The organism is Brevundimonas sp. MYb52 (assembly GCF_002979535.1).
Lineage (GTDB): Bacteria > Pseudomonadota > Alphaproteobacteria > Caulobacterales > Caulobacteraceae > Brevundimonas.
In genome coordinates, this window is sequence record NZ_PCPB01000003.1 from 1 (window position 1) to 220,552 (window position 220,552).

A 220,552-nucleotide genomic window follows, 5' to 3' on the forward strand; every position below is an offset into this window, starting at 1 on the left:
CACCCCGACATCCTCCCCAGACCCCGCCTTCAGGATCACCCCGATGCCCGCTTCCGCCCTCGCTCTCGTCGCTGACAAACAGAAACCCCAAGCCGTCGAGGCCGAGGTGGTGGTGTTGAAGTTCGGCTCTTCGGTCCTGCGGAACGCCGCCGAAGCCCCCGCCGTGGCCTCGGAAATCTACGGCCACGTCCGCGCGGGCCGCAAAGTGGTGGCGGTGGTTTCGGCCCTGTCGGGACACACGGACCGGCTGCTGGCCGACGCCCGCTCGCTGGGCCTGGACCATGAGAACGAACTGCTGCCCGCCTATGTGGTCCTGGGCGAGGAGAAGGCGGCGGCCCTGGTCGCCATCGCCTGCGACCGGGTGGGGCTGGACGCGGTGGGTCTGTCGGTGCGGGAACTGGGCATTGTGGTCGAGGGGCCGGCGCAGCACGCCCGCCCTGTCAGCCTGAAGGGCGAGCGCCTGCATGACGCCCTGGCCGAGCATGAGGTGGTGGTGGTCCCCGGCTTTGGCGGCGTGCGCTCGAACGGTCGCGTGGCCCTGTTGGGACGCGGCGGGTCGGACCTGACGGCGGTGGTTCTGGCCGCTGAACTAGGCCTGGACCGGGTGCGTCTGGTCAAGGATGTGGACGGCCTCTACGACCGCGATCCGGCCTGCGAGACGGGCACGCCGCTGCGCTATCGCCGGGCCAGTTGGGAGACGGCGCGCCAGTTGGGCGGGGCCCTGGTCCAGCACGACGCCATCGATCTGGGCATGAAGCACGGGGTCGAGATCGAGGTGGCGGCGCTCGGCCGCGCCGAGGGCACGGTGGTCGGCGAGCGCGGAGCGCCTCCCGGTCCGGTCCTGCCTGAGGCGCCGCTGCGCGTAGGCGTGGCCGGTTGCGGCGTGGTCGGCGGCGGTCTGCTGAACCGGCTGTTGTCGGACAAGCGCTATGAGGTGGTGGGCGTCCTGGTCCGCAATCCGGGCAAGAAGCGCGACGTGGCCGCGCCCGCCGACCTGTTCACCAATGATGTCGAGGCCCTTCTGGCCAAGAAGCCGGACCTTGTGCTGGAAGCTCTGTCGGAAGGCGAAGCCGGTCACGCCCTGATCCGCCGCGCGCTGGAGGCCGGCTGCGACGTGGTCAGCGCCAACAAGCAGGCCGTGGCCCGCGATCCGGCGGGGCTTCAGGCCCTGGCCGCCGCCAACGGCTGTCGCGTCGCCTGGTCGGCCTCGGTCGGCGGCGGGGCGCCCATGATTGAGACCCTGCGCGCCGCCCGCGCCGCCGGTCCCGTCGCTGGGTTCGAGGCGGTGCTGAACGGCACGGTCAACTTCATGCTGCAACGTTTGGGCGAGGGCGCGGCCTTTGCTGACGCCCTGTCCGACGCCCGCGTGGCGGGCTTTGCCGAGGAAGACCCGTCCTCGGATCTGGAGGGCCACGACGCCGCCGCCAAGGTCAAGCTGCTGTCCTTCGAGGCCTTTGGCCGCGCCCCCGCCGACCTGCCGCGCGACGAGCTGTCGGCCGAGACGCCGCTGGGCGACAAGCCGGTGCGTCAGATCGGCGCCTGTCACGATCGCGACGGCCACCTGGACGCCTCGGTGCGCCTTGACGGCGATCTGAAAGACGCGCTGTTTCAGTCGCTGAACGGAGAGAGAAACGCCTTGAAAGTCTATGGTCAGGACGGTCGCGTCTGGACGTGCAAGGGCCGCGGCGCCGGGCGCTGGGCCACGACCGAGAGCGTGCTGGCCGACGTCGCCGATGTGGTGCGCGCCCGTCGCGCGGCGGCGGAGCTGGTCTAGATATGGCTGTCTTCACGCCCGTCACGCCGGATCAGGCCGCTGACTATCTCATGCGTTACCCCCTGGGCGATCTGGTCGCGCTGACGCCGATCGCCGAGGGGGTCGAGAACACCAACTACAAGCTGGAGACGACGTCCGGGGCCTATGTCCTGACCCTGTTCGAGGGACGCACGGACGCGGCCTCGCTGCCCTTCTGCCTGGGGCTGACCCGGCATCTGTCGGCGCGCGGCTTCCCCACGCCTTCGCCGGTCGCGGACCATGAAGGCGAGATCATCGGCCATCTGAACGGCCGCGCCGCCGCCATCCTGAACTGGGCGCCCGGCGCCTGGAAGCGCCAGCCGTCGGACAAGGAACAGTATCGCGCCGGACAGGTGCTGGCCCTGCTGCACCTGGACGCCGCCGACTATGCGGTCGAGCGGAAAAACCCGGTCGGGCCCGAGGCCTGGGCGGCGCTGGCCGCGCGCTGCGAGGCTCCCGCCAAGGGCGTCGACCGCAAGATGCTGGATCAGATCAAGGCCCTGTTGCCGCGTTTGGCCGAGCCGTGGAGCGATCCCGCCCTGCCGCGCGGGCCGATCCACGCCGACTACTTCCCCGACAACGTCCTGTTCGCCACCAATGAGCATGGAAAGTGCGACGTCGGCGGGGTGATCGACTTCTATTTCGGCTGCACCGACGTCCTGGCCTATGACCTGGCCATCGCGCTGAGCGCCTGGGGCTTTGACGCCGAGGGCCGCCCCATGCCCTCGGCCCTGCGCGCCTTTCAGAAGGGATATGAGTCCGTGCGACCCCTGACGCCCGCCGAGGCCGAGGCTCTGCCCGGCCTGGGGGCTGCGGCGGCGGTGCGCTTCACCCTGACCCGCCTGCACGACCGCCTCTTCCACGACCCCGCCAACCTGGTCACGCCGAAAGACCCGGCGCCCTTCTTCCGCCGGCTGGACTACTGGAAGGCGGCGGAGGTGGTGTGAGGGGGAGGCGGCTTCTCGCGACTGGAGCGAGGCACCGCTTTCGATCCACCGTCGATGTTCCGATTGTCTTTTCGGAGTGGTGTCGAAAACGAGCAGCTACGTGAGACATGTAGATCGCAGGCCGATATCCTTATGCCATGACCGACGCTATTCCGCAGCAGCAGAAGATCACTATCAACGCGGACGCGCTCCGGGACCTCGGGATGCGAGGTGTGAACCGCGCAGCGGGCTTCCTTGGCCTCGCTTTCCGAAGGCCTGACGAGCCTCTGCCCACGACCATCACGATGTCGGAGTTCAATCGCTACCAATTCCTGCCGGAGCCGCTGCCTGAGGTTATGGCTGGAGAGTTGGTCCAAGAGTTCAACGCTTGGCTGATCGGAAACGCCCTTCAAGAATTGGACCGGCATTTCAGCCTCTTCGTGGATGAGGTCTGGAGGCTTCTCGATCTGACGGATGCACACGAGAAGGTAATCCCAGCGGGCTTAAAGGTCTCGGAAATCAGCGGCGACACAAACGCAGGGAACAAGTTCAAGAAAGTCGCTGATCGTCTTGGTCTCCCGGAGGCACGGCCGGATCGTCTCTGGTCAATCTCCAACGCTCGGAACTGTCTAGCTCATGCTGCGGGGATGGTTACGGAGCGTCACGCCAACGATAATAAACAACGACTCAAGCTTGTGTGGCTCGCCTCCGAGATCAAGCTAGTGCAGGGCGAGCAGTTCGTAATCATCGGAGAGTATCCGATCCAGGCGCCCGACCCCGAACAGGAAGCGCAGCTCGTCGTGCAAATGGTGGATCGGGAGCTCACGTTCGAGATCGGACAGCAGCTTCGGCTGACACCCGTGCAACTGCACGAGCTATGCCTGTTCTACGCAATCCTAATCGACACGATCATGGTATCGCTTGGCGAGCATTTCGCTGCCAAAGGCATCCCCAATCTTCCTCCAATGGATCAAGAAGCGAGGGAGACTTAAGGTCACCTAGCTCGCAGCGATGTATACTACCCACAGATAACGAGGAGTAGGTCCGCTTTCGGCACCGACCGACCTCCATGCAACGATCTCGCTGCGCGTGCCTTTGAGGCAGGGGCAGGCGAGGAGGCTGAGGATGGCGGCGCGCGGGCAGGCATGGCCGGAACTGACGGCGGCGCGGCTGTGGCCGACGATGGAGACGTTGCAACTGTGGGCGCAGATCGTCGGCAAGGTGCGGCTGTCGCAGACGCCCTGGCTGAACCACGGCTGGCACGTCACGCTGCGGGTCTCGGCGCGGGGCCTGACGACGGGCCTGATCCCGCATGGCGCGGTCGGGTTTTCGATGGAGTTCGACTTCATCGCCGGCGCCCTGGTCATCCGCGTCAGTGACGGAGGCGAACGGCGGATCGTGCTGAAGTCCGGGACGGTGGCCGACTTCTACGCCGAGGTGCAGGACGCCCTGACCGCGCTGGGCGTGGCCTGTCACATCGACCTGACGCCCGACGAAATGGCCGAAGCGACGCCCTTTCCCCTGGATGAGCGGTTCCGCACCTATGACGCCGAGGTCGCGCGTGACTACTGGCGGGCGCTGGTGCAGGTGAACCGGGTGTTCGGCCTGTTCCGTACCGGGTTTCTGGGCAAGTGCAGCCCGGTTCAGCTGTTCTGGGGCGCGTTTGATCTGGCAGTGACGCGCTTCTCGGGCCGGCGGGCACCCCTGCATCCGGGCGGGGTGCCGAACCTGCCCGACGCGGTGACGCGCGAGGCCTATTCGCACGAGGTGTCCAGCGCCGGCTTCTGGCCCGGCGATCCGGGGCGCGAGCCGGCCTTCTACGCCTATGCCTATCCCGCGCCGAAGGGGTTCGAGGCGGCCTCCGTCTCGCCGGTGGCGGCGCACTGGGACGCAGGGTTAGGCGAGTTCATCCTGCCCTATGCGGCGGTGCGGGCCGAGGATCAGCCCGACGCCGCCCTGTGCGCCTTTCTGGAGACCACCTATCAGGCCGCCGCCGATCTGGCAGCCTGGGACCGGGAGGCGCTGGAATGTCCGCGCGGGACGCCGCGTCACCCGCGCTGGGTGGGGTAGGGCCTAGTTGGCGAAACCCTTCACCGCCGCCAGGGCGGCCTCGGCGGTGTTGTCGATGATGGTCAGGCGTTCGGGCTGGTCGCCCAAGGCGCGGATGACGGGGGCGGGTACCGGCTCGAAGCCCAGAACGTCGGAGACAAAGGCACCGAACTTGGACGGGTGAGCGGTCGACAGGGCGACGACGGGGCCGTCCGCGCGGTCCAGCTGACGCGCGGCGGCCAGGGCCACGGCGGTGTGCGGGCAGACGACGCGGCCCCAGGCGGCGTGGGCGTGGGCGATCTCGGCCTTGGTCGTGGCCTCGTCGATGGAGACGGCGGAGACTTCCGCTTTCAGCGCGGCCAGCAGGTCCGGCGACAGGGTGACGGACCCGTCGCGGGTGAAGGTTTCGAACACGGCGCGGACAGCCTCGGCGTCACGGCCGGACGCCTCATAGACCAGACGTTCGAAGTTGGACGGCGCCTGCACGTCCATCGACACGCTGCCGCTCTCGACGGCGGGGCGGCGGGCATAGACGCCCTCGTTGATGGCGCGGGCCAGGGCGTCGTTCTGGTTGACGGCGGCGACGAAGCCCCTGACCGGCAGGCCCATCTTCTTCGCGGCGATGCCGGCGAAGGCGTCGCCGAAATTGCCGGTCGGGACGACGAAGGTCGCCGCCTGACCCAGCTGGGCCGTGGCCGAGATATAGTAGGGGATCTGTCCCGCCAGCCGGCCCCAGTTGATCGAGTTGACCGACGACAGGCGACGGCCGTCACGCAGGGATTCCTCGGCCAGCAGGCCCTTTACCAGACGCTGGCAGTCGTCGAAGTCGCCGCGCACGGCCAGGTTCAGGACGTTGTCGGCCTGCACCGTTGTCATCTGCCTGCGCTGCACCGGCGAGACGCGGTCCAGCGGGTGCAGCACGATCAGGTTGATGCGCTCGGCGCCTGCGAAGGCGCGCACGGCGGCGGCGCCGGTGTCGCCGCTGGTGGCGGTCAGCAAGGTCAGCTTCTGGCCCGTCGAGGCCAGGGCCTCGTCCGACAGGGCCGCGACCAGTTGCATCGCCAGATCCTTGAAGGCCGCGGTCGGGCCGTGGAACAGCTCCAGCACGAACAGGCCCGGCTCCAGCTCGACCAGAGGCGTCACCGCCGGATGGTCGAAACCGCGCGTCAGGCGATTCAGTGAGCGGTCGAGCGCGCCGGCAGGCAGGGCGTCGCCGATGAAGGGGGAAATCGCCTCCCTGGCCATCTCGGCATAGGTCCGGCCCGGACGCGCTGCGTCGGCGGGCAGGGTCGGCCAGGCCTGGGGCATGTAGAGGCCGCCGTCGGGCGCGATGCCGCGCAGCAGGGCGTCGGCGAAACTGGTCGGGGCGGCGTCGCCGCGCGTCGAAAGATAGCGGTCGGGGGAGGTGCTCATGACGGGTCGTTTCTAGCCGTCGTTCGGCGCTTCGTCATGATTATTTTGCGCCTGCGAAGGGATTTCCGCGATCTGGCGCAAGAAGATGGCGAGAAGGGGCGTGCGACGACCGCAGGGCTGGCGCATCGTCGCGGTCCGGTCCATGTCAGGGGCGATGAGACGCCGTTCCTTTCTGATCCGCGCGGCCGCAGCCGCAGCCGCAGTCGGCGGCGGCCTGTGGTTGAAGGATCATGTGGTCTGGCGCCGGCCGACCCTGCGTTTTCCCGAGGGCGGGACCAGCGGCTGGCTGCCTTTTGTTGTGGATGGCGCCGCCACGCCGACCGTGCGGGTGCGGATCTCCGGGCGCGAAGTCACGGCCCTGATCGACAGCGGGGCCCAGTATTCGGTGATCGACCGGGCCCTGGTCGAGACCCTGGGCCTGACGACCTTCTTTGATATGCCGATGGTGGCTTACGGCGTCGGCGGCCAGCCTCAGGTCGGACGCGGGGTCACGCTGGACCTGACCGTCGGATCGCTGGCGGTCGGCGGCCTGCGCGCGGCCATCCTCGACCTGGGGCCTCTGGCCCAGGCAGCGGGTCTGGGCGCGCCTCTGGTGCTGGGACAGGACCTTCTGGGCGAGGCGGTGCTGGACCTGGACATGAAACGCCGTCGCGCGCGCCTGGTCGATCCGGCGGACCATGTGGTTTCACCGGCCTTGCGGCCCGTGCCGGTCAAGCGCAGCGGCACGGCCCTGACCGCCGAGGTCACGGTCGAGGGAGCGGTGATGCGGGCCGTGGTCGACACCGGCTTTTCATCCCTGATCGCGCTCAGCCAAGGTGCGGCGGCGGCGGCGGGCCTGCTGGACGGGCGGGCCGAGACCGCCGGGTCCAGCATCGTTCTGGGCGGCGTGGCGCGGGCGCGGGTGATCGAGGCGAAGACCGTGACCTTTGGCGACGACCTGTGGCGCGGGGTGGCGACGCCGGTTTTCGCGGATTCGCCCCTGCCCAACTATCCCGACGCCCTGCTGGGCGTGGCGGCGTTCGAGGACCGCGAGGTGGTGCTGGACCTGGGGCGAGGACGGCTGCATGTCGCGCCCATGATGGATCTGACCATCGGCTAGGGTGCGCATGTTTTACAATTGACGCCTTTGCCGCGAGGGAAGAAGGGCGTTAACGGCTCGAATCATGTTCGATGTCTCCACAGGCGGGCGCGTCACGCCGCCCCAGCGCATGGATAGCCTGGACCTGCTGCGGGGTTTTGCCCTGTGCGGCATCCTGCTTGTCAACATCATCTCCATGGGCGGCATCTGGGAAGCCTATGTGCCGCAGACGGCGCCCAGTCTGGGCAACCCCGACTGGATGGCCTGGCTGGTGCAGCACGTCTTTCTGCAGGGCTCGATGCGGGGGCTGTTCACCCTGCTGTTCGGCGCGGGGATGCTGCTGATCACCCTGCGCGGCGACGGCGGCAAGGGCACGATCGAGGCGGCGGACGTCTATTTCCGGCGCTGCATGACCCTGTTGGTGTTGGGGATCGGCAATGTCACGATCCTGCTGTTTCCGGGCGACATTCTCTACGTCTATGGCCTGTCCGGCTTCTTCCTGTTCGCTTTTCGGGCGGCGCGGCCACGCACCCTGATCCTGGTGTCTGTGCTGCTGATCGCCTTGCTGACGGGCATTCAAGGAGCCAGCGCCTACAAGCGGGCGATGGAGGCTCGCGAGGGGCGAGCGGTGGCCGAGAGCCATCTTTCCGTTGACCGCCTGAACCCGAAGCAGCGTGAGTCGCTGGACGCCTATCAGGCGGCGGTCGCCGCACGCCAGCCGTCGCCGGAAGCCCGCCTCGAGCAGGCTCAGCTTCGCACTGGGGGGCCACTGGGCTTGCTGAAGTGGAGCGTCCACACTTGGATCGACTACGCAGCGTCCAGCTACACCATCATCCTGGTCATGGAATGCGTGGCCTTCATGCTGCTGGGCATGGCCCTGTTCAAGCTGGGGGTGCTGAGCGGAGCGCGGTCGCTGCGCTTCTATCTGCTGCTGTTGGCGGCAGGCTATGCGGTGGGGCTGACCATTAACGGCGCCCAGGCGGCGTCCCTGTGGCGCAATGACTTCTCGCCGGAGCTGTGGCTGACGCGCGGCAGCTATGAGTTGGGGCGCCTGGGCATGACCCTGGGCCATGTGGGCCTGATCCTCACCCTGTGGAAGCTGAACGCCCTTGGCTTTATCGGCACCGGGCTGAAGGCCATGGGGCGGATGGCGCTAAGCAACTATTTGGCCCAGTCGGCCATCACGTCGCTGCTCTTCTACGGCCTGCACCTGTGGGGGCGGTTCGACTGGTGGACCCTGTGGGGCATTGCGGTCGTCATCTGGGTGGTGCTGGCGATCGTCAGCCTATTGTGGCTGCGCGTCTTCGCTTTCGGCCCGATGGAGTGGGCGTTGCGGCTGATCGCCTATGGCCAGGTTCCGTCGATCCGCCGCGCCACGCCGGTCACAGCCCCCTGAAGGTGTCGCACGAGGCCGGATCGCCAGTCTGATAGCCGCGCTGCAGCCATTCCACTCGCTGGGCCGAGGAGCCGTGGGTGAAGCTTTCGGGCGAGACGCGTCCGCCGCCGCGACGTTGCAGGGTGTCGTCGCCGATGGCCTGGGCGGTCTTCATGCCTTCTTCCAGATCGCCGGGCTCCAGGGCCACCTGACCGCCGGAGACGGCGGCGGCGTTGCGCGCCCAGACGCCGGCGTAGCAATCGGCCTGAAGCTCCAACGCGACGGAGTATTTATTGCCCTCGGCCTGTGAGCGCGCCGCCTGCTGGGCGCGCTGCACCTGCTCGCTGGCGCCGGTCAGGGTCTGGACGTGGTGGCCGAACTCATGGGCGATGACATAGGCCTTGGCGAAGTCCGCGCCCGAGGCCCCGAGCTTGGTCTCCATCTCGCGCCAGAAGGACAGGTCCAGATAAACAGTCTGGTCGGCGGGGCAGTAGAAGGGTCCCATGGCCGCCTGGCCCATGCCGCAGCCGGTCTGAGTGCCTTGTTCGTAAAGAACCACGTTGGGGGATTTGTAGCCCCTCAGCTTGGTCGCCCAGACGTCGTTGATATTGGTGCGAACGATCTCGACGAACTGACCCGCCTGATCGTCGGGGGAGCCGACCTCGCCGGTCTGCTGACCCTGGCTGGCCCCGCCGAACTGGCTGGCGACCTGCTGGGTGGTGTTGGGGTCGATGCCGAAGACGAAGTAGCCGATGGCCGCCAGCACGAGAACGCCGATGCCGCCGCCCGCCACAGCGCCGCCGCCCATGCCGCGCCGGTCCTCGATGCCGCCGCCGCGCCGTCCGCCCTGCCAACGCATGATGTCGTCTCCGCCCTGAATTCTCGCCCAAGCTAGGCGAAAACGCAGGCGGCAGGGAAGGGATGCAATTGTAACGGGCGGTCAGTTCGGACGGCGGTCCAGCCAGGCGTCGATCTCGGTGACGCCACGCACCATCTGATCGCGTCGCGCATCCTGAGCCTCGCGCGCCTGACGCTCCTGTTCCAGCGTGCGCGGGGCATAGGCGGTTTGCGGGGGCAGGGGCGGGGTCGGCTGGCGCGAGGCCTCAAGCCGCTGGATCGTCAGTTGGGTCTGCAACCGCTGCTGCTGAGCCAGGGCTTCGCGCTGGGCGGCCTGATGGCGCAGGCGGTCCATCTCGATCCGGTGCTGGTCGGCGATAGCCGAGCCGGGGTCGTAGCCGGGCGGCGGCGGACCCGGCCAGCCGGGCCAGGTCTGGGCGTTCGCGGCCAGAGGCGCGGCCAGCAGCAGGGTCATCAGGATCAGGCGGCGCATGAGCGAAACATGGGCGCCCGCCGGCCTTGCGCCAAGCGTGGCTCTAGATGGCGAAGCTGACGCCGCAGCCACAGCTGGACGAGGCGTTGGGGTTGCGCACCACGAACTGCGCACCGGCCAGTTCGTCGACGAAGGCGATCTCTGATCCCTTGAGGAAGGGAATGGAGACGGGGTCGATCACCGCCGCCTGACCGTCGCGGCGGACGACCAGGTCATCGGCCTCGGGCGCGCCGACCAGTTCCAGCCGGTACTGGAAGCCCGAGCAGCCGCCGCCATCGACAGCGACGCGCAGCATGACCGGCTTGCCCTCGACCTCGGCCAGTTTGGCCAGACGTTTCGCCGCGCTCTCGGCCAGAAGGATGCCTTCCGGGGCGCGGGGGGAAACCGAAAGCGACAGGTCGCGGACTGATTCTGTGGATTGGACGGTGCTCACGGCTCTCTATATGAGGAGCTGACAGGCGTTCGCAAAGGCCTGTGTCGCAATAGAAGTGCTGTCCGCCTTGAGCCAGACCCGCGCGTCCTTCGCCGAAGACCCTGCCGCCAGCCGCGGCCGCCACGTTTTCGAGCCCGCCAGCCGCACCCGCACCCCCTTCGCCCGCGACCGCGACCGCATCATTCACGCCACGGCGTTTCGCCGCCTGAAAGAGAAGACTCAGGTCTTTGTGGCGCACGAGGGTGACCATTACCGCACCCGCCTGACCCACAGTCTGGAAGTGGCCCAGATCGCCCGGTCGCTGGCCCATGCCCTGCGGCTGGACGACGATCTGGCCGAGACCATCGCCCTGGCGCATGACCTGGGGCATCCGCCCTTCGCCCACGCGGGCGAGGATGAGCTGCAGGCCCAGATGGCCGACTACGGCGGCTTTGATCACAACGTCCAGAGCTTCCGCGTCATCACCGAACTGGAAGTCCGCTATCCGAAATTCCTCGGCCTGAACCTGAGTTGGGAGACGGTCGAGGGCGTCATCAAACACAACGGGCCGGTGATGCATCACCTGGACGACCCGGCGTGGAAGACGGTGGCGGCCTATGCGCCTGGCGGGGCGGCGAACTGGGATCTGCGGCTGGACACCTTCGCCTCGCTGGAGGCCCAGTGCGCGGCCATCGCCGACGACATCGCCTACAATAATCACGACGTGGACGACGGGGTGCAGGCGGGCCTGTTCACCCTGGCCGACCTGGCCGAGGTGCCGCTGATCGGGCCCTGCCTGGCCGAGGTGCGCCGCGACTGGCCCGCGCTGGACGACCGCATGGTGCGGCTGGAGGCCGTGCGCCGCATGATCGGCATCATGGTCGACGACGTTCTGGCCGAGACCGAGCGTCGGCTGGCCCAGCACCGCATCGTCACGGTCGAGGACGTGCGGCTGGCTCCGCAGATGATGGTGCAGTTCTCGCCCCAGATGATGGCCGAGTTGGGCGTGCTGCGCCGCTTCCTGTTCGAGCGGATGTATCGCCACTACCGCGTCAACCGCACCCGTAGCCAGGCGCGCCGCGTCCTGTCGCAGTTGTTCCACCTGTTCATGGCCGAGCCCGAGGTCATGCCGCCCGAATGGTCGGCCCCGGCGATGTCGGAGGATCCGGTCAAACGGGCGCGGGCGGTGTGCGACTATATCGCTGGCATGACCGATCGTTACGCCATCGAGGTGCACGGCAAGCTGTTCAGTCTCGACCTGGCGCTTGATCTGTGATTCGAAAGCGGCCACGGGCGGGCTAGACTGATACTCCCGGCGCCGATTCGCGCGGGGCCGATCCAGAAAGCGCGACCCATGTCCTACGACGACGATCACCGAGGCAACCCCAACGCCGGCCGCGAGCGGGGGGCCTATACGCCGCCCACCGACGACGACCTGCCGTTCGAGCGTCGCAGCTATGATCCGCGTCGTGCGCCGGCCGCCAAGTCGCCGCCGATCACCCTGATCATCAGCGCCATTGTCCTGCTGCTGCTGATCGTGGCCGTGGTGATCTTCTATCGCTCGGGCGTGCGTTCCTCGACCGATGCTCCGCCCGCCGTGGGCACTCCGGTCGAAAGCATGAAGGTCGAGGCGCCGCTGGACGCCCAGCCGATCGACCCGGAAGCGGGCGTGCGCGTCTATCGCGACGGCGGCGAGGCGACCGACGCCGTCCCCACCTTCACCCCCGGCCCCGAAGCCGTCGAGCCGCGCCCGGCGCCGGCGCCCGTCGCCCCGCCGGTCGCCGCCACCGCCCTGCCGCCCGCAGCCCCGGCTGTTGTCGCGCCTGCGCCGGTCGCCCCGGCCAAGTCTGCACCCGTGACCCCGGCGCCCGCCGTCAAGGCCCCGGCGACGCCGGCCCCCGCCGCCGGTGGTTCGTCGGGCGTGCAGATCGGCGCCTTCTCGTCGACGGCCATCGCCGACCGCGAATACGCCGCCGTCGCCGCCCGCTTCGGCCAATACGCTTCAGGCGCCGAGAAGCGCGTGCAGGAAGTCACCGCCGCCAACGGCTCGACCGTTTATCGCACCACCTTCACCGGCATGAGCCGCGAGCGCGCCGTCGCCTTCTGCAACGCGTTGAAGGCCGCCGGCCGCGACTGCATCGTCCGCTAAGACGAGCGGGAAGAGACGCATGACCTCCGACGCCATCTACGGCTGTTCCGGCCATAAGCTGACGGCGGAGGAGCGCGCCTTCTTCGCCGAGACGAAGCCCTGGGGCTTCATCCTCTTCCGCCGCAACGTGGATAGCCCCGCTCAGGTCAAGGCCCTGGTCGAGGAACTGCGCGACAGCGTGGGCCGCGCCGACGCCCCCGTCCTGATCGATCAGGAAGGCGGTCGGGTGCAGCGTCTCGGCCCGCCGCACTGGCCCAAGTATCCGCCGGGCTCGGCCTATCTGAAGGCCGTCAACGATCCGATGGCGGCGCGCGAACTGGTGCGTCTGGGCGCGCGTCTGATCGCCCACGACCTGCGCGAGCTGGGCATCACGGTGGACTGCGTGCCGGTGCTGGACGTGCCGGTGCCGGGCGCCCACGACATCATCGGCGACCGCGCCTATGCCCAGGACCCGGCGACCGTGACCCAACTGGGCCGGGCGGCTGCGGAAGGCCTGCTGGCCGGCGGCGTCCTGCCGATCATCAAGCACATCCCCGGCCATGGCCGCGCCTTCTCGGACAGCCACCACGACCTGCCGGTGGTCGAAACGGACCTTGAGACGCTGGACGCCTGGGACTTCGCCCCGTTCAAGGCTTTGTCGGATATGCCGATGGCCATGACGGCCCACGTCGTCTTCACTGCCGTCGACGCCAAACGCCCGGCCACGACGTCGAAGAAGGGCATCCGCCTGATGCGCGAGCATCTGGGGTTCTCGGGCCTGATCATGTCGGACGACCTGTCGATGAAGGCTCTGTCGGGGACCCTGACCGAGCGCGCCGAGCAGTCGCTGAAGGCAGGCTGCGACGTCATCCTGCATTGCAACGGCGACCTCGACGAAATGCGTCAGGTGGCCCAGGGGACGGGTAAGCTGAAGGGCGAGGCCAAGCGCCGTGCCGAGGCTTCGCTGGCCCGCATCGTCCATGCTGTCGAACCGCTGGACGTAGCCGAGGCCCGCGCCCGGCTGGAGGCGGCCCTGAGCGGACGCTTCGAGGCGGCCAAGGGGCCCGACGTGGGCGAGGCTCAGGCCTAAATGATGGATCAGGCGTTCCAGCCCAATCTGGACTTCGCCGCCGTCGATGATGCTGACGCCGCCGAGGCCTTCGTCGTCGATCTGGAAGGCTATGAAGGACCGCTGCACGTCCTGCTGGCGCTGGCGCGCACGCAGAAGGTCGACCTGCTGAAGCTGTCCATCACCAAGCTGGCGGAACAGTATCTGGCCTTCGTTCACGAGGCCCGGCGGCGCAACTTCGCCATGGCCGCCGACTATCTGGTGATGGCGTCCTGGTTGGCCTATCTGAAGTCGCGCCTGCTGCTGCCGCGCAACGAGAAGGGCAAGGCCGAGGAGCCGCCGGCCGAGGAAATGGCCGCCGCCCTGGCGTTTCGCCTGCAGAAGCTGGAGGCCATGCGCCGCTCGGTCGAGGCCATCACTAGCCGCCCGCAACTGAAGCGCGACGTCTTCACCCGCGGCGACCCCGAAGCCACGGTCATCATCCCGTCCGATCGCGTGGACGCCAGCCTCTATGAGCTGATGGCCGCCTATGTGGCCCAGCGTCGGCGCGAGGAACGTCGCAAATATGCGCCGGGCCAACGGGTCGAGGCCTTCCAGCTGGAGGCCGCGCGCGACTGGCTGCGCTCCATGATGCCGCGTCTGGCCGACTGGACCCCGCTGGATCAGGTGGCGCCCGCGCGCGAGGACGAAGACGGGGAGGGGCCGAGCCAGGCCAGCTATACCGCCTCGACCCTGTCGGCCAGTCTGGAGTTGGTGAAGGAGGGGGCGATGGACGTGCGTCAGGCCGAGGCCTTCGCCGAGCTCTTCTTGAAACGTCGAGGCTTCGGCCAACCGCTGGAGCTGACGCCGTGAGTGCTCTATGGCCGCTCATCCCCGCGGAGGCGGGGGCCCAGTGCTTTGGCCGCAACCGGGATCATTTGCAGTTTCTGGCGCACAGCTCGGTTGGCCGTAGTTGCGCCGCTCAAACCTGGGTCCCCGCCTCCGCGGGGATGAGCGGGTATTTTCATGTCTGACCTCAGCTTCAAACCCGACGAAACCGAGATCGAACGCCGGGTCGAGGCCCTGCTGTTCGCCGCCGCCGCGCCTTTGTCGGCGGCAGAGATCGCGCGCCGTCTGCCCGAGGGCGCCGATGCGGGCCGGGCCATCGCCGCCCTACGCCAACGCTATCAGGGACGCGGGGTCGAGTTGGAATGTGTGGCGGATCGCTGGCGTTTCCGCACCGCCGCCGACCTGGGCTTCCTGATGACTGAGGAGCGCGAGGAGCCGCGTCGCCTGTCCAAGGCCGCGCTGGAGACCCTGGCCATCATCGCCTATCACCAGCCCTGCACCCGCGCCGAGGTCGAGAGCGTGCGTGGGGTTTCCCTGTCCAAGGGGACGCTGGACCTGCTGCTGGAGATGGATTTCGTGCGGCTGCGCGGGCGTCGGCGCACGCCGGGACGGCCCGTCACCTACGCCACGACCGACCGCTTCTTGGAGCATTTCAGCCTGGCCAGCCTCTATGACCTGCCCGGCGTGCAGGAAATGAAGGCGGCGGGTCTGCTGGATCTGTCGATCCCGGTGGGCTTCGAGGTGCCCGACCCGACCCGCAGCGGCGACTCGGATGGCGAAGATCTTTTGACTGCTCTCGATGAGGGATCGCCCGAGTTCGCGCAGGATTTCGTCAGCGAGGACTAGATTCTCCCGCCCTGCGACGCCTTGGCGCGGGCGCCGGACGGTCCGCAATAGCGGCGCATCGCCACGCCTGGGTCAGGGTGGGAAAGAAGGCTAGATAATCCAACGTCTTGCAGGTCTTCTTCCGTATCTTGACCTTCAAGCCCCTCGCCTATAGGTTCCGCGCCGAATTCAGACCTGCCACGGCGTCCTTGCCGGGGCGCTGAGCGCACAGGCCATGTCCCCAACGATGGAATCGCGCGAAGAGGCGATCAAACGCCTCAACGAGCAGGCCGATGCGCTCAAGGCTCGGGCCGTGCCGACGCCTCCCGACTATGGGGCGAACGCTGCGGGCTATGGCTATCGCCTGATGGGCGAGATGATCGCCGGCTTGGCCGTCGGTCTGGGGCTTGGGTGGGGTTTTGACCTTTGGGTCGGGACCATGCCTTGGGGAATTATCGCCGGAACCCTGATCGGTTTCGGCATGTCGATCTGGCTGGCGCTTCGTTCGGCCCGAAAGATGAGTGCGGCCGCGTTGAAGGAAATGGGGCCTCCCCAGGATCTTCCCGACGACGAGGTCGAGGACGAGCGGAATTTCTGACCAAACCGTCGTACGGCGGTTTGGCCTTTTGACTTAGGAGACCGGGCGGCATGGCCGATCCGATGCACCAGTTCCAGATCAGCAAGGTTGTTGATCTTCCGGCCGTCAACGTGCCGGGTCTCGGCTTGGTTGATCTGTCGATCACCAACTCGACGTTGGCCATGATGGTCGCCGCCGTGCTGATCACCCTGTTCTTCACCGCCGTGACGGCCAAGCCCAAGCTGGTGCCTGGGCGCCTGCAGGTGGTGGGCGAGGGGGCCTTCGCCTTTATCGATGATCTCGCCACCTCGATCATGGGTGAACAGGGCCGCGCCTTCTTCCCCTTCATCCTGACGCTGTTCGTCTTCATCCTGGCGCTGAACCTGCTGGGCATGTTCACAGTCTTCACCGCCACCTCGCAGGTCGCCGTCACGGCCACCTTTGCGGCCCTGACCATCCTGCTGGTCATCGGCGTGGGCTTCGCCAAGAACGGCATCAAGTTCTTCAAGCTGTTCGCCCCGACCGGCGTGCCGTGGTACCTGCTGATCCTGGTGACGCCGATCGAGTTCATCTCCTTCCTGCTGCGCCCCGTGTCGCTGGCCCTGCGTCTGTTCGGCAACATGCTGGGCGGTCACGTGGCGATGAAGGTCTTCGCCGGCTTCGTGGTTTCGCTGGGCGCCTTCGGCCTGGTCGGCATCCCCGGCGCGGTTCTGGCCATGGGCGGCGTGGTCGCCATCACGGCCCTGGAGTTCCTTGTGGCCTTCCTGCAAGCTTTCGTTTTCGCCGTTCTGACCACTGTGTATCTGAACGACGTCGTGCATCTGGATCAGCATTAAGGCTGGTCCAGCCCGCCAACCCCTTCTTTCAAACCATCCCAACCAGGAACTATTCCCATGGAAGCTGAAGCAGCAAAATACATCGGCGCTGGTCTCGCCACCCTCGGCATGATCGGTTCGGCCCTCGGCGTCGGCCTGATCTTCTCGGGCTTCCTGCAAGGCGCCACGCGCAACCCTTCGGCTGCTCCCGGCCAGTTCACCAACCTGATCCTGGGCGCCGCCCTGGCTGAAGCACTGGGCATCTTCGCCTTCGTGATCGGCCTGCTCTGCCTGTTCGCTTAAGTCGAACTGAATATCTGGGCGGCGGCGCGGTCTTGAGGACCGTTCCGCCGCTCGCGTCTTTCTGAGATCACCGGATAGAGCCCATGGCCGCCCCTATCGCGAGCGTCGTCTCGCAAGACCCGACCCAGCCTGCGCCGACCGTCGCCGTCCAGAACGGTGAGATCGCGCCCGTGGCCGCCCCTGAGGCGACCCATCAGGCCGAAGTCGCCCACGGCGACGCCCATGGCTCCGGCGGTCTGCCGCAGCTGGAGATGCAGCACTGGGCCGGTCAGATCATCTGGCTGCTGCTGATCTTCGTCGTTCTCTACATTCTGCTGTCGAAGGTCTTCCTGCCTCGCCTACGCGCCGTTCGTGACGAACGCGCCGGGACGATCGCCGGCGCCGTCGACGCCGCCCGTCAGGTTCAGGCCGAAGCCGCCACGCAAGCCGACGCCGCCAAGGCCGAGGTCAGCAAGGCCCGCGCCGACGCCCGCGCCACCGCCGCCGCCGCCAAGGCTCGCGTGACCGAAGAGGCCAACGCTCGTCAGGCCGCCGAGGAAGCCGTGGTCAACGCTCGCATCGCCGAGGCCGAAGCCGCCATCGGCCAGACCCGCGACGCGGCCATGGCCAATGTCTCGACCATCGCCTCCGACACCGCCCGCGCCATGGTCGAGCGTCTGACCGGCAAGGCCGCCACGGCCGCCGAGGCCGACGCCGCCGTCAAGGGAGCCGCCTGATATGCCCGCCTTCTTTAACGCCGCCTTCTGGAACCTCTCGAACCCCGAGTTCTGGGTCGCCGTCGGTCTGGTGATCTTCCTGGGCATCCTGGTTCTGGCCAAGGTGCCGGGCGCCATGGCCAAGGCCCTCGATGACCAGGGCGCCAAGATCCAGTCGGAACTGGACGAGGCCGCCCGCCTGCGCGCCGAAGCCGAAGCCATGCTGGCCCAGATCCGTCAGGAAAAGGCAGAAGCCGAAGCTCAGGCCGCAGACATGTTGGCCGCGGCTGAAGCCGACGCCCGCCGTCTGGAAGCCGAAGCCAAGGCCAAGCTGGAAGAAAGCCTGGCCCGCCGCCAGGCCCTGGCCGAGCGTCGCATCGCTCAGGCCGAGGCCCAGGCCACGACCGAGGTCAAGGCTGTCGCCGCCGACCTGGCCGCCAAGGCTGCTCAGGACATCCTGACCGCCCGCCTGGCTGCCGCCAAGTCGGACCCGCTGATCGACGCCGCCATCGCCCAGATTGGCGACAAGCTGAACTGATCGCGGTCATAGCGACAAGCACATCAGGCCCCGCCGGCGACGGCGGGGCCTTTTGCATTGTGAGGTGGTGCGCCCTGGTTAGTGGGCGGGCGCGCCGTGGATGAAGCCGGCGGCGCGTTTCTCGCGGGCCAGCAGGCGGGCGAAGACATTGCCCATCACCCCGCCGAAGACCATGTGGGTGATCAGCATCCAGGCGAAGGTGCCGAACCCAGCGCTGCCCGAGAAGGTGCGAGGGTCGCCCATCATCGCGATGATCAGCATCATCGCCACCCAGGCCGCCACCGCGAACAGAATGCCCTTGGTTTCAGGCGTATTGGTCGGCAGGCGGGGGTAGGTGAGGGCGAAGATCGGCCCCATGACCAGAGACCCGATGACGAAGTGGATGGCCCAGCCCGCCGCCAGATTGTCGCCGAGCAGGAACATGCGAGCGACGACTTCGGGGAAGGGGTCGAAGACCTTGGCGAACAACAGGTTCGCCGCCTCGAGGATGGAAACCGCGACGGTCGCAATGAAGCCGGCGGCGATTCCCTGTTTTACGCGTGACATCATGAGAAAAGCGCCTCCCAACGCCATCTGCCTTTTGACTACGCAAGGGGAAGCATACGCCGTTCGGCGCAAACGCGATCGCACCGCCGTTCACGTTACCGTGTGCGGTGAAATGTCGCTTTCTATCGGAAGGCGCGGCGCAGCACGCGGCGGGCGCGCTTGCGGACCCGGATCAACTGGCGTGACGGGCGTTTGCGCAGGACCACCTTTTCGGCGCGCAGGGCCTGCTGCCAGAAGACCGGGGCGATCTCAGGCTTCTTCCGCATCAGGCGGCGGAAGGGATAGACCCACTTGGGCCGGGCGTGCTGGGCGCGGATGAACTGCCGCTTGGCCCACCAGGAACTACGCAGCAGAAGCACCAGACCGAGGGCGATGACGGGAATGCCGCCAGGGCCGGGCAGGGGGGCGATCAGGATGCCCAGGCCGATGATCAGGAAGCCCAGGGCCATCATGCCCAGTCGCTTCGCACGACGCAGCAGTCCGGGCCTCGAGCGAGGTCGGCTGTCGGCGCGGAAGGGGATGAGGGCGAGGGTCACGGGCGTCACGGTCGGGGGGGAGGAGCGACGGCCTTGGGAGGGGCTGTCAGCCTATCCTAGACACGGACGACAAGGCCGAACCGTGGCGCGCCCATGAAGCTTTCGTAAGTGAGGGCTGAAAAGCAAAACGCCGTGTCCCGAAGGCCACGGCGCTTCACATCAGGTCTGAGCTTCAGGCCTATTCGGCGGCGATGTTGGAGCCTTCCGGGGCCGACCAGCGCAGACGCGGCGAGCGCGCAGCGCGGGTCTCGTCCAGACGCCGCAGGGGCGCATGGAAGGGCGCGCCCTTGAAGCGGTCGACGTCGCCGGCTTTCGCCGCCTCGGCCAGCAGTCGCATGGCGTTGATGAAGCGATCCAGCTCGGCCTTGGACTCAGTCTCGGTCGGCTCGATCAGCATGGCCCCGTGGACGACCAGGGGGAAGTACATGGTCATCGGGTGGAAGCCCTCGTCGATCATCGCCTTGGCGAAATCGAGCGTGGTGATGTCCGTGCCCTTCAGCCATTCGTCGTCGAACAGGGCCTCGTGCATGCACGGGCCCTCGGGGAAGGCCGGGCTCATCAGGTCCTCGAGGCGGGCCTTGATGTAGTTGGCGTTGAGGACGGCGTCCTCCGCCACCTGACGCAGGCCGTCCGAGCCGTGCGACATCATGTAGGACAGGGCGCGCACATACATGCCCATCTGGCCCTGGAAGGCGCACAGACGGCCAAAGGCCTGGGCCGCCTCGTCTTCTTCACGCTCGACCAGCTTGTAGCCGTCGCCGGTGTTCACAACCCAAGGGGCCGGAGCGAACGGAGCCAGAGCTTCGGACAGGACAACCGGACCCGCTCCCGGACCGCCGCCGCCGTGGGGCGTCGAGAAGGTCTTGTGCAGGTTGATGTGCATGGCGTCGACGCCCAGGTCGCCGGGGCGCACCCGGCCGACGATGGCGTTGAAGTTGGCGCCGTCGCAGTAGAAATAGGCGCCCGCCTCGTGCGTCAGGCGGCTGATCTCCAGGATGTCGCGCTCGAACAGGCCGCAGGTGTTGGGGTTGGTGACCATGATGGCCGCCACGTCCGGACCCAGCTTGGCGGCCAGGTCGGCCACGTCCACGCGACCGTCGTCGGTCTGGGCCACTTCCACGACCGAATAGCCGACGAAGGCGGCGGTGGCCGGGTTGGTGCCGTGGGCCGAGGTCGGGACCAGCACCTTGCGGCGCTGTTCATGCTCGCCCTTGGCTTCGTGGGCGGCGCGGATGGCCATCAGGCCGCACAGTTCGCCGTGGGCGCCGGCCTTGGGCGACAGGGCCACAGCGGGCATCCCCGTCAGGGTCTTCAGCCAGTGGGCCAGTTGGTCCATCAGCTCCAGCGCGCCCTGCACCGTCGATTGCGGCTGCAGCGGGTGGATGTCCGAGAAGCCCGGCAGACGCGCCATCTTCTCGTTCAGGCGCGGGTTGTGCTTCATCGTGCACGAGCCCAGCGGATAGATGGCCAGGTCGATGGCGTGGTTCTTCTGGCTCAGGCGCACATAGTGGCGCATGGCCTCCGGCTCGGACAGGCCCGGCAGGCCGATCGGGTCCTTGCGGACCAGGTCGCCCAGGTCCGAACCGTCCGTGGCGGGCTTGGGCAGGTCAACGCCGGTCTTGTTCCAGCCGTCGCTTTCGAAGATCAGGCCTTCGTCCTGCAACAGGCCGCGCGCGCCCGTCAGGGTCGGGTGCTTGTAGTCGTTGTCCGGCGCAGCGTTCGGGGTGGTCGGGCGGCCGACAGTGTTCATGGTGCTCATGGTTCTATCTCCGCTCAGGCCGCCAGGACCTTGGCGAGCGAGGCCGCCAGGATCTTGATGTCGGCGTCCAGGGTGGTCTCGGTCGCGGCGACCAGCAGGACGTTGTCCAGGCCCGCTTCCGGGGCCAGACGGCTGTAGGGGACGCCGGCCAGGATGTGGTGGTCGGCCAGGGTCTGCACCACCTCAGCGGCGTTCTTGGGCAGCTTGACCGCGAACTCGTTGAAGAAGCGCGGCGTCAGGATCTCGACGCCGGGAATGGCGGCCAGGGCGTCGCGCGTGGCCAGGGCCTTCTCGTGGTTGAGCAGGGCCATCTGACGCAGGCCCGTCTCGCCCAGCAGGCTCATGTGGATGGTGAAGGCCAGGCAGCACAGGCCCGAGTTGGTGCAGATGTTCGACGTGGCCTTGTCGCGGCGGATGTGTTGCTCGCGTGTGGACAGGGTCAGGACGAAGCCGCGGCGGCCGTCGGCGTCGACGGTTTCACCGCAGTAGCGGCCGGGCGTCTGGCGCAGCAGCTTCTCGCGGGTGGCGAACAGACCGATGTAGGGGCCGCCGAAGTTCAGGGCGTTGCCGATCGACTGGCCTTCGGCCGCGACGATGTCGGCGCCCATTTCGCCGGGCGACTTGAGCAGACCCATCGACACGGCTTCGGTGACGACGACGATCAGCAGGGCGCCGGCGGCGTGGGCGGCCTCGGCGATCTTGGTCACGTCGGTGGCGGTGCCGAAGACGTTGGGGGTCTGGACGACGACGCAGGCCGTGTCCTTGTCGATGGCGGCGATGACGGCGTCTTCAGCATCAACCGCGGCGGTCAGGGCCTGGGTCTCGACGCCGACGGCGTGAACCACGGTCTCGGTCGCCTTGACGTAGTGGGGATGCACGCCGCCCGAGATGACGGCCTTGTTGCGGCGGGTCACGCGGGTGGCCATCAGCACGCCCTCGGCCATGGCGGTCGAGCCGTCATAGAGGGAGGCGTTGGCGACTTCCATGCCGGTCAGGTTCGCGACCTGGGTCTGGAACTCATACAGATACTGCAGGGTGCCCTGGGCGATTTCCGGCTGATAGGGGGTGTAGCTGGTCAGGAACTCCGACCGCTGGATCACGTGATCGACCGTGGCCGGGACGTGGTGCTTGTAGGCGCCGGCGCCGCAGAAGAAGGGCACGGTTCCGGCCGTGGCGTTCTTGCCGGCCATGGCCGAGAGGGCGCGTTCGACCTCCAACTCGCCTGCCACGCGGGGCAGGTCGACAAAGCCGTCGCGGCGCGCGGCCTGCGGCACGTCGACAAACAGGTCGTCGATGGATTTGGCGCCGATAGCGGCCAGCATGGCCTCACGGTCGTCGGGCGTCAGGGGGAGGTAGCGCATCTTTGACTCCTAGCCCTTCCCCTCGAGGGGGAAGGGTTGGGATGGGGTGTTGGCAGGCGGTCGCCGAAGAAACTCGGGAGGCGCCGATCGGAGTTCAGATGGGAAGGGGGGATGCCTCCACCCCTCCCAACCCTCCCCCTCGAGGGGAGGGCTTCTTTTAAAGCGTGGTCAGGTAGGCGTCGTAGGCGGCCTGATCCATCAGGGCGTCGACCGCCGAGGCGTCGGCGACCTTGATCTTGGCGAACCAGCCTGCGCCTTCAGGGTCGGCGTTGACGGTTTCCGGGGCCGCGGCCAGGGCGGCGTTGCCCTCGACCACTTCGCCGGCGACGGGCGCATAGACGTCCGAGGCGGCCTTGACCGATTCCACGACGGCGAAGCTGTCGCCGACCGAGACGGTCTTGCCGGCTTCCGGCGTCTCGACGAACACCACGTCGCCCAGGGCGTCAGCAGCGTGCTTGGAAATGCCGACCGTGGCGACGTCGCCTTCGAGGCGAACCCACTCGTGATCTTTGGTGAAGCGCATGTGTCTGATCTCTCAGGCTTTAGGTTTGCGATAATAGCGGGTGGCCACGAAGGGGGTGGCGACGACTTCGGCGGCGGCGGGCTTGCCGCGCACGATGACTTTCAGGTCCGTTCCCAGGGCGGCGAAGGCCGGCGGGACGTAGCCCATGGCGATGTTGTGGCCCAGGGTCGGCGAGGGGCCGCCCGAGGTGATCTTGCCGATGACGTTTCCGTCCATGTCGGCGATCTCGGCGCCTTCACGGGCCGGGGCGCCTTCCTTGACGTTCAGGCCGATGCGGACGCGCGAGGGGCCGTCGGCCAGTTCCTTGAGGATGCGCTCGGCGCCGTTGAAGTCGGCGGCCTCCTTGCGCGACTTGGACAGGGCGAAGGTCAGCGCGGCCTCGACCGGGCTGGTGGTGGCGTCAACGTCGTGGCCGTGCAGCGGCAGACCGGCTTCGAGGCGAAGCGAGTCGCGGGCGCCCAGGCCGATCGGCTTCACGCGGGCGTCGGACAGCAGCAGGTTCCAGACGCGCTCGGCGTCGGCGTTCGGCACCGAAATCTCATAGCCGTCTTCGCCGGTGTAGCCCGAGCGCGAGACGAAGCAGTCGACGCCGAACAGCATCAGGCGCGCCGAATCCATGAAGCCCATCTCGCCCAGAGCGGGTTCGTGCTTGGCCATGACCTCGGCGGCTTCCGGCCCCTGGATGGCCAGCAGGGCGCGGTCGTCCAGCACCGTCAACTTGGCGTCGCCGGCCAGGTTGGCGTTGAGGAAGGCGAAGTCGGCGTCCTTGTTGCCGGCGTTGACCACGACATAGAGGCCGTCATGGTCGGGCTTGCCCGCCATCAGGTCGTCCATGATGCCGCCCTCAAGGTTCAGCAGCAGGGAATACTTCTGCTTGCCGTCCTTTAGGATCTGATAATCGCCCGGCACGAAGCGCTGGAACTGCGCAATCGCATCGTCGCCGGTGATGCGGGCCTGGCCCATGTGCGAGACGTCGAACAGACCGGCGTGTTCGCGGGTCCAGCGGTGCTCGGCCAGCACGCCTTCGTACTGGACCGGCATGTCATAGCCGCCGAAGCCGACCATGCGGGCGCCCAGCGCGCGATGCGCGGCGTTGAGGGGGGTGGTCTTCAAGGCCTGGTCGCTCATCGAGCATCCTCCGGTCGCGGGTTGCGGCGATAGCTTCGCCGTCGTCGCGCCCCCGCTGTCCTGAAGCCTGAGAGATTCCGACCGTCGCCCAGAAGACGAACAGCCTTGCTCCGTCGGCGCGCCATAAGGCGACTTTCCAGCGTCCGTGCGCTTTCGCGGTCCTTTTGCCTGAGCGTTTCCGGGGCGGTTGCGCCTTCGGCCCCGACAGCCGTTACACGACCGCCGATCTCTCCCGCGAGAGCGTGCGACCTAAGGCCCCGACTCCGGGCCGAAGTCAAGCGGGACCGGGCTTGCCGTGTACGATCCGACAGGCCATGAGGGGCGCGAACTGCTCTCGTGACAGGATTGAAGGCCGCCATGACCGCCCGCACCGACCTCGCCGCCCACCTGGCTTCCCTCGATCTGCCGCAGGGCCTGACCCAGACCCTGACGGCCGCCGCCGCCGCCTGCGTCGAGATCCGCAAGATCGTCTCGGGCGGGGCCCTGGTCGGCGCCCTGGGCGCATCGGGCGTCGTCAACGTGCAGGACGAGGAGCAGAAGAAGCTCGACGTCATCTCCAACGACGTCCTGACCGACATGCTGCTGGCCTGTCCGTCCGTGGCGGGCGTGGCGTCCGAGGAAATGGACACGGTCCAGCCGGCGACTAATCCGGCGGGTGAATACCTGGTCCTGTTCGACCCGCTGGACGGTTCGTCCAACATCGACATCAACGCCCCCGTCGGCACCATCGTCTCGGTGCTGAAGGCGCCCTCGGCGACCCCGACCGAGGCCGACTTCCTGCAATCCGGCCGTCATCAGGTCGCGGCCCTCTATGCCGTCTATGGCGGCCAGACCATGCTGGTGCTGACCACGGGCCGGGGCGTGGCGGGCTTCACCCTGTCGCACGACGGCCAGTGGCTGATGACGCACGAGAAGATCACGGTCCCGGCGGACACCAAGGAGTTCGCCATCAACATGTCGAACCAGCGCCACTGGGCCGAGAGCGTCCAGCGCTACATCGACGGCTGCCTGCAGGGCGCCGACGGTCCGCGCGGCAAGAATTTCAACATGCGCTGGGTCGCCGCCATGGTGGCCGACGTGCACCGCATCCTGATGCGCGGCGGCGTCTTCCTCTACCCGTGGGACAAGCGCGAGCCGAACAAGCCGGGCAAGCTGCGCCTGATGTATGAAGGCAACCCCATGGCCTTCCTGATTGAACAGGCGGGCGGCAAGGCGACGACGGACGGGACGCAGGCCATTCTGGACGTGACCCCGACCGAACTGCACCAGCGCATCCCGGTGGCGCTCGGCTCGGCCAATGAGGTCGATCAGATCGCGGCGGCCTGAGCCATGAAGCTGCGCTCCACCGACGCCCTTCTGGTCATCGACGCCCAGAACGACTTCTGCGAGGGCGGCGCTCTGGCGGTGCAGGGCGGGGCGGGGATCATGCCCCTGATCGCCCGGCTGGCCGGACGCTTCGACACGGTGATCGCCACCCAGGACTGGCACACGCCGGATCAGATCAGCTTCGCCTCGAATCACGACGGCGCGACGCCCTTCTCCGAGATCGAGGTCGCCTATGGCCCGCAGATGCTGTGGCCGGATCACTGCGTGCAGGGGACGACGGGGGCGGACTTTCACCCCGACGTGGCCCCCGCCGTGGTCAAGGCCCTGGCCGTGGTCCGCAAGGGCTACAACCCGGCGGTCGACAGCTATTCCGCCTTCTATGAAAACGACCGCCGCACCGCGACGGGCCTAGCGGGCCTGCTGCGTGAACGCGGCGTGACCCGCCTCTTCCTGTGCGGTTTGGCCTATGACTACTGCGTCCGCTTCACCGCCGAGGACGCCGTGCGCGAAGGCTTCGAGGCTGTCGTGATTGAGGATGCGAGTCGGGCCATCGCGCCGGACACGGCGGCTGCGGCGCGGGAGAGCTTTGCGACGCTGAGGGTGGCCGAGATCGAGGCTTCGTCGCTCCTCGTTTGACCCTCCCTTCCGTCATCCTCCGGCAAGCCGCGGAGCGGCGCCGACCGGGGGATGACGGAAAAGGGGATCAGTGCGCCGCTGCGTAGGCGTCCACTTCTGCGAGCCGCTTGGCCTTGTCGGCCTCGGGCAGGAAGCTGCCCTCAAAGCTGTTCTTGGCCAGTTGCGTCACCTGCTCGCGGGTCAGGCCGACCGCCTTGGCCAGTTGGATGTAGTTGGCGTTCACATAGCCGCCGAAATAGGAGGGGTCGTCCGAGTTCAGGGTGACGTGCAGGCCGCGGCGCAGCATCTCGGGGACCGGGTGGTCCTTCAGGTCCTTGACCACGCACAGCTTGAGGTTCGACAGGGGGCAGACCGTCAGGGTCATCTGCTCGGCGGCCAGACGCGCGATCAGGGACTCGTCCTCCATCGAGCGGTTGCCGTGGTCCATGCGGTCGATGTGCAGCAGGTCCAGGGCCTCGTGCACATAGGCGGGCGGGCCTTCCTCGCCGGCATGGGCGCACAGCTTCAGGCCCAGGTCGCGGGCGGCGGCGAAGACGCGCTGGAACTTGGCCGGTGGATGGCCGACCTCGGACGAATCCAGTCCGACGCCGATGAAGTGATGCAGATAGGGCTTGGCGGCTTCCAGCGTGGCGAAGGCTTCATCTTCGCTGAGGTGGCGCAGGAAGCTGAGGATCAGGCCGCTGGTGACGCCCAGCTCGGCCCTGGCGCGGTCCATGCCGGCGATCAGGCCCTCGACCACTACACCGAAGGGGACGCCCCGGTCGGTGTGGGTCTGGGGATCGAAGAAGATTTCGGCGTGACGGACGTTGTCGGCGGCGGCGCGCTGGAAATAGGCGAAGGCCAGGTCCTCGAAATCTTGACGCGTCAGCAGCACGGCGGCGCCCGCATAATAGATGTCGAGGAAGTCCTGAAGGTTCGAGAAGTCATAGGCCGCACGCACGGCCTCGACGCTGTCATAGGGGATGGCGACGCCGTTGCGCTGCGCCAGTTCGAACATCAGTTCCGGCTCAAGCGAGCCTTCGATGTGCAGGTGCAGTTCGGCCTTGGGCAGGCCGGCGATGAAGGCGTCGAGGTCGTTCATGGCGAAGGGCTCCTAAGCCATTGTGTCCAGTAGCTGATCGAGAGGCTCGCAGGGACCTGCGATGTTCTCGCGCAAAGTTTCAGCCGCCAAGCCGAGTTCGTTATGGTCGAGCCATTCCGCGATCAGAGCCCGCGCGCCGTCGCCTATGGATGAGGCGTGCTCCTCCAAGACGGCGCGCAGGATGCGTTCGTTCTCCGCCCATTTTTCAATCATGGACGAGGTAGCCATTACATCCGCTCGGGCGTCTCGATGCCCAGCAGCTCCAGCGCCTGTTCCAGTTGGTGCAGGCTGGCGGCGGCCAGGGCCAGGCGCGAGCCCTTGGTGGCGGCGTCGGGCGCGACCAGGATCGGGCAGGCGGCGTAGAACTTGGAGAAGCTCTGCGCCAGGCGATAGGCGTGCTCGGCGATCAGGTTGGGCGAGCGCTTGTCATAGGCGTCGGCGGTGGCCGCGTCGAAGGCGTCCAGCGTCAGGGCCAGGTCGCGCTCTGCCGGTTCGGCGACGACGATGGCGGCGGTCGCGACGCCCTGATCGGCGGCCTTCCTTAGCAGGGATTTCACCCGCACGGCCTGATACAGCAGATAGGGGCCGGTCTTGCCCTCGAAGCTCATGAAGCGGTCGAGGTCGAAGACGTAGCTGGTGGTGCGGTTGTTCGACAGGTCGGCGAACTTCAGCGCGGCCACGGCCACCTTGCGGGCGATGTCCTCGAACTCGGCCTCGGGCAGGTCGTCGCCCAGCTTGGCTTCCTTCAGACGCTCGCGCGCCTTGTCGGTGGCCATGGTGATCAGGTCGTGCAGCTTCAGCACGCCGCCGGCGCGGGTCTTGAACGGCTTGCCATCGGCGCCGTTCATGGTGCCGAAGCCGAGGTGTTCCAGCGATTTCTCGGGCGCGTAGCCGGCCAGGTAGGCGGCGCGGAAGACCTGCTCGAAATGCTCGGCCTGACGCTCGTCGACGACGTAGAGGATCAGGTCGGGATCAATGGATTTGCGACGGTCCAGAATGGTGGCCAGATCGGTCGTGCCGTACATGGCCGAGCCTTCCGACGACACCACCAGCAGGGGCGGCGGGGACGGGGCCTCGATCACCGAGCCGTCGGCCAGCTTCTTCTTGCGGGTCTCGCCGGGCCTGGCGACGTGGACCACCTGGGCGCCGTCATCCTCGACCAGCAGGCCGGTTTCCTTCAGGTGAACCAGCATTTCCGGCATAAGGGGATCGGCGTCGCTCTCGCCGTTCCACAGGTCGAAGGTGACGTCCAGAGCGCCGAACTCGCGCTTCAGCGCCGTGCGGCTGACGGCGACGAAGTGGGCCCACAGGGCGCGGTAGCCGGGACGACCGCCTTGCAGTTCAGCGGTGGCCTTGCGGGCGCGATCGCGGAAGGCAGGGTCTTCCTTGGCCTTGGCGGCGGCCAGGGGATAGAGGCGTTCCAGGTCTTCCAGCGTGACCGGGCTTTCAGCGGGGAAGGGACCGTCGCCGTCGGCCATGAAGGCGTCAGCCCGGTTCTCGTCGCCGCACGCGGTGATCAGCAGGCCCATCTGGAAGCCCCAGTCGCCGAAGTGGGCGTCGCCCCAGACGGTGTCGCCGCGGAAGCGGAACAGCCGCTTCAGGCTCTCGCCGATGATGGAGGAGCGCAGGTGGCCGACGTGCATCGGCTTGGCCACATTGGGTCCGGCGTAGTCGATGACGACCTTGCGCGACGGCGTGTTCAGCGAGGCGCCGGCCAGGGTTTCGTCGGCGGCGACTTCTGCGGCGCGCTGCGACAGGGCGGCGTTGGAGAGCTTCAGGTTGATGAAGCCGGGACCGGCGACCTCGACCGAGGACAGGCGAGGGTCGGCAGCCAGACGCTCGGCGACCTTGGCCGCCAGTTCGCGCGGGTTGGCCTTCAGCGCCTTGGCGGCGGCAAGCGCGCCGTTGGACTGGAAGTCCGCCAGGTCGGGGCGGTCCGAGGCGACGACGCGAGCGAGGGCGGTGTCCACGCCTTCGGCGGCGAAGGCGGCGGCGACCGCTTCGCTAAGAGAGGTCTTGAGATCAGTCATGTTCTTAGGGGTTCGGTTGGGTCTGGCCGGCGGTGACGCGGAAGCGGCTGCCCGAGCGGTTGAACTCGGCCATTTCCGGCGTAACGTCGAAGCCGATCAGGACCTCGAAATTGCTGCCCGCCGTGGTGGCGTCGGCGCGGGGAATGACGATGGACTGGGCCTGCTGGACCGAGGCCGTGGTTTGGCCCTCGAAGTTCACCGGCAGGTCGAAATACTCCTTGGCCAGAACGGCCGAGTTGCGCTCGGTCACGGCCACCCAGTAGCGATAGGTGCGGGCGTCGCCGCTGGCCTGCGGGCCCTTGCCGAGGTTGAACAGGACGTTGAAGTCCAGACGAATCGGATCGGCGTCGCGATAGACGCAGTCGGCCGAAACGCCTTCGATTTCACCCGTGAAGCCGATGCCGGCGACCGCCGGGCGGGCGTAGTCGGCCAGCTCGACAAAGCGGGCGGCGTCGTACAGCACCTTCACATAGGGGCAGGGGCCGGCGTTGGCGCGACGCGACAGCGGGGCGATCCGCACCTGACGCGAGCGCTGCGAGGTGCCTTGATCCGGCGCCTGGTCGCGACTCTGCTGGCCGCCTGGACGGCCGCTGGACTGGGCCTTGGCGGATTGGGGAATCAGCACGGCCGCGAGGGAGAGGGCGGCGAGGGCGGTCAGGACGCGACGCATCAGGAGCTTTCCGGCAGTCGAAGGGGGCGCGGAACGATCGGACGTCCGACCAGACCACGCTCGGTGGTGATAGCGGCTAAAGCGAGGCGCGGCAAACGCGACCACGCAGCCAGTGGCGGCAAGGCGCGCGAGCGACTAGGTTCCGCCCATGAACGCGCCTCTATCGCCCTCCAGTTTTGACCGCCGTCCCCTGAACGTGCGCTTGGCCACGCCGCGCGGATTCTGCGCCGGGGTGGATCGCGCCATTCAGATCGTCGAGCGCGCCATCGAGAAGTTCGGCGCCCCCGTCTATGTGCGTCACGAGATCGTCCACAACCGCCACGTCGTCGAGCGGCTGAAGGGCATGGGGGCCGTCTTCGTCAAGGAGTTGGACGAATGCCCGGACGACCGGCCGGTGGTCTTTTCGGCCCACGGCGTGCCCAAGTCGGTGCCGGCCACGGCGCGATCGCGCGAGATGCTGTTTCTCGACGCCACCTGCCCCCTGGTGTCCAAGGTTCATGTCGAGGCTGAACGCCATCATGCGGCGGGGCGGCACATTGTTCTGATCGGCCACGCTGGCCACCCCGAGGTCGTGGGCACCATGGGCCAACTGCCGCCGGGTTCGATCAGTCTGGTGGAGACGGTGGCGGACGCCGAAGCGTTCCAGCGGCCGGGCGATCAGCCCTTGGCCTACGCCACCCAGACGACGCTGTCCGTGGACGACACCGCCGACATCCTGGCCGCGTTGAAGCGGCGCTTCCCGGAACTGCCGGACCCGCACAAGGAAGACATCTGCTACGCCACCACCAACCGGCAAGAGGCGGTCAAACGTCTGGGCGAGGGCTGCCAACTGGTGCTGGTGGTCGGGTCAAAGAACTCGTCCAACTCGGCCCGCCTGGTCGATGTGGCGCTCAAGGCCGGGGCGAGCGACGCCCGCCTGGTCGATGACGCCAGCGACGTGGACTGGACGTGGTTCGACGGCGTGACCACGGTCGGCGTCACCGCCGGAGCTTCGGCGCCGGAACCCCTGATCGAGGCCCTGATCGACGCCATTCGCGCCCGATTTGATGCGATCGTGACTGAGGACGACGGGGCGCGCGAAACCGTTTCGTTCAAGCTGCCCCGGGTCCTGACGGCTTAGATGCTGGAGCAAATATCTGAGCTCGAATGCGGGGAATTCGAACCGATTTCGCTCTAGGCCCGCTCCATCACCAGGCAGGTCGAGGTGGCGGTGGCGTAGAGCGTTCCGTCCAGACCGCGCAGGTCGGCCTCGGAGAAGGCGGCGCGACGTCCGGCCTGAATGATGCGGCCCTCGGCGCGCACAGGCGTCCCCGCCTTCAGCGCCCTGTGGAAGACGGTCTTCAGTTCCAGCGTCGTATAGGCCTGACCCGGCTTCAGCACAGAATGCACCACGCAGCCGCAGGCCGAATCGAGCAGGGTCGCCATCCAGCCGCCGTGCACCGATCCGATCGGATTATAGACAGCCAGGGTCGGCTCGCCCTCGAAGGCGACGCGGCCCTCGGTCAGCTCGGTCAGGCGAAACCCGACCGTCTCGGCGATAGGGGCGGGGCGCATGCGCCCGTCCAGCATCAGGCGCAACTGGTCCAGCCCGGACAGGGCGGCGAGATCGATCTTGTCGGACATGCAGGGGTTCCCCGAGGTTGGGCGCAAAGAAAAGGACGCGCCGGTCGCGAGACCAGACGCGCCCTGAAATCCCAGGCGATGACGCCCGTAAAGCTTTAGAGGCCCGGAAGCTTGAAGCCGCGATCCTGACGAGGCGTGATCGAGATGCCCTCGCGACCGCCGGTCAGGGCCTGCAGGCGGGCGTGCTCGGTGCTGGCGTCGATGGTGCGGGCGCCGTCGGCGCTCTGGCTGACGGTCGGCGTCTGGGTGGCCGGGTCGTTCTTGCGCCAGAACATGACGCGGTTGGCCCAGCTTTCTTCCTTGTGAGCCAGATCGCCGAACTCGTCGTCCACGACATAGCGGGCCAGGGGGTCGGCGCGGTCGGCGCCTGCCTGGGCGACCAGGGCCTGTTCGCCGCCAGTGCGGGTCACGGCCTGGCGTTGACCCAGCAGAATCTGACGGGCGGCGCTTTCGGGGGCCAGTTCCTGCGGGCGCGGCTGGCCCGGCGACGGCGGGGTCAGGCCGTATTCAGGCGGCACGGCCAGCGGGGCGCTGGCGACGGTGACGAACTCGTCGGGCACGACCTTGGTCATACCGATGCTCTGTTTCAGGCCGCCACAGGCGGTCAGGCCAAGGGCGGTGGTGGCCAGAAGGGTCACGGTGAAGGCGCTACGGATACGCATAAGGTCAGCTCGGCTCCGGGAGGCGCGCCCAACGGCGCTGGCTCGGGACGATAACGAAGAGGGGGTGATTACGACTTTTCGTTGGCCGCGCCAACTGTGGAGCGGCGTTCGGACAGGAAGCTGTCGAGGATCAGCAGGACGACGCCGACCGTGATGCCCGCGTCAGCGATGTTGAAAATCCACGGAAACAGACCAGAGCCCGAGAAGTCGAGGAAGTCCACGACCCCGCCGAAGCGGATGCGGTCGAAGACATTGCCCAGAGCGCCGCCCATGACCAGACCGATGGCGGCGGTCATCAGCTTGCGGTCCGAACGCGTGGCCCAGACGGCGAGGGCAGCCGCCACAAGCACCGAGAAGCCGCTCAGAATCCAGCGGCCCGAACCGCCGCCGAACAGGCCGAAGCTGACGCCTGTGTTCAGCACATAGGTCAGGTTGAACAGGGGCGGCGCGACCTCGGCGATGCGATAGCCGTCGGGGATCTGCGAGATATGCGCCGCGTCGATGGCGCCCAGAACCCAGGCCTTGGTCAGCTGGTCCAGCACGATGACGACGAGAGCGATGCCGTAGGCGGTGTAGGCGAGGCGAGAGATTTTCATGTCTCAAGCCGGTTAGCAGGAAGCGAGGCGAGGGCGAAGAGGGAAAGCGTATGGCGCCGCCCAATGACGGAGAGGGGCGGTTGCGGCCTTCCCCCCTGCGCCTTGAGGGCTATAACCAGCCCATGACCCTGCCTCACGCCCTGCCCCGCCTGTCCGCCGTCGCGGACGATTACGACATCCTGCTATGCGACGTCTGGGGCGTGATCCACAACGGGCGCGAGAGCTGGCCCGTGGCCTGCGAGGCCCTGACGAAGTTCAATGAAAAGGGCGGTCATGTCATCCTGATCTCCAACTCGCCGCGCCCCTCGTCGGACGTGGTGGCGCAACTGGATGCGCTGGGCGTGCCGCGCGACGCCTGGAAGGCCTTCGTCACCTCGGGCGACGCGACCCGCGCCGAGTTGGCCCGTCGCGCCCCCGGTCCGGCCTGGATCATCGGCCCCGACCGCGACTTCGTTCTTTATGAAGGCCTGAATCTGACCAGCGCCCATGACGCCTCGGACGCCGCCTTCCTGTCGGTCACCGGCCTGTTCGACGACGCCACCGAGACGCCCGAAGACTACCGCCAGCGCCTGATCCCCGCCGTCGAGCGCGATCTGGAGCTGATCTGCGCCAACCCCGACCGCATCGTGCAGAAGGGCGACAGCATCATCTACTGCGGCGGCGCCATCGCTGATCTGTACGAGGAAATGGGCGGGCGCGTGGTCATGGCGGGTAAGCCCTTCGGCCCGATCTACGAACTGGCCCTGCGTGAGGCGCAAGGCCTGATGGGCCGTCCTGTCGATCGCTCGCGCGTCCTGTGCATCGGCGACGGCGTCATCACCGACGTTCTGGGCGCCGCAGAGCAGGCGCTGGACTGCCTGTTCATCGCCCAGGGCATCCACGGCGATGCGGCCAAGGGGGCGGACGGGACCCTGGACCCGGCGCGCGCGGCCGATTTGCTCCGGGCCGAGACGACCTTTGCACGCTACGCCGCGCTGGAACTGGCGTGGTGAGGCTCGCCATTTCGTCGCACCTGGCTTAAAGCCCGCACATGGTCGAATACGTCACACAGCACCCGTCGGGCGGTTACATCCTCGACGAACTCCACGTCGGCATGGCCGCAGAGAAGACCGTCCACGTCACCGAGGACCGGATTCGCCTGTTCGCCGAGGCGTCGGACGACTTCAATCCGGTGCACCTGGACGAAGAGTTCGCCTCCAAGACCGCCTATCGTGGCCGCATCGCCCACGGTCTGCTGAGCGCCGCCTTCGGTTCTGCGGTGGTCGGCACCATCCTGCCGGGCGCCGGGTCCATCTATATTTCGCAGACTCTGGCCTTCCACTTCCCGGTCCGTATCGGCGACTCGGTTCGCATCGTCATCACCGTGATCGAGATGGAAACCGACAGCGCCCGCGCTGAACTGCGCTGCGAAGGCTTTGTCGGCGACAAGCTGATCATGGACGGCGTCGCCGTCGTGCGCGTGCCGCGCCGTCGCAAGCCCTCGGCTCGCTGAGTTCAGGCATGGTCGAGGTCATCCGCGGCTGGCGCGACCTGCCGGCCTCGCAGCGCGGGGCGGCGGTGGCCGTCGGCGCCTTTGACGGGGTGCATCGCGGCCATCAGGCGGTCATCGCCTCGGCCCGCGAGGCGGCCCAGCGTCTGGGCGCGCCCCTGGCCGTCGTCAGCTTCGACCCCCACCCCCGGCGCCTGTTCCAGCCCGAGGCCGCGCCGTTTCGCCTGATGACGGCGGATCAGATGGCCCGCGCCTTGGCGCCGCTCGGCGTCGACCGCCTCTATCTGATCCCCTTCGACCGCGAGATGGCGGGCATGACGGACGAAGAGTTCGCCCGTCGCGTCCTGTCGGAAGGTCTGGGCATAGCCCACGCCGCCGTCGGTTTTGACTTCACCTTCGGCAAGGGCCGTTCCGGCTCGCCCGCCCTGCTGCGCACCTATGGCGAGACCCTGGGCTTCACCGTCTCGGTCACCGACCGCATCGACGACGCCTCGGGGCTGAAGCTGTCGTCCAGCGCGGTGCGCGAAGCGCTGAAGGCCGGAGACATGGACCGCGCCGCCGCCATCCTGGGCCGGCCCTTCGCCATCCAGGGCGAGGTGATCCACGGCGACAAGCGCGGCCGCACCATCGGCGTGCCCACCGCCAACGTGGCCATGGGCGACTATATGCGCCCGGCCTACGGGGTTTACGCCACCCGCACCCGCCTGCCGGACGGGCGGGTCATAAAGGGCGTCGCCAACCTGGGCGTCCGCCCCATGTTCGAAATCGAACAACCCCTGCTGGAAGTCTGGCTGCTGGACTTCAACGAGAGCCTCTACGGCCAGACCCTGGAAACCGAACTGGTCGCCTTCCTGCGCGGCGAGATGAAGTTCGACGGCCTGGATGAGCTGAAGGTTCAGATCGAGGCGGATGCGGCCAAGGCGCGGGCCGTGTTGGGCTGAAGCACCGCTCGACTCTCATGCAGATTGCTGATTTCGTGGAACGGCGTTTGGAGCGGCTCCATGTTGAATCCGGGCAATCTCGACCCAGTTGGGTTTGGCTTTTTCTCGATTTTCGCCGTGATCGGCGGGCTGACCTTGCTGGTTGGTGCAGACCATGCCGCGCCGGGATGCACGGGGCCTGCGGTTCAGCGATGTGACTACATAGCGACGGCGAGGGCCGTCATGGCTGCTTCGGATTCGTCTCATGCGCGCCACCATCCATTCACACCTGACCGTGGATTTGAGGTATTCGATCAGGGCTCGGTGGTTTTGGTGCAGCAGACTGCTCCGTCTGGCCCCGGGTGGCTGAACCACGCCTCAGCCGTGCGGATCGACAAGAAAAGCTGCCGCCCGTGCGAGGTCGGCTATGCCCAGTCCGCACCTTGGGCGCCCGATCATCCGCAGCGAGGGCCTCTCATCATCCATCTCCCTGCCGAAGATCCGATTGCGGCAGCGAAGCTGACTGCACAAATCCGCGCGATAGAAGCCGAGGTCGCTCAGCAGGCTAAGACAGCCGGTCGCGGAACTCCGTCCAGTCGAACTCTCTGATCATCTTCAGCTCGTCCGTGGCGCTGTTCCATAGGGCGATGGCGGGCAGGGGGACGCCGTTGAAGGTGTTGGTCTTCACCATCGAATAGTGGGCCTGATCCAGGAAGGCGAGGCGCGTTCCGGGCGTCGGGCGTTCAGCAAAGACGTAGTCGCCGATGATGTCGCCGGCCAGGCAGGACGGGCCGCCAAGGCGCACGGTGACGCCGTCTTCGGGCTCGGCCAGCATGGCGGGGCGGTAGGGGGCCTCGATCACGTCCGGCATATGGCAGGTGGCCGAGATATCGGTGATGGCGATGGGCATCCCGTTGTCGAAGACGTCCAGCACCTCGCCGATCAGGATGCCGGCGTCCAGGGCCACGGCCTCGCCCGGCTCCAGATAGACCTGCACGCCGTGGCGCTCGGCCAGCGCATTCAGGAAGGCGACCAGAGCGTCGGTCTGATAGTCGGCGCGGGTGACGTGGTGGCCGCCGCCCAGGTTCAGCCATTTGACCCCGCCCAGCAGGGGCGCGAGCTTCGGCTCCACCGCCGCCCAGATGCGGGCCAGGGGCTCGAAATCCTGTTCGCACAGGGCGTGGATATGCAGGCCGTCGACGCCCTGCATATGTTCCGGCTTCAGTTGCGACACCGGGAAGCCCAGGCGCGAGCAGGGCTGGGCCGGATCGTATTTGGCGACCTCGCCCTCGGAATGTTCGGGGTTCAGCCGCAGGCCGATCTCGAAGGTCTCGCCTTCAGCCCGCGCGGCGGCGATCAGGTCGGAAAAGCGCGCCACCTGATCGGGCGAGTTGAAGATGACGTGGTCGGACAGCCGCAGAATCTCGGGCAGATCCTCGGCCTTGTAGGCGGGCGAATAGGTGGTCAGTTCGCCCTTGTAAAACTCACGCGCCAGCCGCGCCTCCCACAGACCGGAGGCGCAGACGCCGTCGAGGTATTCCCCGACGACGTCCGCCAGCGACCACATGGAAAAGGCCTTGAGCGCCAGCAGGACCCGGGCATTGCCCCGGTCGCGCACGTCCTTGAGCACGGCCAGATTGCGCCGCACCGCGACCTCGTCCACCACGAAGGCGGGCGAGGCGACGCGGTTCAGATCAAAGTGAGCAAAGGCTCCGGGATCGCCGGCCTTGGTTTCCATGTCGTCTTTTTACTCAGGTCTTAGAAAGCGAGAGGAGCGTCCAGCTCTTCCACGGTCCACGGCAGGCCATGCTTGTTCAGCATGTCCATGAAGGGATCGGGGTCCAGCTGCTCCATGTTGAAGACGCCGTCGCCCTTCCACGTGCCGGTCAGCATCATGGCCGCGCCGATCATGGCCGGAACGCCCGTGGTGTAGCTGACGGCCTGGTTGCCGGTTTCGGCATAGGCGGCTTCGTGGTCGCAGATGTTCTTGACGTAGAAGGTCTTGGCGACGCCGTCCTTTTCGCCGGTGGCGATGGTGCCGATGTTCGTCTTGCCCTTGGTGATCGGACCCAGCGACGAGGGTTCCGGCAGCAGGGCCTTCAGGAACTCGATCGGGATGATCTCGCGGCCCTGGAACTGCATCGGCTCGATCGAGGTCATGCCGATGTTTTCCAGCACTTCGAGGTGCTTCAGGTAGCTGTCGCCGAAGGTCATCCAGAAGCGGATGCGTTTGATTTCCGGGTAGAACTTGGCCAGCGACTCCAGTTCCTCATGGTACATGAGGTACATGTTCTTCTGACCCACGCCCTCGAAGTCGAAGGCCTGCTTCTGCGTCAGGGCCGGGCCCTCGACCCACTGGCCGTTTTCCCAGTGACGCGAGTTGGCGGTCACTTCGCGCAGGTTGATTTCCGGGTTGAAGTTGGTGGCGAAGGGCAGGCCCGTGTCGCCGCCGTTGCAGTCCAGGATGTCGAGCGTGTCGATCCGGTCCAGCAGGTGCTTCTTGGTATAGGTGGCGAAGACCGAGGTCACGCCGGGGTCGAAGCCCGAGCCGAGCAGCGCCATCAGGCCGGCTTCCTTGAAGCGCTCCTGATAGGCCCACTGCCACTTGTATTCGAACTTGGCCTCGTCGCGCGGCTCGTAGTTGGCCGTGTCGAGGTAGTTGACGCCAGCGGCCAGGCAGGCGTCCATGATGGCCAGGTCCTGATAGGGCAGGGCCAGGTTGACCACCAGGGCCGGCTTGACCGACTGGATCAGGGCCGTGGTCGCGGCGACATCGTCGGCGTCGATGGCCGCCGTGTCGATGGTCACGCCAAAGCGCGACTTCACGGATTCAGCGATGGCGTCGCACTTGGACTTGGTGCGGCTCGCCAAGGTGATATGCGAGAAGATGTCGGCATTCATCGCCATCTTGTGGACCGCGACGGAGCTGACGCCGCCTGCACCGATAACCAGCACCCTGCTCATGTGTGGCTTCTCCTGAAGTCTGAAACTGCTTTGGCGACACCGCCGCCGCTATAAAGGGCGGGGCTCTTAACACGATGATGACAGGATCGCTAACGGTCGCGTGTCGCAGGGGTTGCGGGGGTCAGCCCTCGGCCTTCTCGGCGATGGCCATCAGGGCGTCGTGCAGGGACTGGCCCTGGCCGTCGATGACGTCGGCGATGCGCCACATGGGACCTTCCTTGGCCAGCTTCAAGGTTTGGCGCTGGGTCTGGCCGTGGTTGGTGAAGGTCACCTCGGCCGAGGCCGCCCTGTCGCCGTCGGGCGTCATCTTCAGCGCGGTCAGGGCGAAGCCGTCGGCGTCCTGACAGGCGCAGATCGGATCATAGTTCAGATAGGGGACCTCGCCCTTGGCCGCGTGGAAGTCGGCGCCGACCAGGGCGTTCAGGGTGCGGGTATAGAGCGGATCGCGGCCCGGCGTGATGCTGGCCGCGGCCGGATCATTGGCCAGAGGCGCGGCGGCGTTGGCGTAGAGGGCGCGCACAAAGGCCTCGGCGTTCTGTTCGCCGGCCGCATAGATGGCGGCGCGTCCCGACAGGGGGGCCTCGACGGGCGCAGGGGCCTTCTCCTCGGCGGGAGAACAGGCCGCCGCTGTCAGAACCAGCACCGCCGCCGCTGTCATCGCCTGAATGCGCATCTGCTCGTCTCCCGTCCCTGTGTTCGCTTCAACTATGGCGCAGGCGCCGCCCGGTCTGCTAGACGGTTTCAACCATGACCGTTCGCGTGATCCGTCCGATTTCGATTAGCCGCCCGGCGTAGCGCCAGGGCGAACAGCCCCGCGCACGTCGGGATCGAATATCGCCGATGCCGTTCGACGGCCTTCACGCTAGACTGCGTCCGCGCCGCCTCCTCGGCGCCTGCGCAAAAGACAAAGATTACCCCATGGCCGACGCCACCAACGACACCGCCTCTGACGCATCGGGCCGCGATTATCGCGACACCGTCTTCCTGCCCGAGACGCCGTTCCCGATGCGCGGAGGACTGCCCAAGAAGGAGCCGGAAATCCTGGCCCAGTGGGGCGACCTCTATGGCCACCTACGCGCCACGCGTCAGGCCCAGAAGGCGCCGCTCTATGTGCTGCACGACGGCCCGCCCTACGCCAACGGCGACATCCACATCGGCCACGCCCTGAACAAGACGCTGAAGGACTTCGTGGTCCGTTCGCGCTTCCTGCTGGGCTATGACGTCGACTACGTCCCCGGCTGGGACTGCCACGGTCTGCCGATCGAGTGGAAGATCGAGGAACAGTTCCGCGCCAAGGGCCGCCGCAAGGATGAGGTCTCGAAGGAAGAGTTCCGCACCGCCTGCCGCGAATACGCCGGTAAATACATCGACCTGCAGCGCGACCAGTTCCTGCGCCTGGGCATCACGGGCGATTTCGCCAACCGCTACGCCACCATGGACTTCGGTTCCGAGGCAGCCATCGTCGCCGAGTTCCACAAGTTCAAGAACTCGGGCCAGTTGTATCGCGGCTCCAAGCCGGTGATGTGGTCGCCGGTCGAGCGCACGGCCCTGGCCGACGCGGAAGTCGAGTATCACGACCACGTCTCGCCCACGATCTGGGTCAAGTTCCCGGTGGTCGGCGCGACCGACAGCCACCCGGACGACCTGCTGTCGTTCCGTGCGGCGACGCCCTCGGTGGTGATCTGGACCACCACGCCCTGGACCATCCCGGCCAACCGCGCCATCAGCTACGGTCCCGAGATCGCCTATGGCCTCTATGAGGTCACGGCCCTGGAAGAAGGCCTGGACTACGAGCCCTGGGCCAAGCCGGGCGACCGCTTCATCATCGCCGACAAGCTGGCTGAGGATGTGTTCAAGGCGGCCAAGATCAGCGGCTTCACCCGCGTCGACGCCATCAACCCGTCCGGTCTGGAATGCGCCCACCCGTTGGCGGCGCTGGACAGCGGCTATGGCTTCTCCGTGCCCCTGCTGGCGGGCGACCACGTCACCGACGACGCCGGCACCGGCTTCGTCCACACCGCGCCGGGCCACGGCGCGGACGACTTCGCCGTCTGGCTGGCCCACGGCCACCGCGAAGTGCCGGACACGGTCGATCCCGACGGCGCCTATTACGACCACGTCCCCCTGTTCGCCGGCCTCAAGGTGCTGGAGACTGAGGGCAAGAAGACCGGCAAATTCGGTCCCGCCAACGGCGCGGTGATGGACAAGCTGATCGAGGCGGGCAATCTGCTGGCGCGCGGCCGGATGGAGCACTCCTATCCGCACTCCTGGCGCTCGAAGGCCCCGATCATCTTCCGCAACACGCCCCAGTGGTTCATCCGCATGGACGAGGCGCTGGACGACGACAACACCCTGCGCGACCGGGCGCTGAACGCCATCGACGCCACCGCCTTCCACCCGGCGGCGGGCAAGAACCGCATCCGCTCCATGGTCGAGGGCCGCCCCGACTGGCTGATCAGCCGTCAGCGCGCCTGGGGCACGCCCCTAGCCATGTTCGTCGACAAGCAGACGGGCCAGCCCCTGCACGATCCCGAGGTCGACGCCCGCATCGTCAAGGCCGTGGCCGATGGCGGCGCCGACGTCTGGTTCTCGGCGCCTGACGCTGACTTCCTGGGCGCGCACGACCCCGAGCGGTTCGAGAAGGTCACCGACATCCTCGACGTCTGGTTCGACAGCGGCTCGACCCACGCCTTCACGCTGGACCCGCGCACGGCCGAGCATGGCTACAGCGGCGACCGCCCGTCGCACTGGCCCGCCGACCTCTATCTGGAAGGCTCGGACCAGCACCGCGGCTGGTTCCAGTCGTCGCTGCTGGAAGGCTGCGGCACGCGCGGCCGCGCCCCGTTCAAGGCCGTCCTGACCCACGGCTTCACCCTGGACGAGAACGGGGAGAAGATGTCGAAGTCGCGGGGCAACACCACCGACCCCCTCACCATCATCAAGGAATCGGGCGCCGACATCCTGCGCCTGTGGGTGGCCCTGGTCGACTATTCGGACGACCAGCGCATCGGCAAGCAGATCCTGCAGACCACGGTCGACGCCTATCGCAAGCTGCGCAACACGGTCCGCTACCTGCTGGGCGCGCTGAACGGCTTCGACGAGGCCGAGCGCCTGCCCTACGACCAGATGCCGCCGCTGGAGCAGTTCATCCTGCACCGTCTGTGGGAACTGGATGGCCAGGTGCGTCAGGCCTATGAGGAATACCGCTTCCAGGACGTGATCCGGCCGGTGCTGGAGTTCTGCTCGGGCGACCTGTCGGCCCTCTATTTCGACGTGCGCAAGGACAGCCTCTATTGCGACCGTCCTGACAGCGTCCGCCGCCGCGCCGTCCGCACGGTGATGGACGAGGTCTTCAGCCGCCTGACCGCCTGGCTGGCCCCGCTGACGCCCTTCACCGTGGACGAGGCCTGGACGACGCGCTTCCCGGACGCCGGCACCAACTGCGCGCGGGTGATCCCGGAAACGCCCGGCCAATGGCGCAACTCGGCTGAGGCCGAGCGTTGGGCCGGGGTCAACACGGTGCTGGAAGTGGTCAACGAGGCCCTGGAAGCGGCGCGTCGCGACAAGCTGATCGGCGGCGCGCTCGACGCCTGGCCGGTGGTCACGGCCCCGGCTGAACTGCTGGCCCCGTTCGAGGGTCTGGACGCCGCCGAGGTGTTCCGCACCTCGGGCGCCGAGCTGGTGGTCGGCGGCGACGCCGTCGCCGTCGAGGTCAGGCTGGCCGACTATCCCAAGTGCGCCCGTTCCTGGCGCCGGGTGCCGGACGTCGGCTCTGACGCCGGCTTCCCCGACCTGTCGGCCCGCGACGCCGACGCCGTCCGCTGGCTGGACGCGCAGAAGGCTTAAGGGATCAGGCCCCTCCGCTTCGGCGGAGGAGCCTTTTTTCTTCCTTCTCCCCTTGCGGGAGAAGGTGGGCCCGAAGGGCTCGGATGAGGGGTTTTGCGACGGCGGATGAAGGCGCGAGGCCAGAGCGCGGCGCGACCCGTCATCCGTCAGGCTTCGCCCGCCACCTTCTCCCACAAGGGGAGAAGGGCTTTACGCGGCATCATGAAAGATCAGCCCCAGCGTCATGCGCCGACCCGATCGCACGGTGCTGACCCCATGGCGCATCTGCACGCGGTAGTCGCCGCGCGTTCCGGCGACGGGACGTTCGCGCACGGCGAAGATCACGGCCTCGCCCTGTTTCAGCGGCACGACATGGACCTGTGACTGCGAACGCGGCTTCTGCTCGACCAGAACGAACTCGCCGCCCTCGAAATCCGCCGGATCGCTGAACAGGATCGCCGCCTGCAGCGGGAAGACCAGATCGCCATAGAGATCCTGATGCAGCCGGTTGTAGTCGCCGGGGCCGTAACGCAGCATCAGCGAGGTCGGTCGCGTCTGGCCCGCCGCTTGGCATTGGGCCGTCAGTTCATCGAGGCGGTCCGGAAAGCTTGGCCGATCCAGCCGCGCCGCCCAGCCGTTGGCGAGGGGCGCCAGGCCTTCATAGAGCCGCGCCCGCAGCCGCGGCAGGGGATCGGGCAGGGGATTGTCGAAATACTGATACTCGCCCTGCCCGAAGCCGTGGCGCTGCATGACGATGCGGCTGCGGAACCGCTCTGGCTGGTCATAGAGGGCTTGCAGGGCGCCGCAGGTGGCGGGCGTCAGCAGGGGCCCGGCCACGGCCCAGCCCTGGGCGTTCAGGTCATGAGCGATGCGGGGCCAGTCGAGGGTGTCGGTCATGGGCGCTATAGACGCTGACCGAAGCGGCTTGTCTGGCGGCTTTCGGCTCTTCTTTCCTCCCCATTTCATGGGGAGGTGGCGCGGACGCGCAGCGTCCGTGACGGAGGGGGCGGCGGAACGGTTGTTTGTGGATGCAAAGGGTAGATCGCGGCGTCGCCCCCTCCACCGCTACGCGGTCCCCCTCCCCACGTGTGGGGAGGAAAGAAGGATCAGAACCGGCGGCGTTGCTCGGCGGATTTCAGCGTGGAGCGGACGAACTCGGTGGGCGGGTCGGTTTCGGCCAGGACGGCTTCCTTGATGGCGCGCGGCTCGCCGAACAGGTGGCCCTGGCCCATGCCGACGTCCAGTTCCAGGATATCGACGACCTGCTTCTCGCTCTCGACCTTCTCCGCGATCAGTTCGAGGCCATAGCGACGGGTCAGGGGGGCGAAGTCGGCGGCCTGGATGTCCGGCTGGGTCGGCAGGGGCGTGGCGCCGTCCAGATCCAGCAGTTGTTCGATCAGCAGGTCGGCCGCCACCTTGATGAAGCGCACGTCCGAGCGTTGCAGGTCGGCGAAGTCCAGGTCCAGCGTCTGCACCTTGTCGATGGAGAAGCGGAAGCCCAGATCGGCCAGCTTGGCCATGTTGCGGGCCTCGGACGCGCCGCGCGCCTCGAACGTGGCCTGACCCAGCTCGAAGATCAGGGCGTCCTTCAGGTCGCGGTTCTGGCTGAGGAAGTCGAGGAACTGCGGGAAGAAGGTCTCGTCGCCCAGCGAGGCCAGCGAGATATTGCAGAAGACCCCGACCTTGCGGTCCTGACGCGCCAGACGGCGCACGATCTGGGCGCAGCGGAACAGCAGCAGGTTGTCGATGGCCGGCAGCAGGCCCTCGCCTTCGGCCACCGACAGGTATTCGGCCGGCATCATGACCCGGTTCGACGGGTCACGCAGGCGGGTGAAGCTCTCGTAGAAGACGGTCCGGCGCTGCGGCAGGGTCACGACCGGCTGCAGATAGAGGTCGATGCGGTTTTCCGTCAGGGCGTCGTGGACGGTCTTCAGCAGGGTGTTCGACTGGACCTGACGACGGCCCTCATAGGTGTCGGCGGTGATCGGCGAGGACGACAGGCGATCGTCGATCGAATCGCTCATCTGCTGGATCAGGCCCTCCAGCATCCGCACTTCGCCGGTCAGGGCCTCGGTCTTGGACAGGGCGCCGCTCTCGATGGCCTCGGCCAGCTCGGTCAGGGCACCTTGCGTCGACTCCATCGCGTCGGCCAGCAGGCGGTGCGCCTCACGGACCTTGGCGATCTCCTTGCGCAGGGCCCGGCGATCCAGAATCCCGGCGATCACGGCATGCAGACCGACCAAAACGCCCAGGGCGCCCAGCACCCCGGCGGCGCCCGCGCCTGCGCCCATACCGGCGCGCCAGATCGCCGCCCCGATGGTCAGGGACAGGAACAGGTAGCCGAAGAACAGAAAACCGCCGGTGATCTTGCGCATGGGGCCGGTGTCGAGCCGCCTTTCCCTTATGGAATCGGCCGAGTATCGGTCTAACTAGAGATAACGGCTAGGGTTGGGGCGCAGAAAACCAGCCCAAAGGGAGGTTAACGCATGGAATTGTTCGATCTGAGCGGCAAGGTCGCGGTCATTACCGGCTCCTCCAAGGGCATAGGCAAGGCCATAGCCGAACGTCTGGCCGAGCACGGCGCCCGCGTCGTCATCTCCTCGCGCAAGGCCGGGCCATGCGAAGAGGTCGCCGCCGCGATCAACGCCAAACAAGGCGAGGGCCGCGCCATCGCCATCCCTGCCAACATCGCCTCCAAGGAAGACCTGCAACGTCTGGCGGACGAGACGACCGCCGCCTTCGGCCAGATCGACATCCTGGTCTGCAACGCCGCGACTAACCCCTATGCCGGACCGATGGCGGGCATTGCCGACGACCAGTTCGAAAAGATCCTGCAGAACAACGTCATCTCCAACCACTGGCTGATCCAGATGGTCGCGCCGCAGATGCTGGAGCGCAAGGACGGGGCCATCCTGATCATCTCCTCGATCGGCGGACTTCGTGGGAACGCCTTGATCGGCGCCTACAACATCTCCAAGGCCGCCGACATGCAGCTGGCGCGCAATCTGGCGGTCGAATACGGGCCGTCGAACGTGCGCGTGAACTGCATCGCTCCGGGCCTGGTCCAGACCGACTTCGCCAAATACCTGTGGGAGAACCCGGAGCTGCTGAAGACCGTCACCGAGCCCGCTCCGCTGAAAAGGATCGGCCAGCCTGATGAAATCGCCGGCACGGCGGTCTATCTGTGCAGCCCAGCCTCGGCCTATGTGACCGGGCAGACCCTTGTGGTGGACGGCGGACTGACGATTGCCTGGTGAGCGTGAAAACAAGGTCGGCTTTTTCCAAGACCTGAACTGGCGGCTGGAGGCGGCGGCGTTCAAGGCGCTGTTCGCCTTCCTGCGAGCGCTGGGCGTCGAAGGCGCCTCCGGTTTCGGTGGCAAGCTGCTGCGTTGGCTGGGGCCGCTGACGGGCACGCACAAGACGGTGACGCGCAACCTGCGCATCGCCTTCCCGGACATGGACCCCGTCGAGCGGGACCGTCTGGCTATCGACCAGTGGGAGCAGACAGGCCGCACCTTCGCCGAGCTGGCGGTCATGGATCGCCTGACGCCGGAAAGCGGCCGTATCGACATGGTCGGTCTGGAACGGCTGCACGCCGTGCGCGACAGCGGCAAGGCGGTGGTGCTGATCTCGGGCCACCTGGCCAATTTCGAGGTGATGGCGGCGGTCATCATGGCGGCGGGCGTGCCCTGCCAGGTGACCTATCGCGCCGCCAACAACCCCTATGTCGACGCCCTGATCCGCGAGAGCCGCGAGCGCTACGGCATCAAGCTGTTCGCGCCCAAGGGCGACGGCACGCGCGAACTGATGGCGGGGATGAAGCGCGGCGAATCCATCGCCCTGCTGGTCGATCAGAAATACAGCCAGGGGCCGGAGGTCGAGTTCTTCGGCCAGCCGGTCAACGCCTCGCCGGGCGCCGCGCGTCTGGCGCTGAAGTTCGGCACGGTGATCCAGCCTCTGTCGGTGAAGCGCCTGCCGGGCGTGCGCTTTCGCGTCACGGCCCATGAGCCCATCGAAGTGCCGGACACGGGCGACAAGGCCGCCGACGTCGTCGCGGGAGTCCAGGCGGTCAACCGCTTCGTCGAAGAGCGGGTCAAGGAACATCCCGTGGACTGGTTCTGGGTCCACAAGCGCTGGCCGCCCAAGGTCTATGAGGCGCTGAGGGCGACCGAGGCCTAGCTAGTCGATCACGGCGTCGTCGGCCCGGCGGAACGGGCCGGCGTAATGTTCGCGCTGGGTGCGGCGTCGCTCCGGACCGAAGTAATCGCCGCCGCGGATAAAGGCGCGGGGCCGCATGATCACAGCTTCGATGCGCGCCAGCAGGGCCGGGGCGTTCACCGGCTTGGTCACGAACTCGGTCACGCCGGCGTCGCGCGCCTCGGTCACGTGTCGCTTTTCGGAATGGCCGGTCATCATGATGATCGGCAGATAGGGATTGGGGCTGTCCTCGGCCTTGCGGATCATCTGGGTGAAGGTCACGCCGTCCACCGGCAGCATCCGAAAATCGACGATGGCCATGTCAGCCGGACGGATTCTCAGCGCCTTCAGGGCGGCGGCGCCGTCTTCCACCTCGCGCACGCTGCCTACGCCCACGGACTTCAGCATGGCCGAGATGATGGCGCGCATGTTGGGGTTGTCGTCGGCGAGCAGGATGTCGAGCGACTGTAGGGCGGGCATGGTGATACGACGCGAGCTGGTGGCCGAATGAAGCGAGGCGGGATGGCGACCGGAAGGGCCTAGGCGTCGCGCGCGGCGGTCATGAATTCCAGGGGGCTGGCGTAGGCCTCCTGTCGCTCCACCGACCAGTAGCGCAGGGCCGCCAGCGGGATGGGCACGCCGCTGACCGCGCAGGTCACATAGGCGCCGGGGCGCAGGACGGCGAACTCGCCGTCGCCGTAGTGCAGCGTGGCCGGCGAGGGCGAAACAGGAAGCGGAGCAGGCGTCGTCATGACGCGATGATTGGCATGGCTTGCGGCGCGAGACGAGAGGCGAATCGCTGTCATTTGAAAACAAGTCGATGACAGGAGCCGCCGATGATCCGCCCCCGCCTTGCCTTGCCCGCCTTCCTCCTTGCGACGGTGTTGGCGATCTCGCCGGCCGTCGCTCAAACCGGCGAGGCGCGGCCGACGATTCGCGACCTGGGTCGGGCGCCTGGCGTCCTGGTGCCGGGGCCGCTGAACGCCATCACCGACGTGGCGGGCGTGCGGGTGGGACAGGTGACGCTGCACTCGGGCGACAGCGTCCGGACCGGGGTGACCGCGATCTTGCCGCACGGCGGCGACCTGTTCCGCGACAAGGTTCCTGCGGGCCTGTCGGTCGCCAACGGCTTCGGCAAGCTGGCGGGCGCCACCCAGATCCGCGAGCTGGGCGAGATCGAGACGCCCATTGTCCTGACCAACACCCTGTCGGTGGCGCGCGGGATCGACGGAATTTTGGACTGGACCTTGAAGCAGCCGGGGCACGAGGACATCCGTTCGGTCAACGCCGTGGTGGGCGAAACCAACGACGGCGGGCTGAACGACATCCGGGCGCGGGTGGTCAGCGCCGCCGACGTCGTGCGGGCCATAGAGACGGCGACCAGCGGCCCGGTCGAGCAGGGCGCGATCGGGGCCGGGACCGGCACCATCGCTTTTGGCTTCAAGGGCGGGATCGGCTCCAGCTCGCGCCAGCTGCCCGCCAGTCTTGGCGGCTTCACCGTGGGGGTTTTGGTCCAGTCGAACTTCGGCGGGGTGTTGAGCATGGACGGCACGCCCGTCGGGGTGCCGCTGGGCCGCTATTATCTGCGACAGGAGATCGAGGCCGAGCGCGCCGACGGCTCCATCATGATCGTGGTGGCCACGGACGCGCCCCTGTCGGATCGCAATCTGGAGCGGCTGGCGGCGCGCGCCTTCGCCGGTTTGGCGCGGACGGGGGCGGCGTTTTCCAACGGCTCGGGCGACTACGCCATCGCTTTTGCCACCAATGAGGACGTGCGGCGGACGCCGGAGCGGCGCAGCGGCGCGACAACCGTGGCCGACTGGCCCAATGACCGCATGTCGCCCCTGTTTGTCGCCGTGGCCGAGGCGACCGAGGAGGCCATCCTCAACTCTCTGCTGAAGGCCGAGACCACGACCTCGGTGGTCGATGGCCGGCCGGTGACGGTCGAGGCGCTGGACGTTGAGGCGGTGAAGGGGCTGCTGCAGGCAGGGCGCTAAAAGACTTTCCCCCCATTTCATGGGGAGGAAAGAAGCTAGAACAGGTCGCCCTGGTTCGCCGTCGGAGGCTTCGGGCGCGGCGCGGGCTTGGGCGCGGGCGGCGCGGCGGGCCGAGGCGCAGCCCCCTCGCCCTCGATGGTCGCGCCACGGGCGCCGTCGCCGAAGACGATGCGCACTGCCTGGCCGGGCGACAGGCCGGCGGCCGAGGCGATCATGGCGCCCGCCTCGTCCTCGATGCGGGCAAAGCCGGGCTTGGGCCGTTTGGGGTCCAGGGTGGCCAGGGCTCGCGACAGGGCGGCTAGCCGGGTCTCGTCGCGGTCCAGCCGCCGCTTCATCGCTGGGCCGAAGCGGTCGGCATAGGCGGCCAGCCGATCGCCGCGCCGTTCGATGGCGCGGTCCAGCAACCCTTTGGAAAGACGCCCGCCGACCACGGCCAACTGGCGTTCATGCACGGCGACGTTGCGGTGCAGTCCCGAGCCCAGGCGGCTGGCCGCGTGATCCAGCCTTTGCTGCGGCAGGGCCAGCAGGTCTTCGGGACGGGCGGGCAGGCCGCGGGCGGCGGCGCGCAGACGGGTGCGGCGGTCCTCCAGCAGGCGCGACCCGGCCCGCGCCAGCCGCGCCTCCAGATCGCTCAGCGCCCAGCGCAGGTCGGCCAGGACCGGGGTGGCGATCTCGGCGGCGCCCGTCGGGGTCGGCGCGCGGCGGTCGGAGACGAAGTCGATCAGGGTGGTGTCGGTCTCGTGCCCCACGGCCGAGATGATGGGAATACGGGCCTCGGCCACGGTGCGGGCCAGGGCCTCGTCGTTAAAGCACCACAGGTCCTCGACCGAACCCCCGCCGCGCGCGACGATCAGCAGGTCGGGGCGGGGGATGAGCCCGTCGGGCGTCATCTGATCGAAGCCGCGAATGGCGTTGGCCACCTGGCCGCTGGCGGCGTCGCCCTGAACCACCACCGGCCAGACGATAACGCGGCAGGGCCAGCGTTCAGCGATGCGGTGCAGGATGTCGCGGATCACAGCGCCGGTCGGGCTGGTGATGACGCCGATGGTCGCGGGGAAGGTCGGCAGGGGCTTCTTGCGCGACGGCTCGAACAGGCCCTCGTCGCGCAGTCGCGCCTTCAGCCGCTCCAACTGGGCCAGCAGGGCGCCCGCGCCCGCCGGCTCCATGCTCTCGATGACGATCTGATACGAGGACCGGGCCGGGTAGGAGGTGATCTTGCCGGTGACGATGACTTCCAGCCCGCTTTCCGGCTGGGCGCCCAGGCCCTTGACCACGCCCTTCCAGATGACGCCGTCGATGGCCGCCTTGTCATCCTTGAGCGTCAGATAGACGTGGCCCGAGGCATGGCGGTTCACCTTGGAGATCTCGCCGCGCAGCCGCACATGGCCGAAGCGGTCCTCCAGCGTGCGCTTGAGCGCGAAGCTCAGCTCCGAGATCGACAGGGGCGGGTTGTTGTCGCGCGCGGCGGCCGGCGCCTCGGCGGGGCCTTCGAAAGCATAGTCGTCGTCGGAGATCATGGCGTGACCTTAGACCGTCTTGTCGCAGGCGGGAACGGGGCGAGGGCGGGCCCGTTAGCTTGACCATGGAACCTGCCGATCCGCCCGGAACCGATCCGACTGAGCGCGCCCCGCGTGAGCAGCAGATGTCGCGCCGCAGCAATGCGCCTTCGGTCAGTCCGTGGCTGGTCCTCTGCGCCATCGTCCTGCTGGGGGCCGTGATCTACGTCCTGTCGGCGTTTCTATAGGCCGCTAACCCTTTCCTGTGCTTGACCCGGACGGCGGGGGCGGTCATTGCGCGCGTATGAATATTCTGCTCGTCGGATCCGGAGGGCGTGAACACGCCCTGGCTTGGAAGATCGCCCAGTCGCCGCTGGTCACGCGGCTCGTTGCCGCGCCCGGCAATCCCGGCATGGCCAAACACGCCGAGCTGAAGCCGGAGATCAAGGCGACCGACGCGGAAAGCCTGGCCGCCCTGGCGCGCGAGATGAAGGCGGACCTGGTCGTGGTCGGTCCCGAATCCGCCCTGGCCGAGGGCCTGGCCGACCGGCTGAACGCGGCGGGCATCCCCTGCTTCGGTCCGACCGCCAAGGCGGCGCAGTTGGAAACCTCGAAGGCCTTCTCCAAGGCCTTCCTGCAAAGGCACGGCATCCCGACGGCGGGTTACGGCGTCTATGAGGATGTGGCCGAGGCCAAGGCAGCGCTGAACAACTACGCCGCCCCCTATGTCATCAAGGCCGACGGCCTGGCGGCGGGCAAGGGCGTGGCCATCAGCCCGGACAAACCGGACGCCGAGGCCGAAATCGAACGCATGCTGGGCGGCCGCTTCGGCTCGGCCGGATCGCGCGTCGTGATCGAAGAATTCATGGACGGCGAGGAAGGCTCGCTGTTCGCCCTGTGCGACGGCCAGCGCGCCGTCCTGTTCGGCGGGGCGCAGGACCACAAGCGCGCCTTCGACGGCGATATGGGCCCCAATACGGGCGGCATGGGCGCCTATTCCCCGGCTCCGGTCTTCACCCCCGAACTGGTACAGGCCGCCAACGACAAGATCGTCCAGCCAACCATCGCCAAGATGGCCGAAGAAGGCGCGCCCTATCGCGGCGTCCTCTACGCCGGACTGATGGCGACGAGCGAAGGCCCCAAGGTGGTCGAGTTCAACGCCCGCTTCGGCGACCCGGAATGCCAGGTCCTGATGATGCGCTTCGACGGCGACATCGTGCCCCTGCTGCTGGCCTGCGCGCGCGGCGACCTGACCAAGGCGCCGGCGCCTCGCTTCAAGGATGGGGTGGTCATCACCGTGGTTCTGGCGGCCAAGGGTTACCCCGACAGCCCGCTGGAAGGCTCGGTGATTCGCGGCGCCGATCAGGACTTCGGCCCCCACGTCCAGGTCTTCCATGCGGGAACGAAGAAGCGCGACGACGGCGCCCTGGTTGCGGCGGGCGGTCGCGTGCTGAACGTCTGCGCCTATGGCACCGACATCGCCGAGGCCCGTACGCGGGCCTATGAGGCTGTGGCCAAGATCGACTGGCCGGGCGGTTTCCACCGCAGCGACATCGGCTGGCGGGCGCTGGAGCCGCGCTAAGCGGCTACGCGGACTCTAAGACGACGTCACCCTCGGGCTTGTCCCGAGGGCCCACGGCGGCCTCTGACGCGGCGCTTGGCCTTAGGGGCGCGTCCACGGTCCAGAGGTGAGCTTTGTGGAACGATAGGCTCTCGGGACAAGCCCGAGGGTGACGATCGAACGATCAGGTCATGGCGAACAGAAGCCGGCCCTCGCCCATGCGTTCGCGCAGGGGGACCAGGTCGGCGTGGGACACCGAGAAACAGCCGTAGGACCGGCCCAGCTTGCCTTCGCGCGCCAGGAAGGCCGGGTCGGCGTAGTCGGCGCCGTGGATGATGATGGCGCGTTCGCGGGCGCGGCTGTTGGAATACTCCAGCCCGTCCAGCAACACGTTCGGTCCCTGTTGCGAGCCCCAGTTGGCGCCCGCCGTGGCGTAGGCGCCGATGGACGACATGTGGCTGTCCATTTCGTTCGAGAAGCGCTGGGCGAAGCCCGAGTGGGCCGGGTCCGAGCCGCGACCATGACTGGTGCGATAGGCCGTGACCCAGCCGCCTTCCAGATCGACCTCATAGAGGCGGTCCTCGCCCGAGAACTTCTGGAAATCGACCAGATACATCCGGTCGCGCTTGCTGATCTTGTGGCCGTGGGTGTCCAGCGCGGCGTGGGCGCGTTCCATCAGATCCTTGCGGACGACGCCGTGCGGGTCGATGACCGGGCCGCTGGTCCTGGCCACGGCGACGGGCTGCGGCGTCGCGGCGGGAACCGGAACGACGGGGAGGCTGGCAGGCGCGGCGCCGGCGAGCTGGAGGTTGGTGGTCGAAGCGGCGGAAGAACATCCCGCCAACAGGGCCGAACCGCCCAGGATCAAGCCACGTCTGGAAAGCCGCATGCGACGCCCCTCGCACGATTAAACAACTGTATCGGCTTGTTTCACAAAGCCCCGTAACGACGCAACCTGAGCCTTGGCGAAAGCCGACGACCCGCTAAGGTGCCGCCCGTAGTTCTGGGAGGGACCGATGAAGAAACTGGCTCTGATTGTGACCGCTGCCGTTCTGGCCGCTACCTCGGCGCAGGCGCGGCAAGCCCCTGCGGTCGCAGCCGTTTCGGCGGAACAGCCGACCACGTTCGTCCAAGTGGGGCGACTTCTGGCCGATCCGGCCAGCGGCCGGGTGCTGCGAGATAAAACTCTCGTGATCAGAGGGAACCAAGTCGTCGAAATCCGCGACGGCTTCGTCGGGGAGGGCCAGGTGGTCGATCTGCGCGGCGCCTTCGTCCTGCCGGGCCTGATCGACAGCCACGTCCACCTGACCAGCCAGCAGAGCCCGACCGGGCGGCTGGACGAAGTCACCCAGTCGACGGCGACGCAGGCCATGGTCGGCGCCCGCTACGCTCGCCGCACCCTGAACGCCGGCTTCACCACCGTCGCTGATCTGGGCGCCAGCAACGAGGCCATCTTCGCCCTGCGCGACGCCGTGAAGCGCGGCGACGTGCCGGGACCGCGCATCATCGCCGCTGGCTCGGCCGTGTCGGTTCACGGGGGGCACGGCGACACCAACGGCTATCGCGAGGACATCATGCATGTCCTGTCGCCAGAAAGCGTCTGCTCTGGCGCGGAGGACTGCATGCGGGCGGTTCGGCTTCAGGTCCGCAGCGGCGCCGACATCATCAAGATCACCGCCACCGGCGGCGTCCTGTCCAACACCGCGGCGGGCCTGGCCCAGCAGTTCAGCGAGGACGAACTGGCCGCCATCGTCGCCTCGGCCCACCGCATGGGGCGTCAGGTCACGGCCCACGCCCACGGCGTCGACGGCATCAACGCCTTCCTCAAGGCGGGCGGCGATTCCATCGAGCACGGCACCTATCTGGACGACGAATCCATGCGTCTGTTCAAGTCGCACAACGCCTGGCTGGTCCCGACCCTGATGGCCGGGGACTATGTGGCGCGCATGGCCTCTGGCCCTGACAACTTCTTCACCCCGGCCCAGACCGCCAAGGCTCTGGAAGCCGGTCCCAAGATGCTGGACATGGCGCGTCGCGCCCATGACGGCGGCGTGCGTATCGCCTTCGGCACAGACTCGGGCGTTTCGGCCCATGGCGACAACGCCCAGGAGTTCGCGCTTCTGGTCCGCGCCGGTCTGACCCCGCTGGAGGCGATTCAGGCCGCCACCGTCGGCGCCGCCGAACACCTGAAGATCGCCAACGAAGCCGGTCGCCTGGCGGCGGGCATGCCCGCCGACCTGATCGCCGTCTCGGGCGATCCGCTGAGCGATGTCACCGAACTGCAGCGCGTCCGCTTCGTGATGAAGGGCGGGCAGGTCTTCCGTCAGGACTGACGGAGGCGATCCAGCAGGAAGTCGGCGAAGGCCGCTTCCTGCTCCAGTCGCGCCACGACCGGCCAGGCGACAATCCGCTCGCGCCATTGAGGCGGCAGGCGCACCCAGTCCTTTTCCGTCGTCACCAGGCCGGCCTCGAACAGGTCGGCACGCTCCTTCAGGAAGGTGAAGTCGCGTTCCGAAAGCTCGGCGTGGTCGGGGAAGGGGACGAAGTCCTTCAGGTCGCAACCGGCGGCGATCAGCGAACGCTCGACCTTCCACGGCTTGGCGATGCCGGCGAAGCCGACCTGGGGGCCTGACGGCGGCGCGACGGCGGGCTCCAACCGGGCGATGAAGACGGGCAGGTCGCCGAAGGTTGCGGCCAGTTCGGAATCGGCTTGGGGCAGATCGGCGGGCAACAGTATGACGACGGCGTCAGTGCGAGCCAGACCGGCCTTCAGCGGCTCGCGCATCGGACCGGACGGGAAGACCGAACCGTCGCCAAAGGGCCACTCGTCCTCACGCGTCTCGCCATCGACGACGATCAGGCTGAGGGTCTTTTTCAGCGTCGGGTTCTGATGGGCGTCGTCCAGCACCAGGGCCTGAGCCCCGGCATCGACGGCGGCCTTGGCGCCCTCCACACGGTCGCGGGCGATCCAAGCGGGGGCGTCGGCAGCCAGCATCAAAGGCTCGTCGCCGACTTCGGCGGCGGTGTGGATGCCAAGGTCCACCTGAACCGGGCCTTCCAGCGAGCCGCCGTAGCCGCGCGACAGGGCGGCGGCATTGATGCCCTGGGCGTGCAGCAGGCGCAGGACCTCGCGGGCGATCGGGGTCTTGCCCGAGCCGCCGACGGTCAGATTGCCGATGGAGATGACCGGGGCGCCGGGATCGACGGGCACAGCGCGGGCGATGCGGCGGGCGGTGACCCCGGCCCAGATCCACGAGGCGGGCTTGAGCAGCATGCGCGCCACCGGGGCGTGGCGGCGGTCGCGGCTATACCACCAGCGTGGGGTGTTCAGCTTCATCGACGGCCTCGCGACGGGGCGGCAGGCAGGTGGGCCTGAAGCGCCAGCCATAGACGGTCCAGACCGGCAGCGGCCTCGGCGGCGGCGCGGCGGGCGCGCTCACCCATGTCGCGGGCGGCGTCGGGGTGGGCCAGCAGGGGGGCGACGATACCCGGCAATTCAGACGGCGACAGCACCGAGACCAGACCGCCGGAGTTTTTCAGCATCCGCGTCACCGCATTCCAGTTGCTGGCGTCGGGGCCGGTGACAATGGGCTTGCCCAGGCGCGCGGGCTCCAGCGGATTGTGGCCGCCGACGGCCCCGCCGCCGAGCGCGGGGGCGAACGAGCCGCCCATGACCACCACATCGGCCAGCCGCATGAACAGGCCCAGTTCGCCAAGCGTGTCGGCCAGATAGATGTCGGTGTCCTCGGTGATCGGCTGACGCAGGCTGCGCCGGGCGAAGCTGTAGCCGTCCTGGACCAACGACCGGGCGATCTCGTCGGCGCGGTCGGGGTGGCGCGGCACGACGATCAGGAACAGACGGTCGGCCAGATGGTCCAGCGCGCCGACGATGGCCATTTCTTCGTGCTCGTGGGTGCTGGCGGCGACGACGACGGGGCGGTCGTCGATCAGGGCCGACAGACGCCCGAACTCGCCCTTGTCATAGGGCAGGGGCTCGCCCGACAGCTTCAGATTGACCTGACCATCGACGCGGGCGCCGAGCGCCGTCAGCCGGTCGGCGCTGGCCTGATCCTGTGGCCAGACATGGCTGAAACAGGCCATCAGGGCCCGGCCCATGCCGGGGGCCTTCTTCCAGCCCTCCGCGGTTTTGTCGGTGATGCGGGCGCTGACCAGGGCCAGGGCGACGCCGCGCTTTTTGGCCGCCGTCAGCAGGTTGGGCCACAACTCGCTCTCGACGAAGACGCCGACCGTGGGCCGCCAGTGATCGAGGAAGGCGGCGACGGCGCCGGGGCTGTCCACCGGGGCGAACTGGTGGATGACGCCGGGCGGCAGGCGCTGGGCCAGAACCTGCGCCGACGTCAGGGTGCCGGTGGTGACCAGGACGGTCACATCGGGGCGGTCCTTCCGGATACGCTCGGCCAGGGGCAGGATGGACAGGGCCTCGCCGACGCTGACCCCGTGAATCCAGATCAGCGGCCCGGCCGGACGGGCGACGCCGGCCAGTCCCAGCCTTTCATCGACCCTCTGCGGGTCCTCCTTGCCCTGTTTGACGCGGGCGTCGAGCAGGCGCGGGGCCAGGGGCTCGATCAGACGGGTCAGCAGGCGATAGGCGATCAGGGCGGGGCTGAAGATCACGCTCAGACGCGCTCCAGCCCGGTGATGGCGTCGGCGCGGGCCTCCACGGCGGTCAGGCGCTCGGTCCAGTCGGCGGCGATCTCGGCCATCTCGGCGCCTTCGGGATACCAGGCCTTGTCCCAGACGATGGCGCCCTTGCCAAAGGGCAGAGGGACGATGGCCTTGTCCCAGCTTTTCAGTCGGATGGCTGGCTTGCACGACAGGCCGATGAAGAGGACCGGAGCCCCCGAAATCTTGGCCATCAGGGGCAGACCCTCGGCCATCTGGCGCGCCGGGCCGCGCGGGCCGTCGGGAGTCAGGGCCAGGCCGCCGACCTTCAACTGTTTCAGACCGTCGCGCAGGGCCTGTGTGCCGCCCTTCGACTGCTTGGCCTTGTCCTTGTTGCTGGAGGAACCGCGCACAGCGGGAATGCCAAGACGCCCCACGGCCCTGGCGAAAAACTCGCCATCGGCGCTCAGCGAAACCAGACCCTTGACGGGCTGGGCGCGCTCCATGGGCCAGCAGACCGGCGCCAACGCCAGCCGTGAATGCCAGAAGGCGCACAGCACGCCGCCGCCCTCGGCCCAGACCTCTTCGGCGACCTGTTCGTTCTCGTGTTCCCAGCGGATGGTCGCGTAGCAGAACCGCATCCATTCCGAGAGAAGCCAGGCCATTGAGGTCTGGATGATCGGGTTGCGCAGCGGCCTCATGCGCCGGTCTCATCGGGCAGGGGCGAGGCTACGACGGGCGCCGGGCCATCCAGCGATTGCTGCCGGGCCAGACGGGCGTAGAGGCCGCCTTTCTTGACCAGGGCGGCGTGCGTGCCCTGCTCAACCACGCGACCGGCCTCGATGACATAGATGCGGTCGGCGTTGCGCACCGTCGACAGGCGGTGGGCGATCATCAGAGTGGCGCGGCCGTGCATCAGCCGCTCCAGCGCCGCCTGGACCAGGGCTTCACTCTCGGTGTCCAGCGCGCTGGTGGCCTCGTCCAGCAGCAGGATAGGGGCATCCTTCAGGAAGGCGCGGGCGATGGCGATGCGCTGGCGCTGGCCGCCTGACAGCCGCATGCCGGCCTCGCCGACGCGGGTGGCGTAGCCTTCGGGCAGGGCGGTGATGAAGTCATGGGCGGCAGCGGAACGCGCGGCGTCGATGATCTGCTCGGCGGTCGCGCCCTTGCGGCCATAGGCGATGTTGGCGGCCACGGTGTCGTCGAACAGGAAGGGCTCCTGCGTCACCAGGGCGATATGGTCGCGCAGGGATTGCAGCTTCAGTTCACGGATGTCGCGGCCGTTGACGGTCACGGCTCCGGCGGTGACGTCATAGAAGCGCGGCAGCAGCGACAGGATGGTGGACTTGCCGCCGCCGGACGGGCCGACCAGGGCGATGGTCTCGCCCGGCGCGACGTGCAGGCTGACATCCGACAGGGTCGGTGCGGCGCCATCTTCGCTGGCGTGATAGGCGAAGGAGACGTGATCCAGGGCGATGGTGACGGGACCGGTCTCCAGCTCGATGGCGTCGGCCGCCTCGCGGATCTCCGGCTCGATGTCCAGGGCGGTGAACAGGCGCTGCGCGGCGGTCAGGCCTTCGCTCAGGACCGTGGTCAGGTTGGTCACCTGACGCAGGGCCTGGCCCGCCAGCAGCAGCATGCCGATGAAGGAGGCGAAGGCGCCGACCGTCATCTCGCCCTGGCTGGCGCTCCATCCGGCATAGGCCATGACGGCGGCGACGATGCCGTAGGCCACGATGTCGCTGGCCGGGCCGGCGAAGGCCCGGCTGTCGGCGCCCTTGATGATGTGCCGCTGGCGCCGGGCGATGACCTCGCCGACGCGGGCTTCCTCGGCGGCTTCGCGGTTCTCGATCTTGATGACACGGACGCCGTCCAGATTCTCCATCAGGGCGCTGGACAGGGCTTCGGTCTCGACCATGGCGCCGCGGGCGGCCTTGCGCGACTTCTTGCCGAAACGGCGGATGATCCAACTGACCACCGGCACGCCCAGCAGGACGATCAGCGTCAGCGGCAGGTCGATGAAGCCCATGGCGATAATGACGCCCAGCAGCATCAGGGCGTTCTGGGTGTAGTTGACCACGCCCGAGGTGAAGGCCTCGCGCACCAGGTTGGCGTCGAATAGGACGGAGGAGACGAAGCTGCCGGAATGCTGACCCCGCAGGCGCGACAGGTCGGCCCGGATCATGCCCGAGAACAGCTGCTTCTGGATGTCGCCGACGATGCCGTGACCGAGGCGGTTCACCAGCGCCGATTGCGCCGCCATGGCCAGGGACCGGATCACCGCCACCACGATGATGAACAGCGGAATGAGGATGAGCACCTTGTCCGCCGGAATGGTGACCAGGCCCCAGATCTGAACCGGCCCTTCGTGCTTGGTGAACAGCAGGTCGATCGCCGGTTCCAGGAACTTCAGCAGCAGGGCGGTCAGCCCGCCCGAAATCGCCGCGCAGAACATGGAGGCGAAGAAGGCCGGCTTGTGCCGGGACAGGTAGTCGCGCCAGATCCGGCCCAGAAGCGGCCGCAAGGGTTCGCGGGTGTCGGAGGCGGGCGCGGGAACGGTCATTGGCTCTCGGTCGAACGGGACGGGCGTCAAGTCAAGCCGCCGCCGCCAAGCTGATGGTGACGCGGTGCGGTTTCGTCGCTATCTGCGGCATATGGCGCGCTATGATCTGACAACGCTGATGGGCCGGTTCAAGGCGCATTGGTCCTATTTCTGGGCCGATCACGCCTTTCTGCGCACGGCCTTCACCAACGCTCACTGGCTGGGGCCGGACCTGGTGCGAACCAATCAGCCGTCGCCGGAGCAGCTGTCTTATTGGCAGAGGCGCGGGGTCAGGACCGTCATCAATCTGCGCGGCCAGCGCGACGAGGCCTATTACTGGCTGGAGAAGGACGCCTGCGCGCGGCTGGGCCTGACCCTGATCGACGCTCCGCTGGACTCGCGCGATCCGCCGGGCCGCGACCGCATCGAGCGGGCGCGCGAACTGTTTCGCACCATCGAATATCCGGCCCTGATCCACTGCAAGTCTGGCGCGGACCGGGCGGGGATGATGGCGGTGCTTTATCGTCACTTCCATCTGGGCGAGCCGATCTCGGCCGCCATGTCGGAACTGGGCAAGCGCACCCTGCACAGCCGCGAGGGCCTGACCGGGGTTCTGGACTATACGCTTGAGAAATATGTCGCTGAGGTCGAGCCGACCGGCGTCAGCTTTGAGGACTGGGTCGCCAGCGACGCCTATGACCCGAAGGCGATCCGCGCCGAGTTCAAGGCCGGCTGGTGGGGCAAGCTGGTCGTGGATCGCCTGTTAAAGCGCGAATAGGGCCTCGCCCCCGTCAGCCCCAGGGGCCGCGCTTGGGGCCGTGTTGAGCCGTTTCGGCGTCGCGGCGGGCCTTGCGGTCGGCCTCCCACTGGCGGAACCAGCGGGCGTAGTTGCGCTCACGCCCCAGGACGACCAGCCACAGGGCCAGGACGCTGATCAGGGTGATGATCCCGAACAGCTGTTGTCCGTCGAGGGTCTGGCCGAACAGGGTCACGGTCGCGTCTCCGGCTTGTGGGGCGAGTGATGATGACCGGATTCGGCCGGGGTAATGGGATCGTTCCAGGCCGTGTCCTGATCTTCGCCAGGGCGGGGCGTGTGCGCCGGGCCCTTCTTCACGACCCAGACGACGGCGACCACGGCCAGGATCACCAGCAGCAGGACGATCAGGGTGGGGGCCATGACGGAAACCTCTCCAGAAACGCCAAAGGCGGCTGACGGGAAAGCGCGTCAGCCGCCTGTGCGGTTCCGAAAACTTCGCCGTGAGGCGAAGGCGGCGGATCAGACGTCCGAGCGCGGGTCGATCAGCTTGTGCGCGTGCAGGATGAAGTAGCGCATGTGGGCGTTGTCGACGGTGGCCTGGGCGCGGGCCTTCCAGGCCTGCTTGGCTTCGTCATAGCTGCCATAGGCGCCGACGAACTCGACCTGTGCCAGGTCGCGGAAGACGGGCTCGGCCGGGTGGCGCATCTCGCCGCCGATGACAAGGTGAAGCAGTTGAGGGTCGTGCGCAGTATTGGGGGCGTCAGCCATGGAGAGGGGGTCCATTGCAAGAAAGGGGAGATCAGATCGCCAGCGGGATAGGCGCTGTGCGCCTCACGATCAACGGGTGAAGGGCCGGCGCGGCGCAGATCAGGCTGGTTTGGCGCGGATCGGGGCGATTAAAGCGCCACGGACGGCCCATATGGTCGCTGACCTTGGCCCCCGCCTCCTCGGCGATCAGGGCGCCGGCGCAGACGTCCCAGTCCCATTTGGGGCTGATGGCGATGGCCGCGTCAAAGGCCCCGGCGGCGACCAGGGCCATCCGGTAAGCCAAGGCGTTGCGCTTGGTGAAGCGCATTTCCGGCCAGGGCTCGGCCCATTCGCGCGCCTCCATCAACCGCGCGTCTGCCAGAAGCTCGGCGTCTTCCAGGGTGTCGGTGTCCGAGGCGCTGATGGGGCGGTCCTGCAGCCGCGCGCCGCCGCCCAGGGTGGCCTCGAACATCTCACCTAGCATGGGGGCGTGGATGACGGCGGCGACCGGGCGGCCGTCCTCGACCACGGCGATGGGCACGCACCACCACGGCTTGTTCTTCATATAGGCGACCGTGCCGTCGATCGGATCGACGACGAAGATACGCTTCTTGGTCAGGCGCTCGGGACTGTCCGCCGTTTCCTCCGACAGCCAGCCGTAGTCGGGCCGGGCGGTCAGAAGGGTGTCTTTCAGCAGTTGGTCCACCGCCAGATCTGCGTCGGTGACGGGCGAGCCGCCGTCCTTGGACCAGACCTTCAGCCCCGCCTCGCGATGCTCGAGCGCCAACCGACCGGCGGCCAGGGCCGCGTCGCGGATCAGTTCGAGGTCGGCGGCGAGATCGGTCATTTTCCGGCGATGGCCACCGCGTCGAACATCAGGGAGGGGCTGTTGAAGGAACCCCGGAACTCCAGATCCGATCCGCGCACCAGTCGGGCGTAGAGGTCGATCAGATTGCCCGCCACGGTCACTTCGCTGACGGGATAGGCCAGCTGGCCGTCCTCGAACCAGAAACCGGACACGCCCGCCGACCAGTCGCCGTTGTTGGCGTTTAGCGAAGGGCCGAACATGGAGGTGATCAGCAGGCCGGAGCCGGCCTCGGCCATCAGGCCCGCCTTGTCGCGCTCGCCTGGGGCCAGATGCAGGTTGTGGGTCGAGACGCCGGACGGTCCCGCCAGGCCGCGTGAGGCATGGCCGGTCGAGGCCATCCCCAACTGGGCGGCGGCGGCCGTGTTCAGCAGCCAGGTGGTGATGACGCCGTCCTCGACGATGTTGCGGTGCTCGACCGCCACACCTTCGTCGTCAAACGGAGTCGAGCCCAGGCCGCGCAGACGGAACGGGTCGTCGACCATGTCGGCGCCCGCGGGCAGGACCCGCTGACCCAGCCTGTCCTTCAGGAAGGAGCTGCCGCGGGCGATGGCCGGGCCGGAAATGGCGCCCAGCAGCGGCGACAGGACCTGGGTGGCGATGCGGTTCTCGAAGATGACCGGGGCGGTGGTCGAGGCGATCTTGCGCGGGCCGGTGCGGGCCACGGCGCGCTCGCCGGCCTTCAGACCGATCTCGGCGGCGCCGGGCAGGTCGGACAGGTGACGGACGGCGCGGCTTTCGCCGCCGCGCTCCATCGCCCCGTCCTTCTCGGCGATGACGCCGACGCCCAGGGAGAAGGCGCTGCCTTTGTGACGACCATCAAAGCCGTGCGAGGTGACCAGACGCCATTCGCTGGCCGACCAGGAGGCGTGACCGCCTTCGGACTTGGATACGCCCGTGACGGCGAGGGCGGCGGCCTCGGCCTCGGCGGCGGCGGCTTCCAGCGCCTCGGCGGTGCGCTCAGACGGGTCGAACAGGTCCAGATCAGCGTGCGGGCCCTGCGCCAGTCGGTCCTGCGGGGCCAGGGAGGCATAGGGGTCTTCGGGGGCCAGTTTCGCCATCGCCACGGCGCGCTCGACCAGACGGGTGCGGGTGGCGTCGGACAGGTCCGAGGCGGAGACGGTGGCCTGACGGCGGCCGATGAAGACGCGCAGCCCCAAGTCGCGGGCCTCCTCGCGCTCGACCTCTTCCAACTCGGCATTGCGCACGCCGACGGACAAGGAGGCGCGGTGGGCGGAGACCGCCTCGGCGGCGTCGGCGCCGGCCTTCAGCGCGGCGGCGACCAGATCGGACAGGATGTCGGGGGAGGGCGTCTTATCGGACATGCCCCGATATGGCCGACCCGCCCCCGCATCGCAACAACTAGGCTTTAGATCACCGACCAGGCGATCAGGCTGACGGCGGCGACCAGCAGGGCCAGCCAGGTCAGGACCATGCCCGTCACCCGGCCCAGCGACGGCCCCTTCTGGAACAGCAGGCCGAGGGCATGGATGATCCGGCCCGCGAACAGCACGCCGCCGACGCCGTGGATCAGCAGGGGCGGCGCCCCGACAAAGGCCAACAGGATCAGGCCGCAGATGCCTGCGGGAATATACTCAGAAGCGTTGCCGAAGGCGCGGACGGCGGGCGTCATCTCGGGATTCTGCCCGTCGCCGAACTCGATCATGAAGCGGCGACGACGGCTGACCACCACGCTGGACAGGACCAGCAGCAGCAGGATCAGCAGCCCGCCCCATAGGGTCGCGGCTTGAATCGACGGGACCATGCTCAATTCTCGCGTCCGACGGGATAGAGGCGGAAGCGCTGATCATAGAAGGGCGTGCGCTCGTAGAACCAGGCCAGGCGCGCGTCGCCGTCGGCGGCGAAGGCGGGCTCGGCGGCCAGTTTAGCCTCGAACTCGGCCTTCAGCGCCGGATCGGCGGCCAGCATCTTTTCGGCCAGAGGCGCGATGGCGTAGGCCTCAATATATTCGACGCGGTTCAGCACCTCGGGGAACATGCCCCAGGCGAAGAAGCTTTCCGACGACTGCGGCTCCAGCAGCAGGATAGCCACGTCGCCCATCGGCTGATCGGTCGGCACGCGCACCGAACCGACGGGGAAGGTCCAGTCCTTGGCTTCCGTGCGGACCTCGCTGACCGTGATCGGCACATGACCTTCGTTGGTGCGAGCTGAGACCTTGGGATCGACCAGACGCAGCATGTCCACGGCCACCGTGCGCGGCGCCGCCAGGGTTTCCATCTGCACGCCGTGGGTTTTCAGCCGCTCGATGATGTCGGCGCGATAGGACGGCACCCAGTAGGCGGTCGGGCGCTTCAGTGTCAGGGTCGGGCTGGAGCCGAAGTAGGGCACCTGCCACAGCACCGGGTCCGGCTGGCCCAGCCAGCGCAGTTCGGGACGGCCCGAGGCGACGCTGTCATAGGTGTCATAGAGGATGCCCTTGAAGGGACGGATGCGGGTCGGCTGGTCGTCGCCGTCGAAGTTGGCGGGCAGTTCGGCGGGACGCAGGGCGCGGTCGGCGCTGATGGCGGCGCGCAGGGACTGCGACTTCTCGGCGAGAACCTTCAGTGCTTCTTCCAGGAAGACATAGGTGCCCAGAACCCGCTGCTCGTGCGGCTTCAGGCTGTGGTTCTCGATCAGGATGGTCGGGACGTGGGCCGCCGAGCCCCAGCCGTTGGAATAGCGCTCGCCCAGCCCGCCGTCGTTCATGCCCTTCTTCGGGTCGCGATCGTCGATGGCGAAGACCAGTTCGCCGGGAATGTGGCCTTGCGCTTCCAAAGCGGCGTTCATCTCGGGCTTGAAGGCGTCGTCCAGCCACTTTGCGATGGCCGGGCTGCGGCTCCAGACGCCGTCCTCGCCGTTGTAGCCGTAGGTGACGTCGTACTGGTAATCGATGCCGTCGGTGACGTGGATGTCGACGTAGAGGTCGGGTTGATACTTGTGGATCAGGCCCATGACGGCCTGCATCTCGGTCTGATCCAGCTTCATGAAGTCGCGGTTCAGGTTCTGGTTGGTCGCCGTGTGGCGCCAGCCCTGATTGCGCGGTCCGCGCTGGTTGGGGCGGGAATAGGGGCTGGTCCGCTCATGCCCGTCCACGCTCAGGATCGGGATCAGGATCAGGTTGGCGCGGTCCAGCAGGCTGTCCTTGCCGTAGAAGGCCATGTCGCGCAGCAGCATCATGCCCGCGTCCTTGCCGTCGATCTCGCCCGGATGGATGCCGGCCTGGGCCAGCAGCACAGGCTTGGACGGGTCCAGCGTGGCTCCGTCCTTCGACGCAATCACCGCATAGATGGGGCGGCCTTCAGGCGAGACGCCGAACTGCTCGATGCGGATCAGGTCGCTGGCCGCGTCCAGCCGGTCGAACCAGGCGCGGGTGTCGGCATAGGTGGGGCTGAAATCATGCGCCGCATCGGCCTCGAACGCCGTGACCCAGGGATCGGAGGCGTCGCGCAGCAGGGCCTTGGAGGCGCCGTTCCACGTCGGCGCGGGCGGCAGGAAGGCCTGGTCCCAGGGGGCGGCGTTCGGGACGGAAGGGGTCTGGGACATGGCGGGGCTCACGCAGGCGACAAGGGCGGCTACGGCCGCCGCAAGGAAGTAATCAGGGCGCATGGTTCTTCGTGGGCGCATCGGCATCGTCTGGCAAGTCTCCGGAAGGGTCTCAGCCCGCACCCAGGGCTGGGGACCAGCCGCCGGCAGCGGCCAGGGCGGCGGCGGACTTGGCCATGCCCCACAGGCTGTAGATCAGGACGACGGCCAGAGCGGCAACCGCGACCCGCCGCCAGGGGGCAAAGGCTGCGGTCGCCGTGCCGACCACGAAGATGGCGACCCCGCTCCATAGCGTCACAGAGTTGGCTACCTTAGCGAAGCCGGGGTTCATCTGGCCCAGAATGATGACCATGACTGCGACGATCAGATTGGCGGCCAGGATGCAGCCGAAGACCAGCTTGCGGTGGGCCCAGAAGTGGGCGTCCAGATCGACGCGCTCATGCGCGCCCTCGGCCGAGACGCGGGGGAAGGTGACGCTGGCGGCCACATAGAAGGTCGCGGCGATCATCAGGCTGACCAGGAGCAGGAAGGTGTTGAACGGCGCCCCGCGAAAGATCACCCAGGCCTGGTTCCAGAAGGTGGCGATGTCGATGGCCACGAACAGGGCCAGGGCCGGGGTCAGCCAGCCGAAGCGGATGCGCTCGCGCTCATGCAGCACCCGCGCAAAACCGCCGACCAATTCGGCCACCGACAGGCCCAGCAGCAGGCCGTAAAAGCTGAAGAAGAACTCGAATGCGCTCAACGTCGCCCCCTGGCCTTGCGTCGAACGGTGAAGCTAGACGGATCAGGCGCTAATCGCCAGAGCGAGCGAGGCGAGGACAAGATCCCCGGCGTCGAAGCGCCGGGGATCGGGCGTTTACGCCGGCAGTTCCACGCGGTTCATATTGCCGATGGCGCTGTTGTAGCTGTCCACGACCTGCTCACGATAGCCGTCGGCTCCGGTCTGCTTGAAGTCGCGATACTCGCCGATCATGCCGCTGAGGTTGTCGGCGATGCTGTTCAGGGTGGACTTGTTGCGATTGTCCGAGGGCATCTTGGCCTGTTCCTCGCGCAGCTTGGCGACGGCGGCCTCCATTTCGGGCAGCAGGCGATCCGCCTCGGCGGCGTTGTTCTCCATCACCGCATTGGTGAAGAAGTCGGCCTTCTGCATGGCCTCCAGCACGCTGGCCTCGGCGGCGTGTCCGGCCTTGCGCATGGCTTCCATCTTGGCGGCGTTGGTGGCGCGTTGATACTCTGACAGGGCGGTGTCCAGGGTTTCGATGCCGGCGACGCTGCCTTGGTAGGCCTGCATCAGGGCGGCGTGGGCGCCCTTGGCCTTGGCCAGTCCGTCCTCGCGATAGGCGCGCGCTTCGAAATAGGGGTCCAGCGTGCGCCATTGGGCGAGAAGCGCCTCCAGTTGCGGGATCAGCCTGTCGACCGCCTCGTCCGCCTTCTTGCCCTGAGCGCCGCCGTTCAGGGCGCGCCCTTCCTTCAGTTTCTCGATAGCGCCTTCCAGGTGCGAGATGTTCTCGGGGAAGTGGATCGAGGCCGTGGCGGCGGCGTTCGGAATGTCCAGCTTCTGATACTCGCCGAAGTATTTCGGCACGCCCCACGGATCATCGATCAGCGCGTTGAACGCGTCGATGTAAAGATTCATCTTCTCTTGCGTGGCTTCGCTGCCCGCCGCCTGGGCGGTGGACTGGGGTCTCGGATTGTCGCCGTTCGCCTTGTTGTCGCTACAGGCGGACAGGCTGAGAGCGGCGGCGAATGCGAGCGTGACGGCGCTGGCGCCGGTGCGTGAAATCATGCGTGGCTTCCCCATCAACCGATCGGCGCGCCCCAAGCGTCACCGTCCCTTCGGCGTCAGGAGAACGTCGATCAGGCAAGAGGGTTCTCGCTCGGGAAGCGAATTTACAATCGTTTCGCAGGGCCGTCGTCGGAACCGGGATCAGGATTTCCAGATCGGGGTCCCGTCGCCCGGCAATCCGAGGCGGTCCCACAGGTCGTTGACCCGCTCGACCACGGCCTCGTCCATGCGGATCTCCTCGCCCCATTCGCGCTTGGTCTCGGGCTCCCACTTGTCGGTGGCGTCCAGACCGATCTTGGAGCCCAGGCCGCTCTCGGGACTGGCGAAGTCCAGATAGTCGATGGGGGTGTTCTCGATGACGGTGATGTCGCGCGCCGGGTCCATCTTGGTCGAGACGGCCCACATGACGTCCTTCCAGTCGCGGGCGTTGATGTCGTCGTCCACCACGATGATCCACTTGGTGTACATGAACTGCCGCAGATAGCTCCAGCAGCCCATCATCACGCGCTTGGCGTGACCCGGATAAGCCTTCTTCATCGACACCACGGCGATGCGATAGCTGCACCCCTCGGGCGGCAGCCAGAAGTCGGTGATCTCAGGGAACTGCTGGCGGATCAGGGGGATGAAGACCTCGTTCAGCGCCTCGCCCAGCACGCTCGGCTCATCCGGCGGACGGCCGGTGAAGGTGGTCAGATAGATGGGGTCCTTGCGCATGGTGATGGCGCTGACCTGGAAGACCGGGAACTTCTCGACCGAGTTGTAGTAGCCGGTGTGGTCGCCGTAGGGGCCTTCGTCCTCGAACTCGTCCAGCAGGACGTGGCCTTCCAGCACGATCTCGGCGTTGGCCGGGACCATCAGCGGCACGGTCTTGCACGGGACCAGTTCGGCCTTGGAGCCGCGCATCAGGCCGGCGAACTGATACTCCGACAGGGTTTCCGGCACCGGGGTCACGGCGGCCAAGATGGTGCCGGGGTCGGCGCCGAGGACCACGGCGCAGGGCAGGGGCTCGCGCTTTCCGGCCTTCTTGTGCCGGGCGTAGTGCTGGGCGCCGCCGCGATGGGCCAGCCAGCGCATGATGGCCTTGTCCTTGCCCAGGACCTGCATCCGATAGATGCCCAGGTTGAAGTCGTCCTCGCGGTCGTCCGACGGCCCCTTGGTCACGACCAGGCCCCAGGTGATCAGGGGCGCGGGCTCGCCCGGCCAGCAGCCCTGGATCGGCAGGCTGGTCAGGTCGATCTGATCGCCCTTCAGCACCACCTCCTGCACCGGGGCCTTCTTCACCGTCTTGGGCCGCATGGACATGACGGTCTGGGCCAGCGGCAGCATCTCCATGGCGTCGCCGAGACCGCGCGGCGGCGTCGGGTTACGCAGGAAGGCCAGCAGTTCGCCGACCTCGCGCAGCTCGCCCGCCGTGGTGCGCGCCTTGCCCTCCAGCGTCACGCCCATGGCGACGCGCTTCACCGTGCCGAACAGGTTGGCCAGGCAGGGGATGGGGCTGATGGTGCCGTCCGGCATGACCGGCTTCTCGAACAGGACCGCCGGGCCGCCGTTCCTCAGCAGCCGCGTCTGGATCTCGGTCATCTCCAGATGGGTGGAGACGGGCTCGGACACACGAACCAGTTCGCCGTCGGCTTCGAGGGTCGCAATGAAATCGCGCAGGGACTTATAGGCCATGCGCTGACGCTTAGGCGGACGCGAGGCGTCTGTCACGTCGTCCGAAGGTGCGATCAATGGCCACGACGATCAGACCCACGATCAGGAAGAAGACCAGCAGCCCCACGAAATAGACCATGGCCTTGCCCAGTCCCAACTGATCCACGTCCACGAACCAGTAGGGCCACCAGCCGCTCAGCTTGCCGTGCAACAGGGTCCAGCCGCCATAGACCAGCACGACCACCAGCCACCGGGCCGGATCGACCCAGCGCAGCCGCCCCTTGGGCGTGAAGACCAGCCAGTCGACGGCGAAGGCGATCGGCATGACGTAGTGCAGCAGGTTGTTGGCGACCAGCGACCAGCCCTGCGGGTTCCAGGTCGGGGCCAGCAGGAAGTGATAAACCACCCCAACCACGACGATATACATGGTCACCGCGGCCCGGACGCTCTCGCTCAGAGACCAGCGTCCCAGCCGGCTGTTCGGCGCAACGGCCGGCGCCGTCAGGGCCAGGGCGACCATGAGATTCGACAGGATGGTGAAGTAGCTGAAGAAGTTCAGCGTCAGCTCGCCCGCGCCCATGTGCGGATTGCCGCCCAGCATCAGCCCGTATTGCAGGCCCAGGGCAAACCAGCCGACCAGGGCGGCGATCGCGCGATAGAGCCGGGCCATCAGTATTCCGGCCTGTCGGCCGCCAGCGCCCACACCGGCAGGCGAAGGGCGCGGGTGGCGGCGTCGATGCCGGCGGAATCCAGATGCTCGCGCCCCGCTTCGATACGGCGCAGGGCCTCGGGCGTCAGGTCGAGGGCGGCGGCCAGATCGTCGGCCGCGACGCCCCTGTGGTCTCGCCAGCGCCGGATGCGGGCGCCGACGACGGCGTCCATCGGATCAATCCCCGGAAAGCCCAGAACCGAACCCATGGCGTCCTCCCCGACGCTGCGTCCTGTGACGCGTTTGGATCAGCTATCCTGATCCCAATGGAAGGCCTCGTCCAGCCAGTCGCCCAGGCGGCCATCGGGACGGGCCAGGGCGTGGATGCGGGCCATCTCGTCCGCCGACAGTTCGAAGTCGAAGATGTCGAAGCTCTCGCGGGCGCGCTCGACCTTGGTGGTGCGCGGGATGGCGATGACGCCCTGCTGGATGAACCAGCGCAGGGTGACCTGGCCGTTGGTCTTGCCGTGGGTCTTGGCGATCTCGCCGATCACGGCGTCGTCGGCGATCTTGCCCTGGGCCAGGGGCGACCAGGCGGTGATGGACGAGCCCAGCTCGCGCGCCGTCTCGATCAGGGTCTTCTGCGACAGATAGGGGTGATACTCGACCTGGTTGGTCACCAGAGGCGCCTTCGACAGGACCGCCGCCTCGCGGAACTGGGGCGAGGGGAAGTTGGACAGGCCGATGTGTTTGGTGAAGCCCTGTTCCTGCGCCGCGTTCAGGGCGCCGATGGTCTCGGCGAACGAGGGATGCGGCTTGGGCCAGTGCAACAGCAGCAGGTCGGGCGTCAGGCCCAGGCTGATCGCAGACTCTTCGGCCTGGCGCAGCAGGGCGTCGCGATGGAAATGCTCAACCCAGACCTTGGTGGTGACGAAGATCTCGTCGCGGGCCACGATGCCTTCCGCCACGGCGTCGGCGATGCCATCGCCCACGGCCTTTTCGTTCTTGTAGATCCAGGCCGTGTCGATGTGGCGATAGCCGATGCGCAGGGCCTCATGAACCATGCGCCGCGCCTCGTCCGGTTCCAGCATCCAGGTGCCGAAACCCAGCAGGGGGATCTCTACGCCCGAGGCGATGATGGTCGGCTGGTCGGAATAGGGCATGGGTGGCTCCGCGCGGTCAGGGAGCGCTCGATATAGGCGCCGCTTCAGCCGCTGCCATTGTCCAGCCAGTGGAAAATCTGATCCCACAAAGGCTCCATGCCTTTGCGAAAGGCCCCTTCGTGGCCGATGCGGCGCACGCCGAAGTCAGCCGGGGCGTGGACGCTGATCTCGGACGGGGCGTGGGGATAGACGCTCAGCAGGTCGCGCGCGGTATTGGGCGTGGCGATGGGATCGTCGGTGAAGATCCACGAACGGATCGGGGCGGTCACGGCCTCGTAGTGGTGCGGCCGCAGCGTCGTCTCCAACTCGCGCGAGAAGTATTCTCGCTTCAGGCACCAGCGCCGCCAGGTGGTGAAGACTCCGCGCGGCAGGTCGGTCCCGCCCCACAGGCCACCGCCCTTGATATAGCCGTGCCGCATCAGGCTGAACGGACCGAAGCCCAGCCAGAAGAAGAGCTCCATCGGGTTGTAGGATCGGTGATGCCCGCCCCACCAGCCGGTGCCGACCGAGACGAAGGCGTGGCGGTCGATCCGGTCCTGATTGCCCATGAAGCCTAGGAAATGCCCGCCGACACTGTGCCCGACATGGACGACCCGCAGGCCGGGCGCCGCTTCGATCAGGGCGTCCAGTGCCGCGGGCATGTCCAGTCGGCCCCAGTCGGGATAATCCATCCTCATGGCCTTCAGGTCGTCAGGCCGCGATCCGGCGATGCCGCGAAAATCATAGGTCAGCACCGCCGCGCCCCGCTCGGCCATGTGCCGCGCGAACCGCTCATAAAAGCCCTTGGGGAAGCCGGTCCCCGATGACATCAGCACCGCAATACTCGGCTCAGTCGCCGACACCAGCCGCATCGACAGCGGATAGCCGTCAGCGGCGAGAGCGGTGAAATCGCGGGTCACGAGTTCGGTCATGGGGTCCGTCCTGTTTGGAAACGAACTCTAGGCGATTGACGCGGCGTCAGGTCAAGCGGTCGCGGCGACATCAAGCGCCGTGACCGCCGGCGCCAGGTTGCGCTGCGTCTGGACCGGGCCCGACCAGTCGCCGTGGATCACCCAGCGTCCAGAGATGCTGTTCCCGTCCGCCGATATGGCACCGACATAGTCGATGGTGTGGGTCTGCCCGCCGCCGTTCGGAAACTTGGTGAAGACCAATTGGCCGTCGAAGTGATGGCCTTCCAATCGCGCCGGGATTGGCGGCGCGCCGGCGGGACCAAGGGCGTCGGGCTCCAGTGTCGAGCCCGTGACGTCGCCGCCCGCGTCGTGGAGCTGCGCCTCGAACGGGGTGGGAGGCAGGTCGTCGAACGGATTGAACTCCGCATCTACCGGGTAGAAATAGACGCCGGTCCAGCGACCGGAGAGATCGGCGGATTTCAACGGACGACCGGCGGCGAAGCCGTGACGGGACCGAGCGCCAGCAGGCCGTCGAACTTTCCGTTCTGCTGGGGCGTCAACAGAACGCCGCGCGCCGTGAGATCGTCAGATTCGGGAATCGGCGCGTTTCCGCATTCGTCCAGGCACATCCAGGCCTCTCCGCCCTGATGGGCGAGCGTCAACGACAGGGTTTCCTCGGGGCGGATGTGGGCGGCGGCGGGCAGGCCCAGGGGCGAGCCGACGCGGCGGGTCTTTTCGGCGTGAACGCGTCCGACTAGCGCCAGGACGCGGGCTTGAGGCGCGGCCATGGCCTGCCGCCCCCAGAGGACGGCGCGGTCCATTTCCGAATAGGACTGGCGGAAACCTTCGACGCGCGGGCTGTTCGGGACTGAGGCGACTACGGTCAGGTCGGCCGCCTCACGCTGCATGGCGCGCAACCTCAGCAGCAGGTCCAGCATGGCTGCGCTGCCGCGTCCGTCGTGATGGACGAAGGCGCCATGCGGATAGGCGGCAAGGACCGCGCGCGCCTCGGCCTCGCTGTCCGCCTCCATGAAGGCGTCCAGCGTCGGCTGAAACTCGACCGAATATTCCAGCGAGACGACGACCGGCCCCTGTTCCAGCGCCGCGCACACCAGGTCGGCGAAGGCGGCGGGGGCTTCGGCCGTGCCGTGGGTTTCGCCGACAAAGACATAGCGGATGTCGTCGCGCCACAGGGCCTCGGACCCGGCGACGGGACGACATCCGTCAGACCAGTCGAGCCCCGTCAGCAGGCCGGCGGCGATGAGAGCGCTGATCATGGCGTTCTCCTCAGTAGGCCAACGCGTTGCCGTCCTTGCGCATCTCGGTGGCCGCGCCATAGGTCCAGCGGCCCTGTGCGTTGATCTGCTTCATCACGTTCTGATAGCCGCCGAAGCCGCCGTCGGGCGGGCCGAGATCCCAGCCCATGGCGGTCAGTTGCTGCTTGGTGGCGTCCGGCACGCCGCATTCCAGGTGCAGCTTGCCCACGCCCTCGGCGGGCTGGCCGGTCGGTTCAGACGAGCCGTAGTGCTGCCAGCGGGGGCTGTCGCCGGCCTGCTGCGGGTCCAGGCCGTAGTCGACCATGTTGATGATGATCTGGGCCTGGCCCTGGGGCTGCATCCCGCCGCCCATGACGCCATAGGCCATCCACGGCTCCCCGTCCTTGCAGGCGAAGCCGGGGATGATGGTGTGGAAGGGCCGCTTGCCCGGCGCATAGATGTTGGGGTGGCCGTCGGTCAGGGCGAACAACTCGCCTCGGTCCTGGAACATGAAGCCTAGGGTGCCGCCGTCCGGGCCGTCGGGCGTCAGGCCTGATCCCATGCCGCGATAGTTGGACTGGATCCAGCTGACCATCATCCCGTCCTTGTCGGCCACGCTGAAATAGGTGGTGTCGCCCTGGGTCGGGGCGTCGCCGGGGAAGACGCGGTCCATGACGCGGTTCGGACTGATCAGCTTGGCGCGTTCGGCGGCGTAGGCCTTGGAGTTCAGCCAGGCGGTCGGGGCCTTGGCGAAGCGTTCGTCGGCGAAGTAGCGGGCGCGGTCCTCGAACGCCAGGCGCTTGGCCTCGGCCTGGACGTGGATCGAGGCGGCGGACTGGAAGCCCATGGCCTTCAGGTCGAACTGCTCGCAGATGTTCAGGATCTGGTTGGTCGACAACCCTTGAGTGTTCGGCCCCAGAGAATAGACCTCGACCCCGCGATAGGTGGTCATCAGCGGCTCGACCCATTCGGTGCGGTGGGCGGCCAGGTCGGCGCGGGTCATCCAGCCGCCGATGCGCTTGAAATAGCGCTCGATGTGGTCGGCGATGGCGCCGTCATAGAAGGCGTCGCGGCCGCCCTCGGCGATCATGCGATAGGTGCGACCCAGGTCGGGGTTGGCGAAGATCTCGCCCGTCTTCGGCGTGCGGCCGTGGGGCGTGTAAACCTTCTTGCGGTTGTCGTTCTCCTCGATCAGGGACGCGCCCCGATCAAAACCGGCCATGTTGCGTTCCAGATACCAGGCGATGACCTCGGGCACGGGCACGCCCTGTTCGCACAGTTCGGCGACGGGGATCAGGACGTCCTTCCACGGCAGCTTGCCGTAGCGTTGGTGCGCGCTCCACCAGGCGTCGACCGTGCCGGGGACGTTGACGGTGACCGCGCCGTACTTGGGCAGGTAGCCGTCCGGTCCTGCCTTGGAGCGGGCGGTGGCCAGCGACAGACCGCGCGGGCTGTTTCCCGAACCGTTGAAGCCGACGACCTTCTTCTGGGCCGGGTCCCACATCAGGCCAAAGGCGTCGCCGCCGATGCCGTTGGCGGTCGGCTCCAGGAAGCCCAGGGCGGCATTGATGGCGATGGCGGCGTCGATGGCCGAGCCCCCGCGCCTCAGGGTGTCCAGACCGATCAGGGTCGCGGCCGGATGGGCCGTGGCGGCCGCGCCATTGGCGCCCCAGACCGTCGAGCGGCCGACGAACTTCGGTCCCGTCACCCGGTCGCCGATGCCGACCCCGGCATAGGGATCGGCTGGGCGAGGGGCGGCTGGCGCTTTCGCTGTCGGGGTTGTGGTCTGGGCGGCGACCGATCCGGCCCCGGCCAGAAGGGCGCCGGCGGGCAGGGTGGACAGGAAGGTGCGGCGACGCATGGTGAAACTCCCCCGAGAACTGAAGGTCGCATCAAGGACCGGGAGCGAGGCGGGGGCAAGCGCGCGTTGATACAGGGGGCAAAGAAAAAGGGCCGCTCCCGGAGGAACGGCCCTGATCCATGAGAGCGGAGGTAAGTCCTACTCGATGTCTTCGTTCAGAAGGCCGACCTTGTAGAAGCCGTTTTCCTGAAGCTTGTTCATGACTTCCATGAACTGGTTGTATTTCACTTCCGGCTGGGCGCGGACGAAGACGCGTTCTTCGCGGCAGTCGGTCGTCACGTCCTGGGCGGCGCAGACATCAGCCGGCAGCTTCTCAACGGTGGTTTCCTGCTCGGCGATGAAGATGCTGCCCGATTCCTGGATCGTGATGTACACGGGTTCCTTGGGCTTATCGTTCGGCGCAGGCGGGGTCGCCGGCGGCAGGTCCAGCTTGATCGACACGGTGGCCAGAGGCGCGGCGACCATGAAGATGATCAGCAGCACCAGCATGATGTCGACGAACGGCGTGACGTTGATGTCCGCGTTCTGTTCGATCGTTTTGCCACCCTGGCCCGCGGGACCGGAAAGTTTAGAGCCCATACGCCGTCGTCTCCATTACAGCTCGCATTCTCCGGCGAGCAGCACTCAAAGGTATGGATCGTCTCTTGGCGTCCTGCGCCGGGCTTGTAAAGCCGTCTTGCGTGACGAATTCGCGTCAAAGGGCAATAAGATTGCATAACTGGCCGTTTCGCAGGTGCGAGACGACCGGTTCAAACCCTTTGACCCCAGCCACTTAGCCTCTGGCGAGCTTCAAGAAGCGGTCGGTCAGGGCCTGATCGTCCTTGAAGGCGCCGGTGAAGCGGGTGGTGATGGTGGTGACGTGGCGGTGATGCACGCCGCGCGTGGTCATGCACTGGTGCGCCGCATCGACCAGGACGGCCACGCCGCGCGGTTGCAGGTGCGATTCGATGGCCTCGATGATGTCGTTGGTCAGGGTCTCCTGGTTCTGGAGACGACGGGCGAAGATCTCGACCACGCGCGCCAGCTTGGAGATGCCCACCACCTTCTCGCCCGGCAGATAGGCGACATAGGCCTTGCCCAGGAAGGGGGCCATGTGGTGCTCGCAATGGCTCTCGATCTCGATGTCGCGCAGGATGACCATGTCGTCATAGCCGGTCACATCCTCGAAGGTGCGCGACAGTTCCTTGCCCGCGTCGGCGTCATAGCCGTCGAACCATTCGCCATAGGCGTCGACCACGCGCTTGGGCGTGTCGATCAGGCCGGGGCGCGCAGGATCGTCGCCGGCCCAGGCGATCAGGGTGCGGACGGCCTCCAGCGCCTGCTCGCGGCTGGGGCGCTTGGGGGCTTCCTCGTTGGCGACGAGAACGGGCTTGGCGGGCGTGGTGTTCATGAATCTGTCCAACGGCGGCGGGGAGGGTCCGCTGCGGCTTACCTTTTACCAATGGGCGCAGGATGTGTAATCAGGCCGCTATATGGGACAGGTTGTCCGTCCCGCAAGAAAACTCGCAAAAGACTGTCCCCCATGCCGTTGCACATCCACGACACCCTTCGCCGTGAAAAGCGCGTTTTCACGCCGCGCGATCCGAACCGGGTGACGCTCTATGTCTGCGGTCCGACGGTCTATGACTACGCCCATATCGGCAATGCGCGCCCGCCGGTGGTGTTCGACGTTCTGGTCCGCTTGCTGCGCCGGACCTATGGCCCGGACAAGGTCGTCTATGCCCGCAACGTCACCGACGTGGACGACAAGATCAACGCCAAGGCCGCCAAGGAAGGCGTCGCCATTGGCGAGATCACGGCCCGCTACGAGGCCGCCTATCTGGCCGACATGGGCCTGCTGAACGTCAGCCCGCCGGACATCGCCCCGCACGTCACCGACTACATCGACGCCATCACGGCCCAGATCCAGGCCATCATCGACGCCGGCAACGCCTATGCAGCCGAGGGCCATGTCCTGTTCGACGTCTCCAGCTATCCGTCCTACGGCGCGCTGTCGGGCCGAAATCTGGACGACATGATCGCCGGGGCCCGTGTCGAGGTCGCGCCCTATAAGAAGAACCCGCACGACTTCGTCCTGTGGAAGCCGTCCAAGGCCGATGAGCCGTCCTGGCCGAGCCCGTGGGGCGAAGGGCGTCCCGGCTGGCACATCGAATGCTCGGCTATGATCGAGAAGACGCTCGGCCTGCCGATCGACATTCACGGCGGCGGCATCGACCTGGTCTTCCCGCACCATGAGAACGAGATCGCCCAGGGCGTCTGCGCCCACGGTCACGCCCACGGCGATCAGGCCCACGACGAATACGCCCGCTACTGGATGCACAACGGCTTCCTGACCGTGGACGCCGAGAAGATGTCCAAGTCGATCGGCAACGTCCTGCTGCTGCATGATCTGGTGAAGGCCATGCCGGGCGAGGTGGTGCGCTGGGCCCTGCTGAGCGCCCACTATCGTCAGCCCCTGGACTGGAACCAGACCCTGCTGGAGCAGAGCCGCAAGAACCTGGACCGCCTCTACGGCGTCCTGCGCGACGCTGACGCGGCCCTGGCGGACTTCGACGAGGCCACGCTGGACGAGGCCGAGATGGAGCTGGCCGAGAACGCCATGGACGCGGTGCTGGACGCGCTGGAGGACGACCTGAACACGCCGGGCGCCATTGCTCAGCTGTTCGGCCTGGGCAATGCCCTGCGCGACCTGCTCAACGACGCCGAGGCCGACATCAATGATGTGGCCATGGCCCGCTGGAGCTTGACGGAAGCGGCGGGTTTGCTGGGGGTGCTGGCCATGACGCCCGACGCCTGGTTCGAGGGCGGCGATCCCGCTCTGAAGGCCGAGGTCGAGGCCCTGCTGGAACAACGCGCCAGCGCCCGCGCTGACAAGAACTGGGCCGAGGCCGACCGCATCCGCGACCGTCTGAACGAACTGAACGTCGTGGTCATGGACGGCCCGCAAGGCGCGACCTGGCGGGTGAAGGGCTAAATCTCCCTTCTCCCACAAGGGGAGAAGGGAAAATCAGCGCGCTTTCCGTATCAGTTCGTCGGCCAGCACGTCGGTCAGGTAGCCGTCCGCGACCCGCCCGTTGGCCTGTTGCCAGCGGCGCAGCGCGGCGCGGGTGTTGGAACCGATGACGCCGTCGACGCCCTGGGTGTCGAAGCCCATGCGGGTCAGGGCCGTCTGGGCGCCGACGCGCTGTTCGCGGGTCAGGGGGCCGTCGTTGGGCCAGGCGACGGTCAGGCCCGGCTTGCCCTGCACCCCGTCGGCGATCAGGCCGATGGCCAGGGCATAGCTGACCGAGTTGTTGTAGCGCCGGATCACATAGTGGTTGGGCAGGGCCAGGAAGGCCGGGCCCTTGGCCCCCTGAGGCAGCAGGATGGTCGCGCCCTCGGCGGCTTCTTCGCTGTTCGGCGCCGAACCATTGGCCAGACGCACGCCCCGGCCCGACCAGTAGGCCCAGTTGTGCTTGGGTCCTTCGGCCTGGCTGTAGTCGAAGTTGGCGGGCAGGGTGACCTCGTAGGCCCAGCCCTGACCGCGCTTCCATCCGGCCTGGGCCAGCAGATTCGCCGCCGAGGCCAGGGCGTCGGCGTCTGAGCCCCAGATGTCCACTTTCCCGTCGCCGTTCTGATCCACGCCCAGCTTCAGATAGCTGTCGGGCATGAACTGGGTCTGGCCCATGGCGCCCGCCCAGCTGCCCTTCAGGCCGCTGCGGGCGCGCTTGCCGTCCACGACGATGTCGAGGGCGTTCTTCAGCTGGTCCTCGGCCCAGGCGCGGCGGCGGCCGTCATAGGCCAGGGTGGCGAGCGAGCGGATGACGTCGAAATCGCCCTGAACCTGGCCAAAGGCGCTTTCCTGGGCCCAGACGCCCAGCAGAATCTCGGTCGGGACGCCGAATCTCTGGGTCACCTCCCACGGCACGCGATCGACGCGCTGACGGGCCATGCCGATTCGGGCGGGGGCGGTGGCGCTCTGGATATAGGCGCCGGCCGGGCGCGAGAACTCGGGCTGGTTGCGGTCCAGGCGGACGACGCTGGCGTTCGGCGTGACGCCGTTCAGCTCGCGCGAGTATTCCCATTTGCGCGCGCCGCCGAGGCGATCGAGGAAGCTCTTCTTCCAGGCTTCGAAGCTGGCCTGATCATAGGCGTCGGACAGGTCTGTGGCCGCAGGGGGCGGCGTCGACGGCGGCGTGGCCGGAGCCGGCTCGACGACGGGGGGCGGCGCGGGCTGCGGTTGAGGCGGCGTCGGAACCATGGGCGCACAGGCCGCAACAGAACCAATCAGAGCAAGACGATAGGCGATACGCATGACCACAGGCTAACGCCCCCGAATTCCACGACCAATCACAAGCGCGCGAAGCCAAAAGGAGTTTCCGTGAAAAGGGTTAAGCCCGCGCTAACCCTTTTTGAAAGCGCGCCCTTAACGAACGTCGTTTTACATTTCAGCTCCCTTGGACACGGCCTGGTGGCGGAGGGGCGACGCGCCGGACGTGCATGTCCGGAGACCCTCCGTTCAACTCGGAGGCCAGGCCTCCAGCGGAATCCCGGCGCGGAATGTTGACGAAAGGCGGCGGCCTCTCTATACGCACCGCTCCGCCGCAAGGTCCTGTTCGCAGGGTTTTCGCGCATTTGTTTTTGACCGCCCTCACGGGCCTCCAATTCTTCGGGACGTCCGACCATGAAGGTCCGTAGCTCGCTTAAGTCGCTCAAGGGTCGCCACCGCGACTGCAAGATCGTTCGCCGCAAGGGCGTGGTCTATGTGATCAACAAGACCGATCCGCGCTTCAAGGCCAAGCAAGGCTAAGAACCGCGTCGGCGCCGGTTCCGGCGCTGCGGTTGCGATATTCAAAGGCTGCGGGCTTCGCCTGCAGCCTTTTTCGTGTCCGGCGTCAGGCTTCGGAATCGGACGCGATTCGCCCCTGAGGCCCGTTCGAGCGATTCCCTTCTTGCCCTGCCGGCCCCCGGTCTGCTTGAGAGTGGGGTCACGGTCGCCCGCCGGCCAATTCAAGTTTCGGAGCTTTCCTCATGGCCGACGACGCCCCCGCCTTTGACGCCGCCTCGGACGTCCTGACCGCCACGGCCCAGGGCCGCCTTCGCTCCATCATCGAGCGCCTGGAGCGCCTCGAAGAGGACAAGCAGGCTGTCATGGTCGACATGAAGGAGGTCTTCGCCGAGGCCAAGGGCGAGGGCTATGACGTCAAGGTGCTGCGCAAGGTTCTGCGTCTGCGCAAGCAGGACAAGGCCAAGCGTCAGGAAGAAGAAGCGATTCTGGACCTCTACCTCTCGGCCCTCGGCGAGATCTGAGGGAGGCGGGCCTGAAGCGCACGCCCTTCAAGCCCCCCAGCGACCGCCCTTCACGCTCCAGCAGCCTGAAGGGCGGCGACGCGTCCAAGCTGCGCTCCAGCGGATTCAAGCGCAGTCCGAAGGACGGTAGCACCTCTAGCCTGCGCTCAAGTAGTCCGAAGGACGGTAGCGCCCCTAAAAAGAAACCTTCGCTGTCTCCCTGGGAGCAGCAGAAAGAGGCCGCGAAACGCGCGGCCCTGAACGCCCTGAAACGCGCCCGCCGCTCGGCAGAGAAGGCGGGCGTTTCGCTGTCCGAATGGGAGGGCGACTTCCTCGATTCGGTCGGCGAGCGAATCCAGACCCACGGCCGCGCCTTCGCCGATCCTGAAAAGGGCGCGCCGGGTCAGGCCTTTTCGACCATGCAGACCCGCAAGCTCAGGGAAATCACCGCCAAGGCCAACGGCGAAGAAACCCGCCCCTGGATGCGCAAGGCGAAGAAGATCGCGGAAGACTGAGAGCGGCGGCGGCCTGATTCAGCGCGCGACCACGCAGCCCCTAGGTTCTTTTAGCATCCCATCCGGAGCGACATGGGCGGCTGTGTAGCAGATTTCGTCGCCGGCGCGTCTGCGCGGAAGGAAGCTGCTGGCGTCAAAGGGGACATTAATCGTTTCTCCGGGCTGGAGAGGGCGGCAATCGGGGCCGCGCCATCCGATCATCAGTCCGCGATCAAAGGCGACCATTCGGCCGTCGCGGCGAAACGACAGCCGCCGACGATCTTCCAGTCGTTCCGAGACGCAGATGGCCTGATCGGAGCGATTCTGAATGACCACGTCGATGCGTCCGCTATCGACCCAGTCCGGCGCGTTTGGCGTGACGGACAAGGGGGCGTCGCCGAGGAAGGTCAGCGTCATCGTCAGAAGGGCGGGCAACGACAAGGCAGGGTCTCCGAAGCGTTTGCCTTCCCCATGGCGTTGGGGCTGGACTATGCTTGCGAGCCTAGAAGCCTGTCAGCCCGAAGGCCATTGGGGCGGCCGAACCACACTGCTGCCAGGCGACTCAGCCCTTGGTGCTCCAGGGTCGCACGGCGCCGCTTTTGACGCGGGCGGCCTGTTCACGCTGGAAGCGGCCGCCGCGCGGGGGCTTGGCGCGGGCGGCGATGGCCTCCTGCTTTTCACGCAGGGCGCGCTGGATCGGGGTTTCGGTCGGAGCCTGATCCGCCGGGGCGGGGGAATGGTCGTCGCTATGGTCGCTCATGACGACAGCCTAGCACGTCCTCAGCCCGCTTCCTTCAGTTGCTCTTCCAGCCCCTGTTCGCGGACCTTGCGATACAGGGTCGAGCGGCCGATGCCGAGGCGCCGCGCGATCTCGCTCATGTGGCCGGAATAGACCTCGATGGCGTGCTGGATCAGGTCGCGTTCGATCTCATCCAGCGTGCGCAGGTGGCCGCGCGCGTCGATGATGCGCACAGGGCTGTCGGGCTGGCCTTCAGCTCCGGCGTCGCCGGCGGGGGTTTCAGCGCGATCATGCGAAATGACGCCGCCCGAGGTCAGCGGCATGGCGATGCCCGAGATGGCCGGGAAGTCGTGGGGCTGCAACAGCGGGGAATCAGCCAGGACCAGGGCGCGATAGATCGAGTTTTCCAACTGGCGCACATTGCCGGGCCAGTCGAAGCCCAGCAGCAAAGCCATGGTCTCGACGGCGCAACCGGCGACGCGCTTGCCTTCTTCCACGTTGAAGCGGGCGATGAAGTGCTCGACCAGGGCTGGGATGTCCTCACGTCGTTCGCGCAGGGCCGGGGCCTCGATCGGGAAGACGTTCAGGCGATAGAAGAGGTCCTCGCGGAAGGCGCCTTCCTTGACCTGCTGGGCCGGGTCGCGATTGGTGGCCGAGACGATGCGGACGTCGACCTTGACCGCGCGCTTGGCGCCGACCGGGTCGATCTCGCCCTCTTGCAGGGCGCGCAGCAGCTTGACCTGCATATCCAGCGGCAGTTCGCCGATCTCGTCCAGGAACAGGGTGCCGCCATTGGCTTCCATGAACTTGCCGGCGTGCTTGTCGGTGGCGCCGGTGAAGCTGCCCTTCTCGTGGCCGAACAGGATCGACTCGACCAGATTGGCGGGCAGGGCGCCGCAGTTGACGGCCACGAAGGGCTTGCCGGCCCGGTCCGAGGCGCCGTGCAGGGCGCGGGCGATGACTTCCTTGCCGACGCCGCTCTCGCCGGTGATCAGCACCGGAATGCCGGACTTGGCGGCGCGCACGCCCAGAGCCTTGACCATGCGCATCGGCGGGCTGTCGCCGACGATGTCGTCGAACGAGGTCCGGCCCGAGACGTGTTTCTTCAGGCGGCCGATCTCCGCCGACAGCTGCGTCAACTGCAGGGCGTTGCGCACCCCGATCAGCAGGCGCTCAGGCCCCACAGGCTTGACGAAGAAGTCCTGGGCTCCGGCCTGCATGGCCTTGACCACGGTCTCGATGCCGCCGTTGGCCGTCAGGACGATGACCGGCACCGGGACGCCCGCCGTGCGGATCTCGGCCAGGGTCTCCAGACCCGACAGGCCCGGCATGACCAGATCCAGCAGCACCACGTCGGCGCCCCCGCCCTTGGTCAGGCGGTCGATGGCCTCGCCCCCGCTCTCGGCGTGGACGACGGCATAGCCTTCGCGGTCGAGCACCGCCTGGATCAGGCGGCGCTGCGTGGGATCATCGTCGACGACCAGAACGGTCTTGGCCATGTGAAACACACCCTAAAAACATCACCGTCACGGCCGTCCTCGTTGCTCGGGATCGGCTCGTTTCGAGACAAGCCTTAGCAGGCAGGGGGTGAAGATCGGGTTTCGGAGAACTGAGTCAGGGGTTAACGACGGCGGGCGCGGGGCAGTCCTGTTCGGGCTGGAGGCGGCCAGAGCCGCGCGGCGTGGAAAGGTCTGGCCAGATCGGTGCGACGGGCGCGGTCTGCGGGTCCTTCAGCAGGTCGCGCACATTGTTGGGGCCGGCGCCGCAGTAGGCGATGCGATAGTCGCCCTGATGCGCCCACGCGCCATCGGCCCCCTGTGCGAACAGGGCGATGCGGTAGCTGTCGGCCAGGAGGATCTCGACCTTGCCGTCGCCGTTCAGGTCGCGGACGGTCGCCATGCAGTCAGCGGCTTTCTGACAGGCATAGCGAGGGTCGCCAGAGGGAACCGGACTTACGAAGCCGGCGGGCAGGGCCGCATCCGTCGGCCAGACGGCGATGTGCGGCGTGCGGGGGGGGACGGTCGCCTGCTCCACATCATAGCGAGAGCTGGTGGTCTGGGCCTGCTTGGCCAGCCGTGCGACCTCGGCGTCGGAGGACTTGGCCAGATCGGCGAGGGCGGCTTTCCCGGTCTTGCCCGCATCGAAGCGCAGGAAGGCGTAGTCGAATTCGGTGGCGCTGACGGCGCCGCGGTTCAATCGGGCGACCTGATCACCGACCGACATGCGGGCGGGGTCGAGCAGGGGGCTGAACAGGGCCAGGATGACGGCGACCGTCAGGACGGCGGCGGCGACATTGGCGCGCTCCAGCGGCTTCATCCACTCCGTCTTCTTCCAGAAGGGGGACAATGCGGCCCAGCCATAGCCCGCCGCATAGACTGCTCCGACCAGGGCGCAGGCCGAGGCGATGATCCGGTCCGGCGTCAGGCCGTGCTGGCCGATGCGCAAGGACAGCCCCCAGACGGCGATCACGATCAGCGGCGTCAGCAGGACGGCGGCGACCCGCACGGCGCCCCTCAGAACGACCGGCGGCAGGTTGTCCTCGCGCCCGTCCTGATAGGCGGTGTTGACCAGGATGATCAGAGCAGCGGCCGCTGACAGCACCAAGGCCGTGGCGCTGCCCGTCTTCCACAATCCGTCCAGTCCGGTGAAGGGCAGGGCCGCAAGGAAGCCCGCCACCAGGACCGTGATGACCAGCAGCAGCCAGGACAGCAGCATCAGGGCCACGGTCCGCACGCCGCGGATCAGGCCGGCGCGCACGTCGGTCAGTTGCACGGCGATGGCGAAGACCAGGCAGGTGACGGGGATGGCGAACCATTCCTCGCCGATCAGGTCGGACAGGAAGCTGAGGCCTATGATGCGGAACAGGGCCGCGCCGAGGAAGAGCAGCAGCCAGAAGGCGCCGGTGAAGCCCAGCGACAGGACCAACTGCACCCCCGCCTTCCACGCCGTGTCGAAATAGTCGTCGAAGTCGGCGATCCAGCGTCGGCTGGCGACCGCCGGGACGATCAGGTGATGGGCGATGAACAGGGCTGCGGCGCTGAAGGCGATGACGGGGAAGCGCAGATAGGGCGGACGGAAATAATCACGCGTCTGTTGCGCCGCATCGTGCCAGCCCAGCAGGGCCAGGGCCGCAGCGGCGATCACACCCCACAGCGCGAGCGTCCGCACCGACAGCCGCCCAACCGCCGCCAGCAGCATGACGGGGGTAAAGGCGCAGGCCAGAGCCAATGCGGCGAACAGCGGCGGCTGGGTCGCGGGCCAGGCCAGGGCGTCGTTCAGGCCCCCGCCCTGGCCGGCGCTGCGCCAGAGGAAATAGAGCAGCAGCCCCTGGATCAGGCCGATCCCGATACGGGCAGCGGCCAGGCTGCGCTCGCCCCCCAGCGAGGCGCGACCCGTCGAGGCGTCGTGACTATGGTCCGGGGGCGATGCGGTCATGCCTGCTCCTTGGCTTAAGGCCGCATCAGACGACGGATCATCCCGGATGGGAAGCGCGGCCTTACAGGGCCTGGAAGCGGAAGTTGCGGAACCGGGCCTCGCCTTCGCCGGCGGCGTAGAGCCCGGGGCGCAGCATCATGAAGCCGCCGCGCACATTGTGATGATAGCCCGACACCTCCATCTGGCGGTCGAACTTGCTCCAGGTCTCGCCGTCTGTGCTGTGGTGGAAGGTGATGATGTGGCGGTCGTTGGTCAGGCGCAGCTTCATGCGGCGCCCGTGGGGATTGGCGGGGCGACCGCGCTCCATCCCGAACTGGTGGGTGACGAAGCGATCCTGGTCAAAACCCAGTCCCGCGTAGAGGGCGTGATCGTAGAAGACCACCAGTCCGGCGGTGCAGCCGGGGTCGATCTCGATGTCACACTCGATCTGGTAGGCCTGATCCCCCTGAATGAAGGTCAGAGGCGAGCAGTCGCGCGGCGACTGGCCCTTGGCCTTCAGGTGCAGGACGCCGTCGCGGCGCTGGAACCGTTCGGCCTCGTCGGGGGCGGCGTCGTAGAAGCTCCATTGCACGCCGAACTTGTCGCGCCTGAAGTCGTCGGACAGGGCCATGCCATGCGCGGGCAGGGGCGTTCCCGGCGCGCGCGGCGAGGGCAGGGGCAGGGGCGCCGACAGGTCGCCGCCGCGGGCGTGGAACCAGCCGTCATCGTCCCATTCCACTGGATCGAGCAGAAGCTGACGCCCCAGGGTCCAGAAGGCGTTTTCATAGCCGTGATACACCATCCACCAGCGGCCATCGGGCGCCTCGATCAGGGTGGCGTGACCGCGCGACCACCATTTTTCGGCGGCCGAGACCGTGCGGACCAGCGGATTGCCCGGATGGTCCTCCCAGGGGCCGTGGACCGAGCGTGAACGGGCGGCGATGACCATGTGGCCGGTCGGCGGACCCGCCGTGCCGCCGACGGCGGTGATCATGTAGAACCAGTCGCCCCGACGGATCAGCTTGGGCCCCTCGGGCGAGAAGCTCTCCACCGTCCAGTCGTCGGGATAGCGCCAGGGATCATAGATGTGAACGACCGGGCCGATGGTCGACAGGCCGTCGTCGGACAGGGGAACCATGTCGCCGCCGCTGAGGAAGAGGTAGCGCTTGCCGTCCTCGCCGACGATGTGGCCAGGGTCGATATGGTCGGGCAGGTGCAGGTCGATCGGATCGCTCCACGGCCCCTCGATCCGGTCGGCCCACGAGACGTAGCTGGTACGATAGGTCTCGGTGCGGGCGGGGATGTAGAGGAAGTAGCGGCCCTCGTGCTTGCACAGCTCCGGCGCCCAGACCGAGCCGATGTTCCGGCTCAGGGCCGCCGTGACCGGGGTCCAGTTCACCAGATCGGTCGATCGCCAGATGACCAGTCCCGGCACGGATTCGAACGACGAGAAGGTCATGTAGTAGACGTCGCCGTCCTTCAGGATCGTCGGGTCGGGGCGGTCCCCAGCGATGACCGGGTTCAGGAAGGTCCCGTCGCCGCGATCCGCGCGCCGTTGGCCCTCGACGCCCGGCGTCCATGTCTGGGCGCTCCAGTCGCGTCCGAACGGGGCGATCTGATCGCGCGTCTGCGCTGTGGCGAGGGTTGGGACGGCGGCGGGCAGGCTGGCCGCCGCTGCGCCCGCCGCCAGTCCGCCGAAGAGGCCTCGTCGATTGATGGCGCTGGTCATGGCGTCGCTCCCACTAGCGAAATTCATATTATGATACCGGTGGACAATCCTCGCCGCAACCGTTCGCGTCCAGTGCAAAATCGCTGGAATTCGGCGGCGATGTCGCCGCACCCGTTGCGCTGGAGCGGCGGTGTCCCCAAAACCAAGGGCATGAACGCGCCCGTCCAGACGACCGACTTCGCCGACTCCCCGCTGTGGGACCTGTCCGACCTCTACGCCTCGCGCGAGGATGCGCGCATCGACGCCGACCTCGACCGCGCCAAGGCCTTGGTGGATCAGATGAACGCCTTCCAGGGCAAACTGATCGCCCAGCGCGGCGATGCGGCGGCTCTGGGCGCGGCGCTGGATCAGACCATCGCCCTGTACGAACAGGCGGCGGATGTCATGGGCGGCCTCGGCGCCTACGCCTTCCTCGCGGCCTCCACGGCGCGCGACGATGCGGGCGCGCAAGGGTTCGAGGCCAATATCCGCGAGAAGATGACGGTCATCGCCACCCCGACCGTCTGGCTGACGCTGGAGATCAACCAACTGGACGAGGCCGAGATCGAAGCGGCCCTTTCCGCCCATCCCGCCGCCGCGCGCTGGTCGCCCTGGCTGCGCCGGGTGCGGGCGATGAAGCCGCACGAACTGTCCACCGAGCTGGAAACCTTCATCGCCGAGCGCGGTCCCATTCAGGCCCAGTGGCCGCGTCTGTTCGACGAGACCCTGGCGGCGCTGCGGGCCGAGGCCGACGGTGAGAGCCTGACCCTTTCCGAGGCCCTGAACCGTCTCAGCGACGCCGACGGCGCCAAGCGCGCCTCCGCCGCCGAGGGCCTGTCGCAAGCCTTCGCCGACAAGGCGCAGACCATGGCCATGGTCATGAACACCGTCGCCGCCGACAAGGCGCTGGAGGACAAGTGGCGCGGCTTCAAACGCCCCGCCGACAGCCGCCACCTGGGCAATGAGGTGGACGGTGAGAGCGTCGACGCCATGGCTGAGGCGGTGGCCGAGGCCTATCCGCGCATCTCGCACCGCTATTATGCGCTGAAAGCCAAGGCCATGGGCAAGACGGCGCTGGATCACTGGGACCGCAACGCCCCCATCGAGGCGACGCCGCCGCGTACCTATGACTGGGCGCAGGCGCGCGAGGTGGTGCTGGCCAGCTTTGCAGACCTCGGCGGCGACTTCGCCGAACGCGCCAGCTGGTTCTTCGACCGGCCGTGGATCGACGCCAGGGCGCGGGCGGGCAAGCAATCGGGCGCCTATGCCCACCCGGTGACGGCGGACCGCCACCCCTATGTCTTCCTCAACTGGATGGGCGAGCGGCGCGACCTGCTGACCCTGGCCCACGAACTGGGCCACGGGGTCCACCAGACCCTGGCGGCGGCGCAGGGCAGCCTGCTGGCCGACACCCCGCTGACGCTCGCCGAGACCGCCTCCATCTTCGCAGAAGGGCTGACGTTTGACCGCCTGCTGGCCGAGGCGACGCCGCAGGATCAGCGCGCGCTGCTGGCCGGCCGCATCGAGGACGGACTGAACACGGTGGTGCGCCAGATCGCCTTCCACCGCTTCGAGACCCGCTTCCACGACGAGCGCGCGGCGGGCGAGGTCCCGGTCGAGCGCATCGGCGAAATCTGGATGGAGGAACTGGGCGCCAGTCTCGGCCCGGCGGTGACGCTGAACCCGGGCTACGAGAACTGGTGGGCCTACGTCAGCCACTTCGTCCACTCGCCCTTCTACGTCTACGCCTACGCCTTCGGCGACCTGCTGGTCGCGGCCCTGATGGAGACGCGCGCCAAGGACCCAGCGGCCTTCACGCCCCTGTATCGCGACCTGCTGTCGGGCGGCGGCGCCCACACCTATGTTGAGGCGCTGAAGCCGTTTGGACTGAACCCGCGCGACCCGGCCTTCTGGACCATCGGGACCAAGCGGCTGGAAGGCTTGGTCGATCAGTTCGAGGCGTTGTCGGCCTAAACCCTTCTCCCCTTGCGGGAGAAGGTGGCCCGGCAGGGCCGGATGAGGGGTTTCTCAGCCCTTTGATCGGGATGGGCGATGAGCGTGCGCGCGACCCCTCATCCGTCAGGCTTCGCCTGCTACCTTCTCCCGCAAGGGGAGAAGGAAGAGCTCTCGCCGTTGACAGGCGCCGGGCCAGCGTAAAGCGTGGCGGTATGAAACACGCCTGCCGCGCCCTCATCCTCGCCGCCGTTTTCGCCCTACCGACGGCGGCGCTGGCCCAAACCCCGCCGACCGCCAACCATCGCGCCCTGGCGGCGGGCTACAAGGCCCTGACCGTCTGCAGCGCTGTCCATACGGCGCGCGAAGCTGGGGCGAGCCGCACCCCGGCCAGCGTTGAGGCCAATGAACTGGTCGGCATCTATCCCGAGCTTCAATCCCTGGTCGGCGCCATGCCGGTCGAGATGGCGGGCGACGTCGTCTCGGTCGCCTGGGACGCGGTCGCGCCGCCGCGCATCGCCACCTATACGCCGGGGCGCGGCTGCGTCATCGAGCCTATGGGCTATGTCGTCGGCGGAGCCCCGGCCCGGGCGCCGCAGGTGCGCCGGACCTCGGCGCCGCCCTTGGCGACAGCACCGGTGCAGGGCGATGCGGCGGCCCTGACCGGCGCGGTCGATCGCGCCTTCATCGAGGGCTTCGGCGTGGGAACTAACACCACCGGCGTGGTGGTGATGCAGAACGGCCGCGTCGTCGCCGAGAAATACGCCGCCGACTTTGGCCCCAACACGCCTCAGCGCACCTGGTCGGTGGCCAAGAGCCTGGCGGGGACCCTGATCGGGGCGGCGGTGCAGCGCGGCGAGGTCGATGTGAAGGCCCCGGCGGCCATCGCCAACTGGCGAGGTGAGGGCGATCCGCGCGGCGCCATCACCCTGGAGAGCTTGATGCGGATGGCGTCGGGCCTGACCAGCGACGCGGCGGGCAACCGCACCGACGCCCTCTACTTCGGCGGGACCGCCGTGGACGAGCAGGCGCCGGGTTGGCCTCTGCTGGCGCCGGTCGGCTCGACCTATCGCTACGCCAACAACGACACCCTGCTGGCGACCCTGGCCATCGCGCCGACGTTCGAGGCCCATCCGCCCGCCGAACTGTTCGACCGGCTGGGCATGACCCATACCTTCGCCGAGACCGACTGGCGCGGGAACTACATCCTGTCGAGCCAGGTCTGGACCACGGCGCGCGACCTGGCCCACCTTGGCCAGCTCTATGTTCAGGACGGGGTGTGGGAGGGGCAGCGTATCCTGCCTGAGGGCTGGCGGACCTTCGTTTCGACGCCGTCAGGGCCGCAGCCGCCGACCGGGGCGTTCGGCTATGGCGCGACCTTCTGGGTGATGAACCGTTCCGAAGGCGTGCCCGCCGACGCCTTCGCCGCCTTAGGCAATCGTGGGCAGTATGTGGTGATCGTGCCCAGTCGCAACGTGGTCATCGTGCGGCGCGGCGAGGACCCGGCGGGCAAGGGTTTCGATGTCGCCGCCTTCGCTCGCGACGTTCTGGCGGCGCTTGATTGAGGCGGGGCCTTGAGCGCCGCGCCCTGACCGCTATAAGAGCCGTCGAAATCTCGACTCTTTTCGGAAGACCTGAATGGCCGACCAGCACGCAGACAACGCCGAACACGCCTACGTGCACGGCTCGATGGAAATCTCGGAACAGGTTTCGACCTGGCATCTGTTCCTCTTCCTGTCCAAGTGGGGCTCGCTGGCGACGGCCGCCATCCTGGTCGTGCTGACGGTCTGGTTCGCCGTGGGCGCGGGCTTCGTCGCCGGCGCGATTAGCGGCGTGGTGGTGTTCGCCGCCGGCTTCTTCGCCCTGCGCTCCAAGCCCGCCCACTGAGTTTCGCGCCGCGCTTGCGGCGTTGCGACATTCGAAAAGCCCGTCGAGCTCCGCGCTCGGCGGGCTTTTCTTTTGAGGGTTGTGCAGCGGTGCGGCAAGATTTTGCCTTTGATCGTCGCTTGATCAGGGTTCGGCGCAAGGAAATTACGCAGTTGCAGCAATTTCGGCTTTGACGCGCCCTTCTGCTTCGTCCTAACGTTCTGGCTCTGGGGGACTTGGGAGGGATTCGCTTGGCTGTCGCCATCGCCGTGACCCGCGAGCGCCGTGAAGGCGAAACGCGCTGCGCTGTAACGCCGGAGACGGTGAAGAAGCTGATCGCCCTGGGCGCGACCGTCTCGGTCGAGGCCGGGACGGGCATCGGCTCGTCCATTCCTGACGCCGACTACGCCGAGGCCGGGGCCATGGTGAAGCCCGACACCCGTGCGGTGCTGGACGGCGCCGACATCGTGCTGAAGGTGCGCGGCCCGACGGCGCAGGAGACGGCCGCGTTGAAGCCTGGCGCCATCGTCATCGCCATGCTGGACGCCTATCGCGAGAAGGCTGCGGTCGAGGCGCTGAAGGGCGCCAACGCCACCGCCTTCGCCATGGAATTCGTGCCGCGCATCACCCGCGCCCAGGTCATGGACGTGCTGTCGTCCCAAGCCAATCTGGCCGGCTATCGCGCGGTGATCGAGGCGGCCTATGCCTTTGGCAAGGGCTTTCCGATGATGATGACGGCGGCGGGCACGGTCGCTCCGGCCAAGGTCTTTGTCATGGGCGTCGGCGTGGCGGGGCTGCAGGCCATCGCCACGGCCCGGCGTCTGGGGGCGGTGGTCACCGCCACCGACGTGCGCCCGGCCACCAAGGAACAGGTCGAGAGCCTGGGCGCCAAGTTCCTGGCGGTCGAGGACGACGAGTTCAAGAACGCCCAGACGGCAGGCGGCTACGCCAAGCCCATGTCGCCGGAATACCAGGCCAAGCAGGCCGTCCTGACCGGCGAACACATCAAGAAACAGGACATCGTCATCACCACCGCCCTGATCCCCGGCCGCGCGGCGCCGGTGCTGGTCAGCGCCGAACAGGTGGCCTCGATGAAGCCGGGCTCGGTCCTGATCGATCTGGCGGTCGAGGCGGGCGGCAATGTCGCTGGCGCCAAGGCGGGCGAGGTCGTGACCACGGCGAACGGCGTGTCCATCGTCGGCTACACCAACCTGCCGGGCCGGATCGCCGCCGACGCCAGCGCCCTCTACGCCCGCAACCTCGCCGCCTTCGTTGGGTTGATGCTCAAGGACGGCGCGGTGACGCTGGATCTGGACGACGAAATCCTCAAGGCCGCTGTCGTAACGCATGGCGGGGCCGTCGTACATGAAGGAGTGAAGGGCTGATGGAACACGTCGATCCCACCGTCTTCCGCCTGGCCATCTTCGTGCTGGCCATCTTCGTCGGCTATTATGTGGTGTGGAGCGTGACGCCCGCCCTGCACACGCCGCTGATGGCCGTGACCAACGCCATTTCCAGCGTCATCATCGTCGGCGGTCTGATCGCCGCGGCGGCGCTCAGCCCCGAAGCGGCTGGGCCGAACGCCTGGATCGCCAAGGGGGCGGGCGTGGTCGCCGTGACCCTGGCCAGCGTCAACATCTTCGGCGGCTTCATGGTCACGCGACGGATGCTGGCCATGTACAAGAAGAAGGAAAGGCCCAAGGCCTCGTGATTTTCTCGCCTGTCCTGTTTGCTTTCTATGTCTCCTGGGCCGTCACCGGTCTGGGCGTGGCCCTGTGGATCTGGAGCTGGGTGCGGGTGAAGGACCCTATAGGCAAGCTGCGGTTTCAGGACTGCGGCGTGGTGCTGGTCTTCGCCGCTGTGCTGACCCGCATCGTCATCCAGGACCGCGAGATGACCGTCTTCGACTGGGCCATGATATTCCTGGGACCGCTGTTCATCGCCGCCGCTCTGTGGCGACTGTCCCGCACCCAAAGCCTGACCAAACGCTAAGAGTAATCGTGATGAAAACCACCCTGATTTTCGCCGCCGTCCTGACCGCCGCCGTCGCCGCCTCGGGCGCCGCCTCGGCCCAGAAGACCGAAGAGGTCGGCCAGAACCCTTACGGCGGCCTGCACTGGTCCGTCGCCGCGCCGCAGGGCGCGACCTGGGCGCTGCAATGCCAGTTCGCGCCGGTCACCATCCGCGGCATCCACATGAACCGCATCAACCATACCGGCACGGGCCACATGGCCGGACGCCTGCCCAGCGACAACGGCAGCTGCCGCGTGACCAAGACGGGCGGCCAGGGCGGCGTCGGCGTCGCTGTCGTCAAAAACGGGGTGGCGACCGCCGCCGGCACCAACGACCCGGCCGCACCGGCCGTCGTCAACGTCTTCTGATCTGAAATGACCGACTGACATGACCCTGGGGGAGGGGATCTGATGAACGCATCCATAGCCGCGCTGGCCTATCTGGTCGCGGGGGTCCTGTTCATCCTCTCGCTCAGGGGCTTGTCCAGCCCCGAGACCAGCCGCCGGGGCAATACGCTCGGCATGATCGGCATGGCTCTGGCCGTCGGCGTGACCCTGCTGACGCTGGGGACCTCCGGCGCGCTGGATATGATGACGCTGGCCCTGATCGGCGGCGGCGTCGTGGTCGGCGGCGGCGCGGGCACCCTGATCGCCAAGCGGGTGCCGATGACGGCCATGCCGCAACTGGTCGCGGCCTTCCACTCCCTGGTCGGTCTGGCCGCCTGTCTGGTGGCGGTCGGCGCCGTCTATGCCCCTGACGCCTTTGGCATCATGACGGCTGAGGGCGGCATCAAGACCCTGTCGATCGTCGAGCTGAGCCTCGGCGTCGCCATCGGGGCCATCACCTTCACGGGATCGGTCATCGCCTTCGCCAAGCTGGACGGTCGGATGAGCGGATCGCCCATCATCCTGCCGGCGCGGCATCTGATCAACATCGGCCTGGCCCTGGGTCTGGTCTTCCTGATCGGCGTCCTGATCGGCACCGGCGGCACGGCCATCTGGGCCTTCTGGGGCGTGTTCGCCATCGCGCTCATTCTGGGTGCGACCCTGATCATCCCCATCGGCGGCGCTGACATGCCCGTCGTGGTGTCGATGCTGAACTCCTATTCCGGCTGGGCCGCAGCGGCGCTCGGCTTCACGCTGGAGAACATCGCCCTGATCATCACGGGCGCCCTGGTCGGGTCGTCGGGCGCCATCCTCAGCTACATCATGTGCAAGGGCATGAACCGCAGCTTCATCAGCGTCATTCTGGGCGGCTTCGGCGGCGGGGACGCGGCGGCGGCTGGCGGCTCGGGCGCGGTCGAGACCCGCCCCGTCAAGCAGGGCTCGGCCGAGGACGCCGCCTTCATCATGAAGAACGCGTCCAAGGTCATCATCGTCCCCGGCTACGGCATGGCGGTGGCCCAGGCCCAGCACGCGCTGCGCGAAATGGCCGACAAGCTGAAGGAGGAGGGCGTCGAGGTGAAGTACGCCATCCACCCCGTCGCGGGCCGGATGCCGGGCCACATGAACGTTCTGCTGGCCGAAGCCAATGTTCCCTATGACGAGGTGTTCGAGTTGGAGGACATCAACTCCGAGTTCAGCTCGGCCGACGTGGCCTTCGTCATCGGCGCCAACGACGTCACCAACCCCGCCGCCAAGACCGACCCGCAATCGCCCATCTACGGCATGCCGGTGCTGGACGTGGAGAAGGCCGGCACGGTCCTCTTCATCAAGCGCGGCATGGCGGCGGGCTACGCCGGCGTCGAGAACGAGCTCTTCTTCCGCGACAACACCATGATGCTGTTCGCCGACGCCAAGAAGATGGTCGAGGGGATCGTGAAGGCGCTGTGAGGCTGAGGGTCCGATCTGGTCTCGCCCTGCTGCTGGTGGCCTCGGTCGCGGCCTGTTCGGCTATGATCCCGGTGCGCATCAGCGGCTCTCTGGAGCAGCCGATGGCGAGCTTCGGCGTTGACCCTGCGAAGCCCGAGAAGGCCTGCCTCGGCGGCCTAGCTGTGCTTGAGCTGTCCGACGCCATGATGCGGCCGGTCTGGTCTATCGAGGCGCGAGGCCGCGAGTGTCGCGACCTGAGGCAGGTCGTCTATGGCGAGGCGCCCGAGGGCTTCGAGACGACGGTGGCGCCAGCAGCGCTAAAGCCCGGCGTGCGCTACGCCGTCGTCGGCTACGGTCTGACCGGCGGACCGCTGAGCCGCGTCCCCTGGCGCGGCGGCGACGACTTCGTCTTTGAGAAGGGTCAGTGGCGGCCCGCGCCGCCTTTCGTCCCTGGCCGTTGAGTCCCGCCGCGAACACCGCCATCAAGACCCTGAAACCAGTAACGGGGCGGCCATGACGGAGGAGGGGGAGATCGTGTTCAGCGCGGACGAGATCATCGCGAACCTGTCGCTCAGCCCCCATCCCGAGGGCGGGCATTTTCGGTCCATGGTGCGCGATCCGGGGCTGGCGGCCTGCGGCTCTGAAGCCGAGACGGTCTATCGTTTGCTGACGGCGGATGACGTTGACGACTGGCGCCCGGTCGAGGCGACCGAGATCTGGGCCTTTTACATGGGGGCGCCGCTGACGCTTGAGATCGTCACCGATCAGGGCTTGAGGCCCTTGGTGCTGGGACCGGATCAGCCGCAGATCGCCGCGCCCGCCGGGGCCTGGCGGCGGATGCGCAGTCAGGGCGACTGGAGCCTGGCCGCCTGTTCGACGGCGCCGGGCCTGGCGATCGAAGCGGTGGAGGCCCCCCATGTCTGAGCCCAAGACCCAGCCGACCGACGCCTCGGTCGAGGATTTTCTTGCTGCGGCCGAACCGGCGCGGCGGCGTGAGGAGGGCCGCATCCTGTGCGCCCTGATGCAGGAGGTTACGGGCGAGGCGCCGGTCATGTGGGGGCCGTCCATCGTCGGTTTCGGCCGCTATACCTACGTTAACACGAGCAAGAAGCCCGCCGACTGGCCGCGCATGGGCTTTTCGCCGCGCAAGGCGGCCCTGACCCTCTATCTGGCCTCGACGCCGGAGACGGAGGCGATGCTGAAGCGTCTGGGGCCGCATACGACCAGTGTGGCCTGCCTCTACATCAAGCGTCTGGATCAGGTGGACATGGCCGTCCTTCGCGACCTCTGCATCGCCAGCCGGGACGAGATGAACCGCCGCTATCCCTGATCCGCTTGCGACGCGCGCGGAGCCGCGTATAGCGGATGGCCATGCGCACCTTCCTGATCGCCGCCGCCGCCGCCCTGTTGTCCGCCTGCGCCACGGCGCCGCTGACGGCCGTTGAAACCCCGGTGGAGGCGGTCGATCTGTTGCTGACCTCGGCCACGGTGGTCGACGTCGAGAAGGGGACGAGCACCCCCGATCAATTGGTGGCTGTGCGCGGCGGGGACATCGTCGCTGTCCTGCCCGAGGGCGAGGCCAGCCGTTATCGCGCCACGCGGACGCAGGACCTGGGCGACCGCTATGTGATGCCGGGCCTGTGGGACATGCACGTTCACTTCGGCGGAGGCGAGGCCCTGATCGAGGAAAACGCAGAGCTGATGCCCCTCTATGTCGTCAACGGCGTGGTTGCGGTCCGCGACGCGGCGGGCGATCTGGCGCAGCAGGTGCTGGACTGGCGCGACGCCCCGCCGACCCCCGACAGCCCCCGCATCTTCACCTCCGGCCCCAAAATCGAGGGCATAGCCCCCGTCTGGAAGGGTGTGATCGAGACGGGTAGCGAGGCCGACGTGGACGCCGCCCTGGACCGTCTGCAGGCCCTGCGCGTCGACTTCGTCAAGATCACCGACAATACCCTGACGCCCGAGCTCTTCCTCTACGCCGTGCGCGAGGCGACGAAGCGGGGCATGAAGACCTCGGCCCACATCCCGGCCAGCATCACCGTTCTGGAGGCCGCCGAGGCCGGCCTGTCGTCGATCGAACACCTCGACTACGCCATGAAGGCCGGCTCGAAGGACGAGGCGGCCATCGCCGCCGACTATCTGGCGGGCAAGTACACCTATGCCCAGACCATGCGGCGCTACGCCGACACCTTTGACGTCGAGACGGCGCGGCGGGTCTATGCGCGGCTGAGGGCGCTGGGCACGGCGGTGTCGCCGACCCTCTATGGTTCGACCACGCTGGCCAACCTCGATCTGGACGACCACTCGCACGACGCCGGCCTGGCCTATGTCGGGCCGGGCATCCGCGCCACCTATGGCTGGCGTGTCGAGCGCGCGGCCAAGGCGACGCCGCAGCAGGTGGCCGACCGCCACTTCGTCAAGGACGTGACCGCCCGCACCCTGCCCATGCTGCGTGACGCGGGCGTGGTCATCCTGACCGGGACGGACGCGGGCTTCCTCAACTCGTTCAACTACCCCGGCTTCTCGCTGCACGACGAGCTGGAGCTTTACGTGAAGCTAGGCCTGACGCCGCGCGAGGCCCTAATGGGCTCGGTCGTGGACGGGCCGCGTTTCCTGAACCAGGGCGCGCGCTATGGCGCCGTAGCGGCGGGCAAGTCGGCTGATCTGCTGGTGCTGGAGGCCGACCCCCTGGCCGACGTGTCGGCGACGCGTCGCATCGCCGACGTGGTGCTGCGCGGTCGTCTGATCGACGCGGGCGAGCTGGAGCGGATGCGCGGCGACATCCGCGCCCGCGTCACGGCGCGCAACGCGGCCTTTACGCCTTCGCCAGCTTCCTGACCCTGAAGGCGACCCAGATCAGCAGCAGGCCGAACAGCACGGCCCAGGCCGCGATCAGCCACAGCAGGCCCATGGCCCCCGCGCCCGGTGCGAAGACCAGGATCAGGCCGAAGATGACCGACAGGGCTCCGGCCAGGCCCAGGGACCATTCGTTGGGGATCTCCTTCCTCAGCCGGATGGCGCCGACGATTTCCAGCACGCCGCGCATGATCGACCAGAAGCCGATCAGATAGACCAGGACCAGGGCCGTCAGCCCCGGCCAGGCAAAGGCCAGTCCCCCGGCGATCAGGCTGGCGATCCCGCCAAGCGCCAGCCACCAGCGCGGGGCGACGCCGCCGCCGCGAATGGCCGCGATCAGGGCCAGGATTCCGTCCGCCACGGCATAGATGCCATAGACGAGGACCAGGCTGACCAGGCTGATCCCCGGCCAGACGAAGGTGGCGACGCCGAAGGCGACGGCGATGATCCCGCGTAACAACAGCAGCCACCAGGAACGGTGCAGGGCGGATTTGACGAAGCCTTCCAGCGAAGGCGCGGCGGTATGGGACGAAGACACGGGAACCCCCTTGCGTGTTGATGGTCACGCTTGGCCAACGTCAGGTGACCGGCGGGGTTCCTGAAATGGGGCTAAAATGTGACATTGAACGTGTCAGGCCGCCATGCGCCAGTCAGCATGAGCGGCAGCGGCGGGCGCATGAAACTCGTCCCACAAAACGTCCTCGTCGGAATAGCGGCTGCTGGCCGAGGCGGAGATGACATCCACCACCTGTTCTTCCTGGCGGTCCCAGATGACGGCCAGATCGCCCTCGGCCTCGCACGGCACGATCATGTAGCGATCGGCGAAGGTCTTCTTGGCGGGCTTTTGAACCGTCGGGGTGCGGGCGAAGGCCATGTCGTGATCTCCTGAAGCGATTGCCTCTTGCTGATGGTGAGAGGATGCGACAGCATTGCGTCAGTTTCGGACGTATGGCTGTGGAGAAGTTTCTTGAGGCACGACAAGGCGGCGATGGTCATCGATCTGGCGCGCGGCATGGCGGCCAGCGCCGAGGGGCTGACGCTGAACGAGATGGCGGGGCAACTGCGGGTCGGGCGACGCACGGCCGAGCGGATGCGCGACGCCGTCCTGATGCTGTTCCCGCAGGTCGAGGAGATCAGCGATCCGCCCAGCAAGCGCTGGCGTATTCGCGGCGGTCTGTCCGCCTTTGAACAGGCCCCGACCGCGACCGAGATGCTGGAACTGACCAAGGCGGCGGCGGCCCTGCGCGCGGCGGGCGAACCGGCGCGGGCGGCGGCGCTGGAGGGGCTGGAGCGCAAGGTCAAGGCGGCCATGCGCTCGACCACCCTGAACCGCATGGCCCCCGATCTGGAGGCCCTGGTCCGGGCCGAGACCATCGCCGTCCAGGCCGGGCCGCGACCCACAGCCGATGAGACGGTCCTGGCTGAAATCCGCGGCGCGGTCCTGGCCGAACGGCCCCTCAGCTTCATCTACGCCCGACCGGGGGCCGAGGCGCGCAGTCGCAGCGTGGCCCCGTGCGGCCTGATGTTTGGGCGCGCCAACTATCTGGTGGCCGCGGATCGTGAGAGCGGACGCATTCAGACCTTCCGTCTGGATCGCATGAGCTCGGTCGAGGCGGGCGAGGGGACGGCGCGTCCGCCCGCCGACTTCGACCTGGCCGCCTTCGCCAGCCAGTCCTTCGGCATCTATCAGGACGAGATCGAGGAGGTGGTGCTGCGCATCGCCCCCGAGGGCGCGGCCGAGGCGCGCGGCTGGCGCTGGCACCCGACCCAGGCCATTGAGGATCAGGCGGACGGTTCGGTCCTGGTTCGGTTCCGCGCCTCGGGGATGCGCGAACTGGCCTGGCACCTCTTCACCTGGGGTGACCAGGCGACCATCGAGGCGCCGCAGCGGCTGAAGGCGGTCATGGCCGGAGAGTTGGCTGCAGCTGCCCGCGCCCTGTCGCGGGCGCAATCCTGAGCAATCGGTAAGCTGACGCCGCGCCGGTCGTGGCTATGTTCGAGCTGAACCGTATGGAGTCCGTCGTCTTGCGTCTGAAAGCCCTCGCCGCCTCGACCGTTCTGGCCGCCGCCCTGCTGGGCGCATGCGCCGCGGCGCCCCTGCCGCCGGGGACCTGGGACGCGCGGGCCGCGCCGAGCGTCGAGGTCGTGCGCGACGGCGACCGTTGGACTGTCGACTACGTCTTCCATCGCGCGGCGCCGGTCTGGGCCTTTATGGACTCGGCCCTGATGGCCGATGGGCGCCAGCCTTGGCGACCGACGCAGTGGACGCTCGAGACGCCCGGCGTCGTGATGGAGCGGCGCGGCCACTATGACGTCATCCGCAGCGCGGGCGGAGGGCCCGTTCCGAGCCGTGTCCGCTTCTCGATCCGGCCCAAGGGGGTGGAGCTGGAGGCCGAATACGGCGCCCTGACCTTCTCTGACGGGGCGGTCGCCCTGCCGACACGTCAGTTCGACGTCTTCGCCCTGCCGTCCGTCACGGCGGCCGAGGCCATGCCCGCCGACCTGAACGGCGTCGATCTGGAGGGCGGGCCGTCCGCTGTCACCTGGCGCGACACAGCAGGACCGGTGCTGTTCAACGGCGAGCGTCGCGCGACCCTGACCACCACGACCGAGCGTTCCTACGTCCTGCTGGGGCAGGCGCGGGTGACGCCCAGCGAAGGGCTGACGACGGTCATCGACCCCAACCTGCCGCCCTGGATCGGCGAGGAGATCCGCAGCTTCGCCCCGCGCATCGACGACTACTACCTCCGCCGCCTCGGCCCGCCCGGCGTAGGCAGCGAGGCTTCGACCGTCATGGTCAGTTGGAACGGCCCGACCGCGCGCCTGTCCAGCATGGGCGGCAGCGTCCTGCCCGGCCTGATCGTCATGAAATTCGAGGGCGTCGGCGTGCTCAACCCCAGCCAGGAGGTGATGGAACGTTCGCGCTGGTTCATCGGTCACGAAAGCGCGCACTTCTGGCTGGGTCAGGCGGTGCGCTACCAGTTCGCCCGCGACGCCTGGATCACCGAGGGCGGAGCCGACCTTATGGCGGTGCGCGGCTTCAAGGCGCTGGATCCGGCCTATGACGCCCGCGCCGAACTGCAGACCGAGGTGGACGACTGCATCGACCTGAGCCGCAACAAGCCTGTGGCCGAGGCGGGCGAGCGCGGCGAGCATCGGGCCTACTACGCCTGCGGCGCCGTGTTCGCCCTGACGGCGGAGGGCGCGCAGAAGCGGCGCGACGGCGGCGACTGGTTCGACTTCCTGCGCCCCGTTCTGGCGGCCAACCGCAAGGACGGGGTCCTGAGCCGCGCCGAATGGCTGGACGCCCTGACGCGCGTCTCGGGCGACCCGACGTTGGCGCAGACCATGGAGCGGATGCTGGATCAGGGGGCGACCGATCCGGCGGCCGAGATCGCCAGCCTGTTCCGCAAGACCGGCGTTCCGCACCGGGTCGAGAATGGCAAGGTCGTGCTGATCTGATTGCTGTTATTTGATCGGGATCAAGGACCGAACCTCGGCTCAGGCGTTCTATCGATCTGGAACGAGAGGAGGTCGCGATGACCTGGTCCAGCCTGATCGTCTATGTCGATGACGAGCCTGACAACGCCCAGAGGATCGAGCAGGCCGCCGTCCTGGCCAAGGCCCACGGCGCTCATCTGATCGGGGTGTCGGCCTGTGCGCCCGAGACGCCGATGGCGGACGCCTATGGGGCGGGCATCCTTATGGGCGAGGTGATGACGGCCCAGCATGAGCGGGCCGAGAGCGCGCTGAAGGGCGCCGAGGAACGCTTTCGCGAGATCGCCACCAAGGCGGGCCTATCGTGCGAATGGCGCGCCGATGTGGGCGACCCCACCAGCCTTCTGGTCAAACACGCCCGTGCCGCCGACGTTCTGATCGTCGGGCGAGACTCCGCCAACGCCAGCGGCTGGCGGGCGCCCATTCCGTCAGACCTGACCATGCGGGCCGGGCGCTCGGTCCTGATTGTGCCGCCCAATCCGGCGCGGCCGGTGGTCGGCGCTCCGGTGCTGCTCGCCTGGACCGACAGCCGAGAGAGCCGGCTGGCTGCGGTCGCCGCCATCCCACTGTTGCGCGAGGCCGACAGCGTGCGGGTGCTGGAGCTGTGCGATCCCGAGGACCTGGACGGCGCCCGGCTGCGCACCGCCGACGTGGCGACCTGGCTGAACCGTCACGGCGTCAGGGCCGAGGCCGACGCCCGCGCCCACGACGACCGCGCGGCCGGCCGCCGCCTGCTGGACTGCGCCGCCGAGATGAAGGCCGGCGCCATCGTCAGCGGCGCCTGGGGCCACGCCCGGATGCGCCAGTGGATATTCGGCGGGGTGACCCAGACCCTGATCACCGAGAGCCCGGTGGCGCTCCTGCTGGCGCACTAGCTGATCCCTCTCCCCTTGCGGGAGAAGGTGGCAGGCGAAGCCTGACGGATGAGGGGTTTTGCGTCGGTTGAGAGACCCTCATCCGACCTCGCTCCGCTCGGCCACCTTCTCCCACAAGGGGAGAAGGGCATTTACGCAAACGGATACGGACTGACCGACTTCGACCAGTCGTCCACCGTCAGCGCCCGCCCGACCGGCGGGGCGGCGCGTTCGGCGCAGGGATGGCGTTCGCACAGGCGGCAGGCCGGGCCGATGGGCGTGACCTCCGGCTTTTGCAGGTCGAGGCCGCGCGCATAGATCAGGCGGTGGGCGTGTTTCAGCTCGCAGCCTAGACCGATGGCCAGGTCCTGACCTTCGGTGAAGGCGTCCTGGCCCTGACGGTCGACGGTGCGGGCCAGGGTGAACCACCGTGATCCGTCTGGAGTCTCGATGATCTGGGTGACGATGCGGCCTGGCGTGCGGAAGGCCGAGTGCAACCGCCAGCGCGGGCAGGCCCCGCCAAAGCGTGAGAAGGGAAAGGCGCCCGAGGCGTAGCGCTTGGACACATTCCCCGCCTGATCGACCCGCATCAGGAAGAAGGGCACGCCGCGCGCCGTGGGGCGGGACAGGGTGGTCAGCCGGTGCGCCGCCTGCTCGAAGCCGACGCCGAAGCGGGCCTGCAGCCGGGCCAGGTCGTAGCCGGTCTCTTCCGCCGTGCGCTGGAAGGCGGCGTAGGGCATCAGGATGGCGGCGGCCAGACTGTTGGTCAGGGAGGTCTTCAGCAGGTTGCGGGTCGGGGCGTCGGGCGCATTGGCCGCCTCGGTCAGGGCCTGAAGCTCAGGCCCATGCTCCATCAGGGCCAGCTGGCTGGCGACGGCGAAGGCGCGCGACGACGGACCCAGCGTATCGGACAGCAGCAGCCGCCTCCGGTGGGGATCAAAGCGGCGGGTCCATTCGACCATGACCTCGGCGGGCAGGGTGCGCACCGTCAGGCCGTGCCGCGCGAACAGCCGCGCGCGGGCCAGGGCCTCGAAGCTCTCGTCCGGCGACGGGGCCTCGGCCTTCAGGGCGTCGTGCAGAGCCTCGCCCAGGGCGTCGAGCTCCGGGACGTGGTTGTGGCGGCTCTGGATGTATTCGCGCACCCATTCGGACGGGTTGTCGGCGGGGGAGGCGGCGCCGGCGACCTCGGCCTCGGCCCGGTCGCGCACGCGGCGGTCGGAGAAGGCGCGGTAGAGCCTCAGGATGGCGTCGGCGGCGGCGGGCTGATCCTCGGCCAGTTGCACGATCTCGTGGCGCGGCACGGCCAGACCCTGAAACAGGGGGTCGGCGAAGGCTTCGGCCAGTTCGGCCTCAGAGGCCGGGCCGCCGGACTGGCCGAGGTTGCGCAGGTCCACGTCATAGGTCTCGGCCAGACGCAGCAGCAACTGGGCCGAGACGGGGCGCTGATTGCGCTCGATATGGTTCAGATAGGAGGGCGAGACGCCCAGATCCCCCGCCATCGCCGTCTGCGACAGGCCCAGGTCGCGCCGCAGCCGCTTCAGGCGGCCGCCGAGGAAGAGTTTGCGATCAGCGGCGGCGTTCATGACGCGATGATGTCACGATATGACTGAATGGCAAGTGTCATGATGTGACTGTTTGACTTGAATGGTTCTGTTTGTGATGTGTCAATCATGACGGCGACGTGTTCTGGTTTCGGTGACGGCGGCTGCTGCCGCGCCCATCAAAAGCCGAGTTGAACATGACGACCTTCGCCGATCTGGTTCCTTCGCCCGCTGGCCGTTTCGACGGCATCGAACGCCCCTATACGCCGGAGGACGTTCTGCGCCTGCGCGGCTCGGTGCCGATCACCCACACCCTGGCCGAGCGCGGGGCCAATCGTCTGTGGCAGTTGCTGCACGACGAGCCCTTCATCAACGCTCTGGGCGCCGTCACCGGCAACCAGGCGATGCAGATGGTCCGTGCCGGTCTGAAGGCGATCTATCTGTCGGGCTGGCAGGTCGCCGCCGACGCCAACACCGCCGGGGCCATGTACCCGGACCAGTCGCTGTACCCGGCCAACGCCGCGCCGGAACTGTGCCGCCGCATCAACCGCACCCTGCAACGCGCCGATCAGATCGAGCACGCCGAGGGCGGCGCCAAGCGGGAATGGTTCGCCCCCATCGTCGCCGACGCCGAGGCCGGCTTCGGCGGTCCGCTGAACAGCTTCGAGATCATGAAGGCCTTCATCGAGGCGGGCGCTGCCGGCGTTCACTTCGAGGACCAACTGGCCTCGGAGAAGAAGTGCGGCCACCTGGGCGGCAAGGTCCTGATCCCGACCCAGGCGCATGAGCGCAACCTAGTCGCCGCCCGTCTGGCCGCCGACGTCATGGGCACCCCGACCATCACGGTCGCCCGCACCGACGCCGAGAGCGCCCAACTGATCACCTCGGACATCGACGAGCGCGATCAGCCCTTCATCGACCGCGACAACCGCACGCCCGAGGGCTTCTTCCGTCTGAAGGAAGGCACCGGCCTGGATCACTGCATCGCGCGTGGCCTGTCCTACGCCAACATCGCCGACCTGCTGTGGTGGGAGACCTCGCACCCCGATCTGGACGACGCCAAGAAGTTCGCCGAGGCGATCCAGAAGAAGCACCCGGGCAAGCTGATGGCCTACAACTGCTCGCCCTCCTTCAACTGGAAGGCCAAGCTGGACGACGCCACCATCGCCAAGTTCCAGCGCGAGCTGGGGGCCATGGGCTACAAGTTCCAGTTCGTGACCCTGGCCGGCTTCCACAGCCTGAACAACTCGATGTTCGAGCTGGCCGACGGCTATCGTGACCGGGGCATGGCGGCCTATTCCGAGCTGCAGCAGCGCGAGTTCTCGAACGAGGCGGCGGGCTACACCGCCACCCGCCACCAGCGCGAAGTCGGCACCGGCTACTTCGATCAGGTCGCCACGGTCATCTCGAACGGCCAGTCCTCGACCACGGCCCTGAAGGACTCAACCGAAACCGCCCAGTTCCACGCCGCATAGGAAAGGACAGAGACATGGAACCGATGACCCGTCCGCAAGCCATCATCGACTTCTGCCTGGCGCCGCTGGCGCTCGATGGATCGACCGAGGCTGAACGCGAGGTGCGCCGTCGCCTGGAGCACGTGCTCAAGACCTTTGAGGCCAAGGCCGCCCGGCCCCTGAGCGTGGACTTCTCGTCCATGCCCAGCCAGGTCATCAACGAGGCCGCCCACGGCTACGAATAAAGTGGTGAAGACCCTCAGGCCGCCACGCTGGCGGCCTGAGGCGTGTCTGCCGTCAGCTCTGACACCATGGCCAGCAAGGCCTCGATGCTGAACGGCTTGGCCAGGTGCCGGTCGGCGCCGGCGTCCAGTCCCGCTGCGATATGCTCGGGAAGGGCATTGGCGGTCAGCATGACGACGGGGGTGCGCGGCATGCCCATGGCCACCTCGTGAAGGCGAATCTCGCGGGTGGCGGTCAGGCCGTCCATGACCGGCATCTGCATGTCCATCAACACCAGGTCGAAGGCGGCGGCGCGACAGGCCTCCACCGCCTGGGCGCCGTCCTCGACCGAGACCAGATCGACCGCCGCCTGATCCAGGATCAGTTCCACCACGCGCCGGTTGGTGGGATGGTCGTCGGCGATGAGGATGCGCAGTCGGCGCGCGCTCTTGTCGGACAGGGCGTCGGTTGTCGCGACGACCGTCGGGACCGCAACAGCGGGGGCTTCGGCGACACGCAGCGGCAGGGTCAGAATGAAGGCCGCCCCGCCGCCTGGCTCGCTCTCGCAGCCCAGGTCGCCGTTCATCATGGCCGCCAGCTCACGGCTGATCGCCAGGCCCAGACCCGAACCGCCGAAGCGCCGTGTGATGTCGCCATCGGCCTGCTCGAAGCGGCTGAACAGGCGGTCGCGCGTCTCGGCGTCAAAGCCGATCCCGGTGTCCTGCACCACGAAGCGCAGGCCCTGCGGCCCGGCGTCGACGGTCAGGCTGACAAAACCGGCGGCGGTGAACTTGACGGCATTGGACACCAGATTGGTCAGGATCTGTTTCAATCGCACGGCGTCGCCGCGGACCCAGATGCGGGCCTCAGGCGCCACTTCGACCACGAACTGCAGTCCCTTGTCGCGGGCGGCGGCGGCGTAGAGCTGGGCCGCCTCCTCGGTGGTGCGGGCCAGATCGAAGGCGTCGTCACCCAGTTCCAGCCGGCCTGACTCCACGCGGGCCAAGTCAAGAATATCGCTGAGCAGAGTTTGCAGGGTGCGGCTGGACGAATGGATCAACTCCAGCATTTCGCGCTGTTGTTCATCCAGGTCGGTGCGGGCCAGGGCCTGAGCTACGCCGATGACGCCGTTCAGGGGGGTGCGAATCTCATGGCTCATATTGGCCAGGAACTGGCTCTTGGCGCGGTTGGCGGCGTCGGCGGCGTCGCGCGCTTCGGCCAGGGCCTGGGCGTCGCGCTTCAGGTCGGTGATGTCGGAACAGACGGTGACGGTGCCTTTTTCAGCCGTTCGGCGATCCTGCACGCGCAGCCAGCGCCCGCCGACATTCTGCTCCATCGCGCCCTGGGGGCGCCGGCGGTTGGCCATGCGCTCGGCGATCCAGGCCTGTTCTCGGCCCTTGGCGCAGGGGTAGATGTCCGCCCTCAGGCCTGTTTCGAGGATTTCACGGAAGGTGACGCCCACCTTGAGGGCTGCGGCCACCTCGGGATTGACCTCGGCATAGCGCTGATTCCAGATGGCCAGTCGGTCGTCGGCGTCATAGAAGCCCAGGCCGTCGGGCATGGCCTCGATGGCCTCGCGCAGTTGGCCCAGGGCGCTATGGCGCGACCACCAGACCATGCCGGTCAGGAAGGCGGCTATGACCGCCAGAACGCCGACGCTGGCCCCGATCCACAGGTTCAAGGTGGTCTCGGCCGCCGCGGCGGTTGGCAGAATCACGCCAGGCGTGGGGGTGATGATCACGGCGCTCATGGCGACGAAATGCAGCCAGCAGATGCCTTGCCCGGCCAGGGCCGTCGCGGCGATGATGCGCTTTACGCCGGTGCGCCAGGGCAGCAGGGTCACACTGCAAACCAGCAGCATTCCTCCTACGACCGCGACCACGACCAGCGGCACGTTCCATGACAGGGTTGCGCCCGAGAAGCGCAATCCAGCCATGCCGATGAAATGCATGGCGGCGACGCCGAGGCCGCAGGTCAGCGCCGCGACGAGGCGGCTGATGCGTCCGACATCGGCCAGGGCCAGGTGCATGGCGATGTAGAAGGCGACGACGACGACGGCCAGGGATAGGCTGGTGTCGCTGATGTCATAGCGAACGGGCACCCCGATGTCGTAGGCCTTCATGCCGATGAAGTGGGTGCTCCAGACACCCAGGCCAGCAACGAGCGGCACAGCGATCAGATAGGCGCGTCGTGAGCGTCGGGCGACGTTACGAGCGCGGTCGAACAGGGAGAGGGCGACCAGCAGGCTGAATACGGAAACCAGCCCTGCGAACGGCAAAATCCGCCAATCATGTTGCTGAACCAGACAGTTCAGGATCGTGTTCACGTCGCGAGGCCTCCAACCTGTCGAAAACACTGCCGCAAATCGGTGAACAAACTACGCTATGCGCAAGAATCCCCGCCCGACCGGTCGTTCTTTCAAGACCATCATACGGGGGGTCGCTAAATAATGAGATAACGTCGATTTTCATGCCTTACGAGCATTCACCTTCGCTGGTCGCCCCCACCCTGTCTTCTCGGCTTTGGACCGCCGGCGCCAGCGGGGGCGTGGCTATCCTGGTGATGGCGGCTTTGGCGGTGATGAAGCCTGAGCTGGCGGGATGGCTGGCTGTGGGCGCTGTCGCGGTGGCGACGGCCACCTGGTTGGTCAATCGGCGGCCGCAGCCGCTGGTCAGCATCAGTGATCTGGACGGCAGCGGGCCGGTCGATCTGGCCCCCGACGGCGCTCTGCTGGGTGACGTGTTCGAGGCTCTGGCCGATCCGATCCTGATCATCAGCGGCGGCGAGGCCGACGACATCGCCGGGCGCCGCATCGCCCTGGCCAACGCCGCCGCGCGCGAGCTGTTTCGATTGAATGGAACCGGTGGCGGCCTGCTGGTTTCGGTGATCCGCGATCCCAAGGTGCTGGAGGCGGTGGACGAGGCCCTGTTCGGGGATTTCAGCAGCACGGTCGACTATGTCGGCGGCGGGGCCCAGGAACGGCATTGGCGCGCCTTTGTCCGGCCTCTGCCTGAACGGGACGCCCATCTGTGGGGCGCCGGCGCCCTGGCTCTTCTGGCGCTGCGCGATGAAACGGATGCGCGCCGCATGGAGATGATGCGCGTCGATTTCCTGGCCAACGCCAGCCACGAACTGCGCACGCCCCTGGCCTCGCTGTCGGGCTTCATCGAGACGCTGAAGGGCCACGCCAAGGACGATCCCAAGGCGCGCGACAAGTTCCTCGACATCATGGCCATCCAGGCCGATCGCATGGGTCGCCTGGTCGCCGACCTGCTGTCGCTGAGCCGTATCGAACTGAACGAACACATCGCGCCGCTGGGCCGGGTCGATCTGGCGCGGGCGGCCTCGGATGTGGTTGACGCCGTCAGCGTGCTCTCGAAGGAGCGCGGCGTGACCATCAAGGCCGACCTGGGGCAGGGGGGCGCCACAGTGGCGGGCGATCGCGACGAGATTGTTCAGGTCATCCAGAACCTGATCGACAACGCCCTGAAATATTCCGGCAACGGCGGCGTGGTCGAGCTGTCTATCGACCGGGATCGCACTCTGGACGAGGCCATGGCCGCTCGGATGCCGGAAGGCACGCGACTGTCGCTGGAAACGCCGGACCGCGAGGCAGGGCTGAAATACGCTGTCGTCACCGTGCGCGATCACGGGCCGGGCATGGCGCGCGAGCACCTGCCGCGTCTGACCGAACGATTCTATCGTGTCGAAGGCCAGAAAAGCGGGGAACGTCAGGGCACCGGCCTGGGCCTGGCCATCGTGCGCCATATCATCATCCGCCACCGGGGCGGGCTGAGCGTGGACAGCGCCCTGGGCCAGGGCGCCATCTTCGCCGCGGCCTTCCCCCTGGCTCCCGGGCGGGAGACAGAGCCTGCGAGCAGCCCTGCGACATAGGCTGCGACACAGGGGACGGGCGCCGTAACAGAACTGTCACGCAGCCGTCTTATTCCGCTCGCCAATCACAGGCAGTTTCCCGGCCGAAACGCGCCGGACCCGGCACGTTAATGATTCACGCGTGCACGGACCCGGATGATCTGGATTTTCCTGTTACTGCTGATCGCCTTCTCGGGGCTGGCCTATCTGGGCGGTCGCCGGCTGGCGACGCGCCGCAGCGCGGGCGTTAGAGCCCATTCGCGACCGGGCCAACACGGCCTCTACGCCCTGATCTGGGTCGGCATGCCGGCTCTGGTCGTGTTGATCGCCGCCTCGATCTTTTCGGCCCCGCTGGAGCGCCAGATGCTGGCTGCCGGCGCGCCTGACAGCATCACCCAACTGGAGCCCTTCCGTCGCGAGGCCTTCTTCTCGGACGCGCGCCGCATCGGCGCCGGGCTTGAAGCCCAGCAGATCTGGCCTGCCCCCTATGCCGAGGAACTGCCGGCCGAGGGCCGCCGCGCCCACCGCATTTCGTCGGCCCTGAACTGGGGCGGCGGCGTCGCGGCCCTGATCGCGGCCGTCCTGGGCGGGGTCTTCGTCTTCGTCCGCATCCGCCCCGACCTGCGCGCGCGCAATCGGGTGGAAGGCTGGATCAGCATCCTGCTGTTCGCCTGTTCGGCGGTGGCCGTGCTGACGACCGTGGGCATCATCTTCTCGCTGGTGTGGGACAGCCTGCGCTTCTTCGCCTCCGTGCCGGTCACCGAGTTCCTGTTCGGGACCAAGTGGAGCCCGCAGATGGCGATCCGTGCCGACCAGATCGGCTCCTCGGGCGCCTTCGGGGCCGTGCCCCTGTTCGCCGGCACCTTCCTGATCATGATGATCGCCATGCTGGTGGCGGGCCCGATCGGCCTGTTCTCGGCCATCTATCTGTCGGAATACGCCGGTCGTCGCACCCGCGCCGTGGTCAAGCCTCTGCTTGAGGTCCTGGCGGGCGTGCCGACCGTGGTTTACGGCTTCTTCGCCGCCCTGACGGTGGGCCCGGCCTTCCGCGTCTTCTTCAATACGATCGGCGGCTGGCTGGTCGGCGGTCCGCTGGACGGCATGGGCCAATACCTGCTGCTGGTGCAGAACCAGATGGCCCTGGTGGCCGGCGCGGTCATGGGCATCATGCTGATCCCCTTCGTCAGCTCCCTGTCCGACGACATCATGAACGCCGTGCCGCAGTCGCTGCGCGACGGCTCCTACGCCATGGGCGCGACCAAGTCCGAGACGGTCAAGAAAGTGCTGTTGCCCGCCGCCCTGCCGGGCATCGCCGGGGCCTTCCTGCTGGCCGTGTCTCGCGCCATCGGTGAGACCATGATCGTGACCATGGCCGCGGGTCTGGCCGCCAAGCTGACGCTGAACCCGCTGGACACGGTCACGACCGTCACGGTGCAGATCGTCACCCTGCTGACCGGGGACCAGGAGTTCAACAGCCCGAAAACCCTGGCCGCTTTTGGCCTGGGCCTGACCCTGTTCGTGGTCACCCTGCTGCTCAACATCGTCGCCATGCGCATCGTGCAAGCCTATCGGGAACAGTATGACTGACGCCGCCCAAAACCCGGTGGGGCAGACCTCAAACGCCGTCAGCCCGCGCACCCAGCGCCTGCAGGCCCGTCTGCGCGGTCGCTACGCCCGCGAGACGCGCTTCAAGTGGTACGGCCGCGCGGCCATCGGCTTCGCCCTGGTCTTCCTGGTGATCCTGCTGGGCAGCATCATCATGCAGGGCCGCACCGCCTTCTACAGCCACAGCGTCACCCTGCCGGTCCATATGGACGCGTCGCGCATCGACCGCTCCTATCCGCAGGGCGCGAACTTCGAGCAGATCGTCGCCGAGCAACAACTGCGTCGCCTGGGCATCCAGGACGACGCCCAGGGCTCCAAGGCCGCGGCCATGAAGGCCCTGTTCTCCTCGGAGTTGAAGTTCCAGGCGGCGGGCATGATCGCGCGCCAGCCCAGCCTGCTGGGCCAGACGGTGCCGGTCACGGCGCCTTTGTCTGACAATGCCGACCTCTATCTGAAGGGCGAGATTTCCAAGGCCACGCCCGAGGATCAGCGCCGCATCAGCAATGAGCAGATGGCCTGGCTGGACCGGATGAAGGCCTCGGGTTCCGTCCGCGCCCACTTCAACAGCGCCCTGTTCACCAAGGGCGACTCGACCCAGCCGGAACTGGCGGGCCTGTTGGGCGCCGTGGTCGGTTCGGCCCTGATGCTGCTGGTCACGGCCCTGATCGCCATTCCGGTCGGCGTCGGCGCCGCTGTCTGGCTTGAGGAGTATTCGCCGCGCAACCGCATCACGGCGATCATCGAGGTCAACATCAACAACCTCGCCGCCGTGCCGTCGATCGTCTACGGCCTGCTGGGTCTGGCCCTGTTCATCAACTTCATGCACCTGCCGCGCGCCAGTCCGCTGGTCGGCGGCCTGGTCCTGGCCCTGATGGCCCTGCCGACGGTGATCATCGCCACGCGCTCTGCGCTCAAGGCCGTGCCGCCCTCCATCCGCGAAGCGGCCCTGGCCATGGGCGCCAGCCGCACCCAGACGGTGTTCGGCCATGTCTTGCCCCTGGCCATGCCGGGCGTCATGACCGGTTCGATCATCGCCATGGCCCACGCCCTGGGCGAGACTGCGCCCCTGCTGCTGATCGGCATGATCAGCTTCGTCCCCGGCGTGCCCCACGCCATCGACGAGCCGGTCGGCGCCCTGCCTTCGCTGATCTACATCTGGGAGAACGCCTCGGAGCGCGCGTTCCACGAGCGGACCGCCGCCGCCATCCTTGTGCTCCTCGCTTTCATGATCGTCATGAACGCCGCCGCGATCCTGCTGCGTCGGCGCTTCGAACGTCGGTGGTAGTCTTATGATGTCCAAAATCTTCCGCGCCCCCGAGGGGCTGGCCGACGGCGGTTCCGCCGGGGCCGCGACCCTGACGACCGCCCCGGCCGTGGGCGCCCACGCCTCGGCCCCGCTGGGTCCGATCAAGATCGCCGCGCGCGACGTTTCCGTCTTCTATGGCGAGAAACAGGCCCTGTTCGGCGTCTCGCTGGACATCCCGGACAAGACCGTCACGGCCCTGATCGGCCCGTCGGGCTGCGGCAAGTCGACCTTCCTGCGGACCATGAACCGCATGAACGACACCATTCCGGGCTGCCGCGTCACCGGCGAAATCCAGATGGACGGCGGCGACATCAACGACCGCAAGATCGACCCCGTGCTGCTGCGCGCCCAGGTCGGCATGGTGTTCCAGAAGCCCAACCCCTTCCCCAAGACGATATATGAGAACGTCGCCTATGGGCCGAAGATTCACGGCCTGGCCTCGTCCAAGGGCGAACTGGACGAGATCGTGCAGAAGGCGCTGAAGCGCGCCGGCCTGTGGGACGAGGTCGCCGACCGCCTGCATTCGCCCGGCACCGGCCTTTCGGGCGGCCAGCAGCAGCGTCTGGTCATCGCCCGCGCCATCGCGGTCGAGCCCGAAGTCATCCTGATGGACGAGCCCTGCTCGGCGCTGGACCCGATCGCCACGGCCAAGATCGAGGAACTGATCGACGAACTGCGCGAGCGCTACTGCATCGTCATCGTCACTCACTCCATGGCCCAGGCGGCCCGTGTGTCGCAGCGCACGGCCTTCTTCCACATGGGCAAGCTGGTCGAGACCGGCGACACCGAAGAGATCTTCACCAATCCGCGCGAGCGCCGCACGCTCGACTACATCACCGGCCGCTTCGGCTAAGGGCGCGAGCATGAACCAGCATACGGTCAAGGCTTACGGCGACGAACTGAACCAACTGACGGCGGAAGTCGTCCGCATGGGCGGTCTGGCCGAGGCCCAGGTGGCGGACGCCATCGAATCCGTCGCCCGGCGCGACGTGGCTCTGGCCAAGGCGGTGGTCGAACGCGACAACCGTCTGGACGCCCTGCACCGCGACATCGAGAAGAAGTCCATCCGTCTGATCGCCCTGCGTCAGCCGGTGGCCTCGGACCTGCGCCGCACCCTGGGGGCCATGAAGCTGGCCTCGGACCTGGAACGGACCGGCGACCTGGCCAAGAACATCGCCAAGCGGGCGCTGATCCTGGCCGAGGGCGAGCCGATGCAGCCCCTGACCCGGTCGATCGAGCGGATGGGCCGTCTGGTCTCGACCCGCCTGCGCGACGTTCTGGACGCCTATACGGCCTCGGAGCTGGAACGCGCCCTGTCGGTGTGGAGCACCGACGACGAGGTGGACGAGCACTACAACGCCCTGTTCCGCGAGTTGCTGACCTACATGATGGGCGACCCGCGCACGATCACGGCCTGCACCCATCTGCTGTTCATGGCCAAGAACCTCGAGCGGATCGGCGACCACGCGACCAATATCGCCGAGACCGTCCACTATGAGATCACCGGCGAGGAAATGCTGGGCGAGCGGCCCAAGGCCGTGCCCGGTCCGGGCGAGGAACAGACGCCCACGCCCCATGTCTCGACCCCATCACCGTCCTCAGCTCCGTCCGACCCGACGGCTGACTGACTTCCCTTACTGCTGACGACTTCGACCGACCGGAGAGCCTGACGTGCAACCCTATATTCTGGTGATGGAAGACGAGGACGCCCTGGCCACCCTGCTTCAGTACAATCTGGAGAAGGAAGGCTATGACGTGACCGTGGCGGCGGACGGGGAGGAAGGCCTGCTGCAGGTCGACGAGCGCCTGCCGGACCTGGTGCTGCTGGACTGGATGCTGCCCAAGCTGTCGGGCATCGAGGTCTGCCGCCGCCTGCGCGGCCGGGCCGAGACGCGCAACCTGCCGATCATCATGCTGACTGCGCGCGGCGAAGAAACCGACCGCGTGCGCGGCCTGGACACCGGCGCCGACGACTATATGACCAAGCCCTTCTCGATGACGGAGCTGACCGCGCGCATCCGCGCGGTGCTGCGCCGCATCCGTCCGGGTCTGGCCGACGACCGGATCAACCACGCCGACATCGTCATCGATCGCGTCGCCCACCGCGTCCGCCGTGCGGGCAAGGAGGTTCACCTGGGCCCGACCGAGTTCCGCCTGCTGGACCACCTGATGAAGCATCCGGGCCGGGTCTTCAGCCGCGAACAGCTGCTGGACGCCGTCTGGGGCTCGGACGTCTATGTCGAGGCCCGCACCGTCGACGTCCACGTCGGCCGTCTGCGCAAGGCCCTGAACGTCGAGGGCACGGTCAACCCGATCCGCACCGTGCGCTCGGCCGGCTATTCGCTGGACCTGAACAGCTAGAACGTCGCCGGCTTCGGCCGGCGCGTTAAATTTCGGTCATCCGCATCCGCAGGCGTGACCGCCGGCCTCATGACGACAGGTCACGGGGAGAGGCGGAATGCCGGATGCGATCATAGCCATGTTGGGATGGGTCGGCGCCGTCGCCCTGGGCGGGTTGCTGGCGGCGGTCCTGATGAAGGGGCGCGTGCGGTGGGGCTGGTTGATCGCCGCCCTGCTGCTGATGGCGGTCTATGACGTCGTGCTGACGCGCGGCTACGGCCATCTGCCCCTGTCGTTCGGTTCGTCGAACTGGAACTGGGAGGGTAAGGCGCTGGCCGTCCTGCTGTCCCTTGCCGTGGCCAGTCTGCCCTTCATCGGTTGGAAGCGGGCGGGCCTGACGCTGAAACAGGATCGTCGGGGCCTGCCCGGCGCCCTGGTCCTGTCGGGCCTGCTGGTCGCCCTGTTCTTCGGGCTGGCTCTCTATTTCCCTGGCCAGGGCTTCGATCTCGACAGTCTGGCTTTCCAACTGACCATGCCGGGGCTGGATGAGGAGCTCTTCTATCGCGGCGTGCTGCTGCTGATGTTGAACGAAGCCTTTGGCAGGCCGGTGCGCATCCTGGGGGTATGGATGGGCTGGGGGGCGGTGCTGTCGTCTCTGGCCTTCGGCCTGACCCACGCCCTGGGCTATGCCGACGGCGGCTATACCTTCGAGCCGCTGCTGATGGCGACGACGGGGGTATCAGCCCTGCTGCTCGTCTGGCTGCGCGAGAAGACCGGCAGCGTCCTGCTGCCGATCCTCCTGCACAACTATGGCAATGCGATCTTCATGCTGATCTAGCGGCTAACCATGTGGAGCGAGTCTAGGCGGCGGACTGCTCGATCTCCTCAGGGGCGATCTTGTAGACGGTCGAGCAGTATTCGCACGTTGCGTGGATCATGCCGTCGTCCTCGACCATGGCGGCGCGGTCTTCCGGCGGGAAGGACTGCATCACCGCGACCAGACGCTCCTTGGAGCAGCGGCAGACGGCGGTCAGGGCCTTGGCGCCTTCCAGGCGCACGCCGTCTTCGTGGAACAGGCGGAACAGCAGGGTCTCGGCGCTGATCGTCGGGTCGATCAGTTCGTCGTCGCCCAGGGTGAAGAACAGGGCGCGGGTCCGCTCCCAGACCTCCTCGGTCGAGCCGCGCGCGTCGTCGCCGGCGATGACCTGGATCATGGCCCCGCCCGCGCGCCAGGCCGTGCCGGCTTCGGTCGTCACCTGACCCACGGCCAGCCGCACCTTGGTCGGCACCTGCTCGGACTGGGTGAAGTAGTGCTCGGCGCACAACGACAGGCTTTCGCCCTCGATCGGGGTGATGCCCTGGGTGCGCTCGAAGTCCTCGCCCCGGTCCAGGGTCATGATGAAGACGCCCTTGCCCAGCAGGGTCTGGGCGCCGGGGCGCACGAAGCCCTCTGACGCCTTGGCGACTTCCTCGGGATCGAAGCGGCAGAATCCGCGCAGGCTCCCGTCTGTGTCGTAGTCGGCCACGACATAGCGCACCGGGCCGTCGCCCTGGGCCTGAACGATGAGGCGGCCCTCGAACTTCAGCGCCGACCCGACGATGGCGGCCAGGACGCATGCCTCGCCCAGCAGGGCGGCGACCGGCTCGGGATAGTCATGGGCCGACAGGATCTTGTCCACGGCCTCGCCCAGTCGCACCAGGCGGCCGCGCACGGGCCAGCCGTCGATCTGGAAGGCGGCGGCGAGGTTGTCGGTCGGAGCCTCGATGGGCTGTGCGGCGGGCGCGTGATCGGTCACGGCGAAAATCCTGAATAGGCGAAACTGTCGGAAGCGGCGCAACATAGGGAGGCGATCCCCGCTTGGTAAGGGGCGGCGGGGAAGGGGCGTCCTCTTGCAGCTTGGCCGTTTACAGCGGAACCTCTTTCGACCCGGTTCGCTCCTGTCCTGACGACCGTTTTCGACAATAAGAGGTTTGAGTGCCCATGGTTCGACAGTTCAACGCCGTGGACGAGGTCCGCAAACACCCCGGAATCACGGCGGGCGTGGTCGCTGTGCTGGCGGGGGTGGGGATCGCCGCCCTGCTGCTGAACCAGCGGTCGGGCCCGACACGTTATGAGCGGCTGCGCGAACGCGTCGATCCGCGCGGCTGGTTCGACGCCGAGGCGCTGCGCCATCGCTTCGACGACATCGCGCGCGGCGTCCGTCACGGCGCTGAGGACCTGACCCACCGCGCTGCCGATCTGGGAGACTACGCCGGCGAGCGGGCGGGGCGCTTCGGCCATGACGCGAGGACGCGGGCCGAGCACTGGCTCGCGGGCTCGCGCAGCAAGGCGCGCAAGCCGATGAGGCGATACGCCAAGCAGGCGCGTCGCTATGCCGAGGACGCCGGCGACTTCGCTCGCGATCACGCCAAGGAGGGCGGCGCCCTGCTGGCCGTGGCCACCATCGCGGCCGCCATCGGGGCCGCTGCGCTGGAAAGCCGGCGCAAGGGCGGTTTCGGGAAACTGTGACGCTTTTGGAAAAATCGTGCGGAAAGGGGGGCTTTGGTCCCCCTTTTTATTGCTGCAGTTGCGAAGGTGGGGTAGGTGCGGCGCATGACTTCGCCCGTCTTCATCTTCGACTTCGATTCCACCCTGGTGCGCATCGAGACGCTTGAGGCGCTCGCTGACATCGCCCTGTCCGACGCCCCCGATGCGGCGGCGAAAAAGGCCGAGATCGCGGCCCTGACCGATCAGGCCATGTCGGGTGAGGTGGACTTCGGCACGGCCCTGCGTCGCCGTCTGGCGCTTCTGGGACTGAACCGCGGTCACGTCGAGGCCCTGGCCGACCGGGTCCTGGACGAGGCCAGCGCCTCTATTCGCCGCAACGTCGACTTCTTCGAGCGCCACGCCGAGCGAGTTTACATCCTGTCGGGGGGCTTCCGCGAGGTGATCGCGCCGCTGGCCGCACGTCTGGGCATCGCCGCCGAGCATGTGCTGTGCAACGACCTGATCTATGACGCCGAGGGCCGGGTGACGGGCGTGGACGACGCCAACCCCCTGTCGCGGGACAACGGCAAGCCCGAGGTCATCAAGGCTCTCAACCTGACTGGACCTGTGGTCATGGTCGGCGACGGCTGGACCGACGCCGAGGTCAAGCTGGCCGGCGCCGCCGACCGCTTCTACGCCTTCACCGAGGTGGTCAGCCGGTCCAAGGTGGTCGCTGTCGCCGACGCCACCGCAGCCTCGCTGGACGAGGTCCTGTTCGCCGAGGGCGTGTCGGGTCGCTGGTCCTATCCGCGCAACCGCGTCCGCATGCTGCTGCTGGAAAACATCCACCCCGCCGCCGTCGAGCGGCTGGAGGAGGCGGGCTATTCCGTCGAGACGATGAAGGGCGCGCTGGACGAGGACGACCTGATCGAGGCGATCAAGGGCGTGCACGTCCTGGGCATCCGCTCCAAGACCAATGTCAGCGCCCGCGTGCTGGAACAGGCCGACCGTCTGCTGGCCGTCGCCGCCTTCTGCATCGGCACCAACCAGATTGATCTGGAGGCCGCCGCCGAACATGGGGTGGCCGTGTTCAACGCCCCCTATTCCAACACCCGTTCGGTGGTGGAACTGGCCATCGGCCTGACCATCGTCCTGATGCGTGATGTGGCCGACAAGTCGGCGGCCATGCACCAGGGCCAGTGGAACAAGTCGGCCACCGGCTCGCGCGAGCTGCGTGGCAAGACCCTGGGCATCGTCGGCTATGGCGCCATCGGCTCGCAGTTGTCGGTTCTGGCCGAGGGGCTGGGGATGCGCGTCATCTTCCACGACCTGTCGGAACGTCTGGCCCTGGGCAACGCTCGGCGGATGCGCTCGCTGGACGCCCTGCTGGCCGAGGCCGACGTGGTCAGCCTGCACGTCGACGGACGCAAGGACAACGCCGACGTCATCGGCGCGGCCCAGTTCGCGAAGATGAAGCCGGGCGCCCTGTTCCTGAACCTGTCGCGCGGTCATGTCGTCGATGTCGACGCCCTGGCCGAGGCGGTGAAATCGGGCCGCATCGCCGGCGCCGCAGTGGACGTCTTCCCCGAGGAGCCGCGCACCAACGCCGACCCCTTCGCCAGCCCTCTGCAGGGTTTGAAGAACGTCATCCTGTCGCCGCACATCGGCGGCTCGACCGAAGAAGCCCAGGAAGCCATCGCCGAGTTCGCCGCCGAGCGCCTGCTGGGTTATCTGAACCGGGGCGACACCACCTTCTGCGTCAACCTGCCGAACGTGCAACTGGCCGAGGTGTCGCGCGCCCACCGCCTGTTGCACATCCACCGCAACCAGCCCGGCGTCCTGGCCGAGTTGAACCGCGCCCTGTCGTCGGCAGGCCTCAACATCCTGGGCCAGCACCTGAAGACGGACGAGCGGACCGGCTACGTCATCACCGACGTCGATCGCGACTATGATCCCGAGGTGCTGAAGGTCCTGCGTGACCTGCCGGGCACAGTGCGGTTCAGAATGCTTCACTGATCAGTGTTCAGCTTCCCTTGGGGCATCTTGCGTTGGCGGCAAAGCAGCGCATCCTCCCCAATAACGACCGCACACTGACGGTCGAGGGAGGAACACCGATGTCTCGACTTCTTCGCGGAGCGGCCTTGGCCGCGCTGACTCTGGCCGCCGTCTCCACCGCAAGCGCGGCCGGGGCCCAGAGCTACAATCGACTGGTCGTGTTCGGCGACAGCCTGTCCGACAACGGCAACCTCTATGCCGCGACGGGCGGAGCGACCCCGACCTCGCCGCCCTATTATCAGGGACGATTCTCTAACGGGCCGGTCTTCACAGAACTGCTGGGCTTCAATGTCGGGCGCTATGCCGCCGGCGCGCCGGTTACGGGCAGTGTTAACTACGCCTTCGGCGGCGCCCGGACCGACAGTTCGGCCTCGCCGCCCGGCATGCGCAATCAACTGCTGGCCTATATGGGCGCGGGCGGAAAGTTCGGGGCGGGCGATCTGGTCAGCATCCTGGGCGGCGCCAACAACATCTTCCAGGGCATCCCGGCGGCGGGCGCATCGGCCAATCCGCAAGGCGCCATCTCCGCGGTGTCTCAGGCGGCGGCGACTGACATCAACTTCATCGTCAACAGCGTGGCCTCCGCTGGAGCGGGCACCATTCTGGTGACCAACCTGCCGCGTCTGGGGACGACGCCGCAGTTCAATCAGGGCCCGGCCCTGCCGGCCCAGCCGCTGGCGGACTATGCAGGGACGACGTTCAACAGCGCCTTGCAGGCGGGGCTGATGACCGTGGCGGCGGCCCAGCCGAACAGCAACATCATCCTGATGGACCTCTACAAGATCAGCGATACCCTGACGGGCAACCCGGGCCAGTTCGGTCTGACCAACGCCAAGGACGCCTGCTTCAATGGCGTGACCGTTTGCTCCAGCCCCGACAGCTATCTCTACTGGGACGGCGTCCACCCGACGGCGGCGGGCCACCGCCTGATTGCGCGTCTGGCCAACGACTACCTCTACTACGGCGACCTGGGCAGCCAGACCGCCGTGCTGGGCGAGACCGCCTGGCGGCACCGCGAGGATGCGCTGGATGGATCGACCGCCAGCCTGTCGGGCCGTGACGCCTGGACGGCGGGGACGTCCATCTCGGTCTCCGCTTTGGCGGATCGCACCAAGACCGACGCGCGCGGCGTCATCGGCGAGGTCACTTCGGACGGTTATGGCGTGCGGATCGCGCTGGAGTCGGGCACTGAGACGATGAAGTTCGGCCTGGCCGGCAGCTATCGCAACGCCGACGTCGACGCGGGCAGCCTCAATGTCGATCTGGATACGTTCGGCCTCGACCTCTACGGCGGCTGGCGCTCGGGCGATCTGTTCGTCAACGCAGCGGCGGGCGTGGCCCAGGACGACTTCAACGACATCAGCCGCCTGACCTCTCTGGCGCCCATCGTCCACACGGGCTCGACCCGCGGCGTCTCGACCGGCGCGCGTCTGCAAGGCGGGATGTGGTTCGACATGGGCGGCATCGCCCTGTCGCCGCGCGCCGCCGTGGCCTGGATCAACAGCGACGTGGACGGCTTCACCGAGCAGGGTGTGGCGGCCCAGTACGCCTATCAGGACCGCTCGGTCCAAGGCACGACCGCCGAGATCGCCCTGCGGGCCGAGGGCGGGATCGACCGCTTCCACTTCTACGCCGAGGGCGGCTATCGCGACAGCCTCAGCGATGACAGCGACGCGGTCCGCACCGGTATCGCCGGCAACCCGGCTCAGATCCTGGCGCGTGAGGTAGATCAGCCCTGGGGCGGTCAGTTCCTGGCCTCGGCAGGCATCGAGGGCACGATCATGGACCGCCTCAAAGTGTCCGTCGGCTACAAGGGCCGCTTCGGTGATCAGGCCGACAGCCACATGGGCGGGGTGCAACTGACCCTGCCGCTTTAGGGCGCCGGCCAGACAGGGGAGGGGCCGCGCGGCGCAGGTCGCGCGGCCCTTTCGTTTGGGCAGGGCGCTCGGGTTCCCCCGATGCGACGCCTTGTCGCCCCGCGCGTGCCCCATTCGCGTCCCGGTGTGATGGCAAAAGACGACCAACCCCGGCCGTCGGCGACTGCTTTTCCGCCACCTGCGCAGCTTGTTTCGCGTGACCATGACGGCCCTCCCGCTCGCAGTTCGAGCGCCTGGAGTGCAGTTTCAGTATGCGTTTTCTTCCCCCGGCCGTGAGGCCGTTTGCGATCCGTTTCGGTCAGACCAGCGTCGTCGCCGTCACCGCCGTCCTCGCCATGGCTGGCGCCCCCTTGGGCGCCGCCGGCCCCGTCCCGGACAAGGTCGAGGACCTGTCCGCCCCCGCCGCTCCGCCGGTTCAGGCTGTAGCCAAGCCGGCCGGGCCGGTCACCCGCAAGGTCCTGTTCGAGGCCCCGGTGAAGGGCTATCGCATCAACTCCGCCTTTGGCCTGCGCAAGCTGGCCATCGAGGCCAAGGCCCGCGCTCACAAGGGCGTGGACATCGCCGCGCCCAAGGGCACCAGCGTCTATACGACCGCCGAGGGCCGCGTGGTGCGTGCTGGCTTCCAGGCGGGCGGCTACGGCAACTTCATCGAGGTCAAGCACCCCAACGGCCTCAGCAGCGTCTATGGCCACCTCAGCCGCATCGACGTCCATACGGGCCAGGAGGTCGCCTCGGGCGAGCGCATCGGTCTGGTCGGCTCGACCGGCTATTCCACCGGTCCGCACCTGCATTTCGAGGTCCGTCGCAACGGCGGCCAGGTGAACCCGACCAAGGTCGTCGGTCAGGCCTTCGACGTGAAGGTTAGCGTCCCGACATAGGCGGCGTTCGGATCATGACCGATCCGTAATGTAAAATGCCCTTTCCATATGGCGCGTCTCACCGTTAGGATTCCTGTTCGACGGTTGCGAGGGGGAACGGCATGGCGGCGGCGCTTACGCTTGATGGGATCAGCAAGAGATACGGCGGCTTTCAGGCCGTTTCGGATCTGAGCTTCGAGGTCGAGAAGGGCACGATCTGCGGCTTTCTCGGCCCCAATGGCGCGGGCAAGACCTCGACCCTGCGCATGATCCTGGGGCTGCAGCCCGCCACCACGGGTCGGATCGACATCCTGGGCGCCGACGACGGCCGCAAGGTGCGCGACCGCATCGGTTTCCTGCCCGAGGAGCGCGGTCTCTACAAGAAGATGACCCCGGTCGACGCCATCGCCTTCTTCGGCGGGCTGAAGGGGCTGCCTGCGTCCGAGGGGCGCAAGCGCGCCCGCGACATGCTGGAACAGATGGGTCTGGGCGACGCGCAAAAGAAGAAGATGAAGGACCTGTCCAAGGGAATGGCGCAGAAGGTTCAGTTGATCGCTTCGGTGGTGCACCGCCCTGAGTTTGTGATCCTGGACGAGCCCTTCTCCGGCCTCGATCCGATGAACCAGCAGGGGCTGGAGGCCATGATCCGCGCCCTGGCCGCCGACGGCGCCACCGTCCTGTTCTCGACCCACGTCATGCAGCACGCCGAGCGACTGTGCGACAAGGTCGTGCTGCTGGCGCGCGGCAAGAAGGCCTTCGAGGGCACGGTGGATCAGGCGCGCGCGACCTCGCCGCGCTTCCTTGAACTGGAGGGGACGCTGGACCCCGCCGCCGTCGCGGCCCTGCCGGGCGTGTCGGGCGTCGAGGTGCTGAACGATCATGACGGCGCCCGCACGCTGCGCGCCGGGCTGGGCCAGGGCGCGGGCGGGCAGGAGGCGTTGAAGTCGGCCTTCCTGACCGGGCTGGACGTGCGTCGGTTCCAGATCAAGGAACCGACGCTGCATGACGCCTTCATCGCCCTGACCGGTGATCACCCGGACGAGGACCAGAGCGTCTCCCGCGATGCCCTCAAGGCGGAGGCCGCCCGATGAACCGCACCCTTCTGATCGCGCGCCGCGAGTTCATGGCCTATGCCAAGACCGTCGGCTTTTGGTTGTCGCTGCTGGCCTTCCCCCTGTTCGGGGCCTTGGGCGGGGCCATTCCCATCATGATGAGCCATGCCGAGCCGACGCGTGCGGTGGCCCTGGTTGACGAGACGCCGGCCGGTTCCGGCCTGGCCGCCGCCGTGCGACAGTCGCTCGAAAGCGAGCAGGCGCGCGGCGACATCAGCGCCCTGCGCATGGCCGCCATCCCCGAGGCGGGCGTGGCCGGCGGAGATCGGGTGCGACAGGTCGCCGAGACCGAGGGCTATGAGGCCGGCGTCGCGGCGCTGAAGCGCGAAGCGCCGCGCGCGGGCGCCAAGTTCGAGACGCCCAAGCGCAGTCTGACCCTGGTCGCAGCCCCGGCCGAGATCACCGCCGCGGCGCCGGGCGAGGCCCGCGACGCCTTGGCCCGCCGCTACCTGACCGACGATGCGCCGGACGGTCAGAAGCTGAGCGGCATTGCCTTCCTGACCGAGGCGAATGGTCAGCCCGGCGCTCGCGTCTGGACCGCCCGCGCCACCGACGACGCCGTCGAGGACGCCGTTCGCGACGCCCTGAAGGACGCCAACCGTCGCCAGGTCTTCGCGGCCAGCGGCATCGATCCGACCGTGGTGGCCCAGACGGATCGTTTCCGCCCTGACCTGTCGGTCTTCTCGCCCAAGGCGGCGTCGGGCGGCGAGGTCTCGTTCCGCGACAAGCTGCCGGTGATCGTCGGCCTGGCGGTCGGCTTCATCCTGTGGTCGCTGATCATCACCGGCGCCTCGATCCTGCTGAACAGCGTCATGGAGGAGAAGTCGAACAAGATTCTCGAGGTCCTGCTGTCCTCCGCCTCGGCGACCGAGATCCTGACGGGCAAGGTGCTGGGGGTGGCCCTGCTGACCCTGACCGTTCTGGTCGCCTGGGGCGGTCTGGGCGGGATCGGCCTGATCGCCGCTGCGCCCGACGTGGCGCGCGACATCGGCTCGGTGCTGCTGAGCGACGGCCTGCTGATCTACTTCCTGCTGTTCATGGTCGGCGGCTATCTGATGTATGCGGTCCTGTTCGCGGCGATCGGCGCCTTCTGCGACACGCCGCGCGACGCCCAGACCCTGATGGGGCCGATCATGATGGTTCTGGTCGTGCCGCTGCTGGTCATGCAGATGGCCATTCGCACGCCGGACGCCACGGTGGTCAAGGTGATGAGCCTGATCCCGCCCTTCACCCCCTTTGTCATGGCCGCGCGCGCCCCCAGCGGCCCGCCGATGATCGAGATCGTGGGCTCCCTGATCGGCATGTTCGCCTTCGCCGCCCTGATGATCTGGGTCGCGGGCCGGGCCTTCCGCGCGGGCGCCCTGTCGGACGTCAAGCTGAACTGGAAGAGCTTCCTCGGCGCCGTCCGCGGAGGGCGCTGAGGCGGGCGGGGCGGCCGTGAAACCTCCCGCGCCGCCGCTCGTTTCGGAAAATGAACGGCAATCGAGCGAGGCTCGCCATGACGACGCTGATGAAAACGACGGGCAGCACTTGGCGGCTGGCGATGTGGGGGCTGATCGCGGCGCTTCTGTTGCTGCCGTGGATCGCCATGCAGTTCACCCGCGAGGTGGCCTGGGATGCAGCGGACTTCGCCTTCGCGGGCGTCCTTCTGATCGGAGCAGGTCTGATCTTCGAGTTGGCGGCGTGGCGGGCCAAGAAGCTGGTTTGGCGGCTGGCGATAGGCGGCGCGCTGGTCTTTGGGGTGCTGCTGATCTGGGCTGACGCTGCTGTGGGCGTTTTCTAGAGCTCCAATCGACACCTTCAGCCAAAGAAAAGGCCCGCTCCGGTTTCCCGGGGCGGGCCTTGATCTTTCAGCCTATGGCTGGGGCCGTATTAACGGCCGCCCGGCGTGCGGGGCTTCGGAGCCGGCAGCAGGCCTTCGCGCTGGGCGCGCTTGCGAGCCAGCTTGCGAGCGCGGCGAACGGCTTCAGCCTTCTGGCGAGCGCGCTTTTCCGAGGGCTTCTCGAAGTGCACGTGGCGCTTCATTTCACGGAAGCTGCCTTCGCGTTGCATCTTCTTTTTCAGGGCTTTCAGCGCCTGATCGACATTGTTGTCGCGAACGAAAATCTGAACCAGGGTTATCTCTCCTTTGGCCGCCCGCCGCGTCCTTTCGAAGGGAGACGGGCAGACAAAATAAAAACTCTCCCGAAAGGCAGGGCTCTCGGATGAAGGCGCGCTGATACACGACGAGCGGAGGCCTGTCCAGATCGACACAGGCAATCGTGATGGGTCGAAAAGCCCCGACGACAGGACTATTCTGGGGATATGACCGTGACCGTTGACGCCGCCGCTCCCAAAACCGACTGGGCCTCCCGCATGGAGCAGGCCGTGCTGGACGCCGCCATAGAGCGCGCGCCCGCCCTGGGCTGGAACAGCCGACTGGTGCGTGCCGCCTGCGAGGCGAACGGCCTGTCGCTGGGGGACGAGGAACTGCTGCTGCCGAACGGGGCGCGTGACCTGGCCGTCCTGCTGTCGCGCCGCCACGATTCGCGGGCGCTTCAGGCGCTTGAGGCCACGCCCGCCGCCACGATGAAGATTCGCGAACGAATCGCCGCCGCCGTCTCGGCGCGGATGGAGGCAGGGGCGCCGGACATCGAGGCGGCCAAGCGCTGCGCCGGCTTCCTGACCCTGCCGACCAATGTGGACCTGGGCTTCAAACTGGCCTGGGAGAGCGCCGACCACCTGTGGCGCTGGGCCGGGGATACGGCCACGGACCAGAACCACTACTCCAAGCGCGCCATCCTGGGCGGCATTCTGATCCCCGCCCTGACCATGCGCTGGTTCGAGGGGCGCGAAGCCGCCGAGGCCTTCGTCGCTCGCCGCATCGAGAACGTCATGGCCTTTGAGAAGTGGAAGGCGGGCAAGGATTTCGACGCGCCGATCAAGGTCGTCACGGACGCCCTGGGGCGGTTGAGGTATGGGGCCAAGGAAGTCCGATGAGGGCGGCGGCGAAGGCAGTCGTCCTGACGATGCTTGTGTCGGTCGGCAGCCCGGCGATGGCGCAAATCCTAGCAAATCGTGACGCTGTTCAGTGGCAGGAAGTCGGCGCCGTCGGGGCCTTCAGATACTTCATCGACGAGACCTCGCTGGCGCGAGATGGGGATGTCCTGACGGTGCTGATGCGCGGGTCGGCGCCGCCGTCGCCGGACGACGGGGTCAACACCATTGTCGCGCGCCTGACCCTGGACTGTCAGCAGCGTCTCGTGGCGCTCGGCGCGCGTGACTACTATCGTGAGGTTGCAGGTTTCACGGAGTCCTCCAGGCTGGAGGGTCAGTTGAAGGCTCCGACCGATCCCGGTCAGGCCTTGCTTCTGGACCGGCTCTGCGCGCTGCGTCCCTGATCTAGCCGTTCGGTCCCAGCACCCGGTTCACGTGCGCCATCTTCCGCCCGGCGCGGGCCTCGTGCTTGCCGTAGAGGTGCAGGCGGGCGTTTGGCGCGGCGGCGAGCGCGGGCCACTGATCGACCTCGTCGCCCAGCAGGTTGGTCATCTCGACGCGGGCGTGGGCCTCGGTGGGGCCCAGGGGCCAGCCGGCGATGGCGCGGATGTGCTGTTCGAACTGGTCGCAGACGCAGCCGTCCTGGGTCCAGTGGCCGGTGTTGTGGACGCGCGGGGCGACCTCGTTCACCAGCAAGACGCCGTCTCCCATGTCGAACAACTCGATCCCCATGACCCCGACGTAGTCGAGGCCGTCGAGAATGGCCGAGGCGATTTCCTCGGCGCGGGCTTGGGTCGTCGCATCGACGGCGGCGGGGGCCAGGGTGGTCTTCAGCACGCTGTTGGCGTGGATGTTCTCACCCAGCGGATAGACGGCGACGACGCCGTCACGGCCGCGCGCCGCGATCACCGACAGTTCGCGGTTGAAGACGGCGGCGGCTTCCAGCACGGCGGGGCGGCGACCGATGGCGTCGAAGGCGGCCTCAGCGTCGGCGGCGTCGCGGATCCAGACCTGGCCCTTGCCGTCATAACCCTCGCGGCGGGTCTTCAGCAGGGCGGGCAGGCCAAGCGTGTCGATGGCGTTGGTGAGGTCATCCAGGGTGGTGACGGGGGCGAAGTCGGCGGTCACGGCGCCGACAGCGTTCAGATAGGTCTTCTCGTCCACTCGATCCTGAGCCACGGCAAGCGCCGTCGGTCCCGGTGCGACCAGAGCGCCGGCCTCGGCCAGGGTCTCGACCGACGAGGCGGGGACGTTCTCGAACTCGAAGGTGACGACGTCGCACAGACGGCCCAAGGCCTGTAGCGCATCGGGATCGTCATAGGGGGCGGTGATCTGGGCGCGCGAGACGCGGGCGGCCGGGCAGTCCGGCTGCGGGTCAAGAATCACCACGTCGAAACCCAGGCGCGAGGCGGCCTGGCTCAGCATCCGGCCCAACTGGCCCCCGCCGAGAATGCCAAGGGTCGATCCGGGGCTCAGGGGCAGTTGGGGCAAGTCAGTCCTCGACGGTTTCGGCGACGGATAGGGTCTGGGCGGCGCGGAAGGCCGACAGACGCTCGGCAAGCGCGGGGTCCGACAGGGCCAGGATCTGCGCCGCCAGGATACCAGCGTTGGCGGCGCCCGCCTCGCCGATGGCCAGGGTGGCGACGGGCACGCCGCCGGGCATCTGGACGATGGAGAGCAGGCTATCCATGCCCTTCAAGGCCTTGGACTGAACCGGCACGCCTAGCACAGGCAAGTCGGTCATCGCGGCGGCCATGCCGGGCAGGTGGGCCGCGCCGCCGGCGCCGGCGATCACGACCTTGTGCCCCTTGGCCTTGGCGGTCGTGGCGAAGTCATAGAGGCGTTGGGGCGTGCGGTGGGCGCTGACGACCTTGGCTTCCCAGGCGACGCCCAGTTGGTCCAGGCGGTCGGCGGCCAGCTTCATGGTCGGCCAGTCGGACCGGCTGCCCATGATGATGGCGACGGGTGGCGTCGAGGCGGTCATGCGAAGGCTCCCCACACGGAAAGCGGCCCGTTACAGCACGCGCGTTGCGCCCGCAACCAAGGTCGTTAGAATCATGGCCGTCGCGAGGGCCAGAGTCGGCCTTGATTCGTGGCGCCGGAGCCTGACTTGACCGACTTGGCCGAACCGATTGCAGAGACCGATCTGCACGCCGAGATCGAACGGCTGCACGCCGAAGTCGCCGCCCTGACCGCCCGAGCCGAGATGGCTGAAGCTCTGGCCGATCATGATGTCCTGACGCCGGCGTTGAACCGGCGCGGCTTCATGGCGGTGCTGAACCGCAGCCTGGCCTATTGCCGCCGTCACGAGGTCGAGGCGGTTCTGCTCTATCTGGACATGGACGGGTTCAAGGGCGTCAACGACGGCCTGGGCCACGCGGCGGGCGACGCCGCCCTGATGGCTGTGGCCGACATGCTGCTGGCCAATGTGCGCGAATCTGACGCCGTCGGGCGCCTGGGCGGTGACGAGTTCGCGCTTCTGCTGATGAACGCGGGCGTGGATGAGGGCCGCGAAAAGGCCCGACGCCTGTCGGCGGCTCTGGAAACCGAAGGCTTCGTCTGGGAGGGCTCGACCGTGGCCCTGGGCGGCTCGTTCGGCGTTCGCGCCTATGCGGGCCAGACCGATCCCGAGGTCTGGCTGTCCGAGGCCGACGCCGCCATGTGGCTGAGGAAGAAGGCGCGCTGATGGACTGGGCGACGGCGCAGCGTGACTGGATCGGTGCGGTCGTCGTGGTGGGGCTGACCTATGTGGATGCGGGTGGTGAACTCATCCGCCAAGAGCAGTTGCACGGCCTGATCGTGTCTCTTGACCCCGAGAACGGCATTGAACTGGACCTGTCGGGGCAACGGATGGGCGAGCGCTACTGGCTGCCGCCTGAACTTGGCGCCTTCGAGGTCGCCCGACCGGGGGAATATCGTCTGAGATCTACCGGCGAGATTGTTCGCGATCCTGACCTTCTATCCACTTGGACCGTGCAGGCCCCTGCCGACGGCTAGGCGATGATGTCGGGCAGGATGCGATCTTCGACTTTCACGATCTCGTCGCGCAGGGCCAGCTTCTTGCGCTTCAGCCGGGCGATGCGCAGCTGATCGGGAATCGGCATGTGTCCCAGGGCTTCGATCGAGGCGTCGAGGTCGGCATGCTCCTGTAGGAGCGCCTTCAGCGTATCGCGAAGCTGCTTGTCCTCGTCGGACAGGAAAGGTTGATCGTCGTTCATGGCTCGCCCCAGACGTCGTTGTTCATAGCCGACTGAGGCTCAGGCGGGAAGGCGATCCGCGAGGATCGTCAGCGCCGGGCGCGGGACGACGCGAGCCCACAGCTTCGCTGTCTCGGCCAGGCCGTCGATGGCGCGGCGGGAGGCGCTCGACGGGGCGGGGGCCAGGTCTTCCAACTCCAGCATCAGGCGGCGTTCGGCATCCAGCTCCAGCGCCTTGACCTGCTGGCGCAAGGCTTCGCGGTGGCCGTCAGCGACATCGGGGATGGGGGCCTTCAGCGTGCGACGGACGGCGCGGAGTTGGGCCGTGATGACGGTGTCATAGGCGCGGGCGGCGTCGCAGGCGGCCTCGATCGTCTCCTCGTCCGGGCGGCGACCGGTGACCGCGACCCAGGCGGCCCACAAGAGCAGGGGCACGTTCTGCTCGTTGTGGTCCTGTAGGTTCAGGCAGGCCTCGGCCACGCCCGGCGTCTCATAGGCTGCGACGGCCCAGGTCCACAGGTCGCTCATACCTGGGTCATCCCGGCGTTCAGGCCTTCCCAGCGGCGCACGGCCGACCAGTCCAGACCGAACAGGTCCAGCGCCCGCCCGACCGACTGATCCACCATCTCGGCTATGCTGGCGGGCCGGGCGTAGAAGGCGGGCAGGGGCGGAGCGATGGTCGCGCCCATCTCGGCCAGCGAGGTCATGGTGCGCAGGTGGCCCAGGTGCAGCGGCGTCTCGCGCACCATCAGGACCAGCGGGCGGCGCTCCTTCAACACCACGTCGGCGGCGCGGGTCAGCAGGGTCGAGGTCACGCCGGTGGCGATCTCGCTCATGGTCCGCACCGAGCAGGGGGCGACGATCATGCCTAACGTGCGGAACGAGCCCGAGGCGATGGCGGCGCCGACGTCGGCCAGCTTGTAGGTCACATCCGCCTTCGACATCAGATCGTCAGGGCTTAGGTCCGTCTCCTGCGACAATGTGAGCAGGGCGGCCTTGGTCACCACCAGATGGCTCTCCACGCCCAGTTCACGCAGGGCGTCCAGCACCCGCGCGCCATAGACGACGCCGGATGCGCCAGAGATTCCAACGACCAATCGCGGCGGCGTCGGGTTCCGTATGGTCGAGTTCACATCATCGGCCATTTTGGCTTCCACAGTCTCCGTGTTCGGAGCGACTCGGGGTCACCGCAATGTGATTCCACAGGCCGTCGTTCCGGGCGCTCAGTGTAGTGGTCCCTAAGACATGGAGGCGCAAGCCATGACGATCGAGGCTCGTATTCGCGAACTGGGAAATCGGCACAGGACGCTGGACGAGACCATCCAGCAGGAGACCCGCCGGCTCACCGCGGACCCGACACACCTCAGGGAACTCAAGCAGAGAAAGCTCAAGCTGAAGGAAGAAATCACTAGTCTGGAGGCCAGGACCCACTAGGCCCGCCTCCGAAAACAAAACGGCCCCGAAGATCGCTCTTCGGGGCCGTTTCCATGTTCAGATCAGAACGATCAGTCGTCGCTGCGGCCGAAGACCGACTCGGCGGTCGGTTCGGCGCCGGGGCGCACGCGCTCTTCGGGGACGAACTCGGGCTCTTCCGGCTCGGCTTCGATGGCCTGAAGCACGCCGCCGCCGTTCTTGGCGTCGTCCTTGGCCTTCTTGTCGGCGGCCTTCTTGACGATCTCGTCCAGTTGCAGCTGACCGACCAGGCCGAGGGTCACCGGATCGACCGGCTTGATGTTGGCCGAGTTCCAGTGGGTGCGGTTGCGCACGGTCTCGATGGTCGACTTGGTCGTGCCCAGCAGCTTGGCGATCTGGGCGTCGGTCACTTCCGGGTGGTTGCGCACGAACCAGGCGATGGCGTCCGGACGGTCCTGACGACGCGACACGGGGGTGTATTTCGGGCCGGTCTTGGACGGCTTCAGCAGTTCGGCGTGGCGGCTGACCACGGCCTTCATGCGGTAGTCGGGATTGTCTTGGGCCTTTTCCAGCTCTTCGCGCGTCAGCTGGCCGCCCGTGACCGGGTCCACGCCGCGGATGTCGCGGGCCACGTCGCCGTCGGCGATGCCGCGCACTTCCAGCGGGTGCAGGCCGCAGAAATCGGCGATCTGCTCGAACGAGAGCGAGGTGTTGTCCACCAGCCAGACCGCAGTGGCCTTGGGCATCAGGATGTCGGTCATGGGGCGTGCGTCCCGGCGTTTGCGGCCCGAAAATCGGGCGTTTGAATCGACGGCGCCCGACCTTTCGGCCGGGCGCTGAGAGCCTATGTATAGGCCCATTCTCGACAAAAGAAAACGCTGTCCGAATATCGTGTACAGCCAAGGTTCATCGAGAATGTTGAACAGTGAGGCCTGTAGCGCGTTGTGCGCCAAGGATCTGGAAGGACAGCTCTCATGAGACAGTTCGCGATTATCGCCGCCGGCGCGGTCATGGCTTTTGGCGGCGCCGTTACCGTGCCGTCCGGTTCAGCCGAGGCCCAGGTCCAGACCCGCGGCGCGCCGCGAGGCAGTTATGCGCAATCCTGCTCGGGCAGCTACGTCAATCAGGGACGCCTGTATGCGGACTGCCGCGATCGTCGCGGCAATATGCGCGAGACCTCGATTGAACTGGCGCGCTGCTCCAGCAGCGACATCGGCAACGATAACGGCCTGCTGGTCTGCTACAATCATCGCGGCGATTACGAGAACAACGGACGTCCGGGCAACGGCAACGGCAACGGCAACGGCGGGGGCTGGGGCGGAAACAACGGCGGCAACAACGGCGGCGGTTGGGGCGGCAATAACGGCGGAGGCTGGGGCAACAGCTCAATCACCGTCTATACCGACGCCAACTATCGCGGCCGGTCGATGAGCTTCCGCGAGGCGATCCCCAATCTGCGCAACAGCGGCCTGAACGACGCCATCAGCTCGATGCGTCTGGGGCGCGGCAGCTGGGAAGTTTGCGAGGACGCCAACTATCGCGGCCGTTGCGAGGTCATCAACGGCGATGTGAGCAATCTGGGTCGCAGCGGCATGAACGACCGAATTTCTTCGCTTCGTCCCCTGCGTCGCGGCGGCAACTGGTAGAACGGGGAAACGGGAGGCTTCGGCCTCCCGTTTTTCTTTGGGGCTTTAGAGCGTCAGGACGATCTTGCCGACGTGGTCGCCGGCTTCCAGCCGCTGATGTGCGGCGGCGGCCCGATCCAGGGGGAAGGTGGCCTGAACCTGGGCCTGCACCCCGCCCGATGCGACCCAGGGCCAGACCGTCTGCTCGACGGCGGCGGCCAGGCGCGCCTTTTCATCAGCGGGACGGCTGCGCAGGGTCGAGCCGGTCAACACGACCCGCTTAAGCATGACCCGCATCAGATCGATCTGGGCCAGGGCGCCGGTCAGGGTGGCGATGACGACCCAGCGTCCGCCGGGCTTCAGGGCGTTCAGGTTCAACTCGGCGTAGGCCGCGCCGACCATGTCCAGCACCACGTCCGCCCCGCCCTCGGCCCGGATCGCTTCCAGCAGATCGCCGTTCGTGGCGTCCAGGCTGACGTCGGCGCCCAGGGCGTGCGCGGCCTTGGCCTTGGCGGCGCCGCGCGAGGTGGCGATGACGCGGGCGCCCGCCGCCTTGGCCATCTGGATGGCCATGACGCCGATGCCGCTGGTCGCGCCGTGGATCAGCAGGGTCTCGCCCGCCTTCAGCCCGCCGCCCTCAAAGACATTGGCGAAGACGGTGAAGGCGGTCTCGGGCAGGGCGGCGGCCTGAACGAAGTCCAGACCGTCGGGAACGGGCAGGGCGTGCCGGGCGTCAACCACGGCGTAGTCGGCGTAGCCGCCGCCGCCGAGCAGGGCGCAGACCCGGTCCCCGACCGACCAGCGGGCCACGCCGTCGCCCACGGCGTCGACTTCGCCGGCGATTTCGAGCCCGAGAATATCGGAGGCCCCTGGCGGAGGCGGATAGCGGCCCTCGCGCTGGACGATGTCCGGCCGATTGACGCCCGCGGCGCGCACCCGGACGCGGATTTCGCCCGCTGCGGGCGCCGGCAAGGGGCGTTCGGCCAGCCGCAGGGCGTCGGCGGGACCCTGGCCGCCCTCGATCTCGATGACCCGCATGATGCCTCCGCTGCTTGCAATCCTTGTCATAGGGGCGTTTTCATACGGGTTCGTGCGGTCGCTGACCACGGAGGCGATGATGTCGTTCGAAGATCTGGAGCCCAGACCCCAGGGCGGCGAGGCGCTGAAGGCGCTGGTTCGCGAGGACCTGGACCTGCTCGCCGTGGATGAACTGCATGAACGGATCGCCGCCTTGGAAGCCGAGATCGCGCGGTCGAAGGCCGCCATCGACGGCAAGTCGTCCAAACGCAGCGCCGCCGACGCCCTGTTCAATTTCCGCTGACAAGCCTCTCCCGCGTTTTCGTAATCCGTGGCATGACGATTGCAGTTCCGGTCCGTGCGGAGTCGTTCTGACCCGCGAGTTTGACGGACGCGCGTGACGTTTCATGGGTAGGACCGACTTGACCGCCATCGACGCTGACATGGTCGGATTGCGTTCGCGCAGCGCTGAGGTGCTGGATTTCGCGCGTTCCGAATTGTTCGATCGCACCTTCCGTGAAGGCATGGAGCTGGTTGAGGAGACCGCCGCCTATCTGGATGGGGACGGGCGTCAGGATTCGCGTCTTCTGTCGCGCGCCGCCGCCCTGGCCTATGCGGGCGAAAGCATGAAGCTGACCACGCGGCTGATGCAGATCGCCTCGTGGCTGCTGGTGCAGCGGGCCGTGCGCGAAGACGACATGAGCGCCGACGCCGCCTGCGAACCGCGCTATCGCCTGGGAGACCGCAAGGTCGAGAGCGAGCCCAGCCACCGCGAACTGCCCATCGCCCTGATCGAATACGCCGTGCGGGCCGAGAAGCTCTACGACCGCGTCCTGCATCTGGATCAGCGGATGTATCTGGGCGGCGACGAGGAGCAGCCGGTCAATCCGGTGCAGAGCCAGTTGGATCGCCTGCAGGCGGCCTTCGGAGGCTGAGCCTCAGCCGAGGCGGAAACGAATCTCAACACTGACACGGCCAGGGACGGCGACGCCGTCTTCCTGAAGCGGCACGGCGCGCGCCCCTGAGGTCGCCTTCAGAGCTTCCTTGGCGAACTCATAGTCTGGCCGGGAATCCGTCTCGATCCGGCAATCCGAAAAGCGACCCTCGGTCGTCAGAAGGCAGTCCAGTCGAACATCAGCCGCCTCGACGCCGTCCACGAGCGCCTTGGCTGGAAACTCGGGAAACGGCCTTGAACGCCAGATCGGCGCAGGCGCCTGAACAGGCTCCTGCGCGACCAGGGCCGCTGCGAGCATCATGGCCAGCATGAAGTCGCTTACGGCCCGACGTCGTTGGCGTCGCTGGGGCCGTCGGCGACGACGCGAGGCAGGTTGACTGCGATGCCCAGCGCCTGGGCCAGCTTTTCATCCCGACGATAGACGTCCTCGCGGAAGGCGACGCGGCCCTGACCATCGACGAAGGCGGTCCAGTAGAGCAGGCGCACGGCGATCTCGCGCCCGGTGGTGACGCGGGTGGTCTCGCGGCTGTCCTGGGCGGTGTCGAACTGGGCCAGCTTGGCCGGATCGGGCTGCAGCAGCAGGCGGGCGAACTCGACCGCGTTCTGAACCCGGACGCAACCGTGGCTGCGCTGGCGCACCGACAGGTTGAAGGCGCCCTTGGACGGGGTGTCGTGCAGGAAGATGGCGTAGCTGTCGCGCAGCTCGAACTTCACATAGCCCAGCGACGACTGCGGTCCGGCGCGTTGCACCACCCAGCCGTCCTTGTTGATGTACATGTCGTGGGCGGCCAGATAGCCGGGGCCCTTGGGCAGGATTTCGCGACGCGCGATGCCCATGGGCACGGTCCAGGGCGGGTTGGCCACGACCGAGGCGAAGGGCTTTTCCAGGCTGGGGGTCTGGTTTTCGTTGGAGCCGACGACGACGCGGTTGGAGTGAACCGGCTTGCCGTCCTTCCAGTAGACCATGATGGCGGCGGCGGTGTTGACCTCGATCCGCTCGGGATTCAGGTCGCGCTTCAGCCAGCGGCGGCGTTCCAGGTTCAGGGCGATTTGACGAGCCCGATCCTCGGCCGTGGCGCCGAGCGAGCGTTGGGTGCCGGGGCCGATGCGGCCGTCCGCGCCCAGACCGTGGCGCGTCTGGAAGCTGCGCACCGCCTGCTGCAGTTCCGAACCATAGGCGAGGTTGCCCTTCAGCCGTTCGCCGGCGGCGGCGCTGAGGTCGCCTTCGGCCACCAGGCGGGCCACCAGGGCGGGGATGCGGTTGTCGCTGGCGCCTGGCTCGATTGTGCCGCCCTGACGGAAGGCGGGCCAGCCGCCGGCGCGGGTGATGCGGCGATAGCGGGCGTAGCCGGCCGACAGGTTGGTGTAGCCGATGTCGGTCGGGGCCAGGTTGTCGAACCACTGGCTCAACTGGTTGGCGCTGACCGCCTGGGTCAGGCCGCGCGGGATGTCGACGCTGTTCTTCTGCATCTCCCACAGGTCCTCGACCGTCTCGGGACGGACGCGGCCCTCGGCCAGGACGCGGGCGTAGGTCACAGCGGCGGCGGTGGTGCGAATCTCGGCCGAGCCGGGATCGGCGGCCAGGCCGACGAAGTCGAAGAAGTCCCCGGCGGGCAGGGCGTGGCGCTCCGCCCCGGCAGCGACCTCCTGAAGCACGCGCAGGCGGTCGGCCGTCCAGATCGGCTTGCCGCCGGTCAGTTGATAGACGGCGCGGACATCGGCCTGGACAGCTTCGGGCAGACGACCCGCCTGGGCGTCGAAGCCGGCGATAAACACCTGGGGGTCGACCGATCGGGTCTGCGCCAGTGCGGAGGAGGCCGCGCCCAGGGTCAGGGTCGTCGTTGCGACGCCAAAGCCCAATTCCCGTCGGTTCATTCTAGAGCTCTTCAAGTCCGGTCCGGCGCCAGACCCGTCGTCTGCGCCCCGAAGGATCGAACGCCCGCATGTTATCGACGTTCCGGGCAAACAAAAAGCGCCGGCCCATCGGACCGGCGCTTCTGTGGCGACTATGTCGCAGGCCGTTAGGCTTACTTCTTGATGAAGCCGCCGAACTTGTTGTTGAAGCGCGACACGCGACCGCCGCGGTCCAGCATCTGGGCGTTGCCGCCGGTCCAGGCGGGGTGGGTCGACGGATCGATGTCGAGGGCCAGGGAGGCGCCTTCCTTGCCGTAGGTCGAACGGGTCTGGAAGGTGCTGCCATCCGGCTTCACAACCGTGATGAAGTGGTAGTCGGGGTGCGTGTCCGCTTTCATAGGTCTGATCCGTCTCTGCGCTTCGACGATGCCGACCGTCAGTGCGCGTAAATAGAGAAACCCGCCGAGGCTAAACGGCGGGAATGAGCGGCGGCGTTTACACCGGGGGGCGTTCCGGGGCAAGAGCGCGGCTATGACCCAAGTTTCTTCGCCTTCCGCATCGCAAGACGCCGCCGCCCGCGGGCGGCCCGGCGCCGGGGCTCTGCTGTCCGAGCAGATGGAGGAGGCGGGCGGCAAGCGCGCCAAGACCCGCAACATCAAGCCCCTGGCCCAACTGCTGCCCTTCATGATGCGGCACCGGCTGGACGCCGCCATCGCCGGGCTGTGGCTGTTGTTCTCGACGGCGGCGTCGCTGGGGCTGACGGCGACGGCGCGCGGGGCCATCGACAACGGCTTCGAGAACGGCGGGCGGGACATCAACGCCTGGTTCCTGATTCTGGGCGCCAACGCCCTGATTCTGGGGCTGGCGACCGCCTTCCGCTATTTCTACGTGACCAAGACGGGTGAGCGGGTCATCGCTGACCTGCGCACGGCCCTGTTCAAACGCATCCTGACGCTTGACCCGGTGTTCTTCGCCCATATGCGGACCGGCGAGGTGCTGTCGCGCCTGACGACGGACATCCAGTTGGTCGACACCCTGCTGACCACCTCGGTCAGCTATGCCCTGCGCAACTTCCTGACCCTGATCGGCGGGGTGATCCTGCTGTTCTTCGTCAGCCCCAAGCTGACCGGGTTCGTGCTGCTGATCGTGCCGGTGCTGATCGTGCCTCTGTTCATCTTCGGTCGTCAGGTGCGCAAGCTGACGGTCAAGTCGCAGGACACCTTTGCCGGCGCCGTCGGCTTTGCGGGCGAGAGCGTGGACGCCATCGAGACGGTTCAGGCCTTTGGCCGTGAAAAGAGCGCCATCGGCCGTTTCGGCGCGGCGGTGGAGGAGGCCTTTGGCGTCTCCCTGATCCGGATGCGGGCGCGGGCGGTCATGACGGCCATGATCATCGTGGTCATGTTCGGCGGCGTGACCCTGGTGCTGTGGCTGGGGGCGCAGGACGTGATCGCCGGGACCATGACGCCGGGCGCCCTGCTGCAGTTCGTCCTGCTGTCGGTCTTCGCCGCCGGGGCCGTCGGCGCGCTGGGCGAGAGCTGGGGCGACGTGCAGAAGGCCGCCGGGGCCATGGAGCGGATCGACGAGTTGATGCGGGCCGTGCCTGCCATTGCCCCGCCCGCCAATCCCGTCGCCCTGCCGCAGCCGCCGCTGGGCGAGGTGTCGATGTCGGCGGTGGACTTCGCCTATCCGGGCCGTCCCGACCTGCCGGCGCTGAAGGGCTTCAGCCTGACCGTGCGTCCGGGCGAGACCGTGGCCCTGGTCGGGCCGTCGGGGGCGGGCAAGTCGACGGTCTTCCGTCTGTTGCTACGCTTCTATGATCCGCAAGCGGGCCTGGTCTCGGTTGACGGTGTGGACGTGCGTTCGGCCGATCCGGTCGAGGTGCGCGATCGCTTCGCCTGGGTGTCGCAGGAGGCCCCCCTGTTCTCGGGTTCGGCGCTGGAGAACATCCGCTTTGGCCGCGAGGCTGCGACCCTGGCCGAGGCGCGCATGGTGGCTGACGAGGCTCAGGCGCTCGGCTTCATCGAGGCCCTGCCGCAGGGCTTCGACACGCCGCTGGGCGAACGCGGCAAGAGCCTGTCGGGCGGCCAACGCCAGCGTCTGGCCATTGCGCGGGCCTTGGTGCGTGAAGCGCCCATCCTGCTGCTGGACGAGGCCACCAGCGCCCTGGACGCCGAAAACGAGCGCCTGGTGCAGGCGGCGCTGGATCAAGCCATGGAGGCGCGCACCACCCTGGTCATCGCCCACCGCCTGGCGACCGTGCTGCGGGCCGACCGCATCGTCGTCATGGACGGCGGCAAGGTGGTCGAGGAGGGCACTCACGCCGAACTGACGGCGCGCGGCGGCCTCTATGCGCGTCTGGCGGCCCTGCAGTTCCAGGGGACCTGAGGTCAGCGCGCCGCGACCGCTGCGCCCGGAAAGTCGCTGAACACGGCGTCGACGCCGAGCGCGTAGAAGGCCTTCAGATAGCCGCTGAGGTCGCCGTGGTCGGCGGGCACCTCGCCGTGGCGGCGTTCCAGGGGCAGGAAGGCGTTCTCGGCGCGGAAGGTCCAGACGACGACCTTGAGGCCCGCTGCATGGGAGTCGGCGATCAGAGACGTCGGCGTCAGACTGCGGGCCCTGTCGTCACGCGGCACGATCATCCCGGTCTCGACCCCGATGGCCTCGGCATAGGCGGCGACGGCGCGCAGGCCCTCAGCCGTGCTCATGGCGGCGTAGGTCAGGTCGGGACGGTCGGCGGGGCCGCCTGTGACGCTCATCAACTGCAAAAGGGGCGCGTCGATGCGGGCGTTCAGCCGTTGCAACGGGCCGACTTCGAAGCATTGGATCAGGACGGGGGCGTCGGCGCCGGTCAGGCCGTGGCGCTCCAGTGCGGCGACCAAGGCGTCCTCCATCGGCAGGCCGATCCCGGCGAAATAGGACGGGTGTTTCAGCTCCGGCGCGATGCCGATGATGCGGCCGGTGCGGGCGGTCTCCTCGCGGGCGAGGGCCACGACTTCGTCGAAGGTCAAGATGGCTTCCTGATCGTCCCAGGCCGCGTTGCCCGGACGCAGCAGGGGCAGGCGCTCGCGGGCGCGCAGGGTCTTCAGCTCGGCCAGGGTGAAGTCTTCGGTGAACCACCCAGTGATCTGGACGCCGTCGATGGCTTTTGTCGTGCGGAGGGTGGCGAATCCAGGCCGGTCCGCCACGTCGGTCGTGCCGCCGATCTCGTTTTCATGGCGGACGACGAAATGACCGTCGCGGCTCATGACCAGGTCTGGCTCGATGAAGTCCGCGCCCTGTTCAACGGCCAGACGATAGGCCGAGGCCGTGTGCTCGGGTCGTTCGCCGGAAGCGCCGCGGTGGGCGATGACTTTAGGGGCGGGCGCAGACATGGCCGGGGTTCCGCTGAGGAAGAGGGCGGCGGTCAGGATGAGGCGGATCATGCGCCGAGGGTAGGGGCATGACGTGACGGTCGCGTGATTTCTCCCTCCCCTTCATGGGGAGGGTGGTCGTCGCGAAGCGGCGAGCGGGTGGGGAGGGCGGGCAAGCAAAAGGCGGCGGGTCAATGACCACGCCGCCCCCACCCGGCCGCGCCTGACGGCTCGGCCACCCTCCCCATGAAGGGGAGGGAGAATTTTAGTTAGGCCGCCTGCAGGATCTTGCGCAGTTGCGGCTGCAGTTCGGGGTTGGCGGCGACGATCTGCTTGCCGTTCTTGGGATCGCCGTCGATGTCGATGGTGGTGACCGTGCCGCCCGCTTCGGTGACGAACAGGATGCCCGCCGCCACGTCCCACGGCTGCAGGTTGCGCTCGAAGAAGGCGTCGTAGCGGCCCGCAGCGACCCAGGCGAAGTCCAGCGAGGCGGCGCCGAGGCGCCGGATGCCGGCGACGCGCTGGCCGACCGCGTGGATGTCCTTGATCGCTTGCGAGTGGCCGGTCTTGCCGATGAAGGGCAGGCCGGTCGAGATCAGGCTCTCGGACAGATCACGACGACCCGAAACGCGGATGCGCTGGTCGTTCAGGTAGCAGCCCTTGCCTTTTTCAGCCCAGAACAGCTCGTTCATCACCGGGTTGTAGGTGACGCCGGCGACGATCTCGGACGAGCCGTCGGGGTGCTTGCGCTCCAGGCCCACCGTGATGGCGAAGTGGGGCATGGCGTGCATGAAGTTGGTGGTGCCGTCGATCGGGTCGACGATCCAGGTGTGCGACTTGTCGGTGCCTTCGATCAGGCCGCGTTCCTCGCCGAGGAAGCCGTAGCCGGGGCGGGCCTTCATCAGCAGTTCGTAGAGGGTGTCTTCGGCCTTCAGGTCGGCGGCCGTGACGAAATCGCCGGGCCCTTTGCGCGAAACCTGAAGCTGGGCGACTTCGCCGAAATCGCGAAGCATGGGGCGTGCGGTCTTGCGCACGGCGCTGATGATGACCTGAACGAGAGCAGAGGCGAGGGCCATGGGGTTCTCCTGGTCCGGCTGTCCTTGAAGGCCCTTTCGGCCCGGAGAGACGGAGAAGCAAAAGGGGCGCGGACCATCCGCGCCCCTGTAGGCTGTTATAGCGCCCGACCTTGGCCGGGAAAGACGGTCTTTGTTAGTCCGCGCGGCGGACGTATTCACCCGAGGTGGTGTCGACGATGATGCGCTCGCCGGCCGACATGTAGGGCGGGATCATGATGCGCACGCCGTTCGAGGCGATGGCGGGCTTGTAGGAGGACGAGGCCGTCTGGCCCTTCACGGTGGGCTCGGTCTCGGCGACTTCCAGCGTGACTTGCTCCGGCAGTTCCAGGCCGATCGGGCGGTCTTCATGCATCTCGATGATGACCTTCATGCCTTCTTGCAGATAGGGGATGCGTTCGTCGCCGACCCAGCCCTTTTGCAGTTCGATCTGCTCGTAGGTGACGTCGTCCATGAAGACCAGGCTGTCGCCGTTGTCGAACAGGTAGGAGAAGTCCTTCTGTTCCAGGGTGACGCGCTCGACCTTGTCTTCCGAACGGAAGCGCTCGTTCAGCTTGTTGCCGGTTTCGAGGTTCTTGGCCTCGACGTTGGCGAAGGCGCCGCCCTTGCCGGGCTTTACGTGGCTGGCCTTGGTGACGACCCAGAGGCCGCCGTTGTGCTGCAGGACCATGCCGGGCTTGATGGTGTTGCCGTTGATTTTCATAGAAACCGCTGGATGTGAGGGCAGGGGGCGGCCCGGCCGCATCAAAGGCGGGCGCGCGAAATCGCGGCGAGCCGTAGAGGAACAGGGGAAAAAGGGCAATGGGGACGCTGATCGGCGATTGATCAGTTCATGTCCTCAGTCCGCGTCGTCGCCCCTGGGCGGCTCCAGATCGGCGGGGTCCAGATCATAGTCCAGCAGGTCGCCGGGGCGGCAACCCAGGGCGGCGCACAGTCGGGCCAGCGTGCGGAAGCGGATGCCCTTCACCTTGCCGGAGCGGAACAGCGACAACTGGGTCTCGCTGAGGCCGACCTGGGCGGCCAGATCGCGGGCCTTGATGCCCCTGGCGACGATCAGGGCGTCGAGGGTGACGCGAACGGCCATCAGATCATCTCGTCCAGTTCGGCCTGAACGGCCCCAGCCTGATCCACGACGCGACCCAGCAGGAAGAGAGCGCCGCCGATCATGCCGAGCGTCATGCCCGCGACGTCGAAATGCAGATAGCCGCCCTGGCTGGATCCGATCAGGCGCAGCAGATTGGTGACGACGAAGACGCTGATCACGCCGCCGAAACCAAGGGCCAGGCCGACCCGACGCAGGGTCGAAGCCAAAGTGGGCTGTATCAGCCGTCCCTTGGCCAGTTGCCCCATACCGCCGCCGATCGACCAGACGCCGAACAGGTAGCAGAGCGCCGGGGCGATCCAGATCAGCGAGGCGGCGACCGCGCGTCCGCTGACCAGCGTCGGAACGCGCACCCACAGGGCGAGTGGGGCGATCAGGTTGGCCACGACCAGCAGCAGCCCCACGCTGGCCACCATGAAGACCGCCAGCCAGCGATACTGGCCGCACAGTCGGCGAAAGCGCTCGAGATCACGCGTCATTGGAGGGCTCCGAATCTGACCGATCTTTAATCTTGACTTAAAGATCGGCGCTTCGCAACTTTATCTAAGAGTTAAATAAAGGAGCGGTCGCATGGGCGTGATCGAGACAGAGGGGCTGACGCGGCGTTTCGGCGCGCGGACGGCGGTGGAGGGGGTGTCGATGACCGTGCCGGATCAGGCAGTCTATGGCTTCCTGGGGCGCAATGGCGCGGGTAAGACGACGACGCTGAAGATGCTGCTGGGCCTGATCCGGCCTACGGCTGGGACGGCGCGGATTGGCGGCGTCGATGTGGCGCGCGACCGGATAGGCGCGGCGCGCAAGGTCGGGGCCCTGCTGGAGGCGCATGGTTTCTACGGCAATCTGACGGGGCGCGAGAACCTGGACATCAGTCGTTGCCTGCAGGGTCTGCCGGTCAGCGAAGTCGACCGGGTGTTGGGCGTGGTCGAGATGCGGGCGGACGCCGGCCGTCGGGTCGGGGGCTATTCCCTGGGGATGCGGCAGAGGCTGGGTCTGGCGCGGGCCCTGCTGGGCGCGCCGCCGATCCTGGTGCTGGACGAGCCGACCAATGGCCTGGACCCCGACGGCATCGCTGAAATGCGGCGCTTTCTGCGCGATCTGCCCGCGCAGACCGGGGCGACGGTGCTTCTGTCCAGCCACCTGCTGGGCGAGATCGAACAGATCGCCAGCCATGTCGGCGTGATCCATCAGGGGCGGCAGGTGCTGGAAGGTGAACTGGCGGCATTGAAGGCGGCCAGAGCGCCCGAAATCCACCTGCGGGTGGATGATTACGGTCGTGCGGCGGCGGTGCTGGCCCAGCATGACCTGACCGTGACGAAGACTGCCGAGGGTCTGAGCGCGCGGCTACGTCTCGGCCAGGACCACGACGCCGCGACGGCGCGTCTGAACCAGGTTCTGGTCGAGCAGGGCGTCGCCGTCTTCGCCATCGGCGCCCGCGAACGCTCGCTGGAGGGCCTGTATCGGCAGGTCACGGAAACCGCTCAACCCCTGCGGGAGGCCGCGTGATGCTGGCTGTTCTGACCGTCGAGGTCCGCAAGCTGAACCGATCCCTGGCCCTGCTGCTGGCCGTGGCTGCGCCCAGCCTGATCGCGATCTTCGCCTTCTTCATGATGTTGCGCGCCAAGGAGCCTTCGCCCTGGGACATGTGGATCACGACGGGTTCGGCCATCTGGGCCTATTTCATGATGCCGATGAGCGTGACGGCTCTGACCGCCCTTGTCGCGCACATGGAACATGGACCGAAATCCTGGGACCATCTGCGCGCCCTGCCGATCCCGCGCTGGAGCCTTTACGCGGCCAAGGCGGTCTGCGTGTTCGGCCTGGTTCTGCTGATGAGCGCGGGCGTCCTGGCGCTGACGGCGGCTTCGGTGTCTCTGGCGGCGCTGATCAAGCCTGCTGTGGCGCCGACGGGCGTCTTTGACCTGGCGACCTATGCCAGGATGCTGGGTCTGATGGCGGTGGCGGGAACCCTGATGACCGCCATCCAGTTCTGGGTCGCCATGCGCTTCGCCAGTTTTGTCCCGGCGCTGATCGTGGGCATAGGCGGGACCTTCTTTGCGGTGGTGGCGACGGCGGCCAAGCAGGGCGTCTTCATGCCCTGGCAGATGCCGGTCAATGTCCTGGCCGGCGAAGCCTGGCGTATGCAGACGGCGCTGGGTCTGGGCGGAGGGCTGGGCCTGGTCGTTCTGATCCTGGCGGTGGTTCACCTGGCGCGGCGCGAGGTATTGTAGCCAAGCAAAAGGGGCGGCCGATCGCTCGGTCGCCCCTTCGTGCGTGATCGTCCTGGCAGGAGAGATCAGTTGCCGGTGGCGGCGCCGTCGGTCTTGATCTCGCTCATGGCGGACTGGAGATAGTTCTGCGCGCCCAGCAGCTCGATCAGCTTGTGCTGGTTTTCCAGGAAGTCGACGTGCTCCTCGGTGTCGGCCAGAATCTTCATCAGCAGGTCGCGGCTGACGTAGTCGCGGGCTTCCTCGCACTGGGTGACGGCGTCGCGCGTCGTGGCGCGGCTGTCGATTTCCAGCTTCAGGTCGGCGCCCAGGCATTCGATCGGGTCCTCGCCGACCTTGAGCTTGTGCAGGTCCTGCAGATTGGGCAGGCCGTCGAGGAAGAGGATGCGCTTGATCAGCATGTCGGCGTGCTTCATCTCGCCGATCGATTCTTCGTAGATGACATTGCCGAGGTGGCTGAGGCCCCAGCTTTCGAACATGCGGGCGTGCAGGAAGTACTGGTTCACCGCCGTCAGTTCGTTGGTCAGCACCGCGTTCAGGGTGCGGATGATCGCCGGATCGCCCTTCATGGTCGTCGTCCTCTGATGCGGCGGCGCTGGACGACGTCGTCGTGACGTCGCGGCTCTGAGCACCGCCCATGAGGCGATTCATAGCACGGCTTTGAGGCCGTGGATCATTTGCGAGTTCTTATCACTGCATTGATAATGCGAGTGAAATCGACTTTCAGCTAGGCGTCTTACTCGGCCGCGAGGGCGAAGGCGGCCTGGGTGTCCTGAATCATCTGCCGCATCTCGCAGACGCACTTGGCACATTGCGGAGCGCATTGATTGGACGCGAAAATATCCTTGGGACGGGTCGCGCCCGCCTCGATGGCTTGAGCGACGTCACGCTGGCGAAGGCCGTTACAGTTGCAGACGTACAAGGCGACAAGCCCCGAAACAGTTACTGAGAATGGCTCGCTATAGCATTTATTAAGGCGAGTGCAAATCGTTCGCATGGGGTTGCGACATTGACGCCCGGCGCGAGGACGGGCAGGGCGAGGGCCATGGCCCGTCAAACTGCGCTTCCGCCCCGTCCGCCCTGCCAACTGTATCTGATCACGCCGCCGGCGATTGATGATCTGGAGGCCTTCGCCGGCCTGCTGGAACAGGCCCTGTCGGCGGGCGAGGTCGCGGCCCTGCAGATCCGGCTCAAAGACGCCTTGGACGATCAGATCAAGGCCGCCGTGGCGCGGCTGGCCCCGATCGCTCAGGCGCACGGCGTGGCGGTGATCCTGAACGACCGCCCGGACCTGGCCAAGGCCACGGGCTGCGACGGCGTGCATGTGGGGCAAGAGGACACGCCGGTCGCCGAGGCGCGGCGCATCATGGGGCCGGACGCCATGATCGGCGCCACCTGCCATGACAGCCGCCACCTGGCGATGGAGGCGGCTGAGGCGGGCGCGGACTATGTCGCCTTCGGCGCCTTTTTCCCGACCGACACCAAGGCAACCACGCATCGGCCGGAATTGATCGAGCTGACCATCTGGCAGGAGACCATGGAGACGCCCTGCGTCGCCATCGGCGGGATCAGTATCGAGAACGCAGCCCAGGTGGCGTCTGCGGGCGCCGATTTCGTCGCCATCAGCGCCGGGGTGTGGAAGCATGCGGATGGCCCGGCGGCTGCGGTTCGGGCGTTCAACGCCGTTCTGGCGACGGCCTTCTGACTTCAGAGGATGTTTAGGAAGGTCCGGCAGGATGAGGCGTTAGTCGCGTACATCGGACCCGATCATGAGCATGAGCCGCGCGCTCGACAGGCCTGACCCCATTTTCGACGCAGCGGCTGCGGGCGACGCCGCGCCTGTGACTGCGCCCAATACGGCCTTCTTCCGACAGCCCCTGGCGCCGATCCTGACGGCGGTCGGCGTGACCGTTCTGGTCGTTCTGGCCATCAGCTTTGCGCGGACCAACGGCCTGGTCGCGGCCCTGTGGGGCGCGGGCGGCCTGGCCTTGGCGGTCTGGTTGAGGGGCGGGCGCGGCCTGACCTATGATCTGGGTTTCGGCGCCCTGGTGACCATGGGCGTGCTGGCGGGCGAGTTCCTGGTCGGCAACGGGCCGGTGTTGTCGGCCATGTTCACGGCGATGAACCTGCTGGAGATCGGGCTGGCGGTGGTCCTGGTGCGGCGTTTCGTCCCGGGGTTGAGCGTCAACTCGGTGGAGGGGCTGGCGCGATTCCTTGGGGTGTGCGCCGTCGCCCCCTTGCCGGGCGCCGTCATCAGCGCCGTGGCGCTGGACGCCCTGGTGGGCGCGGACATCATGGACGGGCTGCGGATCTGGTGGTGCGGACACGCCCTGGGCTTTGCGGTGATCGGCGCCTTTGGTCTGGCGCTGCAACGACGCCATCTGTCCATCGCGCGTCATCCGGGCCGTTTGGCAGAGGGCGCGGCTCTGCTGGGGCTGATCGGCTCTGCCTGCTACGCCATCTTTTCGCATCTGAGCCTGCCGTTCGGCTTCCTGTTGATGCCCTTGCTGTTGATGATGGCGGTGCGGTTCAGGGTGGCGGGCATTGCCTCTGCCCTGGTGCTCGTAACGGTCATGGCCATTGGCGGAACCATGGCGGGGCATGGACCCTATCATTCGTTCGCCGCCGAGGACCGGGCGTTGCTGGCCCAGTTGCTGGTGCTGCTAGGTTATATGCCGATCCTGATGGTGGCGGCGCTGCTGGAAGAGCGTGATCGTCTGGCCGAGCGGGCGCGGGCCGGACGTGAACGGGCCGAGCGAGCCTCGGCGGCCAAGTCGCGGCTGCTGGCCAACGTCGCCCATGAGATCAAGAGCCCGGTGGGCGGCATCATCGGCATCGGTGAACTGTGGGCCGGCGGCCAATTGGGGGCGACTTCGGCCGAGCAGATCGAGATGGCGCAGATGCTGGTCAAGACCGCGCGTCAGGTCGAAACCCTGGCCCATGACCTGCTGGACGTGGCGCGCGCCGAGTCCGGGGCGGTCAAGGTCGAGCTGCGGCCGACCGATGTCGCAGGCCTGCTCGAAGACGTGCGACGCGCTCTGGTTCTTAAGCCCGAAACGCGGGGTCTGGACATCGCGGTGCTGGTCGAAGGCGACGCCCTGATCGCACAGGCGGACTCGCAACGACTGGCCCAGGTGATCGGCAATCTGGCCGGGAATGCCGTGAAATACGGCGCCATCGGCGGTCGCGTGCTGCTCAAGGCGGCCTGGGCGGACGATCGGGTGCGTATCGAGGTCATCGACTTTGGCCCCGGATTGACGCTGGAAAAGCAGGCGCAGTTGTTTGAGCCGTTCAATCGACTGGGACTGGAGCGTTCGGCCATCGAGGGGCACGGCATCGGGCTGGCTTTGGCCAAGCGTCTGACCGAACTTCAGGGCGGGGAGATCGGCGTGATTTCGGCGCCGGGGCAGGGAGCGACCTTCTGGGTCGAACTGGCGGCGGCTTGACCGTCAGGCGGCGCGGGGGTCAAGGTTCCCGCATGAAAACCGTGCTTCTCGCCTCCGTCCTGTTGAGTGTCGCGCCTGTGGCGGCTCATGCCCAATCCTCGAACCAGGCCCAGAGCGTCGAGGAGTTGACGCGTCGGCTCAATGGAGGGCCGCCGACGGCGCCGCGCGTCGCTGCGCCACCGTCGCAGCCCTCGACGTCTGCGTCTTCGGCCAGCGCGCCTGTTCGTCCGACGTCAGCGACGACCTCTGCCGCGCCGGTTCAGCCGAGGCCGCAACCGCCGCGCATCGCCGGTCAGGCCCCGATCGGTTCACCGCGCCCGCAAGCCACCCAGGGCGCGCCCGCTCCAGTTCCGGCCCCTTCCGCGCCGGTCAGGCGATCTGACGCGCCGTCGTCTGCTTCGTCCGCAGGCTTGAGCTTCGCCGAGCGCGCAGCTCTGCCGTTCAGCATCGACATGCCCGCTGATTTCCAGCTCGTAGAGGGGCGGGGCGCCCCGAACACGCACGTCTATTCGGTGCGCAAGGCGGGCAAGACCTTCGCCATGATCTATACTGGGCCGGCGTCGCAGTTTCCCATCTATGACGGCGAGCAGGTGACGGCGGCGGGTCGAGTCTCGGTGATCGTGCCTGAGGGGACGCGGCGCATCGCCATGGAGCATCTGTTCCAGCAACCGACGGCGCCCAATGAAATCCACGTCTGGTTGATGAGCCTCAGCGGCGCCGATCGCGACGCCGCCGAGCGGATCGCTCAGTCTGTTGATCCCAAGTAGGCTGCCGACCCCAAGTCGTCCGCTCTATTCCGACCACACCGCCAGGTCGTTGCCGGACGGATCGCGGAAGTGGAAGCGGCGTCCGCCGGGGAAGGCGAAGATCGCGTGGGTGATTTCCCCGCCCGCCGCCTGAACCTTGGCCAGCATGGCCTCCAGGTCGTGGGCATAGAGAATCGGCAGGGGCTTGGGGGTCATGGCCTCGGTGGTGAAGCCGCCGTCCAGGCCTTCTCCAAACGCCGCATAATCAGGGCCGTAGTCTTGGAACGTCCAGCCGAAAGCCGAGGCGTAGAAGGCTTTGTGCGCCGCCATGTCGGTGGCGGGCAGTTCGAGATAGTCCAGCTTGCCGTCTTCGCGCATGGCGGGTCTCCGAGGAAATGAAGGCGACGCTTGCACGTCGGCCGACTCTGCGCAAATCTGCAAATGGTTCGCAAATGCAGGAGTCGACCCATGATCGTCCTGAGCGCCGGATGCGCCTCGCTGGCTTCGCTGATGCGTCAGGATGCGGACCCGGCGCCGTGCTTGGATACGACAAGGGCGCCGATCGAACCCGACCGACGCCCCCGCCTGGTATCCATGAGCGACCGTGATCAGCCCGCGGTCTTTTCCTCGTCCGCGCGCCAGACGCGGTAGCGGACCTCGGCGTCGTTCGGGGCATAGACCACCAATGGCAGGCGGCTGTTGTAGCGAACCAACTCCTGACCGCCGACGCGGACGAAGGCGTCATGCTCCGATCCGGGCGGGCAGGCCATCATGGTCGAGGCGGCCTGACCCAAACTGTCGATGACGTAGTAGGTGTAGCCCCAGCCCGCGGCCGTGCGCTCTTCAAGGCGACCGCCCAGGCTGTGGCGGTTGCAATCGACCTTCATGGTCTTGCCGACGATGACCTCGACCTTCAGCACATCCTCGTCGGCCTGAGCGGGCAAGCGGATGACGTGGCGGGTCTGGCCAGCCGTGGCGGCGGGGAAGGCCTTCAGGTCGTCGGCGCTGGTCTGAGCCGTGGGCGGGGTCATGGCGCTTTCGGCCTGAGCCGTGGCGCAGGCCGCCAGGGTCAGGGCGGCGACGCCGGCGAAGAGTGAGGGGAGGATTTTCAAGGCGTAGTCTCCACGGCCAAGGTTAGCGTGACCTTGGAGAACGCGATGGGATCAGGCCAGTTCCACGGCCATGGCCACGGCTTCGCCGCCGCCGATGCACAGGGAGGCCACGCCCTTCTTGCCGCCGCGCGCCTGCAGCGCCGCCAGCAGGGTGGACAGGATGCGGGCGCCCGAGGCGCCGATGGGGTGGCCGAGCGCCGTGGCGCCGCCGTTGACGTTCAGCTTGGCGCGGTCGATGCCCAGTTCCTGCTGGGCGATCATGGCGACGACGGCGAAGGCCTCGTTGACCTCCCACAGGTCAACGTCCTCGACCGACCAGCCGGCCTTCTTCAGGGCCTTCTGCATGGCGGGAACCGGGGCGGTGGTGAACAGGGCCGGCTCATGGGCGTGGGCGGCGTGTGCGACGACGCGAGCCACGATGGGCAGGCCGAGCGCCTTGGCCGTGCTCTCGCGGGTCATGACCAGGGCGGCGGCGCCGTCCGAGATGGAACTGGCGTTGGCGGCGGTGATGGCGCCGTCCTTGGTGAAGGCGGGGCGCAGGGTGGGGATCTTGGCCGGGTCAGCCTTGCCGGGCTGCTCGTCCTCGCTGACGATGACCGGGCCCTTGCGGGTGGCGACCTCGACGGGGACGATCTCGGCCTTGAAGGCGCCCGAGGCGATGGCGGCCTTGGCGCGGGTCAGGCTCTCGATGGCGTATTCGTCCATCGCCTCGCGGGTGAACTGATACTGGGCGGCGGAGTCCTCGGCGAAGACGCCCATGGCCTTGCCGGGGGAATAGGCGTCTTCCAGACCGTCCATCATCATGCTGTCGACAATGACGTCGTGGCCGATGCGGGCGCCGCCGCGGTGCTTGTTCATCAGATAGGGGGCGCCGGTCATGGACTCCATGCCGCCCGCGACGATGACGTCAGCGGTGCCGGCCAGCAGGGCGTCATGCGCCATCATGGCGGCTTGCAGACCCGAGCCGCACATCTTGTTCACGGTCGTCGCCTCGACGTGCTTGCCCAGGCCCGCGCCGATGGCGGCCTGACGCGCCGGGGCCTGACCCAGACCGGCGGGCAGGACGCAGCCCATGAAGATCTGCTCGACCTTTTCAGGGGCCACGCCGGCGCGCTCGACAGCGGCCTTGACCGCGGCGGCGCCCAGATCGGTGGCCTTGACCGGCGACAGCGCGCCCTGGAAGCCGCCCATGGGCGTGCGGGCGAAGGAGACGATGACGACGGGATCGGATGCGGCGGTCATGAGGGGCGTCCTTATGGGAAACTCGTGGTGGGCTAGATCGGGCGCCGGGTCGAACGGCGCAAGTTATAACAAGAGTCAGGATTGCAGCTTTGGTTGACCAATGATCGGCAGGCGTTGTTATTAACCATCAATGTAAAATCGATTCGCCGGGCGTGGCCGGGGCGGGTCAGAGGGCCGTCATCATGCTTCGCCATCACCTGTCGGGCGCCGCCCTGGCCGCCGTCGTCTTCGCCTGCGCCGCACCGGCGATGGCCCAGAATGTGACCATGAGCGGGTCCTATGCCGCGCCGGGGGTCAATCCGGGCGGGACGACCCAGCTGAAGTTCGGAATCTACACCTCGGAGGTGGCGCCCTCGGCAATGAGCGGCGGGGCCTTTACCTATACGATCCCTGCCGGGCTGACGGCGACGAGCGTCACGCCCTCGCAGTATTGCCCGGCCACAGTTGATCTGGTTGGCAATATCCTGACGGTCAGCGACATGACCCAGCCGGTGTCCTTCATCTGCGAGATCGTGGTGGATCTGACGGCGAACAATACGCTGACGACCTATCCCCTGGAGCCCACCACCCTGACCTACGCTTCGCCTGCGGGCGGCAGCTTCGAGATGGCTGAAGGCCAGAATCCGACCCTGACCGTGACGCACGCCCCGGTCATCGCCAGCCTTATGCCGTCGTCGGGACCGCTGGAGGGCGGAGAGAGCGTGGTCATCACCGGGACCAATTTCAACGGCGTGACGTCGGTGACCTTTGGCGGCATCCCTGCCGGCTTTACGGTCGACAGCCCGACGCAGATCACGGTCATTGCTCCGCCCGCCGCCAAGGGCGCGCGCACGGTTTCGATCTCGGCCCTGGGCGGTCCCAGCCTGGCCTCGCCCAGCAGCAGCTTCATCTACGCCGAGCCGGTGCCGACCCTGACCGAATGGGCCATGATCCTGATGACGGCCGTGCTGGCCGGTTTCGGCGCCCTGTTCGTGCAACGTAGGCGCGCCGCCTAGAGCAGCTTGCGACGCTGACGCGCCAGGGCCAGGGGGCGACCGTCCGCGCCCCAGGCGATGGCCTCGTCCATTGACCAGCCGAGGCCGTGATCCAGCAGCCGGTACTCGAAGAAGGCCCAGCCGTCGGGCGCGGTTTCCGGCGTCGGATCGGCCAGGAAATCGTAGCGCAGATCGACGCTGGTCATCATCGGCGGCACCTTGAAGGCGGTCCAGGCGGGCGGATAGAGGGCGTCCAGCAGATAGGCCATGCGCAGTTCGTCCAGCGGGGCGCCGTCCCTGGTGCGCATCCAGACCCGCTCAACGGCCGGCTTGCCCTCATTGCCGCCGAGAATGTTGGGGCCGCCGTCGAAGCGATAGTCGACGTGCTGCGAAAAGCGCGGGGCCAGGGGGCCGCTGAGGCCCGGCGCGTCCAGGTCCAGCGGGGGCGGCGGGATCAGAAGCGGGCTGAGGGTTTCGACGCTGTCGCTGTCGGCGCCGTAGGTGGCGCTGGCGTGGTGGGTCAGTTTCGCGCCCTGTCCGCCCTCGACCACGGCATAGGCGACATTACGGCCGCCGCGCAGCAGGCGCGGGCGGAAATGGAGCGGCTGGCCATATTTGGCGGCGGCCAGATACTGAACGCTCAGACTGCGAAGAGGGGCCTTGATGCCCAGCCCCTGCCGCATGGCCCCGGCGCACAGGGCCGCCAGAAGACCGCCGAAGGGGAAGCCTGCCTCGGGCGGGGCGGCGATCGGCCCGTTGGAAAACTCGCCGGACAGGTGGGCGGCGAGGCCTTCATCGGAGGCCGTCAGGGTCAGGGCGTCGTGCAGCAGGTCGGCTTCGGTCATCGGTCCACGCAACAGGCGAAAGAGGCGGGCGGAGACTGAAGCGTCGCCGCCCGCAAGTCGAGGAACGCAACAACCGCGACCGGGGAGCCGCTAGTTCGTTGCTTAAAGAAACTGACAAGCTGCGTCCCGATTGGCAACCCACTTGTCAAAAGCCTGACGCGGGGTCACTTTCCGCTGCATGGGACGCACCGCCGACTATAGCCGCCAGAGCTGCTCGATCGCCGCCACGCTGGAGGTGATCGGCGACCCGTGGACGCTTCTGGTTATCCGCGACGCCTTCAACGGCGTGCGCCGGTTCGAGCAGTGGCAGGACCGGCTGGGCGTGGCGCGCAACGTCCTGGCGGCGCGGCTGAAGTCGCTGGTGCAACATGGCGTGCTGGAGCCGCAGCTCTATTCCGAACGCCCGCCGCGCAACGAATATGTCCTGACCGCCAAGGGCAAGGATCTGTACGGGGTGCTGGTGACCCTGCACGCCTGGGGCGAGAAGCACGTCTACGGCGAGGCCGACAGCGGCATCGCCATGATCCACAAGACGTGCGGCCACGACCTGAAACCCCGCATCGCCTGCGGCCACTGCAACGAGATCGTCAAGCCCCGCGACATCGCACTGACCTGGGCCGAGAACCGCCCCACGGTGGGGGATGTGCTGCCGAAGGACGAGGCGGCGTAGGGTTGGCGTAGGAGGCCGACCTTTGGAATGTCCGCTATGGGTGGGAAGCGGAGGTGTCCCGTATTGCGAGGTTATTCTGGTGCCGCTTCTACGTCGGTGGCTGTCAGAAGCGTGAGCCGCACTCCGTCGTCGTCTTGATATGTGCTCTTATTGGGCGGCACGAGCTCGATCCTTGCAGTGAACAATGCCTCGATCGATCGTGCTGGGTAGAACCCTATCAGCTGATCTGGGTCCACCACCTTCTCCAGCCCGTCTGCGAAACCGTGAACCCCGTAGCGGTATGAACAATCCACGATGTCGATTCGAGCCCGCTCTCGCCCGTCCGACGAATAGCGGCCTCTGAACGTGATCACCTCCCCGACATGGTCAGCGCGCTGAGGTCCTTAGTTCACAAGCCTGAGACGACAGAGCGGTACTTCGATCAGCCTGCGAGAACGCAGTCGAGCAGGCGCCACAGATGGCCGACAACGCCAATATCGAAATCGCTCTCATACTCGAACGGTCGCACCTGCTCTCAAGGTCCGCAACGGGTCGTTTCGAGACATGGGCGTCTGGTTCGCAACCGGACTTTGGCTGAACGGTCCTCGGGCGAGGGCTTTCAGTTGCGCGAAAAGGCTGGGGCATGCCGGGCGGCCTTGCTGAGCCGTCGCGCCTTGCCCGCACTGCAGACTAGCTGGATTTCGATAACCCCTGCCTGATCGGCCGCTAAAATCGCGGGGACTGAATTTGACACGCTCATTTATGAAATATATTGCGCAATATATTGTATAAATAGGAGCGGCGATGTTTTCTCGGACCTTCATCTCCATGCTGGCGGTCGCTGTCCTGGCGCCGGGATCGGTTTTCGCCCAGGCTTCGGATCGGCCGACTCTGGATCAGCGGGCGCAGCGAGAGGTCGTGTCCAGTCTGGAGGCGGCGCTGCAACGAAACTACGTCTTCCCGGATCGCATTCCCGCCATATCGGCGGAGTTGGGCCGGCAGGTCCGATCCGAACCGGTCGACGCCGACCAGTTCGCGGACAGCCTTTCGCGAGGCATGATGAAGGCGAGCCGGGATCTGCATTTCTCGGTGGCTTTCGATCCTGAAGAGGTCGCCGCCAGCCGTCAGGCCAAGGCCAGCGGAGACGGAACGACCCAGGCGCGGCGCGACGTCGAACGCGCGGCCAACTTCGGTTTCCGTGACGCGCGACGGCTGGAGGGGGATCTGGCCTACATCCGTTTCGACTTCTTCGCCGACCCCCAGTACGCCCAGGACACGGCGACGGGGGCCATGCGGTTCGCTGAAGGCGCCAAGGGGATCATCTTCGACCTTCGCTACAACAACGGCGGCGTGCTGGAGATGGCGCAGCTGCTGATGAGCTACCTGTATCCGGCGGGCAAGGAACAGGAATTCTTCGACTACAACTACGCCGAGGACGGCAAGAGGGTGGCGCGGGGGCAATGGAATCTGGCCGCCGTGCCCGGCCAGCGTTCAGGCGATGTGCCCGTTGTGGTCCTGACCGGATCGACGTCCTTTTCCGCCGCCGAGTGGATGGCCTTTTCGCTGCAGCGGCTCGGCCGGGCGACCGTGATCGGCGAACAGACCGCCGGCGGCGCGCATCCGGTCACCCGCGTGCCGGTCGATGATCGGTTCATGCTGCAGGTGCCGATCGGCCAGATCCGGGACCCGATCGACGGGAAGGATTTCGAGGGTGTCGGCGTGACGCCCGATCTGGCCGTGCCGGCCTCGGGCGCCCTGCTGGCGGCGCAGAAGTTCCTGTTGCAGAGCCGGGCGACCGCAGGCGACACGGACGCCGCATGGGCCCTGGTCCCGGTGGAGTTCGCCATTTCGGGTCAGGCGCCGAGCGCTGCGGACCTGGATGAAGCGGCCGGCGCCTATGAGGGGCGGACCCTGGTCCGCACCCCGAGCGGCCTCGCCTATCACTGGCGCGATCGCTTCGTTCTGGCGCTTGATCCGATCGGGAAGGATCTGTTTGCAGTTCAGGGATCGGATGACTACCGGTTCCGGCTGGTGCGGGCCAACGGCGCCGTCACGGGGCTGGAGCGCGTTGAGAAGTCTGGCGAAACGACCATCTATCGTCGCCTGGATTGAGGAGCCGTCGGGCGAATGATCGAGTTGAACCGCACCTATCTGGGCCGTGTCAGCGAGCAGTTGAGCGAACTGATCGAGCAACAGTCGGCCGAGGTGTTCAAGCGCGCCGGCCTGATCATTCCGGTCAAGTCGTCGTCCCTGATGGCGGCCATTGCGACCCTGGGTCCGGTCTCGGTCGCCGACCTGGGGCGGGCGCTGGACCGTTCGCATCAGCTGATCCAGCAAAAGGTCCCCAAGCTGGTGGCCCTGGGATTGGTGACCCGCCAGCCCGATCCCGCCGACCAGCGGGTGAACCTGATCGCGATCACCGATCGGGGGCGCGAACAACTGGCCCTGCTCGACAGCCTGGATGGCGAGTTCGAGCGCGCCTATGCCGAGATGGAGCAGGACGCGGGTCCCGTATTCGACACGATCAAACGGGCCATCCTGTCCCTTCAGGCGCGAACCCTGGTCGAACGCATCGACGTTTGAATGGCCGCAAGGGTCTGACCCTGGCGGCGCGCGGACATTTAGTTTCCGTCAACCATCGTCCGTTAACCTTTGGGCCATGTTCCTGTCCCTGACGTCCAGGATCGCCGCTGTCGGCGCCCTGGTGGTGATTGCTTTGCTGGCCCTGGTGGCCTCCCTCGTCGACGCCTCGCGGCAAAGTCGCGAGAGCTTCCGCTGGGTGACGCATTCCTCTCAGGTGATCGAGGCCATGGAGGAGACCATGGCGGGGCTGCGCGATGCGGAGTCCGGTCAGCGCGGCTATGTCCTGACGCAGAACCCCAGCCTGGCCCAGTCCTTCGATCGCCGGGTGGCGGACTCACTGCGGGGCTTTTCGGACCTGGTGGAGCTGACCAAGGACAACCCTGTGCAGAAGGCGCGGGTTCAGGCGTTTGGCAGTCTGCTGTCAGAACGGACCGAACTGATGCGCCAGCCGCTGGAACTGGCGCGACAGGGGCGTTTTGACGAGGCCGAGGCCGCCATCGTCGGCGGGCGCGGCTTCGACTCCATGAGCGCCGTCCTCCTGGCTTCGCAGGACTTCCTCAGCGAGGAGCGCAAGCTGCAGGCCGAGCGGATCGAGGCCGCCGAGCGTCGCCTGGAATGGGGCAAACGGCTGGCCCTGATCGGCGGGCCCCTGATCGCCCTGTTCTCGCTGTCGGTGTCCGTCATGGTTATTCGCGGCATCCGCCAGCCTGTGCGGGTCATCACCCGCGCCATGACCAGCCTGGGCGGGGGCGATCTGGATCAACGCATCACTGAACGCATGGGCTCGCGCGAGTTCAATCGCCTGGCCCAGGGCTACAACCAGATGGCGGAGCGGCTGGCCGTGGCTTCCACAGACCAGAGACGCAGCGAGCGCGAGTTGAAGCGGGTGCACGAGGAGCTTCTGTCCAGCAGCCAGGTTTTGCGTGAACGCGGCGAGGTGATCGAGCTGCTGGGCGGCATGGCTCACCGGATGCAGGCGGCCCGCACCGAGGCCGAACTGGCCCAGGTCATCCAGGCCTTCGTGCCGCGCGTCCTGCCGGGTCTGCCGGGGGCGCTCTACGCCTACAATAATTCGCGCAATCTGCTGGTCCCGATCTCGACCTGGGGCGAGCATGAGGGCGACGGCGACGCCTTCGGGCCGGACCAGTGCTGGGCTCTGCGGCGGGGTCAGAGCCATTTCGTCAGCGAGGCGGGGGCCGACGTCGTCTGCGACCACGTCGGCGACAAGGGTCACGCCTATCACTGCGAGCCCCTGCTGGCGTCGGGCGAGGTCATCGGGGTCCTGCATCTGGACGGGGTGCTCGATACCGAGAGCGGTTTCCGTATCAACGTCCTGGTCGAGAACATCGCCTCGGCCATGGTCAACCACCAGTTGCAGCGCGACCTGAAGGAACAGACGATCCGCGACCCGCTGACCGGCCTATTCAATCGCCGCTACATGGAAGAGGCCCTGGCCCTGGAGGTGGCGCGGTCTGCCAGGTCGGGCGCGCCCCTGTGCGTGGTCATGTGCGACGTGGACCACTTCAAGCGCTTCAACGACGAGTTCGGCCACGACGCCGGCGATCTGGTGCTGCAGGCCGTGGCTGCTGAGCTTGGGCATCGCTTCCGCGACGGCGACATTGTCTGCCGCTATGGCGGTGAGGAGTTCACCATCATCGCCCCCGGCACGACGCCCGAAGCCCTGCTGCAGCGGATCGAAACAGTGCGCCAGGCCATCGCCGGCATCTCCCTGCGTCATCGCAATCAGGCCCTGGGCAGCACCAGCATGTCCTTCGGCGTCGCCTGTTGGCGGCCGGGCATGGACCGTGAGGGCAGCGCCGCCCTGCAGGCGGCCGACGCGGCCCTCTATCGCGCCAAGAAGGAGGGCCGCAACCGGGCCATCCTCCACGTCGAGGAAGCGGCCTAGGCCTTAGTCGGCCTTGCGGACGTAGCGGTTCAGGAAGGCCAGATAGGCTTCCTGCGCGGTGATGCGGTTGGCGCGGCGCTGGAAGCCGTGGCCCTCGTCGGGGAAGACGACGTATTCGACCGGCACATTGTTGGCGCGAACCTTTTCGACCAGTTCGTCGCTCTCGACCTGAAGCACGCGCGGGTCGTTGGCGCCTTGCACCACCAGCAGGGGGCGGCGGATCTTGTCGGCGTGGAACAGGGGCGAGATGGCGCGGTGGCGTTCGGCGTCGACCGCCGGATCGCCCATCTCGTCAAACAGGGCCACGCGCTGCGCGCCCCACCAGGCGGGGATGGATTGCAGGGTCCGCACCCAGTTGGTCACGCCGAAGATGTCGATGCCCGCCTCGAACTTCTCGGGGTGGAAGGCCAGGGCCGCCGCGGTGATGTAACCGCCGTAGGAACCGCCCATGACCGCGACCTGATCGTCGGCCACCCAGTCCTGGGCCCGCAGCCAGTCGCCGCCGGCGACGATGTCGCGCAGATCGGCCTCGCCGTGCTTCTTGTCGTCCATGTGGAAGAAGGTCTTGCCGTAGCCGGACGAGCCTCTGTTGTTGGCCCCCAGCACGGCATAGCCGTGATTGACCAGGTGCTGGACCATGGCGGAATAGCCGCGTCGCGTCTGGCCACCCGGTCCGCCGTGGACCAGAACGACCGCCGGGGCCGGGTGGGCCGCTGAGGCGGCCTTGGGTCGATAGAGGACCGCGGGAACCATCACCCCGCCCTCGCCCGGGTAACGGACGATGGACGCCTCGACCAGATCGCTTTCCTTGATGGCCGGGTTCAGGGCGTGGGTCAGGCGACGTGCCTGGCCGGTGGACAGGTCAGCGACGAAGACATCGGCGGGCGAGGTGTCGGACACCACGGTGAAGGCGGCCAGATCGGCGCCAGGATCGAAGCGCACCCCGGTGATGTCGCCCTGCGGCAGGCCGGTCAGCCGGATGGGCGCGCGGGTCTGAGCATCCTCGATGGTCAGTTCGGTCGAGGCGTCGGCGTTGACCGCCGTGACGCGGTAGCGGCCGTTGGGCGAGAACGAGACATACATGACGTCCCAGTCGGCCTGGGTGGTGCGGTTGTGGGCCTTGTTGGCGATGTCATAGGCATAGGCCTGACTGAACTCGCCGTCCTGATTGCTGGTGTAGATCAGGGTCGCGTTGAAGGGGCCGAAATCATTGACCTCATAGGCGACGTCACCGGTGTGCTGGGAGATCAGATAGGGCTCGCCGCCCGCCTGAAGATCGGCCAGGTAGATGTCCGAGTTGGCGCTGGTGTGGGACTTGGTCAGGGCGACCAGCCGACCGTCGCCGGACACCGCCGCCAGATCCATGCCGGGGTTCTGGAAGATCAGCTTCCGCTCATAGGTGCCAGTGTCATAGGCGTAGAGGTCGAAGACCTCGGCGTCGCGTTCGTTGCTGGTCAGCCAGAAGGTCCGACCATCGTCGCTGAAGCCGACGAAGCCCGCCTTCAGCTTGTCGCCCGGCGTCAGGTCGCGCAGTGTCCCATCCGTCTCGCGCACATAGATATGGGTCAGTTCGTCGCCGCCCCCGTCAGCCGCCACCAGGACACGGCGACCGTCGGGGAAATAGCTCTGGGCGAAGGTGGCGTTGGTCGTCGAAGCGGTCAGCGGCACGGGGGCGCCGCCCGCGACGGGCAGGGCATAGGCGTTGAACACGCCGCTCTTGTCCGACGAGATCAGGACGTGGCTGCGGCCCTCGGAAAAGGCCAGGCCGTCTGGGTTGGCCATCGAGAAACTGGTCGTCTCGAAGAACTGGGCGGCGGTGTAGGGCGAGACGGCGACGGACGTGGCCGGTGCGGGCGCGGTCGGTTCGGCGGCGAGGGCAGGGACGGCGGCGGCGAGCGCCAGGGCGGAAACCATGCAGGCGAAGGAGCGCATTCGGAGCCTCTTGAGGTGCGTGATGACCTGATGAGGCGTTAGCATGGTCCGCCAGATGCGCTCTGTCGAAAACTTAATGAGCGGGGTTCTGCCACGTCGGGCCCGGAACTACGAAAGCCGGCCGCGCTTTCGCACGACCGGCTCCCGTCATCCCTTGACGCACACCACTTGACGCAGGGTGTGCACGACCTCGATCAGGTCGGCCTGGGCCGCGATGACCGCGTCGATGTCCTTGTAGGCCATCGGGGTTTCGTCGATCACATCAGCGTCCTTGCGGCACTCGACGCCTTGAGTGGCGCGGACGTGGTCCTCCACCGTGAAGCGGCGCTTGGCCTCGGTTCGGCTCATGGCCCGCCCGGCGCCGTGAGAGCAGGTGCAGAAGCTGTCCGCATTGCCCTTTCCGCGCACGATGAAGGACTTGGCCCCCATTGAACCGGGAATGATGCCCAGTTCGCCGTCCTTGGCCGACACCGCGCCCTTGCGGGTCAGGAAGACGTCCTGGCCGAAGTGCTTCTCCTTCGAGACGTAGTTGTGGTGACAGTTCACCGCCTCCTTCGTCGTCGTCAGATCAGGCCAGATGGCCGTCAGCACGCCCAGCACCTGCTCCATCATCACCTCGCGGTTGGCGCGCGCGTACTTCTGCGCCCACGACACCGCTCGGACATAGTCGTTGAATCCGTCCGTCCCTTCCGGGAAGTAGGCCAGGTCCTGATCGGGCAGGTTCAGATGCCAGCGACGGGCTTCGTGTTTGGCCCGCTCGATGAAGTAGGTCCCGAAGCGGTTGCCTACCCCGCGCGAGCCGGAGTGCAGCATCACCCAGACGTCGTCCGCCTCGTCGACGCACAGCTCGATGAAGTGGTTGCCGGTGCCGAGCGTGCCCAGGTGGCCGTAGCCGCGCGGGTGGCCGGCCTTGGGATGGCGCTCGATCACGGCGTCGTAGCCCGCCTTCAGCTCGGCCCAGCGCGCCGCGGCCGGGGCCGGGGGCTCCGATTGCCAGGCGCCCTTGTCGTTGCGCCCGCCGTTGTCGGTGCGGCCGTGCGGGACCGCTGCCTCGATGGCGGAACGGATGCCCGACAGGTCGTCCGGCAGGTGCTCGGCGCGGATCGAGGTCCGCACCGCCATCATGCCGCAGCCGATGTCCACGCCCACTGCGGCGGGAATGATCGCCTTCAGCGTCGGGATCACAGAGCCGACCGTCGCCCCCATGCCCCAGTGCACGTCGGGCATGACTGCGACGTGTTTGTGGATGAAGGGCAGCGAGGCCACGTTCTTCAACTGCTTCAGCGCCGCATCCTCGATGGGCACGCCCCGGGTCCAGGCCTTGATCGGCACGCCCGGGCTTTCGATTACGTCATAGCCACGCATGGCCGACGTCTCCTCTCCTGTCTGTGATCCTCCTGGACCGGACGGAGGGTTTCGCTTGCACAGACAAGAAACCCCTCCGGCCGGTGGCGGGAGGGGTTGCTGGAAAACCGAAGTCGAATGACCGCTGGCTCTTCTACATCCCTCCCACGCACGCGCCTTTGCCCTCGACCGGCAGGCGGTCGACGGTCAGGGGCCGTTGCGAAGGGTGAATATTGAAGAACATGGGTTTCTCGATTTCGGAGCGGGGCTTCTACAGGTGACAGAGGCGCCCGCCAAGCCCGAAAATCAGGCGGCCACCGCCGTTGTGCCGCTGATGAAGCCGCCGCCCAGGACGCGGTCGGGATCGGCAGGATCGTAGAGGGCGCAGGCCTGACCTGGCGCGACGCCTTCTTCGCCTTCCTCGAAGACGATTGAGACGACGCCGTCCTCGCTCAGGCTCAGATGGGCGGGGGAGGGCTGTCGGGTCGAGCGGACGCGGGCCAGGACGGGGGCGCCGTCGCGGGCGGCTTCCTCGATCGTGGCCTGGTCGCCCAGCCAGTTGGTTTCTTCCAGCACCAGGCTGGCGGTCAGCAGGGCCTCGCGCGGACCGACGATGACGCGGCGGTTGTCGGGGTCCAGCTTGGTGACGAACAGGGGCTCGCCCACGGCGACGTTCAACCCCCGGCGCTGGCCGATGGTGTAGTCGGTGATGCCGCCGTGCTGACCCAGAACCCGGCCGTCCATGTGGACGATCTCGCCCGCTTCGCGCCCCTGCGGACGCAGACGGTCGATCAGGGTGCGATAGTCGCCCGACGGCACGAAGCAGATGTCCTGGCTGTCCGGCTTGGCGGCGATGCGCAGGCCAAGAGCGGCGGCGACGCCGCGGACCTGGGGCTTTTCCAGATCGGCCAGGGGGAAGCGCAGATAGTCGAGCTGGGCCTGGGTGGTGGCGAACAGGAAGTAGGACTGGTCGCGCGAGTGGTCGATCGCCTTGCGCATCTGCGAGCGGTTTCCGACGGCGGCGCGGCGGACGTAGTGGCCGGTGGCCATGGCCTCGGCGCCCAGGTCGCGGGCGACATCCAGCAGGTCGCGGAACTTGACCGTCTGATTGCAGCGGATGCAGGGGACCGGCGTCTGACCCTTCAGATAGCTATCCGCGAACTGGTCGATGACCGCGTCCTTGAAGCGGCTTTCATAGTCCAGGACGTAATGAGGAATGCCGATCAGTTCGGCAGCCAGGCGGGCGTCATGGATGTCCTGCCCGGCGCAGCAGGCGCCCTTTTTCTTGAGGGCGGCTCCGTGATCATAGAGCTGGAGGGTGACGCCGACCACGTCATAGCCGGCCTTGGCCAGAAGGGCGGCGACGACGGTGGAATCCACCCCGCCCGACATGGCCGCGACCACGCGCGCGCCGACCGGCAGGCCGACGGCCTGTCGCGCGCTCTCGATCGCTGCGTCCATGTCGGCGGCGCCGGACATGGGGGCGATGGTCGGAACGGGACAAATGTCATCAGCCAGGGTCATTGCCGCCATATAGAGGCCCCTGCGTTCGATTTCGAGGCATGGGACGAAAACCGTTGGCCGTCAGCGACCGGGCAACAAAAAAGGCCGCCCTTGCGAGCGGCCCTTTTCGTCGGATGCGGCGTCGCCTCAGGCGACTTCGATCCGGTAGCTTTCGATGACCGTATTGGCCAGGAGGGTGTCGCACATGCGCTTCACCTCGGCTTCCTTGTCGGACACGCTGTCGTCGAGGTCGAACTCGATCATCTTGCCGACGCGGGCGTTGGCGACGCCAGCCCAGCCCAGACCCTGCAGGGCGCCTTCGACGGCCTTGCCCTGAACGTCCAGGACGCCGGGCTTCAGGAAGACGTGAACTTTCACCTTGGCCATTAGTGCAGTCCCCCTTGGATCACGGTCGGCATGTCCTTCATGATGCCGAGGCGGCGGGCCACCTCGGTGTAGCTTTCGATCACGTCGCCCAGGTCGCGACGGAAGCGGTCCTTGTCCAGTTTTTCACCGGTAGTCGAGTCCCACAGGCGGCAGCTGTCGGGGCTGATCTCATCGGCCAGGATGACGCGGGCGAAGTCGTTTTCCCACACCCGGCCGAACTCGATCTTGAAGTCGACCAGGGTGATGCCGACGGCGCCGAACATGCCGCACAGGTAGTCGTTGACGCGGACCGTCATGGCCAGGATGTCGTCCAGCTCCTGGGTCGTGGCCCAGTTGAACGCCGTGATGTGCTCTTCCGTCACCATCGGGTCGTTCAGCTCATCCTTCTTGTAGTAGAATTCGATGATCGAACGGGGCAGGGCAGTGCCCTCTTCCTGGCCCAGGCGCTGGGCCAGCGAGCCGGCGACGACGTTGCGGCAGACGACTTCCAGCGGAATGATCTCGACTTCGCGGATCAGCTGCTCGCGCAGGTTCAGGCGCTTGATGAAGTGGTTGGTCACGCCGATGCCGTTCAGGCGCGACATGATGAACTCGCTGATGCGGTTGTTGATCACGCCCTTGCCTTCCAGCGTCGCCTTTTTCTGGGCGTTGAAGGCGGTGGCGTCATCCTTGAAGTACTGGACCAGGGTGCCCGGCTCGGGACCCTCGTAAAGGATCTTGGCCTTGCCCTCGTAGATCTTCTTGCGCTTGGTGTTCATCAATCGGGTCCCGGAGGGGAAGGAAACGGACGGCCTCAAAACGAAAAACGCGCGGCCCGGCGATTTGTGGGCGGCGCGATCCTGAATCGATGGCGGCTATATAAGACCGGACGCCCTTTAACCGAAGGGCGTCTGTGACACAAATATCCTCCTGTAACCTAGCGTCAGGACCGCGACCGCAAGTCTGGTTGCGTTCGGATGGAAGGGGGGTATAGACGGCGATGCGGGCCTCACTTTCCGTCCGCGACTGGAGTTACGACGCGCATGACGACCTTCGACGATCGGGAAAAGGGCTACGAGACCAAGTTCGCCCTCGATCAGGAACAAGAGTTCAAGGCCATCGCGCGTCGCAACAAGATGCTGGGCCTGTGGGCGGCCGAGAAGATGGAACTGTCGGCTGACAGCGCCGAGCAGTACGCCGCCGCCGTGGTTCGCGCCGACTTCGAACAGCCGGGCGAGGAAGACGTCTTCCGCAAGATCGCCGGCGACTTCAAGGCCTCGGGCCTGACGGTGTCCGAGGGCGAACTGCGCTCCAAGATGGACGAACTGGCCTCGATCGCTCGCGAACAGATCCGCGCCGGCGAATAAGTTTCTGAACGAGAGGCGTTCGTGGCCGAGCTTCTCGTTCAATCCTCACATTGGCAGTTGCTGCTCACCGCTCTCGCGTTTGTCGCGCTGGCGGGCGTGGAGATGCTGTTTCCGCTCAGCGGTGATCGGGGGCTGCGCGGGCGGCGCTGGTTCGCCCATGCCGCCCTGTTCCTGATCGGCTTCGGCGTCGTCTTCGTGGCCTCGCCCCTGATCCTCAAAGGCGCAGCCTGGCTGCAGGGCGCGCTGCGCTTCCCGCCGCTGACCGGACTGGGGCTGCCCGCCTGGCTGCTGGTCGTCGTCTCCTTCCTGCTGATCGACCTGCTAGCCTATCTCAATCACGCCCTGTTCCATGGCGTGCCCTGGCTGTGGCGCCTGCACCGGGCGCATCACACCGACACGGTCTTGGACGCCTCCACCGGGGTGCGCCATCATCCGCTCGAAAGCCTGGCCGGCGTCGCCCTGCAACTGATAGTCTTTGCGGTGCTGGGCGTCCCGCTGTTGGTGGTCCTGGCCTATGGGCTGATCACCACTCTGTGGCAGTTCGTGACCCATGCCGATGTGCGACTGCCTGAGTCGATTGACCGCGCGCTGCGTCTGGTGCTGGTGACGCCGGGGATGCATCGGGTGCATCACTCGGTGCGAATGGACGAGGGCAACAGCAATTTCGGCATGGTCCTGTCGATCTGGGACCGCCTATTCGGCACCTATCGCAGGCGGTCGGCTGCGGAACGGGCGAGCATGGCGCTGGGGGTCGAGGGGGACGAGGGCGCTTCGCACCTTACCACGCTCCTGGCTGCCCCCCTGCGGCCCTGAAGCGACTGCTCGACTGGCAGACGTACAGCCCAGATGATATGGTCAAGCTTTATTGGGGGGCTTCATGACTGGGTATCGTTCGCTTGCGGTAGGCGCTGCGCTGGCTTTGACTATCGGCGCTGGCGTGGCGCATGCGGGGATTGTTCCGATCGCTACGACTCCGAACCCATCGACGGCCGGGCAGGCGGTGACGCTCAACTGGTCGGTCGGCGGCGTCTGCACGGGCTCGACGGCAGAGTTCAGCGACGTCACCGGCGGAGGCAATGTGGTCCTGTGCCAAGGCGTGGTCGGTGGCAGCGGAGCTTTTTGCTCCACCAATGCCCTGAATGTCGCGGGCGCGCGGTCGATCCAGGGCAGGTTTACGACTGGTCCGTGCGTCGGCACGACTTCGGGCGGTGCGCATACGGTCCTTGCCGCCCCCACCCCTGTCCCGACGGTCGGTGAATGGACCCTGTGGGGTCTGACGGGTCTGCTGCTGATCGGCGGCGGCGTGTTCGCTTCGCGCCGGTTCCGCGCGACCGCGGCTTGATCTTCGGATCGGCATGAAACAAGGCCGCTGCCGGTTCTCCGGCAGCGGCCTTTTGCATTGAGCGACGCGGATAGGCCTATTTCGGCATAAGCACCGTGTCGATGACGTGGACCACGCCGTTCGACTGGCCGACGTCGGCTTGGGTGATGGTCGAGGTTCCGCCCTTGGCGTCGGTGATGGTCCAGCGGCCGCCGCCGGCGTCCCTGATCGTCAGCTTCTCGCCCTGAACCGTGGTCAGGCTGGCCGTGCCGCCGCCCTTCTGGGCTTCGGCGGCGATGTCGGCGGCGGTCAGGCGGCCGGGCACGACGTGATAGGTCAGGATCTTGGTCAGAGCCGCCTTCTGGGCCGGCTGCATCAGGCCTTCGCGTGTCGCGGCCGGAATTTTCTCGAAGGCGGCGTTGTCGGGGGCGAAGACGGTGAAGGGGCCGGCGCCTTGCAGCGTGGCAGCCAGGCCTGCGGCCTGAACCGCGGCGACCAGGGTGGTCAGGTTCGGCGCCTTGGAGGCGTTGGCGACGATGTTATCGGCGGGGTTCATGGCCACGCCGCCGACCATGGGCTCAGTGCTGACAGGCGCCATTGCGGCGGAATCGGCAGGCATGGCGTCGGTCGGCGCCTTTTCGACCTTGGTCTCGTTATTGCCGCATGCAGCCAGGGCCAGCAGGGCGGCGGCGGATACAGTGGCGAGGCTGGCGGTACGGATCATTTTCATGGCGTCTCTCCATCGACGGCCGCTCGAAGGGGCGGCGGGGTCGAGGAGAACTACGGGCGAGCAGGGCAAATGGTTCAAATTTTCCGGCGCGACGCGTGATCGGTCGCGAGGACGTCAGCTCAGAAAGGGCGACAGGGCGGACCAGGCCTCGCGCTTTTCATTCAGGGGCCGCGCGTGCGCGGGGCTGGAGGAGGGCAGGTCGATCAGAGCTATCCCTGGCAGGTCCGCCAGAATGCGACGTCCCAGCTTCGCCGCCAGCCCGCCGTTGAAGGCCACGGCGCGCAGGTGGGGCAGACCTGAAACCAGACCATGCAGGTCGGCGGCCTCGGGCGAACGAATGGCGGCGTCCAGGCTGCCCGACCGTTCCGCCGAGGCCAGCACGTCCCACAGGCCAACGCCGCGCGCCTTCAGCCGGATCAGGCGCTCTTCATAGGGTAAGGCGGGCAGCGGCTCGCCCAGCAGGTCGCCGATCAAGGGCCAGAAGCCGTTGCGCGGGTGGGCGTAATACTGGGCCGCCTTCAGCGAGGCGTCGCCGGGCAGGCTGCCGAGGATCAGGACGCGGGTGCGGTCGTCAACGACAGGCTCGAAGCCGACCGCACGCGCGGGCAAGGATCAGCCCTCGCCGAAGACCCGCTTGAACACCACGTCCACGTTCTTGGTGTGGTAGCCGAGGTCGAACAGGGCTTCGAGCTGGTCGTGGGGCAGGGTGACGCGGGCGTCGGCCTTGAGGAAGTCGAGGAAGGCGCCTTCGCCGCGCCAGACCTTCATGGCGTTCTCCTGAACCGCGGCATAGGCGTCTTCACGCGACACGCCGGCCTGGGTCAGGGCCAGCATGACCCGTTGCGAGTGCACCAGACCGCCTAGGCGGTCGATGTTCTTCTGCATATTCTCGGGATAGACGTTCAGGCGCTCGACCACGCCCGCCAGACGGTGCAGGGCGAAGTCCAGGTGGACCGTGGCGTCGGGACCGATGCCGCGCTCGACCGAGGAGTGGCTGATGTCGCGCTCGTGCCACAGGGCGACGTTCTCCATCGCCGGGGTCACGGCCGAGCGGACCAGACGGGCCAGGCCGGTCAGGTTCTCGGTGAGGATCGGGTTGCGCTTGTGCGGCATGGCCGACGAGCCCTTCTGGCCCTTGTCGAAGAACTCCTCGGCTTCGAGGACTTCGGTGCGCTGCAGGTGGCGGATTTCCACGGCCAGGCGCTCGATCGACGAGGCGACGACGCCCAGGGCGGCGAAGTAGGCGGCGTGACGGTCGCGCGGGATGACCTGGGTCGAGACCGGCTCGACGGCCAGACCCATCTGGTCGGCGACGTACTGCTCAACCGCCGGATCGACGTTGGCGAAGGTGCCGACGGCGCCCGAGATGGCGCAGGTGGCGATTTCCTCGCGCGCCGTGATCAGGCGGCGTTTGGCGCGCTGGAACTCGGCGTGATAGCCGGCCAGCTTCAGGCCGAAGGTCACCGGCTCGGCGTGGATGCCGTGCGAGCGACCGACGGTCGGGGTGTATTTGTGTTCCTTGGCGCGGACTTCCAACGCGGCCAGGACGCGGTCGACGCCGCCCAGCAGCAGGTCGGTCGAGCGCGCCAGTTGCACCGCGAAGCAGGTGTCCAGCACGTCCGAGGAGGTCATGCCCTGGTGCAGGAAGCGGGCTTCCTCGCCGACGATTTCCGACACATGGGTCAGGAAGGCGATGACGTCGTGCTTGGTGGTGCGTTCGATCTCGTCGATGCGGTCGGCGTCAAAGACGACGTCCTTGCCCTTGGCCCAGATGGCCTCGGCCGATTCCTTGGGGATCACGCCCAGTTCCGCCATCTTGGTGGCGGCGTGGGCCTCGATCTCGAACCAGATCTTGTACTTGGTCTCTTGCGACCAGATGGCGACGGCTTCGGGGCGGGTATAGCGCGTGATCATGGACCGGTCGTGTCGTGCGGGACGGGCGGGGAGTCAAGGTTCACCGGGGCAAACTTGCGTCTTTCCTCCCTGTCGCGCAGCGATGGGGAGGTGGCGCGGCGGCGAAGCCGACGTGACGGAGGGGGCGACTCGACGTCAGCCCTTTGTGCCGCCCCCTCCACCACTTCGTGGTCCCCCTCCCCATGAAATGGGGAGGAACGTGCGAAACCTTGACTTCCTCCCCCCTTGTCCCAGATAGGGGCCTCAGAGGACGACCTCTCCCTTATTCTGGGCATGATCGCCGGGACGACCCGGCTCGCCATGTAAGGGAGACTGTCATGGCCTGGATTCTTCTTCTTCTCGCCGGTCTGTTCGAGATCGTCTGGGCCTTCCTGATGAAGGCGTCGGACGGGTTTTCGAAACCGTGGCAGACGGTCGGCACCATCGTCTTCATGATCATCAGCTTCGGCCTGCTGTCGATGGCGATGAAGACCCTGCCGCTGGGCACCGCCTATGTGATATGGACCGGCATCGGCGCGGTGGGCGCCTTCGTCGTCGGCATCGCGGTGCTGGGCGAGCCGATCACCCCCATGCGGGTCGCGGGCGCGGTGCTGATCATCTCGGGCCTGGTTGTGCTGAAGCTCTCGTCCAGCCATTGATGGGCGACAGCACAGCAGGAGCGGCGACTATGGAACTGGTGATCGGCGACAAGCTCTATTCCACCTGGTCGCTGCGGCCCTGGCTGGTGCTGAAGCGCTGCGGCGCGGAATTCACCGAGACGGTCATCCGTCTGAACCGCCCCGACACCGCCGAGCAGATCGCGCGGCATTCGCCCGCCGGGCGCGTGCCGGTGCTGAAGGTGGACGGCGAGACCATCTGGGACAGCATGGCCATCTCGGTCTGGTGCGCCGAACGCTATCCCGAGGCCCGGCTGTGGCCCGCCGACGCCCCTGCGCGCTGGCAGGCCCGGTCGGTGGTCTGCGAGATGCACGCCGGCTTCATGGCCTTGCGGACCGAGTGCGGCATGGCCCCGGACCATTCCATGGTGGGCCCCGACCGCAGCCCGCCGCCGACGGGCGAGGATACGGCCGCCGACATCCGCCGTATGGTGCAGATTTTCCGTGAGGCGCGCGCCCGCTTCGGCGCAGGCGGCGATTATCTCTATGGCGAGTGGTCGATCGCCGACGCCTTCTTCACCCCGGTCGCGGCGCGCGTGCGTCATTTCCAGATCGACCTGGCCGCGCACGGCGACACGGACGGCGTGGCTCGCGCCTATGTTGAGACCTTGTTGGCCCAGCCCGACTTCCTGGCCTGGGGCGAGGACGCACTGGCTAACGCCGCTTAAGCTTGGCCGAAAACCGGCGATTAACGAGTAATGTTACAATCTGTCCTGACGGCGTCGGGCCGTGGGGGATGGGCGATGCGGACGATCAGCCGGAATACCAACTGGGGGAAGACCGCGCGCGGCTATTTCCTCGCGGCCCTGGCCTTCGCCTTCGTCTGGGCGATGTTGCTGTCCAGCGTAGTTTAAGGCGGCTCTAGCGCGTTCCAGCGACCGGGCCGGCTTCAGCCACCTGTAGCGGCGCCGGCGGCGGCGCGACGTAGTCCAGACGGATCGGCACAGTCTTGGCGCCTGACGCCACGGCGTCCAGCGTGTTCAGCGGCGCGCCCAGCATTCGCTGATAGATCCAGTAGGCCGCCACGACCTTTTCCACGTATTCACGAGCCTGAGGCACGTCGATGGTCTCGATCAGCAGCAGGGGGTCGGCGTCCGGCCCCAGCTTGCGTCCCGCCGCCAGCATCGGTCCCGGCCCGGCGTTGTAGGAGGCTACGGCCTTCAGTAGATCGCCCTGGAAGGACTCGATCTGGAACAGGCGGTTCACATAGTCCTGGCCCAGCTTCAGGTTGGTGGCCGGGACGTAGAGCCGCTCGGGGCTACGGACATAGCCCTGATCCCCGGTCATATAGGCGGCGGTCGCCGGCATGACCTGCATCATGCCATAGGCCCCGGCGCCGGAGCGGGCATTGGCGTTGAAGTCGGTTTCCTTGCGCGCGATGGCGTAAACCAGCGCCTTCTCGATGGTGAAGCCGCCTTCGGGTTGAAGGTCGGGCATGGGATAGCGCGTGGCGTCGATGCGGCTGGCCTCGGATTGGGCCGCGCGGTTCGGAGCGACGGTGCGATAGAGGCCGGCCCACAGGCGGCGGGCGGCGTCGCCGTCGGCGCTGCGCATCCCGGTGCGGGCGGCTTCCTCGGCCTCGCTGCGGCGACCGACCTCATAGAGGGCGACCGTGCGACGGGCGGTTTCGTCGGCGCGGATGAAGGCGTTCAGTTCGCGCGCATCGACGCCAGTCGGCTCGGGCGTGAAGCTGGCGCGCTGAGCCGAGGCGCTATAGGCGCGCGGACCCATGTTCTCGATGACCGGTTCTTCGCCTAACTGGCGCAGCGCGACCTGGCCGTAGAAGGTGGCGGGCCAGCGCGCGCACAGGCGCAGATATTCGGTTACGCGATCCTGGCGGCCCGACTGGGCGGCGGCGCGGGCGGTCCAGAAGGCGGCGCCCGCGCGGACCCAGGGGTCTTCGGTCGGGTCCTGGGCCACGCGTTCGAAGGCGCGGAAGGCGTCAGAGAACTCGTTCATCCGCCAGGCGGCGAGCCCTGCGCTCCACCAATCGCCCATCTCGGCGCCGGTGCGATAGGCGCCCGGAAGGTCATCATTGTTCAGGGCCACACGAGCGGCCTTGGCCGGATCGGTGACGCCGCCGCTTCCGGCGCCGGTCACGCTGGCCCAAGTGCGTTCCAGCAGGTTGCCGGGGCGTTTCGGCTCGGGCGCGCCATCGGGGATGCGGCGCATGGCCAGGGTATAGACCCGCGGGGCCATCGGCAGGTCGGAATAGGTTTCCAGCCAGGCCGCCAGTTCGTCATAGGCAGCGACATGGGTGGGGTGGAACAGGCGTTCGAACTCGACCTGGCCCAGCAGGATGCGGTCCTGGGCCTGTCGCGCCGAACTGCGCGCCAGCTCCAGATCGCCGCGCCGCAGGGCGTCAAAGGCGGTGGTGTAGCTGAGCCGGTCGGAACTGCTCAGGGCCGTGGGGGTTCTATCGGAGTCGTTGGCGACATAGGCCGTTCCGCCGTCATCGGCTCCGCTTTCAGCCGCCAGGGCGGCAGGCGCAATCGTGGCGCAGAGCGCAGCAGCGAGCAGGGGCGCGAGGGTCGCGCGGCGGAAAAGGTACATACGCGGCGGCCCCCTTCGTCGGCGCCGCTCCCTTCTCGACGTCGGGATTGTCAGCGCTCTGTGGACTGGTCGTCAGCCGATAACCATGCCCTAGTCAGGCGTTCGGCTCAACCTGGGCCGTATCCAGGCGCGCCGTCAGCGACAGCATGTCGGCCCAGACGACTCGCTTGGCCTGGGGCTGACGCAGCAGGAAGGCGGGGTGCAAGGTGGCCATGGCGGGGGCGCGCGCCGAGCCATCGTCGAGCCGCCACTCGCGCCACTGACCGCGAATCTTCATCAGGCCTTCCTCGGTGTCGAGCACCGATTTCGCCGCCGCCGCTCCAACCAGAAGCACGGCTTTCGGCTGCATCAGGGCGAAGGCGCGCTCAACGAAGGGGGCGCAGGCCGCCTGCTCCTGCGGCGAGGGCGAGCGGCTTCCGGGCGGCTTCCAGAAGACGGTGTTGGTCATGAAGGCTTGGTCCGCCAGGCCTGCCGCCGCCAGCATCCGGTCCAGCAGTTGCCCGGCCTGTCCGACGAAGGGCTCGCCGCGCAGGTCCTCGGTTTCGCCCGGCGCCTCGCCGATCAGCAGGATCGAACCCTTGGGATTGCCGCGCGCGAACACCGCCTGCTTGGCCCCCATGGCCCGCAGAGGGCAGCCCTCGAAGGCGGCGATCGCTTGCGCCAGGTCGTCCATGGTCGTGGCGGCGGCGGCGACACGGCGCGCCTCGGCCACGGCGTCGGCCCCTGACATTCCCCCATGCAGGGTGGTGACGGTGGCGGCGGCCTTCTGCAGCATCTGCGGTGCAGGTGGAGCGACGAAGACCGTGCGGTCGACCGGCTCGTTCAGATAGCAGGCGTCCACCCCCGCATCGCGCCAAAAGGCGAGCAGGGCTTCGGTTGCGGCGGTCTCAAGGGGCTGGGGCGTCATTCCTCGACAGGGATAGGCCTTGACCGCCGCTGCGTCACCTCATGATAAGGCAGATAACCACGACGATAACGAGGATTCAGGGGAAGATGGCTGAGCAAGCGATCGAAGGCGGCGCGATCAACGCCTGGCAGGAAGCCGTGATCGACAAGCTGCCGCCCGCAGAGGCGCTTGAGGGCGTCGAGCGCGAGATCATGGAATATGACGTCGTCATCGTCGGCGGCGGCCCCGCCGGCCTGTCCGCCGCCATCCGCCTGAAACAGCGCGCCGAGAAGGACGGTAAGGAAATCTCCGTCGCCGTTCTGGAGAAATCCGCCGAGATCGGCGGCCATATCCTGTCGGGCGCCGTGGTCGATCCCAAGGCCCTGAACGAGCTCTTCCCCGACTGGAAGGAACGTGGCGCGCCGCTGGAGACCCCGGTCAAGACCGACAAGTTCTTGGTGCTGGGGCCGCAGGGCCAGGCCTCCCTGCCGATGTTCGCCATGCCGCCCTTCATGCACAACCACGGCTGCTACATCGCCTCGCTGGGCAATGTGGCGCGCTGGCTGGCCGAGCAGGCCGAGGCCCTGGGCGTCGAGGTCTATCCCGGCATGGCCGCCAGCCACGTCGTCTGGGATGAGCCGTCAGGCCGCGTGAAGGGCGTCGTCGCCGGCGTCTTCGGCATCGACCGCGAAGGCAAGCCAACCGGCGACTTCCAGCCCGGTCTGGAACTGCACGGCAAGTATGTCTTCATCGCCGAGGGCGTGCGCGGCTCGCTGGCCAAGACCATCATGGCCCGCCACGACCTGACGGCGAACTCGGACCCGCAGAAGTTCGGCATCGGCCTGAAGGAGCTGTGGCAGATCCCGGCCGAGAAGCACCAGCCCGGCCTGGTTCAGCACACGACCGGCTGGCCGCTGGACGACAAGACGGGCGGCGGATCGTTCCTGTATCACTTCGGCGACCGCTACGTGTCCGTCGGCTTCGTGGTGCACCTGAACTATCAGAACCCCTATCTGTCGCCCTTCGACGAGTTCCAGCAGTTCAAGCACCATCCGGCCATCGCCGAGCATCTGGAGGGCGGCACGCGCATCTCCTATGGCGCCCGCGCCATCACCGAGGGCGGCTTCCAGTCGGTGCCCAAGCTGGCCTTCCCTGGCGGCGCCCTGATCGGCTGCTCGGCGGGCTTCGTGAACGTGCCGCGCATCAAGGGCACCCACAACGCCATGAAGACCGGCATGCTGGCCGCCGACGCCGCCTATGAGGCTGTGATCGCAGGCCGCGAGGGCGACGTGCTGGAGGCCTACGAAGAGGCCTACAAGGCGTCGTGGGTCTATAAGGAGCTGAAGATCGTCCGTAACGCCAAGCCCATGCTGTCCAAGCTGGGCACCATGATGGGCGGCGCGGTCAGCATGTTCGACATGTGGGTCAACCACCTGACCGGCGGTTTCTCGGTCTTCGGCACCATGAAGCACACCAAGACGGACGCGGCCTCGACCGGCCTGGCCAAGGACTTCAAGCCGATCACCTACCCCAAGCCGGACGGCAAGCTGTCGTTCGACAAGCTGTCCAGCGTCTTCATCTCGAATACCAACCACGCCGAGGATCAGCCGGCCCACCTGAAGCTGCTGAACCCTAGCGTGCCGATCAGCGTCAACCTGCCCAAGTATGGCGAACCGGCGCGGCTCTATTGCCCGGCGGGCGTCTATGAGGTGCTGACCGACGAGCAGGGCCAGAACCCGCGCTTCCAGATCAACGCCCAGAACTGCGTCCACTGCAAAACATGCGACATCAAGGACCCGTCGCAGAACATCGTCTGGACCACGCCGGAAGGCGGCGGCGGCCCCAACTATCCGAACATGTAAGGCCTAGAGGTTTCAGCCTCTTGCGGGCGGGAGGGAAAGCGTGAAGGGTCCGCCCATGCGCTTCGCCTTCCGCCGCTCCGCCCTGTTCGCCGCCGCCTCGCTGATCGCGTTGGGCATGGCCGCGCCGTCTCTGGCGCAGGAGGCGCCGCCCATCGAGGCCGCGCCTGTTCCGGTCGAGCCGGCCGTCGAGGCTGAGCCGTCTTTGGAACCTGACGCAACTGTCCCGGATGCTGAAAGCCCCGACGCTGAGGGCCAGGACCCTGAAATCATCATCGCCGAGACGCCGGCGACGCCCGAGACCCCGCCCATCCCCGCGATCTGGGCGCCGATTCCGACCGACGCCGAGGGACGCAGCGCCTACGGCTACTACCTGGCGGGCCGCAACGCCCTGACCAGCGGCGAGAGCGAGGCGGGGGCCGACTATCTGGCGCGGGTCGAGGCCCTGACACCGGAACAGCCTCGCGTGCGCGAACAGGCCTTTACCGCCTCCCTGCTGGCGGGCGACCTCGACGTCGCCGCCCGAATTGCGCCGGAGGGGGAGGGCGTCTCGCCGGTCATCGTCCAGGCCGGGCGTCTGGTCGCGGCGGTGCAGGCCTTTGTCCATGGCGACGCGCGCCAGGCCAACACCGTGCTGAAGTCCGGCCCCATCGGTGAACCGCACAGGCGCGCGGGCCTCTATGTCGCGCCGTGGATCGCGGCGGCGGCGGGAGACTGGGATCGCGCCCTGGCGGTTCCGCCGACAGATCTCGACCCGATCAGCACCCTGGTGGCGCGCGCCAATCGCGCCCGGCTGCTGGAGCAACGTCGCCGCTATGACGAGGCCGACGCCGAATGGCGCGACCTGACCAGTCATGCACTGGCCTCGCGCCTGTTCCGCCTGCCCTACGGCGAATTCCTGGAGCGGCGCGGCAAGCGCGACGAGGCTCTGGTGCAGTATGACGCGGCCGTCACGGCGGGTGCGACCGATCGAATGACGCTGTCTGCCCACGCGCGGGTGCTGGCCAAGGGGCGTCCACCGGCTGCGCCGACCTATCGTCAGGGCGCGGCCATGGCGCTGAAGACCGCCGCCGATCAGGCCATCGCTCAGCGCGTTCTGGAATTCGGGGTGGTCTATCTCCGGCTGGCGCTGAACCTCGAACCGACCAACGAGAATCGCTTTCTGATCGGCCAGACCCTGCAGCAAGCCGAGCTCGAGCCGGCGGCTCGCGCCGCCCTGGCCCAGGTGGGGCCAGAGGACGCGGAGCTGTATGCGGCGGCGCGGGTTCAGAGCGCGCTCAGCTTTGAAAAGGACGGAATGGCCGACGAAGCCCTGGCTGAGCTTCGCCGCGCCGCGGACACGCGTCCCAACGAGGCCGGCGTGGCCTATCTGCTGGCCGGCCAACTGGTGCAGATGAAGCGATATGACGAGGCGCTGACGGTCTTGAACGGCCCTCTGCTCAATGTCGCCGACCAGGGGTTCGAGGTGAACTTCTTGCGCGGCGCCGCCTATGAGGCCCTGAACCGCAAGCCCGAGGCCGAAGCGGAACTGTGGGCCGCCTTGCAGAAGCAGCCCAACAATCCGACGGTGCTCAACTACCTCGGCTACCTCTGGGTCGACAGCGGCACGCGAGTCGAGCAGGGGGCCGAGATGATCGCGCGCGCCCATGCCGCCGATCCCTCGGACGGCAATATCCAGGACTCGCTGGGTTGGGCCCAGTATCGCCGGGGCCAGTTCGACGTGGCGGTGACGACGCTGGAGGAGGCCGTGGCCAAGGAGCCCGCCAACGCCGAGATCAACGACCACCTGGGCGACGCCTACTGGGCCGTGGGCCGTCAGCGCGAGGCGGGCTTCCAGTGGAACCGCGTCCTGACGCTGGACGTCGAGGCTGAGCGCAAGGCCGAGGTCGAGGCCAAACTGCGCGACAAGCTGGGTCAGGAACCGACCGACGACAGCGGCGCGGGCGTTTCGGACTGATCCGGTGACGCTGACCGGCCTGGCTCCGGCCAAGATCAATCTCTTCCTGCACGTCGGACGCGTGGCGGACGACGGCTATCATCCGCTTGCCAGTCTGGTCGCCTTCGCCGATGTCGGCGATGCGGTGACGGTCGCGCGGGCCGACGCCCTGTCGCTGGGCGTGACCGGCCCGTTCGGCGGGGCGCTGGCGGGCGAGGGCGACAATCTGATCCTGAGGGGCTTGCGCGCGCTGGGCGAGGCCGCCGGGATCGGCGCCCCGCCAGTCGCGGTGACGCTGGACAAGCAGCTTCCCATCGCCGCCGGTCTGGGCGGCGGCTCGGCCGACGCAGGCACGGCCATCCGGCTGACCGCGCAACTGCTGGAGCTCGATCTGGACGAGGCGGCGCTCGAAGCCGTCGCGGGCGTGGTAGGCGCCGACGGGCCCATGTGCCTGCGCGCCCGCCCGGCCTGGGCCACAGGCAGGGGAGACGACCTGCGTGACGAGCCGCGCCTGCCGCCGCTGCACGCGGTCCTGCTCAATCCCGGCCTGCCGTCCCCGACGGGGGCGGTCTATCGCGCCTATGACGATGCGCCCGCTGGCGGCGCCGATTGTCCCGATGCGCCCGCCGACTGGTCGCCCGCCGCCGTGATCGACTGGCTGAAGGGCCAGCGCAATGATCTGGAAGCGCCCGCCCTGCGCGTCACGCCGGGCATAGGCGAGGCCCTGTCGGCCATGAAGGCCGCGCCGGGATGTCGTCTGACGCGGATGTCGGGTTCGGGCGCGACGGTCTTCGGCCTGTTTGACGATGCGGCCTGTGCGAGCCGTGCTGCTGGTTCGCTGGAACGTTCCGGCTGGTGGGTTCGAGCCTGTGTCCTGGCTGGCGGCTAACCTTTGCCGTCATCCCGGAAAGCGCGGAGCGCTTATCCGGGACCCAGGCGTCTGATCCCGACTGCCCGCCCATCCGCCTGAACGCACCGTCTGGGTCCCGGGTTCGGCTGCGCCGCCCCGGGATGACGGAAAGGAAGTGAGGCCGCGTCCGGTTGAACTCATCCCCGCCGCCCTCTAGGGTCCGCGCTCAAATTTTGCGCTGCGAAAACGAGCCGTCGTGACGACCGAACCCCTATCCTTCCAGGACCTGATCCTGACCCTGCACAAATACTGGGGCGACCAGGGCTGCGCCATTCTGCAGCCCTATGACATCGAGGTCGGGGCCGGCACCCTGCACCCGGCCACGGTGCTGCGCGCGCTCGGTCCCAAGCCGTGGAAGGCCGCCTATGTCCAGCCCTCGCGCCGTCCCGGCGATGGTCGCTATGGCGAGAACCCCAACCGGCTGCAGCACTATTACCAGTATCAGGTCATCCTGAAACCGAACCCGGACAACCTGCAGGAGCTCTATCTCGGCTCGCTGGCCGCCATCGGCATCGACCCCAAGCTGCACGACATCCGCTTTGTCGAGGACGACTGGGAAAACCCCACCGTCGGCGCCTGGGGCCTGGGCTGGGAGGTCTGGTGCGACGGCATGGAGGTGACGCAGTTCACCTATTTCCAGGGCGTCGGCGGCATCGAGGTCGACGTGGTCTCGGGCGAGCTGACCTACGGGTTGGAGCGTCTGGCCATGTATGTTCAGGGCGTCGACAACGTCTATGACCTGAAGTTCAACAATGAAGGCCTGACCTACGGCGAGGTCTTCCTCGAAAACGAACGCCAGCAGTCGGAAGCCAACTTCCACGGCTATGACGTCGCCGCGCTGAAGCGCCGCTTCGAGGACATGGAGCGCGAAGCCGCGCATTTCCTGACCATGAAGGGGCCGCAGGGCCAGCCGCTGGTCCTGCCCGCCTATGATCAGGTGCTGAAGGCCTCGCACCTGTTCAACCTGATGGACGCCCGCGGCGCCATCGCCGTCGCCGAACGCCAGAGCTACATCGGCCGCATCCGCGACCTGTGCAAAGCCTGTGCATTGGCCCAAGTCGAACACGAGCGCGCGACCGCCTGATGCCCCAGCTTCTTCTCGAAATCTTCTCCGAAGAAATCCCCGCCCGTATGCAGCAGGGCGCCGCGCGCGACCTGGAACGCATGGTGTCGGACCGTTTGAAGGCCGCCGGCCTGACCTGGGAGGCGCTGAACGTCTTTGCGGGTCCGCGTCGCCTGACCCTGGTGATCGACGGCCTGCCGACCGCCGCCGACGACCGCAACGAAGAGGTCAAGGGGCCCAAGACCTCGGCCCCGGCTCAGGCGCTGGAAGGCTTCCTGCGCAAGACCGGCCTGACGCAGGACCAACTGGTCGAGCGCGACGGCGTCTGGTTCGCCGAGATCAGCAGCAAGGGCCGTCAGACGACCGAGGTCTTCGCCGAGGCCGTGGATCAGATCGTCCGCAGCTTCCCCTGGCCCAAGTCGATGCGCTGGGGCACGGGAACCCTGCGCTGGGTGCGCCCGATCAAGCGCATCATCGCCCTGTTCGACGGGGCGGTGGTGCCGTTCGAGATCGACGGCATCCACAGCGGCGACGTGACCGAGGGGCACCGCTTCCTCGGCAGCGGCAAGCCGTTTGCGGTCAAGGACTTCGCCGATTATCGCGCCAAGCTGGAAAAGGAATACGTCCTGCTGGACGTGGCCGACCGCAAGCTGCGTATTCTGGAAGGCGCCAAGGCCGCCTGCGCCACGCGCGGTCTGGTGCTGGTCGATGACGACGGCCTGCTGGACGAGGTCGCCGGTCTGGCCGAATGGCCGACGCCGATCCTGGGCGACATGGACCCGCAGTTCCTGTCCCTGCCGCCCGAAGTGGTCCGCCTGTCGATGAAGGTGCACCAGAAGTATTTCGCCGTCCGCGATCCGTCGAAAGACGGTCTGGCCCCGAACTTCCTCGTCGTCGCCAACGTCGAGGCGACCGATGGCGGCAAGGCTCTGGCCGCCGGCAACAGCCGCGTTCTGTCGGCGCGCCTGAACGACGCCCGCTTCTTCTGGGACGAGGACCAGAAGGTCGGCTTCGACGCCTGGAACGACAAGCTGAAGGGCGTCACCTTCCACGCCAAGCTGGGCACCCTGGCTGAACGCGTCGACCGCATCGCGGCGCTGGCGCGCGAGATCGCCCCTCTGGTCGGCGCCGACGCCGATCAGGCCGAACAGGCCGCGCGCCTGTCCAAGGCCGATCTGGCCTCGGGCATGGTCAGCGAGTTCCCGGAACTGCAGGGGATCATGGGCGGCTATTACGCCCGTCTGGCCGGCTACCCCGACGCCGTCGCCGACGCCGTGCGCGACCACTACAAGCCGCAAGGTCCGGGCGACAGCGTCCCGATCGCCCCGGTCACGGTCGCCGTCGCCATCGCCGAGAAGCTGGACACCCTGGTCGGCTTCTTCGCCATCGACGAAAAGCCCACCGGCTCGCGCGACCCCTACGCCCTGCGCCGCGCCGCTCTGGGCGTGATCCGGCTGGTGCTGGAGAACGGGGCTCGTGCTCCGCTGGCTGGCCTGATTACGATTGCGCTGGATGCCTTTGTCACCAGCTTCAATCAACGCGCCACTGTGCTCTCCATTGAACCTGAAGTGTGCCAGATCGTCAGCCTTGCTGATGTCGATTCTGCGCTCTCGAAGGCCCTTTGGGTTATGCCGGCCTCATCCTATGGCGGCGCTTACAATGAGGAAGGCCTCGCTGAACTGGCGGCTATGCGTCTGGTTGAGTTGGTTTCCGTTGGCGAGCTTCAAGCTGGCGTTCTCGCCTTCTTCGCCGACCGCCTGACCGTCCTGCTGCGCGATCAGGGCCAGCGTCACGACCTCGTGGCCGCCGTCTTTGCTCTGGGTGACGACGATCTGGTGCGGATCGTGCGTCGGGTGGAGGCGCTGGCCGCCTTCCTCGCCACGGACGACGGGGCCAACCTGCTGGCGGGCTACAAGCGGGCGTCGAACATCCTCAAGGCCGAGGAGAAGAAGGGGCCGCTGCCGACAGGCGCTGTCGCCACTGGCCTGCCCAGTCAACCGGCGGAAGAAACCGCCCTGGCCTTCGCCGCCGCCGCCGCCGCGACCGCCGTGGACGCCGCGCTGGAAACCGAAGACTTCGCCGCCGCCATGACGGCCCTGGCCGCCCTGCGCGGTCCGGTGGACGCCTTCTTCACCGGCGTCATGGTCAACTCCGACGTGGCCGAGGAGCGCGACAACCGCCTGAAGCTGCTGGGTCAGGTGCGTGCGGTCATGGGCCGCGTGGCGGACTTCGGTCAGATCGCGGGGTAGGGCGCTTCGCCCAACGACCGTCGCGTCGCCCCCTCCACCGCTTCGCGGTCCCCCTCCCCACATCGTGGGGAGGAAAGGCGCGCCTCTTTCCTCCCTGTCGCGTAGCGATGGGGAGGTGGATCGGCGGCGGAGCCGTCGAGACGGAGGGGGCGGCGCAGACGCCTGAAATCGCCGTCCCGACACATCCTCACACGGATTGTTACACCCGCGGCCTCGCCTTCGCGCTTGCAGCACGCTAGTCAGGGCCACCGTGCGCGGGACTCAATCCCTCGGCGGCTAGACCACGGCTCAGGGACGGCAAGATGACCAAGTGGGTGTACGGCTTCGGCGGCGGCTCGGCTGACGGCGATGCGTCGATGAAGAACCTTCTCGGCGGCAAGGGCGCGAACCTGGCCGAGATGTCCTCGCTTGGCCTTCCGGTGCCGCCCGGCTTCACGATCACGACGGAAGCCTGCGTCCATTATTACTCCAATGGCGAGACCTATCCGGCCGAGCTGGCCGCGCAGGCCGCCGCCGGTCTGAAGACCGTCGAGGGCATTGTCGGCAAGACCTTCGGCGATGCATCCAACCCCCTGCTGGTCTCGGTGCGCTCGGGCGCGCGGGCCTCGATGCCGGGCATGATGGACACGGTGCTGAACCTGGGCCTGAACGACGAAACGGTCGAGGGGCTGGCCAAGCTGTCCGGCGACCGCCGTTTCGCCTTCGACAGCTATCGTCGTTTCATCACCATGTATTCCAATGTGGTGCTGGGCATCGGCCACGATCAGTTCGAGGAGGTTCTGGACGACCACAAGGATCGTCTGGGCGTCTCGGTCGACACCGAGCTGACCGCCGAGAACTGGGAAAAGGTCGTCGCCGACTACAAGGTTCTGGTCGAACGTGAACTGGGCCGCGCCTTCCCGCAGGACCCGAATGACCAGCTGTGGGGCGCCGTCTCGGCTGTCTTCGCCAGCTGGATGAACGACCGCGCGAAATTCTATCGCCGCATGCACGACATTCCCGAAAGCTGGGGCACCGCCGTCAACATCCAGTCCATGGTGTTCGGCAACATGGGGGAAACCAGCGCCACCGGCGTGGCCTTCACCCGCAACCCCTCGACCGGCGAAGCCAAGCTCTACGGCGAGTTCCTGATCAACGCCCAGGGCGAGGACGTGGTCGCGGGCATCCGCACGCCGCAGTCCCTGACCCAGGCCGGTCGCGAGGAAATGGGCGAGACCGCCCCTTCGATGGAAGAGGCCATGCCGGTCGTCTTCGCCGAGTTCGTGGACGTCGTGAACCGGCTGGAAAGCCACTATCGCGACATGCAGGACATCGAGTTCACGGTCGAGCAGGGCCGTCTGTGGATGCTGCAGACCCGCAACGGCAAGCGCACCGCCAAGTCGGCGCTGAAGATCGCCGTCGATCTGGCCTCCGAGGGCGTGATCTCGCAGGAAGAAGCCGTGTCGCGGGTCGAGCCCGCCGCTCTGGACCAACTGCTGCACCCGACCCTGGACCCCAACGCCGACCGTACTGTCGTGGCGGCGGGCCTGCCGGCCTCGCCGGGCGCGGCCACCGGCAAGATCGTCTTCGACGCCGATGAGGCCGAGCGTCTGGCCCAGCAGGGCGACGCCGTCATCCTGGTGCGCGAGGAAACCAGCCCCGAGGACATTCACGGCATGCACGCGGCGCGCGGCATCGTCACGGCGCGCGGCGGCATGACCAGCCACGCGGCTGTCGTGGCGCGCGGCATGGGGCGGCCTTGCGTCTCCGGCGCCGGGGAAATCTCGATCAACGAGAAGGCCGGGACCTTCTCCGCGCGCGGCCGCACCTTCAAGGCGGGCGAGGTCATCACCATCGACGGCGGCAAGGGCGAGGTGCTGGACGGCGCCGTGGCCATGATTGAGCCGGAACTGACGGGCGACTTCCAGACCCTGATGGCCTGGGCCGACGGCGTGCGCCGCCTGAAGGTCCGCGCCAACGCCGAGACCCCGCTGGACGCCAAGACCGCGCGCGGTTTCGGCGCCGAAGGCATCGGCCTGTCGCGCACCGAACACATGTTCTTCGACGAGGCCCGCATCGCCGCCGTGCGCGAGATGATCCTGGCTGACGACGAGCAGGGCCGCCGTGTCGCCCTGGCCAAGATCGCCCCCTTCCAGAAGGCCGACTTCGCCGACCTGTTCACCATCATGGCCGGCCTGCCGGTGACGATCCGCCTGCTGGACCCGCCGCTGCACGAGTTCATTCCGCACACCGACGCCGACATCGACGCCCTGGCCGCCGTCTCGGGTCTGGATGCGGCCAAGTTGAAGCGTCGCGCGCGTGAACTGCACGAGACCAACCCCATGCTGGGCCACCGCGGCTGCCGCCTCGGCGTCGCCTATCCCGAGATCTACGAGATGCAGGTCCGCGCCATCCTGGAGGCGGCGCTGGAGGTGAAGAAGGCGTCGGGCGTGGCCCCGATCCCGGAGATCATGCACCCGCTGGTCGCCCTGGGTCTGGAGATGAGGTTCCTGCGCGAACTGACCGATCGCACGGCCAAGGCTGTGTTCGCCGACGCGGGCGACAGCGTCGACTACCTGGTCGGCACCATGATCGAACTGCCGCGCGCTGCGCTTCGCGCCGCCGACCTGGCCGAATACGCCGAGTTCTTCAGCTTCGGCACCAACGATCTGACCCAGACGACCTTCGGCATAAGCCGTGACGACTCGGGCCACTTCCTGCAGGCCTATCTGGACAAGGGCATCTTCGAGACCGATCCCTTCGTGCGTCTGGATCAGGACGGCGTGGGCGACCTGATCCGCATCGCCGCCGAGCGCGGTCGCGGGGTCAAGGCGGACATGAAGATGGGCATCTGCGGCGAGCACGGCGGCGATCCGTCGTCCATCGCCTTCTGCGAGAGCGTGGGCCTCGACTACGTCTCCTGCTCGCCCTACCGCGTGCCGATCGCCCGTCTGGCTGCGGCTCAGGCCGCACTGGCGGCCCGCTCGGGCGAGGAGCGCGAAAAGGACCGCTAAAGCCTGCCTCAGGCTTGAGCGTGCAAAGGCGGTCCTTCGGGGCCGCCTTTTTCGTGTCAGAATAAGGTCATGATCAGCGTAACGCTGTATGTGTCCGTTCGCGCACAGTTCTGCCTGTGTATTCGATAGCCTCTGGAACGGCTTGGCAGGGTGGCCATTTAACTCCTCGCTGGATGGGGCCGGTGACCGCAGAAGTCACCGCATCTAGGATTACTAGGAGTTATAGAAACAATGCGTAACATTCTTCTCGCCGCTGTCGCCGTTTCTGCAGTCGCCGCTCCGGCCTTTGCGCAATCGAACCCTGAGCCGCGCGGATACGGTTCGCTGGGTTATACTCATGTTGAAGGCGACAGCGCCACGACTGGCGCCGTGACGGGCCGCCTGGGCGTCAACCTGAACCGCTACCTGGCCGTCGAGACCGAGGCCTCGGTCGGCGTCAAGGACGACGACTTCACCGTTGCCGGCGTCGACGGCTCGATCAAGCATGAGTGGGACGCCGCCGGTTACGTGGTCGGCAAGTATCCGGTCAGCGACAAGCTGGAGCTGTTCGCACGCGGCGGCTACGGCCACACCGAACTGAAGCAGGAGTTCCCCGGCACCAACACCGATGTGGGCGGCGACAGCTGGAACTACGGCGTCGGCGCCAACTACTACGTTGACGGCGTCAACGGCGTTCGCGCCGACTGGACCCGTCGCGACTTCCGCGACAACGGCGGTGAAGCCGACGCCTATTCGGTCAGCTACGTCCGTCGCTTCTAAGGCCTAACTTCTTCAGTCTGGCGCTGAATACGACGAAGGCCCGCTTCGAGAGGAGCGGGCCTTTTCGTTTGTCCAGAAGGCTGAGGTTTAGGCGACGCCCGGCGCCAGGGCCCAGCGCAGCGAGTTCTCGCCGAAGGGCTTGATGAAGAAGTCGCGATAGCGCTCGAAGACCTCGACGATCTTGGCTTTCAGATCCTGGGTCACGGACTCGCCGCGTTGGCGTTTCAGGGCCGCGACGCAGTTGACCACGATGTCCTGATGGGCCGAGCCGCCCATATGTTTCAGCACCGTGGCCACGTCATGGGCCAACGGATCGCTGAGCTTTTCAGCCCACGGTGAAACGGTCTGAGTCATTCGGGCGCCATCCCCCTCGTTCTCAATACCTGTAACGGTTTGCAAAAAATTCCGAACAGTGCAAGCGCCGCCGGAAATAATGATTCCCGTTATGTGCTTTTATGGGCGCTTTTGCACAAAAACCGTGCCCGCCGAGTAGCCGGCGCCGAAACTGCAGATCAGGCCCGTGTCGCCCGGTGCGAAGCCGTCGTGCTTCAGGTGGAAGGCGATGATGGACCCGGCCGACGAGGTGTTGGCGTAGTCGTCCAGGATGATGACGTTCTCTTCGGGCTCGGGCTCGCGGCCCAGCACCTTTTTGCCGATCAGGGTGTTCATGTTGATGTTGGCCTGGTGCAGCCACATCCGTTTCAGGCCGTGCGGGTCCAGGTTCAGCTCGGCGGCGTGGTCCAGGATCATCTCCGAGACCATGGGCACCACCTCCTTGAAGACCTTGCGGCCTTGCTGGACGAACATCTTGTCGGTCAGGCCGTCGGACGACACCGGCTCGCTTGCGCCCGTCGGCAGGGCGGCGCGGTTCAGGAAGCCGAAATTATTGCGGATATTGTTCGAGAAGCTGGTCTTCAGTCGCGTGCCAACGATGTCCCAGCCGCCCGGTCCGGCCTGATCCTCGGCCTCGATGATGACGGCGGTGGCGACATCGCCGAAGATGAAGTGGCTGTCGCGATCCTTGAAGTTCAGGTGGGCCGAGCAGATCTCGGGGTTGACCATCAACACGGCCTTGACCGAGCCCGAGGCCACGAAGTCCGCCGCCGTCTTGATGCCGAAGGTGGCGGAGGAGCAGGCCACGTTCATGTCAAAGGCGAAGCCCTCGATCCCCAGCGCCTGCTGCACCTCGATGGCCATGGCGGGGTAGGGGCGCTGCATGTTGGACGCGGCGCAGATGACGGCGCCGATCTCGCTGACCGGCTTGCCCCAGGCCTTGATGGCGTCCTGCGCGGCCTTCACGGCCATCTCGGCGAGGATCGACAACTCGTCGTCGCCGCGTGCGGCCAGGTGGGGCAGCATCCGCTCGGGGTCGATGATGCCCGACTTGTCCATGACGAAGCGCGATTGAATGCCTGAAGCCTTCTCGATGAAGGCCTCGGACGAGGGCGTCTTCATCTCCAGCTCGCCAGCCGCGATGGCCTCGGCGTTCTCGGCGTTCCAGGCCTCGGCCCAGGCGTTGTAGGCGGCGACCAGTTCGGCGTTCGAGATGGACTGCTCCGGCGTAAACAGACCGGTGGCGGAGATGACGGCTTTTTGCACAGGGAGAAGTGTCCGTTGCGATGACGAACGACCTCAATAGGCCGGTGGAAGGCTCCGGTCGAGACTGGCCTTGATGCCGCGCCACCATCTGTTGATCCGCCCGCGCGGCGGGGCCGGCAGGGGGTGATCGCGCGCGGCGATCAGGGCCTCGACCAGATCCTCGGCCTCGCACGGCCAGCCGTCCGGGGTGACATAGACCGGATAGCCGATCAGGGCGGCGTGGATCAGGCTCTGCAGGCTGGCGCGGCGGGTTCGGCGGTCAAACGCCAGCCGGTCGTCGGTCAGGCCCCAGCCCGCATAGAAGGGGCGGCCATAGACGCTGACCCCCTTGCCGCGCATCAGGGCCTCGAACCCGGTCAGCGAGGTCAGGGTCGCCAGCCGGTCGCAGGCGTTCAGGCAGTCGATGATGTCCAGATCGTCGGCCGAGGCGTCGACCTCCTCCATCGCCGCATGGTCCAGCAGGCCGGGCCGGTTGCCCGCCGTCACATCGGGGTGGTTGCGATAGATCAGGAAGGCGTCGGGATGATCCGCCCGCGCCGCCTTCACCAGGCCCGAGTTGGTGCGCAGGTCCGGTCCGCAGCCCATCATGATCGAGCGGTCGTTCTCGACCTGGCCCACGACCAGCAGGATCGGTCTGTCGGTAGGCCAGCTTGCCGGAACGCCCGCCCCCTTCAGATTGTATTTCGACAGACCCGCCTCGACCACGCGGGCGCGAAGGGCCTCGGCCCGCGCCGCCTGATCCGGGGACGGCTCGCCCGCCTCGATCAGGCTTTCCAAACGGCTGGGCCGGGTCGGATCGTAATAGACGCCCTGGTCGTCCAGGGCGACCGACAGGGCGCCGAAGAAGTCGGACCCCAGCCCGCGCGAGCGGATAAAGCCGTCCTCCATCCGCACGACCGGCCCTTCGAAGGTGTCGGCGGCGGCGCGGATCTGCGGCGTCTCCTTGCCAGCCCACCAGATCAGCTTGCCGCCTGTGGCTCGCGCATGGGCGACGGCGGCGGATGAGCGCCAGAAATAGCGGACGCGGCCCTTGGGCGAGTTCAGCAGACGGCGAACCGGCGGCCGCTTGGCCGGGGCGAACCCGACCGCCGCCCAGTCGCCCGCTAGCCGGTCGGCCCTGTCGCGCAGCGCGATCAGCCGCTCCAGCGCCGCCTCGGCCTCGCAGCGTTGTCCGGTGATGGGATCGACATAGCGGGTGTAGGCGATCAGGGCCGCCGCCGCGATCTGTTCCAGATCGCGCGGGGCGCCGCGCCGTCCGGTCTGGATGGCGTCCGTGGTCAGGCCCCAGCCGGAATAGAAGGGGGCGCCGAAGCAGCGCACGGGCAGGCCGCGCAACAGGGCCTCGAACCCCAGGGCCGAGGTCACGACATAGACCGCATCCACCGCCGCCAGCAGGTCGGCGGGCCGCACGTCGTTGTCGATCAGGGTGACGCCGTCCAGTTGATCCGCCGGGATGCAGCCAGCCTTGCGCCCCGCCGCCACCGCCGGGTGACGCTTGACGATCAACTGGGCGTCCGGCTCGTCCCGCCGGGCGGTCGCCAGCATCTCGGAGAAGCTGGCTTCGGTCGCCAGGCCATAGCCGATGGAGGCGTCGCCGAAGGTCTGGTCCACGATCAACACGCGGCGGCCAGGCTTCAGCAGGCTCGTGTCCAGCGGCCCGCCCATATTGGTCTTGGACACGCCCGACGTCACAATGCGGTCGATCAGGCCGCGCGACCGCCCCCGCATGGCGGCGTCGCACCAGTCCGGGGCTGTGTCGATCAGTTGTTCCAGCCGACTGGGTCGCGTCGCGTCGTAATAGACGCCCAGATCGTCGACGATGAGGCTGAGGCTGGTCGCCCCGCTTTCGCCGATGCCGACCGAGCGCAGAAAGCCGTCCTCCAGCGCCACATAGGGTTTGCCATGCTTTTCCGCCCAGCGCCGTCCCGCCGCCGCCGTTGGCTTCATGCCCCAGCCGAGGACGACTTCGATCGACGATCCGGGCAGGGCGGACAGCGTGTAATCTGGCAGGAAGGCGGACAGGAACGGCACCTTCAGCACCCCCGGCGCACAGACCCAGGCACGGGTTTTGGACGAGGGCGGCAGCGGTGCGATCATGGGGTTTGTCTACGGTTTGCCGCAGCCGGACGCCACCCCACTTCCTTCTCCCGCAAGGGAGGGGGTTAGAGGCCCGCCAGCAAGTCCTGTGCGGCGTGCAGATGCAGCCGCTCCACCATCTCTCCCTCGACGCGGATCACGCCCAGCCCTTCGGCTTCCGGGGCGGCGAAGGCGGCGACGACCTTGCGCGCCCATTCGATCTCTTCAGTCGAGGGGCCGAACGCCGCGTTGGCCTCTTCGATCTGCGACGGGTGGATCAGGCTCTTGCCGTCAAAGCCGTAGAGCCGCCCCTGCGCGCATTCGGCGGCAAATCCGGCTTCGTCCTTGATGCGGTTGAACACCCCGTCGATGGCCAGCAGGCCGTTGGCGCGGGCATGGGCCACGACCGCCGCCAACCAGGGCTTCAGCGGTTCGCGATTCGCAGACACGCCCGTCCTCAGATCCTTGGCCAGATCGTTGACGCCCAGCATTAGGCCGCTCAGCGCCCCGTCGGCATCGGCGATGTCTTTCAGGTCCACCAGGGCGCGCGGCGTCTCGATCATAGCCCACAGATCGACGCCGGGACGAAGCGTCGCCGACAGGGCGTGAACCATGGTCGCGCTCTCGACCTTGGGCGCGACGATCAGGTCGACGGGCGTGTCGCGCAGGGCCTTCAGGTCGTCGGCGCCCCAAGGCGTGTCCAGTCCATTGATCCGCACGCCGAGGCGCGGGCCGAAGCCGCCTGCATGCGCTGCCGCGACGGCGGCCGCGCGGGCCTCAAGCTTCATTTCGGAGGCGACCGCATCCTCGAGGTCCAGCACGGCCACGTCGCAGGTCAGTCCGCGCGCCTTCTCCACAGCCCTCGCGTTGGAGGCGGGCAGATAGAGGACGCTGCGGGCGCGCGTCTTGGACGGATGGCTCATGCTCGGCTTCCAGGCTGCTCGGTGCGGACGATAGCGATCGTGCGAGCGGGATCAATCGGCCCAGAGCCTTGCCGCGCCGCGAACGCCCGAGGAATCGCCCCATTGCGCGGGGGAGATCCGCCCCTGCCAATGATCCGAGAAGGCATGGCGCGCCACGATCGCGGGCAGGCGCTCATACAGTTCGCCGACGTTCGACATCCCGCCGCCCAGGACAAAGACCTCGGGGTCGGCCAGATTGACCACCATGGCCAGGGCTCGCCCCAGTCGGTCGATGTAGCGGTCCAGGGCGACGGCGGCTTCCGCGTCGCCTGCGCGCGCAGCCTCGATCACGGCTTGGGCCTTCCACGCGCGGCCGGTCGTCACCTCATGGTCGCGCTGGAAGCCCGTGCCTGAAATCCAGGTCTCCAGGCAGCCGCTGAGGCCGCACCAGCAGGCCGGGCCGGGCGCTTCGTCGGCTGTGGGCCAGGGCAGGGAGATATGACCGATCTCGGCCGCGACGCCGTGCGCGCCCTCGATCAGCTTGCCATCGATCACCAGTCCGCCGCCGCAGCCGGTGCCCAGTATGACGCCGAACAGGCCGCCGACGCCGACGCCGGCCCCGTCCACGGCCTCCGACAGGGCCAGGCAGTTGGCGTCGTTGGCCAGGCGCACAGGGCGCTTCAGCGCGGCCTCGAGGTCATCGCCGAAGGGGCGTCCGTTCAGATAGGTCGAGTTGGCGTTGCGGATCAGGCCGGTGTGCGGCGAAGGCGAGCCCGGAATGGCCACGCCCACAGATCGCGCTTCACCCGCCCTGGCCTCGACCTGCGCGATCAGGTCCGCGACGAGGGCGAGGGCGGCGTCATAGCTTCCCGGATTGGGTTCGCGGATGCGCGCGGCGAAGGCGCCGTCGTCGGCTATGGCGGCCGCCTCGATCTTGGTGCCGCCGAAATCGACCCCGATCCGCATCAGGCGGCGAAGACCTTGGCCATCAGTCCTTCCAGTGCGGCGGCGTCCACGGCGTCGAAGGCGGCGATTTCTGTGGCGTCCACGTCCAGCACGGCGATCAACTCGTCCGCCTCATCCAGCACCGGAACGACGATCTCGCTGGCCGAACGGCTGTCGCAGGCGATGTGACCGGGGAAGGCGTGGACGTCCTCGACCACCTGGGTCTGGCGCGTCTTCGCCGCCGCGCCGCAGACACCGCGCCCGAAGGGGATGCGCAGGCAGCCCAGCGTCCCCTGATAGGGACCGACCACCAGTTCCTCGGGCTTGGCGTCGTCCACGACGTAGAAGCCGGTCCAGAAGAAGGCCGGAAAGGCGTCGGCCAGCATGGAGGCGACAGTCGCCATGCGCGCGGTCCGGTTCGGCTCGCCGTCCAGCACCGCCAGAATCTCGGCCTCGACCTCGGCGTAGCGTTCGGCCTTGTCGGCGGGGCGGTCGTCGCGGGCGACATAGGACATGAGGGTCTCCTTCTCGTTACCGCCATATAGGCTGTGGCCTTGCTGCACAAAGGGGCGGGCTGCGCGATCTGAGAATTAGAACAAAATAAGAACAATTGACTTGAAGCTCGGACGAACCACGCGATAGCATCGCCCTTTAATCAGTAGGGGAGGGCCGAGATGAACAGGGCATCGCAGGCGGATGAAGACTTCGCGCGGCAAATGGCGTGGCTGGATCGCGAACTGGCGCTGAGGGTCGAAGAGGCCCGCGCCGGCGACCCAGGCAATCGCGCCCTGGCCGTGGGGCTGTTGATCGGTTTGGTCGCGGGCATGACGCGCGGCGGGTCCGCCCCGTCGTGAGCCGGACGCGGCCGGCATCGACGGACTTGGATCGCCTGCGGCTGGACGAAATCGACTGGTCGCGCTGTTCGGGGCGGGACCTGCATCGCCTGGCCGAAGGCGCGGCCCAGGCGGCGATGCGAAGGAAATTGGTAGGCCCGGAGGGACTCGAACCCCCAACCAGACCGTTATGAGCGGTCGGCTCTAACCATTGAGCTACAGGCCCCCGAAGCAGGGAGGACGTGCCTAGCAGGGGATGCGTCCGCTGCAAAGACGCCTCGGACCTGTCGTGCTTTTCACGTCGATGAACGGAACCTGCACAGGGGGCTTTTGCGTTTGTTCAGCTTGAAACGGCCAAGGTAGGGTCGTGGCTGGCGAACACGCCTGACCGATCGATTTCGACGGAGACTATGATGACCCGCACCGCACGCGCCCTGATGCTGGGCACGGCCCTGATGACCCTGGCGGTTCCCGCCGTTGCCTCCGCCCAGGCTACGGGCGCTTCTCCGATGCAGGTGCACGCCATGGCTCAACAACCCGCCCTCAACCTGTCCGCCTATGGCGAGGTCAAGGTCGCGCCGGATCAGGCGACGATCAACTTCGGCGTCGTCACCGAGGCCGCTACGGCCCAGGAGGCCATGACCCAGAACGCCCAGCAGATGACCCGCGTCGTCGCCGCCCTGCGTCGCGCGGGCATCGCCGAGCGCGACATCCAGACCTCGGGCCTGAACCTGTCGGCGCAATACGATTATCAGCAGAACGAACCGCCCAAGCTGCGCGGCTATCAGGCGACGAACCGCGTCACCGTGGTCATCAACGACCTGACCAAGGTCGGCGCGACGGCCGACGCCGTGGTCACGGCGGGCGTCAATCAGATCGACGGCATCGCCTTTGGCCTGAAGGACGCCAAGGCGGCCGAGGATCAGGCGCGCCAGCTGGCCGTGCGCGCCCTGCAGGACAAGGCGCGGCTCTATGCTCAGGCTCTGGGCGTCCAGTTGGGCGGGGTTCGATCCCTGACCGAGGGCGGCGGCTTCACGCCGGAACCGCCGCGTCCGATGTACGCCCGCGCCATGGCCATGGACGCCGGCGGCGCCTCGACCCCGGTGTCGGCCGGCGAACTGACGGTTCGCATCGACATCAGCGGAACCTACGACATCGGTCGTTGATCGGCTGAATCGATCAAAAGAGGAGGGCCTGCCAGCGATGGCAGGCCCTTTTCGCGTTTCATTACCGCGCCTTCATTTGACGCTTGCCGTGTGCGCCCTATGCTCGCGCCAGGCCGCGCGTGGCCACTGATCGGACGGCCGCCTTTTTCATGAAACAGTTCTTCCTGACCATGCTTGGCGTCTTCGCCGGGCTCGTGGCCTTCTTCATCGTCCTGCCGATCGTGGCCCTGCTGTTCTTCGCTGCTGCCGCCGGCGCCTCCAAGCCGGCCACGCCTGCCAATTCTGTGCTGGAGCTGGATTTGCGCGAGGGGCTGACCGATCAGCAGCCGACCAATCCCTTTGCGGCCTTCAGCGGTTCCGGCCTGTCGGTGATCCACATCGTCGACACCCTGGCCCAGGCCGAGAAGGACGACAGCGTCAAGGTTCTGCTGGTTCGCGCGCCTGAGGGCGGCATGAACCCCGCCGCCGCCGACGAAGTGCGCCAGGCGATCAACCGCTTCCGCGCTTCGGGCAAGACCGTTATCGCCCACAGCCAGGGCTTCATGCCGATCGGAGCTGTGGTCTCCAGCTATATGGTCGCGGCCAGCGCCGACCAGTTGTGGATGCAGAACACCGCCAACTTCCAGGCGGTCGGCCTGTCCAGCGACAGTCTGTTCCTGGGCCGCGCCTTCCAGAAATACGGCGTCAAACCTGAGTTCGAGCAGCGTTACGAGTACAAGAACGCCGTCAACGAATACACGCAGAGCGACTATACCGGCCCGCACCGCGAGGCGATGACGGCCTGGATGACCTCGATCTACGACAGCGCCCTGGCCAATGTCGCCCGCGACCGCAAGACCACGCCCGAGGCGTTGAAAACGACCATTGAGGCCGGCCCCTATTCCGCCGAACAGGCGCTGTCGCTGAAGCTGGTCGACAAGATCGGTCAGGTCGAGGAAGCCGAAGCCGCCGCCAAGGCCAAGGCCGGCAAGGACGCCAAGATCATCAAGTTCGGCGACTATGCCTCGCTGCAGGGCGCGCGTAACGGCTCGGGCAAGTCGGCCATCGCCATTGTTGGCGGCGAGGGCGCCATCACGACCGGGCGCGGCCAGAGCGCCTCGCCCTTCGGCTCGGGCTCGGACATCCGTTCGGATGACACGGCCAAGGCCATCTATGACGCCATCGAGGACAAGAGCGTGAAGGCCATCGTCTTCCGCGTCTCGTCGCCGGGCGGCTCGCCGGAGGCGTCCGAGCAAATCCTGGCTGCGGTGCGCGCGGCCAAGGCGGCGGGCAAGCCAGTGGTGGTGTCCATGGGCGCCTATGCGGCCTCGGGCGGCTACTGGATCAGTTCGGAGGCCGACTGGATCGTGGCCCAGCCCTCGACCCTGACCGGCTCCATCGGCGTCTTCGGCGGCAAGTTCGTGCTGGCCGACGCCCTGGGCCGCTTTGGCCTGGACATGCGCGGCCTGTCGGTCGGCGGTGACTACGCCGACGCCTTCTCGCCGGTGCAGGGCTTCGACCAGGGCCAGCGCGCCGCCTTCGCCGCTTCGATGGATCGCGTCTATGAGGAGTTCGTCGCCCGTGTCTCGACGGGCCGCAAGCTGCCGGTTGAACGCGTGCGCGAAATCGCCAAGGGCCGGGTCTGGACGGGGGCTCAGGCCAAGACCCTGGGTCTGGTCGATGAACTGGGTGGCCTGAACGAGGCTGTCATCAAGGCGCGCAAGCTGGCCAATATCCCGACCAGCGAGTCGGTGCGGTTCAAGCGCTTCCCTACGCCGCAGTCGCCGTGGGAGGCTCTGGCCTCGGCCTTTGGCGCTTCCGGCCAGGCGGCTGACGCCATGGTTTCGGTCGGTCGCGTCATGGGCGATCCGGCGGCCCAGGCCATGCTCAATCAGGTCGAGGCCGAGCGTCTGCGTAGCCGCGGCGCCGTGGTGCTGGCGGACCAGCCGGCATTTTGATGGCGAAAATCCTGACTGATGCGTGATGTCGCAGTCCATTGACCGTTCAGGTCGATGGACCGACATTGGGTTTCAGGCGTTCCTTGATCGGCGCGCCATGAGAGGCAGTTCCATGATCCAGTCCGACCCCTTCGCCCAGATCGGCTTCAACGCCCGACGCCGCACCGGCGGCGGCTTGCTGGCGCCCTTCGTCTGGCTCGGCGGTCTGATCGCCACGGCCTTGGCTGTGACCGTGGGCGCGGTTCTGGCCGTGCTGACCGCCGCCGCCGTGGCGGTGATCGCCCTGATCGCCGGGGTGGTGGTCTTCTTCGCCGGTTTCGCTTTCCGCGCCCGTCGCGCTCGCGCCGCCACGGCCCGTCGCGACGAGGGCGTGATCGACGCCCAGAAGGTCGGCGACACCTGGGTCGCCTACGGCTGGGAACGTGAAGGGCGCTGATCGAGCGCCATGCTGAGCATCACTGACGCCCCGTCGCCCAATTTCAACGCCCGGCGCGGCCCGCCGGACATGCTGGTGTTGCACTATACCGGGATGGAGACGGCCGAGGCGGCTGTCACGCGTCTGCGCGATCCGGCGGCCGAGGTCTCGGCCCACTATGTCGTCAACGAGAACGGCGTGATTCTGCGCCTGGTGCCGGAAGAGCGCCGCGCCTGGCACGCCGGTCGGGGCGCCTGGCAGGGCGAGACTGACATCAACGCCGCCTCCATTGGCGTAGAGATCGTCAATCCGGGCCATGAGTTCGGGTATCGCGCCTTTCCTGAGGCGCAGATCGACGCGGTGATCGACCTGATCGCCGACATCCGCGCGCGCTGGACCATCCCCGACGTCCGCATCATCGGCCATTCGGACACGGCGCCGGACCGCAAGCAGGACCCGGGCGAACTGTTCCCGTGGAAGCGTCTGGCCGAGGCCGGGCATGGCCTGTGGTTCGATCCCGCGCCCGAGCGCGTCGCCGCCCTCGGCGCCGACCTGACGCCGGGTGACGAGGGGCTGGGCGTCATTGTCCTGCGCTCGGGCCTGCATCGGCTGGGCTATGGTCTGAAGCCGGGCGGCGACTACGACGACGAGACCCGCCTGACGGTCGAGGCCTTCCAGCGCCACTGGCGGCCTGATCGCGTGGACGGCGTCGCCGACGGCGAAACCCGCGCTCGCCTCGTCGGCCTGCTGCAACTGGCCAGCGCAGAGAGCGTTACCGGCGTTCTGGACTAGAATTCTCCCTCCCCTTCATGGGGAGGGTGGCTGACGCGAAGCGGCAGACGGGTGGGGACGCTTCGGCGGTTCACGCGCACCCTAATATTTGCCTCGTCCTCCCCACCCGGTCGCTGCGCGACCACCCTCCCCATGAAGGGGAGGGAGAAAGCAGGCGTTGACCTTGGCTCCGTTCGCGCGCACTTAGCCCCCGCCAGACGGCCGGGCGGTCGCGGCGAGAGCTTGCTCTTGTCGAGGAAAGTCCGGGCTCCACGGTGAAGAGGCGGCGGGTAACTCCCGCCCGGGGTGACCCGAGGGATAGCGCCACAGAAAGCAAACCGCCTGGGCTCCGGCCCGGGGAAGGGTGAAAGGGTGGGGTAAGAGCCCACCGCGTCGGCGGCAACGTCGGCGGCATGGCAAGCCCCGCCTGGAGCAAGACCGAATAGGGACGTCGCGCGGTTTCGGCCGCAGGGTTCACCGCCCGAGGCGTCCGGGTAGGTCGCGAGAACCGTCCAGCAATGGGCGGTCCAGAGGAATGATCGTCGCCGCTTTCGGGCGGAACAGAACCCGGCTTACAGGCCGTCTGGCATTTATTCTTGGGCCTATCGGCCTTCGGCCTACTTGAGGCCCGTTTTTTTGGGGCCTACCGCGCTTCGCGCTACTTGAGGCCGTTTCCCGCTCAACTTCCGCCGTCATCCTCGGGCTTGACCAGCGTTGGGCCGCGCTCATCATCGCCGCCGTCGCGCGGATGGATGGGCCGAGTGGTCGCCATTAACCCCTGCGTTGAAAACATGGCGGAAAAAGCCGTCCACAGGCTGTGAATACTCTTGATGTTGCTTGTATGTTCTCATTTGACACTTACGGAAGCGTTCGGCGAACTGCAAATTTGGTTAAAGGGTGTCAACTAATCCCATTGAGGCCCATCTGATCCCATGCTATCCCATAGCCTCATGAGTAGGGGCTGTGGCCCGACGCGTGGTGTCATCAACGGATTTCAGGGACGGGCCGCGGGGCTCGATTGGGGCAGGGCGTGTTTCTCTCGACCTACGAGAAGCAGCTGGACGGCAAGCGCCGTCTCCTGATCCCTCAGGAATTCCGCACGGCTGAAAACGGCGCTGAACACGGCGTCTTCTGCTTTCCCTCCATCGAAGCGGACTGCCTGGAAGCGGGCGGCGACAAGCTGTTCGCCGAATACCGCGCCGTCATCGAAAGTCTGCCCTTCGGCGATCCCTACCGCTCGGCGCTAGAGGCCTCGATCTTTGGCGAGCAGAAGCCGTTGTCCTATGACTCGGCCGGCCGCATCACCCTGCCGGAGCACCTGTGCGCCGAGGTCGATCTGTCCGACACAGTCGTCATCTACGGCGTAGGCGAGCGCTTCCAGATCTGGAACAAGGACAAGTGGGCCGCGCACCGCGCCGAGCAACGCCGCATGGCGCGCGAGGGCCTGAAGCAGTTCGGCGAGATGCGCCGTCAGGCGACAGTGGCGAAAACCGGAGGCGCAGCGTGACCTCTCCGCACGCCCCCGTTCTTCTGGCCGAAGTCCTTGAGGCTCTGAACCCGCAAGCTGGCGACGTGATCATCGACGCCACCTTCGGTGCGGGCGGCTATACCCGCGCCATCCTGGATCGCGGGGCCCAGGTCATCGGTCTGGATCGCGACCCAACGGTCCAGCCGCACGCCGACGCCGTCGCCGCCGCCTATCCGGGCCAGTTCCAGCTGATCCGCACGCCCTTCTCGGGCCTGGCCGAGGCCTTCGCCGAGAGCGGCAAGGCCCAGCTGGACGGCGCCGTCTTCGACATCGGCGTCTCGTCCATGCAACTGGATCAGGCCGAGCGCGGCTTCTCCTTCATGCGCGACGGGCCGCTGGATATGCGGATGGGCGACACGGGGCCGACCGCCGCCGATCTCGTCAACACCTGGGATCACGGGCCGCTGGCCCACATTTTCAAGCAGTATGGCGACGAACGTCAGTCGGGCCGGGTCGCCACCGCCATCCTGCGTCGCCGCGTCGAGCAGCCGTTCAGCCACACCCTGGATCTGGCCGAGGTGATCGAAAAGGCCCTGGGTGGTCGTCGTGGCGCGCCGATCCATCCGGCCACCCGCGTGTTCCAGGCCCTGCGTATCGCCGTCAACGACGAGCTGGGTCAGTTGGAGCGCGGTCTGGAAGCCGCCGAGGCCACGCTGGCGCCGGGCGGCCGTCTGGTTGTTGTCACCTTCCATTCGCTGGAAGACCGCATCGTCAAAGCCTTCCTGACCGAGCGCACGGGCAACTCGCCCGGCGGCTCGCGTCATGCCCCGGTCGCGGTGGAAACCCGCAAGCCCAGCTTCGATCTGATGTTCAAGGGTGCACGCGAGGCGGGCGAGGCCGAGCTGGCTGCCAACCCGCGCGCCCGCTCCGCCCGTCTGCGCGCCGCCGTCCGCACCGAGGCTCCCGCCTGGGGCGCGATTGGAGGGAAGCGGTCATGATCGCCGTTCCTATTCCGGTGAAGCGTCTGTTCGATTGGAAGGTCCGCGGCGTGCGCTGCGTCGAGATCATCGGCGTGGTCTGCGTCGCCGCCCTGGTCTTCTCGGTCTATATCGCCAAGGCCGCCGCGGCCCGGGAAAGCAGCGAGATCAGCCGTATCGAGAGCGAGATCCGCGAGAACCGCCAGCGCGTCCGCCTGCTGCGCGCTGAAGCGACCCGGCTGGAGCAGCCAGCGCGGCTGGAGGCCCTGTCGCGCGAGATCGGCCTCGGCCCCGTTGATGTGCGTCGCCAGGCGGTCGAGGCGGGCCTGCCCGCCATCGCTCCGCCGCCGGCCGTCGCGCCTTCCGCGCCCGTTACTGCGCCTGCCGCCGGGGAGACCCTGCATTGAGCGTTCATGATCATCACGGCATGGACTATCGTCGTCCCGCGCCGGGTCGCGCGCAGCCGCGTCCGCAAGGGCCGTCGGTGGGCGGCCTGTTCGCCGCCTGGGGGCGCTGGGTCGCCAACTGCGTCTGGTGGCTGGAGCACTCGTTCGAGCGCGCCCGCGCCGACGGCCGCCCGGAAGAAGACACCCGCGTCCGTATTTTCCTGATCCTGGCGGTGTTTTCGGCCGTCTTCGCCTGTCTGGCTCTGGGCGCCGCCCACGCCGCCCTGTTCGCGCCGCGCGGCGGTTCGGGCGCGGGCTTCAACGCCAACGCCTTGACCCGCGCCGATCTGGTGGACCGCAACGGTCAGCTGTTGGCCACCAATATCACCCACTACGGCCTCTATATCGATCCGCGCGAGATCTGGGACCCCGCCAGCGCCAAGGCCCAACTGCGCCGCGCCCTGCCGCGCGTCTCGGCCAAGCGCCTGGATCGCGTGTTGGGCGGCGAGCGCCGCCTGCTGGTCCTGAACGGTCTGACCCCGTCCGAGCGCAGCGCGGTCCACGCTCTGGCCCTGGGCGGCGTCTCGTTCGAGCCCGAGGATCGCCGCGTCTATCCGCTGGGCACCTCTGCGGCGCATCTGATCGGTCGCGCCGATACGGGCGGCGAAGGCGTGTCGGGCACCGAGCTGGCCTTCAATCAGGAAATCCGCGCGGCGGGCGCTGCGGGCGAGGATTTCCAGCTGTCGATCGACCTGCGTGTCCAGGGCGTGGTCGAGAACGAACTGGCCGCCGCCGCCGAGCTGGCGAAGGCCAAGGGCGCTGTCGCTGTGGTGGCCGATGTTCAGACGGGCGAGATTCTGGCTATGGCCAGTTGGCCGACCTATGACGCCAACCGTCGCAACAGCGCCCCGAGCGAAGCGTTGATGAACCGCGTCACCTCGGCCCACTATGAGATGGGCTCGGTGTTCAAGAGCTTCACCGTCGCCGCCGGCATCGACACCGGCCGGGCCGACATGAACACCCTGTTCGACGCCTCGCAGGCTCTGCAGATCGGCCGCCGCCGGATTACCGACTTCCACGCCACCAACAAGGTGCTGACGCTGGAGGAGGTCTATCTGCACTCGTCCAACATCGGCACCTCGCGTCTGGCGGTCGAGATGGGCGGCGATGTGATGCGCGACTACTTCCGACGCCTGGGTCTTCTGGACGCCGCTCCGATCGAGCTGAAGGAGTCGGCCGCTCCGCCCAAGGTGCGCAAGTGGGACGACACCACCCTGGCCTCTCTGTCCTTCGGCTATGGCATCATGATCACGCCGATTCAGTATGTCGCCGCCTATGGCGCTCTGGTCAACGGCGGTCGTTATGTGCAGCCGACCCTGCGCAAGGGCGGGCGCCCCAATGCGCCGACCCATCAGGTCGTCTCGCCCGAGACCTCGGCCACCATGCTGGATCTGATGCGTCGCAACGTGACGCGTGGTTCCGGCCGCTTCGCCGATGCGCCGGGCTTGCGGGTCGGCGGCAAGACCGGCTCGGCCAACAAGCTGGTCAACGGTCGCTATAATCCTGCCGTCGCCGTCGGCTCCTTCGCCGGGGTCTTCCCCGCCGATGGCCCGGTGACAGCCAAGCGCTACACTGTCTTTGTCCTGATGGACGAGCCGGGAACCTTCCCGCGGACCGGCGGCTATGTCGCTGCGCCGGCCGTGGGCCGTATCGCCGACCGCATCGCCCCCTTCCTGGGCGTCCAGCGCAAGGCCGACCGCTGGTCCACCGCCCTGGGCGAAAAGATTCCTGAGTTCCAGGACGTCGAGGGCGACGGCCGATGAGCGCGCTTCGCCTGTCCGAAATCCTGCGCCGCGACGTCAGCTCGGACCCCGAGATCACCGCCGTCACCGCCGACAGCCGCAAGGTCGTTCCCGGCGCCCTGTTCGTGGCCCTGCCGGGCGCGTCCGCTGACGGCCGCGCCTTCATCCCGCAAGCCCTGGCCAAGGGCGCCGCCGCCATCCTGGCCCCCGCCGACACGCCGGCGGGCGCCGCTCCCCTGCTGGTCGCCTCGGGCGACGTGCACCGCGCCTATGCCTTGGCCGCGCGCAGCTTCTATGGCGCCCAGCCTAAGACCTGCGTGGCGATCACCGGCACCAACGGCAAGACCTCGGTCGCCAACTTCTGCCGTCAGATCTGGGCGGGCATGGGCCTGAAGTCGGCCAGCATGGGCACGCTGGGCGTCGTCGGTCAGAAGGGCGAAAAGACCTATGCTCTGACCGGTCCCGGCCTGACCAGCCCCGATGCCGCCGACGCCGCGCGCCTGCTCGCCGAACTGGCCGCCAAGGAGGTGACGCACCTGGCGCTGGAGGCGTCGTCGCACGGCATCGAGCAGCGCCGTCTGGACGGGGTGGCCATCCGGGCTGCGGGCTTCACCAACCTGACCCAGGACCACCTCGACTATCACGGCACGATGGAGGCCTATCGCGCCGCCAAGCTGCGCCTGTTCGAGGCCCTGCTGCCGCGCGGGCGCACCGCCGTGCTGAACGCCGACTCCGACGCCTATTCGGCCTTCGCTTCCGCTTCGATCATGGCCGGTCTGGGCGTCATGGGCGTGGGCGAGCGCGGGCGCGACCTGTCGCTGATCGCGCGCCGGGCCACGCCGGAAGGCCAGCGCCTGACCATCGACGCGCGCGGTCGCATCCATGATGTCCTGCTGCCGCTGGCCGGGGCCTTCCAGGCCTCGAACGCCCTGGTGGCGGCGGGCCTGTGCATTGCGGGCGGTGAAGACCCCGACCGCGTCATCCCGGCCATGGAGTTCATCCAGGGCGCACAGGGCCGCCTGCAGCGCATCCCCGGCGAAGGCTCGCGCGGCGGCGAGGTCTATGTTGACTACGCCCACACCCCCGACGGTCTGGAGACGGTGCTCAACGCCTTGCGCCCTCACGCCACCGGCCGTCTGATCGTCGTCTTCGGCGCTGGCGGCGACCGCGACCGCGCCAAGCGGCCGATGATGGGCGAGATCGCCGGTCGTCTGGCCGACGTGGCCATCGTCACCGACGACAATCCGCGCTCGGAGGACCCCGCCGCCATCCGCGCCCAGGTCCGCGCCGGCTGCCCCGACGCGCTGGAGATCGGCGACCGCCGCGAGGCCATTCATCACGCCGTATCGCTGATGCGCGAAGGAGATGTGGTGGTGATCGCCGGAAAAGGGCATGAACAGGGACAGATCGTCGCCGGGGTCATCCATCCCTTCGACGACGCCACCGAAGCGACCGAAGCCCTGCGCGATCATGCCTGACACCCAAACGCCGCTCTGGACCGCCGAAGCCATCGCCTCGGCGACCGGCGGGCAGCTCCACGGCCCCGACGCAACTGTCTCGGGCCTTACCTACAACAGCCGTGAAATTCAGCCGGGCGATCTCTTCCTGGCCCTGCACGGCGCGCGCGACGGGCATGAGTTCGCATCCGCCGCCTTCGCCGACGGCGCAAGCGTCGCTCTGGTCGACCGCCCGGTCGAGGGCGGGCCCTATGTGCTGGTGCCCGACACCCTGAAGGGACTGGAGGCCATGGGCGTCGCCGCCCGCGACCGCGCCCGCCTGCGCGGCGCCGTCACCGGCAGCGTCGGCAAGACCAGCGTGACCCAGGCGATCAAGGCCGGTCTCGACCTGGCCGGGGCCGCCCACGCCTCGATCAAGAGCTACAACAACCATATCGGCGTGCCGCTGACCCTGGCGCGGATGCCGCACGGCACCGACCGCGCCGTGTTCGAGATCGGCATGAACCATCCGGGCGAGATCGGCCCGCTGTCGGCCTTCGTCCGCCCCCACGCCGCCTGCGTCACCACGGTCGGCCCCGTTCACATCGAAGCCTTCGCTGACGGCGAGGCGGGCGTGGCGCGCGAGAAGGCCGCCATCTTCCAGGGCCTGATCCCCGGCGGGATCGCCGTGGTCAACGCCGCCGATGTCCACGCCGACATCGTGCGCCAGGGCGCGCTGGACGCCGGGGCCGTGCTGCGGACCTTCGGCCATGACGCAGGCTGCGATGCCCGTCTGCTGACCTTTACGCCCGACAGCGAAGGCGCGACCGTCACGGCCGAGTTGGACGGCCAGCGCATCGAGTATCGCCTGGCCCAGTCGGGCGTGCACTGGGGGCTGAACAGCCTGTGCGTTATCCTGATGCTGCAGGCGCTGGACGTTTCGCTGGACACGGCGCTTCAGGCTCTGGCCGGCTTCCAGCCTCTGGCCGGGCGCGGGCAGATGAAGACGGTCGCCGTCCCCGGCGGCGCCTTCACCCTGATCGACGAGAGCTACAACGCCAATCCCCTGTCGATGAAGGCGGGCTTCGTCAGCCTCGGCGCAAAGCCCGTGGGGCAGGGCGGCCGCCGCGTCGTGGTCCTGACCGACATGCTGGAGCTTGGCGACCACAGCCGCGCCCTGCACGAAGGCCTGGCTCCGGCCATCGAGGCGGCGGGTCTGGATGTGGTGCACACGGCGGGTCCGCAGATGCGCCTGCTTTACGACATCCTGCCGCCGTCGCTGCGGGGCCAATGGCGTGAAACCGCCGCCGAACTGGCCGCCGAGGCCGCCGCCCTGGTCCAGCCCGGCGATGTCGTTATGGTCAAGGGATCGAACGGATCGCGCGCCTCGCTGGTCGCGGCGGCCCTGGCCAAGCTCACACCTGAAGGCGACAACCCCTCAAGCAGCGCCGCGCCGCGCGCGACGCGATAGGGTCACTTACTATGTTCTACCTGCTCTATCTCTACTACGCGGACATCGCTCAGGAATATCCGCTGCTGCACCTGATCCAGTATCAGACGGTGCGCGTGGCCCTGGCCATGGCCACGGCCATGATCGTCGCGGTCGCCATGGGCAGCCGCTTCATCAACTGGATTCGCGCCAAGCAGGGCCGGGGCCAGCCGATCCGCGACGACGGCCCGGTGTCGCACCTGTCCAAGGTCGGCACTCCCACCATGGGCGGGCTGATGATCCTGGCGGGCATCGGCGTGGCCGTCCTGCTGTGGGGCGACCTAACCAATCCCTATATCTGGATCGTCTCAGGCGTGACGGCGGCCTTCGGCGTCCTGGGCTTCATCGATGACTACGCCAAGGTGACCAAGCAGACCTCGGCGGGCCTGACCTCGAAGCAGAAACTGGCGGCCCAGGCGGTCGTGGCCGTGATCGCGGGCGTGCTCACCGTCGTCTGGATGACCTATTCCCCGACCTCGCCGGGGCTGGAAACCTCGATCGCCTTCCCCTTCCTGAAGGCTATCCTGCTGAACATTGGCTGGTTCTATGTGGCCTTTGCCGCCTTCACCATCATCGGCTTCTCCAACGCCGTGAACCTGACCGATGGTCTGGACGGCCTGGCCATCGTGCCGGTGATGATGGCGGCGGGCGCCTTCGGCATCATCAGCTATCTGGTCGGCAACTTCCTGTTCGCCGACTATCTGCAGGTCCACCATGTGCCCGGCGCGGGCGAGCTGGCCATCTTCTGCGCCGCCATGATCGGCGGCGGCATGGGCTTCCTCTGGTACAACGCCCCCCCGGCCAAGATCTTCATGGGCGACACCGGCTCGCTGGCTCTCGGCGGCGCGCTCGGCTCCATCGCCGTGGCGACCAAGCACGAGCTGGTGCTGGGCATCGTCGGCGGCCTGTTCGTGGTCGAGGCGGCCTCGGTCATGATCCAGGTCGGCTACTTCAAGCTGACCGGCAAGCGCATCTTCCTGATGGCGCCCATCCACCACCACTTCGAAAAGATGGGCTGGCCGGAATCCACCGTCGTCATCCGTTTCTGGATCGTCGCCGCCATGCTGGCGCTGCTCGGTCTGGCCACGCTGAAGCTGCGCTGATCCCATGATCCCGGTTCCCGGCTTCGAGGGGCGTCGCATCGCGGTCTTCGGCCTGGGCCGTTCCGGTATTACGGCGGCGCGCGCGCTTCAGGCCGGCGGCGCCGTCCCCGTCCTGTGGGACGACGGCGTCTCGGGCCGGATGCAGGCGGAGGCCGAGGGTTTTGTCGTCGAGGACCTGACCCGCGCCGACTGGTCGGGCTTCGCCGCCCTGGTCCTGTCGCCGGGCGCGCCCCTGACCCATCCCAAGCCGCACTGGACCGTCGAGCGCGCCCATCAGGCAGGCGTGCCGGTCATCGGCGACGTCGAGCTGTTCGCCCGCGCTCTGGACGTCCTCCCGCAAGGCCAACGCCCCCGCGTCGTCGCCATCACCGGCACCAACGGCAAGTCCACCACCACGGCTCTGATCGGCTGGGTGCTGAAGTCGGCGGGCCTGAGCGTCCACATCGGCGGCAATATCGGCATCGGCGTCCTGGCCCTGCCGGCCCCGACGCCCGACGCCGTCTATGTCATCGAGGTCTCGTCCTACCAACTGGACCTGACCACGACCTTCGCGCCCGACGTCGCCATCCTGACCAACATCAGCCCCGACCACCTGGACCGCCACGGCGGCATGGAAGGCTATGTCGCCGCCAAGCGCCGGATATTCCCGGCGCAGGGGGCGGAGGCGCTGGCCCTGGTCGGCGTGGATGAAGCCTGGGGGCAGAGGATCGCGGCGGACCTGCGCACTCAGGGGTGCCGTGTCGAGACGGTCGCCAGTCTTCCTTCTCCCCTTGTGGGAGAAGGTGGCAGGCGGAGCCTGACGGATGAGGGGTCTCTCACCCTCTCCGAAAGCACACCTGAACCTTCTGTAGGCGAAACCCCTCATCCGAGCCCTTCGGGCCCACCTTCTCCCACAAGGGGAGAAGGGTATGAGGCGACGGCTGGCGTCTTGCTGGCCGACGGCGATGTGCTGGCCGACCTCTCCGCCGCCCGCTCGCTGCCCGGCCGTCACAACGCCCAGAACGCCGCCTTCACCTATGCCGCCGCCCGCGCGCTCGGCGTATCGCACGAGGCGGCGGTCGAGGGTTTGCTGACCTTCCCCGGTCTGGCGCACCGGATGGAGGCCGTGGGCCGTCTCGGCGGCGTCCGCTTCATCAACGATTCCAAGGGCACCAACGCCGACGCCGCGCGTCAGGCCCTGGCTTCCTATCCCTCCGTCTTCTGGATCGCGGGCGGCAAGGCCAAGGAGGGCGGCATCGAAGCTCTGCGCGACCTCTTCCCCCACGTCGCCAAGGCCTATCTGATCGGCGAGGCTGCCGACGCCTTCTCCGTCACCCTGGCTGACACCCCCCACGTGGTGGCGCATACGATGGAGCGCGCCGTCGAGCTGGCCGCCGCCGACGCAGCCGCGGCCGGGGGCGAGCAGGTCGTCCTGCTGTCGCCCGCCTGCGCCAGTTTCGACCAGTTCCCTGATTTCGAGGTGCGGGGCGAAGCCTTCCGCGCCGCCGTGCTGGCGCTGGGCGCCAAGCCTGAGCCCGCCGCATGAGCCAGAGCTACAGCCATCCCTTTTCGCGCAATGATCAGAGCCTGATCGCGCGCTGGTTCTGGACCGTGGATCGCGGCTTGCTGGGCGCGGCCCTGACGCTGGTGGCGCTGGGCGTATCGCTCAGCTTCGCCTCCAGCCCCGCGGCCATTCTTGCCGACGAGTCGATCACGGACCCCTTCCACTATTCGTGGCGGATGATCGTCTGGGCCTCGATGGGCACGACCCTGATGCTGACCACCTCCCTGCTGTCGCCGCGCGGCGTGCGGCGGATCGCGGTCCTGGCCCTGTTCGGGGCCATCGTGGTCATGGCGGCTCTGCCGTTTATCGGCGACACGGTGAAGGGCGCCGCGCGCTGGGTGAACCTCGGCCCGTTCAGCCTGCAACCGTCCGAGTTCGCCAAGCCCGGCCTGATCGTCTTCGCCGCCTGGATGTTCGCCGAGGCCCAGAAAGGGCAGGGGGTTCCCGGCGTCAGCATCGCCTTTGGCCTTTGGGCCCTGACGGTCGGCCTGCTGCTGATCCAGCCCGACATCGGTCAGACCCTGCTGATCACCACCACCTTCATGGCCGTCTTCTTCATGGCCGGGGTGCCGCTGAAATGGGTGGCCGTTATCGCCGCCATGGGCGCGGGCGGGGTGGTGTCGCTCTACTTCACCTTCAGCCACATGCGGGACCGTCTCAGCCGCTTCCTGTCGCCCGAGACGACCGACACCCACCAGATCGACAAGGCGTCCGAGGCCATCCGCGCCGGCGGTCTGGTCGGACGCGGCATCGGCGAGGGGGTGATGAAGCGCTCGGTCCCCGACCTGCACACCGACTTCATCTATTCGGTCGGCGCCGAGGAGTTCGGCCTGGTCCTGTCGCTGATCCTGATCGGCCTCTACGCTTTCATCGTCATTCGCGGGATGAAGAAGGCGATGAAGCTGAACGACCCGTTCGAGCAGACCGCGGCGGCGGGCCTGTTCATGCTGATCGGGCTTCAGGCCTGCATCAATGTGGCGGTGAACCTGAACCTGATCCCGACCAAGGGCATGACCCTGCCCTTCATCAGCTATGGCGGGTCGTCGATGATGGCCATGGGCCTGACCATGGGGTTTGCCCTCGCCCTGACGCGGCGCCGTCCGGGCGCCTATGAGCCGGGCTCCAACATTTCGCCGCCGCGCCGTCGCCTGCTGCCGTAAGAGAGTATCGCATGAACAAGGTCTGCGTCGTCGCCGCCGGGGGCACTGGCGGCCATATGTTCCCCGCCGAGGCCCTGGCCCGCGAACTGGCCTCGCGCGGCTGGCGCGTGGTTCTGGCCACTGACGCACGCGGCGAGCAGTACGCCCATGCCTTTCCTGCCGAGGAACGCCTGGCGCTGGACGCCGCCACCGGTCGCGGGCCTATCGGCTTGCTGAAGGCCGGTCTGGCGATTTGGCGCGGCGTCGGACAGGCCAAGTCGGCCTTTGACCGCACCGGCGCGGACGTGGTGGTCGGCTTTGGCGGCTACCCTTCCGCCCCCGCTCTGGTCGCCGCCATCCTGCAAAAGCGCCCGACTCTGATCCATGAACAGAACGCGGTGCTGGGCCGCACCAATCGGATGCTGGCGCCGCGCGTCGGCGCCGTGGCCTCGGCCTTCCCGACCCTCGGCCGCGCGCCGGAGGCGGTGAAGACCCGCGCCCAGGTGGTCGGCAACCCGGTCCGCCCCGACATCCGCGCCCTGTTCGACCGCACCTATGTCGCGCCCGCTGGCGACGGCCCCATCCATGTGCTGGTGACCGGCGGCAGTCAGGGCGCCCGCATCCTGTCCGAGACTGCGCCCCGCGCCCTGGCGGCCCTGCCTGAGGCCATCCGCAGCCGCCTGCACGTCCAGCAGCAGTCGCGCCCCGAGACGCTGGAAAGCGCCCGCCAGATCTATCTGGAGGCCGGCATCAAGGCCGAGGTCGCCCCCTTCTTCCGCGATATGGCGGATCGCCTGTCCAAGGCGCATCTGGTCATCGGCCGCGCCGGGGCCTCGACCTGTTCGGAGCTGGCGGTTGCGGCCCTTCCGTCCGTGCTGATCCCGCTGAAGATCGCCATGGACGACCACCAGACCCTGAACGCCCGCGCCCTGTCTGAGGCCGGCGCCGCCCGCGTCATCGCCGAGGACGACGTGACGGTGGACAGCCTGACCGCTGTCCTGGCCGAGGTTCTGTCCGACCCGGTCAAGCTGACCGCCATGTCCGCCGCCGCCCGCTCGGTCGCCATCCCCGACGCGGCGCAAAGGCTGGCCGACCTGGTCGAAGCGGCGATTTAAACCCCTTCCTCCCTGTCGCGCAGCGATGGGGAGGTGGCTCGGTCGCGCAGCGGACGAGACGGAGGGGGCGTCTCGAAGCCTGACTCCGCGCCGCCCCCTCCACCGCGTAGCCTGTCCTCGGGCTCGCCGAAGGCGAGACCCGGGGGCGGTCCCCCTCCCCACAAATGGGGAGGAAAGACGGGCGTGGCCCCGGTCGGCGAAGCTGGCTAGGCTTCGCCCATGCCTCAGTTCGTCGTCAATCTGACCAACAACGTCTTCGCCCTGTGGAATCAGTTCCACTGGCTGCCCGAATGGGCGGTGATCACCATCATCACCGCCGTCTTCGTCTTCATCGGCTGGGCGGCCAATCAGGTCGTCTTCGCTCTGTTGAAGCTGGCCGTGCGCAACCGCGACGTCTTCTGGAAGGGCATGCTGGGGCGCGCCCGACTCAAGGTGCGCATCGCGGTGATGATCATCGCCCTGGCCCTGGCGGTCACGGTCTCGCCGCTGGACCCGGAACCCTCGCTCTTCATCCGGCGCACCCTGTTGTTCGGCTTCATCCTGGTCTGCGGCTGGATGCTGGCGGGCGCGGTGGACATGGGGGCGGTTGTCCATCTGAAGAAGTTCAACATGGACACGGAGGATAACCTCCTGGCCCGCAAGCACGTCACCCAGACGCGCATCCTGCAGCGTGTGGCGGCCATCCTGATCGGCCTGATCACGCTCGGCTTGGCGCTGCTGACCATTCCGGGCGTGCGCCAGTGGGGGCTGTCGCTGCTGGCCTCGGCGGGGGTGGTGGGCATCGTCGCCGGTCTGGCGCTGCAACCCTTCCTGACCAACCTGCTGGCCGGCATCCAGATCGCCACGGCCCAGCCCATCCGACTGGACGACGCCGTCATCGTCGAGGGCGAGTGGGGGCGGGTTGAGGAGATCACCTCGACCTATGTCGTGGTCAAGCTTTGGGACTGGCGGCGGATGATCCTGCCCCTGACCTATTTCATCCAGAAGCCGTTCCAGAACTGGACCCGCGACGACAGCCGCCTGATCGGCGTCGCCTTCCTCTATGTGGACTACGAGGCGCCGATCGACCGCCTGCGGGTCAAGTTGGAGTCCATCGCCCACGCCTCGCCCCTGTGGGACGGCGACGTGGTGTCCCTGCAGGTCACCGACATTACCGCCCGCGTGGCCCAGGTCCGCTGCCTGACCAGCGCCAGGAACGCCTCGGTCGCCTTCGACCTGCGCTGCGAGGTGCGTGAGAAGATGCTGGCCTTCATGCGGGATGAATGCCCCCAAGCCCTGCCGAGGGACCGGGTGGACCTGGATCGAAACAGTCGCGACATTCTCCCTCCCCTTCATGGGGAGGGTGGGTGAGGCCGATAGGCCGAAGCCGGGTGGGGGCGGCGCGGCAAATCAAGCGCCGCACCTGTATTGCCACGCCCTCCCCACCCGGTCGCTTCGCGACCACCCTCCCCATGAAGGGGAGGGAGAAAGATCAGTCCTTCATCCGCGCACGCCCGATCCGCACGGCGTCGCCGGTGCTGACCGCATCCGCCGCGCGCGCCACCGACCCGCAAGCCACGGCGGCCAGTTCCGCCGCGTCGCCGCCGGGGCTGATGGCATAGGGCGACGACTTCGTCGGCGTGGCCGGCCCCTCGACGCCGTCGGCGCGCAACGAGGCGAAGTCCAGCCGGTCCGCCGACTGCGCCATGCAGTCGAACCGCCACCAGGACCAGCCCCCGGCATAGGCGACGCCGCTGATGATCATGTCTTCTTCGCTGACCTGAAGTGACCGCATCCGCACCCCGTCGCCGTCGGGCGTCAACGAGGCGGCGTCGGCGAAGATGGCGAAACGCCCCACGCCGGTCAGGACCAGGGCGTGGTCCTGCGCCGCCGCGGGTGTTGTGGCCAGCAGGACGGCAAGACTGGTCGCCGACGCCATGAGGGCTCGCTTCATCAGGGTGTTCCGTGTTTCGTTAACCGCATCCGAAAACCACGTGTTGAGACGCCGCGTCTATAGCCAAGCCATGAATCAGGAACCGTTCGGAGTCGATCTCGCCGCCGCCTCGCCCGACCGACGGGCGCGTGAACGTCGCCCGTTCCGGCAGAAGCGCCGACCCGAGGAGCGTGTCCGCATCCTGGGCGAAACCGTCGATCTGATGCGTCCCGAAGAGGTGCTTCTGCACGTCGAGCGCTGCGTCGATGCGGGCGCGCGCAGCATCATCGCCAACCACAACCTGCACAGCCTCTATCTGCTGCCGCGCACGCCGGGCATGCGGCGGCTCTATGATCTGGCCGACGTGGTCGAGCTGGATTCCACCCCTCTGATTCACTTCACCCGGCTGCTGGGCCTCCACAGCCGCCCCTTCCACCGCTGCACCTATCTGGACTGGCGCGATCAGTTCTGGAGCATGGCCAACCGTCAGGGCTGGCGCGTCCTCTATGTCGGCGGCGCCGACGGCGTGGCGACCATGGCGGCCGAACGGCTGACCGCACGCTATCCGGGGGCGGTGATCAAGGGCCTGTCCGGCTACTTCGACGCCACGCTGGGTTCGGCGGGCAGCGCCGCCGTCCTCGCCGCCATCACGGAATTTCAGCCCAACATCCTGTTCGTCGGCATGGGTATGCCGCGTCAGGAGCTGTGGATCGCCGACAATATCGAGGCTCTGCCGGATGCGGTCATCCTGCCGGTCGGCGCCGCCTTCGACTATGAGGCGGGCGTGCAGAAGGCGGCGCCCCGCTGGATGGGGCGACTGGGCGTCGAATGGCTGTTCCGCCTGTTCGCCGACCCGAAACGCCTGTTCACGCGCTACTGCGTCGAGCCCTGGTTCCTGATCGGGCCTGCGTTTGGCGACGTGCGCGCGGCGATGCGGCGCAAGCGCTGACCTCTTTCCTCCCCACTTCGTGGGGGGGGGGGACCGCGTAGCGGTGGAGGGGACGACGGTACGTTTGAAAATCAGAGAATCTAGGCTGACGGCAGCGCCGCCCCCTCCGTCACGGTCGCTGCGCGCCCGCGCCACCTCCCCATGAAATGGGGAGGAAAGGTTGAGCTCAGCCCGCCACGATCTGCTCGGCCTGGTTCAGGTTGACGCTGACCAACTGGCTCATGCCGCGCTCGGGCATGGTGACGCCATAGAGGCGGTCCATCCGGCTCATGGTCACCGGGTTGTGGGTGATGACGATGAAGCGGGTGTCGGTGCGGCTGCGCATCTCGTGCAGCATCCGGCAGAAGCGGTCGACGTTGGCGTCGTCCAGCGGCGCGTCCACCTCGTCCAGCACGCAGACGGGCGCCGGGTTGGCCAGAAAGACGCCGAAGATCAGGGCCGCCGCCGTCAAGGCCTGCTCGCCGCCGCTCATCAGGCTCATGACCGACAGGCGCTTGCCGGGCGGGCAGGCGTAGATTTCCAGACCGGCCTCCAGCGGGTCGTCGCTCTCGACCAGCTTCAGTTCCGCCTGGCCGCCGCCGAACAATGCCTCGAACAGGGCCTTGAAGTTGGCGTTGATGACGTCGAACGCCGCCACCAGCCGCTCGCGGCCCTCGGCGTTCAGTTCGTCGATCCCGTCGCGCAGCTTGGCGATGGCCTGGGTCAGGTCGATGCGTTCGGACTTCATGGCGCCCAGACGTTCGCCGTATTCGTTGGCCTCTTCTTCGGCGCGCAGGTTGACCGCACCCAGGGCCTCGCGCTCGCGCTCCAGCCCGGATAGCAGGTTCTCGGCGCCGGCCGTGTCCGGCGGGCGGGCGATGGCGTCGTCGATCAGCTTCTGACCCAGTTCGTCCGGCGACATCTGCGCCGTTTCGCGGACATTGGCCTCGGCCTCGACCAGACGCTCAGAGGCGGCCTCGGCGCGGGCGGCCAGACCGGCGCGGGCTTCGCGCGCGGCCGCGGCGGCGGCCTCGGCGGCGCGGCTGGCGCGATCGCTTTCGCCTGCCGTGCTCTCGGCGAGCGACAGGGCCTCGGCGGCGGCGCTCTTGCGCGTCTCGGCGGCGATCAGGGCGTCCATCAAGGTCCCTCGCTGCTCGGCGAAGCCCTGCGGCGCGATCTCAGCCTGTTTCAACAGGGCGGCGGTCTTGTCGGCGTCCTTGCCCAGGGCGGCGACGCGGGCGGCGCTTTCCTTGGACCGTCCGGCCCAGCCCTCGTGGGCGCGGCTCAGGCTGCCCAGACGCTGCTCGCGTCCGGCGCGGTCGCGCGCCTCCTCGTCGCGGGTCGAGCGGGCGGTCTGGGCCGCTTGACGCGCGGTGTCCGCAGCCACACGAGCGGCGGCCAGTTCGTCGCGCAGGCCGGCGATGGTCTCGGACGGGGCTTCGACGCTCTGCGCGGCCTCCAACGCCGTCTTGGCCTCGATGACTTCGCCGTCCAGCCGGACGACGGTCTCGTCCAGGGCCTGGGCGCGGGCCTCGCGCCGGGTCTGGTCGCGCATCAGGCTTTCGACCCGGTCGCGCGCGACGGTCACGGCCTTGTCGGCGGCGAAAGGTTTCAGGCGGGCGGTCTTCACCGTCTCTTCGGCGGCGCGGAAGGCTTCGGTCGCGCTCTTCTGGGCCGTCTGCGCCGCTTCCAGAGCCGGCTTGCCCGTGTCGATCTCGGCTTCGAGCTCGGCCAGACGCGTGCGCTGGGCCAGACGCACGGCGGCGGGGCGCGGCGCCTCGGCGCGGCTGACGAAGCCGTCCCAGCGATAGAGGTCGCCTTCCACCGTCACCAGACGAGCCCCGGTCGGCAGGGTCTTGGCCAGACGCGACGCGTCGGACTGGCTGGCGACAACGCACAGGGCCAGACGCGCCGCCAGTTCGGCAGGCGCAGTCACATGATCGGCCAGCGGCGTCACGCCCTGCGGCCAGACCGGAGAGGGGGCGTTGGCGCCTGCCCAGTGGGCGGCGGCGCGGGCGTCCAGCGCGGCGTCCAGATCGTCGCCAAGGGCCGCAGCCAACGCCGCCTCATAGCCCTTGGCCGCCGACACCTTGTCCAGCGCCGGCGGATGGTCGCGCTTGCCGGTGACCAGCAGTTGCGCCAGTCCCCGCGCCTCGGTCTGCAAGCGGCCCAGTCGGTCCTCGGCGGCGCGAGCCGCCGTGCGGGCCTCGGCCTCGACGCGGGCCAGATCGCCGCGCGCGGCTTCTGCGGCCTCGACGGCTTCGCGCGCCGCCGTCAGTTCGGCCTGCGCTGCTTCCAGCGCCGTGCGGGCGGACGCCAGTTCTGGCGTCTCGATGGGACCCAGGGCCTCGCGGTCGCGCTTGGCCTGATCGTGCTGGCCGACGACGCGGGCCAGACGGGCCTCGGCGTCGCGTTTGCGCGCGCTCTCGGCGTTGGCGCGGGCCTCGACGGCGGCCAGGGTGCCGGCCAGACGCTCGACCTCGCCGTCGGCGGCCTTGCGGGCGTCCTCGGCGGCCAGCAGGGCCTTCTCAAGCTCCGGCCCGCGCTCGGGCGCAGCGGCGATTTCAGCCTTCAGCCTGGTCAGTTCGTGGTCCAGCCGGTCCAGTTCGCGCTGGGCGTCGGCGGCCATGCGCTCTTCGCGCTCGGCGTCAGAGGCGATGCGCGCCGCTTCGGCCTTCAGCCGGTCGACCTCGGCGCGCGCGGCCTGTTCGGCCATGTCGAGGCGGTCGCGCTCCAGCGTGGCGCGGTGCAGCAGGGCGCCGGCCACGGCGTCTTCCTCGCGCGCGGGCTTCATGGCGTCCTGCGCCTTCAGGGCGTCGGCCTCGGCCCTGGTCGCGGCGGCGCCGGCCTCGGCCACGGCGCGGTCGGCGTCGCGCAGTTCCTGGGCCGCGACTTCAGCCGCCGCCTTGGCGTCGTTCCAGCGGACGTAGAGCAGGGCGGCCTGCAGGGCGCGGATCTCGGCCGAGATCTTCTTGTACTTCTCGGCCTGACGCGCCTCGCGCTTCAGCCGGTTCAACGCCGTCTCCAGCTCACGCCCGATATCGTCCAGCCGGTCGAGGTTGGTCTCGGCGGCTTTCAGCCGCAGTTCGGCTTCGTGACGGCGGGTGTGCAGACCCGCCACGCCGCCCGCTTCTTCCAGAATGCGGCGACGGTTCTGCGGCTTGGCGGCGATCAGTTCCGAGATCTGGCCCTGACGCACCAGGGCGGGCGAGTTGGCCCCGGTTGAGGCGTCGGCGAACAGCAGTTGGACGTCGCGGGCGCGGACCTCCTTGCCGTTGATGCGATAGGTCGAGCCCTGACCTCGGTCGATGCGGCGCGACACCTCCAGAACGGGACTGTCGGTAAAGGGCTGGGGCGCGCGCTTCTGGGCGTTGTCGATGGTCAGGACGACTTCGGCGTGGCTGCGCGGCGGACGGCCCTGGGCGCCGGCGAAGATGACGTCGTCCATGCCCTGGCCGCGCATGGCCTTGGCCGAGTTGGCGCCCATGACCCAGCGCAGGCTTTCCAGCACATTGGACTTGCCGCAGCCGTTCGGCCCGACCACCCCGGTCAGGCCGGACTCGATTTGAACTTCCGCCGCGTCGACGAAGGATTTGAAGCCGACGAGCTTCAGTCTCTGGAACTGCATCGGCGGGGGCTTAGCGCCCCTTGATCAGCGGGTCTATGGCCGCCGACAGGGTTTCGATCGAATGGTCGGCGGCGCGATGGCCGTTGACGAAGAAGGTGGGGGTGCCGTTGACGCCCGCCGCGACGGCGGCCTCGATGTCGGCCTGAAGAGTCTGACCGGTGGCGGGGTTGCTCAGGCAGGCGTCGATCTGAGCCTCGGTGCGGCCGCTGACGCCTATGGCGCTCATGTACCAGTTGCGCGCGTCGCCGCTGGCGAAGGCGGCGGCCTGCCCGGCCATGAGCGAATGGGCCACGTCGAAGAACTTGCCCGGCGCCGCGCAGCGTCCAATGGCGGCGGCCGTGGCGGCGGCCTGGACCGGTTGGGTCGGCAGGTCGCGGAAGACCAGCCTGACCTTGCCTGTGTCGATGTAGCGAGCCTTGAACGCCGGCAGGACGTCATTGGTCCAGGCGGCGCAATGGCTGCAGGTGAACGAGGCGTACTCGATCACCGTCACCGGCGCGTCGGCGCGACCCAGGACGCGGTCGGCGGCCGTCACGGCCGGCACGGCGGCGACGGCCGCAGCCGTCGTCGCTGCCGAAGGGGTGTCGGTCGCGAAGGCGGCGGGCGCGATGGCCAGAGCGGCCAGAGCCATGGCGGCAGTTGCAAAGGATCTGATCATGTCTGGCCGCGCCCGCATCGACTACTTCGCCAGTTCCGCGTCAATGGCTTCCGACAGGCCCGACAGGCTGCTGTCCAGAACCTTGGTGCCGTTGACGATGAAGGTCGGCGTGCCGGTCACGCCGGCGTCGATGCCGGCCTTGATGCGGTTGCTCATCTCTTCGATGGCGGCCTTGTCGCGGATGCAGGCCTCCGTCTGCTCCTGGCTCAGACCGGCGGCGGCGGCGGCGCGGAACAGGGTGGTCCGCGGCGGAACGCCCACCATCCATTCTTTTTGGCTGGCCATGATGTCGTGGACGACGTCGAAGTATTTGTCCTCGCCGGCGCAACGCGCGATCAGGAAACCGGCGACGGCGATGTCCTGCGGCGGGGTAGGGAATTCGCGGAAGACGTAGCGGACCTTCTTGGTGTCCACGTATTTCGTCTTGAACTCGGGCCAGACTTCCTCATTCCAGACGGCGCAGTGTCCGCAGGTGACCGAGGCGTATTCGACCACGGTGACCTTGGCGTCAGCGCCGGCGCCGACGGCCATATCGCCCTTGGCGTCGCCGCCCGACTTGGCGGTGCAACCGGCGACAGCAGCCATGGCGGCCAGGGCGGCTGCGGTCAGGGCCGCGCGGCGGCTCATCGATGCGTAACGGAACGTAGCCATGGGGCGTCCTTGAACGAGAGTGTGACTCTGAAGGATGGCGCGATTCCCTAAGGCGCGCGCGATCCGCTTATTTGTCGAGAACAGGTGCGGCGAAGGTTGGGCCAATCTGCGCTCGACTAAGTGCCCTCGGAATAGGTCGGATTGACCCAAGCGTCATCCCGAAATTTGTTCCTCAAGTCTGTGGTCGGGGGTGACTGAGAAGAACCGCCACTGGTCACGTCGCGCTGACCGCACCTCGGCCCGCTTCGGGCCGAAGTTGCTGATCCACTCAACGCCGTACTGCAGCCGCTCGGAAAGCTCCTCTGGCGAGGATGTCAGTGAGCCACACCACTTCTCGTTGCCGTCAAAAAACACCACAGTCAGAAGGTGTGAAACACGCCAGTCCTCGGTCAGCCGCTTTGCTTCTGCGACAGCCAGAGCAAGCTCATTGTCGGCTGGCATTTCATATGTCGGAAGATGTGTTTCCCACATTCCGACGAAGACTGTCAGTTCATCTTCGCAGGTGTCGATCTGAACAGGTTCGACCGCGCCGTTCTCATCACCCGTGATCGTGAGCACCAAGTAGCCAGGCTGCCACCACTCCCATCTGGAGGTGAAGTTGCCGGCCCAATCCTTCAGTGCGGCATAGATATCGGCGGACCATTCACTGACCGCCATGGCTTGGCGATCATAGGGAACACCTTTCGGTGTTGATGCCTCAACGCTGGTCAAGCTGCTGTCGGTCATTCGTCAACTGGAACACTCTTGCGGCGAAGGTTTGTCAACGGCGCTCGTTTTCGGGGGGCTGTGACAGCACGGCGCGGCCCAGCTTTCTCAGCGCGGCTTTCAGGCTGTCGGGGGCGTCCTCCACCGAGGTGGCGAGTTCAGCCTCGACGGACGCGGGCAGGGGCGGCAGGACGATCTTGCCGCGCGCGCGCGGCTTGGTGCCCGCCACAGGCAGGGGCTTCACGGGGCCCTGGGCGATGCGCAGCCGCTCGACCGATCCAGCCCCCAGGAACAGGTTCACACGCTGAATGATGTCCTCGGACTGATGCTGCACCAGCAGGGCGGCTGGGCCGGCCACACGCAGCTCCAGCGTGCCGCCGGCGGTCCCGCGGCCCTTGGTCAGCTTCTGCGGGCGGGTGACGCGGGCCAGCCGCTCGCCGACGATCTCGACCCAGCGCGGCTCCAGCGCGCCGGCGCCGCGTCCGAACTGGGCGTCCAGCTTCTTGATCAGCGGGGCCAGCGAGCGACCGGCAGGGGGCGGCGGGCGCAACTGCGGGCGCGTCCGGCGTCGGGCCAGGATTTCGCGGGCTTCGCTTTCGGTGGGCAGAGGACGACGCATTCGTCCTATATACCGCGACCCATGCCCGACGTCTCTTCCCTCCGCGCCGCCCTGCTTGATTGGTACGACGCCCATGCGCGGACCCTGCCGTGGCGCGCGCCGCCGGGGTCGGACAGGCGCACCGATCCCTATCGGGTCTGGCTGTCCGAGGTCATGCTGCAGCAGACGACGGTGCCGCACGCCGCCCCCTATTTCGAGCGCTTCACGACGCGCTGGCCGACGGTCAGCGATCTGGCTGCGGTTGAAGATTCCGACCTGATGGCCGCCTGGGCAGGGCTGGGCTACTACGCCCGCGCCCGCAACCTGCTGGCCTGCGCCCGCGCCGTGGCCAGCGAACATGGCGGCGTCTTTCCAGACCATGAGGCGGGGCTGCTGGCTCTGCCGGGGGTGGGCGCCTATACCGCCGCCGCTGTGGCCGCCATCGCCTTTGACCGGCCCGCCAACGTCGTGGACGGCAATGTCGAACGGGTCATGAGCCGGCTGTTCGCGCTGGAGGCGCCTCTGCCCGCCGCTCGGCCCGAGCTGAAGCGGCTGGCTGCCCTGTTTGTCAGCGACGATCGCCCCGGCGACTGGCCCCAGGCCCTGATGGATCTGGGCTCCGGCGTCTGTCGGCCCAAGTCGCCCTCGTGCGAGGTCTGCCCGCTGGCCTTCGGTTGCGAGGGGCTAAAGACCGGCGATCCGGCCCGCTATCCGCTGAAGACCAAGAAGGCCGAGCGCCCGCATCGCCACGGCCATGCCTTCGTCCTGCGTGACAGGGAGGGGCGGATCGGCCTGGTGCGCCGTCCTGACAAGGGCTTGCTGGGCGGCATGCTTGGTTTGCCGACCTCGGACTGGAACGCGGCGCCCGCCTTTGATCCACCCCCTATGGCGGATTGGACCGAGGCAGGGGCGGTCGAGCACGTCTTCACCCACTTCAGCCTGACCCTGACGGTCCATGTCGGCGCGGGCGAGGGCGACTTCCTGTGGACCGAGGCGGATCAGGCTCTGGCCGCTTTGCCGACCGTGTTCCGCAAGGCGCTCGAGCGCGGATTGGCGGCCTAGCCTGTCACTCTCAGACTGACCGTGCCCCGTCGTTCGCGGGGCATGACGACGACGTGGTTGTTCAGCCGCTGGAAGGTCAGGTCGATGGCGCTGTCGCCGACTTCGAGGTCCAGGATCGACATCTGGTGCAGCCCTGTGGGCATGGCGGGATTGGACACCTCGACCAGCCCTTCGGCCGCATTGATCGACACGCCCAGCACAGCTTGCAGCATCAGGAAGACCGATCCCGCCGCCCAGGCCTGGGGCAGGCAGGCGACCGGATAGGCGATGGGCGGCTCGCCCGTCTCGCGCACGAAGCCGCAGAACAGCTCGGGCAGGCGCAACTGGAAATGGGCCGCCGCGCCGAAGACCTCGCCCAGCAGCATGGAGACGGCCTGGCGTTCGCCGTAACGAGCCATGCCCGCCGCCGCCATGGCTGTGTCGTGCGGCCAGACCGAGCCGTTGTGATAACTCATCGGATTGAAGCGGGCCTGACCCTTGGCCAGGGTCCGTAAGCCCCAGCCTGAACGGAACTCCGCCGTCAGCATCCGCCGCGTCACCAGTCGGGCACGCTCAGGCGACGGCAGGCCGCTGAACAACAGGTGCCCGGCGTTGGAGCCGATCGCCCGCATCTGACGCCCGTCGCCGTCGAGAGCCACGGCGTAGAAGTTTTGATCCTCCATCCAGAACCGCTCCTCGACCAGGGTCCGGACGGCCTCGGCCCGCGCCCGCCACTGGGCCGCCTGATCGTCGCCCAGCAGGACGCCCATGTCGGCCAGGGCCGTCCACGCGGCGAAGGCGTAGCCCTGGACCTCGAGCAGGGCCACCGGACCCTTGGGGAAGCAGCCGTCGCGGTCGAAGATGGAGTCCTCTGAGTCCTTCCAGCCCTGGTTGGACAGGCCGGTCTCGGCGGCGCGGGCGTAGTCGATCAGGCCGTCGCCGTTGCTGTCGCCATAGTCGCTCATCCAGCCCGCCGCAGCGATCAGGTGGGGCCACAGGGCGCGGATGGTCTCCATGTCGTTGGTGCGCCGAGCATAGGCCCCGGCCAGGGCGATGAACAGGCAGGTGGTGTCGACCCCGCCGTAATAGAGGCCGAAGGGCACCTCGCCCAAGGCGCTCATCTCGCCGCCGCGCGTCTCGTGCATGATCTTGCCGGGGGCGGAGTCCATGAAGGCGTTGACCTCGGTCGCCTGTCGCGCGGCCAGATAGGTCAGCACCCCCTTGGCCAGACTGGGGTCGATCCACAGCATCTGCCAGGCGGTGATGATGCCGTCGCGCCCGAACGGGGTCGAGAACCACGGCACGCCGGCATAGGGATAGGGGCCGGTCGGCAGGTCGGTGGTCAGCAGGGCCACATCCGTGCGCGACTGCCTCAGCCAGTCATTGACGCGCGGATTGCGGGCCGCCTGGACGCTGGCTCCGCGCCGCATCCGTCGGCGCATGGCCAGGCGGGCCTGAATGGAATTCCAGCGCCAACGCTCCTGATCGGGGGCGTCGCAGACGTCCAGTCCGCATTCGACATAGAGATCCAGCTTCTTGCCCTTGGGCAGGCTGAACATGAACTCGGCCCGATTGGGGCTCAGCCGCGCCGGCGGTTCGGAAAAGGCCAGGCAACTGGTCCGCAGCACCTGATCCAGCCCTGTGTAGCTGAAGCTGACGCGGCGGCCGTCCATGACCGGCGCATGGATCTCGCCGCGCGCCGTCCGCATCGTGCCGCGCACCTGAAAGATGTCGGCGAAGTCGGCGCCGAACTCGAAGGCCAGCGGCAACAGGATGTCCTCGATGCCGTGGTTGACTATCCGCACCCGCTCGAACAGTCGCTTGTCCCAGAGGAAGCGCCGCCGCTCCAGATGCAGCACCCCCGCCGGGGCCGAGCGTCCGCCCATCGGCGGCAGGGGGCGGTTGGTCGAATGGCAGGTGAAGAAGACATTGTCCTCGGTGACGCCCGAACTCAGCCGCGACGGTCGCGCCCGCCCAACCGTCAGGACGAAGTGCGACAGCATCCGCGTGTCCCGGTCGAACAGGCCGTCCGCGCCGCTTTTGACGTCGCCCCAGTGGTCCGCCACCAGAAAGGTGTCGGCGTCCTTCAGCGCCATCAGGGTCTCGAGGCCGTCCTGATCGCTGTTGTCGGCGGCGGTGGTCTGGACCGAATAGGCGTCGTCCATGGTCTGCCTCGCTTCTGACGAAGATCGCTCAGCCGCCCCTCAGGGAAATGGGTGAACCGCCGAAGGGTTCAGCCGATGGCCGCGAAGCTGCGGTCCTCGCCGGCGATGCGGACCCGGGGGCGCGCCCCGTCCAGCACATGGGCCGCATAGGGCCGTCGAGCCAAAAGGTCGCCGTAGACGTCGAGGTAGCGGCGGGCCATGGCGGTGGCCGAAAAGCGCAGGTCGAACCGGGCCCGGATCGCCTCGCGGTCCAGTTTGTGCGCCCGCCCAGCGGCGGCAACGGCCTGATCCATCGTGTCCACTAGGAAGCCGGTGGCCCCGTCTTCGATGATCTCGGGCGTCGAGCCGCAGCGGAAGGCGACGACCGGCGTGCCGCAGGCCATGGCCTCGATCATCACCAGACCGAAGGGCTCGGGCCAGTCGATGGGGAACAACAGGGCCTCGGCCCCGCCCAGGAAGGCCGACTTCTGATCATCACCGATCTCGCCGACGAACTCGATCAGCGGATTGCCGTCGATCATCGGCTTGATGACGGTCGCCCAATAGGCCTTGTCCGCCGCGTCCACCTTGGCCGCCATCTTCAGCGGCTTGCCGAGGCGCGCAGCGATCTCGATGGCCCGGTCGGGGCGTTTCTCGGGCGAGATGCGGCCGAGGAAGGCAAGGTAGCCCTCCGACTTCGGCGAGAAGCGATAGAGGTCTCCCGGCATTCCGTGATGCACCGTCGCCTTCCAGTTGGCCTGGGGCAGGGGGCGGCGCTGATCGTCGGAGATGGAGACGAGGCCGAACTCGGGCCAGTGCTGATAGACCTGGGGCAGGTCCTTCAGGTCCAGACGCCCATGCAGGGTGGTGATCGTCTGGTCCGCCAGATCGCGGAAGAAGGGGAAGTGCACCATGTCGGTGTGGAAATGGATGATGTCGAAGTCGTCGGCGCGGTCCAGCACCTGGGACAGCATGGTCATGTGCGCGGCCAGATCGGACTTCAGCGGTTCCGGGTCCAGGCGGATGGCCTGATCCCGAACCGGGATCAGCCGCGCCCGCGTCTCGGCCTCGGCGCTGGCGAACAGGGTGACGTCGTGACCCAGATCGACCAGGGCGTCGGTCAGGTGGGCCACGACCCGCTCCGTGCCGCCGTAAAGCCGTGGCGGCACCGCCTCATAGAGGGGCGTGACCTGGGCGATCTTCATCATCCGACTCCCGCGCCCCCGCAGACGCTCTGGAGTCGTCAACACGGGTCGGTGAGCCGGGTTCCAGCTTGGCGGGACATCTTTCCTCCCCATGGAATGGGGAGGAGAAGTCTCGCCTACTGCATACCGGCGCGGATTTCGGCGCGCAGGGCGTCGATGGGGCGCAGGCCCGTGTCGGTCTTGAAGCGCCAGTAGGTCCAGCCGTTGCAGGCCGGGGCGTTTTCCAGCAGGGCGCCCAGCTTGTGGATCGAGCCGCTCATGGAGCCGGACACCAGCGAACCGTCGGCGCGCACGCGGGCCTCATGGTCGCCCTTGGGGCAGTAGAGCTTGTCGCCCGGGGCCAGCAGACCCGCCTCGACCAGGGCGCCGAACGGCACCTTGACCTCGGCCTTCTTGGAGCCGGTGACGACCAGGTCCTCGGGCGCGGCGGGGATGACCGCCTTGATGCGCTTCTCGGCCAGCTTGGCGTAGGTCTCGTCGCGTTCGATGCCGATGAAGTGGCGGCCCAGACGCTTGGCCGCGGCGCCCGTCGTGCCGGTGCCGAAGAAGGGGTCCAGAACCACGTCGCCGACGCGGCTGGCCGATAGCAGCACCCGGTGCAGCAGGGCCTCGGGCTTCTGGGTCGGGTGGGCCTTGTCGCCGTTCTCGTCCTTCAGGCGCTCATTGCCGGTGCACAGGGCCAGGGTCCAGTCCGAGCGCATCTGGGTGTCTTCGTTGAAGGCCTTCAGCGCGTCGTAGTTGAAGGTGTAGCGCTTCTGCTCACGCGACTTGGCGGCCCAGATCAGGGTCTCATGGGCGTTGGTGAAGCGCGTGCCCTTGAAGTTCGGCATGGGGTTGGACTTGCGCCAGATGATGTCGTTCAGCACCCAGAAGCCCAGGTCCTGCATCGCCGAACCCAGTCGGAAGATGTTGTGATAGCTGCCGATGACCCAGAGCGAGCCCTCGTCCTTCAGCACCCGGCGGCACTCGGTCAGCCAGGCGCGGGTGAAGGCGTCATAGGCGGCGAAGCTGTCGAACTTGTCCCAGTCGTCATCGACCGCATCGACCTTGGAGTTGTCCGGACGCAGCAGGTCGCCGCCCAACTGCAGGTTATAGGGCGGGTCCGCGAAGACCATGTCCACCGACTTGTCCGGCAGGCCCTTCAGCACCTCGATGCAGTCGCCACGCAGGATGACGTCGGTCTTCAACTCGGACATGGAAAAGCGGCCCCGGACAGATGAGGGGCTTATGGTGAATCCTTACGGTTAAGGCGGAGTAACCAAACTTAAGATCCCGACAAAAGGCGCGTTTCCCTCTCCCCTTGTGGGAGAAGGTGGCCGAGCGGAGCGAGGTCGGATGCGGGGTTGCGCGACGCTAAAAGCAGCCCGTAGCCAGACCTCGGCGAGACCACTCATCCGTCAGGCTCCGCCTGCCACCTTCTCCCGCAAGGGGAGAAGGAAAGAAGGATATGCAAATCGCGTCCCGTCTGAGCTATGACGCGAAGATGATCGCACGCCTTCGCCCCGTTCCGTTCGCCCTCGGGCCTGTCCACTTCGTCGGCATCGGCGGCATCGGCATGAGCGGCATCGCCGAGATCATGCTGAAGATCGGCTATCAGGTGCAGGGCTCCGACGCCAAGGCCAGCGCCAACACTGAGCGGCTCGAGAAGCTGGGCGCTCGCATCTACATCGGCCATGACGCGGCCCATGTAACCGAGGGCGTCTCGGCGGTGGTCTATTCCACGGCGGTCAAGGCGACGAACCCGGAGTTGGTCGTGGCGCGCGAACGCCGCATTCCTCTGGTGCGCCGCGCCGAGATGCTGGCCGAGCTGATGCGTTTGCAATTCTCGGTCGGCGTCGGCGGCACTCATGGCAAGACGACGACGACCTCCATGGTCGCGGCCCTGCTGGACGCCGGTTCGCTGGACCCGACGGTGGTCAACGGCGGCATCATCAACGCCTATGGCACCAACGCCAAGGTGGGCGAGGGCGACTGGATCGTGGTCGAGGCCGACGAGAGCGACGGCAGCTTCCTGCGCCTGAAATGCACCGTGGCCATCATCACCAATATCGACCCGGAACACCTGGACCACTACGGCGACTTCGACGCGGTCAAGAAGGCCTTCTGCGACTTCATCGAGGATATTCCCTTCTACGGCTTCGGCGTGGTCTGCCTGGACCACCCGGAAGTGCAGAAGCTGGCGGCCCAGATCGATAACCGTCGCCTGGTCACCTACGGGTTGAATCCCCAGGCCATGGTCCGGGCCGAGAACGTGCAGATGTCGCCCGACGGGTCGCGTTTCGATGTCGTCATTCAGGGGCAGGGTCTGGCCGCACTGGACGAGCCGACGCGGATCGAGGGCCTCTATCTGCCCATGGCCGGTTGGCACAATGTCTCCAACTCCCTGGCCGCCATCGCCGTGGCGCGCGAACTGGGCGTGGATGACGACTCCATCCGTCAGGGCCTGGCTGGTTTCGGCGGGGTCAAGCGCCGCTTCACCACCACGGGCGTGGTCGGCGGCGTGCGCGTCATCGACGACTACGGCCACCACCCGGTTGAGATCGCCGCCGTGCTGAAAGCAGCCCGTCAGGTGGTCCAGTCCGCTGACAATCCCGGCCGTGTCATCGCCGTGGTCCAGCCGCACCGCTACACCCGCCTGCGCGACCTGATGGAGGACTTCTCCACCTGCTTCGCCGACGCCGACAGCGTTCTGGTCGCCGACGTCTATCCGGCCGGCGAGCAGCCGATCGAGGGTGTCGACAAGCACGCT

222 protein-coding genes, 2 tRNA genes, 1 other RNA gene and 1 riboswitch (1 of these 226 cut by a window edge) are annotated in these 220,552 nt (G+C 67.5%); of the genes, 117 read left to right on the forward strand and 108 right to left on the reverse strand.

Annotation, left to right across the window (positions count from 1 at the left end; genetic code table 11):
• Positions 1–43: 43 nt before the first annotated feature.
• The 4 genes from CQ039_RS05365 to CQ039_RS05380 all read left to right on the forward strand — a co-directional run bounded on the left by CQ039_RS05365 (position 44) and on the right by CQ039_RS05380 (position 4,788).
• On the forward strand, positions 44–1,774 hold the full coding sequence (locus CQ039_RS05365) for a Gfo/Idh/MocA family oxidoreductase (protein ID WP_105562984.1): 1,731 nt from the start codon (positions 44–46) through the stop codon (positions 1,772–1,774).
• 2 nt (positions 1,775–1,776) lie between these two features.
• Entirely contained in the window at positions 1,777–2,739 is a 963-nt protein-coding gene (locus tag CQ039_RS05370) for a homoserine kinase (RefSeq protein WP_105562983.1), read from the forward strand.
• A gap of 137 nt (positions 2,740–2,876) precedes the next feature.
• Positions 2,877–3,710 (forward strand): hypothetical protein, encoded by an 834-nt coding sequence (locus CQ039_RS05375; RefSeq protein WP_105562982.1) that lies wholly within the window; start codon positions 2,877–2,879, stop codon positions 3,708–3,710.
• Between the two features lie 133 nt (positions 3,711–3,843).
• A complete protein-coding gene (locus CQ039_RS05380) occupies positions 3,844–4,788 on the forward strand; it encodes a DUF5996 family protein (RefSeq protein ID WP_199183619.1) in 945 nt (314 codons plus the stop codon).
• A gap of 3 nt (positions 4,789–4,791) precedes the next feature.
• Here CQ039_RS05380 and thrC read toward each other — a convergent pair whose 3' ends face one another.
• Complete coding sequence (gene thrC / locus CQ039_RS05385; RefSeq protein ID WP_105562981.1) at positions 4,792–6,180, reverse strand: threonine synthase; 1,389 nt, start codon at positions 6,178–6,180, stop codon at positions 4,792–4,794.
• Between the two features lie 154 nt (positions 6,181–6,334).
• On the opposite strand from thrC, the gene CQ039_RS05390 reads away from it, so the two are divergent.
• Together CQ039_RS05390 and CQ039_RS05395 are read left to right on the forward strand one after the other, a co-directional pair.
• Entirely contained in the window at positions 6,335–7,279 is a 945-nt protein-coding gene (locus CQ039_RS05390; RefSeq protein WP_105562980.1) for a retropepsin-like aspartic protease, read from the forward strand.
• A 64-nt stretch (positions 7,280–7,343) separates the two neighbouring features.
• A complete protein-coding gene (locus CQ039_RS05395; RefSeq protein WP_105562979.1) occupies positions 7,344–8,654 on the forward strand; it encodes a DUF418 domain-containing protein in 1,311 nt (436 codons plus the stop codon).
• Here CQ039_RS05395 and CQ039_RS05400 read toward each other — a convergent pair.
• The 3 genes from CQ039_RS05400 to CQ039_RS05410 form a co-directional block, all read right to left on the reverse strand.
• Positions 8,641–9,492 (reverse strand): neutral zinc metallopeptidase, encoded by an 852-nt coding sequence (locus tag CQ039_RS05400; RefSeq protein ID WP_105562978.1) that lies wholly within the window; start codon positions 9,490–9,492, stop codon positions 8,641–8,643. The two genes, CQ039_RS05395 and CQ039_RS05400, sit on opposite strands and share 14 nt — an antisense overlap.
• A gap of 81 nt (positions 9,493–9,573) precedes the next feature.
• Positions 9,574–9,963 carry a DUF2756 domain-containing protein gene (locus CQ039_RS05405; protein WP_105562977.1) on the reverse strand — a complete coding sequence of 130 codons (390 nt, stop codon included), beginning with the start codon at positions 9,961–9,963 and terminating at the stop codon, positions 9,574–9,576.
• Positions 9,964–10,006: 43 nt separating this feature from the next.
• The gene (locus CQ039_RS05410) at positions 10,007–10,360 is read right to left on the reverse strand and encodes an iron-sulfur cluster assembly accessory protein (protein WP_233190175.1); all 354 of its coding nucleotides are present in this window, start codon (positions 10,358–10,360) and stop codon (positions 10,007–10,009) included.
• A gap of 103 nt (positions 10,361–10,463) precedes the next feature.
• Between CQ039_RS05410 and CQ039_RS05415 the strand changes: the two genes are divergently transcribed.
• The 10 genes from CQ039_RS05415 (at position 10,464) to CQ039_RS05460 (ending at position 18,153) form a co-directional block, all read left to right on the forward strand.
• Positions 10,464–11,651, forward strand: a complete 1,188-nt coding sequence (locus tag CQ039_RS05415) for a deoxyguanosinetriphosphate triphosphohydrolase (RefSeq protein ID WP_105563001.1) — start codon at positions 10,464–10,466, stop codon at positions 11,649–11,651.
• A gap of 78 nt (positions 11,652–11,729) precedes the next feature.
• Positions 11,730–12,524: an SPOR domain-containing protein gene (locus CQ039_RS05420; RefSeq protein WP_105562975.1), complete on the forward strand. Its 795-nt coding sequence runs from the start codon at positions 11,730–11,732 to the stop codon at positions 12,522–12,524.
• Positions 12,525–12,543: 19 nt separating this feature from the next.
• A complete protein-coding gene (gene nagZ / locus CQ039_RS05425) occupies positions 12,544–13,593 on the forward strand; it encodes a beta-N-acetylhexosaminidase (protein WP_105562974.1) in 1,050 nt (349 codons plus the stop codon).
• Positions 13,594–13,596: 3 nt separating this feature from the next.
• Complete coding sequence (locus CQ039_RS05430) at positions 13,597–14,424, forward strand: ScpA family protein (protein ID WP_105563000.1); 828 nt, start codon at positions 13,597–13,599, stop codon at positions 14,422–14,424.
• A gap of 153 nt (positions 14,425–14,577) precedes the next feature.
• Entirely contained in the window at positions 14,578–15,246 is a 669-nt protein-coding gene (gene scpB, locus CQ039_RS05435) for an SMC-Scp complex subunit ScpB (protein ID WP_105562973.1), read from the forward strand.
• A 214-nt stretch (positions 15,247–15,460) separates the two neighbouring features.
• Positions 15,461–15,823 (forward strand): AtpZ/AtpI family protein, encoded by a 363-nt coding sequence (locus tag CQ039_RS05440; protein WP_105562972.1) that lies wholly within the window; start codon positions 15,461–15,463, stop codon positions 15,821–15,823.
• A 50-nt stretch (positions 15,824–15,873) separates the two neighbouring features.
• Positions 15,874–16,638: a F0F1 ATP synthase subunit A gene (locus tag CQ039_RS05445; protein WP_105562971.1), complete on the forward strand. Its 765-nt coding sequence runs from the start codon at positions 15,874–15,876 to the stop codon at positions 16,636–16,638.
• 57 nt (positions 16,639–16,695) lie between these two features.
• Positions 16,696–16,920, forward strand: a complete 225-nt coding sequence (locus tag CQ039_RS05450; RefSeq protein WP_105562970.1) for a F0F1 ATP synthase subunit C — start codon at positions 16,696–16,698, stop codon at positions 16,918–16,920.
• A gap of 83 nt (positions 16,921–17,003) precedes the next feature.
• Positions 17,004–17,636, forward strand: coding sequence for a hypothetical protein (locus CQ039_RS05455; protein WP_105562969.1), 633 nt, complete (start codon positions 17,004–17,006; stop codon positions 17,634–17,636).
• 1 nt (position 17,637) lies between these two features.
• On the forward strand, positions 17,638–18,153 hold the full coding sequence (locus CQ039_RS05460; RefSeq protein WP_105562968.1) for a F0F1 ATP synthase subunit B: 516 nt from the start codon (positions 17,638–17,640) through the stop codon (positions 18,151–18,153).
• A gap of 78 nt (positions 18,154–18,231) precedes the next feature.
• Here CQ039_RS05460 and CQ039_RS05465 read toward each other — a convergent pair whose 3' ends face one another.
• The 6 genes from CQ039_RS05465 to gcvT all read right to left on the reverse strand — a co-directional run bounded on the left by CQ039_RS05465 (position 18,232) and on the right by gcvT (position 24,006).
• Complete coding sequence (locus tag CQ039_RS05465) at positions 18,232–18,702, reverse strand: DUF6789 family protein (protein WP_105562967.1); 471 nt, start codon at positions 18,700–18,702, stop codon at positions 18,232–18,234.
• A gap of 119 nt (positions 18,703–18,821) precedes the next feature.
• A complete protein-coding gene (locus CQ039_RS05470) occupies positions 18,822–19,235 on the reverse strand; it encodes a PGPGW domain-containing protein (RefSeq protein ID WP_233190173.1) in 414 nt (137 codons plus the stop codon).
• 178 nt (positions 19,236–19,413) lie between these two features.
• The gene (gene gcvPB / locus CQ039_RS05475) at positions 19,414–20,994 is read right to left on the reverse strand and encodes an aminomethyl-transferring glycine dehydrogenase subunit GcvPB (RefSeq protein WP_199183618.1); all 1,581 of its coding nucleotides are present in this window, start codon (positions 20,992–20,994) and stop codon (positions 19,414–19,416) included.
• 14 nt (positions 20,995–21,008) lie between these two features.
• Positions 21,009–22,355 carry an aminomethyl-transferring glycine dehydrogenase subunit GcvPA gene (gene gcvPA, locus CQ039_RS05480; protein ID WP_105562966.1) on the reverse strand — a complete coding sequence of 449 codons (1,347 nt, stop codon included), beginning with the start codon at positions 22,353–22,355 and terminating at the stop codon, positions 21,009–21,011.
• A gap of 157 nt (positions 22,356–22,512) precedes the next feature.
• A complete protein-coding gene (gcvH, locus tag CQ039_RS05485; protein ID WP_105562965.1) occupies positions 22,513–22,878 on the reverse strand; it encodes a glycine cleavage system protein GcvH in 366 nt (121 codons plus the stop codon).
• A 12-nt stretch (positions 22,879–22,890) separates the two neighbouring features.
• Positions 22,891–24,006: a glycine cleavage system aminomethyltransferase GcvT gene (gcvT, locus tag CQ039_RS05490; RefSeq protein ID WP_105562964.1), complete on the reverse strand. Its 1,116-nt coding sequence runs from the start codon at positions 24,004–24,006 to the stop codon at positions 22,891–22,893.
• A gap of 146 nt (positions 24,007–24,152) precedes the next feature.
• A riboswitch (glycine riboswitch) is annotated at positions 24,153–24,251 on the reverse strand.
• A gap of 112 nt (positions 24,252–24,363) precedes the next feature.
• On the opposite strand from gcvT, the gene CQ039_RS05495 reads away from it, so the two are divergent.
• Both CQ039_RS05495 and pncA read left to right on the forward strand, forming a co-directional pair.
• Positions 24,364–25,332 carry a class 1 fructose-bisphosphatase gene (locus CQ039_RS05495; RefSeq protein WP_105562997.1) on the forward strand — a complete coding sequence of 323 codons (969 nt, stop codon included), beginning with the start codon at positions 24,364–24,366 and terminating at the stop codon, positions 25,330–25,332.
• 3 nt (positions 25,333–25,335) lie between these two features.
• A complete protein-coding gene (pncA, locus tag CQ039_RS05500; RefSeq protein ID WP_105562963.1) occupies positions 25,336–25,968 on the forward strand; it encodes a bifunctional nicotinamidase/pyrazinamidase in 633 nt (210 codons plus the stop codon).
• Between the two features lie 67 nt (positions 25,969–26,035).
• Here the strand turns inward: pncA and CQ039_RS05505 are convergent, their stop codons facing one another.
• Genes CQ039_RS05505 through CQ039_RS05520 form a run of 4 tightly spaced genes read right to left on the reverse strand, consistent with a single transcriptional unit; the run spans position 26,036 to position 29,749 of the window.
• A complete protein-coding gene (locus CQ039_RS05505; protein ID WP_105562962.1) occupies positions 26,036–27,049 on the reverse strand; it encodes an adenosine deaminase in 1,014 nt (337 codons plus the stop codon).
• 12 nt (positions 27,050–27,061) lie between these two features.
• A complete protein-coding gene (locus CQ039_RS05510; protein WP_105562961.1) occupies positions 27,062–27,277 on the reverse strand; it encodes a hypothetical protein in 216 nt (71 codons plus the stop codon).
• Positions 27,277–29,079, reverse strand: coding sequence for an arginine--tRNA ligase (gene argS, locus CQ039_RS05515; protein WP_105562960.1), 1,803 nt, complete (start codon positions 29,077–29,079; stop codon positions 27,277–27,279). Before argS ends, CQ039_RS05510 begins: the two co-directional genes overlap by 1 nt.
• Positions 29,080–29,083: 4 nt before the next feature.
• The gene (locus CQ039_RS05520) at positions 29,084–29,749 is read right to left on the reverse strand and encodes a Tat pathway signal sequence domain protein (RefSeq protein ID WP_105562959.1); all 666 of its coding nucleotides are present in this window, start codon (positions 29,747–29,749) and stop codon (positions 29,084–29,086) included.
• Positions 29,750–29,897: 148 nt separating this feature from the next.
• On the opposite strand from CQ039_RS05520, the gene ispH reads away from it, so the two are divergent.
• Positions 29,898–30,869: a 4-hydroxy-3-methylbut-2-enyl diphosphate reductase gene (gene ispH, locus CQ039_RS05525; RefSeq protein WP_105562958.1), complete on the forward strand. Its 972-nt coding sequence runs from the start codon at positions 29,898–29,900 to the stop codon at positions 30,867–30,869.
• A gap of 53 nt (positions 30,870–30,922) precedes the next feature.
• On the opposite strand, the gene CQ039_RS05530 is transcribed toward ispH, so the two are convergent.
• The 3 genes from CQ039_RS05530 to lspA all read right to left on the reverse strand — a co-directional run bounded on the left by CQ039_RS05530 (position 30,923) and on the right by lspA (position 32,630).
• Positions 30,923–31,372, reverse strand: a complete 450-nt coding sequence (locus CQ039_RS05530; protein ID WP_105562957.1) for a PaaI family thioesterase — start codon at positions 31,370–31,372, stop codon at positions 30,923–30,925.
• A gap of 95 nt (positions 31,373–31,467) precedes the next feature.
• The gene (locus CQ039_RS05535; RefSeq protein ID WP_105562956.1) at positions 31,468–32,034 is read right to left on the reverse strand and encodes a DUF3035 domain-containing protein; all 567 of its coding nucleotides are present in this window, start codon (positions 32,032–32,034) and stop codon (positions 31,468–31,470) included.
• 68 nt (positions 32,035–32,102) lie between these two features.
• Complete coding sequence (lspA, locus tag CQ039_RS05540; protein WP_105562955.1) at positions 32,103–32,630, reverse strand: signal peptidase II; 528 nt, start codon at positions 32,628–32,630, stop codon at positions 32,103–32,105.
• Positions 32,631–32,752: 122 nt separating this feature from the next.
• On the opposite strand from lspA, the gene CQ039_RS05545 reads away from it, so the two are divergent.
• The 4 genes from CQ039_RS05545 to CQ039_RS16520 are packed head-to-tail and all read left to right on the forward strand — an operon-like array spanning position 32,753 to position 35,648.
• The gene (locus CQ039_RS05545) at positions 32,753–33,622 is read left to right on the forward strand and encodes a TIGR01459 family HAD-type hydrolase (RefSeq protein ID WP_105562996.1); all 870 of its coding nucleotides are present in this window, start codon (positions 32,753–32,755) and stop codon (positions 33,620–33,622) included.
• A gap of 38 nt (positions 33,623–33,660) precedes the next feature.
• Positions 33,661–34,122, forward strand: coding sequence for a MaoC family dehydratase (locus tag CQ039_RS05550; protein WP_105562954.1), 462 nt, complete (start codon positions 33,661–33,663; stop codon positions 34,120–34,122).
• An 8-nt stretch (positions 34,123–34,130) separates the two neighbouring features.
• Positions 34,131–35,060, forward strand: coding sequence for a bifunctional riboflavin kinase/FAD synthetase (locus CQ039_RS05555; RefSeq protein WP_105562953.1), 930 nt, complete (start codon positions 34,131–34,133; stop codon positions 35,058–35,060).
• Positions 35,061–35,120: 60 nt separating this feature from the next.
• Positions 35,121–35,648, forward strand: a complete 528-nt coding sequence (locus CQ039_RS16520; protein ID WP_146112108.1) for a hypothetical protein — start codon at positions 35,121–35,123, stop codon at positions 35,646–35,648.
• Here CQ039_RS16520 and CQ039_RS05560 read toward each other — a convergent pair.
• The 3 genes from CQ039_RS05560 to CQ039_RS05570 form a co-directional block, all read right to left on the reverse strand.
• Positions 35,605–36,777 (reverse strand): carboxynorspermidine decarboxylase, encoded by a 1,173-nt coding sequence (locus CQ039_RS05560; RefSeq protein ID WP_105562952.1) that lies wholly within the window; start codon positions 36,775–36,777, stop codon positions 35,605–35,607. The two genes, CQ039_RS16520 and CQ039_RS05560, sit on opposite strands and share 44 nt — an antisense overlap.
• Positions 36,778–36,797: 20 nt before the next feature.
• Positions 36,798–38,003: a saccharopine dehydrogenase family protein gene (locus CQ039_RS05565; protein WP_105562951.1), complete on the reverse strand. Its 1,206-nt coding sequence runs from the start codon at positions 38,001–38,003 to the stop codon at positions 36,798–36,800.
• Positions 38,004–38,124: 121 nt separating this feature from the next.
• Entirely contained in the window at positions 38,125–38,676 is a 552-nt protein-coding gene (locus tag CQ039_RS05570; protein WP_105562950.1) for a DUF3828 domain-containing protein, read from the reverse strand.
• Positions 38,677–38,921: 245 nt separating this feature from the next.
• Here CQ039_RS05570 and ileS point away from each other — a divergent pair, with 245 nt between their 5' ends.
• The gene (gene ileS / locus CQ039_RS05575) at positions 38,922–41,849 is read left to right on the forward strand and encodes an isoleucine--tRNA ligase (protein ID WP_105562949.1); all 2,928 of its coding nucleotides are present in this window, start codon (positions 38,922–38,924) and stop codon (positions 41,847–41,849) included.
• Positions 41,850–42,038: 189 nt separating this feature from the next.
• On the opposite strand, the gene CQ039_RS05580 is transcribed toward ileS, so the two are convergent.
• Both CQ039_RS05580 and CQ039_RS05585 read right to left on the reverse strand, forming a co-directional pair.
• Entirely contained in the window at positions 42,039–42,725 is a 687-nt protein-coding gene (locus tag CQ039_RS05580) for a 2OG-Fe(II) oxygenase (RefSeq protein WP_105562948.1), read from the reverse strand.
• 209 nt (positions 42,726–42,934) lie between these two features.
• Complete coding sequence (locus CQ039_RS05585; protein WP_105562947.1) at positions 42,935–44,203, reverse strand: EAL domain-containing protein; 1,269 nt, start codon at positions 44,201–44,203, stop codon at positions 42,935–42,937.
• 111 nt (positions 44,204–44,314) lie between these two features.
• Between CQ039_RS05585 and CQ039_RS05590 the strand changes: the two genes are divergently transcribed.
• Positions 44,315–45,085, forward strand: a complete 771-nt coding sequence (locus CQ039_RS05590; RefSeq protein WP_105562946.1) for an SDR family NAD(P)-dependent oxidoreductase — start codon at positions 44,315–44,317, stop codon at positions 45,083–45,085.
• On the forward strand, positions 45,075–46,007 hold the full coding sequence (locus CQ039_RS05595) for a lysophospholipid acyltransferase family protein (protein ID WP_105562945.1): 933 nt from the start codon (positions 45,075–45,077) through the stop codon (positions 46,005–46,007). The genes CQ039_RS05590 and CQ039_RS05595 overlap by 11 nt, the downstream gene beginning before the upstream one ends.
• On the opposite strand, the gene CQ039_RS05600 is transcribed toward CQ039_RS05595, so the two are convergent.
• Entirely contained in the window at positions 46,008–46,505 is a 498-nt protein-coding gene (locus CQ039_RS05600; RefSeq protein WP_105562944.1) for a response regulator, read from the reverse strand.
• A 59-nt stretch (positions 46,506–46,564) separates the two neighbouring features.
• A complete protein-coding gene (locus tag CQ039_RS05605) occupies positions 46,565–46,777 on the reverse strand; it encodes a DUF2093 domain-containing protein (protein ID WP_105562943.1) in 213 nt (70 codons plus the stop codon).
• 84 nt (positions 46,778–46,861) lie between these two features.
• On the opposite strand from CQ039_RS05605, the gene CQ039_RS05610 reads away from it, so the two are divergent.
• Positions 46,862–48,022: a P1 family peptidase gene (locus tag CQ039_RS05610; protein WP_105562942.1), complete on the forward strand. Its 1,161-nt coding sequence runs from the start codon at positions 46,862–46,864 to the stop codon at positions 48,020–48,022.
• 35 nt (positions 48,023–48,057) lie between these two features.
• Here CQ039_RS05610 and xseA read toward each other — a convergent pair whose 3' ends face one another.
• Positions 48,058–49,539: an exodeoxyribonuclease VII large subunit gene (gene xseA / locus CQ039_RS05615; RefSeq protein WP_105562941.1), complete on the reverse strand. Its 1,482-nt coding sequence runs from the start codon at positions 49,537–49,539 to the stop codon at positions 48,058–48,060.
• A gap of 59 nt (positions 49,540–49,598) precedes the next feature.
• On the opposite strand from xseA, the gene CQ039_RS16585 reads away from it, so the two are divergent.
• Complete coding sequence (locus tag CQ039_RS16585; protein ID WP_158255993.1) at positions 49,599–49,766, forward strand: hypothetical protein; 168 nt, start codon at positions 49,599–49,601, stop codon at positions 49,764–49,766.
• 56 nt (positions 49,767–49,822) lie between these two features.
• Complete coding sequence (gene purD / locus CQ039_RS05620) at positions 49,823–51,100, forward strand: phosphoribosylamine--glycine ligase (protein ID WP_105562940.1); 1,278 nt, start codon at positions 49,823–49,825, stop codon at positions 51,098–51,100.
• A gap of 163 nt (positions 51,101–51,263) precedes the next feature.
• Here the strand turns inward: purD and CQ039_RS05625 are convergent, their stop codons facing one another.
• Positions 51,264–51,968 (reverse strand): murein L,D-transpeptidase catalytic domain-containing protein, encoded by a 705-nt coding sequence (locus CQ039_RS05625; protein WP_105562939.1) that lies wholly within the window; start codon positions 51,966–51,968, stop codon positions 51,264–51,266.
• A 127-nt stretch (positions 51,969–52,095) separates the two neighbouring features.
• Between CQ039_RS05625 and CQ039_RS05630 the strand changes: the two genes are divergently transcribed.
• Complete coding sequence (locus CQ039_RS05630) at positions 52,096–53,412, forward strand: amidohydrolase family protein (RefSeq protein WP_105562938.1); 1,317 nt, start codon at positions 52,096–52,098, stop codon at positions 53,410–53,412.
• On the opposite strand, the gene lpxK is transcribed toward CQ039_RS05630, so the two are convergent.
• From lpxK to CQ039_RS05650, 4 genes are read right to left on the reverse strand one after another with little or no spacing between them, the layout of a single operon-like run.
• Positions 53,403–54,416, reverse strand: a complete 1,014-nt coding sequence (gene lpxK / locus CQ039_RS05635; RefSeq protein ID WP_105562937.1) for a tetraacyldisaccharide 4'-kinase — start codon at positions 54,414–54,416, stop codon at positions 53,403–53,405. The two genes, CQ039_RS05630 and lpxK, sit on opposite strands and share 10 nt — an antisense overlap.
• Positions 54,413–55,714, reverse strand: a complete 1,302-nt coding sequence (locus CQ039_RS05640) for a 3-deoxy-D-manno-octulosonic acid transferase (protein WP_105562936.1) — start codon at positions 55,712–55,714, stop codon at positions 54,413–54,415. The genes lpxK and CQ039_RS05640 overlap by 4 nt, the downstream gene beginning before the upstream one ends.
• A gap of 2 nt (positions 55,715–55,716) precedes the next feature.
• The gene (locus CQ039_RS05645; RefSeq protein ID WP_105562935.1) at positions 55,717–56,403 is read right to left on the reverse strand and encodes a lysophospholipid acyltransferase family protein; all 687 of its coding nucleotides are present in this window, start codon (positions 56,401–56,403) and stop codon (positions 55,717–55,719) included.
• On the reverse strand, positions 56,400–58,265 hold the full coding sequence (locus tag CQ039_RS05650) for an ABC transporter ATP-binding protein (protein ID WP_105562934.1): 1,866 nt from the start codon (positions 58,263–58,265) through the stop codon (positions 56,400–56,402). Before CQ039_RS05650 ends, CQ039_RS05645 begins: the two co-directional genes overlap by 4 nt.
• Before the next feature lie 91 nt (positions 58,266–58,356).
• On the opposite strand from CQ039_RS05650, the gene CQ039_RS05655 reads away from it, so the two are divergent.
• Positions 58,357–59,022 (forward strand): beta-lactamase hydrolase domain-containing protein, encoded by a 666-nt coding sequence (locus CQ039_RS05655; protein ID WP_105562933.1) that lies wholly within the window; start codon positions 58,357–58,359, stop codon positions 59,020–59,022.
• Positions 59,023–59,035: 13 nt separating this feature from the next.
• Here CQ039_RS05655 and CQ039_RS05660 read toward each other — a convergent pair whose 3' ends face one another.
• The 19 genes from CQ039_RS05660 to folE all read right to left on the reverse strand — a co-directional run bounded on the left by CQ039_RS05660 (position 59,036) and on the right by folE (position 74,804).
• Entirely contained in the window at positions 59,036–59,236 is a 201-nt protein-coding gene (locus tag CQ039_RS05660) for a hypothetical protein (protein WP_105562932.1), read from the reverse strand.
• Positions 59,233–59,421, reverse strand: a complete 189-nt coding sequence (locus tag CQ039_RS05665) for a hypothetical protein (protein WP_105562931.1) — start codon at positions 59,419–59,421, stop codon at positions 59,233–59,235. The genes CQ039_RS05660 and CQ039_RS05665 overlap by 4 nt, the downstream gene beginning before the upstream one ends.
• Positions 59,422–59,520: 99 nt before the next feature.
• Positions 59,521–59,784, reverse strand: coding sequence for a DUF4170 domain-containing protein (locus tag CQ039_RS05670; RefSeq protein WP_105562930.1), 264 nt, complete (start codon positions 59,782–59,784; stop codon positions 59,521–59,523).
• 16 nt (positions 59,785–59,800) lie between these two features.
• Entirely contained in the window at positions 59,801–60,595 is a 795-nt protein-coding gene (locus CQ039_RS05675) for a 3'(2'),5'-bisphosphate nucleotidase CysQ (protein ID WP_105562929.1), read from the reverse strand.
• A complete protein-coding gene (locus CQ039_RS05680; RefSeq protein WP_105562928.1) occupies positions 60,592–61,938 on the reverse strand; it encodes a TldD/PmbA family protein in 1,347 nt (448 codons plus the stop codon). Before CQ039_RS05680 ends, CQ039_RS05675 begins: the two co-directional genes overlap by 4 nt.
• A 44-nt stretch (positions 61,939–61,982) precedes the next feature.
• On the reverse strand, positions 61,983–62,378 hold the full coding sequence (locus CQ039_RS05685; RefSeq protein WP_199183617.1) for an MAPEG family protein: 396 nt from the start codon (positions 62,376–62,378) through the stop codon (positions 61,983–61,985).
• A gap of 2 nt (positions 62,379–62,380) precedes the next feature.
• Positions 62,381–64,156, reverse strand: coding sequence for a M14 family metallopeptidase (locus CQ039_RS05690; RefSeq protein WP_233190172.1), 1,776 nt, complete (start codon positions 64,154–64,156; stop codon positions 62,381–62,383).
• Between the two features lie 112 nt (positions 64,157–64,268).
• Positions 64,269–64,898 carry a hypothetical protein gene (locus CQ039_RS05695; protein WP_105562925.1) on the reverse strand — a complete coding sequence of 210 codons (630 nt, stop codon included), beginning with the start codon at positions 64,896–64,898 and terminating at the stop codon, positions 64,269–64,271.
• Between the two features lie 114 nt (positions 64,899–65,012).
• Positions 65,013–65,942 carry a DUF3829 domain-containing protein gene (locus tag CQ039_RS05700; protein ID WP_158255992.1) on the reverse strand — a complete coding sequence of 310 codons (930 nt, stop codon included), beginning with the start codon at positions 65,940–65,942 and terminating at the stop codon, positions 65,013–65,015.
• 141 nt (positions 65,943–66,083) lie between these two features.
• Entirely contained in the window at positions 66,084–67,616 is a 1,533-nt protein-coding gene (locus CQ039_RS05705) for a UbiD family decarboxylase (RefSeq protein WP_105562923.1), read from the reverse strand.
• Positions 67,617–67,626: 10 nt separating this feature from the next.
• Positions 67,627–68,265 (reverse strand): Pr6Pr family membrane protein, encoded by a 639-nt coding sequence (locus CQ039_RS05710; protein WP_105562922.1) that lies wholly within the window; start codon positions 68,263–68,265, stop codon positions 67,627–67,629.
• On the reverse strand, positions 68,265–68,513 hold the full coding sequence (locus CQ039_RS05715; RefSeq protein WP_105562921.1) for a helix-turn-helix domain-containing protein: 249 nt from the start codon (positions 68,511–68,513) through the stop codon (positions 68,265–68,267). Before CQ039_RS05715 ends, CQ039_RS05710 begins: the two co-directional genes overlap by 1 nt.
• A gap of 39 nt (positions 68,514–68,552) precedes the next feature.
• On the reverse strand, positions 68,553–69,407 hold the full coding sequence (locus CQ039_RS05720) for an aldo/keto reductase (RefSeq protein ID WP_105562920.1): 855 nt from the start codon (positions 69,405–69,407) through the stop codon (positions 68,553–68,555).
• Between the two features lie 44 nt (positions 69,408–69,451).
• Positions 69,452–70,318 carry a serine aminopeptidase domain-containing protein gene (locus tag CQ039_RS05725; RefSeq protein WP_105562919.1) on the reverse strand — a complete coding sequence of 289 codons (867 nt, stop codon included), beginning with the start codon at positions 70,316–70,318 and terminating at the stop codon, positions 69,452–69,454.
• 51 nt (positions 70,319–70,369) lie between these two features.
• Positions 70,370–70,780 (reverse strand): hypothetical protein, encoded by a 411-nt coding sequence (locus CQ039_RS05730; protein WP_105562918.1) that lies wholly within the window; start codon positions 70,778–70,780, stop codon positions 70,370–70,372.
• Positions 70,777–71,574 (reverse strand): hypothetical protein, encoded by a 798-nt coding sequence (locus tag CQ039_RS05735; RefSeq protein WP_105562917.1) that lies wholly within the window; start codon positions 71,572–71,574, stop codon positions 70,777–70,779. The genes CQ039_RS05730 and CQ039_RS05735 overlap by 4 nt, the downstream gene beginning before the upstream one ends.
• A 10-nt stretch (positions 71,575–71,584) precedes the next feature.
• Positions 71,585–73,414, reverse strand: coding sequence for a gamma-glutamyltransferase family protein (locus CQ039_RS05740; RefSeq protein ID WP_105562916.1), 1,830 nt, complete (start codon positions 73,412–73,414; stop codon positions 71,585–71,587).
• Between the two features lie 138 nt (positions 73,415–73,552).
• Positions 73,553–73,993 (reverse strand): biopolymer transporter ExbD, encoded by a 441-nt coding sequence (locus tag CQ039_RS05745; protein WP_105562915.1) that lies wholly within the window; start codon positions 73,991–73,993, stop codon positions 73,553–73,555.
• A 193-nt stretch (positions 73,994–74,186) separates the two neighbouring features.
• Positions 74,187–74,804 carry a GTP cyclohydrolase I FolE gene (gene folE / locus CQ039_RS05750; protein WP_105562914.1) on the reverse strand — a complete coding sequence of 206 codons (618 nt, stop codon included), beginning with the start codon at positions 74,802–74,804 and terminating at the stop codon, positions 74,187–74,189.
• Between the two features lie 132 nt (positions 74,805–74,936).
• On the opposite strand from folE, the gene cysS reads away from it, so the two are divergent.
• On the forward strand, positions 74,937–76,388 hold the full coding sequence (gene cysS / locus CQ039_RS05755) for a cysteine--tRNA ligase (RefSeq protein ID WP_105562913.1): 1,452 nt from the start codon (positions 74,937–74,939) through the stop codon (positions 76,386–76,388).
• 33 nt (positions 76,389–76,421) lie between these two features.
• Here cysS and CQ039_RS05760 read toward each other — a convergent pair whose 3' ends face one another.
• On the reverse strand, positions 76,422–77,708 hold the full coding sequence (locus CQ039_RS05760; protein ID WP_105562912.1) for a lytic murein transglycosylase: 1,287 nt from the start codon (positions 77,706–77,708) through the stop codon (positions 76,422–76,424).
• Between the two features lie 150 nt (positions 77,709–77,858).
• Between CQ039_RS05760 and CQ039_RS16590 the strand changes: the two genes are divergently transcribed.
• From CQ039_RS16590 to CQ039_RS05770, 3 genes are all read left to right on the forward strand, one after another.
• A tRNA-Ala gene (locus tag CQ039_RS16590) sits at positions 77,859–77,935 on the forward strand.
• A 142-nt stretch (positions 77,936–78,077) separates the two neighbouring features.
• Positions 78,078–78,203, forward strand: coding sequence for a type B 50S ribosomal protein L36 (ykgO, locus tag CQ039_RS05765; RefSeq protein ID WP_006274063.1), 126 nt, complete (start codon positions 78,078–78,080; stop codon positions 78,201–78,203).
• A 221-nt stretch (positions 78,204–78,424) separates the two neighbouring features.
• Complete coding sequence (locus CQ039_RS05770) at positions 78,425–78,703, forward strand: DUF2312 domain-containing protein (RefSeq protein WP_105562911.1); 279 nt, start codon at positions 78,425–78,427, stop codon at positions 78,701–78,703.
• Positions 78,704–79,215: 512 nt separating this feature from the next.
• Here CQ039_RS05770 and CQ039_RS05780 read toward each other — a convergent pair.
• The 5 genes from CQ039_RS05780 to CQ039_RS05800 all read right to left on the reverse strand — a co-directional run bounded on the left by CQ039_RS05780 (position 79,216) and on the right by CQ039_RS05800 (position 85,058).
• Entirely contained in the window at positions 79,216–79,617 is a 402-nt protein-coding gene (locus CQ039_RS05780) for a hypothetical protein (RefSeq protein ID WP_105562909.1), read from the reverse strand.
• A gap of 121 nt (positions 79,618–79,738) precedes the next feature.
• Complete coding sequence (locus CQ039_RS05785) at positions 79,739–79,936, reverse strand: hypothetical protein (RefSeq protein ID WP_105562908.1); 198 nt, start codon at positions 79,934–79,936, stop codon at positions 79,739–79,741.
• Between the two features lie 20 nt (positions 79,937–79,956).
• Positions 79,957–81,414 (reverse strand): sigma-54 dependent transcriptional regulator, encoded by a 1,458-nt coding sequence (locus CQ039_RS05790; protein ID WP_105562995.1) that lies wholly within the window; start codon positions 81,412–81,414, stop codon positions 79,957–79,959.
• 115 nt (positions 81,415–81,529) lie between these two features.
• Positions 81,530–83,350, reverse strand: a complete 1,821-nt coding sequence (locus tag CQ039_RS05795; protein WP_105562907.1) for a DUF4153 domain-containing protein — start codon at positions 83,348–83,350, stop codon at positions 81,530–81,532.
• A gap of 61 nt (positions 83,351–83,411) precedes the next feature.
• Positions 83,412–85,058, reverse strand: coding sequence for a family 43 glycosylhydrolase (locus CQ039_RS05800; RefSeq protein WP_105562906.1), 1,647 nt, complete (start codon positions 85,056–85,058; stop codon positions 83,412–83,414).
• Positions 85,059–85,208: 150 nt separating this feature from the next.
• Here CQ039_RS05800 and CQ039_RS05805 point away from each other — a divergent pair, with 150 nt between their 5' ends.
• The 12 genes from CQ039_RS05805 (at position 85,209) to CQ039_RS05860 (ending at position 95,521) form a co-directional block, all read left to right on the forward strand.
• A complete protein-coding gene (locus CQ039_RS05805; protein ID WP_105562994.1) occupies positions 85,209–87,011 on the forward strand; it encodes a M3 family oligoendopeptidase in 1,803 nt (600 codons plus the stop codon).
• A 194-nt stretch (positions 87,012–87,205) separates the two neighbouring features.
• Positions 87,206–88,555, forward strand: a complete 1,350-nt coding sequence (locus CQ039_RS16810; RefSeq protein ID WP_233190171.1) for a serine hydrolase — start codon at positions 87,206–87,208, stop codon at positions 88,553–88,555.
• A 73-nt stretch (positions 88,556–88,628) separates the two neighbouring features.
• Complete coding sequence (locus CQ039_RS05815) at positions 88,629–88,877, forward strand: aa3-type cytochrome c oxidase subunit IV (protein WP_199183616.1); 249 nt, start codon at positions 88,629–88,631, stop codon at positions 88,875–88,877.
• Between the two features lie 230 nt (positions 88,878–89,107).
• Positions 89,108–90,241 (forward strand): Re/Si-specific NAD(P)(+) transhydrogenase subunit alpha, encoded by a 1,134-nt coding sequence (locus CQ039_RS05820; RefSeq protein ID WP_105562905.1) that lies wholly within the window; start codon positions 89,108–89,110, stop codon positions 90,239–90,241.
• A complete protein-coding gene (locus tag CQ039_RS05825) occupies positions 90,241–90,567 on the forward strand; it encodes an NAD(P) transhydrogenase subunit alpha (RefSeq protein WP_105562904.1) in 327 nt (108 codons plus the stop codon). The genes CQ039_RS05820 and CQ039_RS05825 overlap by 1 nt, the downstream gene beginning before the upstream one ends.
• The gene (locus CQ039_RS05830; protein WP_105562903.1) at positions 90,564–90,848 is read left to right on the forward strand and encodes a hypothetical protein; all 285 of its coding nucleotides are present in this window, start codon (positions 90,564–90,566) and stop codon (positions 90,846–90,848) included. Before CQ039_RS05825 ends, CQ039_RS05830 begins: the two co-directional genes overlap by 4 nt.
• Positions 90,849–90,859: 11 nt before the next feature.
• Positions 90,860–91,237: a hypothetical protein gene (locus tag CQ039_RS05835; protein ID WP_105562902.1), complete on the forward strand. Its 378-nt coding sequence runs from the start codon at positions 90,860–90,862 to the stop codon at positions 91,235–91,237.
• Between the two features lie 42 nt (positions 91,238–91,279).
• On the forward strand, positions 91,280–92,701 hold the full coding sequence (locus tag CQ039_RS05840; RefSeq protein WP_105562901.1) for an NAD(P)(+) transhydrogenase (Re/Si-specific) subunit beta: 1,422 nt from the start codon (positions 91,280–91,282) through the stop codon (positions 92,699–92,701).
• Entirely contained in the window at positions 92,698–93,141 is a 444-nt protein-coding gene (locus CQ039_RS05845) for a hypothetical protein (RefSeq protein ID WP_105562900.1), read from the forward strand. The genes CQ039_RS05840 and CQ039_RS05845 overlap by 4 nt, the downstream gene beginning before the upstream one ends.
• 52 nt (positions 93,142–93,193) lie before the next feature.
• On the forward strand, positions 93,194–93,604 hold the full coding sequence (locus CQ039_RS05850; RefSeq protein WP_105562899.1) for a cupin domain-containing protein: 411 nt from the start codon (positions 93,194–93,196) through the stop codon (positions 93,602–93,604).
• Positions 93,597–94,010, forward strand: a complete 414-nt coding sequence (locus CQ039_RS05855) for a DUF1801 domain-containing protein (RefSeq protein WP_105562898.1) — start codon at positions 93,597–93,599, stop codon at positions 94,008–94,010. Before CQ039_RS05850 ends, CQ039_RS05855 begins: the two co-directional genes overlap by 8 nt.
• Positions 94,011–94,051: 41 nt before the next feature.
• Positions 94,052–95,521 carry an amidohydrolase family protein gene (locus CQ039_RS05860; RefSeq protein WP_105562991.1) on the forward strand — a complete coding sequence of 490 codons (1,470 nt, stop codon included), beginning with the start codon at positions 94,052–94,054 and terminating at the stop codon, positions 95,519–95,521.
• Here CQ039_RS05860 and CQ039_RS05865 read toward each other — a convergent pair.
• Positions 95,499–96,077, reverse strand: a complete 579-nt coding sequence (locus CQ039_RS05865) for an HdeD family acid-resistance protein (protein ID WP_105562897.1) — start codon at positions 96,075–96,077, stop codon at positions 95,499–95,501. The two genes, CQ039_RS05860 and CQ039_RS05865, sit on opposite strands and share 23 nt — an antisense overlap.
• 93 nt (positions 96,078–96,170) lie before the next feature.
• Entirely contained in the window at positions 96,171–96,413 is a 243-nt protein-coding gene (locus CQ039_RS05870) for a hypothetical protein (protein ID WP_105562896.1), read from the reverse strand.
• 93 nt (positions 96,414–96,506) lie between these two features.
• Here CQ039_RS05870 and CQ039_RS05875 point away from each other — a divergent pair, with 93 nt between their 5' ends.
• The 3 genes from CQ039_RS05875 (at position 96,507) to CQ039_RS05885 (ending at position 99,912) form a co-directional block, all read left to right on the forward strand.
• Positions 96,507–97,496 (forward strand): WYL domain-containing protein, encoded by a 990-nt coding sequence (locus tag CQ039_RS05875; RefSeq protein ID WP_233190170.1) that lies wholly within the window; start codon positions 96,507–96,509, stop codon positions 97,494–97,496.
• A 68-nt stretch (positions 97,497–97,564) separates the two neighbouring features.
• Entirely contained in the window at positions 97,565–99,001 is a 1,437-nt protein-coding gene (locus tag CQ039_RS05880; protein ID WP_105562989.1) for a hypothetical protein, read from the forward strand.
• Between the two features lie 77 nt (positions 99,002–99,078).
• The gene (locus CQ039_RS05885; RefSeq protein ID WP_105562895.1) at positions 99,079–99,912 is read left to right on the forward strand and encodes a universal stress protein; all 834 of its coding nucleotides are present in this window, start codon (positions 99,079–99,081) and stop codon (positions 99,910–99,912) included.
• 131 nt (positions 99,913–100,043) lie between these two features.
• On the opposite strand, the gene CQ039_RS05890 is transcribed toward CQ039_RS05885, so the two are convergent.
• Positions 100,044–101,474, reverse strand: coding sequence for a short-chain fatty acyl-CoA regulator family protein (locus CQ039_RS05890; protein ID WP_105562894.1), 1,431 nt, complete (start codon positions 101,472–101,474; stop codon positions 100,044–100,046).
• 155 nt (positions 101,475–101,629) lie between these two features.
• Between CQ039_RS05890 and aceA the strand changes: the two genes are divergently transcribed.
• Both aceA and CQ039_RS05900 read left to right on the forward strand, forming a co-directional pair.
• A complete protein-coding gene (gene aceA, locus CQ039_RS05895; RefSeq protein ID WP_105562893.1) occupies positions 101,630–102,907 on the forward strand; it encodes an isocitrate lyase in 1,278 nt (425 codons plus the stop codon).
• Positions 102,908–102,921: 14 nt separating this feature from the next.
• Positions 102,922–103,131, forward strand: a complete 210-nt coding sequence (locus CQ039_RS05900; RefSeq protein ID WP_105562892.1) for a hypothetical protein — start codon at positions 102,922–102,924, stop codon at positions 103,129–103,131.
• Positions 103,132–103,145: 14 nt separating this feature from the next.
• Here CQ039_RS05900 and CQ039_RS05905 read toward each other — a convergent pair whose 3' ends face one another.
• Complete coding sequence (locus CQ039_RS05905; RefSeq protein ID WP_105562891.1) at positions 103,146–105,434, reverse strand: ATP-binding protein; 2,289 nt, start codon at positions 105,432–105,434, stop codon at positions 103,146–103,148.
• Positions 105,435–105,577: 143 nt separating this feature from the next.
• Between CQ039_RS05905 and CQ039_RS05910 the strand changes: the two genes are divergently transcribed.
• The 7 genes from CQ039_RS05910 to CQ039_RS05940 all read left to right on the forward strand — a co-directional run bounded on the left by CQ039_RS05910 (position 105,578) and on the right by CQ039_RS05940 (position 113,070).
• Complete coding sequence (locus CQ039_RS05910) at positions 105,578–107,002, forward strand: cell wall metabolism sensor histidine kinase WalK (protein WP_105562890.1); 1,425 nt, start codon at positions 105,578–105,580, stop codon at positions 107,000–107,002.
• Positions 107,003–107,137: 135 nt separating this feature from the next.
• Entirely contained in the window at positions 107,138–108,568 is a 1,431-nt protein-coding gene (gene pstC / locus CQ039_RS05915; RefSeq protein ID WP_105562889.1) for a phosphate ABC transporter permease subunit PstC, read from the forward strand.
• Positions 108,561–109,871: a phosphate ABC transporter permease PstA gene (gene pstA / locus CQ039_RS05920; RefSeq protein ID WP_105562888.1), complete on the forward strand. Its 1,311-nt coding sequence runs from the start codon at positions 108,561–108,563 to the stop codon at positions 109,869–109,871. Before pstC ends, pstA begins: the two co-directional genes overlap by 8 nt.
• A gap of 4 nt (positions 109,872–109,875) precedes the next feature.
• The gene (pstB, locus tag CQ039_RS05925; protein WP_105562887.1) at positions 109,876–110,745 is read left to right on the forward strand and encodes a phosphate ABC transporter ATP-binding protein PstB; all 870 of its coding nucleotides are present in this window, start codon (positions 109,876–109,878) and stop codon (positions 110,743–110,745) included.
• Between the two features lie 10 nt (positions 110,746–110,755).
• Positions 110,756–111,520, forward strand: coding sequence for a phosphate signaling complex protein PhoU (gene phoU, locus CQ039_RS05930; protein WP_105562886.1), 765 nt, complete (start codon positions 110,756–110,758; stop codon positions 111,518–111,520).
• A gap of 43 nt (positions 111,521–111,563) precedes the next feature.
• Positions 111,564–112,253 carry a phosphate regulon transcriptional regulator PhoB gene (gene phoB / locus CQ039_RS05935; RefSeq protein ID WP_105562885.1) on the forward strand — a complete coding sequence of 230 codons (690 nt, stop codon included), beginning with the start codon at positions 111,564–111,566 and terminating at the stop codon, positions 112,251–112,253.
• A 97-nt stretch (positions 112,254–112,350) separates the two neighbouring features.
• Positions 112,351–113,070 carry a CPBP family intramembrane glutamic endopeptidase gene (locus CQ039_RS05940; RefSeq protein WP_105562884.1) on the forward strand — a complete coding sequence of 240 codons (720 nt, stop codon included), beginning with the start codon at positions 112,351–112,353 and terminating at the stop codon, positions 113,068–113,070.
• Between the two features lie 22 nt (positions 113,071–113,092).
• Here the strand turns inward: CQ039_RS05940 and CQ039_RS05945 are convergent, their stop codons facing one another.
• Positions 113,093–114,028 (reverse strand): Hsp33 family molecular chaperone, encoded by a 936-nt coding sequence (locus tag CQ039_RS05945; RefSeq protein ID WP_369831547.1) that lies wholly within the window; start codon positions 114,026–114,028, stop codon positions 113,093–113,095.
• Positions 114,029–114,213: 185 nt separating this feature from the next.
• On the opposite strand from CQ039_RS05945, the gene CQ039_RS05950 reads away from it, so the two are divergent.
• The 7 genes from CQ039_RS05950 (at position 114,214) to CQ039_RS05980 (ending at position 122,383) form a co-directional block, all read left to right on the forward strand.
• The gene (locus CQ039_RS05950) at positions 114,214–114,741 is read left to right on the forward strand and encodes a hypothetical protein (RefSeq protein WP_105562882.1); all 528 of its coding nucleotides are present in this window, start codon (positions 114,214–114,216) and stop codon (positions 114,739–114,741) included.
• Between the two features lie 84 nt (positions 114,742–114,825).
• Positions 114,826–116,715, forward strand: coding sequence for a phosphoglycerate dehydrogenase (gene serA / locus CQ039_RS05955; protein WP_105562881.1), 1,890 nt, complete (start codon positions 114,826–114,828; stop codon positions 116,713–116,715).
• Positions 116,716–116,813: 98 nt separating this feature from the next.
• Positions 116,814–118,631: an autotransporter domain-containing protein gene (locus CQ039_RS05960; RefSeq protein ID WP_105562880.1), complete on the forward strand. Its 1,818-nt coding sequence runs from the start codon at positions 116,814–116,816 to the stop codon at positions 118,629–118,631.
• A gap of 251 nt (positions 118,632–118,882) precedes the next feature.
• Positions 118,883–119,509, forward strand: coding sequence for a M23 family metallopeptidase (locus CQ039_RS05965; RefSeq protein WP_105562879.1), 627 nt, complete (start codon positions 118,883–118,885; stop codon positions 119,507–119,509).
• A 101-nt stretch (positions 119,510–119,610) separates the two neighbouring features.
• Entirely contained in the window at positions 119,611–120,579 is a 969-nt protein-coding gene (locus CQ039_RS05970) for an ABC transporter ATP-binding protein (RefSeq protein WP_105562878.1), read from the forward strand.
• The gene (locus CQ039_RS05975; protein ID WP_105562877.1) at positions 120,576–122,021 is read left to right on the forward strand and encodes an ABC transporter permease; all 1,446 of its coding nucleotides are present in this window, start codon (positions 120,576–120,578) and stop codon (positions 122,019–122,021) included. Before CQ039_RS05970 ends, CQ039_RS05975 begins: the two co-directional genes overlap by 4 nt.
• A 77-nt stretch (positions 122,022–122,098) precedes the next feature.
• The gene (locus tag CQ039_RS05980; protein WP_105562876.1) at positions 122,099–122,383 is read left to right on the forward strand and encodes a hypothetical protein; all 285 of its coding nucleotides are present in this window, start codon (positions 122,099–122,101) and stop codon (positions 122,381–122,383) included.
• 89 nt (positions 122,384–122,472) lie between these two features.
• On the opposite strand, the gene rpsU is transcribed toward CQ039_RS05980, so the two are convergent.
• Positions 122,473–122,715: a 30S ribosomal protein S21 gene (gene rpsU / locus CQ039_RS05985; protein WP_105562988.1), complete on the reverse strand. Its 243-nt coding sequence runs from the start codon at positions 122,713–122,715 to the stop codon at positions 122,473–122,475.
• A gap of 189 nt (positions 122,716–122,904) precedes the next feature.
• Between rpsU and CQ039_RS05990 the strand changes: the two genes are divergently transcribed.
• Positions 122,905–123,579 carry a COQ9 family protein gene (locus CQ039_RS05990; protein ID WP_105562875.1) on the forward strand — a complete coding sequence of 225 codons (675 nt, stop codon included), beginning with the start codon at positions 122,905–122,907 and terminating at the stop codon, positions 123,577–123,579.
• A complete protein-coding gene (locus CQ039_RS05995) occupies positions 123,576–123,980 on the forward strand; it encodes a hypothetical protein (protein WP_105562874.1) in 405 nt (134 codons plus the stop codon). Before CQ039_RS05990 ends, CQ039_RS05995 begins: the two co-directional genes overlap by 4 nt.
• A 1-nt stretch (position 123,981) precedes the next feature.
• On the opposite strand, the gene CQ039_RS06000 is transcribed toward CQ039_RS05995, so the two are convergent.
• Complete coding sequence (locus CQ039_RS06000) at positions 123,982–125,067, reverse strand: 5-(carboxyamino)imidazole ribonucleotide synthase (protein WP_105562873.1); 1,086 nt, start codon at positions 125,065–125,067, stop codon at positions 123,982–123,984.
• Position 125,068: 1 nt separating this feature from the next.
• The gene (purE, locus tag CQ039_RS06005; protein WP_105562872.1) at positions 125,069–125,560 is read right to left on the reverse strand and encodes a 5-(carboxyamino)imidazole ribonucleotide mutase; all 492 of its coding nucleotides are present in this window, start codon (positions 125,558–125,560) and stop codon (positions 125,069–125,071) included.
• A gap of 126 nt (positions 125,561–125,686) precedes the next feature.
• Between purE and CQ039_RS06010 the strand changes: the two genes are divergently transcribed.
• Together CQ039_RS06010 and CQ039_RS06015 are read left to right on the forward strand one after the other, a co-directional pair.
• Complete coding sequence (locus CQ039_RS06010) at positions 125,687–126,262, forward strand: GGDEF domain-containing protein (protein ID WP_105562871.1); 576 nt, start codon at positions 125,687–125,689, stop codon at positions 126,260–126,262.
• On the forward strand, positions 126,262–126,573 hold the full coding sequence (locus tag CQ039_RS06015) for a hypothetical protein (RefSeq protein WP_105562870.1): 312 nt from the start codon (positions 126,262–126,264) through the stop codon (positions 126,571–126,573). Before CQ039_RS06010 ends, CQ039_RS06015 begins: the two co-directional genes overlap by 1 nt.
• Here CQ039_RS06015 and CQ039_RS06020 read toward each other — a convergent pair.
• Genes CQ039_RS06020 through CQ039_RS06030 form a run of 3 tightly spaced genes read right to left on the reverse strand, consistent with a single transcriptional unit; the run spans position 126,570 to position 127,918 of the window.
• A complete protein-coding gene (locus tag CQ039_RS06020) occupies positions 126,570–126,794 on the reverse strand; it encodes a YdcH family protein (RefSeq protein ID WP_105562869.1) in 225 nt (74 codons plus the stop codon). The two genes, CQ039_RS06015 and CQ039_RS06020, sit on opposite strands and share 4 nt — an antisense overlap.
• A 39-nt stretch (positions 126,795–126,833) precedes the next feature.
• Positions 126,834–127,301: a TIGR02444 family protein gene (locus tag CQ039_RS06025; RefSeq protein ID WP_105562868.1), complete on the reverse strand. Its 468-nt coding sequence runs from the start codon at positions 127,299–127,301 to the stop codon at positions 126,834–126,836.
• A complete protein-coding gene (locus tag CQ039_RS06030) occupies positions 127,298–127,918 on the reverse strand; it encodes a UbiX family flavin prenyltransferase (protein WP_105562867.1) in 621 nt (206 codons plus the stop codon). The genes CQ039_RS06025 and CQ039_RS06030 overlap by 4 nt, the downstream gene beginning before the upstream one ends.
• A 115-nt stretch (positions 127,919–128,033) precedes the next feature.
• On the opposite strand from CQ039_RS06030, the gene CQ039_RS06035 reads away from it, so the two are divergent.
• Entirely contained in the window at positions 128,034–128,207 is a 174-nt protein-coding gene (locus tag CQ039_RS06035; RefSeq protein ID WP_105562987.1) for a YdcH family protein, read from the forward strand.
• Positions 128,208–128,278: 71 nt separating this feature from the next.
• Here CQ039_RS06035 and CQ039_RS06040 read toward each other — a convergent pair whose 3' ends face one another.
• On the reverse strand, positions 128,279–128,947 hold the full coding sequence (locus CQ039_RS06040; protein ID WP_105562866.1) for a DUF1013 domain-containing protein: 669 nt from the start codon (positions 128,945–128,947) through the stop codon (positions 128,279–128,281).
• Positions 128,948–129,160: 213 nt separating this feature from the next.
• On the opposite strand from CQ039_RS06040, the gene CQ039_RS06045 reads away from it, so the two are divergent.
• Complete coding sequence (locus CQ039_RS06045) at positions 129,161–129,832, forward strand: beta/gamma crystallin-related protein (protein ID WP_105562865.1); 672 nt, start codon at positions 129,161–129,163, stop codon at positions 129,830–129,832.
• Between the two features lie 45 nt (positions 129,833–129,877).
• Here CQ039_RS06045 and CQ039_RS06050 read toward each other — a convergent pair whose 3' ends face one another.
• The gene (locus CQ039_RS06050) at positions 129,878–130,849 is read right to left on the reverse strand and encodes an NAD(P)H-quinone oxidoreductase (protein WP_105562864.1); all 972 of its coding nucleotides are present in this window, start codon (positions 130,847–130,849) and stop codon (positions 129,878–129,880) included.
• A 79-nt stretch (positions 130,850–130,928) separates the two neighbouring features.
• Here CQ039_RS06050 and CQ039_RS06055 point away from each other — a divergent pair, with 79 nt between their 5' ends.
• A complete protein-coding gene (locus CQ039_RS06055) occupies positions 130,929–131,132 on the forward strand; it encodes a DUF1192 domain-containing protein (RefSeq protein ID WP_105562986.1) in 204 nt (67 codons plus the stop codon).
• Positions 131,133–131,235: 103 nt separating this feature from the next.
• Positions 131,236–131,763, forward strand: coding sequence for a DUF1465 family protein (locus tag CQ039_RS06060; RefSeq protein ID WP_369831548.1), 528 nt, complete (start codon positions 131,236–131,238; stop codon positions 131,761–131,763).
• A gap of 3 nt (positions 131,764–131,766) precedes the next feature.
• On the opposite strand, the gene CQ039_RS06065 is transcribed toward CQ039_RS06060, so the two are convergent.
• The 3 genes from CQ039_RS06065 to rpmE form a co-directional block, all read right to left on the reverse strand.
• On the reverse strand, positions 131,767–132,093 hold the full coding sequence (locus CQ039_RS06065; RefSeq protein ID WP_105562863.1) for a TonB family protein: 327 nt from the start codon (positions 132,091–132,093) through the stop codon (positions 131,767–131,769).
• A gap of 8 nt (positions 132,094–132,101) precedes the next feature.
• Complete coding sequence (locus CQ039_RS06070; RefSeq protein WP_105562862.1) at positions 132,102–133,658, reverse strand: murein L,D-transpeptidase; 1,557 nt, start codon at positions 133,656–133,658, stop codon at positions 132,102–132,104.
• 152 nt (positions 133,659–133,810) lie between these two features.
• Positions 133,811–134,035 carry a 50S ribosomal protein L31 gene (rpmE, locus tag CQ039_RS06075; protein ID WP_105562861.1) on the reverse strand — a complete coding sequence of 75 codons (225 nt, stop codon included), beginning with the start codon at positions 134,033–134,035 and terminating at the stop codon, positions 133,811–133,813.
• A 133-nt stretch (positions 134,036–134,168) separates the two neighbouring features.
• On the opposite strand from rpmE, the gene CQ039_RS06080 reads away from it, so the two are divergent.
• On the forward strand, positions 134,169–136,022 hold the full coding sequence (locus CQ039_RS06080; protein ID WP_105562860.1) for an ABC transporter transmembrane domain-containing protein: 1,854 nt from the start codon (positions 134,169–134,171) through the stop codon (positions 136,020–136,022).
• 2 nt (positions 136,023–136,024) lie between these two features.
• Here the strand turns inward: CQ039_RS06080 and CQ039_RS06085 are convergent, their stop codons facing one another.
• From CQ039_RS06085 to CQ039_RS06105, 5 genes are all read right to left on the reverse strand, one after another.
• Positions 136,025–137,059, reverse strand: a complete 1,035-nt coding sequence (locus CQ039_RS06085; protein WP_105562859.1) for a glycerophosphodiester phosphodiesterase — start codon at positions 137,057–137,059, stop codon at positions 136,025–136,027.
• 197 nt (positions 137,060–137,256) lie between these two features.
• Complete coding sequence (locus tag CQ039_RS06090) at positions 137,257–138,063, reverse strand: inositol monophosphatase family protein (protein ID WP_105563107.1); 807 nt, start codon at positions 138,061–138,063, stop codon at positions 137,257–137,259.
• Positions 138,064–138,196: 133 nt separating this feature from the next.
• A complete protein-coding gene (gene efp / locus CQ039_RS06095) occupies positions 138,197–138,763 on the reverse strand; it encodes an elongation factor P (RefSeq protein ID WP_105563106.1) in 567 nt (188 codons plus the stop codon).
• Positions 138,764–138,898: 135 nt separating this feature from the next.
• Positions 138,899–139,144 carry a helix-turn-helix transcriptional regulator gene (locus CQ039_RS06100; protein ID WP_105563105.1) on the reverse strand — a complete coding sequence of 82 codons (246 nt, stop codon included), beginning with the start codon at positions 139,142–139,144 and terminating at the stop codon, positions 138,899–138,901.
• A complete protein-coding gene (locus CQ039_RS06105; protein ID WP_105563104.1) occupies positions 139,144–139,641 on the reverse strand; it encodes a DUF2975 domain-containing protein in 498 nt (165 codons plus the stop codon). Before CQ039_RS06105 ends, CQ039_RS06100 begins: the two co-directional genes overlap by 1 nt.
• Before the next feature lie 91 nt (positions 139,642–139,732).
• Between CQ039_RS06105 and CQ039_RS06110 the strand changes: the two genes are divergently transcribed.
• Positions 139,733–140,665 carry an ABC transporter ATP-binding protein gene (locus CQ039_RS06110; RefSeq protein ID WP_105563103.1) on the forward strand — a complete coding sequence of 311 codons (933 nt, stop codon included), beginning with the start codon at positions 139,733–139,735 and terminating at the stop codon, positions 140,663–140,665.
• On the forward strand, positions 140,665–141,390 hold the full coding sequence (locus tag CQ039_RS06115) for an ABC transporter permease (RefSeq protein WP_105563102.1): 726 nt from the start codon (positions 140,665–140,667) through the stop codon (positions 141,388–141,390). The genes CQ039_RS06110 and CQ039_RS06115 overlap by 1 nt, the downstream gene beginning before the upstream one ends.
• A gap of 65 nt (positions 141,391–141,455) precedes the next feature.
• Here the strand turns inward: CQ039_RS06115 and bfr are convergent, their stop codons facing one another.
• Both bfr and CQ039_RS06125 read right to left on the reverse strand, forming a co-directional pair.
• Entirely contained in the window at positions 141,456–141,956 is a 501-nt protein-coding gene (gene bfr / locus CQ039_RS06120; protein ID WP_105563101.1) for a bacterioferritin, read from the reverse strand.
• A gap of 167 nt (positions 141,957–142,123) precedes the next feature.
• Positions 142,124–142,309, reverse strand: a complete 186-nt coding sequence (locus CQ039_RS06125; protein ID WP_105563100.1) for a bacterioferritin-associated ferredoxin — start codon at positions 142,307–142,309, stop codon at positions 142,124–142,126.
• A 123-nt stretch (positions 142,310–142,432) separates the two neighbouring features.
• On the opposite strand from CQ039_RS06125, the gene thiE reads away from it, so the two are divergent.
• From thiE to CQ039_RS06140, 3 genes are all read left to right on the forward strand, one after another.
• On the forward strand, positions 142,433–143,092 hold the full coding sequence (gene thiE, locus CQ039_RS06130; RefSeq protein ID WP_105563099.1) for a thiamine phosphate synthase: 660 nt from the start codon (positions 142,433–142,435) through the stop codon (positions 143,090–143,092).
• Between the two features lie 64 nt (positions 143,093–143,156).
• Positions 143,157–144,833, forward strand: a complete 1,677-nt coding sequence (locus CQ039_RS06135; RefSeq protein WP_105563098.1) for a HAMP domain-containing sensor histidine kinase — start codon at positions 143,157–143,159, stop codon at positions 144,831–144,833.
• Positions 144,834–145,243: 410 nt separating this feature from the next.
• Entirely contained in the window at positions 145,244–145,600 is a 357-nt protein-coding gene (locus CQ039_RS06140) for a hypothetical protein (RefSeq protein WP_105563097.1), read from the forward strand.
• Positions 145,601–145,624: 24 nt separating this feature from the next.
• On the opposite strand, the gene CQ039_RS06145 is transcribed toward CQ039_RS06140, so the two are convergent.
• The 3 genes from CQ039_RS06145 to CQ039_RS06155 all read right to left on the reverse strand — a co-directional run bounded on the left by CQ039_RS06145 (position 145,625) and on the right by CQ039_RS06155 (position 147,933).
• Positions 145,625–145,957, reverse strand: coding sequence for a VOC family protein (locus CQ039_RS06145; RefSeq protein WP_105563096.1), 333 nt, complete (start codon positions 145,955–145,957; stop codon positions 145,625–145,627).
• Positions 145,958–146,187: 230 nt separating this feature from the next.
• Positions 146,188–146,691 carry a serine protease inhibitor ecotin gene (gene eco / locus CQ039_RS06150; protein WP_105563095.1) on the reverse strand — a complete coding sequence of 168 codons (504 nt, stop codon included), beginning with the start codon at positions 146,689–146,691 and terminating at the stop codon, positions 146,188–146,190.
• Between the two features lie 51 nt (positions 146,692–146,742).
• Positions 146,743–147,933 carry an acetyl-CoA C-acyltransferase gene (locus CQ039_RS06155; protein WP_105563094.1) on the reverse strand — a complete coding sequence of 397 codons (1,191 nt, stop codon included), beginning with the start codon at positions 147,931–147,933 and terminating at the stop codon, positions 146,743–146,745.
• A 182-nt stretch (positions 147,934–148,115) separates the two neighbouring features.
• Between CQ039_RS06155 and CQ039_RS06160 the strand changes: the two genes are divergently transcribed.
• Complete coding sequence (locus CQ039_RS06160) at positions 148,116–148,928, forward strand: IPTL-CTERM sorting domain-containing protein (RefSeq protein ID WP_105563093.1); 813 nt, start codon at positions 148,116–148,118, stop codon at positions 148,926–148,928.
• Here CQ039_RS06160 and CQ039_RS06165 read toward each other — a convergent pair.
• On the reverse strand, positions 148,925–149,752 hold the full coding sequence (locus CQ039_RS06165; protein ID WP_105563092.1) for an acyl-CoA thioesterase II: 828 nt from the start codon (positions 149,750–149,752) through the stop codon (positions 148,925–148,927). The two genes, CQ039_RS06160 and CQ039_RS06165, sit on opposite strands and share 4 nt — an antisense overlap.
• 178 nt (positions 149,753–149,930) lie before the next feature.
• Between CQ039_RS06165 and CQ039_RS06170 the strand changes: the two genes are divergently transcribed.
• The 4 genes from CQ039_RS06170 to CQ039_RS06190 all read left to right on the forward strand — a co-directional run bounded on the left by CQ039_RS06170 (position 149,931) and on the right by CQ039_RS06190 (position 154,890).
• Positions 149,931–150,422, forward strand: a complete 492-nt coding sequence (locus CQ039_RS06170; protein WP_105563091.1) for a helix-turn-helix domain-containing protein — start codon at positions 149,931–149,933, stop codon at positions 150,420–150,422.
• 783 nt (positions 150,423–151,205) lie between these two features.
• Complete coding sequence (locus tag CQ039_RS06180) at positions 151,206–152,513, forward strand: S41 family peptidase (protein ID WP_105563089.1); 1,308 nt, start codon at positions 151,206–151,208, stop codon at positions 152,511–152,513.
• A gap of 15 nt (positions 152,514–152,528) precedes the next feature.
• Positions 152,529–152,984, forward strand: a complete 456-nt coding sequence (locus CQ039_RS06185; protein WP_105563088.1) for a MarR family winged helix-turn-helix transcriptional regulator — start codon at positions 152,529–152,531, stop codon at positions 152,982–152,984.
• A 76-nt stretch (positions 152,985–153,060) separates the two neighbouring features.
• Positions 153,061–154,890 carry a diguanylate cyclase gene (locus CQ039_RS06190; RefSeq protein ID WP_105563087.1) on the forward strand — a complete coding sequence of 610 codons (1,830 nt, stop codon included), beginning with the start codon at positions 153,061–153,063 and terminating at the stop codon, positions 154,888–154,890.
• 3 nt (positions 154,891–154,893) lie between these two features.
• On the opposite strand, the gene CQ039_RS06195 is transcribed toward CQ039_RS06190, so the two are convergent.
• The 5 genes from CQ039_RS06195 to purC all read right to left on the reverse strand — a co-directional run bounded on the left by CQ039_RS06195 (position 154,894) and on the right by purC (position 160,814).
• Positions 154,894–156,822 carry a S9 family peptidase gene (locus tag CQ039_RS06195; RefSeq protein WP_105563086.1) on the reverse strand — a complete coding sequence of 643 codons (1,929 nt, stop codon included), beginning with the start codon at positions 156,820–156,822 and terminating at the stop codon, positions 154,894–154,896.
• A 147-nt stretch (positions 156,823–156,969) separates the two neighbouring features.
• A complete protein-coding gene (locus CQ039_RS06200) occupies positions 156,970–158,187 on the reverse strand; it encodes an RtcB family protein (RefSeq protein WP_105563085.1) in 1,218 nt (405 codons plus the stop codon).
• A gap of 285 nt (positions 158,188–158,472) precedes the next feature.
• Positions 158,473–159,699 carry a tRNA 2-thiouridine(34) synthase MnmA gene (gene mnmA / locus CQ039_RS06205; protein WP_233194704.1) on the reverse strand — a complete coding sequence of 409 codons (1,227 nt, stop codon included), beginning with the start codon at positions 159,697–159,699 and terminating at the stop codon, positions 158,473–158,475.
• A gap of 117 nt (positions 159,700–159,816) precedes the next feature.
• Entirely contained in the window at positions 159,817–160,056 is a 240-nt protein-coding gene (purS, locus tag CQ039_RS06210) for a phosphoribosylformylglycinamidine synthase subunit PurS (protein ID WP_105563084.1), read from the reverse strand.
• On the reverse strand, positions 160,056–160,814 hold the full coding sequence (gene purC / locus CQ039_RS06215) for a phosphoribosylaminoimidazolesuccinocarboxamide synthase (RefSeq protein ID WP_105563083.1): 759 nt from the start codon (positions 160,812–160,814) through the stop codon (positions 160,056–160,058). The genes purS and purC overlap by 1 nt, the downstream gene beginning before the upstream one ends.
• 264 nt (positions 160,815–161,078) lie before the next feature.
• Here purC and CQ039_RS06220 point away from each other — a divergent pair, with 264 nt between their 5' ends.
• The 3 genes from CQ039_RS06220 (at position 161,079) to CQ039_RS06230 (ending at position 162,744) form a co-directional block, all read left to right on the forward strand.
• Entirely contained in the window at positions 161,079–161,402 is a 324-nt protein-coding gene (locus tag CQ039_RS06220) for a DUF1476 domain-containing protein (protein WP_105563082.1), read from the forward strand.
• A gap of 102 nt (positions 161,403–161,504) precedes the next feature.
• Positions 161,505–162,215, forward strand: a complete 711-nt coding sequence (locus CQ039_RS06225; RefSeq protein WP_105689989.1) for a sterol desaturase family protein — start codon at positions 161,505–161,507, stop codon at positions 162,213–162,215.
• A gap of 64 nt (positions 162,216–162,279) precedes the next feature.
• Positions 162,280–162,744 carry a hypothetical protein gene (locus CQ039_RS06230; protein WP_146112074.1) on the forward strand — a complete coding sequence of 155 codons (465 nt, stop codon included), beginning with the start codon at positions 162,280–162,282 and terminating at the stop codon, positions 162,742–162,744.
• A 76-nt stretch (positions 162,745–162,820) separates the two neighbouring features.
• On the opposite strand, the gene CQ039_RS06235 is transcribed toward CQ039_RS06230, so the two are convergent.
• From CQ039_RS06235 to purB, 3 genes are all read right to left on the reverse strand, one after another.
• Positions 162,821–163,453: a fasciclin domain-containing protein gene (locus CQ039_RS06235; protein ID WP_105563079.1), complete on the reverse strand. Its 633-nt coding sequence runs from the start codon at positions 163,451–163,453 to the stop codon at positions 162,821–162,823.
• Between the two features lie 114 nt (positions 163,454–163,567).
• Positions 163,568–164,062: a DNA-deoxyinosine glycosylase gene (locus CQ039_RS06240; RefSeq protein ID WP_105563078.1), complete on the reverse strand. Its 495-nt coding sequence runs from the start codon at positions 164,060–164,062 to the stop codon at positions 163,568–163,570.
• Between the two features lie 3 nt (positions 164,063–164,065).
• Positions 164,066–165,367, reverse strand: coding sequence for an adenylosuccinate lyase (purB, locus tag CQ039_RS06245; RefSeq protein ID WP_105563077.1), 1,302 nt, complete (start codon positions 165,365–165,367; stop codon positions 164,066–164,068).
• Positions 165,368–165,684: 317 nt separating this feature from the next.
• Between purB and CQ039_RS06250 the strand changes: the two genes are divergently transcribed.
• Complete coding sequence (locus tag CQ039_RS06250; RefSeq protein WP_105563076.1) at positions 165,685–166,005, forward strand: multidrug efflux SMR transporter; 321 nt, start codon at positions 165,685–165,687, stop codon at positions 166,003–166,005.
• A 29-nt stretch (positions 166,006–166,034) separates the two neighbouring features.
• Entirely contained in the window at positions 166,035–166,691 is a 657-nt protein-coding gene (locus CQ039_RS06255; RefSeq protein ID WP_105563075.1) for a glutathione S-transferase family protein, read from the forward strand.
• A 193-nt stretch (positions 166,692–166,884) separates the two neighbouring features.
• Here CQ039_RS06255 and CQ039_RS06260 read toward each other — a convergent pair whose 3' ends face one another.
• Together CQ039_RS06260 and CQ039_RS06265 are read right to left on the reverse strand one after the other, a co-directional pair.
• Positions 166,885–168,576 (reverse strand): lytic transglycosylase domain-containing protein, encoded by a 1,692-nt coding sequence (locus CQ039_RS06260; RefSeq protein WP_105563074.1) that lies wholly within the window; start codon positions 168,574–168,576, stop codon positions 166,885–166,887.
• A 94-nt stretch (positions 168,577–168,670) separates the two neighbouring features.
• Positions 168,671–169,483, reverse strand: a complete 813-nt coding sequence (locus CQ039_RS06265; protein WP_105563073.1) for a uracil-DNA glycosylase family protein — start codon at positions 169,481–169,483, stop codon at positions 168,671–168,673.
• 191 nt (positions 169,484–169,674) lie between these two features.
• Here CQ039_RS06265 and CQ039_RS06270 point away from each other — a divergent pair, with 191 nt between their 5' ends.
• From CQ039_RS06270 to CQ039_RS06300, 7 genes are all read left to right on the forward strand, one after another.
• Complete coding sequence (locus CQ039_RS06270; protein ID WP_233190186.1) at positions 169,675–171,324, forward strand: electron transfer flavoprotein-ubiquinone oxidoreductase; 1,650 nt, start codon at positions 169,675–169,677, stop codon at positions 171,322–171,324.
• Positions 171,325–171,364: 40 nt separating this feature from the next.
• Positions 171,365–173,278 carry a tetratricopeptide repeat protein gene (locus tag CQ039_RS06275; RefSeq protein WP_233190183.1) on the forward strand — a complete coding sequence of 638 codons (1,914 nt, stop codon included), beginning with the start codon at positions 171,365–171,367 and terminating at the stop codon, positions 173,276–173,278.
• Positions 173,279–173,282: 4 nt separating this feature from the next.
• Positions 173,283–174,146 carry a 4-(cytidine 5'-diphospho)-2-C-methyl-D-erythritol kinase gene (locus tag CQ039_RS06280; RefSeq protein WP_105563070.1) on the forward strand — a complete coding sequence of 288 codons (864 nt, stop codon included), beginning with the start codon at positions 173,283–173,285 and terminating at the stop codon, positions 174,144–174,146.
• A 217-nt stretch (positions 174,147–174,363) separates the two neighbouring features.
• Complete coding sequence (locus CQ039_RS06285; protein ID WP_369831549.1) at positions 174,364–175,251, forward strand: glycine--tRNA ligase subunit alpha; 888 nt, start codon at positions 174,364–174,366, stop codon at positions 175,249–175,251.
• Entirely contained in the window at positions 175,251–177,479 is a 2,229-nt protein-coding gene (gene glyS, locus CQ039_RS06290; protein ID WP_105563068.1) for a glycine--tRNA ligase subunit beta, read from the forward strand. The genes CQ039_RS06285 and glyS overlap by 1 nt, the downstream gene beginning before the upstream one ends.
• 302 nt (positions 177,480–177,781) lie before the next feature.
• Positions 177,782–180,472: a pyruvate, phosphate dikinase gene (ppdK, locus tag CQ039_RS06295; RefSeq protein WP_105563067.1), complete on the forward strand. Its 2,691-nt coding sequence runs from the start codon at positions 177,782–177,784 to the stop codon at positions 180,470–180,472.
• A 231-nt stretch (positions 180,473–180,703) separates the two neighbouring features.
• Positions 180,704–181,231 (forward strand): porin family protein, encoded by a 528-nt coding sequence (locus tag CQ039_RS06300; protein ID WP_105563066.1) that lies wholly within the window; start codon positions 180,704–180,706, stop codon positions 181,229–181,231.
• Positions 181,232–181,318: 87 nt separating this feature from the next.
• Here the strand turns inward: CQ039_RS06300 and CQ039_RS06305 are convergent, their stop codons facing one another.
• From CQ039_RS06305 to CQ039_RS06330, 6 genes are all read right to left on the reverse strand, one after another.
• The gene (locus tag CQ039_RS06305) at positions 181,319–181,585 is read right to left on the reverse strand and encodes a hypothetical protein (protein ID WP_105563065.1); all 267 of its coding nucleotides are present in this window, start codon (positions 181,583–181,585) and stop codon (positions 181,319–181,321) included.
• Between the two features lie 99 nt (positions 181,586–181,684).
• Positions 181,685–182,830 (reverse strand): beta-ketoacyl-ACP synthase III, encoded by a 1,146-nt coding sequence (locus CQ039_RS06310; RefSeq protein WP_105563064.1) that lies wholly within the window; start codon positions 182,828–182,830, stop codon positions 181,685–181,687.
• 33 nt (positions 182,831–182,863) lie between these two features.
• A complete protein-coding gene (locus CQ039_RS06315) occupies positions 182,864–184,927 on the reverse strand; it encodes a capsular polysaccharide biosynthesis protein (RefSeq protein ID WP_233190182.1) in 2,064 nt (687 codons plus the stop codon).
• A gap of 65 nt (positions 184,928–184,992) precedes the next feature.
• Positions 184,993–185,829, reverse strand: coding sequence for a CoA ester lyase (locus CQ039_RS06320; RefSeq protein WP_105563063.1), 837 nt, complete (start codon positions 185,827–185,829; stop codon positions 184,993–184,995).
• Between the two features lie 51 nt (positions 185,830–185,880).
• Entirely contained in the window at positions 185,881–186,777 is an 897-nt protein-coding gene (locus CQ039_RS06325) for an ROK family protein (protein ID WP_199183625.1), read from the reverse strand.
• The gene (locus CQ039_RS06330) at positions 186,774–187,268 is read right to left on the reverse strand and encodes a GAF domain-containing protein (RefSeq protein ID WP_105563061.1); all 495 of its coding nucleotides are present in this window, start codon (positions 187,266–187,268) and stop codon (positions 186,774–186,776) included. Before CQ039_RS06330 ends, CQ039_RS06325 begins: the two co-directional genes overlap by 4 nt.
• A 159-nt stretch (positions 187,269–187,427) precedes the next feature.
• On the opposite strand from CQ039_RS06330, the gene CQ039_RS06335 reads away from it, so the two are divergent.
• Positions 187,428–187,607, forward strand: coding sequence for a hypothetical protein (locus CQ039_RS06335; protein WP_105563060.1), 180 nt, complete (start codon positions 187,428–187,430; stop codon positions 187,605–187,607).
• Positions 187,608–187,736: 129 nt separating this feature from the next.
• On the opposite strand, the gene CQ039_RS06340 is transcribed toward CQ039_RS06335, so the two are convergent.
• Positions 187,737–187,812 (reverse strand) — tRNA-Ile (locus tag CQ039_RS06340).
• A gap of 187 nt (positions 187,813–187,999) precedes the next feature.
• Between CQ039_RS06340 and CQ039_RS06345 the strand changes: the two genes are divergently transcribed.
• From CQ039_RS06345 to CQ039_RS06420, 16 genes are all read left to right on the forward strand, one after another.
• Positions 188,000–188,752 (forward strand): SIMPL domain-containing protein, encoded by a 753-nt coding sequence (locus tag CQ039_RS06345; protein WP_105563118.1) that lies wholly within the window; start codon positions 188,000–188,002, stop codon positions 188,750–188,752.
• A 149-nt stretch (positions 188,753–188,901) separates the two neighbouring features.
• Positions 188,902–190,689: a signal peptide peptidase SppA gene (gene sppA / locus CQ039_RS06350; protein ID WP_105563117.1), complete on the forward strand. Its 1,788-nt coding sequence runs from the start codon at positions 188,902–188,904 to the stop codon at positions 190,687–190,689.
• A gap of 112 nt (positions 190,690–190,801) precedes the next feature.
• The gene (locus CQ039_RS06355) at positions 190,802–191,125 is read left to right on the forward strand and encodes a hypothetical protein (protein WP_199183620.1); all 324 of its coding nucleotides are present in this window, start codon (positions 190,802–190,804) and stop codon (positions 191,123–191,125) included.
• 9 nt (positions 191,126–191,134) lie between these two features.
• Positions 191,135–191,896, forward strand: coding sequence for an N-acetylmuramoyl-L-alanine amidase (locus CQ039_RS06360; RefSeq protein WP_105563058.1), 762 nt, complete (start codon positions 191,135–191,137; stop codon positions 191,894–191,896).
• Between the two features lie 193 nt (positions 191,897–192,089).
• An RNA gene (rnpB, locus tag CQ039_RS06365) (RNase P RNA component class A) lies at positions 192,090–192,466 on the forward strand.
• Positions 192,467–192,905: 439 nt separating this feature from the next.
• Entirely contained in the window at positions 192,906–193,382 is a 477-nt protein-coding gene (locus CQ039_RS06370; RefSeq protein WP_105563116.1) for a division/cell wall cluster transcriptional repressor MraZ, read from the forward strand.
• A complete protein-coding gene (rsmH, locus tag CQ039_RS06375) occupies positions 193,379–194,341 on the forward strand; it encodes a 16S rRNA (cytosine(1402)-N(4))-methyltransferase RsmH (RefSeq protein ID WP_105563057.1) in 963 nt (320 codons plus the stop codon). Before CQ039_RS06370 ends, rsmH begins: the two co-directional genes overlap by 4 nt.
• Entirely contained in the window at positions 194,338–194,727 is a 390-nt protein-coding gene (locus CQ039_RS06380; protein WP_105563056.1) for a cell division protein, read from the forward strand. Before rsmH ends, CQ039_RS06380 begins: the two co-directional genes overlap by 4 nt.
• Before the next feature lie 20 nt (positions 194,728–194,747).
• Positions 194,748–196,529 (forward strand): penicillin-binding protein 2, encoded by a 1,782-nt coding sequence (locus tag CQ039_RS06385; protein ID WP_233190185.1) that lies wholly within the window; start codon positions 194,748–194,750, stop codon positions 196,527–196,529.
• A complete protein-coding gene (locus tag CQ039_RS06390; RefSeq protein ID WP_105563054.1) occupies positions 196,526–197,986 on the forward strand; it encodes a UDP-N-acetylmuramoyl-L-alanyl-D-glutamate--2,6-diaminopimelate ligase in 1,461 nt (486 codons plus the stop codon). Before CQ039_RS06385 ends, CQ039_RS06390 begins: the two co-directional genes overlap by 4 nt.
• Positions 197,979–199,415, forward strand: a complete 1,437-nt coding sequence (murF, locus tag CQ039_RS06395; protein WP_105563053.1) for a UDP-N-acetylmuramoyl-tripeptide--D-alanyl-D-alanine ligase — start codon at positions 197,979–197,981, stop codon at positions 199,413–199,415. The genes CQ039_RS06390 and murF overlap by 8 nt, the downstream gene beginning before the upstream one ends.
• 11 nt (positions 199,416–199,426) lie before the next feature.
• On the forward strand, positions 199,427–200,536 hold the full coding sequence (gene mraY / locus CQ039_RS06400; protein WP_105563052.1) for a phospho-N-acetylmuramoyl-pentapeptide-transferase: 1,110 nt from the start codon (positions 199,427–199,429) through the stop codon (positions 200,534–200,536).
• A 4-nt stretch (positions 200,537–200,540) separates the two neighbouring features.
• Entirely contained in the window at positions 200,541–202,061 is a 1,521-nt protein-coding gene (gene murD, locus CQ039_RS06405; protein WP_105563051.1) for a UDP-N-acetylmuramoyl-L-alanine--D-glutamate ligase, read from the forward strand.
• Positions 202,058–203,239, forward strand: coding sequence for an FtsW/RodA/SpoVE family cell cycle protein (locus CQ039_RS06410; protein WP_105563050.1), 1,182 nt, complete (start codon positions 202,058–202,060; stop codon positions 203,237–203,239). The genes murD and CQ039_RS06410 overlap by 4 nt, the downstream gene beginning before the upstream one ends.
• An 11-nt stretch (positions 203,240–203,250) precedes the next feature.
• Positions 203,251–204,333: an undecaprenyldiphospho-muramoylpentapeptide beta-N-acetylglucosaminyltransferase gene (murG, locus tag CQ039_RS06415; protein ID WP_105563049.1), complete on the forward strand. Its 1,083-nt coding sequence runs from the start codon at positions 203,251–203,253 to the stop codon at positions 204,331–204,333.
• A gap of 219 nt (positions 204,334–204,552) precedes the next feature.
• The gene (locus CQ039_RS06420) at positions 204,553–205,683 is read left to right on the forward strand and encodes a mechanosensitive ion channel family protein (protein ID WP_105563048.1); all 1,131 of its coding nucleotides are present in this window, start codon (positions 204,553–204,555) and stop codon (positions 205,681–205,683) included.
• A 121-nt stretch (positions 205,684–205,804) separates the two neighbouring features.
• Here CQ039_RS06420 and CQ039_RS06425 read toward each other — a convergent pair whose 3' ends face one another.
• Positions 205,805–206,266: a hypothetical protein gene (locus CQ039_RS06425; protein ID WP_233190181.1), complete on the reverse strand. Its 462-nt coding sequence runs from the start codon at positions 206,264–206,266 to the stop codon at positions 205,805–205,807.
• Between the two features lie 70 nt (positions 206,267–206,336).
• Between CQ039_RS06425 and CQ039_RS06430 the strand changes: the two genes are divergently transcribed.
• Complete coding sequence (locus CQ039_RS06430; protein ID WP_105563047.1) at positions 206,337–207,194, forward strand: WecB/TagA/CpsF family glycosyltransferase; 858 nt, start codon at positions 206,337–206,339, stop codon at positions 207,192–207,194.
• 166 nt (positions 207,195–207,360) lie between these two features.
• Here CQ039_RS06430 and smc read toward each other — a convergent pair whose 3' ends face one another.
• The 5 genes from smc to CQ039_RS06455 form a co-directional block, all read right to left on the reverse strand.
• The gene (smc, locus tag CQ039_RS06435; RefSeq protein ID WP_105563046.1) at positions 207,361–210,801 is read right to left on the reverse strand and encodes a chromosome segregation protein SMC; all 3,441 of its coding nucleotides are present in this window, start codon (positions 210,799–210,801) and stop codon (positions 207,361–207,363) included.
• A 10-nt stretch (positions 210,802–210,811) separates the two neighbouring features.
• The gene (locus tag CQ039_RS06440) at positions 210,812–211,459 is read right to left on the reverse strand and encodes a thioredoxin domain-containing protein (RefSeq protein WP_233190180.1); all 648 of its coding nucleotides are present in this window, start codon (positions 211,457–211,459) and stop codon (positions 210,812–210,814) included.
• Between the two features lie 21 nt (positions 211,460–211,480).
• The gene (locus CQ039_RS06445; RefSeq protein ID WP_105563044.1) at positions 211,481–212,110 is read right to left on the reverse strand and encodes a DsbA family protein; all 630 of its coding nucleotides are present in this window, start codon (positions 212,108–212,110) and stop codon (positions 211,481–211,483) included.
• A gap of 153 nt (positions 212,111–212,263) precedes the next feature.
• Positions 212,264–212,836 carry a hypothetical protein gene (locus tag CQ039_RS06450; protein ID WP_146112075.1) on the reverse strand — a complete coding sequence of 191 codons (573 nt, stop codon included), beginning with the start codon at positions 212,834–212,836 and terminating at the stop codon, positions 212,264–212,266.
• 34 nt (positions 212,837–212,870) lie between these two features.
• Positions 212,871–213,434 (reverse strand): DUF721 domain-containing protein, encoded by a 564-nt coding sequence (locus tag CQ039_RS06455; protein ID WP_105563042.1) that lies wholly within the window; start codon positions 213,432–213,434, stop codon positions 212,871–212,873.
• Between the two features lie 21 nt (positions 213,435–213,455).
• Between CQ039_RS06455 and mutY the strand changes: the two genes are divergently transcribed.
• A complete protein-coding gene (gene mutY, locus CQ039_RS06460) occupies positions 213,456–214,475 on the forward strand; it encodes an A/G-specific adenine glycosylase (protein ID WP_105563041.1) in 1,020 nt (339 codons plus the stop codon).
• On the opposite strand, the gene CQ039_RS06465 is transcribed toward mutY, so the two are convergent.
• The 3 genes from CQ039_RS06465 to CQ039_RS06475 all read right to left on the reverse strand — a co-directional run bounded on the left by CQ039_RS06465 (position 214,472) and on the right by CQ039_RS06475 (position 218,999).
• On the reverse strand, positions 214,472–216,619 hold the full coding sequence (locus CQ039_RS06465) for an amylo-alpha-1,6-glucosidase (protein WP_105563040.1): 2,148 nt from the start codon (positions 216,617–216,619) through the stop codon (positions 214,472–214,474). The two genes, mutY and CQ039_RS06465, sit on opposite strands and share 4 nt — an antisense overlap.
• Positions 216,620–216,687: 68 nt before the next feature.
• The gene (locus CQ039_RS06470) at positions 216,688–217,803 is read right to left on the reverse strand and encodes a glycosyltransferase family 4 protein (protein WP_105563114.1); all 1,116 of its coding nucleotides are present in this window, start codon (positions 217,801–217,803) and stop codon (positions 216,688–216,690) included.
• Between the two features lie 116 nt (positions 217,804–217,919).
• Positions 217,920–218,999: a site-specific DNA-methyltransferase gene (locus tag CQ039_RS06475; protein WP_105563039.1), complete on the reverse strand. Its 1,080-nt coding sequence runs from the start codon at positions 218,997–218,999 to the stop codon at positions 217,920–217,922.
• Positions 219,000–219,286: 287 nt separating this feature from the next.
• Here CQ039_RS06475 and murC point away from each other — a divergent pair, with 287 nt between their 5' ends.
• Positions 219,287–220,552, forward strand: partial view of a UDP-N-acetylmuramate--L-alanine ligase gene (gene murC / locus CQ039_RS06480; protein WP_105563113.1) — the 5' portion only. 180 nt of this gene lie beyond the right edge of the window; the window shows 1,266 of its 1,446 coding nt (coding positions 1–1,266); its start codon is at positions 219,287–219,289; its stop codon lies beyond the right edge, outside the window.

Excerpts from the sequence above, each read along its gene's own strand:
- CQ039_RS05365 (WP_105562984.1), top strand. The coding sequence starts at position 44 with ATGCCCGCTTCCGCCCTCGCTCTCGTCGCTGACAAACAGAAACCCCAA.
- CQ039_RS05370 (WP_105562983.1), top strand. The coding sequence starts at position 1,777 with ATGGCTGTCTTCACGCCCGTCACGCCGGATCAGGCCGCTGACTATCTC.
- CQ039_RS05375 (WP_105562982.1), top strand. The coding sequence starts at position 2,877 with ATGACCGACGCTATTCCGCAGCAGCAGAAGATCACTATCAACGCGGAC.
- CQ039_RS05380 (WP_199183619.1), top strand. The coding sequence starts at position 3,844 with ATGGCGGCGCGCGGGCAGGCATGGCCGGAACTGACGGCGGCGCGGCTG.
- thrC (WP_105562981.1), bottom strand. The coding sequence starts at position 6,180 with ATGAGCACCTCCCCCGACCGCTATCTTTCGACGCGCGGCGACGCCGCC.
- CQ039_RS05390 (WP_105562980.1), top strand. The coding sequence starts at position 6,335 with ATGAGACGCCGTTCCTTTCTGATCCGCGCGGCCGCAGCCGCAGCCGCA.
- CQ039_RS05395 (WP_105562979.1), top strand. The coding sequence starts at position 7,344 with ATGTTCGATGTCTCCACAGGCGGGCGCGTCACGCCGCCCCAGCGCATG.
- CQ039_RS05400 (WP_105562978.1), bottom strand. The coding sequence starts at position 9,492 with ATGCGTTGGCAGGGCGGACGGCGCGGCGGCGGCATCGAGGACCGGCGC.
- CQ039_RS05405 (WP_105562977.1), bottom strand. The coding sequence starts at position 9,963 with ATGCGCCGCCTGATCCTGATGACCCTGCTGCTGGCCGCGCCTCTGGCC.
- CQ039_RS05420 (WP_105562975.1), top strand. The coding sequence starts at position 11,730 with ATGTCCTACGACGACGATCACCGAGGCAACCCCAACGCCGGCCGCGAG.
- nagZ (WP_105562974.1), top strand. The coding sequence starts at position 12,544 with ATGACCTCCGACGCCATCTACGGCTGTTCCGGCCATAAGCTGACGGCG.
- CQ039_RS05430 (WP_105563000.1), top strand. The coding sequence starts at position 13,597 with ATGGATCAGGCGTTCCAGCCCAATCTGGACTTCGCCGCCGTCGATGAT.
- scpB (WP_105562973.1), top strand. The coding sequence starts at position 14,578 with ATGTCTGACCTCAGCTTCAAACCCGACGAAACCGAGATCGAACGCCGG.
- CQ039_RS05440 (WP_105562972.1), top strand. The coding sequence starts at position 15,461 with ATGTCCCCAACGATGGAATCGCGCGAAGAGGCGATCAAACGCCTCAAC.
- CQ039_RS05445 (WP_105562971.1), top strand. The coding sequence starts at position 15,874 with ATGGCCGATCCGATGCACCAGTTCCAGATCAGCAAGGTTGTTGATCTT.
- CQ039_RS05450 (WP_105562970.1), top strand. The coding sequence starts at position 16,696 with ATGGAAGCTGAAGCAGCAAAATACATCGGCGCTGGTCTCGCCACCCTC.
- CQ039_RS05455 (WP_105562969.1), top strand. The coding sequence starts at position 17,004 with ATGGCCGCCCCTATCGCGAGCGTCGTCTCGCAAGACCCGACCCAGCCT.
- CQ039_RS05460 (WP_105562968.1), top strand. The coding sequence starts at position 17,638 with ATGCCCGCCTTCTTTAACGCCGCCTTCTGGAACCTCTCGAACCCCGAG.
- CQ039_RS05465 (WP_105562967.1), bottom strand. The coding sequence starts at position 18,702 with ATGATGTCACGCGTAAAACAGGGAATCGCCGCCGGCTTCATTGCGACC.
- gcvPB (WP_199183618.1), bottom strand. The coding sequence starts at position 20,994 with ATGAGCACCATGAACACTGTCGGCCGCCCGACCACCCCGAACGCTGCG.
- gcvPA (WP_105562966.1), bottom strand. The coding sequence starts at position 22,355 with ATGCGCTACCTCCCCCTGACGCCCGACGACCGTGAGGCCATGCTGGCC.
- gcvH (WP_105562965.1), bottom strand. The coding sequence starts at position 22,878 with ATGCGCTTCACCAAAGATCACGAGTGGGTTCGCCTCGAAGGCGACGTC.
- gcvT (WP_105562964.1), bottom strand. The coding sequence starts at position 24,006 with ATGAGCGACCAGGCCTTGAAGACCACCCCCCTCAACGCCGCGCATCGC.
- CQ039_RS05495 (WP_105562997.1), top strand. The coding sequence starts at position 24,364 with ATGACCGCCCGCACCGACCTCGCCGCCCACCTGGCTTCCCTCGATCTG.
- pncA (WP_105562963.1), top strand. The coding sequence starts at position 25,336 with ATGAAGCTGCGCTCCACCGACGCCCTTCTGGTCATCGACGCCCAGAAC.
- CQ039_RS05505 (WP_105562962.1), bottom strand. The coding sequence starts at position 27,049 with ATGAACGACCTCGACGCCTTCATCGCCGGCCTGCCCAAGGCCGAACTG.
- CQ039_RS05510 (WP_105562961.1), bottom strand. The coding sequence starts at position 27,277 with ATGGCTACCTCGTCCATGATTGAAAAATGGGCGGAGAACGAACGCATC.
- argS (WP_105562960.1), bottom strand. The coding sequence starts at position 29,079 with ATGACTGATCTCAAGACCTCTCTTAGCGAAGCGGTCGCCGCCGCCTTC.
- CQ039_RS05520 (WP_105562959.1), bottom strand. The coding sequence starts at position 29,749 with ATGCGTCGCGTCCTGACCGCCCTCGCCGCCCTCTCCCTCGCGGCCGTG.
- ispH (WP_105562958.1), top strand. The coding sequence starts at position 29,898 with ATGAACGCGCCTCTATCGCCCTCCAGTTTTGACCGCCGTCCCCTGAAC.
- CQ039_RS05530 (WP_105562957.1), bottom strand. The coding sequence starts at position 31,372 with ATGTCCGACAAGATCGATCTCGCCGCCCTGTCCGGGCTGGACCAGTTG.
- CQ039_RS05535 (WP_105562956.1), bottom strand. The coding sequence starts at position 32,034 with ATGCGTATCCGTAGCGCCTTCACCGTGACCCTTCTGGCCACCACCGCC.
- lspA (WP_105562955.1), bottom strand. The coding sequence starts at position 32,630 with ATGAAAATCTCTCGCCTCGCCTACACCGCCTACGGCATCGCTCTCGTC.
- CQ039_RS05545 (WP_105562996.1), top strand. The coding sequence starts at position 32,753 with ATGACCCTGCCTCACGCCCTGCCCCGCCTGTCCGCCGTCGCGGACGAT.
- CQ039_RS05550 (WP_105562954.1), top strand. The coding sequence starts at position 33,661 with ATGGTCGAATACGTCACACAGCACCCGTCGGGCGGTTACATCCTCGAC.
- CQ039_RS05555 (WP_105562953.1), top strand. The coding sequence starts at position 34,131 with ATGGTCGAGGTCATCCGCGGCTGGCGCGACCTGCCGGCCTCGCAGCGC.
- CQ039_RS16520 (WP_146112108.1), top strand. The coding sequence starts at position 35,121 with ATGTTGAATCCGGGCAATCTCGACCCAGTTGGGTTTGGCTTTTTCTCG.
- CQ039_RS05560 (WP_105562952.1), bottom strand. The coding sequence starts at position 36,777 with ATGGAAACCAAGGCCGGCGATCCCGGAGCCTTTGCTCACTTTGATCTG.
- CQ039_RS05565 (WP_105562951.1), bottom strand. The coding sequence starts at position 38,003 with ATGAGCAGGGTGCTGGTTATCGGTGCAGGCGGCGTCAGCTCCGTCGCG.
- CQ039_RS05570 (WP_105562950.1), bottom strand. The coding sequence starts at position 38,676 with ATGCGCATTCAGGCGATGACAGCGGCGGCGGTGCTGGTTCTGACAGCG.
- ileS (WP_105562949.1), top strand. The coding sequence starts at position 38,922 with ATGGCCGACGCCACCAACGACACCGCCTCTGACGCATCGGGCCGCGAT.
- CQ039_RS05580 (WP_105562948.1), bottom strand. The coding sequence starts at position 42,725 with ATGACCGACACCCTCGACTGGCCCCGCATCGCTCATGACCTGAACGCC.
- CQ039_RS05585 (WP_105562947.1), bottom strand. The coding sequence starts at position 44,203 with ATGCGCAAGATCACCGGCGGTTTTCTGTTCTTCGGCTACCTGTTCCTG.
- CQ039_RS05590 (WP_105562946.1), top strand. The coding sequence starts at position 44,315 with ATGGAATTGTTCGATCTGAGCGGCAAGGTCGCGGTCATTACCGGCTCC.
- CQ039_RS05600 (WP_105562944.1), bottom strand. The coding sequence starts at position 46,505 with ATGCCCGCCCTACAGTCGCTCGACATCCTGCTCGCCGACGACAACCCC.
- CQ039_RS05605 (WP_105562943.1), bottom strand. The coding sequence starts at position 46,777 with ATGACGACGCCTGCTCCGCTTCCTGTTTCGCCCTCGCCGGCCACGCTG.
- CQ039_RS05610 (WP_105562942.1), top strand. The coding sequence starts at position 46,862 with ATGATCCGCCCCCGCCTTGCCTTGCCCGCCTTCCTCCTTGCGACGGTG.
- xseA (WP_105562941.1), bottom strand. The coding sequence starts at position 49,539 with ATGATCTCCGACGACGACTATGCTTTCGAAGGCCCCGCCGAGGCGCCG.
- purD (WP_105562940.1), top strand. The coding sequence starts at position 49,823 with ATGAATATTCTGCTCGTCGGATCCGGAGGGCGTGAACACGCCCTGGCT.
- CQ039_RS05625 (WP_105562939.1), bottom strand. The coding sequence starts at position 51,968 with ATGCGGCTTTCCAGACGTGGCTTGATCCTGGGCGGTTCGGCCCTGTTG.
- CQ039_RS05630 (WP_105562938.1), top strand. The coding sequence starts at position 52,096 with ATGAAGAAACTGGCTCTGATTGTGACCGCTGCCGTTCTGGCCGCTACC.
- lpxK (WP_105562937.1), bottom strand. The coding sequence starts at position 54,416 with ATGAAGCTGAACACCCCACGCTGGTGGTATAGCCGCGACCGCCGCCAC.
- CQ039_RS05645 (WP_105562935.1), bottom strand. The coding sequence starts at position 56,403 with ATGAGGCCGCTGCGCAACCCGATCATCCAGACCTCAATGGCCTGGCTT.
- CQ039_RS05650 (WP_105562934.1), bottom strand. The coding sequence starts at position 58,265 with ATGACCGTTCCCGCGCCCGCCTCCGACACCCGCGAACCCTTGCGGCCG.
- CQ039_RS05655 (WP_105562933.1), top strand. The coding sequence starts at position 58,357 with ATGGCGCGCTATGATCTGACAACGCTGATGGGCCGGTTCAAGGCGCAT.
- CQ039_RS05665 (WP_105562931.1), bottom strand. The coding sequence starts at position 59,421 with ATGGCCCCCACCCTGATCGTCCTGCTGCTGGTGATCCTGGCCGTGGTC.
- CQ039_RS05670 (WP_105562930.1), bottom strand. The coding sequence starts at position 59,784 with ATGGACCCCCTCTCCATGGCTGACGCCCCCAATACTGCGCACGACCCT.
- CQ039_RS05675 (WP_105562929.1), bottom strand. The coding sequence starts at position 60,595 with ATGACCGATCTCGCCGCCGACCTCGAACTGATCCGCGACGCGGCCCTG.
- CQ039_RS05680 (WP_105562928.1), bottom strand. The coding sequence starts at position 61,938 with ATGTCCGATAAGACGCCCTCCCCCGACATCCTGTCCGATCTGGTCGCC.
- CQ039_RS05685 (WP_199183617.1), bottom strand. The coding sequence starts at position 62,378 with ATGGTCCCGTCGATTCAAGCCGCGACCCTATGGGGCGGGCTGCTGATC.
- CQ039_RS05690 (WP_233190172.1), bottom strand. The coding sequence starts at position 64,156 with ATGTCCCAGACCCCTTCCGTCCCGAACGCCGCCCCCTGGGACCAGGCC.
- CQ039_RS05700 (WP_158255992.1), bottom strand. The coding sequence starts at position 65,942 with ATGATTTCACGCACCGGCGCCAGCGCCGTCACGCTCGCATTCGCCGCC.
- CQ039_RS05705 (WP_105562923.1), bottom strand. The coding sequence starts at position 67,616 with ATGGCCTATAAGTCCCTGCGCGATTTCATTGCGACCCTCGAAGCCGAC.
- CQ039_RS05710 (WP_105562922.1), bottom strand. The coding sequence starts at position 68,265 with ATGGCCCGGCTCTATCGCGCGATCGCCGCCCTGGTCGGCTGGTTTGCC.
- CQ039_RS05715 (WP_105562921.1), bottom strand. The coding sequence starts at position 68,513 with ATGGGTTCGGTTCTGGGCTTTCCGGGGATTGATCCGATGGACGCCGTC.
- CQ039_RS05720 (WP_105562920.1), bottom strand. The coding sequence starts at position 69,407 with ATGCCCTATTCCGACCAGCCGACCATCATCGCCTCGGGCGTAGAGATC.
- CQ039_RS05725 (WP_105562919.1), bottom strand. The coding sequence starts at position 70,318 with ATGACCGAACTCGTGACCCGCGATTTCACCGCTCTCGCCGCTGACGGC.
- CQ039_RS05735 (WP_105562917.1), bottom strand. The coding sequence starts at position 71,574 with ATGATCAGCGCTCTCATCGCCGCCGGCCTGCTGACGGGGCTCGACTGG.
- CQ039_RS05740 (WP_105562916.1), bottom strand. The coding sequence starts at position 73,414 with ATGCGTCGCCGCACCTTCCTGTCCACCCTGCCCGCCGGCGCCCTTCTG.
- CQ039_RS05745 (WP_105562915.1), bottom strand. The coding sequence starts at position 73,993 with ATGGGCTCTAAACTTTCCGGTCCCGCGGGCCAGGGTGGCAAAACGATC.
- folE (WP_105562914.1), bottom strand. The coding sequence starts at position 74,804 with ATGAACACCACGCCCGCCAAGCCCGTTCTCGTCGCCAACGAGGAAGCC.
- cysS (WP_105562913.1), top strand. The coding sequence starts at position 74,937 with ATGCCGTTGCACATCCACGACACCCTTCGCCGTGAAAAGCGCGTTTTC.
- CQ039_RS05760 (WP_105562912.1), bottom strand. The coding sequence starts at position 77,708 with ATGCGTATCGCCTATCGTCTTGCTCTGATTGGTTCTGTTGCGGCCTGT.
- ykgO (WP_006274063.1), top strand. The coding sequence starts at position 78,078 with ATGAAGGTCCGTAGCTCGCTTAAGTCGCTCAAGGGTCGCCACCGCGAC.
- CQ039_RS05770 (WP_105562911.1), top strand. The coding sequence starts at position 78,425 with ATGGCCGACGACGCCCCCGCCTTTGACGCCGCCTCGGACGTCCTGACC.
- CQ039_RS05785 (WP_105562908.1), bottom strand. The coding sequence starts at position 79,936 with ATGAGCGACCATAGCGACGACCATTCCCCCGCCCCGGCGGATCAGGCT.
- CQ039_RS05790 (WP_105562995.1), bottom strand. The coding sequence starts at position 81,414 with ATGGCCAAGACCGTTCTGGTCGTCGACGATGATCCCACGCAGCGCCGC.
- CQ039_RS05795 (WP_105562907.1), bottom strand. The coding sequence starts at position 83,350 with ATGACCGCATCGCCCCCGGACCATAGTCACGACGCCTCGACGGGTCGC.
- CQ039_RS05800 (WP_105562906.1), bottom strand. The coding sequence starts at position 85,058 with ATGACCAGCGCCATCAATCGACGAGGCCTCTTCGGCGGACTGGCGGCG.
- CQ039_RS05805 (WP_105562994.1), top strand. The coding sequence starts at position 85,209 with ATGAACGCGCCCGTCCAGACGACCGACTTCGCCGACTCCCCGCTGTGG.
- CQ039_RS16810 (WP_233190171.1), top strand. The coding sequence starts at position 87,206 with ATGAAACACGCCTGCCGCGCCCTCATCCTCGCCGCCGTTTTCGCCCTA.
- CQ039_RS05815 (WP_199183616.1), top strand. The coding sequence starts at position 88,629 with ATGGCCGACCAGCACGCAGACAACGCCGAACACGCCTACGTGCACGGC.
- CQ039_RS05825 (WP_105562904.1), top strand. The coding sequence starts at position 90,241 with ATGGAACACGTCGATCCCACCGTCTTCCGCCTGGCCATCTTCGTGCTG.
- CQ039_RS05835 (WP_105562902.1), top strand. The coding sequence starts at position 90,860 with ATGAAAACCACCCTGATTTTCGCCGCCGTCCTGACCGCCGCCGTCGCC.
- CQ039_RS05840 (WP_105562901.1), top strand. The coding sequence starts at position 91,280 with ATGAACGCATCCATAGCCGCGCTGGCCTATCTGGTCGCGGGGGTCCTG.
- CQ039_RS05850 (WP_105562899.1), top strand. The coding sequence starts at position 93,194 with ATGACGGAGGAGGGGGAGATCGTGTTCAGCGCGGACGAGATCATCGCG.
- CQ039_RS05855 (WP_105562898.1), top strand. The coding sequence starts at position 93,597 with ATGTCTGAGCCCAAGACCCAGCCGACCGACGCCTCGGTCGAGGATTTT.
- CQ039_RS05860 (WP_105562991.1), top strand. The coding sequence starts at position 94,052 with ATGCGCACCTTCCTGATCGCCGCCGCCGCCGCCCTGTTGTCCGCCTGC.
- CQ039_RS05870 (WP_105562896.1), bottom strand. The coding sequence starts at position 96,413 with ATGGCCTTCGCCCGCACCCCGACGGTTCAAAAGCCCGCCAAGAAGACC.
- CQ039_RS05885 (WP_105562895.1), top strand. The coding sequence starts at position 99,079 with ATGACCTGGTCCAGCCTGATCGTCTATGTCGATGACGAGCCTGACAAC.
- CQ039_RS05890 (WP_105562894.1), bottom strand. The coding sequence starts at position 101,474 with ATGAACGCCGCCGCTGATCGCAAACTCTTCCTCGGCGGCCGCCTGAAG.
- aceA (WP_105562893.1), top strand. The coding sequence starts at position 101,630 with ATGACGACCTTCGCCGATCTGGTTCCTTCGCCCGCTGGCCGTTTCGAC.
- CQ039_RS05900 (WP_105562892.1), top strand. The coding sequence starts at position 102,922 with ATGGAACCGATGACCCGTCCGCAAGCCATCATCGACTTCTGCCTGGCG.
- CQ039_RS05910 (WP_105562890.1), top strand. The coding sequence starts at position 105,578 with ATGCCTTACGAGCATTCACCTTCGCTGGTCGCCCCCACCCTGTCTTCT.
- pstC (WP_105562889.1), top strand. The coding sequence starts at position 107,138 with ATGATCTGGATTTTCCTGTTACTGCTGATCGCCTTCTCGGGGCTGGCC.
- pstA (WP_105562888.1), top strand. The coding sequence starts at position 108,561 with ATGACTGACGCCGCCCAAAACCCGGTGGGGCAGACCTCAAACGCCGTC.
- pstB (WP_105562887.1), top strand. The coding sequence starts at position 109,876 with ATGATGTCCAAAATCTTCCGCGCCCCCGAGGGGCTGGCCGACGGCGGT.
- phoU (WP_105562886.1), top strand. The coding sequence starts at position 110,756 with ATGAACCAGCATACGGTCAAGGCTTACGGCGACGAACTGAACCAACTG.
- CQ039_RS05940 (WP_105562884.1), top strand. The coding sequence starts at position 112,351 with ATGCCGGATGCGATCATAGCCATGTTGGGATGGGTCGGCGCCGTCGCC.
- CQ039_RS05950 (WP_105562882.1), top strand. The coding sequence starts at position 114,214 with ATGGTTCGACAGTTCAACGCCGTGGACGAGGTCCGCAAACACCCCGGA.
- serA (WP_105562881.1), top strand. The coding sequence starts at position 114,826 with ATGACTTCGCCCGTCTTCATCTTCGACTTCGATTCCACCCTGGTGCGC.
- CQ039_RS05960 (WP_105562880.1), top strand. The coding sequence starts at position 116,814 with ATGTCTCGACTTCTTCGCGGAGCGGCCTTGGCCGCGCTGACTCTGGCC.
- CQ039_RS05965 (WP_105562879.1), top strand. The coding sequence starts at position 118,883 with ATGCGTTTTCTTCCCCCGGCCGTGAGGCCGTTTGCGATCCGTTTCGGT.
- CQ039_RS05970 (WP_105562878.1), top strand. The coding sequence starts at position 119,611 with ATGGCGGCGGCGCTTACGCTTGATGGGATCAGCAAGAGATACGGCGGC.
- CQ039_RS05975 (WP_105562877.1), top strand. The coding sequence starts at position 120,576 with ATGAACCGCACCCTTCTGATCGCGCGCCGCGAGTTCATGGCCTATGCC.
- CQ039_RS05980 (WP_105562876.1), top strand. The coding sequence starts at position 122,099 with ATGACGACGCTGATGAAAACGACGGGCAGCACTTGGCGGCTGGCGATG.
- CQ039_RS05990 (WP_105562875.1), top strand. The coding sequence starts at position 122,905 with ATGACCGTGACCGTTGACGCCGCCGCTCCCAAAACCGACTGGGCCTCC.
- CQ039_RS05995 (WP_105562874.1), top strand. The coding sequence starts at position 123,576 with ATGAGGGCGGCGGCGAAGGCAGTCGTCCTGACGATGCTTGTGTCGGTC.
- purE (WP_105562872.1), bottom strand. The coding sequence starts at position 125,560 with ATGACCGCCTCGACGCCACCCGTCGCCATCATCATGGGCAGCCGGTCC.
- CQ039_RS06015 (WP_105562870.1), top strand. The coding sequence starts at position 126,262 with ATGGACTGGGCGACGGCGCAGCGTGACTGGATCGGTGCGGTCGTCGTG.
- CQ039_RS06020 (WP_105562869.1), bottom strand. The coding sequence starts at position 126,794 with ATGAACGACGATCAACCTTTCCTGTCCGACGAGGACAAGCAGCTTCGC.
- CQ039_RS06025 (WP_105562868.1), bottom strand. The coding sequence starts at position 127,301 with ATGAGCGACCTGTGGACCTGGGCCGTCGCAGCCTATGAGACGCCGGGC.
- CQ039_RS06030 (WP_105562867.1), bottom strand. The coding sequence starts at position 127,918 with ATGGCCGATGATGTGAACTCGACCATACGGAACCCGACGCCGCCGCGA.
- CQ039_RS06035 (WP_105562987.1), top strand. The coding sequence starts at position 128,034 with ATGACGATCGAGGCTCGTATTCGCGAACTGGGAAATCGGCACAGGACG.
- CQ039_RS06040 (WP_105562866.1), bottom strand. The coding sequence starts at position 128,947 with ATGACCGACATCCTGATGCCCAAGGCCACTGCGGTCTGGCTGGTGGAC.
- CQ039_RS06045 (WP_105562865.1), top strand. The coding sequence starts at position 129,161 with ATGAGACAGTTCGCGATTATCGCCGCCGGCGCGGTCATGGCTTTTGGC.
- CQ039_RS06050 (WP_105562864.1), bottom strand. The coding sequence starts at position 130,849 with ATGCGGGTCATCGAGATCGAGGGCGGCCAGGGTCCCGCCGACGCCCTG.
- CQ039_RS06055 (WP_105562986.1), top strand. The coding sequence starts at position 130,929 with ATGTCGTTCGAAGATCTGGAGCCCAGACCCCAGGGCGGCGAGGCGCTG.
- CQ039_RS06060 (WP_369831548.1), top strand. The coding sequence starts at position 131,236 with ATGGGTAGGACCGACTTGACCGCCATCGACGCTGACATGGTCGGATTG.
- CQ039_RS06065 (WP_105562863.1), bottom strand. The coding sequence starts at position 132,093 with ATGCTGGCCATGATGCTCGCAGCGGCCCTGGTCGCGCAGGAGCCTGTT.
- CQ039_RS06070 (WP_105562862.1), bottom strand. The coding sequence starts at position 133,658 with ATGAACCGACGGGAATTGGGCTTTGGCGTCGCAACGACGACCCTGACC.
- rpmE (WP_105562861.1), bottom strand. The coding sequence starts at position 134,035 with ATGAAAGCGGACACGCACCCCGACTACCACTTCATCACGGTTGTGAAG.
- CQ039_RS06080 (WP_105562860.1), top strand. The coding sequence starts at position 134,169 with ATGACCCAAGTTTCTTCGCCTTCCGCATCGCAAGACGCCGCCGCCCGC.
- CQ039_RS06085 (WP_105562859.1), bottom strand. The coding sequence starts at position 137,059 with ATGATCCGCCTCATCCTGACCGCCGCCCTCTTCCTCAGCGGAACCCCG.
- CQ039_RS06090 (WP_105563107.1), bottom strand. The coding sequence starts at position 138,063 with ATGGCCCTCGCCTCTGCTCTCGTTCAGGTCATCATCAGCGCCGTGCGC.
- efp (WP_105563106.1), bottom strand. The coding sequence starts at position 138,763 with ATGAAAATCAACGGCAACACCATCAAGCCCGGCATGGTCCTGCAGCAC.
- CQ039_RS06100 (WP_105563105.1), bottom strand. The coding sequence starts at position 139,144 with ATGGCCGTTCGCGTCACCCTCGACGCCCTGATCGTCGCCAGGGGCATC.
- CQ039_RS06105 (WP_105563104.1), bottom strand. The coding sequence starts at position 139,641 with ATGACGCGTGATCTCGAGCGCTTTCGCCGACTGTGCGGCCAGTATCGC.
- CQ039_RS06110 (WP_105563103.1), top strand. The coding sequence starts at position 139,733 with ATGGGCGTGATCGAGACAGAGGGGCTGACGCGGCGTTTCGGCGCGCGG.
- CQ039_RS06115 (WP_105563102.1), top strand. The coding sequence starts at position 140,665 with ATGCTGGCTGTTCTGACCGTCGAGGTCCGCAAGCTGAACCGATCCCTG.
- bfr (WP_105563101.1), bottom strand. The coding sequence starts at position 141,956 with ATGAAGGGCGATCCGGCGATCATCCGCACCCTGAACGCGGTGCTGACC.
- thiE (WP_105563099.1), top strand. The coding sequence starts at position 142,433 with ATGGCCCGTCAAACTGCGCTTCCGCCCCGTCCGCCCTGCCAACTGTAT.
- CQ039_RS06135 (WP_105563098.1), top strand. The coding sequence starts at position 143,157 with ATGAGCATGAGCCGCGCGCTCGACAGGCCTGACCCCATTTTCGACGCA.
- CQ039_RS06145 (WP_105563096.1), bottom strand. The coding sequence starts at position 145,957 with ATGCGCGAAGACGGCAAGCTGGACTATCTCGAACTGCCCGCCACCGAC.
- CQ039_RS06155 (WP_105563094.1), bottom strand. The coding sequence starts at position 147,933 with ATGACCGCCGCATCCGATCCCGTCGTCATCGTCTCCTTCGCCCGCACG.
- CQ039_RS06160 (WP_105563093.1), top strand. The coding sequence starts at position 148,116 with ATGCTTCGCCATCACCTGTCGGGCGCCGCCCTGGCCGCCGTCGTCTTC.
- CQ039_RS06165 (WP_105563092.1), bottom strand. The coding sequence starts at position 149,752 with ATGACCGAAGCCGACCTGCTGCACGACGCCCTGACCCTGACGGCCTCC.
- CQ039_RS06170 (WP_105563091.1), top strand. The coding sequence starts at position 149,931 with ATGGGACGCACCGCCGACTATAGCCGCCAGAGCTGCTCGATCGCCGCC.
- CQ039_RS06180 (WP_105563089.1), top strand. The coding sequence starts at position 151,206 with ATGTTTTCTCGGACCTTCATCTCCATGCTGGCGGTCGCTGTCCTGGCG.
- CQ039_RS06185 (WP_105563088.1), top strand. The coding sequence starts at position 152,529 with ATGATCGAGTTGAACCGCACCTATCTGGGCCGTGTCAGCGAGCAGTTG.
- CQ039_RS06190 (WP_105563087.1), top strand. The coding sequence starts at position 153,061 with ATGTTCCTGTCCCTGACGTCCAGGATCGCCGCTGTCGGCGCCCTGGTG.
- CQ039_RS06195 (WP_105563086.1), bottom strand. The coding sequence starts at position 156,822 with ATGCGCTCCTTCGCCTGCATGGTTTCCGCCCTGGCGCTCGCCGCCGCC.
- CQ039_RS06200 (WP_105563085.1), bottom strand. The coding sequence starts at position 158,187 with ATGCGTGGCTATGACGTAATCGAAAGCCCGGGCGTGCCGATCAAGGCC.
- mnmA (WP_233194704.1), bottom strand. The coding sequence starts at position 159,699 with ATGGCGGCAATGACCCTGGCTGATGACATTTGTCCCGTTCCGACCATC.
- purS (WP_105563084.1), bottom strand. The coding sequence starts at position 160,056 with ATGGCCAAGGTGAAAGTTCACGTCTTCCTGAAGCCCGGCGTCCTGGAC.
- purC (WP_105563083.1), bottom strand. The coding sequence starts at position 160,814 with ATGAACACCAAGCGCAAGAAGATCTACGAGGGCAAGGCCAAGATCCTT.
- CQ039_RS06220 (WP_105563082.1), top strand. The coding sequence starts at position 161,079 with ATGACGACCTTCGACGATCGGGAAAAGGGCTACGAGACCAAGTTCGCC.
- CQ039_RS06225 (WP_105689989.1), top strand. The coding sequence starts at position 161,505 with ATGCTGTTTCCGCTCAGCGGTGATCGGGGGCTGCGCGGGCGGCGCTGG.
- CQ039_RS06230 (WP_146112074.1), top strand. The coding sequence starts at position 162,280 with ATGACTGGGTATCGTTCGCTTGCGGTAGGCGCTGCGCTGGCTTTGACT.
- CQ039_RS06235 (WP_105563079.1), bottom strand. The coding sequence starts at position 163,453 with ATGAAAATGATCCGTACCGCCAGCCTCGCCACTGTATCCGCCGCCGCC.
- purB (WP_105563077.1), bottom strand. The coding sequence starts at position 165,367 with ATGATCACGCGCTATACCCGCCCCGAAGCCGTCGCCATCTGGTCGCAA.
- CQ039_RS06250 (WP_105563076.1), top strand. The coding sequence starts at position 165,685 with ATGGCCTGGATTCTTCTTCTTCTCGCCGGTCTGTTCGAGATCGTCTGG.
- CQ039_RS06255 (WP_105563075.1), top strand. The coding sequence starts at position 166,035 with ATGGAACTGGTGATCGGCGACAAGCTCTATTCCACCTGGTCGCTGCGG.
- CQ039_RS06260 (WP_105563074.1), bottom strand. The coding sequence starts at position 168,576 with ATGTACCTTTTCCGCCGCGCGACCCTCGCGCCCCTGCTCGCTGCTGCG.
- CQ039_RS06265 (WP_105563073.1), bottom strand. The coding sequence starts at position 169,483 with ATGACGCCCCAGCCCCTTGAGACCGCCGCAACCGAAGCCCTGCTCGCC.
- CQ039_RS06270 (WP_233190186.1), top strand. The coding sequence starts at position 169,675 with ATGGAATATGACGTCGTCATCGTCGGCGGCGGCCCCGCCGGCCTGTCC.
- glyS (WP_105563068.1), top strand. The coding sequence starts at position 175,251 with ATGCCCCAGCTTCTTCTCGAAATCTTCTCCGAAGAAATCCCCGCCCGT.
- ppdK (WP_105563067.1), top strand. The coding sequence starts at position 177,782 with ATGACCAAGTGGGTGTACGGCTTCGGCGGCGGCTCGGCTGACGGCGAT.
- CQ039_RS06300 (WP_105563066.1), top strand. The coding sequence starts at position 180,704 with ATGCGTAACATTCTTCTCGCCGCTGTCGCCGTTTCTGCAGTCGCCGCT.
- CQ039_RS06305 (WP_105563065.1), bottom strand. The coding sequence starts at position 181,585 with ATGACTCAGACCGTTTCACCGTGGGCTGAAAAGCTCAGCGATCCGTTG.
- CQ039_RS06315 (WP_233190182.1), bottom strand. The coding sequence starts at position 184,927 with ATGATCGCACCGCTGCCGCCCTCGTCCAAAACCCGTGCCTGGGTCTGT.
- CQ039_RS06320 (WP_105563063.1), bottom strand. The coding sequence starts at position 185,829 with ATGAGCCATCCGTCCAAGACGCGCGCCCGCAGCGTCCTCTATCTGCCC.
- CQ039_RS06330 (WP_105563061.1), bottom strand. The coding sequence starts at position 187,268 with ATGTCCTATGTCGCCCGCGACGACCGCCCCGCCGACAAGGCCGAACGC.
- CQ039_RS06335 (WP_105563060.1), top strand. The coding sequence starts at position 187,428 with ATGAACAGGGCATCGCAGGCGGATGAAGACTTCGCGCGGCAAATGGCG.
- CQ039_RS06345 (WP_105563118.1), top strand. The coding sequence starts at position 188,000 with ATGACCCGCACCGCACGCGCCCTGATGCTGGGCACGGCCCTGATGACC.
- sppA (WP_105563117.1), top strand. The coding sequence starts at position 188,902 with ATGAAACAGTTCTTCCTGACCATGCTTGGCGTCTTCGCCGGGCTCGTG.
- CQ039_RS06355 (WP_199183620.1), top strand. The coding sequence starts at position 190,802 with ATGATCCAGTCCGACCCCTTCGCCCAGATCGGCTTCAACGCCCGACGC.
- CQ039_RS06360 (WP_105563058.1), top strand. The coding sequence starts at position 191,135 with ATGCTGAGCATCACTGACGCCCCGTCGCCCAATTTCAACGCCCGGCGC.
- CQ039_RS06380 (WP_105563056.1), top strand. The coding sequence starts at position 194,338 with ATGATCGCCGTTCCTATTCCGGTGAAGCGTCTGTTCGATTGGAAGGTC.
- CQ039_RS06385 (WP_233190185.1), top strand. The coding sequence starts at position 194,748 with ATGGACTATCGTCGTCCCGCGCCGGGTCGCGCGCAGCCGCGTCCGCAA.
- CQ039_RS06390 (WP_105563054.1), top strand. The coding sequence starts at position 196,526 with ATGAGCGCGCTTCGCCTGTCCGAAATCCTGCGCCGCGACGTCAGCTCG.
- murF (WP_105563053.1), top strand. The coding sequence starts at position 197,979 with ATGCCTGACACCCAAACGCCGCTCTGGACCGCCGAAGCCATCGCCTCG.
- mraY (WP_105563052.1), top strand. The coding sequence starts at position 199,427 with ATGTTCTACCTGCTCTATCTCTACTACGCGGACATCGCTCAGGAATAT.
- murD (WP_105563051.1), top strand. The coding sequence starts at position 200,541 with ATGATCCCGGTTCCCGGCTTCGAGGGGCGTCGCATCGCGGTCTTCGGC.
- CQ039_RS06410 (WP_105563050.1), top strand. The coding sequence starts at position 202,058 with ATGAGCCAGAGCTACAGCCATCCCTTTTCGCGCAATGATCAGAGCCTG.
- murG (WP_105563049.1), top strand. The coding sequence starts at position 203,251 with ATGAACAAGGTCTGCGTCGTCGCCGCCGGGGGCACTGGCGGCCATATG.
- CQ039_RS06420 (WP_105563048.1), top strand. The coding sequence starts at position 204,553 with ATGCCTCAGTTCGTCGTCAATCTGACCAACAACGTCTTCGCCCTGTGG.
- CQ039_RS06425 (WP_233190181.1), bottom strand. The coding sequence starts at position 206,266 with ATGAAGCGAGCCCTCATGGCGTCGGCGACCAGTCTTGCCGTCCTGCTG.
- CQ039_RS06430 (WP_105563047.1), top strand. The coding sequence starts at position 206,337 with ATGAATCAGGAACCGTTCGGAGTCGATCTCGCCGCCGCCTCGCCCGAC.
- smc (WP_105563046.1), bottom strand. The coding sequence starts at position 210,801 with ATGCAGTTCCAGAGACTGAAGCTCGTCGGCTTCAAATCCTTCGTCGAC.
- CQ039_RS06440 (WP_233190180.1), bottom strand. The coding sequence starts at position 211,459 with ATGATCAGATCCTTTGCAACTGCCGCCATGGCTCTGGCCGCTCTGGCC.
- CQ039_RS06445 (WP_105563044.1), bottom strand. The coding sequence starts at position 212,110 with ATGGCTACGTTCCGTTACGCATCGATGAGCCGCCGCGCGGCCCTGACC.
- CQ039_RS06450 (WP_146112075.1), bottom strand. The coding sequence starts at position 212,836 with ATGACCGACAGCAGCTTGACCAGCGTTGAGGCATCAACACCGAAAGGT.
- CQ039_RS06455 (WP_105563042.1), bottom strand. The coding sequence starts at position 213,434 with ATGCGTCGTCCTCTGCCCACCGAAAGCGAAGCCCGCGAAATCCTGGCC.
- mutY (WP_105563041.1), top strand. The coding sequence starts at position 213,456 with ATGCCCGACGTCTCTTCCCTCCGCGCCGCCCTGCTTGATTGGTACGAC.
- CQ039_RS06465 (WP_105563040.1), bottom strand. The coding sequence starts at position 216,619 with ATGGACGACGCCTATTCGGTCCAGACCACCGCCGCCGACAACAGCGAT.
- CQ039_RS06470 (WP_105563114.1), bottom strand. The coding sequence starts at position 217,803 with ATGAAGATCGCCCAGGTCACGCCCCTCTATGAGGCGGTGCCGCCACGG.
- CQ039_RS06475 (WP_105563039.1), bottom strand. The coding sequence starts at position 218,999 with ATGTCCGAGTTGAAGACCGACGTCATCCTGCGTGGCGACTGCATCGAG.